Here is a 230,686-nt window from a genome sequence, read left to right as displayed (position 1 = left end):
GGAAAAAGAAAAAGAAAGCGGTGTAAAAAATAAAATGAAAAAGCTAAAAATGACATCTTGCGCATTAGTTGCAGGGTTAATGTTTTCTGGGCTAACACCAAATGTATTTGCAGAAGATAAAATTTCTGACGTGAAATCACAAATTAATACACAAAATGACACTTTACATAAACAACAACAAGAACGTGATGAATTACAAAAACAAATGAATGACTTAAACAAAACAATTCAAGGTTTAGATAAATCTGTTCAAGAGAATGCTGCAAAGCTTGATGAAACAACGAAAAAAGTTTCTGATACTGAGCAATTAATTGAAAAGAAAAATAAAGATATTGCAGAATTACAAACAAAGATTGCAAAACGTGAAGAGCTATTAAGAAAGCGTTTAGTTGCACTTCAAGAACAACCAAATACGAACGTTGTAACAGAAGTTCTTGTAAACTCTAAAAACGTTGCAGATTTAGTTGATCGTTTAACTTCTGTTTCTAAAATTCTTGAGTCTGATGAAGATATCATGAAAACACAACAAGAAGATCAAGCTAGTGTGAAAAAAGATGTTGCAACGGTAAAAGAGAAACAAAAAGAATTAAAAGAAGCACAAGCTCAAATTGAAACTGCTAAGAAAGAACTTGACGCTGAAAAAGAGAAAAAAGCAGCAGCGGTAAACGATTTAAGCGGTAAAATGGATACAGTTGTAACTTCAATGACAAGTACGGAAGGTCAATTGAAAGAGCTTGAGAAACAAGCACTGCAATTACAACGCATTGCAGAAGAAGAAGCACAAGCAAAAGCTGCACAAGAAGCTGCTGCTCAAAAACAAGCAGAGCAAGCTGCTAAAGCTGCACAAGCTCAGCCAGCACAAGCACCTGCAGAGCAAGCTGCACCAGCAAACAATGGTGGACAAGCTCAAAAAGAAGAGCCTAAAAAAGAAGAACCTAAAAAGGAAGAGCCTAAAAAAGAGGCACCTAAAGCAGAAAAGAAAACACCAGAGCAAAACTCAGCACCAACTCCACCGGATACTGGCGTAATTGGTAAAGCTAAGCAATATTTAGGTAAGCCATATGTTTGGGGAAGTGCATCCCCATCAAACGGTGGTTTTGATTGTAGTGGATTCATTTCTTACATCTTTGGTGTAGGTCGTCAAGACGTTAGGGGTTACTGGAACTCAGTTTCTAAAGTAGATAGCCCACAACCAGGAGACTTAGTATTCTTCCAAGGTACTTATAAAGCAGGTCCATCTCACATTGGTATTTATGTTGGTAATGGCCAAATGATTCATGCTAGTGATAAAGGAATTGCGTACGGTGATATTAACAGTTCGTATAACCAAAAACATTTCTTAGGATACGGTCGATTCTAGGATTTATAAAAGAATAAAAAACGTGTATAAAGTCGATAGCTTACTATTTTATAAGTAGGTTATCGGCTTTTTTGAGTTTTTACGAGATGATGAGAAAGGTTTATAGTAGTGCTGGAGGTGATTGTTGATGGTAGCGGGGAAACAGTTGCTATTAGAAGAACTTTCTTCAGATTTACAGAGGAAATTAAACGATTTGAAAAAGAAGGGAGAGATTGTATGTGTACAAGGTGTAAAAAAGAAGAATTCTAAATATATGTGCCAACGCTGTGGAAATGTAGATCGGCGGCTATTTGCGTCGTTTTTATGTAAAAGGTGCAGTAAAGTGTGCACATATTGCCGGAAGTGTATAACGATGGGGAGAGTAAGTGAATGTGCTGTACTTGTTCGCGGGATTGCTGAAAGAAAGAGAGAAAAGAATTCAAATTTGTTACAGTGGAACGGGACGTTGTCTACTGGCCAGAATTTGGCGGCGCAAGGAGTTATAGAGGCTATTAAGCAAAAAGAATCATTTTTTATTTGGGCTGTATGCGGGGCTGGGAAAACAGAGATGTTGTTTTACGGTATTAACGAAGCGCTTCAAAAAGGAGAAAGAGTTTGTATCGCAACGCCAAGAACGGATGTTGTTTTGGAATTAGCACCGAGATTACAAGAAGTATTTCCATATATAAAGGTAGCGGCTTTATATGGAGGGAGTGTAGATAAAGAAAAAGATGCAGTATTAGTCGTTGCGACCACGCATCAATTATTACGTTATTATAGGGCGTTTCATGTCATAGTTGTAGATGAGATAGATGCTTTTCCATATTGTGCAGATCAAATGTTACAGTACGCGGTAAAACAAGCGATGAAAGAAAAAGCGGCGCGTATTTATTTAACTGCGACTCCAGATGAAACGTGGAAGCGAAAATTTAGAAAAGGTGAACAAAAAGGTGTTATTGTTTCTGGACGATATCACCGTCATCCGTTGCCAGTTCCTCTATTTTGCTGGTGCGGAAATTGGAAGAAAAGCCTCAACCGTGAAAGAATTCCTCGAGTTTTACTACAATGGTTAAAGATGCACTTAAACAAAAAGTATCCTGTTTTTTTATTCGTTCCCCATGTACGATATATAGAAGAAATAAGCTCGTTATTGAAATCATTGCATAATAAAGTTGAAGGGGTACATGCAGAAGATCCGATGAGAAAAGAGAAAGTCGCAGCGTTCAGAAAGGGAGAAATCCCATTATTAGTTACAACGACAATTTTAGAGCGAGGCGTAACGGTGAAAAATTTGCAAGTTGCAGTTTTAGGGGCGGAAGAAGAAATATTTTCAGAAAGTGCGCTCGTACAAATTGCGGGCCGAGCAGGGCGGAGCTTTGAAGCACCGTATGGAGAGGTCATTTATTTTCACTATGGCAAGACAGAGGCGATGGTGCGCGCGAAAAAACATATTCAAGGTATGAATAAAAATGCGAAAGAACAAGGATTGATCGATTAATGCATTGTTTACTTTGTGATGAGTGTTTTGTAGAAAAGGTTAGTTGGTACACTTTTTTTGTAAAGTGTCATAGAAAATATATATGTGATAGATGTGAGCAGAAACTTTCCTATATTATAGGAGAAATTTGCATGGAGTGCGGGCGACCTTTAGAATTTGTTCCTGCCTCATTTCAAGAAGACGGTATTTGTATAGATTGTATAAGGTGGATGAAAGAGGAGAAGTATCGTTCTTTTAAAAACCGTTCGTTATATATGTATGATGATGAGATGAAAGAAATAGTAGCGCAGTTTAAGTTTCGGGGGGATGCAGAGTTAGTGCACATTTTTTATCGTCCTTTTCGAAGTTTATTTCAAAAGTGTTTTGCCAATGTTTCAACTGTTATCGCTGTTCCGCTTAGTAAGGAAAGGGAAGTTGAACGTGGTTTTAATCAAGCTGAGTTATTAGCAACTTGTTTGCCTGTCAAAATTTCTTATCCATCATTAAGAAGAAGGGAAACAGAAAAGCAAAGTAAGAAGACACGTAAAGAAAGGGTGTCAGGAAGCAATCCTTTTTATTTTCAGGGAGAAGAGATGTTTTCTGGGCAACATATTTTACTCGTTGATGACGTGTATACGACAGGGATTACAGTTAGGCAAATCGGAAGTTTGTTATATGAAAGAGGGGCAAGGGAAGTATCTAGTTTGACACTTTGTAGAAGTTAATATGACAGTGTCGAAAGGGATAATAAAAAGGCGATAAGTCTTCTTTGACTTCATATGTTGTCATTCGTTATAGTCAAAATATGGGGCGAATGCCCTGATTTTTAGAGTGAAGGGAATGGAATGAACATGCAAGGAAGAGTGAAATGGTTCAATGCAGAAAAGGGATTTGGGTTTATTGAGCGTGAAGATGGTGACGATGTATTTGTCCATTTTTCTGCTATTCAACAAGATGGGTATAAGTCATTGGAAGAAGGGCAACAAGTAGAGTTTGACATTGTAGATGGAGCACGTGGGCCACAAGCAGCTAATGTTGTGAAACTGTAGGGTATATTGTTTTGGGAAGAGAAAGCTGCGTTTGTGGCAACGTTATATATATGTAGTAGAACCTCTTGTTTTTCGCAAGGGGTTTTTGTTATAGGGTAAGTTGTCAAAAAGTTGTTTCTTTTCTGTAACGAATTGTCCACAGAAATATTCGTTATTCACGATGTTAATAGGATAAAATAAAGATAGAAACGATGCATCTTTTCATTTCAACAAAAAACGATAAAAAAATCGCAATTCCACTAATTTTTTTAAAAAAGTTAGAAGGAGTTTTTAAGCCAATGTCGAAATTATAGTACATAGGCTTGAAAGGAGGAATTCATCTATGAAATTCAACATTCGTGGTGAAAATATTGAAGTAACTCCAGCATTAAAGGAATATGTAGAGAAAAAACTAAGTAAGTTAGAGCGTTATTTTGATACATTCCCAGAGATTAAAGTTAATTTAAAAGTATACTCTGACAAGCAACGTGTCGAGGTAACAATTCCATTTACTGATTTATTACTTCGTGCAGAAGAAACTAATAGCGATATGTACGCTGCTATCGATTTAGTAGTTGATAAAATTGAGCGACAAATTCGTAAACATAAAACAAAAGTAAATCGTAAGTTACGTGAGAAAGGTTCTATAAAAACGAACTTTATCCTTCCGGAAGCAGTAGCTGTTTTGGATGAGGTAGAAGAAGATGAATTAGAACTTGTACGTACAAAACGATTCGATTTAAAACCGATGGACGTTGAAGAGGCAATCCTACAAATGGATATGCTAGGACATAATTTCTTCGTCTTCACAAATGCTGATACAAACGAAACTAATGTTGTATATGGCCGTAAAGATGGGAAATACGGTTTAATCGAAACTAAATAATAATTCGAAAGCGCAGCCAAATGAGGCTGCGCTTTTTTTGCTGAAAATAGATTTTTAAAAAACTTTTCTTAATTTAGAACGAGACAATCGGCCGATTGTTGTCATAGTTATAAGACAAGTGTTACAATTATCATTAGGTATATACATTTTAGTTTTTTTAATTAGGAGAAAAATTGGCATAACATACATTTGATTTTTATAACGACTGATTGTAATAGAGAAAAAGAAAAACAATCGGAAGTTTTATTTTAATAAAAAGAGGAGCGTATTTCCTATGATCGGTATTTTAAAAAAGGTGTTTGATGTAAATCAACGCCAAATTAAACGTATGCAAAAGACAGTTGAGCAAATTGATGCATTAGAGTCATCTATTAAGCCACTAACTGATGAACAATTAAAAGGAAAGACGCTTGAATTTAAAGAACGTCTAACAAAAGGTGAAACAGTAGATGATTTACTACCTGAAGCTTTTGCAGTTGTTCGCGAAGCGGCAACTCGTGTTCTTGGAATGCGTCCATATGGCGTACAGTTAATGGGTGGTATTGCCTTACATGAAGGGAATATTTCTGAGATGAAAACGGGTGAAGGTAAAACGTTAACATCTACATTACCTGTATATTTAAATGCTTTAACAGGAAAAGGTGTTCATGTTGTTACAGTCAATGAATATTTAGCACAACGTGATGCGAGCGAAATGGGACAACTTCATGAGTTCCTTGGCTTAACGGTAGGAATTAACTTAAATAGTATGTCACGCGAAGAGAAACAAGAGGCTTATGCTGCTGATATTACGTATAGCACAAATAATGAGCTTGGATTCGATTACTTACGTGATAACATGGTTTTATATAAAGAGCAGTGCGTTCAACGTCCACTTCACTTTGCTATTATCGATGAAGTCGATTCTATTTTAGTCGATGAAGCACGTACGCCGCTTATTATTTCAGGACAAGCTCAAAAATCAACAGAGCTATACATGTTTGCAAATGCATTTGTTCGTACGTTAGAAAATGAAAAAGATTATTCATTTGATGTGAAAACGAAAAATGTAATGCTAACAGAAGATGGTATTACGAAAGCAGAGAAAGCTTTCCATATTGAAAACTTATTCGATTTAAAACATGTAGCACTTCTTCACCATATTAATCAGGGGCTTCGTGCACACGTTGTTATGCATCGTGATACAGATTATGTTGTACAAGAAGGCGAAATCGTAATTGTAGACCAATTCACTGGTCGTCTTATGAAAGGTCGTCGTTATAGCGAAGGATTACACCAAGCGATTGAAGCAAAAGAAGGTGTAGAAATTCAAAATGAAAGCATGACTCTTGCAACAATTACATTCCAGAACTACTTCCGTATGTATGAAAAATTATCTGGTATGACTGGTACAGCGAAAACAGAGGAAGAGGAATTCCGTAACATTTACAATATGAACGTTATTGTAATTCCGACAAACAAACCGATTATTCGTGATGATCGTGCCGATTTAATCTTTAAATCAATGGAAGGTAAGTTCAATGCTGTTGTTGAGGATATTGTAAATCGTCATAAAAAAGGACAACCTGTTCTTGTAGGTACAGTTGCAATTGAAACTTCAGAGCTTATTTCAAAAATGTTAACGCGTAAAGGTGTACGTCATAACATCTTAAATGCGAAAAACCATGCTCGTGAAGCAGATATCATTGCAGAGGCTGGTATGAAAGGTGCTGTAACAATCGCGACGAACATGGCAGGTCGTGGTACAGATATTAAGCTTGGAGACGATGTGAAAAACGTTGGTTTAGCAGTTATCGGTACAGAGCGTCACGAAAGTCGTCGTATTGATAATCAGTTACGTGGTCGTGCTGGTCGTCAAGGGGACCCTGGTGTTACGCAATTCTACTTATCGATGGAAGATGAATTAATGCGCCGATTTGGTTCAGATAATATGAAAGCAATGATGGACCGCCTTGGTATGGATGATTCTCAGCCAATTGAAAGTAAAATGGTTTCTCGTGCGGTAGAATCTGCACAAAAACGTGTTGAAGGAAATAACTATGATGCACGTAAGCAGTTACTGCAATATGATGATGTACTTCGTCAGCAACGTGAAGTTATTTACAAACAGCGTCAAGAGGTAATGGAGTCTGACAACTTACGCGGCATTATTGAAGGTATGATGAAATCTACAGTAGAACGTGCTGTTGCTCTTCATACACAAGAGGAAATTGAAGAAGATTGGAACATTAAAGGTCTTGTTGACTACTTAAATACAAACCTTCTTCAAGACGGAGATGTAAAAGAAGAAGAATTACGTCGCCTTGCTCCTGAGGAAATGAGCGAGCCAATTATTGCGAAATTAATTGAGCGATACAATGAAAAAGAAAAGCTTATGCCAGAAGAGCAAATGCGTGAGTTTGAGAAGGTTGTTGTATTCCGCGTTGTAGATACGAAATGGACAGAGCATATTGATGCGATGGATCACCTTCGTGAAGGTATTCATTTACGTGCTTACGGTCAAATCGATCCACTTCGTGAGTACCAAATGGAAGGATTCGCGATGTTCGAGTCAATGGTTGCTTCTATTGAAGAGGAAATTTCTCGTTACATTATGAAAGCTGAAATTGAACAAAACTTAGAACGTCAAGAAGTTGTTCAAGGTGAAGCTGTTCATCCTTCTAGCGATGGCGAAGAAGCAAAGAAAAAGCCAGTTGTAAAAGGTGACCAAGTGGGCCGCAACGATTTATGTAAATGTGGTAGCGGTAAAAAATATAAAAACTGCTGTGGTATCGTTCAGTAATATAGGACGGTAGCTTAGGCTGTTTTGCAAACTTTTATATCAAAAATGTATAATTAAGAAGGATTAAACTCTCTCCGTAATAAGTGGAGAGAGTTTCCCTTGTTTTCATACGAAAGTAACAGCAATTACATAGAGGTGAAGGAAATGGAATTAGTAGAAATTAGACAGGAATTAGAGAAAATGGCTAAGCGATTAGCGGCTTTTAGGGGGTCTCTTTGACCTCCCTACTAAGGAGAAACAAATTGCAGAATTAGAAGAGAAAATGATGGGCGCAGGATTTTGGGATGACCAACAAGGCGCACAAGCTGTAATTAATGAAGCGAATGCGTTAAAAGATATGGTTGGAAAGTTCCGTCAGTTAGATGAGACGTTCGAAAATTTAGAAATCACGCATGAGCTTTTAAAAGAAGAGTATGATGAAGATTTACATGAGGAATTAGAATCAGAAGTAAAAGGCTTAATTCAAGAAATGAATGAGTATGAGCTTCAGTTACTATTAAGTGATCCTTATGATAAAAATAATGCGATTTTAGAATTACATCCAGGTGCAGGTGGAACTGAGTCACAAGACTGGGGTTCTATGCTATTACGTATGTACACACGCTGGGCTGAAAAACGCGGATTCAAAGTAGAAACGGTTGACTATTTACCAGGTGATGAAGCTGGTATTAAGAGTGTAACTTTATTAATTAAAGGTCATAACGCTTACGGTTACTTAAAAGCAGAGAAAGGTGTACATCGTCTTGTACGTATTTCACCATTCGATTCTTCAGGGCGTCGTCATACATCATTCGTATCTTGTGAAGTTGTACCAGAGTTCAATGATGAAGTTGAAATCGAAGTACGTACAGAAGATTTAAAAATTGATACGTACCGAGCAAGTGGAGCTGGTGGACAGCACGTAAATACGACAGATTCAGCAGTTCGTATTACACATACACCGACAAATACGGTTGTAACATGTCAGTCGGAGCGTTCTCAAATTAAAAACCGTGAGCATGCGATGAAAATGTTAAAAGCGAAATTATATCAAAAGAAACTAGAAGAGCAACAAGCAGAATTAGATGAAATTCGCGGAGAGCAAAAAGAAATCGGATGGGGTAGCCAAATCCGTTCTTACGTATTCCACCCGTATTCTCTTGTAAAAGACCATCGTACAAATACGGAGGTTGGTAACGTACAAGCTGTTATGGATGGAGAGATTGATCCATTTATTGATGCTTACTTACGTTCTCGCATCTAATAAGCGAAAAAAAGCCAACGAAATTGTTGGCGCATGCTGAGGACAATAGAGGATATAAAGAATTTGATTTTATTTTTATAGATGAAGTAAAGAGGAAGAGAAGTTGGAAACGACAACTTCTCTTTTTGATGGGATTATATGTAGATTACAATGCTGTATATTGTTTTGTAAAAAGTAGAGAATAGTAAAATAGAGCGGTAATATGGTAAAGATTTATATAGAACTTTTCTAATTTTCCTTTTAAAAAGGATGCTTTATAGAAGTTTTTTAAGTTGTTCACAGAATTGAAACAACTTATGAAAGCTTTATTTTATCAAGGTTCTCACTGTATTTTTGAGGAATATGAAATACACCTTAGTTTTTCTATATAAAGATAATGCTTATAATGAAAATGAGTGTGTTAGGAATAAAAAGAATATCAACAATGGGGAGCGATAGAAGTGAAAAAGAAATTGTTGGCTATTGCGCTAGGGACATCGGTTGTTTTTGCTTTAGGAGCATGCGGAAATAAAGAAGAGAGTAAGTCTTCGAAACAGTCTGCAAGTACAGACAGCGCAGAACAAATTTTCCAAAGAAGTTGTGCGGGATGTCACGCAACAGATTTATCAGGGGCAACTGGACCTGATTTAAGAAAAGTAGGCGGTAAGTACGACGCTGCAGATATCGAAGAGATTATTAAAAAAGGCCGCGGTTCAATGTCACCAGGACTTATTCAAGGTGAAGATGCGAAAAAAGTGTCTGAATGGTTAGCTGAACATAAATAAAAAAGGTGAAATGGACGAGTTGATAATATAGTCAACTCGTTTTCCTTTTTTCTGGTATGTAACATAACTGTAACAAAAATGTATCCAAATTGGAAACCGTTTGATGTTACAATGGGGTTTGTAGAATTTTGCTGAAATATATTACATAGAGTGGTATTGCTTATGAGAAAGCATAAGTAAACTATCTTCAACAAGGATGACTAAATGAAAATGAAGGATGTCTTTTGTTTTCAGATGTACAGAAAAGTATTTCGAAAAAAATCATTAAGTATTGGGTGATAAATAATGATAAAAATGACGAATGTTTATAAGGAGTACCCGAATGGTATGAAAGCCATTGCTGGTCTTACAGTTAACATTAAACAAGGTGAATTCGTATACGTAGTTGGACCGAGTGGAGCCGGAAAATCTACATTTATTAAAATGATGTATCGTGAAGAGAAACCATCTACAGGATCTATTAATGTAAATGGACTTACTATCGAAACATTGGCAGAAAGAGACGTTCCGTATTTTCGTCGTCAATTAGGCGTGATTTTCCAAGATTTCAAATTGCTACCTAAGTTAACGGTATATGAGAATGTTTCGTTTGCTTTAGAAGTAATTGAAGAAGAACCGGATGCAATTCGTGAGCGTGTAACAGAAGTTCTAGGTCTTGTAGGCCTTGAAGATCGTGCAGACGCACTTCCAAGTGAGCTTTCGGGCGGGGAGCAACAACGTGTGGCTATTGCAAGAGCAATTGTAAATAGACCAAAGGTTGTAATTGCCGATGAGCCAACAGGTAACTTAGATATTGAAACAGCTCTTGATATTATGAATATTTTTACTCGCATTAATGAGCGCGGCACAACGATTGTTATGGCGACGCATAATGCAGATATCGTAAATACAATCCGTCATCGTGTAATCGCGATTGAAGGCGGAAAAATTGTTCGAGATGAGATTGAGGGAGGATACGGATATGAAGGCTAAGACCCTTAGTCGACATTTGCGAGAAGGTGTAAAGAATCTATCACGTAACGGATGGATGACATTTGCTTCTGTTAGTGCAGTAACAGTTACATTATTACTTGTAGGTGTCTTTTTAACAGCGATTATGAATATGAACCATTTTGCGACGAAAGTAGAGCAAGATGTAGAGATTCGTGTACACATTGATCCAGCTGCAAAAGAAGCGGATCAAAAGAAATTAGAAGAAGATATGAGTAAGATTGCAAAAGTAGATTCTATTAAATATTCTTCTAAAGAAGAAGAGTTAAAACGTTTAATTAAAAGCTTAGGTGATAGTGGAAAAACGTTTGAGTTATTTGAACAAGATAACCCACTTAAAAACGTATTCGTTGTAAAAGCGAAAGAACCAACCGATACAGCGACAATCGCGAAGAAGGTTGAAAAAATGCAGTTTGTTAGTAATGTTCAGTACGGAAAAGGGCAAGTTGAACGATTATTTGATACTGTAAAAACTGGTCGTAACATTGGGATTGCGTTAATTGCTGGTCTTTTATTCACAGCGATGTTCTTAATCTCTAATACAATTAAAATTACAATTTATGCTCGTAGTACAGAAATTGAAATTATGAAACTTGTTGGTGCAACAAACTGGTTTATTCGTTGGCCATTCTTGCTAGAGGGATTATTCTTAGGAGTATTAGGATCAATTATTCCAATTGGCCTAATTCTAATTACGTATAATTCGTTGCAAGGTGTGTTTAATGAAAAACTTGGCGGAACAATTTTCGAGCTTCTACCATACAGTCCATTCGTATTCCAATTAGCTGGTTTACTAGTGTTAATCGGTGCTTTAATCGGTATGTGGGGAAGTGTAATGTCAATTCGTCGCTTCTTAAAAGTATAAAAAGTTGCAAACATAATTCGTACAAGCTTATCATATAGTAGAAATAGGTAAAGGCATCACACACTGTGTGATGCCTTTTGCTACACCACCTGTGTGTTTTGGAAAGGGGAATTCCGCATTGAAACGTAGAGTTGCAATTATTGGAATGGTTGTTGCATTTTTAATTGGTGCTGGCGGAATGTTTGCAGGCATGTCTGTATTTGGGGTTAACCCATCAGAAGTAACGCAAACAATTTCGAGTGGGAATGCTAGCACTGCGCAAGGGAATTTGGCAAAAATTAATGAGGCGTATGCACTAATTGATTCACGTTATGTGGAAGACGTGAAAGATGAAAAGTTAGTTGAAGGTGCAATACAAGGTATGTTGTCTACGCTGAAGGACCCTTATTCCACGTATATGGATAAAGAAACAGCCAAACAGTTTAGTGAATCGCTTGATCCCGAATTAGAGGGGATTGGGGCTGAGGTGAACAAGACGGACGGTAAGCTTATTATCGTATCGCCAATTAAAGGTTCACCAGCAGAAAAGATAGGAATTAAACCGAATGACCAAATTTTATCTGTAGATGGAAACAGTGTGAAAGACTTATCACGTGAAGAAGCAGTATTAAAAATTCGTGGTAAAAAGGGAACGACTGTCGCAATTGAAATTAAACGTGCGGGAGTAACTGATCCGATTGTATTTAAAATTAAGCGTGAAAAGATTCCGATCTTTACAGTGTTTAGTTCTGTGAAGCAAGAGAGCGGAAAAGATATCGGTTATATGCAAATCACTTCTTTTGCTGAAAATACAGCGAAAGAATTTAAGGATCAGTTAAAAGAGTTAGAGAAGAAAAATATAAAAGGCTTAGTTATTGACGTGCGTGGTAATCCTGGTGGCTACTTAAATAGTGTAGAAGATATACTAGGGGAAATTATGACGAATAAAAAGCCGATGCTACAAGTAGAGCAGCGAAATGGTGAGAAGAAGAAATTCTCTACGGAACTGAAAGAGAGAAAACCATATCCAATTTCAGTATTAATTGATAATGGAAGTGCTTCTGCTTCAGAGATTTTAGCGGGTGCGTTAAAAGAAGGAGAAGGATACGATTTAATTGGTGAAAAGACATTTGGTAAAGGTACTGTCCAGCAAGCTGTTCCATTTAAAGACGGCAGCAACATTAAATTAACGATGTTTAAATGGTTAACACCGGATGGGAACTGGATTCATAAAAAAGGAATCGCGCCAACAGTAGAAGTGAAGCAACCAAATTATTATCATGCGACACCAATTCAAATTGAAAAAACACTTTCATACAATTCAAATGATGTACAAGTAAAACATGCTCAGGAAATGCTTAAGAGCTTAGGTTATGTACCAGGTCGTGAAGATGGATACTTTAGTAAAGAGACAGAATCGGCTCTGAAAGCATTCCAAAATGCAAATGAAATGGAAGCGACAGGACAGCTTGATAAAAAGACAGCTGAAGCGATTCAAACTAAAATTATCGAAAAAATCCGTTCTGGAGAAAATGATCTACAATTACAGTCAGCATTAAAATTAATGGCAAAATAAGAAGAAATACAGGCAGTTTGCTGCCTGTATTTTTTTGTGTTAAACAAACGTTTGTTTAGTTATGATAATATAAAAAGAAAGAATGATATAAATGGTGGTGAATGAGTTCATGGAGGCATGGATTTTTGAAATAATGCGGGCAGTTGGACGTTTTTTCTTACACCCTGCTGTCTATATATTTGTAATAAGTAGTATCTTCGTTGGATACTTACGTATGTTAAGAGAACGAAAAGATTTTTCTTTTAAAGTTTATGATATTTGGTTTGAACTGCGAACCTCTCTATTTGCAGGGATTGGATACGGATTAGTAGTATCTATTATTACGATTGGGCTTGGACTTGTTGTTTCTAAAGCAAGCTTATGGGCCATTTTAATTTGGACGTTACTATTTGGATTAACGGCTATGTATCGATGTTTATCGGCGGCTTATACATTTAGCATTGCGATCGTATGTGTTCTATTATCTTCTAAGCTACCAGTTTCCTTTTTACAGCTTCGAGAAGGTGAAGAGAGTACCATTGTATCCCTTGTTATTTTACTAGGCGTTATGCTTATTGTAGAAGGCTTATTGATTTCTAAAAATGCAGTAGGATATTCGACGCCGAGGATTAGGCAGGGGAAGCGTGGATTAAAGATTGGTTTACACGAATCAAAGCGTTTATGGATCGTTCCTATTTTTATTCTTGTACCGGGTGATGCGGTAACGCAGTTTATTTCATGGTGGCCTGTCGTTTCAATAGGTTCAAATACATATTCTCTATTCCTCGTTCCATTTTTAATTGGATTTATGAGAAATATTAAAAGTTATGAGCCGACGGAAGCTTTATTATTTACAGGAAGACGTGTTTATGGGTTAGCAGGACTTGTGCTCGTTTTAGGAATCGCAAGTTACTGGTGGCATGTACTTGCAATTATCGCGATGGGAGTCGCTATGCTTGGGCGTTTCACAATTTCGATGCAAGAAAAAATTGCCGATGAAACAAGACCAGCGTATTTTGCTGCACGCAATGATGGGCTCGTTGTACTAGATACAATTCCAAATACAATTGGAGCAGAGCTGAAATTACTGCCTGGAGAAATTATTACGAAAGTAAATGGAGTCATTCCAAAAAGCGCCGAGGAATTTTATGATGCGCTTCAAACGAAGACGACAGGAGCATTTTGTAAATTAGAAGTATTAGATACAAATGGTGAGCTTCGTCTTGCACAAACTGCATTATATGCTGGTGGACATCACGAATTAGGTATTGTATTCGTTGAACAGGAGCATGAGTGGGATTCGGAAGCGATGTAATAGATGTGATTTTTCATAATTATTCGGAATAGTTTCAAGAACTCCTAAACTAGATTTCAAAATCAGCTAGAAAGTAAAACAGCTAAGAAAATTATATTTTCTTAGCTGTTTTATTTTGAAATAATAAAAAATAAAGGACATAACTTTTTCCTCAAAAAATCGTGTCTTGACAACGGGGGCATTATTGAGTGTTTTTTTAAGTGATTCTGATTATTACTATCCAACCCGAAGGCTAAGGGCGGTGGGTTTAAACCACGCCCTTTGAGCTGGAAAAATTTTAAAAATTCTGTTGATATTATCCTTAAATAGAATATAATAGAATTATAGAAGCCAATATACATAAATAATTCTCAACATAAATTTTAATATTAAAGAGGCAAGATCAAGACGTTGCATCAATTGTAACAAAGATAATATCGCAGCATAAAAACAATAACTTTTTAGGATGTGAAATATGAAACCTTATACAAAATCAGTATTAGAGGATGGAGTTAATATAACACTAGATCAATTACTTGGAATTTATGCTAACGAGAAATCAAGGGGAGTTTACTTTACTCAATCCGATGGCTCTGAATTGTTTGAGTCTTATGAAAGTCTTTATTTTAATGCCAAATCCATCTTAGGGGCACTACAAAAGCAGGGATTTCAGAAGGGCTCTTATATTATCTTTCAGACAAACAATAATCTATCCTTTATAAGGTTGTTTTGGGGTTGTATTTTAGGAGGCATGATCCCCGTTCCTCTGTCTGTACCGCTAATTGCATCGCCTGACACTGAAGCTTTCAAGAAGTTAGTGAAAGTAAGTGAGCAGTTGCCGAATGCGTGGATAATTACTGATGAAAGAAATTTAAATACGTTTAGAGAAAGTTATGAAGCCAATAATTTGAAATACTTAGAGTATGAAACCTTAGCATGTAATATGGAAGAGGGGCAATGCGTTACAGTAGATTGTCAGGACTTAGCGTATATACAATATTCGTCTGGCAGCACAGGTAACCCTAAAGGAGTAAAATTAACACATGAAAATCTAGTTTATAATTTGGCACAGATAGTAGATCGTTTGAAACTAGACACAAATGATGTCATGGCTAGTTGGTTACCATTGACACATGATATGGGCTTGATCGGTTATCATTTAACTCCGATATTTGCGGGTATATCTCATTCCCTTCTAAATTCGGGTACATTTTTAAAGAAATCTTGGCTATATCTTCAAAAATGTGCGCAATTAAAAGCAACGGTGCTTGTAAGTCCGAATTTTGGATTAGACTGGATGATAAAGACTGTAAAGGATTCACATTTAGAAAATATTGATTTATCTAGTGTGCGAAACATAATGTGTGGTGCAGAACCAATATCAATGGATACCATTAGACGATTTTATGAAAAATTCTCGTCTTCTGGCTTGCGTGAAAATACGATCCATCAAGTCTATGGTATGGCAGAAGCTAGTCTGGCTGTTACTATTCCTGAAGAAGGACATAATAGAAGTGTATGTATTAACCGTCATAAAGCTCGTATTGGTCAAGAAGTGGAGTATATAGAAACGAAGGAGCCAAATGCAGCAGAGTTTGCCATAGTAGGAGAACCATTATATGAATTAGAAATATTGATTGTAGATGATGAAGACCACATCTTAGGGGAAAATTACATAGGCAATATAGTGATCAAAGGGAAAAATGTATTTGAGGGATATATGAATCATGATAGTTCCCCTTTTAATGAACAGGGCTTCTTCTGTACAGGAGATTTAGGACTTTTACGCAATGGAGAACTCATTGTAATGGGCAGAAAGAAGGATATTCTGTTTGTAAATGGTCAGAATTATTATGCTAGCGATATAGAAAATATGTTAACATTGGCGATCCCAGAGTTGTCTCAAGTCGTTGTGTGTGGTGTTCGCAATCCGTCATCGATCAGGGATGAAATTATAGTATTTGTACATAATCGAAAAGATGCCAAGGCATTTTTGCCACTTGCCCATCAAGTGCAGGATATGGTATTAGAACGGGTTGGAATAGCTGCAGATTATGTAATTCCAATAAAAACGATACCGAAAACAACAAGTGGAAAGGTAAAACGTTTTATTTTAATAGAGCGATTTGAGAATCATGAGTTTGATGAAGTTATCGCAATAGCTCCATATTCTTATCAGAGTATCAAGGAATCTGCAAAGAAGTCAGCATGGAACAAAACGGAGATTGAAAATCAAATCGTTGAAATTGCAAAAGAAGTATTCTCTATCCCTTCTTTGAAAGTAGACGATACGATTTCTCGGATGGGAGTTAGTTCGTTAACGTTGATTCGTTTCCAGGATGAAATAAATCAACGATTTCAAGTCGAAATCCCTATTGTAAGCCTTTTCGAAATGTCTACCCTGGAACAAATAATTAAGATGGTTGAGGAACAACTAAAGGCAGAGGATGTCAATGCATCCGAATTAACAGGGAATAAAGACATGTGGTATGAGCCATTCCAGGTAACAGAAATACAAGGAGCCTATTTAGTTGGAAGACAAAATATTATGGAAATGGGTAATGTCTCCACACATGCCTATTATGAGTTTGAAACAGAATTAGATATTAAACGCTTAAACGATGCATTGAATCATGTTTTAGAGCGTCAGCTTATGCTGCGTACTATTTTTGATGATACAGGAATGCAAAAAGTTCGGCGTTCTAATTCTTCTTATGAGATTTGTATTGAAGATTTACAAGACTTGTCTTTAGAGGATCAACAAAAACGTATATTGGAAAAAAGAAATAGCAGGTCACATTTTGTTTTCCAACAAGATCATTGGCCATTATTTGAGTTGACTGCATTTATTCTTGGTGAGAAGAAAAATTATCTCTTCCTGGATATTGACTTATTAATTGCTGATGGAGGCAGTTTATTAATTTTAATACAAGAGATAATGGATTATTATGAGAAACCGAATATGGAGATTAAACCTTTAACATTCCAATTCTCAGATTATGTAAGGGCATTGGAGAGCTTTCGTGAATCTTCCGCCTATCAAAAAGCTCAAGACTATTGGCAAGCCAAAATAGAGGATTTTCCCTATGCACCTCAGCTACCATTAGTTTGTGAGCCAGAATTCATAGAGAAACCAATATTTCAGCGAATGGAGAAAAGTCTGACAACTGATCAATGGAATATTGTGAAGGGCCTGGCAACTCAGTACGGTGTAACACCATCTGTATTCTTATGTACAATTTATGCGGAAGTTTTGTGCAAATGGAGCAATCAATCCAGAATGGCACTTAATTTAACATTATTTAATCGACAGTCCTTTCATCCAGACGTAATGAAGTTGATTGGAGATTTTACATCAGTTTTATTGTTAGATATTGATTTATCTGTTCATCGTGCTTTTTGGGAGAAAGCATCTATGGTTCAAGATATATTATTTGAAGCAGTAGACCATCGTTTTTATAGTGGTGTTGATGTTATACGAAATATTGCAAGTAAGAGAGAAATGACTAGTAAAGCGATTATGCCAATTGTATTTACTAGTATGTTATTCGATAAATCGGAATTTGCAGATACGTTGACGAAATTAGGGAAAATTAAATACGGAATAAGCCAGACCCCTCAAGTATTTTTAGATTTCCAAGTCACGGAAAGAGACGGACAATTAATTATGACTTGGGATTATGCAAAAGATTTGTTTGATGAAGACATGATTAGTGCCATGTTTGAAACGTATCAACTTCGATTGCAGCAAGTTATAGACAATAAACTTTCATCTATGCCGCTGCCTGTAACACAGTATCAACTACTGCTTGATTACAATCGTACACAAGGAGATTATGAAGGGGATTTACTGCAAAGATTAATAGACCAGCAATGCCAGAAGACTCCCGATGCTATTGCAGTCAAATTAGGACAGGATACATTGACCTATGGCGAGTTGGCGAGAAAATCCAATCAGGTCGCTCGTTATTTAGCAGAACAAAACTATGCGCTCAATTCTTATATTGGAGTTTGGGCAGAGAGACGAATTGAGACCATTGTAAATATGGTAGCTATTTTAAAAGCCGGCCATGCTTATATTCCTGTTAATCCGGAACATCCTGAGGAAAGAATAAAATATATCGTGGAACATAGTGATATCAAGCTCATGATTCATCCGGATTTATATGAAACAGAGAACCTTTCTACCTATAACGATGGCGCCTTAGAACTGTTAGAAGGCTGCCAGCAGGATAGAGCCTATGCTATCTATACGTCAGGAAGCACTGGACATCCTAAGGGTGTTGTGATCACCCATGAAGCAGTAGTGAATACATTATTAGATATTAATGAGAAATTCCAAGTAAATAGCGAAGATAAAATCATTGCCCTATCATCGATGAGCTTTGATTTATCCGTCTATGATATTTTTGGAGCACTCATTAGCGGAGCTCAGTTAGTATTAATTCCAGATCTTTTAGATATGGCCAGTATTCATCAGATCATGATCGAAGAAGAAATCACGATATGGAATTCGGTTCCGGCAATTATGGATATGTATCTAGAAAGCACAAAGCAAGACACGGTGCATAGCACTTCAGCAGAGCGCTTACGTATGGTGATGCTAAGTGGAGACTGGATTTCTCTTGGTTTGCCAGCGAAAATCAAAACAAGAATGCCAAAAGCACAAGTCATCGGGTTAGGTGGAGCAACGGAAGGCTCTATATGGTCCATATATTTCCCAATCACAGAAGTGAAGCCAGAGTGGAAAAGTATCCCTTACGGATATCCGCTGAAAAATCAACAAATTTACGTACTGGATGAATGTGGGGAAGAATGCCCAGTAGGCGTACCAGGAGAACTGCATATTGGTGGAAAAGGAGTCGCCGTAGGTTATCTCAATGAAGAAGAGAAGACGAAGGCCGCCTTTATCAACCATAGATTAGGTTATCTGTACAAAACAGGTGATTATGGTGTCATGCGTCCGGAAGGATATGTAGACTTCCTGGGAAGAAAAGATAGTCAAGTTAAGATACGTGGACATCGTGTCGAACTAGGAGAAATAGAACACTGTATCAATCATTTGCCACATATTCACCAGTCCGTCGTCGCTGATTACAGTGATTCACATGGAGAGAAGCAATTGTGTGGGTATATTGTTGCAGATGAGACCGTAGAATTGGCAGAAATAAAAAGAGAGTTAGCCAAACATCTGCCTGATTATATGATCCCGGCACAATTCATACAGGTAGATGAGATTCCACTATCTGCAAATGGTAAAGTAAATCGTAAATTATTGCCGAACCCGGGACAGTTTATTGAAGAAACTAAGATGATAAGGGGTTATGAGGCACCAAAGACCCAGACGGAAAAATTGGTAGTAGAGGCATTTGAACATGTACTTGGTATGGAAAGAGTAAGTGTAAATGACAATTTCTTTGATTTGGGTGGAGATTCGATTAAGGCTATCCATATTCTAAACAAGATAAGAGAAGCTGGATACGATAGCTCCATGCGAAATCTTTTGATGGAGAGAACACCAAAGCTAATAGCCATGAATTTATCCACAAAAAAAGAAATTATGCCTGCGGAGCAAGGAGAAATAACTGGTGAAATTTCACTGACACCAATTCAAAACTATTTCTTCGCACAAAATATGATAGATCCTGAACATTTTAATGTATGCCAAGTGTTTAAGGTTCGTGAAAAACTAAATGATCTGGCACTACAAAAAGCTTTATCTGCGTTAGTGCAGCATCATGATATGTTGAGAGCTACGTACAAAGATAAGAAACAGGTTATAGGGAAAGTAGAAGATAAGAAATGGTACGGCTTTACAAAAATAGCATGTGAATCTGAAGAGATTCAGGAAAAAATTAAGACAACGAAAGTAAAGATGGATTTGGCGGAAGGACCATTATTGCAGGCTGTTTTATTTAGTACGCCGGAGCAAGATTATATGATGTTGCTAGCTCATCATATGATAATGGATGTGATTTCCTGGCGGATTTTAACTGAGGATTTGGAGAAGGGCTACTCTCAAGCTTTGAATCAAAAAGAGATAACATTACCAGCTAAAACCGTTTCCTTTAAAGTATGGAGCGAAGGATTAGCTTATTACAGCCAGAGTGAAAAGTTAAAGAGAAGGTTAGCTTACTGGTCAGAAATAGAAAATAAATTGGTTGATGGTAAGTTAAAAGAAGATGGAATTGATGATAAATTCGAACCAAAGACAGCCGTGGCATGTCTTAATGCCGCTATCACAGAAAAGTTATTAAAAGAAAGTGCACATGCTTATAATACAGAGATTAATGACTTGCTTGTAGCAGCACTAGGACGTGCGGTAAACAAAGTAACAGGTCAGAGAACGCTTGCTATACAGATGGAAGGACATGGTCGTGAAGAAACAGTAGGCTCTTTTGATTTAGGTAGGACAATAGGATGGTTCACTAGTATATATCCCGTAGTTTTAGATGAGTTAGGCACTAATATTGCACAGGATATTCGAAATACGAAAGAGACACTACGACGCGTACCAGGACATGGAATTGATTATGGCATCATAAAGAATGCAGCCATGGGTAATCCAGAAGAAATGGATGTAGAAGTGGCACCAGATATATCATTTAATTATCTTGGAGAACTAGGAACAAAGAAAGAATCTGGCGATCTATATTTCGAGTTTTCACAATTAGGTTATGGACAGGATACGAATCCTCGTAATCAATTTGGACCATCCATTAACGTCATAGGTCATGTGCAAAAAGGTAGTTTATCTATGACAGTAACCTGCAACAGCAGTCGTTATTTGGCTGAGAGAATTGAGCAAATAGGAAAAGCATATGAAGAAGAACTGATAGCAGTCGCAGAACATTGCTCCCACGCACAGAAGAGTGAGTCAACGGCAAGTGATTTTGGTGAGAGCGTATGGAAAGATAGCGAATTTTGTTATGTACAGGAAGCTGTCGAAATCCGCGGCCAGGAAATTCAACGTATCTATCCATTGGCTCCTGTGCAAGAGGGAATGCTCTATGAGAAGCTTATGGATGAATCATCTACAAAATATGTTGTTCAGCAGACGTTGCGATTGGCAGATGTAGATGTAGAGAAGATGCACAAAGCTTTTAAGTATTTAGCAACACAGCATGATATTTTACGTACAAAAATCTGTTATCGGGGAGTAAGTGTACCAAGACAAGTTGTATTGAAAGAAAGAATGCCGGAATTTAATTATATGGAAGTAGATAATGAATCGGATTATCTTGATTTAAAGGAACAAGATGTAAAACGAGGATTTGATTTAGAAGAAGATACACTACTTCGTATGAATCTGATAAAAATAAACAACAGTGGTTATCGGTTGATCATGACAAACCATCATATTATTTTAGATGGTTGGTGTTTGCCAATTTTGCGTAAAGAATTATTTAGTGCGTATATGGCAACAGATGAAGAACAATTAAAAACACCTAATCAGGCTGCTTCTAATAAAATGGGTAGCTATGAAAAGTTTGTCCATTATATAAATGAAAAAGATAAAGAGACGAGCCTTAAATATTGGGAAGACCTTCTTCAAGGATATGAGACAAGGGCTGATATTCTACCTTTAGGTCGTCCAGATGAAACAGAAGAAGAGAGTCAGAGCCAAGAGTTTAAGTTAAGCATAGAGGTAACTGAACAAGCAGAAGCGATATGTGCCCAATATGATGTAACATTGAACACGCTAGTAGAAGCTTGTTGGGGCGTTTTATTGGAAAAATACAACTCAACAAATGATGTTGTATTTGGAAAAGTTGTATCTGGTAGAAATGCAGAGATTGAAGGTATTGAAGAAATCGTTGGTTTATTTATCAATACAATACCCGTACGTATATCGACAACAAACGAAGACACCTTTGCCGATTTGTTGAAATCATTACAGAGCCAGGCAATTATTGCAAATGAACACGATTTTCTTCCCTTAGCAGAAATACAGAATCATACTTTATTAGGAAGAGATCTAATTGGAACATTATTCTTCTTTGAAGGCTATCAAGGAACAAGTATAAATATTGATGGCAAATTAAATGTGGAATCCGAATATTACCGCGAACAAATTGGGTATGACTTGGGGATGACAGCATTTAAGAGTGATCGTATCCATTTTAGAATTCTTTTCAGTACAAAGCTATATAACAAGGAACAAATAAACATTATTGGTTCCCATCTGCAAAGGCTTATGGAACAAGCAATTGCAGCACCACAGACGAAATTAATCGAATTAGGCATGACCAGTGAAGCAGAAGAAATGAAAGAATTAGTACAGTTTAACGCAACGGACAGCGACTATCCAAGAGACAAGACAATTGTACAATTATTTGAAGAACAAGTAGCAAGAACCCCCCATAATACAGCAGTTGTATGCGGGAATGAGCAATTGAGTTACGCTGAATTAAATGCTCGTGCCAATCAGCTTGCATTAAAGTTACGACGGGAATACCATGTCCAGCCTGATGATTTTGTTGCGATTATAGCAGAAAGAAGTTTGGAGATGGTGATCGGGTTATATGCCATCCTAAAGTCGGGTGCAGCATATGTACCCATTGACCCATTGTATCCAGAAGAACGTATCGAGTATATATTGGAAGATAGCCAGCCTAAAGCGGTTTTAATTGGTCATGGAAAGTATAATATTTCTCCTGAAAAGGTTGTTAACTTATATAGTGAAAGCAATTATGGAGAAGGTGCAGGGAATCTAGAACATGTAAATACTCCTCGTGATCTTATTTATCTGGTTTATACATCGGGTACAACAGGAAAACCAAAAGGGGTTATGGTAGAGCATCAGAATATAGTCAATCAGCAGATGTGGACACAAAGAGAATACCCATTACACGAGGGAGAATCTCTTTTAATGAAGACCACTTGTACATTTGATGTTTTTGCCTGGGAAGTATTTTGGTGGATGTTAGCGGGTGGTAAACTTGTTATTTTGCAACAAGGAGAAGAAAGTCAAAGTGATAAGATCATCAAGGTAATTCAGGATTATAAAGTCAATGCAATCCAGTTCGTTCCTTCCATGTTCAATATGTTTCTAGAAGAATTAGATATGAGCAAAGAAAAAATAAATACTCTGCGTTATATCATTAATATTGGTGAGAAACTGAATGCGGAAAGTGTGAGACATTATAATCAATTAAGGGAAAAAGGACAAGTAAGAGCAGAACTACTGAATCTCTATGGTCCAGCAGAAACTACAGTTAATTCCAGTGGATATCATTGTCCAACATGCTTAGATGTAGATAAAATATTAATTGGTAAGCCTATTAGTAATACACAAATTTATATATTATCAAATGAAAAAATAGCCGGAATAGGTGTACCAGGGGAATTATGTATTGCAGGAGAAAGTGTGTCGCGTGGATACTTAAATCGTGAAGAATTAACAGCTCAGAAATTTATTAAAAATCCTTTTGGTTCAGGAATGATGTATAAAACAGGTGATCTGGCACGGTGGATACCGGATGGAAATATCGAGTACCTTGGCCGTATAGATGATCAAGTTAAGATAAGAGGTTTCAGAATCGAACCAGGAGAAATTGAAAGTACTTTGATGGAGCTCGAAGGAGTTAGTGGAGCAGCCGTTGTAGTACGACAAGACAAGCAAGGAGAAAAATATCTGTGTGCTTATGTAGTCGTTCATACAGAAATAGAAGAATTAGACGAAGATACAATCAAGAGTGAATTACGCAAGAAGTTACCAGACTATATGGTTCCTGTGTATATTATTCGAATTGACCAAATTCCATTAAGTCATAATGGAAAGCTGGACAAAGCGGCACTACCAGAACCAGAATACAAGCCTAAGGAATATGTAGCACCAATAAATAGAGAAGAGAAGTTAATAGTTGAAGCATTTGAGAAAGTCCTTGGAATAACAGGAATTAGTGTCAATGATAGCTTTTTTGACTTGGGTGGTCATTCACTGAAAGTTACATTATTGTGTAATGAATTAGAAAAGACAATCGGTATAAGACTGCAGCTTAGTGAAATATTTGCTTTATCTACACCAAAACGTATTGCAGAAAGAATTGGAAGCTTACAACAGGATCGTTTTTCGGAAATACCGAAAATAGCTGAAGCAGAGTTCTATCCTATGAGTTCTGTTCAAAAGCGACTTTATCTTCTCAATGAGATAGTAGGTCCTAGTACTTCCTATAACATTTCGAATGTCATAAAATACGAAAACACTCTGGATAAAGAGCAGTTACAGGGAGCATTAGATAAGCTCTTAGAGAGAGAAGAAGTATTAAGAACCAGCTTCCATCTTATTAATGGAGAGCCAGTTCAAGTGATTCAACCAGATGCGAGAGTAGTATTGGAATACAAAGAAGCAGATACACTAGATATTCAAGATGAATATGATCGTTTTGTTTGCCCATTTAATTTATTCAAAGCACCTTTGATGCGGGTTAAGTTATTACAGACACCACAAGCTTCATACTTGATGCTGGATATTCATCATATTGTTTCTGATGGAGAAAGTCTGCCTATTATGATGAACTGGATAAGCGAGTTATATGAAGGAAATACTTTACCAATCCCAAGGCTTCATTATAAAGATTTCTCTGCTTGGCAAATGACTCAGGATATTACGAAGCAGGCGGCATATTGGAAAAACGAGTTCTTAGGCGAAATTCCAATACTTAATTTGAATACAGATTTCCAACGTCCTAAGAAAAAGAGCTTCAATGGTGCCGACGTAAAAACTAAGATTGAAGAACCAGTTTTTATGGAAATAAAAGAATTAGCGAAGAAGCATGGTGCTACGGAATTCATGACTATGTTATCAACCTTTATGATTCTATTGAGCAAATACAGTCAACAGGAAGAAATTGTAGTCGGAACTCCTGTATCAGGTAGAACCCACGTTGATACACAAGAAATGCTGGGGATGTTTGTAAACTCCTTGGCTATCAAAGGAAAAGTGAAACAAGAGGAGAGTTTTGAACAAGTATTGCTTGGAGTAAAAGAAAAATGTCTTCGTGCGTACGATAATCAGGACTTTCAATATGAAGACTTGGTTGAGGCAGTAGATGTAAAGAGAGATTTATCAAGAAATCCATTATTTGATGTAATGTTCATGATGCCAGAGAGTGAAATTATGTCTGGTTCAAAGAGCATTGTGAGTGGAACATGGGTACCAATGGAAGGAAAAGTAGCTAAGTTTGATCTGAATTTAATGGTAATACACACATCAGAGGGTTATGTGGTCAACTTAGAGTATTCTACAGATTTATTTAAACAGGAAACGATAAAGCAAATGCTGGATGATTATGTTTTATTACTATCAGAAGTTATAAAACATCCGGAAGAGCGTTTGCAAGAGCTACTTAAGAAAGAGGATGTTAAGAAAGAGGAGAAAGATTCGACCCAAGCAGAGCTTGATCATCGTGCCAATCATCTGGCACAGCAAGTTTCAGATTTGATGCGGGCATTGCAGCAAAGAGATCAAGCTTATTGGAAGGCAAAAGTAGACAATTTCCCGCATGCACCTCAGTTACCACTTCTTCCAAATGGGAATGCTGTAAACAACGCAACAGTAAAACGTTTAGAAACGAGAATTGCTGCGACAGACTGGGCGATTGTGAGAAACAAGGCTTTGGATAACAAAATTGCACCATCTGTGTTATTGTGCACAATATATGCGGAAGTTCTATTTAAATGGAGCAATCAATCCAATATGGCACTTAGCTTAAATCTGTTTAGTAATCAGCCTTTTCATCAAGATGGAATGTCTCTGATGGGGGATTTCGTATCGAAATTGTTGTTAGATATCGATTTATCATCTCATAGACCATTTTGGGAAAGAACTACTGAGATTCAGAATCGGTTATTTGAAGCGTTAGACCACAGATTTTACAGTGGGGTTGATTTCCTGCGTGATCTGGCTGAACACCGTGGTCAAGAAGGTCAAGCTATAATGCCAATTGTATTTACGAGTATGCTTCGTGACGAAGTAGATTTTTTCAATGCCAATATAGGTAGTAGGGGAGAATTGAAATACGGAATAAATCAGACCCCTGAAGTGTTTTTGGACTTCCAAGTTGCGGAAAGCGACGGACAATTAATTGTGACTTGGGATTATGCAAAAGATTTGTTTGATGAAGACATGATCAGTGCCATGTTTGAAACGTATCAACTTCGATTACAGCAAGTTATAGACAATAAACTTTCATCTATGCCGCTGCCTGTAACACAGTATCAACTACTGCTTGATTACAATCGTACACAAGGAGATTATGAAGGGGATTTACTGCAAAGATTAATAGACCAGCAATGCCAGAAGACTCCCGATGCTATTGCAGTCAAATTAGGACAGGATACATTGACCTATGGCGAGTTGGCGAGAAAATCCAATCAGGTCGCTCGTTATTTAGCAGAACAAAACTATGCGCTCAATTCTTATATTGGAGTTTGGGCAGAGAGACGAATTGAGACCATTGTAAATATGGTAGCTATTTTAAAAGCCGGCCATGCTTATATTCCTGTTAATCCGGAACATCCTGAGGAAAGAATAAAATATATCGTGGAACATAGTGATATCAAGCTCATGATTCATCCGGATTTATATGAAACAGAGAACCTTTCTACCTATAACGATGGCGCCTTAGAACTGTTAGAAGGCTGCCAGCAGGATAGAGCCTATGCTATCTATACGTCAGGAAGCACTGGACATCCTAAGGGTGTTGTGATCACCCATGAAGCAGTAGTGAATACATTATTAGATATTAATGAGAAATTCCAAGTAAATAGCGAAGATAAAATCATTGCCCTATCATCGATGAGCTTTGATTTATCCGTCTATGATATTTTTGGAGCACTCATTAGCGGAGCTCAGTTAGTATTAATTCCAGATCTTTTAGATATGGCCAGTATTCATCAGATCATGATCGAAGAAGAAATCACGATATGGAATTCGGTTCCGGCAATTATGGATATGTATCTAGAAAGCACAAAGCAAGACACGGTGCATAGCACTTCAGCAGAGCGCTTACGTATGGTGATGCTAAGTGGAGACTGGATTTCTCTTGGTTTGCCAGCGAAAATCAAAACAAGAATGCCAAAAGCACAAGTCATCGGGTTAGGTGGAGCAACGGAAGGCTCTATATGGTCCATATATTTCCCAATCACAGAAGTGAAGCCAGAGTGGAAAAGTATCCCTTACGGATATCCGCTGAAAAATCAACAAATTTACGTACTGGATGAATGTGGGGAAGAATGCCCAGTAGGCGTACCAGGAGAACTGCATATTGGTGGAAAAGGAGTCGCCGTAGGTTATCTCAATGAAGAAGAGAAGACGAAGGCCGCCTTTATCAACCATAGATTAGGTTATCTGTACAAAACAGGTGATTATGGTGTCATGCGTCCGGAAGGATATGTAGACTTCCTGGGAAGAAAAGATAGTCAAGTTAAGATACGTGGACATCGTGTCGAACTAGGAGAAATAGAACACTGTATCAATCATTTGCCACATATTCACCAGTCCGTCGTCGCTGATTACAGTGATTCACATGGAGAGAAGCAATTGTGTGGGTATATTGTTGCAGATGAGACCGTAGAATTGGCAGAAATAAAAAGAGAGTTAGCCAAACATCTGCCTGATTATATGATCCCGGCACAATTCATACAGGTAGATGAGATTCCACTATCTGCAAATGGTAAAGTAAATCGTAAATTATTGCCGAACCCGGGACAGTTTATTGAAGAAACTAAGATGATAAGGGGTTATGAGGCACCAAAGACCCAGACGGAAAAATTGGTAGTAGAGGCATTTGAACATGTACTTGGTATGGAAAGAGTAAGTGTAAATGACAATTTCTTTGATTTGGGTGGATACTCGCTTAATGTAATCCGGCTGTGTAATGAATTAGAGAAGAGCACAGGGGTAAGGTTACCACTTAGAGAAATTTTTGATTTAGTTACACCAAAAAATATTGCAGAACAAATAAAAAACTCAAAGGAGAATACGTTTGAAGAAATACCAGAAATAGCAGAAGCAGAAAGCTATTCTATAAGTTCAGCTCAAAAGAGACTTTATCTTTTGGACCAACTAACAGGCCCTGGTATAACTTATAATATTCCTTTAGTAATCAAGCTTAAAGTTAAACCAGACAATGAGCGACTTCAGAGGGCATTGGATCAATTAGTAGAGCATGAGGAAATTTTAAGGACAAGTTTCCATATCGTGAATGGTGAACCAATTCAAAAAATTTCTTCAGATGCAAGAATTGTGCTGGAGCACAGTGAAGTAAAGACAGCAGATTCACAGTATATCCAAGATGAATATAATACTTTCGTCCAACCATTTGACCTGTCAAAATCACCACTAATGCGTGCAAAAATACTGAATACTCCAAGTGATTCATATTTATTCCTGGATATTCACCATATTTTATGTGATGCAGGAAGCATGCCAGTTATGCTTTACAAAATACAAGAGTTATATGAAGGAAGAGAATTGTTAACACCACGAGTACAGTATAAAGACTTTTCTGCTTGGCAAAATGCTAGAGATATCACAGAACAGGCAGCGTACTGGAAGAAAGAATTCTCCGGTGATATACCAGTCCTGGATTTAATCATGGATTATCCACGCCCTCATAAACAAAGCTTTAGAGGTGCTAATTTCCGAACACAGGTAGAAGAAAAAACGAGTATTAAAGTAAAAGAGTTAGCGAAGAAGTATGGTGCAACGGAGTTTATGGTGTTGTTATCCACCTTTTTCTCTATGTTAGGAAAATACAGTCGACAGGAAGAAATTATAGTAGGAACGCCAATATCGGGCCGAAACCATACGGATACCCAAAATATGTTGGGCATGTTTGTAAACACTCTGGCAATCAAAGGGAATGTGTGCGCTGATGATACATTTGAGGATGTATTATTACGTACAAAAGAGAAATGTTTACAGGCATACGATAACAAGGATTATCAGTTCGAGGATTTAGTTGAAGCAGTGGGAGTAAAGAGAGATTTCTCAAGAAACCCAGTATTTGATGTGATGTTTGTATTGCAGGACGATGAGAGAGAGAGTTATTCGGATCGTATTCATATTGGAACAAGGGAATCCGTTGAAGGTAGTATTTCTAAATTTGATCTTACCTTAACCATGATAAGTGATTCAGAAGGCTATAAGATTGATTTTGAATATTCTACAGACTTATTCAAACCAGAAACGATCGAGTACATGGCAAAACACTTCTTAACATTAATTGAAGGAGTTTTAATGTCTCCGGAAAAGAAGCTGCAGGAGATTGCCATGGTAGATCTGTACGAAGAAGCAAAAATATTGGATGAGTTCAATATGACGGATGCAGAATTCCCTCAAAATATGACGATTGTGCAGTTACTTGAAGAGCAGGCCGCCAGAATACCTAATAGTATAGCCATCACATTTAATGGACAACAGATGACCTATGCACAATTAAATGAACGGGCGAATGCTCTGGCAAGAAAGCTTCGAGAGGACTATAACATTCAACCCAATGACTTTGTGGTGATCTCAACAGAGAAGTGTTTGGAGATGGTGGTGGGTATATACGCTATTTTAAAGGCTGGAGCAGCTTACGTACCGGTTGATCCATCTTATCCAGAGGAAAGAATTAATTATATCATTAATGACTGTAAACCAAAGGTCGTATTATGCAGTACAAAAGAACCTGAAGTTGACATTCCTGTCATGCATCTTCATGATGAGGCAAATTATCAAATGGAATGCAGTAACCTTGTTCATGTAAATCACTCAAGTGATTTGATGTATGTTATTTATACCTCAGGTACGACGGGCCGGCCAAAAGGTGTTATGGTTCAGCATGTAAATGTAGTGCGATTACTCAAGAATGACAAGTTTAAGCTTGATTTATATGAAAATGATATTTGGGTTCAATTCCATTCTTATTGTTTTGATGTTTCGGTTTGGGAAATATTCGGAAGTCTATTGAATGGAGCAAAGCTTGTAATACCTTCTGAGGATACAGTAAAAGATGGATATGCCTTCGGAGAGCTGCTCCAAAAAGAAGCGGTAACCATCTTATGCCAGGTACCTTCACCATTCTATGCGTTGATCGATGCAACGACAGGACAAACCATAAATAGTTTACGATATGTTATTTTTGCAGGGGAGGCACTTTATCCAGCACATTTGAAGAAATGGCATGAGAACAATAGACATTGTCGTCTGGTTAATATGTACGGGCCAACAGAAACCACGGTATACGCTACTTATCGCGATATTGATGCTGAAGCCATCGAGAGAGGAATTAGCGATATAGGAATGCCACTTCCAACATTAAAGATTTATATATTAAATGGAAATGAACTTTGTGGAATTGGAGTTCCGGGTGAGGTATGTATAACAGGTGAGGGTGTATCTCAAGGATATTTAAATCGACAAGACCTGACAGACGAGAAGTTTGTACACAACCCATTTGGATCCGGAAAGATGTATCGGACAGGTGATTTGGCACGTTGGTTACCTAACGGAAACATTGAATATATTGGACGGATGGATGACCAAGCAAAAATCAGAGGATATCGTATTGAACCACGAGAAGTAGAAAGCCGTTTATTGGAGCTTGAAGGCATAAATGAAGCTGTAGTCATAGTGCGAGAAGACAAAAGGAATGAGAAATTCCTGTGTGCCTATGTAATAACTGAGAAAGAAATAGAAGAAAAGGACGTTAAGATCAAGTTAAGTAAAGTATTACCAGATTACATGGTGCCTGCACATATTATTTCGGTTGATGCGATTCCACTTACAAGTAATGGGAAACTTGACAAAGCCTCATTACCACAGCCGCAGTATAAGTCAAAGGAATATATTGCACCACGAAATGAATATGAAACTCTGATCGTGCAGGCATTTGAGAACATTCTAGATATTGAAAAAGTCAGTGTAACTGATAGCTTCTTTGATCTAGGGGGATCGTCACTGAAAGCAGTGCTCTTGTGCAATGAATTGGAGAAGGCCATAGGAGTAAGATTGTCAATTAGAGATGTTTTTACTTTTGGTACGCCCGAGCAGATAGCGGGAAATATCGAGTCGATTGAGAGCGAGATGTTTGTGGCAATAGAACAAGCTTCAGCAGCTGAATACTACCCTACAAGTTCAGCTCAGAAACGACTCTATCTTCTGGACGAGATGACCGGACCTAATATTAACTACAACGTATCGGACGTTTATGCTTATGAAGAACCGCTAGATAAAGAAAGATTACAGAAGGCTTTGGATAAGCTGTTAAAGCAAGAAGAAATCTTGCGAACTAGTTTCCATGTTGTGGACGGTGAGCCTATTCAAACGATTTCTCCAGACGCAAGGGTTTTAATAGACTACAGCGAAGTGGACGAAATAGATATACAAACAGAATACGATAAATTTATACAACCGTTTGTTTTATCCGAAGCACCGTTGATGCGTGTGAAATTAATGAAGACAACAACGGCCTCCTATCTATTTGTTGATATTCATCACATTATATGTGATGGAGAAAGCCTGCCAGTTATACTGCAACAAGTGAACGAATTTTATGAAAATGATGGAACTGATCATGAATAAGAGGAGAACTTATGAATAAAAATTCTAACCGTGTTCAATATAAAGATTTCAGTGTATGGCAGAATTTTTATGACATCTCAAGACAGGAAGAGTATTGGAAGAGGGAATTCGCTGGTGAAATTGCTAGGGTGGATTTGAAGACGGATTTCCTCCGTCCTCAAATCCAGTCTTTCAGGGGAGACAATGTTGTAGCAAAGGTAAAGGAGCCATTAAGCTCAGGGGTTAAAAATCTAGCCCTAAAGCATGGTGCTACTGAATTTATGGTTACCCTATCTGTGTTCATTTTATTATTAGCCAAATATAGTCGCCAAAAGGATATTATTGTAGGAACTACCGTGTCAGGCCGAGTTCATGCAGATACTAAGGGTATGTTGGGGATGTTTGTCAATACTCTGGTGATCAAGGGAGAAGTTAGTCCGGATGAGACCTTTGAGCATTTGATATTAGCTGTGAAGGAGAAGTGTCTGCAGGCTTATGATAACCAAGAATACCAATTTGAAGATTTAGTTGAAGCCGTAGAGAAGAAAAGAGATCTCTCAAGAAATCCAATTTTTGATTTTATGTTCGGATTAAAAGAAAAGAAAAAACCGACGGAAATGCAAGGCCTATTGGGCGGAAAAAGTGCATTCATTAAAAGAAATGTCTCAAAGTTTGACTTATCCGTTCTGGTTGAATGTATGCCAGAAGGGTATGAGATAGATTTTGAGTATTGCACAGATTTATTCAAACAAGAAACGATTGAATATATGGCAAGGCATTATGTAACGCTGCTTGAGGAAGCCATAACACATCCAGGCAAAAAACTTAAAGATCTGCATATGCTTGATCTCAGAGAACAAGAGAAGATCTTGGTTGATTTCAATGCAACGAATGTAGAATACTCTCGAGAACAAACAGCTGTCAGCTTATTTGAGAATCAGGTAGAGAAAACAGCAGGAAATATTGCACTTAAATTTGATGATAATAAGATGACATATGCCGAGCTGAATGAAAGAGCAAATCAGTTGGCGCGAACTCTTCGGGATTTAGGAGTGGCTCCAAACGATCTAGTGGCTCTAGTGACAGAACGCAGCATGGAAATGATTGTAGGGATATTAGCCATCATCAAGGCAGGGGGAGCTTATGTACCCATCAATCCTGAATATCCAGATAATAGAATTCACTATATGCTGGAGGACAGTAGTCCAAAGATTGTATTGACGTATAAGAATAAGCTGCCAGGGAAGGTAGAGATACCAGTATTAGATTTAGAAGATGAGAATAATTATGCTAATGAAACGGACAATCTTTTGCACGTTAACAGGTCTAATGATTTAGTGTATTGTATCTACACCTCGGGTACAACTGGAAATCCTAAAGGAGTTTTAATTGAACATCGAAATGTGGTCAATATGTGGGTCACATATCAGGAGACATTTGCACTAAGCGACAAGGATACGGTGCTGCAATTTGCAAATATATCTTTTGACCAAGCGGTGGGAGATATCTTCCCTGCACTATGCAATGGTGCGGCATTATGCATTGTACCAAAACATTTAACCTATGATATGGAGCAACTACAAAAATATATCGATCGAAATAATGTTACAACAGCTTCATTGACACCTAAGTTAATAGACGGGTTGTGTGTTGACGCATTACCGACGCTTCGTTTGCTGGAGTCAGGTGGAGAGGCAGGTAGTCTAGAAAGCTTAAAAAAATGGGCGGAAAGAGTAGAAGTGCTTAACACATATGGGCCTACGGAGTCTACTGTAAATGCAACTAGTTTTAGAGTGAATACAGACTCTACTTCAATTTCCATTGGACGTCCGATTGCAAATACAAAGGTATATCTTCTAAATGAAATGGAGCTATGCGGGATTGGAATACCTGGTGAGTTGTGTATTGCAGGAGATGGTTTAGCAAGAGGTTATTTAAATCAGCCAGAATTGACAGATAAGAAGTTTATTAAGAATCCCTTCGGTGAAGGAAAACTGTACCGTACAGGAGATTTAGCACGTTGGCAGCCAGATGGAAATATAGAGTATTTAGGTCGAATAGATGAACAAGTGAAAGTCCGTGGTTACAGGATAGAGTTAGGTGAAATTGAAAGTGTATTAAGAAAGCAGAGTAATATTGCAGATGCTGTCGTTATTGTAAAAGAAGTTGGAAATGATGATATTCTCTGTGCATATCTCATTGCAGAAAAGGGGCAGGAACTAAGTATACCCCAAATTAAAGAAGCGGTAAGAGAAGAAGTAACAGAGTATATGATTCCTGCCTTTATGATCCAGATCGATGAATTTCCAATAACCATAAATGGGAAGCTGGATAAAACTAGGCTGCCAGAGCCAGATATGTTAGAAAGTTTGAACTACGTACCACCAAGTAATAAGACGGAGCAGGCAATCGTAGATGTATTTGGGGAAATTCTAGGAATATCTCCAGTCGGCATAGAGGATAGTTTCTTTGAACTGGGAGGACATTCGTTAAAAGCGACGGCAGCCATTAATGCCATCGAGAAGAAGACAGGGATTCGTTTGCCAGTCAAAGATATATTTAGTTCACCAACTCCTGTCATGTTGGCGAGAAAGATTGAGGCCGCGGGAGAAGGCGAATATAGTCCAATACCACAAGCAGAACAGAGAGAAGCTTATCCAGCATCCTCTACACAGAAACGATTGTTTATTCTGGATCAGATGGAAGGCAACAGTACTGCATATAACATGGCGTCAGCGCTAGAAGTAACGGGTAACCTTGATTTAGAAAAAATACAACAAGCCATAGATCGTCTGATTAAGCGTCATGAGTCGCTGCGAACAAGTTTTGTAATGACCGAAGAAGGAGCATATCAAGTCATTGCAGACGAGGTATTCTACCAAGTGGAATATGAAGAGACCGACAGCTACAGTGACGCTGACAGGGAACAATTTGTACGCCCGTTTGACATCGGAACAGCACCGCTCATGCGTTTTAAAGTAGTCAAAGAAAGAAATCAGAACAACTATATTTTACTATTTGATATGCACCATATTATTTCCGATCATCAGACGCTAAATATATTAATCGAAGATTTCTCACGATTGTATAACGGTGAAGAATTACAACCACTTGAAATCCAATACAAGGATTATAGTGAATGGATGCGTGGCAGAAACCTGGAGAGTCAGAGAAACTATTGGAAAGAAGTATTCAAAGAAGAGGCACCGGTTTTGGATTTGGTGACGGACTATCCACGTCCCAAAATCCAAAGTTACAAAGGAGCCCAAGTGTCTGTTCAGCTTAGCCAAGAGCAGAAAGCTGGCATTCAAAATATAAATAAACAACAGGGAACGACAGATTACATGACCTTACTGGCTGTATTTATGATAGAACTGCATAAATACAGCAGGCAACAAGATATCGTGGTAGGAACACCCATCTCAGGCCGAGTGCATCAGGACACCGAGACAATAGCCGGCATGTTTGTCAATACGCTGGCAATGAGAGGGTATCCAAGGGCTGAAAAAACGTTCTTAGAATTTTTAAGCGAGATCAAAGAGTTGGCATTGAATGCATATGAGAATCAAGAATACCCGTTTGAAGAATTGGTAGAGGAAGTAGAAGTACGCCGTGATCTGTCACGCAATCCGCTGTTTGACGTGATGTTTACCATGCAGAATAACGAGGAAATCCATCTTACGATGGGCGAAGCACAGGTAGAGATGCTGGGCATTCCTTTCATTGATGCCAAATTTGATTTGGATTTACAAGCTACAGCGTATGAAGAGGGGTACGCTTTAGATCTGGTATATTGCAGTGATTTATTTACCGAGACTTCAGCACAGGTCATACTGGAGCATTTTAAGGTGTTGCTGGACAGGGTGATTGCTAACCCTGAAATGAAATTGTCTGAACTCCACATGGTCAGTGAGGTAGAGCAACAAAGAATATTAACCGCTTTCAATGATACACATACGGAGTATGCACAGAATCATACGGTAGTAGAGTTATTCGAGACACATACAGAACAGACACCCGAGAAGACGGTAATCGAATACGAAACGGGAGTACTTAGTTATGGAGAAGTAAATCGAAAGGCAAATGCATTGGCATGGGAACTGATTTCGTTAGGTGTCCAGCCCAATGATAGAGTTGCCATCATGACTTCACTGGAAGTGGAAACGATTATTGGAATTTTAGGCGTGCTAAAGAGTGGAGCCTCCTATGTACCGATTGATCCAGCGTTTCCGAAGGAACGAATAGAGCATATCTTAAACGATGCAGCACCCAAGGTCATTTTAACAAGAGAGAAGACTATGGAAACGGAAGTCCCATTCATCTCGATGAATCTTGAAGATCTGGGTGAGAAGGAGACAAATCCAGCGTGTGCTGTTGAAAAAAGTGACATAGCCTATGTGATTTACACATCAGGAACGACAGGAAAGCCCAAAGGTGTGGCGGTGACACGAGGCAATCTGGATCATTACTTGTCGTATGCAGATCAAGAATACCAGAAGGAAGCTTGTACGACGGTATTAATTACAAGCTTAAGTTTCGACCTTTCCGTAACGTCCTTGTTCTTACCGCTGATTAGTGGTGGATCTCTTCTATTAAAGGGAGGAGACGCGGAGGAAAGGCTGCGTGCAGCATTCAAAGATAACAGGGTAACCTTCCTTAAACTTACCCCTTCCCATCTAAAAATGCTGGAAACCTATGCAGACGGCGTAGATGTCCCAAATTTAGAAGCGCTAATTGTCGGTGGAGAGGAGTTCACCACAGATACGGCGTGGAAAACGCAGAAGCTATTAGGAGACAGGGTCAAGATTCATAACGAATATGGCCCTACAGAGACTACCGTAGGATGCTGTGACTATGTCTATTCCAGCGAAAAAGATAAGGGTTTAAGTGTAGGAATCGGACATCCCATTGCCAATATGCAGCTTTATATACTGAATGAGATGGAGTTATGTGATGTAGGCGTTCCTGGTGAGCTATGCATCGCAGGAGACGGAGTAGCCAAAGGCTATCTAAACCAGCCTAAATTAACAGCGGAGAAGTTTATCGACAATCCATATGGCGAAGGGAAGTTATACCGCTCTGGAGATTTGGCGAGATGGCTGCCTAACGGAGAGATGGAATACCTGGGAAGAATAGATGAACAGGTTAAAATCCGAGGATATCGGATCGAGTTGTACGAGATCGAGAGCGTTCTAAGGAATCAGCCGGGTATATCAAATGCGGCAGTCATTGCGTTGGAAACGAGAGGTGGCAAGAGCTTATGCGCATACCTAGTAGCGACAGACGGAACTCAGCAACTGGACATTTCTAAAATCAGGGGTGGGCTGAGAAAAGAACTGCCGGATTATATGATACCAGCATTCATGATGCAGATTGAGACAATACCACTGAACCAGAACGGGAAGCTGGACAGGAAAGTATTGCCTGAACCGGATGTTTTGGCGGGACGTGAATATATAGCACCTAGAACTAAAAAAGAGCAAGCAGTAGTCGAGGTATACGAAGAGATTCTGGGCGTGTCACCCATCAGCATTGAAGACAGCTTCTTTGAACTGGGAGGAGACTCAATCAAAGCAATTAGGGTGGTTTCAAAGTTGCGGCAACAAGGCTATGAACTTTCTGTTGCGGATTTAATGAATCAACAGACAGCAAGGCTGATCTGTGAAAATATGAAGGTGAGCAAAGTAAGTCAAGTGTATGAACAAGGAGAAGTCAATGGGGAAATTCCATTAATTCCGATACAACATGAATTTTTCAGCAAGAATCATGCGGTTTCAGGTCATTTCAATCAAGCGTTAATGTTAAAAAGTAAGGAAAGGTTTTATGTACCTTACTTGAAAGAGGCAATTGCTGAGGTCGTTAAACATCATGATGTGCTGAGGAATGTGTACCACGGACAGCGTCAAATCACGCTACCGATAGAAAAAAGCAAGTTGTACGACTGGTACGAGAATGATTATACCAACACAGAAGATGTAGCGAAAGAGATAAAGTGTGCAAGTAACAAAATACAGGCAAGCATAGATCTTGCGGAAGGCCCTCTGGTGAAAATAGGGTTGTTCCATACAGATAGTAGTGATCATTTACTGATCTGTGTACACCATCTGGTAATAGATGGTGTGTCATGGAGGATTATACTGGCAGATTTGTTTACCGGATATCGGCAGATGCAGGAAACGGGGAAAATCACATTGCCAAAGAAAACTGCTTCGTTCAAAGACTGGGCGGAGGCTCTGACGCAATATGCTGAGAGTGAAACACTCTTGGATGAGGCTGAATATTGGGGGAATATAGCAAAAAAATCGGAGAACACCGAGGCACTGAGCATTGGAACAGCGAGTGGCCGATACAAAACCAAAGTAGTGGAAATTAATTCTGAAACGACGAGGAAGTTGCTGTTTGAAGCAGGGAAGACATACGGAACAGAAATAAATGACTTACTATTGGCATCACTGGCAGTTGCGGTAAATCGATGGAAAAACACAAAACAGATAACCATAGAAATGGAAGGGCACGGTAGAGAGGCAATAGATAAAGAGATAGCCATAGACCGCACGGTTGGATGGTTTACGAGTGTATATTATGTGGTCTTGAAGACAGGGGCAACGGTAGAAGAAACAATCATTGAGACAAAAGAAGCCTTGCGTCAGGTTCCAAACCACGGACTTGGATATGGGGTATTGAAACATCTGGGTAACAAGGAAATACTTAGTATGAGTGCGGAAATAATGTTCAATTATCTCGGAGCACTGGATAACGAACTTGATAGCTATGAAGGTATATCAATGTCGGAAATGTCATTAGGCCGAAATATATCTGAAAAAAATTCAGAAAAAACAGGACTGTCTCTGAATGGAGCTATTTTGAATGGGCGATTAAGATTTGATTTGACATATGATATGGGACTGTATGCAGAAGAAGACGTTCAGGCATTTGTGTTGGCTTATGAAAGAGCGATTACGGATGTTGTCGAGACGAGTTTATCAAAACAAGGTGTGGTAAAAACACCATCGGATTATGGAATACCCGATATGTCATATAGGGAATTGAAAGAACTTGCGGTGACTGGTGAAATTGAAAAAATATACGGAATGACGCCACTACAGGAAGGAATTTTATTCCATAAATTGTTTGATAAAAGTGCGACAAGCTATGTGCTGCAGACAGTACTTAATATCCATAAAAATCTCAATATGGAAAATATGAGGACAAGTCTTGATATTCTAGCAGGAAAATATGAGGTATTGCGGACGAAAATATTGACAGATAGGGCTGAAAGGCCTTTGCAGGTAGTCGTACGGGATCGGCCCATAGAACTCCGTGAAATCAATGTTTACAGTCTGGAAGAAAAAGAAGTGTTAAAGAAGGCGGATATCGCACGCGGGTTTGATTTAACAGAAGATAGCTTACTGCGGCTTACAGTTTTGCGTATGGGGGAAAACCAATGTACGCTTTTGTGGACAAAACATCACATCATTATGGATGGATGGTGTACGTCACTACTGTTTCGGGACTTTATCAAGTATTACGAGCTGATAAACGGTGGTGCCAGCAGGGTACAGATGGAAAAGCTGTTGGAAGCAGAAAAGAAACAAATTTTACCATACAGCGAGTATATCAGATGGTTTGAGAAACAAAACAAAAAAGAAGCTCTTATGTATTGGAACAGGTTGCTGGAAGATTACAACTCCGTGATAACAGTCCCACCGTTGGGAATCGAGAATAATCAAGAAGCTGAATCTCGACTTGAGGAATTGGCGGTGTCGGGAGAAACAACAAAGGCGATAGAGAAAATGGCTAGTCAACTGAATGTAACGGTAAGTACTGTGGTTGAGGCGGCATGGGGGCTGTTGTTACAGAAATATAATGGAAGCAGAGACGTTGTTTTTGGTAAGGTTGTCTCGGGAAGGAACGCTAATCTACTAGGGATTGATCAAGCGGTAGGGTTGTTCATTAATACAATTCCTTCGCGTATAACGAGTAAGGATGGGCAAACAGTGAGCGAACTACTCAAGGGGATGCAGGCACAGGCAATCAAGAGCATGAAATACGAGTACAGTTCACTGACAGAAATGCAGAGCAGTAGTAGGATTGGAAACAATTTGATACAAACGCTGTTTGTATTCGAGAATTATTATGTTGACAAATCGGCATATGACGGAATATCTGGATTTAATATAGAACTGGAGAGTGAAAGGGAGGAGGTCAATTATGATATATCCATGACTGCGTTTATACAGGGAACTTTACAACTTGCTGTAATGTATAATTCGGGGAAATATGCATTAGACGAGGTAAGATGCCTTCTTGTTCGGATGTCGACTTTGCTTAAAATAATGGCAGCTAACCCCGAAATGAAATTGTCTGATTTAAACATGGTCAGTGAGGAAGAACAACAAAGAATATTAACCGCTTTCAATGATACACATACGGAGTATGCACAGAATCATACGGTAGTAGAGTTATTCGAGACACATACAGAACAGACACCCGAGAAGACGGTAATCGAATACGAAACGGGAGTACTTAGTTATGGAGAAGTAAATCGAAAGGCAAATGCATTGGCATGGGAACTGATTTCGTTAGGTGTCCAGCCCAATGATAGAGTTGCCATCATGACTTCACTGGAAGTGGAAACGATTATTGGAATTTTAGGCGTGCTAAAGAGTGGAGCCTCCTATGTACCGATTGATCCAGCGTTTCCGAAGGAACGAATAGAGCATATCTTAAACGATGCAGCACCCAAGGTCATTTTAACAAGAGAGAAGACTATGGAAACGGAAGTCCCATTCATCTCGATGAATCTTGAAGATCTGGGTGAGAAAGAGACAAATCCAGCGTGTGCTGTTGAAAAAAGTGACATAGCCTATGTGATTTACACATCAGGAACGACAGGAAAGCCCAAAGGTGTGGCGGTGACACGAGGCAATTTGGATCATTACTTGTCGTATGCAGATCAAGAATACCAGAAGGAAGCTTGTACGACGGTATTAATTACAAGCTTAAGTTTCGACCTCTCAATAACTTCCTTGTATTTACCGCTTATCAGTGGTGGATGTCTTCTACTAAAGGGAGGAGACACGGAGGAAAGGTTAAGGGCAGCATTAAAAGATAACAGGGTAACCTTCCTGAAGCTTACCCCTTCTCATTTAAAGATGCTGGAAACTTATGCAGACGGCGTAGATGTACCGAATTTAGAAACACTGATTGTCGGTGGAGAAGAGTTAACAACAGATACTGCATGGAAAACGCAGAAGCTATTGGGAGACAGCGTAAAGATTCATAACGAATATGGCCCTACAGAGACTACCGTAGGATGCTGTGACTATGTCTATTCCAGCGAAAAAGATAAGGGTTTAAGTGTAGGAATCGGACATCCCATTGCCAATATACAGCTATATATACTGAATGAGATGGAGTTATGTGGCGTAGGGATTCCTGGTGAGCTATGCATCGCAGGAGACGGAGTAGCCAAAGGATATCTAAACCAGCCTGAATTAACAGCGGAGAAGTTTATCGACAATCCCTATGGAGAGGGGAAGTTATACCGCTCCGGAGATTTGGCGAGATGGCTGCCTAACGGGGATATAGAATACCTGGGAAGAATAGATGAGCAGGTTAAAATCCGAGGATATCGGATAGAGTTGTACGAGATCGAGAGCGTTCTAAGGAATCAGCCGGGTATATTAAATGCGGCAGTCATTGCGTTGGAAGCGAGAGGTGGCAAGAGCTTATGCGCATACCTAGTAGCGACAGACGGAACTCAGAAACTGGACATTTCTAAAATCAGGGATGGGCTGAGAAAAGAACTGCCGGATTATATGATACCAGCATTCATGATGCAGATTGAGACAATACCACTGAACCAGAACGGGAAGCTGAACAGGAAAGCATTGCCTGAACCGGATGTTTTGGCGGGACGTGAATATATAGCACCTAGAACTAAAAAAGAGCAAGCAGTAGTCGAGGTATACGAAGAGATTCTGGGCGTGTCACCCATCAGCATTGAAGACAGCTTCTTTGAACTGGGAGGAGACTCAATCAAAGCAATTAGGGTGGTTTCAAAGTTGCGGCAACAAGGCTATGAACTTTCTGTTGCGGATTTAATGAATCAACAGACAGCAAGGCTGATCTGTGAAAATATTAAGGAAGTAGCAAGAACTTCAGCGGATGTAACATATACCGATAATAATTGGCTTGAGGATAACCGTGACAGTGATTTGAGGATCGCCATCCAGAAGGAATTGAATCATTATGGAAACAATTATCTTAAAGCACGTTGTTTTTCAAATTGCCAATTACTAGCGGGTCAGGAAGTGTTTTTACGTCAAGATACTGATGCTATCACTAACATAATAAGCATAGAAAGCAGTGCGAGAAGTGTCTATTTAGCAATAAAGAAGATAATTTCCATGCATGGTGCATTAAGAACAAAGCTCAATCAGAAAATGCGTTATTTAGAAGAATACGAATATACTGATGATTGGGAAATTCCAATTATGAAAGGTAGTTTAGGGTTATTATCTGTTGGAAATCTCCAAAAAATTGTTAATGAATTAGATTTTCTGGCAGATGGCAAGCTATTATCTAGATTTTTGATTTGTGAAATAGATGAGAATAATTGCTTGGTACTTAGCGCGATTCATCATCTTGTATGGGACGGATTTTCGCAAGATTTGTTACAGACTATGATTTATGAAGCTTTAACGAACAGATTTAACACGCAAAAAGAGTATTCTTATATAAATTATTGCAAAATAATTCAAAATCAAGTTAAGAGTTTAGAAATCTCTGGGGAGCAAGAGATGGAGATTGAAAAATATCTTGAAGTTGCTAAGAAGGCATCTAGGTTGAACTCTCGAAGAGATTCTAAAATAGTTACAAAAATTGATATAAAACTAAATGATTTACAAATCCAGAAATTTAACGAATATCCCAATGAAACAGCAATGGAATTCTTATCAGGGCTTATGTACAGTGATTTATTTGAAAAATTACCTAGAATACCATTTGCCATTATGGAACATAACAGAAACGATCTAAACAAGAAAATGTTGGGATTATCTTTAAATTTGGATTATTTTATATTTGATATTAATACCAAAACGCAAGCGCAAGTTCTATTAGCATTAGGCAAAAATAGTGTTGATAAACGTGCAATTACAGAGAAGCTGTTGCTCATATCGCAAAAGTATGGTGTTGATTACATGATAAATCTAATTCCAATCATTAACTATCAAGGAATACTTCATAAATATGCAAGTAAAGATAGCATATTATCAGAGGAGATTTCTTTAGAAACAATGGTTGTAGATGGTGAAGACCTCGGAGTTGGAATGCACTTTTACACTCATAACGATATTCTGAGTGCCCGTGTTTCGGGTATTACAATTGAAGAAGAGCTCCTTAAGGATGTCATGAAGAATATTTAATGATGCCGGATCATGTGCTTATGCTCGTGGCGACCCCATCCAAAATATCTGAAAGGGGAAAGTACGCTATATATTCGAGAGCAATAAGCACATGATCTAGCAATAAACAATTGGAGTGTTAATTAAACATGCTCTAATTGAAATTAGAAACAAGAAGAGGGCTTATAGTATGAATGAAAAAATTTCAAAAAGCATATACAAAAAGAATATAGGCTTATTTATTTTGTCCTGCTTACTTGGTATCATGACATCTATTCTGTTTATTGCATTGGCAATTATACTACAAAAGTTTATTGATTATTCTATTAATAAAGATATTGACAATATCATTAAGGTGACTACTGTTTCCGTTATTTTATTGCCTTTAGGTGCAGTGGGAATGTATGTGGGGTATGCTGTTAAAAATTTATATACAAAAAGGGCAACGTTAAACCTGAAAAATACCCTTGTTGAAAATATTTTGCGGTTAGATATGAGAAGTTTCAACAAGGAGAGTAATGGAACCTACATATCACGATTGTCAAATGATATAACGATAATTCAAAACGATTATATAAAAGGGACCGTGGAAATATTTGTTCAGCTAGCTATGCTTGTAGGTGGAGTGCTTGCGATGTTTATCATTAATTCATTCCTTGCATTGAGTATATTACTCACTTGTATCATTCCACTTGCAGTTTCGAGTATATTTAATAATCGTATGCAAAAAGCACAAGGTGAAGTGGCTGAGCAAAATAAAAATTATGTATCTTTCATTAAAGATATATTGTCTGGAAATCAGGTTGTTAAGAGCTTTAACATCGAAAAGGAGATTTTTGAAAGGGCAAAGGCAAAGGCGAACAAGCAGGAAAAAGCAAAAATGGTATACGAAAATCTGTTGTCACTCATTATGTCACTTACTGATATTTCAACTTTTCTTGTTGCTGTAGTCATATTTATTGTGGGTACTCAGCAGCTAATGAAAGGAGAAATTACAGTAGGAGAGATTATGGCTTTTATTCAATTGTTAAATTGCGTAACAGTTCCCATTAATAGACTCATAACCGGTTTTACCAAAAGGCAGGCCAGTCGGGCTTTATTAATGAATTTCAATAAAATTGGAGAGGCAAAAACGGATCAAACTCAAAGAATTGATATCCCTAAATTCAGTAATAAAATTTCTCTAAATGGGCTTTCGTTAAGCGTAGATGGGAAAAAAATTTTAGATGATATTAATTTTGAATTTGAATATGGAAAGTCTTATGCCATTGTAGGAACAAGTGGGAGTGGAAAGACAACCTTATTAAAGATGTTGACTGGGTTTTATGATGGGTATGAAGGAAATATCAGGTATGACGGGGTTGATCTTGAGAAAATAAGTGATCAGTCCATTTTCCAAAATGTTAGTTTTATTCATCAGGACTGTTTTATCTTTGATGATACGATTGAACAAAATATTAAATTGTTTCGTGAATGTGACACAGATGAGTTTGAGCAAGTAATAAAGAAGAGTATGTTACAGAAATTGATTCATGACAGAGGCGGCTTTGATGTATTATGTGGAGAAAATGGAATCCATTTTTCAGGTGGGGAAAAACAGAGAATTTCTATAGCAAGAGCACTCCTGAGAAAATCACCTATATTACTTATGGACGAGGCGACTTCAGCGTTGGACAATCAAACAGCTAGTGACCTTGAGTGTATGTTAAGTGAAATGCAGGGCATTACGAGAATTTCCATTACTCATAGGCTGGATGAATCAATTCTTAGTGGATATGATGAAATTGTCTTATTGAATAATGGGAAAATTGAAGAACACGGCACGTATCATAAATTAATGGAAGCCAAACAAAGATTTTATGCATTGAGTATGTTGAGTAGACATAATAATGATCTTTTAATAGAGAAAGGTATAACTAGTCTCGTATTTTAAATCTTGTATAAGATGAAAGGGGTGTCGTACGGATGGAGCAAATCGCAGTTGTTGGGTGTGGCGGAATGATTGGTGAAGTCATCTGTAAGAACTTATGTAAAGACTTTATTGTTAAGGGCGGACAGCGGCGTGAACCTACAGCATTAATGAACCTTAATAATTTTAACTACCAATTCCTGGATGTTTCTGACTGGGAGAACTTGATTGCGTTCTGTACTGATTGTACGGTTGTCATTAATTGTGCAGGGCCTGAATTTATAATTAAAGATAGAGTTGCTCAGGCAGCTATGGAAGTAGGAGCAAAATATGTCGATGCTTCCAATGCTTTATTATTGAGTCAGGAGCAAATAGAGCTTAAAGCTAACGGTGTAAATTACATAGGAGCTGGTTTTTGTCCTGGAATTACAGGTCTGCTATTAAAACGAGTAATAAATCATTTATTAGACGAAACGAAGTATGTGAATTGTTATATTGGTGGTGCGGAACATTATACGAAAACTTCTATCTCAGATATATTAATGAGTGGCCATAGTGTAATTGGAAAAACAGATTCTTATTGGAGTGATCATTGTGTTAAAACGGAAAATATAAATATGATGAAGAAAGAATTTGTACCTGAAGTGGATGTCCCTGTCTATAAGAAACCGTATTTAAGTCAAGAGATCATTGATATTCTGGAAGTTAGTTCGGTACAAGAACTCCACTGGTACAATATAGCAGCAAATGATAATATTTTTCGTTTAGCAATGCAATTTTATCAAATGCAACTTGAGTCTTCGGTTGAAGAAGCCCTGAAAAAACTAGACATTAGTTTAGAGGAGCAACCTAAAGAGGAATGGATAGCTTTAGTCATTGATGCTACAGGAGTGAAAAATGGAAAGGATGTTAGGTGCAGATTGAATTTACAAATGGAAACGAGTTCAGAGTTAACGGGTACAGTGGCTGCTGAAATCGCCCGACAAGTTATTTCAAGTAATAGACCTAATGGTACCTACTGGGCTTATGAAGTACTTCCTATAGATTTTATGAATCAATATGTTTTTTCTAATAAGCATGATTTTTATGAGGAAAAGTATGTTGAAATAAAGAAATGATATGACTAGGTTACATGGAGTACATCCGATATTTATTGGATAGGGGGAGTACATTATAAAAAAGCTTTTACTTAAGAGATTACCGTTGATTTCACTTGGAGTTATAGCTTACATACTGACAAAATACGCGCAGAACCATCAGGATTGGGCGGAAAAATACAGTAGGTCTGTATATCCGTTATTGTCAAAAATAGTAGGATTTGTACCTTCTTGGGTCAAGTTTTCTGTTAGTGAATGGCTCGTCGTGTTGGTTGTGTTACTTTTTCTATTTTATATCGTTTATTATGTGCGCAAGGTTATCATGAGTAAAGGTGTACGTAGGATGGTAGTTTATCGTGGTGCTCTAGGAATAGTTACGATCTGTAGCGTGATATATTTTTGTTATACTATTTTGGGTGGAATAAACTATCACAGATATTCTTTTTTGTCTTATACCGAATATAAAGAAGAGAACTACAGCAAGGAGGAACTGGTCAAATTGAGTAAGTCGCTTGCCGTTGAAATGGAATTGGCAAGGGAAAAGTTAGCGGACACTGATCTTTTGGCTCAAGTACCAGAGGCTTTTGATTATTATGCACAACACGCAGTGTTCTCGATGCAAATGTTATCAAAGGAATATCCTATTTTGGAGCATTCTTTATACTCAACACCAAAACCAGTTGTGATGTCAAAGCTAATGTCGCATGCAGGGATAAATGGTATCTTTGTCCCTTTTACTTATGAATCCAATATCAATGTTAATGTGCCCGTTTTCTTGGTGCCTGTTACTATGGCACATGAATTGGCACATCAGAGTGGTTTCATGCATGAGGATGAGGCAAATTTTATAGCATATCTGGCATGTAAGCAGCAGGATGATCCAATGATACTTTACAGTGGTTTTTTTCTAGCATTTGATTATTCTATATCTGAGCTAAAGAAAGTGGATCCAGATCAGGCGTCTGATATAATGTCCAGTCTGTCCAAGGCGGTGCAGCATGATATAGAACAAAATGAGCAGTACCGGGATAAGTATGAGGGTGTTATTTCAAGTATTTCAAGAAATGTAAATGATGTATATCTGAAGGCAAATAATCAGACAGACGGTTTGAATAGCTATAGTGATATGGTGAATTTGTTGCTGGCAGAGCAGCGAGAGATAGAGAAGTACAATTAAATGTATCTTGAATACTTATAGGTTTATATAGTAATGATAGTGGGCCCAAGTTGAACATAGGAGTGAGTGAAATAAATAAAATAAAAGTATTTCCTATTCCATATGCTGGAGCGTCGGTAAATGCATATTATGAATGGAAAAAACTACTGCCGGATAGATATGAATTGTGTATATGTGAATTGGCTGGAAGAGGAACTCGATTCACAGAGCCTTGTTACCAGTCTGTTGGTGAAGCAAGTGAAGATATCGCCAAAAGAATAAGTGAACAATTAGAATATGACGATGAATATGTTATATTTGGACACAGCATGGGAGCCTTATTGACTTATGAGATATATTATAAACTTAAGCAAATGGGAACTAAGGAACCAAGGCATCTGTTTTTTTCTGGGCGAGATGCTCCACATATTTTTGAAAAGAGAGAAGACATTGAAAATATGACTAATGAAACTTTCTTGACAAAGGTGGAACAATATGGGGGAATACCAGAGGAGTTTTATACAAAAGAGATTATGGATATGTTTCTTCCGATTTTGCGAGCAGATTTTATAATTTTGGACAATTATAAGTTTCAGCCCAAAGCAGAAAAAATAAGTTGTGGAGTAAGCGTTTTTTATGCGGATAGCGATTTTTCGACTCATATCAATGAAATGCATAAATGGAGTGAAGTTGTTGAAGGAAACGTGAAATTTCATAAGTTTAAAGGAGAACATTTTTTTTTGAATCGGTATCCTAATGATATTGTAAATACTATTGTTAAAGATACAGAGACTCAAAATATTTACCAGGCCACCCACCTGGATCGCCTGGAAATACGGGGGTAATCTCCCCCATTAATTCTATTTTGAATTAATTCAAATGAGAGAAACGTTAAAGTCTCAAGTAGTGGTGTAAAAAAGAACTGTGCCTTTTGACAAGGGAAGCCACGGTATGATTCTACTAAAGTGACGCGACTCAACTTTAGAAGGAGGATCAAAACCGTGGCTTCTATAGATAGAATCTCACTTTTGGAGCTGTTACGCAAGAGCGGAAATGAAGGCAATGTCGATTTTTTAAGAGAAGCAATGCAAGTGCTGGTGCAACCCCAGATGGAGGCGGAAGTAGTCCAAGACATTGGGGCAGAACGCTATGAGCGGAATACAGAACGTGTGAATCAGCGTAATGCATAACGCGAACGCCGGTGGGATACACGGGTGGGGACAAGTGAAATTCATGGCCGGAAGTGCTTACAATTGACTTTTAGTATAAGTATAACGGAGGATATAGTAATGGAAGAACAATTATTAAGACAAATTGAAAGTATTGTTAAAAACAAAAAAAATACATTTGAAAGTGAAGTAACAGATATTTTAGAATCTATTACTTTTATTAAAATTATTGTAGCGATCGAAAAAACATATGGTTTTGAATTTGATGATGCTATGTTGCTATTATCGGAATTCCCTATTATTGGGTCATTAATAAATTATGTAGTCTCTAAAGTTGAGAGTTTAAACGTACAGATTAAAAATGTGTAAATTATATTTTGCTAGTGTAACAGATAGAATAGATAATCCAAAGTTTGAATTAATGCAAACGTTTGTGTCTAATGAAAAACAAGAAAAAATTAAACGTTATAGGTTTGATATAGATAAAAAATTAAGTCTATATGCCGAATTGCTTACAAGAACTATAATATGCCGTAATATGGATATTGAGAACAAAGATATTGTTTTTGATATAACTTACTATGGTAAACCTATGTTAAGAAGTGTTTCTAAATTTGAATTTAATATATCTCATACGAGAAATGCTATTGCTGTAGCTATTTCAGACTATCCAATAGGAGTAGATATAGAATTAATAAAAAATGCAGAGCTAAATATAGCAGAAAGATTTTTCAACAATAATGAGATTTCATATATTACTGAGAACACTTCTTATCAGGATAAGCGATTTTATGAAATTTGGACCAAAAAGGAAGCCTACATAAAGTGTATTGGAAAGGGATTATCAATGAACTTAAACTCTTTTAATTCATTAGATCATAAGATTCCCTCTTATTTTTACAATGTTAATCGAGCAGAATATGTGATTTCTGTTTGCAATGGTATGCGAGAAATCGAATTAATTGAATTATCAGAGCGAGATATAGAAGACCAGTCTTTATCTGTTTTATTATAAGGGGCTTGTTTGTAATGGCTCAATCATTTTTTCTTTAGTTTTATGTAAAGCCACATGTGTTGATTAACCAAAATTATACAGTATTTATTTGGTTTATTTGCCGATGGAATGCTAGTATTTCTGTCAAATAAATTCTCCAATCAAACGGCAGAGTATCACAAAGAAACAGGCGTGTGAAACCTGCGAATGACAACGGTTTGATATGTTTTTTCTTACTACCTTTTACGTGAAGAAATTTTAGTAAAACGTAGGCAATCATAGCTACGAACAAATGATTGAACACCGCATTTGATGTTGTGCCAAATAGCACGGGAACGTTCAAATTCTGCTTAATCCAGCGGAAAAAGGACTCGATGGCCAACGCGATTTGTACATGGCGGCGATTTCTTCAGCTGTCACGTTCATCAAACTGGTCACGACACGCATGTCTTTCCCTTCGTAGTCGGTAAATTGCACGACACGATGGCGTTTTTTCGTCTGTTTTTGTGGCGTACCGATTGTGCACGTGAAATCAGCTGTCACATTTGAATCCGTGGGACGTGTGCCTTTTAGTGATTTCTTGCGATTCAATTGAACATTGTCTTTTAATCGGATAACAAAATGTTGCTTTTCTTTTTCAGTCACGTAGCAATCTACTTTATCAATTGAAAAATACGCGCGATCACAAACGAGAATAAAGCGTTTATCCTCAAGGCTTACGCCGATGGGACCGTCATGTTTGAGCCCTGTTGTTTCAACGATTTGAAGAGGCATCACTGTTTCGTTTGTGAAGCTGACATGCAGTTTTATGCCCGAACGTTCGCCGTGATAAACGGCCCATGGTAAACGTGTTTTACCGACAGTAATAGTCGTCGAATCAATTGAAAGAAGCGTTCTCGGCATCTTTAGCGTTCGACGTGTAGCTCGATTTAACTTGCCAACAATAACTTCGAAAATACGTTTCATAATGGCGTAATCTAGCGCTTTCATGTGTTTTGACAAGGATGAATGATCGACGGAAATGAGTCCAACACTCGGACCAACATCGGCTGCGTGATGCAAGCTTTTCCATTCATTTGTCGCAGCACTAATCAAATAAGAAATAACAGTAGAAACCGTGCATTTTCGGGCTGTATCGGTGTGGTTGAACTCCATTAAAATCGCCTGGAGCTCTGCTTCTGAAAAAAAGTTTTGAATCAATATGTGGGACGTGGTAACTTACATTGTACAAGAGGAATCTCTCTGTTGCATTCATTTTTTGGTAGAATTTAGATAATCAACAGACGTGTTATTATATAAATCTAAAAAGATTTTGGTTTAGACTTTCTTGTCCCAATCAAGTTCCAAAAATAAAAATTTAGACTTTCTTTTCTTTGTACAGTTTGAATGTGTTTTGAAATATTATATTTAAAATAAATTTTATCAGTCTGAGAATCCTTCAATGATTGTTACTTAATTTTGCTTAATTATAAAAGTAATATTCAATAATTGTTTTAGGTAGGTTTTAGTAAGGAGAATTATGAAAAAAATTAAGAAAAAACATTGGAAATAATAAGCTTTCAGTTTTATTAATTATGAAAAATCACAAATAGAAGGAATGGTATCACCTTGTGGTGGTACCTTTTTTTGTTTTTTGGAGGGATAGTTAGTAAATGAAATTTATATCGGAGATTTTCCGAATATATCAGCGCAACTCGAAATATATCGGGGATTATTCGAATATATCGACTTTCCAGCAAAAAACGACAACTATCGCAAAGCTTATTTTCAGTTTCATAGACGGATAACTTGAATAATTATTTGATAATGGTTATCATTTAGGGAGTCTTTTTAATTTTGGAAAATGGAGGTAAGATATGCTGCGTAAATTTTTCTCGTACTATAAACCGTATAAAGGTTTATTTATACTCGACTTTTCTTGTGCGGTTGTCGCAGGATTATTAGAACTCGGCTTCCCGCTTATCGTAAATCAATTTATTGATAAGTTATTGCCAGGGCAAAACTGGACGCTTATTTTATGGGCTTGTTTCGGTTTACTCGCAGTTTATATGTTAAATGCAGGCTTACAATATGTCGTTACATATTGGGGACATATGCTTGGTGTTAACATTGAAACAGATATGAGGCAGAAATTATTTGATCATATTCAAAAGCTATCATTCAGATTTTTTGATAATAATAAAACAGGTCATTTAATTTCACGCCTTACAAACGATTTAATGGAAATTGGGGAAATTGCTCACCATGGACCAGAAGATTTATTTATTGCCGTAATGACTTTAGTTGGGGCATTCTCATTTATGATGATGATCAACTGGAAGTTAGCGTTATTAACGTTCTTCGTCATTCCATTCCTATTATGGTTAGCACTTTACTTTAATAAAAAAATGACAGGTACATTTAGACGTTTATTCTCAGACGTTGCTGATTTTAATGCATGCATTGAGAACAATGTTGGTGGTATTCGCGTTGTACAAGCATTCGGAAATGAAAAGTTTGAGAAAGAGCAATTTGCTGTTAACAACGCTCGTTTCCGTACAACAAAATTAATGGCGTATAAAATTATGGCGTTAAATTCGTCGATTAGTTATATGCTCATGCGTCTCGTAACGCTCTTCGTCTTAATATGCGGTACATGGTTTGTGCTGCAAGGAGAATTAACGTACGGTGGATTTATCGGATTCGTTCTATTAACGAATATTTTCTTCCGCCCAATTGAAAAAATTAACGCGGTAATCGAAAGCTATCCGAAAGGAATCGCCGGTTTTAAAAGATATGTAGAGCTTCTTGAAACAGAGCCTGACATTGTAGACTCTAAAGATGCAATGGAAGTGAAGCATGTACACGGTGATATTCAATATAACAACATTACGTTTGGATATGAAAACAAAGAACCGATTTTAAATGACATTAGTTTGAAAATACATGCAGGTGAAACAGTTGCGTTCGTTGGACCATCAGGAGCTGGGAAAACGACGTTATGTAGCCTATTACCACGTTTTTATGAACAATCATCTGGATCGATTCAAATTGATGGAATTGATACGAAAGATATGACATTATCTTCACTTCGTAAGCAAATTGGAATTGTGCAGCAAGACGTGTTCTTATTCTCAGGAACAATTCGTGAAAATATCGCTTACGGAAATTTAAAAGCATCAGAAGCTGAAATTTGGCAGGCAGTAAAACGTGCGCAATTAGAAGATTTAATTTACTCACAGCCGGACGGTTTAGATACTGTTATCGGTGAGCGCGGCGTGAAACTTTCAGGTGGACAAAAGCAGCGTCTAGCTATTGCTCGTATGTTCTTGAAAAACCCTCCAATTTTAATATTGGATGAAGCAACTTCTGCATTAGATACAGAGACAGAACTTGCGATTCAAAAATCGCTTGCGGAGCTATCTGTTGGCCGTACAACATTAGTTATCGCTCACAGACTTGCAACGATTAAAAATGCAGATCGCATCGTCGTTGTAAATAAAGATGGTATTGCAGAACAAGGTTCACATAATGAATTAATTGAGCAAGGTGGAGGATACAGTAGGTTATACGAAGCTCAGTTTAGTTCGTAAATATAATTTGTACAGAATTAGTGCACCATAAGTAGGTAAAAATCTCATATGGGAGGCTATAAAGTATGATTGTAACAACAACGTCTACAATTCAAGGAAAAGAAATTATTGAGTACATCGATATTGTCAATGGAGAAGCGATTATGGGCGCGAATATCGTTCGTGACCTTTTCGCCTCCGTCCGTGACGTTGTCGGCGGTCGTGCGGGTGCTTATGAAAGTAAATTAAAAGAAGCACGCGACATCGCAATGGAAGAAATGAAAACTTTCGCAAGACAAAAAAATGCAAATGCAATTGTTGGTATCGACGTGGATTACGAGGTAGTTCGCGAAGGAATGCTAATGGTTGCTGTGAGCGGGACTGCTGTCCGTATCTAAAATGAAAAGCCGTGCTGATGCACGGCTTTTTGTATTCTATGTCGAAGATTCAATATTTCTTGGGAAATGTGGAATGCCCCGTCGATATATAGGGAAGACATTAGAGTGCTTCTTTACATTTTTGAATTTGAGTTAATAATTTTGCGTATTCTTGTTCGAGAGATGTGATGTCATCGTGATGATTTGGAATGGAAATCCGGCCGATGACTTCTGTTAATTTTGTTTGTAATCGTAACATTTCTTGCTCAGTAACGTTTACAGAATCTCCGGTGGTTCTTTTTGTGTATTGCTCGTAATTACCGTGGAAGATTCTTGGTTCATTCTCATCTACGTGTAGAATATGGTCTGCAACAGAGCGAATAAAGGCACGGTCATGGCTAATGAAAAGTATTGTGCCAGGATATTCTTGTAACATGGTTTCTAATTCTTCTTGCGTCGCTAAGTCTAAATAGTTTGTCGGTTCATCTAGCAGAAGCATATTATAGTTTCCTAAAAATACTTTTGCGAGTGCAACCTTCATTCGTTCACCCCCGCTTAGAACGTGCACAGGTTTATGAACATCCTCACGGCGGAATAGAAGTCGTGCAAGTATTGTGCGAACGAATGCTTCTGTATAGTTTGTTTCTTCTAGAACATTTTCTAAAATGGTTTTATCTGTTTTTAAAATAGATAATGTTTGTTCGAAGTATCCAATTTTACAACTTTTCGATAGCTGCATGCCACGCTCGTTTGTGAGAAGCATGTTGAACAAAGTGGTTTTGCCGCTTCCATTTGCCCCTAAAACGGCAAGCTTTGCACCAGGGGCAATAGTTCCATTCATATTTTTAAATAGTATACGGTCGCCTATTTTCTTTGTTGCTTTATTGAATTGTACTGCCACCTTACTATGAATGGGTGTATGGTATTGCACGTCAAATTGAGCTTGAGAAAGATCCTTTGGCTTTTCCTTCTTTTCTAGTTTTTCGAGACGTGTCTCTAATGCTTTCGCTGCTTTACTAACCTGTTCTTGGCCATGAGCCCCACTTAACCTATAAAGTCTAGATTCAGATGAACTGAACCGTGTTGGGATTTTTTTCATGTTAGAAGCACGTTGCTTTCTTTGTAGAATGGACTGTTCTAAACGATTTTTTTCTTGTATATATTGCTCATATTCTGCTTGTTTTTGTATTCGTTCACGTTCTTTTTGTTTTCGATAGTTTGAATAATTACCTTTGTACTCTTGAATAATACCGTCTTCAATTTCAATAATTTTGGTACATATATTATCTAGAAATTCACGGTCATGCGATATTAAAACAAGTGCCCCTTTATAAGATGAAAGTGCCTTTTCTAATTGCTCTGTACCGACCATATCTAAGTGGCTTGTTGGTTCATCAGCGAATAAAATGCCTGCATTTTGTTCGAGAGCATGCGCAATCTTTAGTCGCATTCGTTCACCGCCGCTCATTGCGTCGGTAACGTTTGAAATACTCCATTTTCCTTTTGCGAGAGAAGAAGCGGTTTCCGGTAGTTCTTCGCTGAGCTGAGGAATGATGGCGATAGAACTATGATGAGTTACTATGCCTCTGTCAGCTTCTATTTCTTTACTTAATATTTGTAATAACGTAGATTTACCAGCTCCGTTGACTCCGACAATTCCTATGCGATCCTGTGCTTGAATTTCCAGTGATGGTAATGTAAATAGTGTGCGATCACCAAAGCTCTTTTCAATATTACGTGCGAATAAAATAGTCATAAAAAAACCTCCCTAGTTTCACTAGAGAGGATAAACGTCGCCCTTGTATGTAAAAAATCGTACATAAATAAACGATTTTTTACATGATCGTTTCGAAAGAAAGTATCGACAAATGGACAGACTAATCCCCTGCTAGTTTTCATCATTTTTGTTCACTATTTGTGATGGATGAAATAAATAAGAGAATTAGAACTTCATTGGTCAAAGTACCTTCCTTTCATAATATTACTTTTATTGTATGCGCATACAAAAGGGTTTGTCAAACTTATTTCTGTTCGCTATTTTTGAATTTATTATTATACAATTGTGCTTTTGCCAGCGCCTCAGCATCGTTTTTAATTTCATCCAGTCCATTCGCATCTCCAATAACATAACCTTCAAATGAAGAACCAACAAAATCAAAGATATATTGGAATTGAGCAATAAGCGGTAATGCTTTTAGCTTTGGATTATCCCCGCCAACGATGACAACATACATTTTTTTGCCTTTCATTTTTTCTTTGAAATGAAGAGATGTATCGCGCAAGCTTTGTGACCAGCGATCAACAAAGTTTTTCATATGTCCACTCATTCCGTACCAATATAATGGTGTAGCAAAGATAATCGTGTCGTGCTCTAGCATGCGTTTGGTTAACTGCTCATAGTCATCATTTACGGATTGGAATCCTTCTGCATCATGACGTTGGTCTGTAATAGGATAGACGGTATGATCACGCAAATAAATTTGTTCTGTTTCAATGTCCTCTATCATCATATGTGTTAAAGCTTCTGTATTTCCGTTTTGTCTTGAACTGCCATGTATAACAAACATGTAATCACTCCTTTTCTTTTGCATGTTTTAGGAGTGAAACGTGTTTTTGCAAATTCGTTTGGATGTTGGAAAGTAATGTGATTTGCTTTGTTACTTCATTGAGTTTATCTTCGTAAAGTGTAAGGATACTGCTGCACGGATTGTCGTACAGGTGCGGTTCAATTTCAAGGCAGCGCAGCATCCTTGCCGTCTCTTCTAAATTTAAGCCAATTTGTAAGTACATTTGAATAAGCTCCACTTTTTCGATGGCACTTTCATCAAAATCACGGTAGCCATTTGCAAGGCGCTTAGAAGGGAGTAAGCCCTTTTCTTCGTAATGTCTTAGTGATCTTTCACTAACGCCAGTTTCTTTTGATAATTCTCCAATTCGCAATGTATTTCACTCCTTTTACATGTATTGTAAACCTTCACACTAATGTGAAGGTCAACTCTGTTTTTTCGCAAAAGAATCTACATGATTTAAGAACACTTGAATGGCTTTAGATGGAATGAAATATTTACCGCGCACGATGGAAAACGGACGGATTAGTTGTTCATTTGGAACTTCGACGTGGAATAGTTCTTTTGCTAATAGCTCTTTCCGTACAGTCCAATCAGAAAGGATAGCGATGCCAAGCCCGGCACTAACAGCTTCCTTTACGCTTTGGATACTACTGAATGTAAAGAATCGTTTCATTTTTAAATGGTGTTGATGAATAAAGCGGTCACTATAAGCGCGTGTACCAGAACCACTTTCTCTTAATACCCATACTTGATCTTGGAGTGTACTTTCATTTATTTCATTTGTGCGGAGTAATGGATGATTTGGCGGGACGACGAGCTTCATTTCATCTTGCATAAATGTTTCAACATCTACGTCGGCGTATACGACTTGTCCTTCCACTAGGCCGATATCAATTTGATTAGAGCGAAGGCTTTGCAAAACGTCTTCTGTATTTGAGATGAAAGTATGAACTTCGACGTGTGGATTTTCATTCGCATAGTTAGCCAGTATTTTTGGAAGTAAGTATTCGCCAATTGTAAAACTAGCACCAATGCGAAGTGTTCCTGTTACAACGTTATGTAGTTCATTAATTTCTTGTTTAGCATCTTCGTAAAGAGAGAGCATTTGCTTTGCATGTATATATAATATGTTTCCAGCTTCAGTAACTTGGACGTGCTTCGGGGAGCGTTGAATAAGCGTAGTGCCAAATTCGTTTTCTAAGTTGCGTATATGCATACTTACTCCAGGCTGTGAAAGGTTTAATAATTCTGCTGCACGGGAGAAGTGTTTCTGTTCAACGACAGTAACAAAAATTTTTAAAATGTCTACGTTCATATAATGGGCTCCTTTCTTTTTCTATCATCTTATCATAAGTATTTCTGATGATAGAGATTTGGTATTGGTATTAAACTTATTATAGAAACTCTCTTATAATGTAAGTAGAAAGAACATGCATGTTCCAATACGATTATTGGAGTGGTTCAAAATGGAACAAACACTTGTTATACAAAAGAAGAAGCGTTTTGGATTTTCGCAAGGAATTGGGATTACATTATTAATCGCAATTGCCGCGAAATATTTAGCAGAGCTTCCATTTTTAAATATTATGGGACAATTAGTAATTGCTATTCTAATTGGGATGGTTTGGCGCGCTGCAATTGGAGTTCCTCACGAGGCGATAGCAGGAACGAACTTTGCGAGTAAGAAGTTGCTGCGCTTTGGGATCATCTTACTTGGAATGCGATTAAATCTTGTTGATATTGCGAAGGCGGGACCGAAAGTATTGGTCATCGCGGCGGTTGTTATTACATTTACTATTTTTGTTGTATACGGACTAACGAAAGTATTTAAAGTAGAAAAGAAACTTGGGATTTTAACAGCATGCGGTACGGCAATTTGCGGCGCAGCCGCGGTCGTGGCAATTGCACCGCAAGTGAAAGCGAAGGACGATGAAACAGCAGTTGGGGCAGCAATCATCGCGATTTTAGGTACCATATTTACGCTTATTTATACGTTATTATATCCAGTGCTTGGTTTATCTCCGTACGGTTATGGTGTATTCTCAGGTGCGACGCTTCATGAAATCGCTCATGTCATCGCAGCTGCGGCGCCAGGAGGAAGTACTGCTGTAGACATCGCAGTTATTGTGAAGTTAACGCGCGTAGCAATGCTTGTGCCAGTAGCGATTTTAATTGGTCTATGGTTTGGTAAGAGTGAAGGTAGCAAAGAAAAGAAATCGTGGCGCGAACTTCCAATACCATGGTTCATTTTCGGGTTCTTAGCGATGAGTGCAGTGCATTCACTCGGGATTATTCCAGAAGTTGTTGCGGGATACATTGTTGTTCTTGCTTACATGCTTATCGCAATGGCGATGGCAGGGCTCGGTTTAAATGTAGAGTTTAAAACGTTCCGTAAATTAGGAAGTAAAGCATTCGTGGCAGGGCTGATTGGCTCGGTTTGCTTATCGGTTCTTGGATACGTTCTTGTATATGCGTTAGGATTTATGTAGTAGAGGAGAAAGCTGTTCCCGAAGGTATTTGGGGACAGCTTTTTCTTATGATTATAGTAGCGCTACGGATGTCGATATATTTGAAAAATCGCCGATATAAATAGAGTTGCGCTGATATATTTGGGAAATCGCCGATATAATTTAAGTTGCGCTGATATATTTAAAAAATCGCTGATATAAATTGAATTACTCTTGTACTTTGTTAGAGTAGATGTTCAATGAAATGTTTTTCTAAAATTTGTAAAGATATCTTTACTTGTAACTGGAAAATATTTATAATTCAAGTAAAGATATCTTTACTTTTGAAGGTGGATCCTATGGGTGTAAAAAATAAAATAAAAGAGTTAAGAAAGCAACATCATATAACGCAAGTTGAAATGGCAAAGGCGATGCAAGTGACGCGGCAGACGATAGTGGCGATTGAAAATCATCATTACAATCCGAGTCTAGAGTTATCTTTAAAAATTGCCAAATATTTTGGAGTGAAGGTGGAGGAAATCTTTACGCTGGAGTAAGGGGAAAGAAAATAAATGATAAGCTTGAGAGATTTCAATTAGATTAAACGTTTAAATATATAAGGATTGGTTTTGGTTTATTAATAAGTATCGCATCAACGAGCGTGTTAGCAACAAAGAATAATAGATAGAAAAAGGGGAACTGGGATGGGATTACCGGTGTTATGTGTCGCTACAGCTATATTTTCGCTTCTTTGGGGAATGCAAAACTTTTCTCGTAATCCAGTGCCGAGCATTTGTATTATGATTGGTACTGTAGGTTTATCGTATTATTTATTATTATTAGCCCATTATCATAAAACGGCAACGAGTGTTGTTGTTGGAGCACTTATTTTATTTTGTGGGCGCGCCATACAAAAGGGGTTATTTCCATAAAAGCTGTTTATACATTTTGTATAAACAGCTTTTTGTATTTTTTTTACAAAACGCTTGAAAGTTACGTAACGTCATCTTTTATAATGAAAGGGAAGAGGTGATGGTAGTGATTTCAATACAACAATTTACGAGAGAAACAGGGGTTACAGTACGTACACTACGTTATTATGATCAAATAGATTTATTAAAGCCGAGCGGAAAAACAGAGGGTGGACATCGGTTATATAGTGAAAATGACGTTATTCGTTTGCAACAAATTTTATTTTTAAAAGAAATGGGATTTTCATTAAAAGAAACTGCGAATATGTTAGTAAAAGGTGAGCTGGATTTAAAAAATTCGCTTGAAAAACAACTTCGGTTTGTACAGGAAGAACAAAAGAAATTTAATCGAATGGAGAGTGTTTTACAAGCAGTTGTTTATTCGGTAGATGTGGAGGGAGAACTCGATTGGAAAGTTATGTTTGAACTGATTCAGCTTTCGAAGCAGTCTTCTCGTATACGTGAAATATTTCAAAATGAAGTGTTTTCAAAGGAAGAACAAAAATTGCTTCATAATTTACCAAACATGAGTAAGGAAGATCCGAATGTTTTAGAATGGGTAGATTTATTAAAGCAATTACGCACTTTTATGAAAGACGGTAAAGAAGCTGCTAGTGATGAAGTACAAGGGGCAATGAAGAGATTAATGCAGAAGTGTTTAGAAATGGCCAATGGTGATGAAGCGTTTTTAGATAAGTTATGGGAAGTTAGAAAATCGAAGGAAGATTCACAGAAAATGAGCATGTATCCAATTGAAGAAGAACTTTTAGTATATATGGATGAGGCTTTTCGTATTTATGATGAAAGGGAGAAGGATAAATGAGTATACTCGCAGAATATCGTTGGTATTTTTTAATTGGGGCAGAAATTGTATTTTGGTTATCAGCTATCGGTTTCTTTTTACTTCGCTACGGATTCCGTTTGAAAAAGGCGAGTTTTATTATGGGGATTGTACTCCTCGTAAATGAAGTGTTTATTTTAACTTTAGGAGTAGTGGACTATTATCAAACAGGAAAGTTCTCTAACTTTCAAATCATTACTGTAATCATTTTATTATATGCAGTTTTCTACGGGAAAAAGGATTTAAAGAAGCTTGATATATTTGTACAAAAATCAGTTGCGAAATGGCGTAATGAACCGGCGCCTATTATTGAAGAACAGGTAGAATTAACAGGCATGGCCTATGCAAAGCAGGAAATAAAAAATTGGATATTACATCTTGTTTTATTCGTTGGTGTGCACATATTCTTTTTCTTCGCGTATGGATTTATTCCATTTGAACAATGGGGTAATTGGTTAGAATCGGGAATCGTTTTAAATAAAGCTGCAAGTCGCGTGAGCCAAGTGTGGGCGATTGTATTTTTAGTTGATACAGCAATTTCATTTTCATATGTGATTTTTCCGAAGAAGGAGAAAGGAAAAGAAAAGCTACTTTCATAGTTGAAAGTAGCTTTTCTGGTATACAAATAAATTTTATAGGAGAGGATGACAATAGAAAAAAGAACCAGCTGTATATGTCTATTTCTCTTTAGTTTAGTAGCATGTTCACCATCTAGCACTACAATTGATAAGAAGAATGATGTCATTGTAAAGGGAGCAGGAACTTCCAATCTAGATAAATTCGAACAGTTCGTTATGAACGTTGATCAAGGGAAAGTTGATAAAATAAGAATTGTACAGTATACCGATGAAGGTGACCCGGTTTTTCAAATGTTAGAGCATAGTGGGAAAGATATCCTTTATGTGTTAGATAGTAGACAAGACAAGTTTGCTGGTGACCATAAAGGATTACATAAAGATAGTTGTAAAAGTATTGTTAAAGAGCTGCGCGAATCAGAAAGTACTTATCGGTTAACAGATTGTATGAATGAAGCTGGGCGCAATGGATATGACTTAGTATATGTATCTAAAAAATAGAATTAGTAGAGGAAGGAAGTATTTACTCCTTCCTTTTTCTATGTGTATATTGTCGAAAACTTTACCGAATATCTGTTCGTTTTTTTAGGTTTTTTATAGGTATTCGTGGTAAAATAATAATACAGATTTTTATGAGGAGGTCGGATTTTCTTGGAACGTCAATTTGAAATTGTCTCAGCGTATTCCCCACAAGGTGATCAGCCGGTAGCTATAGAGAAGCTTGTAGAGGGAATTAATAGTGGAAAGAAAAAGCAAGTGTTGCTTGGAGCAACAGGAACGGGTAAGACATTTACGATTTCAAATGTCATTAAAGAAGTGCAAAAGCCAACACTTGTTATGGCTCATAATAAAACGTTAGCAGGGCAGTTATATAGTGAGTTGAAAGACTTTTTCCCGAATAATGCAGTTGAATATTTTGTTAGTTACTACGATTATTATCAGCCAGAAGCGTATGTACCACAAACAGATACGTTTATTGAAAAAGATGCGCAGATTAATGATGAAATTGATAAATTGCGTCACTCGGCAACGTCTGCATTATTTGAACGGGACGATGTAATTATCGTTGCGAGTGTTTCGTGTATATATGGTTTAGGTTCTCCAGAAGAATACCGCGAGCTAGTTGTTTCGCTTCGAGTTGGTATGGAAAAAGACCGTAATCAATTGCTTCGTGAACTTGTTGATGTACAGTATGGACGTAATGATATTGATTTCAAGCGTGGTACATTCCGTGTGCGAGGAGATGTAGTTGAAATCTTCCCGGCATCACTTGATGAGCATTGTATTCGAATCGAATTTTTCGGTGATGAAATCGATCGTATTCGTGAAGTAAATGCGTTAACAGGTGAAGTATTAGCAGAACGTGATCATGTAGCAATCTTCCCAGCATCTCACTTCGTTACACGTGAAGAAAAGATGAAGGTCGCTATTGAAAATATCGAAAAAGAATTAGAAGAGCGTTTAAAGGAATTAAATGATAACGGCAAGTTGTTAGAAGCACAGCGTATAGAACAGCGTACACGTTATGATTTAGAAATGATGCGCGAGATGGGATTTTGTTCAGGTATTGAAAATTACTCCCGTCATTTAACACTTCGTCCAGCGGGGGCAACGCCGTATACGCTATTAGACTATTTCCCGAAAGATTTCTTAATCGTTATGGATGAATCGCACGTATCAGTACCGCAAGTAAGAGCGATGTATAACGGGGACCAAGCGCGTAAGCAAGTGCTTGTGGATCATGGATTCCGTCTGCCGTCAGCTTTAGATAATAGACCGCTCACATTCGATGAGTTTGAAGAGAAAACGAATCAAGTTATTTATGTTTCAGCAACGCCAGGACCGTATGAGTTAGAGCAGTCGCCAGAAGTAATAGAACAAATTATTCGTCCAACAGGGCTTTTAGATCCACCAATTGATATACGACCAATTGAAGGGCAAATTGACGATTTATTAGGAGAGATTCAAGATCGTATTGCAAAAAATGAACGTGTATTAATTACGACTTTAACGAAGAAAATGTCAGAGGATTTAACGGATTACTTAAAAGATGTAGGAATTAAAGTTAACTATCTTCACTCTGAAATTAAAACGTTAGAACGTATTGAAATTATCCGCGATCTTCGCCTCGGTAAATTTGATGTACTTGTCGGCATTAACTTATTGCGAGAAGGATTAGATATTCCGGAAGTATCACTTGTAGCTATTTTAGATGCTGATAAGGAAGGGTTCTTGCGTTCAGAACGTTCATTAATTCAAACAATCGGTCGTGCCGCGCGTAATGAAAACGGCCGCGTTATTATGTATGCAGATCGTATAACAAAATCTATGGGAATTGCGATTGAAGAAACGAAGCGTCGTCGTAGTATACAAGAAGCTTACAATGAAGAGCATGGTATTACGCCGAAAACGATTCAAAAAGGCGTTCGTGATGTTATCCGTGCAACGACAGCTGCTGAAGAGACAGAAACATACGAAGCAACTCCTGCTAAGAAAATGACGAAAAAAGAGCGCGAAAAGACAATTGCGAAGATGGAAGCAGAGATGAAAGAAGCAGCAAAAGCGTTAGACTTCGAGCGTGCAGCTGAACTAAGAGATTTACTATTAGAATTAAAAGCGGAAGGGTGAAAAAAGTGAGTAAGAGCAAGGATTTTATCGTTGTAAAAGGTGCTAGAGCACATAACTTAAAAAATATTGATGTAACCATTCCGAGAAATCAGCTTGTCGTTGTAACGGGATTGTCTGGTTCGGGGAAATCATCATTAGCATTTGATACGATTTATGCAGAAGGGCAGCGCAGATACGTAGAATCATTATCTGCGTATGCGCGCCAGTTTTTAGGACAAATGGATAAGCCGGATGTGGACACGATTGAAGGATTGTCACCAGCAATTTCAATCGATCAAAAAACGACGAGTCGTAACCCACGTTCAACTGTTGGAACGGTAACGGAGATTTATGATTACTTACGTTTATTATTTGCACGAATTGGTACGCCAATTTGTCCGAATCATGGCATTGAAATTACGTCACAAACAGTAGAGCAGATGGTAGACCGTGTTCTTGAATATCCTGAACGTACGAAATTACAAGTGTTAGCGCCTATCGTTTCTGGGCGTAAAGGTGCGCATGTAAAAGTACTTGAAGATATTAAGAAGCAAGGATATGTTCGTGTTCGCGTTGACGGTGAAATGCTTGATGTATCTGAAGATATTGCGTTAGATAAAAACAAGAAGCATTCCATTGAAGTTGTAATTGACCGTATTGTTGTAAAAGAAGGGATCGCAAGCCGTCTTGCTGATTCACTTGAAAGTGCATTAAAGCTTGGCGGGGGACGAGTGTTAATCGATGTTATGGGAGAAGAGGAACTTCTGTTTAGTGAACATCACGCTTGTCCGCATTGTGGTTTTTCAATTGGAGAATTAGAGCCGCGTATGTTCTCATTCAATAGTCCGTTCGGAGCATGTCCTTCTTGTGATGGACTTGGTTCAAAGCTAGAGGTAGATTTAGAGCTTGTTATCCCGAACTGGGATTTATCATTAAATGAACATGCGATTGCACCTTGGGAACCGACAAGTTCACAATACTATCCACAACTTTTACAATCTGTATGTAATCACTACGGCGTTGATATGGATATGCCTGTAAAAGATATACCGAAAGATTTATTTGATAAAGTGTTGTACGGAAGCGGGGAAGAGAAAGTTTATTTCCGCTATGTAAATGAATTTGGTCAAGTAAAGGAAAATGAGATTTTATTTGAAGGTGTTATTCCAAACATTGAACGTCGTTATCGTGAAACGAGTTCTGATTACATTCGTGAGCAAATGGAAAAGTATATGGCAGAACAAGCTTGTCCAAAGTGTAAAGGTGGACGCTTAAAGCCTGAGAGTTTAGCTGTATTTGTTGGCAATAAAACGATTGCTGACGTAACGAAGTATTCAGTTCAAGAAGTACAAGAATTCTTCTCGAATGTAGAGCTAACGGAGAAGCAACAAAAAATAGCTCATTTAATTTTAAGAGAAATTCAGGAGCGCGTTGGGTTCTTAGTGAACGTTGGTTTAGATTATTTAACGTTAAGTCGTGCCGCAGGAACTTTATCAGGTGGTGAGGCGCAGCGTATTCGTTTAGCGACGCAAATTGGTTCTCGTCTAACTGGCGTACTTTATATTCTTGATGAGCCTTCAATTGGTTTACACCAGCGTGATAACGATCGTCTTATTCGTACATTGCAAGAAATGCGCGATTTAGGTAATACGTTAATCGTTGTTGAACATGATGAAGATACGATGATGGCTGCTGACTATTTACTTGATATAGGGCCTGGTGCAGGTATTCATGGTGGACAGGTCGTTTCAGCGGGGACGCCGGCTGAAGTTATGCAAGATGAGAATTCATTAACAGGGAAGTATTTAAGTGGTAAAGAGTTTATTCCAGTTCCACTTGAAAGACGTAAAGGTGACGGACGTAAAGTGGAGATTGTCGGCGCAAAAGAGAATAACTTAAAGAATGCAAAAATGTCATTCCCACTCGGTACGTTTGTAGCGGTAACAGGTGTATCTGGATCAGGTAAAAGTACGATGATTAATGAAGTACTATATAAATCGTTAGCGCAAAAGTTATATAAAGCGAAAGCGAAGCCAGGTACGCATAAAGAGATTAAAGGTCTTGAACATTTAGATAAAGTAATTGATATTGATCAATCGCCAATTGGTCGTACACCACGTTCTAATCCAGCGACGTACACAGGTGTATTCGATGATATTCGTGATGTGTTTGCACAAACGAACGAAGCGAAAGTGCGCGGATATCAAAAAGGACGTTTCAGCTTTAACGTAAAAGGTGGCCGTTGTGAAGCGTGCCGTGGCGATGGAATTATTAAAATCGAAATGCATTTCTTACCAGATGTGTATGTTCCGTGTGAAGTTTGTCACGGTAAACGATATAATCGTGAAACGTTAGAAGTGAAATATAAAGATAAGAATATTTCTGAAGTGTTAGGGATGACAATTGAAGATGGAGTAGAATTCTTTGCCAATATTCCTAAAATTAAGCGTAAACTTCAAACGCTTGTAGATGTTGGGCTTGGTTATATGAAATTAGGTCAACCAGCAACAACATTATCTGGTGGGGAAGCACAGCGTGTGAAATTAGCTTCTGAATTACACCGTCGTTCTACAGGTCGTACGTTATACATTTTAGATGAGCCAACGACTGGTTTGCATGCGCATGATATTGCACGTCTTCTAGAAGTGCTGCAACGTCTTGTTGAGAGCGGTGAGACGGTACTTGTAATTGAACATAATTTAGATGTAATTAAAACAGCTGATTATATCGTTGACCTTGGACCAGAGGGCGGAGATAAAGGTGGACAAATCGTTGCTTCCGGAACGCCAGAGCAAGTAGTGAAAGAAGAACGCTCATACACAGGTAAGTATTTAAAAGAGATTTTAAATCGTGATAAAGCAAGAATGAAAGAGAAAATAAAAGAAGTAGAGTTATCGCAATAAGTTTATTGATGAAAACCGAGTGGAAATGACGCTCGGTTTTTATTTTACGAGGAAAAACTGGTAAGCATGTTAGTAGGTATACAAGCATGAAAGATAGAATAAGTTGATATAAGTGTTCGTATCATACTTGCGTTTATTATCTATTAGCGTATGATGAAATATATATGTTTAAAAGGATGTGTAACGAAATGAGATGGATTGTATCACTTCTTGTAAATAGCGTTGTGTTAATCGCTGTATCGGGACTTTTAAAAGGGATTGCACCAGATGCATTTTACGTAGCAAATATACAAACTGCAATTATTGCTAGTATTATATTGGCGGTTTTAAATGTGTTCGTAAAGCCGTTTTTAATTTTAATTACGCTACCAATTACTGTTGTAACTTTCGGCTTCTTCTTAATTGTTATTAATGCGATTACGTTAAAAATAGCAGATTCATTATTAGGAGATGCTTTTAATATATCAGGATTTGGTGTAGCGATTGTTGCGGCAATTTGTATTTCAATTTTTAATATGATAATTGAAAAGGCAATTGTTGAACCTCTATATGAAAAAAAGAGAAAGTGACAAAAAGAAAAACATTTCATTATTCGTATGAAATGTTTTTTTCTATTTATTAGAAACCGTATTTCTTGTTTCCAGAAAAAAATGGTACAATATCCGATAGAATGGAATTTTACATCAAACGAGACTGAACCCGCAGCGGAGTGGAGGTTTATACATATGCCGAAAGTAAGGACAAAAGATTTAATTGAACAATTTCAATTGGAGTTAATCAGTGGTGAAGAAGGCATTCATCGTCCGATTGATACAAGTGATTTATCACGACCTGGAATTGAAATGGCAGGATTTTTTACATATTATCCAGCAGATCGTGTGCAGCTTCTTGGAAAGACGGAGCTTACGTTCTTTGACACATTAACGTCAGAGCAAAAACAAGAGAGAATGAAAGCGCTTTGTACTGAGGAGACGCCATGTATTATTGTAACTCGTAATCAAGATGTACCAGATGAGTTATTACAAGCATCACGTGAATCAGGTATGCCTTTATTACGTTCTTCTCAAACGACAACTAGATTATCAAGTCGTTTAACAAACTATTTAGAAGGTAAGTTAGCACCAACAACTGCTGTTCATGGTGTGTTAGTAGATATTTACGGTGTTGGTGTTTTAATTACAGGTCAAAGTGGTGTTGGTAAAAGTGAGACAGCTCTTGAGCTTGTAAAGCGTGGTCACCGTCTTGTTGCGGATGATAGTGTAGAAATTCGTCAAGAAGATGAAGACATGTTAGTCGGAAGCTCACCAGATTTAATCGAGCATTTATTAGAAATTCGTGGTCTAGGTATTATTAACGTTATGACGTTATTCGGTGCAGGGGCAGTAAGAAATTACAAGCGTATTACACTTGTTATTAATCTTGAAATTTGGGATCAAAAGAAAAATTACGATCGCTTAGGTCTTGATGAAGAGAAAATGAAAATTATTGATACAGAGCTTACGAAGATTACACTTCCAGTTCGTCCTGGTCGAAACTTGGCTGTTATTATTGAAGTAGCAGCGATGAACTTCCGGTTAAAACGTATGGGAGTCAATGCAGCACAGCAGTTCTCTGAACGATTAATGAGTGCAATTGAGTTAGGAAATCAGGAGTAAACTTTGGAGAGGGAGGTCATATACATATGCTGTTAGCTTCTGTACCACAGCTTGACCGTGTAGCTATCCAACTTGGGCCGTTTCCTGTGTATTGGTACGGGATTATTATCGGTACAGGTGTGCTATTAGGTCTTTGGCTGGCAACTCGCGAGGGAGAAAGGCTAGGTATTCCAAAAGATACATTTGTTGACCTTGTATTAATTGCAGTACCGATCGCTATTCTTTTTGCGAGAATGTACTATGTTATTTTTGAATGGGAATATTACGCACAAAATCCGAGTCAAATTATTAATACTCGTCAAGGTGGTTTGGCGATTCATGGTGGTTTAATCGGGGCTGTTATTACAGGTGTTCTTTTTGCGAAACGACGCGGACTTTCTTTCTGGAAGTTGGCTGATATTGCTGCACCAAGTATTTTACTAGGACAAGCAATTGGCCGATGGGGAAACTTTATGAACCAAGAGGCGCATGGTGATGAAGTAACGAGACAGTTTTTAGAAGGTCTTCATTTACCAGATTTCATTATTAATCAAATGTATATTGAGGGTGTGTACTATCATCCGACGTTTTTATATGAATCATTATGGAATTTTGCAGGCGTAATTTTACTACTTGCATTAAGAAAAGTGAATTTACGTCGCGGGGAGTTATTCTTCACATATTTAATTTGGTATTCAGTAGGACGCTTCTTCGTAGAAGGCTTACGTACAGATAGTTTAATGCTAGGACCACTTCGTATTGCACAAGTAATGTCAATTGGACTTGTTGTTATTTCTATTATTTTCATTATTGTGAGACGAAAAATGGGGCAAGCTGATAAAAGATATTTAGAAAATTAGAGACAAGTAGCATCTTATTATAAGATGCTGCTTCTTTCATATTCAGGAAGGTGAAAGGACTAAGGCGATGAGAATAAATACAGTGTTATTTGATTTAGATGGAACTTTAATTAATACAAACGAACTTATTATTTCTTCTTTTTTACATACTTTAAATACATATTATCCAAATCAATATAAGCGTGAAGATGTGTTGCCATTTATCGGCCCATCTTTGCATGATACTTTCAGTAAGATTGATGAAAATAAGGTTGAAGAGATGATTACAAGCTATCGCAAATTTAACCATGATCATCATGATGAATTAGTAGAAGAATATGAAACTGTATATGAAACAGTTCGAGAGTTGAAGAAGCAAGGTTATAAAGTGGGTATTGTTACAACGAAAGCGAGACAAACCGTTGAGATGGGATTACAGTTGTCAAAGCTTGATGAATTTTTTGATGTTGTCGTGACAATTGATGATGTAGAGCATGTGAAACCACATCCAGAGCCACTTCAAAAAGCGCTTGAATTATTAGATGCAAAACCAGAAGAAGCATTGATGGTTGGGGATAATCATCATGATATTGTCGGTGGTCAAAATGCGGGGACGAAAACAGCTGCGGTTTCATGGACGTTGAAAGGTAGAGCTTATTTAGAAGCTTACAAGCCAGACTTTATGCTAGATAAAATGAGTGATTTGCTACCGATTTTGTCTAATATGAACCGTTCATAAAGGTCCAAGTAAGTTAGTAGAGGAGCGAGCTAAGTGCGACGGACAACGCGCTATCCTGTTTCAGGAGAAAATTCATTATGGAATGTGTATAAAACAGTGTCTTTTTGGAAGGTAATGAAAAACTTTATTATTATCCAAATTGCACGTTACACGCCATTTTTATCTGTGAAGAATTGGTTGTACCGCACTTTTTTACGGATGAAAGTAGGAAAGAAAACATCATTTGCGCTTATGGTAATGCCGGATATTATGTTCCCAGAAAAGATAACTGTGGGAGAGAATTCGATTATTGGCTATAACACAACGCTTTTAGCACATGAATATTTAATTCGTGAATATCGACTTGGGGAAATCGTTATTGGAAATGAAGTGATGATTGGAGCGAATGTAACAATATTACCAGGTGTGAAAATTGGAGACGGTGCGACTGTCTCAGCTGGCACACTTGTTCATAGAGATGTACCGAGCGGTGCTTTCGTAGGTGGAAATCCAATGCGTATTATTTATACGAAAGAGCAAATGACCGCCAGAGAAGGTTCATGGTGAAAATGTAACATTTCTCCTCTTTTTTTATGAATAAAAAGGAAATAATTGAGTATAATATACTGTTTTGTTTTTTACGGAATCGTTTATACTTATAGATAGAAGAATGTGTGAACGAAGAAAACAAAAAACTGGAGGATATATGGGGAAAAATCAAAGGATATATAAGGAGAACGGACAAGTTATCTCTTTTAATCAATTAGCGGACTTCTTTTATAAAAAAGGGATGAGAGCTTACAAAGGACAAAAATTGCAAGATGCAATTAAATATTTTCGAAGAGCGGCACAAAGTGAGAAGGAGCCGTTTATTTTATGTCAATTAGCATCAGTATTATCTGAGGCTGGTGAATATCAAGAATCGAATCAAATCTTCTTAAAGTTAGTTAGATCTAATCCAGAACTTGAACAGTGCTATTATTTTATTGCAAATAATTATGCATATATGGGGTTATTTCAACAGGCGAAGAAATATGCGGATCGCTATTTAGAAGTTGCAAAAGAGAAGGAATTCGTAGAAGATACATTAGAACTTCTTGAGATTATGGAAGAAGAAGCAATGGGTGCGGAAGAGATTGAAGATGAAGATGATTTAATTGTTATGCAGGAAGAAGCGAATCGTTATATTCGTAATGGACAATTGGAAGAAGCAATTGCTACATTAGAAATTGTTACGAAAGATTATCCGGAATTTTGGTCAGGTCATAATAATTTAGCCATTGCACATTTTCAATCTGGTAATGTAGACAAAGCACTGAAGTTAACAGAAATGATTTTAGAGAAAAATCCTGGTAATATACATGCGCTTTGTAATACGCTTATTTTTCTATATTCAATTGGAGAGCATAAACAAGTAGAAGCGTTAGCGGGACAGCTAGTTTCGGTATATCCGATTTCATTTGAACATCGTTTGAAACTGGGAACTACACTTGCAACAATTGGTTATTTCGAGCATGCATATAAATGGTTCAAATTATTAAAGCGTCAAGGATATGAGGGAGACGTTAGTTTTTATTATTGGTTTGCATATTCTGCTTATATGGTGAAAGATCAGCAACTAGCTGAAAAAATGTGGCAATATGTCGTGGAATTGCATCCTGATAAAAAGGGAAAAGAACCGTGGAATGCGCTGAATTTAGCAGATGAAGGACAAAACGTGTTATTTGAAGAATTACGAAAATCATTTCAGCAAAGTGCGACGCTAGAAGAACAAATGCTAGCTTTATATTTAATGAATGAATTGTCAACGCCGGAGAAGGTGGGATTCTTCTTTGATATAACGCAAGCGAAGAACGGTGTTCCCATCGTATCACAACTTGCAAAGTACTTCTTTTTACTTAATAGTCATAAGAGTATTCCAGCTGATTTACAGCAATTTGAGCAGTGCGCGAGAATCGCGGATGCATTATACAATTATACGAAAAAAGATGATGAATTAATTGAAGAGTGTTTACACTTTTGGTTTTGTACGTTCATACGTTTATATACATCTGGAGACATATTTACAAATGTGTACGGCTGGTCAGCTGCGATTGAATACATTGTACGCGGCGAACAAGGAAATAAAATGACACAGTCGGAGCTTGGAGATGTATATAATGTATCTGTAGCGACTGTCCGAAAGTATGTGCAAGCTGTTAAGCGTACGCACACATAAGATAAGCAAATCATTGGGAAAAAAATGATGCTAACAGTATAATGAGGGTAACTTAATTGTGTAGGAATGGATAGGAGTGAATAGTGTGTCAGAAGAAAAAATTTATGATGTCGTTATTATTGGTGCAGGACCAGCTGGTATGACAGCTGCAGTATATACATCTCGTGCAAATTTAAGCACATTAATGCTTGAGCGTGGTATTCCAGGTGGCCAAATGGCAAACACGGAAGATGTAGAAAACTACCCAGGTTATGAGTCTATTTTAGGACCAGATTTATCAAATAAAATGTTCGAGCATGCGAAGAAATTTGGTGCTGAATATGCATACGGTGATGTGAAAGAAGTCATCGATGGTAAGGAATACAAAACAATTATTGCTGGTAAAAAAGAATATAAAGCACGTGCAATTATCGTTGCAAGCGGTGCAGAGTATAAAAAAATTGGTGTACCGGGTGAAACAGAACTTGGCGGCCGCGGTGTATCATATTGTGCAGTATGTGACGGAGCATTCTTTAAAGGAAAAGAACTTATCGTAATTGGCGGTGGAGATTCTGCTGTTGAAGAGGGTGTGTTCTTAACGCGCTTCGCATCAAAAGTAACGATCGTTCACCGTCGTGACACGCTTCGTGCACAGAAAATTTTACAAGACCGTGCTTTCCAAAACGAAAAAGTAGATTTCATTTGGAACCACACGATAAAAGAAATCAACGAAGCAAGTGGTAAAGTAGGAAGTGTAACACTTGTGGACGTAAATAGTGGAGAAGAGAAAGAAGTCAAAACTGACGGCGTATTCGTATACATCGGTATGTTACCTTTATCAAAACCATTTGTTGAACTAGGTATTACAAATGAAAATGGTTACCTTGAAACGAACGAGCGTATGGAAACGAAAATTCCTGGTATTTTCGCAGCTGGTGATGTTCGTGAAAAAATGCTTCGTCAAATTGTAACTGCAACAGGTGACGGTAGTATTGCAGCGCAAAGTGCACAACATTACGTAGAAGAATTATTAGAGGAATTAAAAACTGTATCAGAAAAATAAGGGATAATATACCTTGTGAGAAGAAAGCTACCGACAGGAGCTTTCTTCTTTTTTTGTGTGAAAATGTCAAAGTTTTGTCAAAAAATATAAGGATTATAAGCTTTCTTATTGATATACTGGACTTTACGGAAAAAATCACTATAAGAAATGAGGAATTTATTCAGTATGGAATGGCGTAATATATATCGTGGATTTTGTATGGGCGTTAGTGATTTAATTCCTGGTGTGAGCGGCGGTACAATCGCTGTTGTGTTAGGGATTTATGAACAATTGCTTGCGGCAATTAGTGGATTCTTTAGTCGTGAATGGAAAAAACATTTAGGATTTTTAATTCCACTTGCAGCTGGTGTGGCAGCGGCATTTTTAACGTTAAGTCACGTTATTAAATATTTACTTGCAAATCATTATGAACCGACTCAATTTTTCTTTCTCGGTTTAATTATTAGTATATTACCGATGTTAATGAGGGAAGCTGATGCAAAGTCGTCGTTTAAAGGTAAGCACATCGTTTTATTAATAGTTGCAGCAATTCTTGTTGCGATTACAGCTTTCTTTAAACCAGATAAGGCAGCAGATCCAATTACGACGTTAACAATTTTAAATGCAATTGGTTTATTTTTCGCAGGATGGATGGCTAGTATGGCCATGCTGCTTCCTGGAATTAGTGGATCGTTTATTTTATTAATTATTGGTGTGTATCCAACAGCAATTAACGCTTTAACTACACTTAACTTACCTTTAATCGTGGTTATCGGTGCTGGTGTTATGGTTGGATTTGTTGTAAGTAGTAAAGGCATTAGTTTTTTATTAGATCGTTATAAAAGTATGACATTTGCGGCAATTATTGGACTTGTAATCGGTTCGATTGTAATTGTATTCCCTGGGATTCCGACTGGCGGATTTTCAATTATAAGTTCAATTATTACCTTTGTTTTAGGATTTGCGATTGTTACTTATTTCGGTAAGAAATAAGTACTTTAATCCCCTTGGCGATAAAAAGCGTTAAGGGGATTTTTCATTCTATTCATTAAAAGTCTAAGCATTTACATTGCTTGTTATAGAAAGCTTTTTTAAAATTGCTGAGTAGCATATGCTTAGCGAAAGAGGACTGGCTCCTTCGTTGTAGCAAACTGTTTTTGATAGTATAATGAAAGAAGTATGCAGTGAGGAATTTTACTGCAAGTAGCTGAGGTGAAGAAACATGCAAAGAGTGACAAACTGTGTGTTAATTAGAGATAATGAAGTACTCTTACTCCAAAAACCTCGCCGAAATTGGTGGGTTGCACCAGGCGGGAAAATGGAGCGTGGTGAGACTGTAAGAGATTCCGTTGTTCGCGAGTATCGTGAAGAAACAGGTATTTATTTGAAAAACCCAGCGTTAAAGGGGGTCTTCACCTTTGTCATCCAAGAAGGTGATAAAGTTGTTTCTGAATGGATGATGTTCTCCTTTTTAGCGACAGATTTTGCAGGAGAAAACAAACTAGAGAGCGAAGAAGGCATCATTGGTTGGCATACATTTGATAAAATTGATGATTTAGCAATGGCGCCAGGAGATTATCACATTATTGATTATTTAATTAAAGGAAATGGCATAATCTACGGTACATTTGTATATACCCCAGATTTTGAGTTGCTTTCATATCGATTAGATCCGAGTTAAACCGTCAAGGAGAGGATACAATGACAGAGAATAATGATATAAAAATGGTAATTATTACAGGGATGTCTGGAGCTGGAAAAACAGTAGCTTTACAAAGTTTTGAAGATTTAGGATATTTTTGTGTGGATAATTTACCACCGATGTTATTGCCGAAGTTTATTGAGCTTATGGCGGATTCAAAAGGGAAAATGAATAAAGTGGCACTTGGTATTGATTTACGTGGCCGCGAGTTTTTTGAACATTTATGGGGAGCACTTGATGATTTATCAGAACGTACATGGATTATTCCTCATATTTTATTTTTAGATGCGAAAGATAGTACGCTTGTAACTCGTTATAAAGAAACGAGACGTTCGCATCCACTTGCACCAACTGGTTTGCCGTTAAAGGGAATCGAAGCAGAGCGTAATTTATTAACAGATATGAAGGCGCGAGCGAATATTGTGCTTGATACATCGGATTTAAAACCGAAAGAATTACGTGAAAAAATTGTTCACTTGTTCTCAACAGAAACTGAGCAAGCATTTCGTGTAAATGTTATGTCATTTGGATTTAAGTACGGTATTCCAATTGATGCAGATTTAGTATTTGATGTTCGTTTTTTACCAAATCCATATTACATTCCACACATGAAGCCATTAACAGGACTAGATGAAGAAGTTTCTTCGTATGTACTGAAATTTAATGAGACACATAAGTTTTTAGAGAAGTTGACGGATCTGATTACTTTCATGCTGCCTCATTATAAAAGAGAAGGCAAAAGTCAACTTGTAATTGCAATTGGATGTACAGGTGGACAGCATCGTTCTGTTACGCTTACAGAATACCTTGGGAAACATTTGAAACCAGAGTATAGTGTTCATGTATCTCATCGTGATGTGGAGAAGAGAAAGGGCCATTAAGGGATGAAAAAAGAGAGAAAGCCTAAAATTGTCATCATGGGAGGCGGAACTGGACTCTCTGTTTTATTAAGAGGATTAAAGCAATATCCTGTTGATATTACAGCAGTTGTTACAATTGCTGATGATGGTGGCAGTTCGGGTAGATTACGTGATGAGCTAGAAATTCCACCTCCAGGTGACATCCGTAACGTACTTGTTGCGTTATCGGATGTAGAGCCACTGGTGGAAGCTTTATTTCAGCACCGTTTCACAACAGGAGACGGACTGAAAGGTCATGCGTTAGGAAATCTATTGTTGGCAGGTATGACCTCGATTACAGGAGACTTTTTCCATGCAATTACAGAAACAAGTAAAGTATTAAATGTCAGAGGACGTGTATTACCAGCAGCGAATCAAAGTGCGGTACTTCATGCGGAACTTGAAGATGGGGAAATTGTAACAGGTGAATCAAAGATTCCTTATTACGGAAAGAAGATTAATCGTGTCTTTTTAACTCCAGAAGATGTAGAGCCATTGCATGAAACGTTGGCTGAGATTAAACGAGCTGATTTACTTGTTTTCGGTCCTGGAAGTTTGTATACGAGTATATTGCCCAATTTAGTTGTTAACAAAATTGGAGACGCTGTTCTTGCTGCAAAGGCGAAGAAGGTATATGTATGTAACGTTATGACACAAGCGGGTGAAACGATGGGATATACTGCTTTTGATCATGTGCAGGCGTTACACGATCATTTAGGGCAACCATTTATCAATACTGCAATTGTAAATAACCGTGAGATTCCTTGTGAATTACGCAAGTCATATGAGGAAGAAATGTCTACACCAGTTGTAGTGGATGAAGAACGTTTTGTTGAAAATAATATTGATGTTATTCAAGAGGGATTAGCGAAGTATGATGATCATGTTGTAAGGCATGATACGTTAAAGTTAGCGTCCATTTTATATTCATTGTTATAAATATGCGTTGCCTCGTTTGAGGTAGCGCTCCTCATTCATATAGGACAAGAATTTTGTTCCATAATAATCGTATAAGGAGGTGTTGACTGTGTCATTTGCATCAGAAACAAAGAAAGAGTTGACGAATCTTGAGATGAAGGAATGCTGTGAGAAAGCAGAATTATCAGCGTTACTTCGAATGAACGGGTCGCTTTCTTTTTCAAACCGTCGTCTATCTATCGATATTCAAACGGAAAATGCGGCAATTGCAAGAAGGATTTATACGCTTTTGAAAAAAGGATATGACGTGACGGTAGAATTGCTTGTCCGTAAAAAAATGCGCTTGAAGAAAAATAATGTATATATTGTGCGGCTTGTTGAGAAGTCTCGCGAAATATTAGCTGATCTTCATATCGTTCGAGATGACTTTTCATTTATTCGAAATATATCACAAGAATTGATTGAGAAGAAATGTTGTAAACGATCGTACTTACGTGGCGCATTTTTAGCAGGTGGTTCAGTAAATAACCCAGAAACATCATCTTATCATTTAGAAATCTTTTCGTTATATAAGGAACATAATGATGCTATATGTGAACTGATGAACGGATTTGATTTAAATAGTAAGACGTTGGAAAGAAGAAAAGGGTACATTACGTATTTGAAAGAAGCAGAAAAAATTACAGAGTTTTTAAATATTATAGGTGCTCATAATGCACTTTTAAGATTTGAAGATATTCGAATCGTACGTGATATGCGTAATTCTGTAAATCGTTTAGTGAACTGCGAAACAGCTAATTTAAATAAAACAATTGGTGCAGCACTAAGACAGATTGAAAATATTCGTTATATTGATGAGACAGTTGGTCTTGATATTTTGCCGGATAAATTACAAGAGATTGCACAATTACGAAGAGATTATCAAGATGTAACATTGAAAGAGTTAGGTGAGATGGTATCCGGGGGGAAGATTAGTAAGTCGGGTATTAATCATCGTTTGCGTAAAATCGATGAAATCGCAGAGAAATTACGCGCGGGGGAAACGTTAGTAAAAAAATAAGAGGTTAAAGGGGAAATGGAGCTGTGGTTCAAAAACGAGTTCAGGTTTCATTAAAAAACGGTTTACAAGCACGTCCGGCTGCGTTGTTTGTACAAGAGGCAAATCGCTTTCATGCAGATATCTTCATCGAGAAAGATGGAAAGACAGTAAATGCAAAGAGCATAATGGGGATTATGAGCTTAGCAATTGGAACTGGAAGCATGATAACAATTACAACAGAAGGTTCAGATGCAGAAGAGGCTTTAGAAGCATTAGCTGCATATGTACAATAAAAAGCTATCGCGTATATGCGATAGCTTTTTGTTTTTGCGGTTTACTTAAAGGGAGTTTTTGGGATAGGGGGTATGTAGGTGGTTTGTCCTTGTCGTAGATTGTCGGTAAATCGATATGTTGTGTCGAACCGTTGATATATTAAAAAAATCGTTGATATAATTTAAGTTTTGTTCGATATAATTGAAAAATCGTTGATATATTTAGGTGAATACCAGGGTGGGTATCCAGACGGAGGTGCATGATAATAAAAAAGCGCCCTGTAATAGGGCGCTTTTTTTATGTATCCAGCTCCAGCGGCTAGAATCTCCGGTCGCTTCGCCCCTTCATTCGAGGCAAAAAGCGCCTCGGAATCAGGTGCTCCATCGCCCTGCGATTCTAAACAAGCCGCTTTCGCTTTTAGTTGTATCCAGCTCCAGCGGCTAGAATCTCCGGTCGCTTCGCCCCTTCATTCGAGGCAAAAAGCGCCTCGGAATCAGGGCTCCATCGCCCTGTGATTCTGAACGAGCCGCTTCCGCTTTTAGTTATTAACGATTTGTAAAGATCTTATCGATTAAACCGTATTCTAAAGCTTTTTCTGCTGTCATGAAGTTGTCGCGGTCTGTGTCGCGTTGTAGTACTTCAAGTGGTTGACCAGTGCGGTCAGCAAGAATTTGGTTTAGTTTTTCACGTAAGAATAGGATACGTTTTGCAGCGATTTCGATTTCAGTCGCTTGACCTTGTGCTCCACCAAGTGGTTGGTGAATCATTACTTCACTGTTTGGAAGTGCATAACGTTTTCCTTTTTCACCTGCTGCAAGTAAGAATGCACCCATAGATGCAGCCATACCGATACAGATTGTTGATACTTGTGGTTTAATAAACTGCATTGTATCATAGATTGCCATACCCGCTGTGATAGAACCACCAGGGCTGTTGATGTAGATGTGAATATCTTTTTCTGGATCTTGAGATTCCAAGAATAAAAGCTGGGAAACGATTGAGTTAGCTACGTTGTCATCAATTGCACTACCAAGCATAATGATGCGGTCTTTTAATAGTCGAGAGTAAATATCGTAAGCGCGTTCTCCACGATTTGTTTGTTCAATTACTGTAGGAATTAAATTCATCTGTTATTTCCTCCTTATAAAGCTTTCTTAGTCTTATAATACAATTATGGTCAATAAAGGTCAAACGAAACCACTTTAAATCAAAAAAATATGTAGTTGTACCATGAAATATTCGCTATGTTTTCGAAATTCCCTGCTTATGTATCTTCAACATCATAACCGAATTACATAAATTTAAACGTTACGAAAACTGGAGAAAAAAGAAAAGAACGCCTTTTAACTGAAGCGTTCTTTCGATAATTAGTCTTTTAAAAGATAGGTTACTTTATTTAAAATCTTTTCGATTTGTTTCGCGTTTTTACTATACATTTCGCTTGCTGACTTCGACTTTGTTTCTAGGGAAAATAGTTCAAGATCAGCATGACATTTTTTTAAAGATGCTAATAATAAAGGTTTGTTTTGAGGAGAAGGCATTTGGAGTTTGTCATTGTAAATGTCGATAGTAAGTTGTCCGTATGAATCCACTTGACCGAGGAAGACATTTTCAATAACAACACCGATTTTTTCTAATTCTGAATGTAGCCAAGCGCGGTTATGTCCGCTTGCTGAAAGAGGTTCATCTAGTACATTTCCATCCATAATAACAGTTTGTGGTTCTTTCTCGTTTGGTACTTTTAAACCGATGTCTTTTGCTGTAAGTGGCTGAGAATCTTTCTTTAATAATACATTTAATTCTCCGCTCGGTTCTAAGACAGCAAATTCGACTTCAGCTACGCTGAACGCACTTTTTCCACGGAGAAGTTCCAGTAATTCGTCACTCGTATATTTTTCTTTCTTTAAATTATCTTCGAGTATCTTTCCGTCTTTTATTAATACGGTAGATTTTCCTTCAAAGAAGTCCCGAGCTGTTTTGTTCTTTAAAGAGAGGATTCCTGTTAAAAAAGGTACCACAGCGAAAATGAGTATTGCAAAGACACCGTGAAAAAATTTTGAATCGAGCCCTGTAGATACTTGGGCAGCGATGTCACCAATCGTCATTCCGGCTATGTATTCAAAAAAGGAAAGCTGAGAGATTTGTCTTTTCCCTAACCATTTCGTAATAGCGAATAAAATAATTAATATGAATACAGAGCGAAGAATGACAAGTGTCCATTCCGGCAGGTGAGACATAGTCGTTTCCTCCAGTCTACTTAAAACCCTTTATATTGAGGTTCTTCACGTTCTAATACTGAAATTCTATCCTTTAAATCAGCGATGACGCTGTCCATTTCTAACATACATTCATGAAATACGCGTTTTGATTCTTCGTCTTGTGAATTTAATGAAAGAGAGCTTAAGCTTGCTTGGGCGCCCCTTACACTAGCAAGGCAAGTTTTTACGCTAGAGATAACAGTCATATAAACACCTCTTATCCTTTCGGTTTGAATAATAATGCTCCAATGAAGCCGAAAATAATAGCTGCTGATACACCGGCGCTCGTTACTTTAAACATGCCGGTAATAACGCCAACGATGCCATGTTTTGCAGCTTCTTCCATTGCGCCATGAACGAGGGCATTACCAAAGCTTGTAATAGGTACAGTTGCCCCGGCTCCAGCGAAATCAATTAATGGCTCATACAAATTAAATCCATCTAATATAGCTCCAGCAACAACGAGTGTTGCCATTGTATGAGCGGGGGTTAGTTTGCCGACATCAAACATAAGTTGGCCGATTACACATATGAGTCCGCCAATGACGAAAGCCCAGAAAAAAATCATTGCGTTGCACCTCCAAATTCAATCGAAACGGCATGAGCGATACATGGAATTGTTTCTTCTTGTTGGAATGTAAGTGGAGATAGTAAAGCGCCTGTCGCAACGACAAGTATTTTTTTGAACTCTCCTCTTTTCATTCGGTTTAATAAATGACCATACACGACTGTTGCGGAACATCCAGGCCCGCTAGCACCAGCTATGACAGGTTGTCCTTCTCTGTAAATGATAATTCCGCAATCTTGAAATTGTTCGCTCGTTACTTTCGTTCCGTGTTTATGTAGTAAGTCATAAGCAATTTCGCGTCCTACATGTCCGAGATCGCCTGTTACGATTAAATCGTAGTAAGAGGCATCAATTTGGCGTTCACGTAAATGGGCTTCAATTGTATCAACTGCAGCTGGAGCCATTGCGCCTCCCATATTAAACGGATCCGTTAATCCCATATCAATCACTCGTCCGATTGTTGCAGAGGTTACTCTTGGACCGTGTCCAGTATCGCTTAAAATAGCGGCTCCTGCTCCGGTTACTGTCCACTGTGCAGTAGGCGGCTTTTGTCCGCCGTATTCGGTAGGGTAGCGGAATTGTTTTTCTACAGCAGTATTATGGCTTGAAGCTCCAGTTAATAAATATTTTGCACCTTTTGCATTTACGATACTTGCCCCAAGTGCTAAACCTTCCATAGAAGTAGAGCAAGCCCCGAATAGTCCGAGATAAGGAGTGCCAAGTGTGCGGCAAGCAAAGCTTGTTGGAGTGATTTGATTAATTAAATCTCCTGCGAGTACGAATTGAATATCGTCTTTACGAAGTTCTGCTTTTTCAGTAGCGCGGCTACAAGCTTCTTCGAATAAAATTTTATGTGCTTTTTCATAGGAATCTTGTCCAAGCCATAAATCTTCATGAAGGATATCGAAGTCTTCTGGGATGTTCCCCTTTGCTTCAAATGGTCCACCGACAACCCCTGTTGAGATAATGACTGGTTTGTTTTCAAATACCCACGTTCGGTGTCCTTGTAACATTTATAGCCCTCCCCATTGAACGAGAATAGTTTTAATAAGTGCGATGACGAAAGCGGAAAATACACCAAATAAAATAACAGAACCAGCTAGTTTAAACATATTGCCGCCAACGCCAAGGACAAATCCTTCCGTTCGATGCTCAATACATGCGGCAATAACAGAGTTACCAAATCCAGTAACAGGTACAGCTGTACCTGCTCCGGCAAACTGTCCAAAACGATCGTATATACCAAATCCAGTTAGTAACATGGAGATGAAAATGAGAGTTGCGACTGTTGGATTGCCTGCTGAGCGTTCAGTGAAATCAAAATATGTGATATAAAAAGTAGAAATGAGTTGTCCGATGAAGCAAATAAAACCACCGACGAAAAAGGCTTTTATACAATTTTTTAAGACAGGTCGTTTCGGTTCGCGTTCTTGTTCGAATTTTTTATACTCCTGTTGTACAGGGGTTAAGTTTTTATCTTTACTAGCCATTGCAATCCTTCCTTTTCTTTTAAAAAGCGTTAAGTGTTAGACTCCATTTTTTTACCAATGAATTTTAATTGTTTATTAATTTCATCTTTAGATACTTCTTTTTCCTTAATTTTTCTTTCGAGTTTTTCGAGTAACATAAAGATTTTTTTATCTGTACTGACACGAACATCGAAAGTAGGATGCTCATCACTTAGCTGCTTTTGAAGCTTTTTACGAAGAGGTTTTAATCCAAACCTTTCGTGATGCTCAGGTGTAACTGCTATGTAGAGATCTAAATTTGAATTCACTGCTGTGCTTTTTATAATTTCATCCATAGCGAGAGCTCTTTTTTTCGCTCCTTGTGATATAGATTGATTAAAGGATTCCGTACTCGTCTTTGTTAACTTTGGACCTTTTTCTTTCTCCGTTCGTTTTGCTTCTTCTTTCACTTTTTTATCTAAAGGACTATTATCACATCCGGTAAAAGAGCTAAATAGAAGTGCAAATAATGCGGTTATGAGGCCGAGTTTTCGCATAATTATCATTCCATTTCTATTACAATATGTAATGTGATAGAAAAAGGATGACTGCATATCATCCTTTTTCTATTTCACAGCAAGACTGATTTGTTATTGCTGTGAGTATTGTGGTTCTTCTTGTTGGACTTCTTCAACGCGTGGGTTTAAAGAATCGATAATCGTTTGTGTTTGCTGCGCAGCTGTTTGGAAAAGTTGCTTCGCTTGTTGGTTATCCGTATCAAGAGCGAATCCCTCTAAGCTAGCTTGTGCACTTTTTAATCCAGAAACAGTTTGCTTTAGTTTCGTAATTACAGTCATTGAATGAAGCCCCCTTTGGAATATCAATTCAAAGATTATAATTTGTGAGTTGGGGTGAATTTATGATTGGAAAATTTAGGGGTGAAATAGATTTTATATGCTTTTAGCTAAGATGCATAAGGTATTACGGGGATATTTTTATTGATTTAGATGGATTTTATTGCTATTATTATGAGAAGAAAATGAAGTGTTTTCTATAATCATGCGCCCATAGCTCAGTCGGATAGAGCGGTGGTTTCCGGTACCACGTCTGCCGGGGGTTCGAATCCCTCTGGGCGCGTCAAAAAGTCCTAACTTACGTTTTGTAGGTTAGGACTGTTTTTATTTCCCTCTTGTTATATCTGGTAATAAGATTTACTATTAGTACTTGATGATAATTTTTAACCTTATTATTTTCTTTCAATATTATTCAAATTTCGGTTGTAAGTTGTAAATCTCATTAATACATATAAATTAATAATATTTTGGAATGGGTGTCTGCGTGAGGATTCTCCTTTTACCAAACTTATTGTACAATAGAAACAAGGGGGAGATTAGTTTGAAGGCAAGTCTTTTACAAGAACAAAGCTTACGTTTGGCAATGACACAAGAGTTAAGGCAAGCGATTACAATGCTCCAGTATAATGTACAAGAATTATCGGAGTTTTTGTATGAGCAATCGTTAGAGAATCCCCTTATTGAGTTAGGTGGTTTTGAGAGGGAGAAGAAAAAGAGCTCTAACAACAGTAAAAGTACCAGCAAACAAGTCGAGAATCAGATGGAGATCTACAGTGTGGATTCTACAACGATTCAGCAACATTTATTAAATCAAATACAGTATTATAAAATAGATGAAGAAGAGCGAAAAGTAGCTTCCTTCATTATTATGAACATGGATGGAAATGGATATTTACAAGAAACGAATGAAGAGTTAGCAGAGCTCCTTTCTGCGCCCATTCATGTAGTCGACCGCTCTGTAGAGCTTGTCCAATCACTGGAACCAGCAGGGGTAGGGGCGCGTAATATTCAGGAATGTTTAACCTTGCAATTGAAGCGCTTACAAAGACGTAATGGATTAGCAGAAGAGGTTGTAGAAGATCATTTCGCTTATTTCGTGAAGAAAGATTGGCGAAAGCTCGTTCAAGTGTTGAAGTGTAGTAATGAGGAATTGCAGAGTGCGGTAAATTGTATAACGTCATTACAACCAAAACCAGGTCTTGCGTTTTCTTCAGATAAACCACTTTACATTGTACCTGATATGGCGGTGAAAAAAGATGGCGATCGCCTCGTCTTACAAATGAACGAGAGAAATATGCCGAGAATTGAAATTCATTCTGAATATAGTGCGCTTCTTAATAATAGTGAAAGTGAAGTAGCATCTTACGTATCAGAAAAGTATCAGCATGTGCAGTGGATTATGCGCAGTTTGAAGCAGAGAAAACAGACATTGCTGCAAGTAATGACTATTATTATGGAAAAACAACGTGATTTCTTCTGGAAAGGTCCAGAGTATTTAAGACCTCTCGCTTTAAAAGAGGTAGCTGAAGAGTTAAGTGTGCATGAATCGACAATTAGTCGTGCGACGCGAAATAAATATGTGCAAACACCACACGGTTTATTTGAGATGAAATCGTTCTTTAGCAATGCCGTTTCGACGACTGAAGATGAAGCAGTTTCTACAAAACGTGTAAAACAATTTATTCAAACGTTAATTGGGGCAGAGGATAAGAAAAAGCCACTTTCAGATCAAAAGATTTCAAAATTATTAGAAGAAGAGCATGAAATTGTTATTTCTCGAAGAACAGTGGCGAAGTATAGAGAACAAATGCATATCCCAGCTTCGTCATTACGAAAAACGATCGGATAGGTGAAGAAGATGAAAGTTGTACTGTATACTAAAAAAGATTGTGGCCTTTGCGTGAAGGCAAAACAAGTTTTACAGGAAGTACAATGTGAATATTCTTTTCAAATCGAGGAAATAGATATATATGAAGATAATGACCTTTTAGAAAAATATCACTTAATGATTCCGGTTGTAGAAATGGACGGAAAACAAGTAGAATATGGTAACATTCACAAAGGTGTCATAATAAACTATATAAAGAATGCAGTTAAGAGTTGAATAAGTTTCTATCTCCTGTTACAATAATACACGTAGCAGGGATTATTTTTTTAACCTATGTGGGACACAAAATGTCACTACGGGACGTAAAGTGACCACGAAGGAAAAATGAACCGATGTAGTGAGGAGAAAAGATATGCGCTCATGGATTCAGAACACAAAAAAATTATTACCTGATCTGCTACCTGTTATGCAAACGAGAATGCAAATTCTTCAATACATTAGGCTCATGCAGCCGATTGGAAGAAGAAACTTATCAGCAAGTCTCGGTATGACAGAACGAGTATTGCGAAGTGAAGTTCAAGTTTTGAAAGAACAAAACTTAGTTCACGTCGCTTCTTCTGGAATGACTTTGACAGAAGAAGGAACAGCTTTAGTTCTTGCTTTGGAAGACTTTATGAAAGAAATTTCCGGGTTAAAGGTTTTAGAAAAGCAACTTAAGGAAACATTAGACTTGGATGAAGTTTTCGTTGTCCCTGGTGATAGTGATGAATCACCTTGGGTCAAACTGGAGATGGGCCGTGCTTGTGTGACTTGTATAAAAGACCGTCTGACAGCGAATAATATCGTTGCTGTGGCTGGAGGAACTACGCTAGCTGCTGCTGCGGACATGATGCAACTTGATTGCAAAGATTTACATATGCTATTTGTCCCAGCACGTGGTGGAATTGGAGAAGGCGTCGAATTAGAAGCCAATACCATTTGTGCCAAGATGGCACAAAATACGATGAGTAATTATCGCTTATTGTATGTTCCAGACCATGTTAGTAGCGAAGCATATGCGTCTATTGTGACAGAGCCTTCCGTGAAAGAAGTTCTTGAGTTGATTCGATCTTCCAATATCGTCATTCATGGAATAGGTGATGCGTTAACAATGGCACGTCGCAGAAGTACTTCAGAAGCAGATTGGTTAAAGATTCAGGCAAGCGAAGCAGTTGGCGAAGCTTTCGGTTACTACTTTAATGAAGAAGGAAATGTTGTTCATAAAGTAAGAACAGTTGGTATGCAACTAGAGGATTTACAAAATGTATCTCACGTTGTTGCAGTCGCTGGAGGTTCTTCAAAGGCAAAAGCAATACAGGCTGTAATTAAACAAGGGCACACTTCAATTCTAATTACAGATGAAGGTGCAGCAAAACAGTTAACAAAGGGTTTTACCCTTTAATATAATCCCCCAAGGAGGAAATTCAAATGACTAAAATTGGTATTAATGGATTTGGACGTATCGGACGTAACGTATTCCGCGCAGCTCTTAACAACTCTGAGGTAGAAGTAGTAGCAATCAACGACTTAACAGATGCTAAAACATTAGCTCACCTTTTAAAATATGACACAGTTCACGGAACTTTAAATGCAGAAGTATCTGCTAACGAAAACAGCATCGTTGTTAACGGTAAAGAAATTAAAGTTATCGCTGAGCGTGACCCAGCTCAATTACCATGGAGCGACTACGGAGTAGAAGTAGTAGTAGAATCTACTGGCCGTTTCACTAAAAAATCAGACGCTGAGAAACACTTAGGTGGATCAGTTAAGAAAGTTATCATCTCAGCTCCAGCTTCTGACGAAGATATCACTGTAGTTATGGGTGTTAACCACGAACAATACGATGCAGCTAACCACAACGTAGTATCTAACGCTTCTTGTACTACAAACTGTCTAGCTCCATTCGCTAAAGTATTAAACGAAAAATTCGGCGTAAAACGCGGAATGATGACAACAATTCACTCTTACACTAACGACCAACAAATCTTAGACTTACCACACAAAGATTTACGTCGTGCTCGTGCAGCAGCTGAAAACATGATCCCAACATCTACTGGTGCAGCTAAAGCTGTAGCATTAGTATTACCAGAACTTAAAGGTAAATTAAACGGTGGCGCTGTACGTGTTCCAACTGCTAACGTTTCTCTAGTTGACCTAGTTGTTGAACTTGACAAAGAAGTAACAGTTGAAGAAGTAAATGCAGCATTCAAAGCAGCAGCTGAAGGCGAATTAAAAGGTATCCTTGGATACAGCGAAGAGCCATTAGTATCTATCGACTATAACGGATGTACAGCTTCTTCTACAATCGATGCATTATCTACAATGGTAATGGAAGGTAACATGGTTAAAGTACTTTCTTGGTACGATAACGAAACTGGTTACTCTAACCGCGTAGTAGACCTAGCAGCTTACATGACTTCAAAAGGTCTTTAATTCTTAATTATATAAGTTATCAATGACAAAACGAGGGAGAGGGTTTGTTCCCTCTCTCTTTTCTTTCGTTTTAAAAGCAAATGTGTTAAGCTTTTGAGTGGGTTTTGTCAATCCTAACTAGTAGTCGGAGGGAAATCCAATGAACAAAAAATCAATTCGTGACGTAGATTTAAAAGGTAAGCGTGTATTTTGCCGCGTTGATTTCAACGTACCTATGAAAGAAGGCAAAATTACAGATGAAACTCGTATCCGTGCAGCTCTTCCTACAATTCAATATTTAGTAGAGCAAGGTGCGAAAGTTATTTTAGCAAGTCACTTAGGCCGTCCAAAAGGTCAAGTAGTAGAAGAAATGCGTTTAACTCCAGTAGCAGCACGTTTAGGTGAGCTTCTTGGTAAAGACGTTAAAAAAGCGGACGAAGCATTCGGACCAGTTGCACAAGAAATGGTTGCAGCAATGAACGAAGGCGACGTATTAGTTCTTGAAAACGTACGTTTCTATGCGGGCGAAGAAAAGAACGATGCAGAACTTGCGAAAGAATTTGCAGCACTTGCTGACATCTTCGTAAACGATGCATTCGGTGCAGCTCACCGTGCTCACGCTTCTACAGCAGGTATCGCAGACTACCTACCAGCAGTATCTGGTCTATTAATGGAAAAAGAGTTAGATGTACTTGGTAAAGCACTTTCTAACCCAGAACGTCCATTTACAGCTATTATCGGTGGTGCGAAAGTAAAAGATAAAATCGGTGTAATTCGTCATCTATTAGACAAAGTAGATAACTTAATCATCGGTGGTGGACTTGCTTACACATTCGTTAAAGCTTTAGGTCATGAAATTGGTCTATCTCTATGTGAAGACGACAAGATCGAACTAGCTAAAGAATTTATGCAACTTGCAAAAGAAAAAGGCGTAAACTTCTACATGCCAGTTGATGTTGTAATCACTGAGGAATTCTCTGAAACTGCAACAACTAAAATCGTTGGTATCGACTCTATCCCTTCTAACTGGGAAGGCGTGGACATCGGTCCTAAAACACGTGAAATTTATGCAGATGTAATTAAAAATTCTAAGCTTGTTGTATGGAATGGACCAATGGGTGTATTCGAAATGACTCCATTCGCAGAAGGTACAAAAGCAGTAGGACAAGCATTAGCAGATGCAGAAGATACATACTCTGTTATCGGCGGTGGTGACTCTGCAGCAGCTGTTGAAAAATTCGGTATGGCTGATAAAATGAGCCACATTTCTACTGGCGGCGGTGCGTCATTAGAATTCATGGAAGGTAAAGAGCTTCCAGGTGTAGTTTGTCTTAACGACAAATAAGTAGCAGCCAAAGAAAAAGGACGGTGCAAAGCATGCGTAAACCAATTATCGCAGGTAACTGGAAAATGAATAAAACTCTATCAGAAGCAGTTAGCTTCGTAGAGGAAGTTAAAGGTCAAATCCCAGCAGCTTCAGCTGTTGATGCAGTAGTTTGCTCTCCAGCTCTATTCTTAGAGCGCCTTGTAGCAGCAACTGAAGGAACTGACTTACAAGTAGGTGCACAAAACATGCACTTCGAAAAAAATGGTGCATTCACTGGCGAAATTAGCCCAGTAGCACTTAGCGACTTAAAAGTTGGCTATGTAGTACTTGGCCACTCTGAGCGTCGTGAAATGTTTGCTGAAACAGATGAGTCAGTAAACAAAAAGACTATCGCAGCATTTGAACATGGTTTAACACCAATCGTATGTTGTGGTGAGACTTTAGAAGAGCGCGAAAGCGGAAAAACATTTGATCTAGTAGCAGGTCAAGTGACAAAAGCACTTGCAGGTTTAACAGAAGAGCAAGTTAAAGCAACTGTTATCGCTTATGAGCCAATCTGGGCTATCGGTACAGGTAAATCTTCTTCTTCTGCAGATGCAAACGAAGTATGTGCGCACATCCGTAAAGTTGTTGCAGAAGCTGTTTCTCCAGAAGCTGCAGAAGCTGTTCGTATCCAATACGGCGGTAGCGTAAAACCAGAAAACATTAAAGAGTATATGGCACAATCTGACATCGACGGCGCTTTAGTTGGCGGTGCTAGCTTAGAGCCTGCTTCGTTCTTAGGTCTTCTGGGGGCGGTAAAATGAGAAAGCCAACAGCTTTAATCATTCTTGACGGTTTCGGACTTCGTGAAGAAACTTACGGGAATGCTGTAGCACAAGCTAAGAAACCTAATTTTGATGGTTACTGGAACAAATTCCCTCACACAACGCTTACAGCTTGTGGCGAGGCAGTAGGTCTTCCAGAAGGTCAAATGGGTAACTCTGAGGTTGGTCACTTAAATATCGGTGCTGGCCGCATTGTATATCAAAGCTTAACACGCGTTAACGTTGCAATTCGTGAAGGTGAGTTCGATAAGAACGAAACGTTCCAAAGTGCAATTAAAAGCGTAAAAGAAAAAGGTACTGCACTTCATTTATTCGGTTTACTTTCTGACGGTGGTGTGCACAGTCACATGAACCATATGTTTGCTCTTCTTCGCTTAGCAGCTAAAGAAGGCGTTGAGAAAGTATACATTCATGCATTCTTAGATGGCCGCGATGTTGGACCAAAAACAGCACAAAGCTATATCGATGCAACAAATGAAGTAATTAAAGAAACAGGAGTAGGACAATTCGCGACTATCTCTGGTCGTTATTACTCCATGGACCGTGACAAGCGTTGGGATCGCGTAGAAAAATGTTACCGTGCTATGGTGAATGGTGAAGGCCCTACTTATAAATCAGCAGAAGAGTGTGTAGAAGACTCTTATGCGAACGGTATCTATGATGAATTCGTATTGCCGTCTGTAATTGTTAACGAAGATAACACGCCAGTTGCAACAATCAATGATGATGATGCAGTTATCTTCTATAACTTCCGTCCAGACCGTGCAATTCAAATTGCTCGTGTATTTACAAACGAAGACTTCCGTGAGTTCGATCGTGGTGAAAAAGTACCTCACATTCCAGAATTCGTATGTATGACACACTTCAGTGAAACTGTAGATGGTTACGTGGCATTCAAGCCAATGAACCTTGATAACACTTTAGGTGAAGTTGTTGCGCAAGCGGGATTAAAGCAACTTCGCATCGCGGAAACTGAAAAGTATCCGCACGTTACATTCTTCTTTAGCGGTGGTCGTGAGGCTGAATTCCCAGGAGAAGAGCGTATCTTAATTAACTCACCAAAGGTTGCAACGTATGACTTGAAACCTGAAATGAGCATTTACGAAGTAACGGACGCTTTAGTAAATGAAATCGAAAATGATAAACATGATGTTATCATTCTTAACTTTGCGAACTGTGATATGGTTGGCCATTCTGGGATGATGGAACCAACAATTAAAGCAGTAGAAGCAACTGACGAATGTTTAGGAAAAGTTGTAGAAGCGATTCTTGCAAAAGATGGTGTAGCACTTATTACTGCTGACCATGGTAATGCGGATGAAGAATTAACTTCTGAAGGAGAGCCAATGACAGCTCATACAACTAACCCGGTTCCTTTCATCGTTACTAAGAACGACGTAGAATTACGTGAAGATGGTATCTTAGGTGATATCGCTCCAACAATGCTTACACTTCTTGGTGTTGAGCAACCGAAAGAAATGACAGGTAAAACAATTATTAAATAATTTGCTTATATAAAAAGGAGAGAATTTATTATGTCAACAATTATTGATGTTTATGCTCGCGAAGTCCTTGACTCTCGTGGTAACCCAACTGTAGAAGTAGAAGTTTACACAGAAAGCGGCGCTTTCGGACGCGCTATCGTACCAAGTGGTGCATCTACTGGTGAGCACGAAGCAGTAGAATTACGTGACGGTGACAAATCTCGTTACCTTGGTAAAGGTGTTGTTAACGCAGTAAACAACGTTAACGAAATTATCGCTCCAGAAATCGCTGGTTTCGATGTAACTGACCAAGCTGGTATTGACCGTGCTATGATCGAATTAGATGGCACTCCAAACAAAGGTAAACTAGGCGCTAACGCTATCCTTGGTGTATCTATGGCAGTAGCTCACGCAGCAGCTGACTTCGTAGGTCTTCCATTATACCGTTACCTTGGTGGATTCAATGCAAAACAATTACCAACTCCAATGATGAACATCATCAACGGTGGTTCTCACGCTGATAACAACGTTGACTTCCAAGAGTTCATGATCTTACCAGTTGGTGCTCCAACATTCAAAGAATCAATCCGTATGGGTGCTGAAGTATTCCATGCACTTAAAGCTGTATTACATGACAAAGGTCTTAACACTGCAGTAGGTGACGAAGGTGGATTCGCTCCAAACCTTGGTTCTAACCGTGAAGCTCTAGAAGTAATCATCGAAGCTATCGAAAAAGCTGGTTACAAAGCTGGCGAGAACGTATTCTTAGGAATGGACGTTGCTTCTTCTGAGTTCTACAACAAAGAAACTGGTAAATATGACCTTGCAGGCGAAGGCCGTACTGGCTTAACTTCTGCAGAAATGGTTGATTTCTATGAAGAGCTTTGCAAAGACTTCCCAATCATCTCTATCGAAGATGGTTTAGACGAAAACGACTGGGATGGTCACAAATTATTAACTGAGCGTATCGGTGATAAAGTACAATTAGTTGGTGACGATTTATTCGTAACTAACACTCAAAAACTTGCTGAAGGTATCGAAAAAGGTATCTCTAACTCAATCTTAATTAAAGTTAACCAAATCGGTACTTTAACTGAGACTTTCGAAGCTATCGAAATGGCTAAACGTGCTGGTTACACAGCAGTTGTATCTCACCGTTCTGGTGAAACTGAAGATGCTACAATCGCTGACATCGCAGTTGCAACTAACGCTGGCCAAATCAAAACTGGTTCTATGAGCCGTACTGACCGTATTGCTAAGTACAACCAATTATTACGCATCGAAGACGAGCTAGGCGAAATCGCTGTTTACGATGGTGTAAAATCTTTCTATAACATCAAACGATAATTGTAGAAAATAAACGACAGACCGTGAGAAATCACGGTCTGTTTTTTTATGCTAAAATTGTTCACCCGTCATAAGTGACATGAAATGTTTGAAGAAGCGGTTATAATCAAAATCAATTGCTATTTGATGACTCGGCCAATCAATAAATGGTTTAGATTCTCCTAAAGAGCGAAATTCTCCAATTCTTGCCCCTTGTGCATAAGATTCTGTCATGACAACGATAGGTGATTTGTGATAGGTAAACATAGAGTTATCAAGTAAAGCGAGTATTGGTATTGTGTCATGGAAGGGGCTCCCCTTTAAATGTGGTAGGGTGTCTTTATAATATCCGTAGTAATAATGATCAAATAACGGTTTGACAAGTGGAGCTTTTCCTTTTGCCTCAATGTATTCTGCCATTTCTGGTGTAATGATGGAGTATTGAGTGACGTTTAATGGGTATATGTACATGTTAGCTGTGGATTGAAGGACTATATTAGCGGCAGTAGGATCGCCATAAAAGTTTGCTTCGGAAATAGGGGTAACATTACCAGGATGTAAAAAGGCACCGCCCATTACATAGTAAGATTTAATTTGTTTCATTAACTGTTTGCACATGATAAACAAAATTGCTAGGGAGGTAAGTCTTCCTAAACTCACAATAATTAATTCATCTTTATACTGTTCAATAAGAGGAATGACTTCAAAAAAATTCTCCATTTCTCCGTTAGTCACATTCACCTTTGGAATAATTGGCCCAAGCCCCTGTTTCCCATGTACATCCGTAAAAAACGCAGGTGGGGCACCAGTAAGGGGACGTTCTGAACCACCGAATATCTTGATATTTCTATTCTTTGTTTCGTTATTAAAAAAATGAGCATTTTCTACGGCCATTTTTTTTGGAACATTGCCGTAATCAGCAACGATACCGACGATTTCTATTTCATCGATAAAGAATGCTAAGAGGAGAGCCATCGTATCATCAATCCCAGGATCACAAAAAATGAGAACTTTTTTGGGCATATGTTCACCACCTATCTTGTTTATCCCGTACAAACCAGCTTGGTGAGGGCTAATAATCAATAAGGATGAGGGGAATCTCATTGATTAAAGTTTCACTTTATATATATGTAAGTTTAAGAATAAAAAGATTATTTTATTGAAATAATAGTCTTTTAAATTCAGAAAATAAAAACTTTTTATATTAGGTCAAGGTTTTTGACGTAATTTTCGTTTAGAAATGCAGTCATATCAAGGTTGTAAGCGTATAACATAGGCTGTTTTTGCTGTCAAGTTGATAAATTGCAGCTTTTTACAATTTATACTATGATAAAGATATTAACAGAAGATCGTATAAACATGAGGGATGATGAACATGAAATTTACAAAGATTCTTGTCCAAATTGCTGCTCTTTACGTTTTTTATATGGTTGGAACTTGGGTACAAGAAATGTTAAATATTCCGATCCCAGGAAGTTTGATTGGAATGTTCCTCCTACTTGTTTTACTTAGCCTAAAAGTTCTTCCAGTGAAATGGTTCGATTTAGGAGCAGAAACACTCGTTGCTATTATGCCGTTTTTATTAATTCCGCCAACGCTTGGCCTAATGAATTACGGTGCTTTTTTTATGAGTAAAGGAATTTCTCTTTTCATTACAGTTGTAGCGAGTACATTTTTAATTATTATTGTCGCAGGACATACAGGACAATATCTTGCGAATAGGAAGGAAAGAGAGTCGCGATGAGCCAAATATTAATCGGAGTCGGTTGGGTTCTTTTTACGGTGCTATTATATCAATTATCTAAAAAAATCTATAAATTATTTCCAACACCATTCACCATTCCAATGCTTGTAGCAACTGGATTAATGGCTTTCTTATTTATCGTGCTTGATATACCATATCAACATTATATGGAAAGTGGTGGTGGCTGGATTGCAAAGTTACTTGGACCCGGTGTTGTAGCATTTGCAATTCCTCTTTATAAACAACGTCATGTTCTGCAAAAATATGTTGTACCGATTGCTGGTGGCGTATTAGTAGGTACAACGGTTGCGATCGCTAGTGATTTTGCGATTGCTTCACTTATGGGAACGGATAAAAGCTTAATCTTATCGTCTTTACCAAAATCGGTGACAATGCCAGTTGCGATGAGTGTTTCTGAACAAGTTGGTGGTGTACCTTCCTTAACAGCAGCTTTCGTTGTTATCGCAGGTATTACTGGAACGATTACAGGACCCCTTTTATTAAAATGGAGCCGTGTTACAAACTCAGTTGGTAAAGGTATCGGATTTGGATGTGCTTCTCATATTATGGGTGTTATGAGAGCAATGAAAAATAATGAGCATGAAGGTGTTATTGGATCGGTAACAATGACATTAACAGCAATTTTGACATGTTTACTTGGACCGTTATTTGCGATGATGTTTATGTAATAGAAGAAAAGCGAGAGCGCCTCTATAGCTCTCGCTTTTCTATAGAATTTATGCTACAGTTACAATAACTGAATCTTTGTAGGAGGTACGCCAAGTGCATACGTTATTATCAGTTTTACTTATTATTGTATCGATTTTAATGATTGTTATGGTACTTATGCAATCTAGTAATAGCTCAGGCCTTTCAGGTGCAATTTCAGGCGGTGCGGAGCAATTATTTGGTAAGCAAAAGGCACGTGGAATTGAAGCGGTATTAAACCGTATTACAATTGTTTTAGCTGTATTGTTCTTTGTATTAACAATTGGTGTTACGTACTTCAATTTATAGAATTGAAAGAAGAAGCGTTAGTGAATGGTACTAATGGTTCTTCTTTTTTTGTTTTGCTATTTGAAAGATGTTTCTAATTAGATTATAGAAATATAAATATGGTACACTAGATATAGAAAGAATACGACTAGATTACAGAAGAGAAAGAGGAGAAGTACATGATGAAATTAGCATCTCCGAAACCATTTACATTTGAGGGTGGAGACCGCGCTGTTTTATTACTACATGGATTCACAGGGAACTCAGCTGATGTACGTATGTTAGGGCGTTTCTTAGAAAAGAAAGGCTATACTTGTCATGCGCCAATTTATAAAGGGCACGGTGTACCACCAGAAGAGCTTGTTCATACAGGCCCTACAGATTGGTGGCAAGATGTAACAGAAGCATATCAACTTTTAAAAGATAAAGGTTTTGAGAAAATTGCTGTTGTTGGATTGTCACTTGGCGGAGTATTTTCACTAAAATTAGGTTATACAGTACCGGTTTTAGGTGTAGTACCAATGTGTGCACCTATGTATATTAAGAGTGAAGAAACGATGTACCAAGGTATATTGGCATATGCCCGCGAATATAAAAAGCGTGAGCAAAAATCACCAGAGCAAATTGAACAAGAAATGTTGGAATTCCAAAAGACACCGATGAATACATTAAAAGCATTACAACAATTAATTGCTGACGTACGTAACAATGTGGATATGATTTATGCACCAACATTTGTTGTACAAGCGCGTCATGATGAAATGATTAATACAGATAGTGCGAACATTATTTATAACGGTGTAGAATCAACGTTAAAAGACATTAAATGGTATGAAGACTCTACGCATGTCATTACACTTGATAAGCAGCGTGACGAGCTACATGAGGATGTATATAACTTCTTGGAGCAACTAGATTGGTAAGATCTAGTTGCCTCTTTTTTTCATAAGGAATTTTTTGTGAAAACTGTAAAAATCATAAGGGGAGTATTGAAGTTTCGCTTTATACATCCCCTATCTTTCGGATACACTAAATAATATAAGGTTTTAAAGGAGGTATTTTTGCTTGGAAGAAATCATACAAGAACATATTGATAAGTTGTTATTATTTATGAGAGAAGAAGCGTATAAACCGCTAACGATACAAGAGTTAGAAGAGGCATTTGGAATTGAAGGTTCTGAGGGCTTTAAAGATTTCGTAAAGGCACTTGTAACGATGGAAGAAAAGGGACTTGTTATTCGTACTCGTAGCAACCGTTACGGTCTTCCTGAAAAGATGAATTTAATACGCGGTAAGTTAATTGGACATGCACGTGGTTTTGCATTCGTTGTACCAGACGAGAAGAAAACTGGAGATGATGATCTTTTCATCCCGCCTACAGAGTTAAACGGTGCACTTCATGGCGATACAGTATTAGCACGCCTTAGTTCCCAATCGAGTGGTTCACGTCAAGAAGGGTCTATTGTACGCATTTTAGAACGTGGAACGAAAGAACTAGTTGGTACATATACAGAATCGAAAAACTTTGGATTTGTTATACCTGACAATAAACGCTGGACAAGTGACATTTTCGTATTGAAAAGCGCATCAATGGGTGCTGTAGAAGGCCATAAAGTAGTTGTAAAAATTACGAGCTATCCAGAGAATCGTTTAAGTGCGGAAGGTGAAGTTATTCAAATTCTAGGTCATAAAAATGATCCAGGAGTAGATATTTTATCTGTCATCCATAAACATCACTTGCCTTTAGCGTTCCCTGAAGAAGTGATGGAACATGCCAACAGTGTACCAGAAACGATTTCAGAAGAAGATTTAAAAGATCGCCGTGATCTACGTGACCAAATGATCGTAACGATTGACGGTGCAGACGCAAAAGATTTAGATGATGCTGTTACAGTAACGAAACTTGAGAACGGTAACTACAAGCTAGGCGTTCACATTGCGGATGTAAGTCATTACGTTCAAGAAGGTTCTCCAATTGATGTAGAAGCAGCGGAAAGAGCGACGAGTGTGTATCTTGTTGACCGTGTAATTCCGATGATTCCACACCGTCTATCTAACGGTATTTGTTCATTAAATCCGAAAGTAGACCGTCTGACATTATCTTGTGAAATGGAAATCAACAACTTAGGTGATGTTGTTAAACACGAGATTTTCCAAAGTGTAATTAAAACGACAGAGCGTATGACTTATGCTGACGTAAGAAGCATTTTAGAAGATGAGGACGAAGAGTTAATTAAGCGTTATGAGCCGCTCGTACCGATGTTTAAAGAGATGGGTCAATTGGCACAAATTTTACGTGAAAAACGTATGCGCCGTGGTGCAATTGACTTTGACTTTAAAGAAGCGAAAGTATTAGTGGATGAAGAAGGAAAACCGACAGACGTTGTCATGCGCGATCGTTCTGTATCAGAGAAGTTAATTGAAGAATTTATGCTTGTTGCGAATGAAACAGTAGCAGAGCACTTCCACTGGATGAACGTACCATTCATGTACCGTGTCCATGAAGATCCGAAAGAAGATAAGTTAGAGCGTTTCTTCGAGTTTGTAACGAACTTCGGATATGCGGTAAAAGGACGTGCGAATGAAGTACATCCTCGTGCGCTGCAACAAATTCTTGAAATGGTTCAAGGGCAGCCAGAAGAAGTAGTTATTTCAACAGTAATGCTTCGTTCTATGAAGCAAGCGCGTTACGATGCGGATAGCTTAGGACATTTCGGTTTATCAACTGAGTTCTACACGCATTTCACATCACCAATTCGTCGTTACCCGGATACAATCGTTCATAGATTAATTCGTGAATACATTATTAACGGTAAAGTCGACAACGAAACGCAAGCAAAATGGCGTGAAAAATTACCTGAGATTGCAGAGCATTCTTCTAATATGGAACGTCGTGCTGTTGAAGCAGAGCGTGAAACAGATGAGATGAAAAAAGCAGAGTATATGGTTGATAAGATCGGTGAAGAGTATGACGGTATGATTAGCTCTGTAACAAACTTCGGTTTATTCGTAGAGCTTCCAAATACAATTGAAGGTCTTGTACACGTTAGTTATTTAACGGATGATTACTACCGTTATGACGAGCAACATTTCGCTATGATCGGAGAACGTACAGGAAACGTATTCCGCATCGGTGACGAAATTACAATTCGCGTTATTAACGTAAACAAAGATGAGCGTGCAATCGACTTTGAAATCGTTGGCATGAAAGGCACACCTCGCCGTAAGTTCAAAGATCGCCCAGTCGTTATCGAGCAGCCAAGAACAGGCAGAAAGAAACGCGGTGGACGTAGCGAGCGCAGTAATGAGCGCGGCGGTGAACGTGGCACAGGTAGAAAATTTGACCGTGGTGGTAAAGGAAAAGGAAGAGGATCTGCATCCGCATCCGCATCCGCTTCTGCTAGCCAGCCGGGAAAAAAAGATGGTAACGGTAAGAAGAAAAAAGCATTCTTCGAAAACGTACCAGGATTCAAGAAGAAAAAGAAAAAGCGTAAGTAAGAAAAGAATGGCTTCGCTTTGATAAAAAGCGAAGCCATTCTTTTTTCTTGGTGGCTCGAGAGCGAGCCACTTTCGCTTTTTGTATAATCCAGCTACAGTGGCTAGAATGTTTGGCGGCTTCGCTTCTTCTCTAGAGGCAAAGAGCGCCTCAAGGTCAGAAGCTCTATCCGCCTCACATTCTGAACGAGCCACTTTCGCTTTTTATTAACATTTGTTACAATAGTAAAAATAGAGGAGGGACGTTATATGCCAAAAGGTACAGGTAAGGTTATTGCACAAAATAAAAAAGCGTTTCATGATTATTTCATCGAAGAAACATACGAAGCAGGGCTTGTCCTTCAAGGAACGGAAATTAAGTCGATTCGCGCTGGTCGCGTGAACTTGAAAGATGCGTTTGCACGTGTACATAATGGTGAAGTATGGGTTCATAATATGCACATTAATACATACGAACAAGGGAATCGTTTCAACCATGATCCACTTCGTACGAGAAAATTACTTCTTCATAAAAAAGAAATTGATAAGCTAGCGGGCGCTGCAAAAGAAACAGGTTACGCATTAGTTCCACTTAGAATCTATTTGAAAAATGGATTTGCAAAAATGGCACTTGGTTTAGCAAAAGGTAAGAAACAATACGATAAACGTCACGATTTAAAAGAGAAAGAAGCAAAACGTGAAATTGCACGCGTGTTCCGTGATCGCCAAAAGATGTAATACAGATATTTACATTTGTAAAACGGCGCGCGTATGATATAATAACTTATGTAAGGTTGTTGCACATTGAAAAACAGCTCTTAGTAGCTATCACGATATTTTCTTCGTATGCTCCATTTTTATCATGGGGACGTTACGGATTCGACAGGGATAGTTCGAGCTTAGGTTGCGAGTCGAGGGGATCGGCCTCGTTAAAACGTCAAAGCCTATAATTGGCAAACAAAACAATCTTTCTTTAGCTGCTTAATTGCACTAAAGGTTCCTCCCTCCATCGTCCATGTGGTAGGGTAAGGGACTCAAACTAAGTGGACTACGCCGGAGTTCGCCGTCTGAGGACAAAGGAAGAGAACAACCAGACTAGCAACTTGGAAGCCTGTCGATAGGCCGAAGAGTTCGCGAAATGCTAATATATCGACTACACTCGTAGAAGCTTAAGTGCCGATATTTTTGGACGTGGGTTCGACTCCCACCGTCTCCACCAATACATATTTGGTGGTTTTTTTATTTTGTATAACAGGAAGCATAACTTTGCATGATGTGCAGGTTTATGCTTCTTTTTTGTTATGTAAAGATATGCTTCTTCAAAGTGATATTAATTAATAATTCATGTTGTTTTAGAATAAAGTTTGTTCAAGTTAAGCAAATAACCTTGATAAACAAACAAAAAGAAAAAAGCGTGTTTTGAAAAAAGTTTGTTCAAAACACGCCCTTAATATTTTCAATTGGTTTATTCTTTTATAAAAAGTTGGATCATTTCCTATCTATATTGCTCAACAATTCCACCCTATAACTTAATAAGAAAACCTTTTATTCAAATACAACCATTTCTCCGACATCTATAAATCCAAATCGCTTATAGATATTTTTCCCATCATCTGAAGCCTGTAATACAACTGGTTTTTGTTTATCTGTTGTTTGATTTAGAAGAAATTGAAACATTTCACTGCCAATTCCTTTACCTCTAAATGTTTCTTTTGTCATCACATCATAAATACCATAACTATCTTTGCTTTCTATTAATAAACCAGTAGTTACAGGCATGTCATCTATGCATCCAATAAACATTTGAACTTCTGAACCTAATTTTACTTGTGAAAACTTATTAAAATAACTTTCTAATGCATCTTTTTCTGGTGTACCCTCAAATAAGCTCATGAATACCTCTATATATTTTAAAAGTTCTTCATTATTTTTCACATTAGTAATCATAAGTTGATGGGAAATTCTTTGATCAACATTAAGAGTATTGTCAAGTTTCATCATTACATTACGTTCCGCTTCTTTTAGGTCATATTCTTGCATAAGTTTTGTCCAATCCTCAGTTAAATACTGAGCATCAATCCAAATACTAAAGGGATATTTTTTATATGAAAAATTATCGATTCCATGTCTAATCTTAACTGCATTTTTGATATTTGGAGATTTCGGCAATACAACATTGAATGTATCAGTAGGAATTTCTGTATTTGCTATGATGAAATCTTCTTCCTTTGTAAGTTTTCCACTAACTGTATGAGTAAATACTTTTAATTTTTCTTCCAAATTGTTTATTACTAATTGTTGATTTGTAATCATGTTTTTGCACCTTTCAATTCAATTTAGCGCGCTTTTTTTTATTATAAGGTCAACTAAACACTAAATATACAGTGTTCACAGTATTTACATCCTCCCATAATATTCAGAAAACATTGAAGTGATTTGTTTTCTAGATTTAAAGTAATAGAAAGAATACCGTTTTTTCATTTTGTGGTTTTATAAAATGCTTAAGTTGATGGGAATCGGGCGGTACCTCTGAAACAGAAAATGAAGAACTAGTTATTGATGATAAGCAGATAGATACTATAGCTGACCGTAAACGCCCAATTGGTGAGATCTCATTAAAATTTCACTTTATTCAAATCTCTATATGTTTTGTGTTTTTATCCATACCTATTGTAAGATTATATAGAGTTCTCCTAATAAACTGTTTTAATGGATTATTTAGGAGTTTTAAATTTATAAATCTTAAATTGTTTTTTGGGGATAATTTTTTATCTAACTAAGTTATATTGAAGTAGAGGTGAACCATCGGTGAAGCAGGTTTTAGTAATTAAGAATGAACGGTCTTTAGCGAAGAAAATCGTAAGCGGTCTAACGCAAGAAGGCTATTTCATTTTAAAACTTCACAATGAAAACGAAGGTTTAAATATAATATATGAACAAGATTGGGATATTATCATATTGGATTGGGATTCATTAAGTATATCCGGACCAGAAATTTGTAGACAAATACGATTAGTTAAAACGACACCGATCATTATTGTGACCGACAATGTTTCTAGCAAGGATTGCGTAGCAGGGTTACAAGCAGGAGCAGATGATTATATCAGAAAACCATTTGCGAAAGAAGAATTAGTAGCAAGGGTTCAAGCAATTTTAAGGAGAAGTGATTGTAACCAGCAAAAGGAGATAAACTTTTTTCAGTTTAAAGATCTCTTTGTTGATGCATCAAGCAATATTGTGAAAAAAGGTGGCGAAAACCTGTCGCTTACTAAGCGAGAGTACGATTTACTTGTATTTTTAATCAAGAATAAAAACACAATATTGAGCCGTGAAATGCTTTTGAATCAAGTATGGGGATATAACGTAGTAGTAAATCCAAATGTAGTAGACTTATATATTGGGTATGTAAGAAAAAAGTTAAAGTGCGAGAAGAAAGACAGATATATTCAAACGATACACGGCAGAGGCTATTCAATGATTGAATGATAAAATAAGGTAATAGAAAACGAGTAAAACTATTACATTCAGTTTTACTCATTTTTTTATTAAATATGATAATCAAATAGTTTCTTAGAAGTATTAAAAGACGTGAAAAAATGGATTACGAAAATATTAGCTATTAATGAGCGTGTTTTGTAGAGGAAATCATGGTTAATCAACACGCCTGACGTCACATATTACTTTTTATGCCTGATTTTATGAATTCACACCATTCACAAGATTTTCACAGAATTAATGACTATACTAATTAACAGGATGTTCAAATGAAAATGATTATCAATAGCGATTCAATTGAATAAAAGTTACCTTCTAATTCAATCTATGGATGTCATCATTTTCGAAATAAATCACACTATAAGGAGTATACATATGAAAAAATCTATGCTTTTAAAATTAGTGAGTATTCTAGCAGTTTTCACTTTAATGTTAGTAGCTTGCTCAGATTCAAGTAAAGAAACTTCGAAGGCTAATAATAAAGATAATGGTAGTGATAAGCCAAAAACGGTTGAAATCACTGATGCTCATGGAACTGTTAAAGTACCTGTAAACCCAAAGAATGTAGTTGCTTTGGATAACAGAACTTTTGAAACTTTATCTGATTGGGGAATTAAATTAGCGGCTGCTCCAAAGGATATCATGCCTGCTGATTCAGCATATAAAAAGGATGAAAAAGTTCAAAATATTGGGAATCACCGTGAACCAAATCTAGAAATTATTGCAGCGGCAAACCCTGACCTTGTAATCGTTGGTCAAAGATTTGCTGACCATTACGAAGAAATCAAAAAATTAGTACCAAATGCAGCAGTTATTGATCTTAATTTTGATGTTTCTGAGAAAGCTACTAAGCCTGGCGAAAACTTAGTAAAAGGACTTAAAGATTCTACAATTACTTTAGGAAAAATCTTTAATAAAGATAAAGAAGCTAAACAATTAGTAGCTGATTTTGATAAATCTATTGAAAAAGCAAAATCTGCTTATAACGGAAAAGATAAAGTTATGAGTGTTATCGTTACTGGTGGTAATATTGGCTTTGCTGCGCCGCACTCTGGTCGCGTTTGGGGACCAATGTATGAAATTTTCGGTTGGACTCCAGCGTTAGAAGTTTCAAATTCTACTGCAGGTCATAAAGGTGATGACGTTTCTGTTGAAGCTATTGCACAAACAAATCCTGATTGGATTTTCGTATTAGATCGTGATGCTGCAACATCTGATGCAGCTAAGTCAACACCTGCTAAGGATGTTATTTCTAAATCACCTGCTCTTCAAAACACAACTGCTGTTTCTAAAAAACAAGTTATTTATGCACCAGAAGATACTTACACAAATGAATCAATTCAAACTTATATAGAGTTATTTGGAAATATGGCAAAAACTTTAGCTAAGTAGTGTAAAGGGGTACGAAACAGTGTCAAAAAATATGATTTCTAGGGTTGAGAATATTTCTCAACCCCAGTTTTATAATCAAAATAAAATATGGACAAAACCTTTTATAATAGCAGTTATAGTTGTTATAATTTTAGGGATTATATCACTGTTTACTGGAGTTTATGATATACGTGGACAAGAGGACGGGACAGAGATGTTTTTCATAACTCGTGTTCCGAGAACAGCTGCATTAATGCTTACTGGAGCTGCGATGGCGATGGCAGGGCTCGTAATGCAACTCATTACACAGAATCGCTTTGTTGAACCTACTACAACGGGGACTATTGAATGGTCAGGCTTAGGCCTGCTTTTTGTGTATTTATTATTTCCTGCCCCGACTTTAGTTCAAAGAATGACTGGTGCAATCATTTTTTCTTTTATAGGAACTATGATTTTCTTTCTATTTTTAAGAAGAGTTAAGCTTCGTTCGTCTTTAATTGTTCCGATTATTGGATTGATGCTTGGAGCAGTAATTTCTGCAGTGTCTACTTTTTTAGGACTCCTTTTTCAAAAGACGCAAAGTATTGAAACTTGGTTTGTAGGTTCATTTGCTAACATTCAGGTGGGAAGATATGAATATTTATGGCTGATTGTTATCATTACTTTTCTTATTTTTATGTATGCTAATAGATTGACTTTAGCTGGACTAGGAGAAGATGTCGCAACAAGTCTTGGAGTTAATTACAATAGAATTGTTCTTTTTGGGACTGCTCTTATCTCTGTTGCAGTTGGAATTGTTGCAGCTGTTATTGGACACTTACCTTTCTTAGGATTAATTGTGCCAAATATCGTTTCAATGTTTAGAGGTGATGATCTTAGGAGTAATTTACCTTGGGTTTGTGTGATCGGAATGGGATCAATAACTGCCTGTGATATCATTTCTCGAACAATTATAAAGCCTTTTGAATTACCTGTTTCATTAATCCTTGCAACAGTGGGAGCAGTCGTGTTTATTACTATTTTATTGAGAAAAAGAAAACCAAGGAGGCTACGATGATCACATTAGAATATAGAAATAAAGAAAATGTCGAAATCGATTCTAGCCTTCATAATGAAAGTAGATCAGCTAGCGCTTTTCGTTCTAAGAAGGAAGCAAGGCGTTATTGGATTTTACTGATAACATTGATTGGTTTAGGTCTCCTTTCTTCATATGGACTTTTAGTGTATAACAATCCAGTTCCGATAGATTCACCTTCTTTTATCCCAGTTGTTAAGAGAAGGATAGTAGCTATTGTTGCAATGATTATTGCTGCGGTTTGCCATAGCTTGTCGACAGTTGCTTTCCAATCTATTACGAATAATAAAATTATTACTCCTTCACTTTTAGGTTTCGAATCACTTTATTCAGCAATTCAAACGAGTACAGTATTCTTCTTTGGTGCTAGTGCGTTAATAAATTTTAATGGAATTGGCTCATTTTTATTCCAAGTTGTTGTTATGGTCTTCATGAGTTTGATACTTTATGGATGGTTACTTTCCGGTAAATACGGGAATTTACAACTTATGCTTTTAGTTGGAATTATTATTGGTACCGGGCTAAATTCTGTGTCAACTTTCATGAGAAAACTACTTGCGCCTTCAGAATTTGATATTTTACAAGCAAGACTATTTGGTTCTGTTAATCATGCAGATCCTGCATATTTTCCTATTGTAATTCCTATGATCATAATTGTAGCGGTATTAATTTTTGCTCATTCTAAGAATTTGAATGTTTTATCACTAGGAAAAGATGTCGCTACTTCTTTTGGAGTTAAATACCAACCTAGTGTAATTTATACGCTTGTATTAGTAGCTATTTTAATGTCCATTTCAACAGCTCTAATTGGGCCACTTACTTTCTACGGCTTTTTAGTGGCAACTTTGAGTTATCAGGCAGCGTCAACTTATGATCATAGATATATTTTTCCGATGGCTTTTGCTATAGGATTTTTAATAATGACGAGCGCATACTTTTTAATGTATCATGTATTCCATGCTCAAGGTGTAGTTTCAGTTATTATTGAATTATTTGGTGGAATCATATTCTTAACTATAGTTTTAAGGAAGAGGGCTTTATGATAAAAATTGATAATGTTAAAAAGTTCTATACTGATAAGGTAAAAATAGGACCTTTGGATATTGAAATACCAAAAGCAGGCTTTACTTCTTTAATTGGACCAAATGGTGCTGGAAAGTCAACGACACTTTTGATGATTGGCAGACTTTTAGATATGGATGAAGGCCAAATTCAGGTAGCAAATATGGATGTTTCTGAATCCAAATCAAAAGACTTAGCAAAAGTTTTGACTATATTGCGACAAGAAAATCATTTTGTAACTAGGCTTACAGTTAGACAATTAGTTGGATTTGGGCGCTTTCCTTATTCAAAGGGAAGGTTGACTAAAGAAGATGAGGTTATCATTTCTAAATATATCGATTTCTTAGATTTAACTAGTTTAGAGAATAGATATTTAGATGAGCTTTCTGGTGGTCAAAGACAAAGGGCATATGTAGCGATGGTACTGTGCCAAGAGACGGAATATGTACTTTTGGACGAACCTTTGAACAACCTTGATGTTGCTCGTTCTGTTCAAATGATGGAGCATTTGAGACGTGCAGCTAATGAATTTGGAAGAACAATTTTGACTGTTATGCATGACATAAATTTTGCAGCTAAATACTCGGATAAAATTTGTGCTATGAAAGATGGACAAATTGCTGCTTTTGGAACAGTAGAAGAGGTTATGGACTCAACACTTTTGACAGATATTTTTGAAACAAAAATAGAAATTATTAATGGTCCTTATGGGCCAATAGCAGTTTATTAGTTATAAAATGTCTTGCGTAGATTATGCAAGACACTCTAGTTGAAGTTGCTGTCTGTATTTTATAGGCAGCAGCTTTTTTTATGTGATTACTCATAAAATGCAAAAGAATGCTTCACCTTTTCAAGTATGTACCAAACGAAAAAATATCTCTGTATAATTTTTCAAAAGAATTCAGCTTGTTTTTTTATATGTAATATTGCATATCAGAGTGTATTGATAAAAGTGTAAGGGGTCACTATAATGAGGGCATAAAGATAAATCATATTTTCGTAGCAATAAAAAGGAGGAAATAATATGGAAATCGCAATGGCAGTTTTAAAATTTGTAGGTGGCGTAATCCCGTTAATTCAAGAACTTTTAAAAGCATTTATGTAAATTTATTAGTTAGCAATCATTTATCAATCATTATCATATTTTACTAAAAAAAGAACGGGGTGATTTTTCTGAATATTAAGAAAAACACTAAAAGAAGAAAGTTCCTTGCATGTTTATTAGTTAGTCTATGCACTATTAATTATTCATCTATTTCCTTCGCAGAAACACAAGCAAGTAATGCAACTGATGTAACCAAAAATGCTAGTGGCATTGATACTGGTATAGCAAATCTTAAATATAATAATCAAGAGGTTTTAGCTGTAAATGGTGATAAAGTAGAAAGTTTTGTTCCGAAAGAAAGTATCAATTCAAATGGTAAATTTGTAGTAGTGGAACGCGAGAAAAAATCACTTACAACGTCACCAGTCGATATTTCAATTATTGATTCTGTAGTGAATCGCACGTATCCAGGAGCTGTACAACTTGCTAATAAAGCTTTTGCAGACAATCAACCGAGTTTATTAGTGGCTAAGAGAAAGCCTTTGAATATTAGTATAGACTTACCGGGCATGAGAAAAGAAAATACAATCACTGTCCAAAATCCGACATATGGTAATGTAGCTGGAGCAGTAGACGATTTAGTATCTACTTGGAATGAAAAGTATTCTACAACACATACGTTACCTGCAAGAATGCAGTATACGGAATCTATGGTTTATAGTAAATCACAAATTGCAAGTGCTCTTAATGTTAACGCTAAATATCTTGATAACAGTCTAAATATTGATTTTAATGCGGTTGCAAATGGAGAGAAAAAAGTGATGGTAGCGGCGTATAAGCAAATATTTTATACGGTAAGTGCTGAACTACCTAACAATCCATCCGACCTTTTTGATAATAGCGTTACTTTTGACGAGTTAACTCGAAAAGGCGTAAATAATTCGGCTCCACCTGTTATGGTTTCAAATGTAGCTTATGGTAGAACGATTTATGTAAAATTAGAAACAACATCTAAGAGCAAAGATGTACAAGCTGCTTTTAAAGCCTTACTTAAGAATAACAGCGTTGAAACAAGTGGACAGTATAAAGATATTTTTGAAGAAAGTACCTTTACTGCTGTAGTATTAGGCGGAGATGCGAAAGAACATAACAAGGTTGTTACTAAAGATTTCAATGAAATCCGAAATATTATTAAAGATAATGCTGAATTAAGTCTTAAAAATCCAGCATACCCAATTTCATATACAAGTACTTTCTTAAAAGATAATGCAACTGCTGCTGTTCATAACAATACAGATTATATTGAGACGACAACTACAGAATATTCAAGTGCTAAAATGACACTTGATCATTACGGTGCTTACGTTGCTCAATTTGATGTATCTTGGGATGAATTCACATTTGATCAAAAGGGTAACGAAGTACTAACACATAAAACGTGGGATGGTAGTGGAAAAGACAAAACGGCTCATTACTCTACAGTTATCCCTCTTCCACCGAATTCAAAAAATATAAAAATTGTAGCAAGAGAATGTACAGGTCTTGCATGGGAATGGTGGAGAACAATTATTAATGAACAAAATGTTCCATTAACAAATGAAATAAAAGTTTCAATTGGAGGAACAACATTATATCCAACAGCTAGTATTAGTCATTAAGTATAAAAAAAGCGCCCTATAAGTAGGGCGCTTTTTTACTTAGTCACAAATTTTATTCCTCTATTTGCCGGGCAGCCCGATTGATGAGGGCTGATTAATAATGTAATTCCTAATATAGTTAATCGGCGTTGATTTACTTCTTCACGTAAAATGGATTGAAATGAAATTCCTATTACTTGGACAAGTGTTGCTAAAAGTGTGGCAATTGGAAGAATAAAACTTTATGTTCCTTTGTTTTGGGCCAACTTAAGAAACTTTTGTAAAATGATAGGATTACAAAAATGTAATGTGGGTGTAAGGAAACTGGATTGTACCATCTGTATGGTTAAAGCATACTTAAGGTAAGGAAGATTTATATTTTAACGGGTATAAATCTTACAAGTAGAATAGAAAGGTTAGGTATTATCATATGAAATGGATCATGAGAATTTTTGTGTTATTAGCTATAGTAGGAGGTGCTTTCTACTATATGAAGTCAGGGAATGGATACTATTTGACTAAACAATATTATGTAAAAGTAACGACTGATTCTAAAGTAGAAAACGAAAAATTGAGTAATGGAGAAGTTCTTACGTATCATGTTTACGATGAGAAGGTGTACGATAAAAAAGGGGAAGAAAGAGAACTGAAAATTTCCTTGCAAAATGAATTGGAAAAAAATCAATATTATTTGATTGATTGGGAAGATCGCCGTGGGATTGTTTCTAAAATAGCTAAAGTGAATCAAGCAAAAATAGATAAAGGTATTTTAGATAAGTTGAACGCAAATTCATAATATTTCAGGATAAGTTAATCAAAAGCTGTGTTGGCGTAAGATTTATAAGAAAAAGGTATTGTAGCAAAAATAAAAGAGATTATTATAAAACAAAAAAAACCGAACCGTCTGGTTCTGTCTTTTTTTAGGAATGAAGAATGAATTTTACAAATGATGTGCACAAAACTGGATTGCTACAATTGGGATGACATGTATGAATAGTGGACTGTAACACTTATGTAGATGGTTTGCAGAGATATAAAATCAATATAGAAGAGGAGTATTATTCTAGATGACTTATGTAACTACAATTTTATCAATAGCGGGTATCGTTATCATGTCTTTAGCGAGGATTAATTTTAAAATAAGGGCGTTTGCTAATAAACCAGCTTGGGGTGGCTTCACTCTTCCCTTAATTCTAATTGGATTTATTTTATTTTGTATCGGTATGTTTTTAGGTTTTGTAAATCATCAACTATAAGGTGGAAATATTGTGAAGACGAAAAGCTACATGTTTTTCGTCTTTTCGTTCTCTTGCTTAATAAGAAAGATCCTGCAACTCAGTACAGGATCTTTAATCAAACGTATTTAAAAACTAAATTGTGGTTTCATATCACCTTTATAAGGTTCATGTTCAACGAATATAGTTATATCCTTACCAGTTTGGTCTTTACCAGTTCTTTTATACGTAAATTTATTCTTATTTAGTTCAGTAAGCTCAAGAGCAGCACCGTATTTATTATTTCCAATTGAAACATGGGCTCTTATTTTATTTTCGTGTACAACATCGAAGTAGCCATAATCACCGCGGCTTTGACCTGTTTCGCTATTGAAGAACTCATATTTATTAGATTTGTCATCAAATTTTGCTAAACTTATAAAATTCGAATTAAACTGTGTTACATCGTTACCAGCTTCGTCTAATACCTTTGTTCCGTGCCAAAGGGTACCGCCCAAAATTTTATCTCCATCAACGTTTTGAACAATATCTCCTGTAGTCGTGTTCAGCTGCTTGTCCGGATCAGTGAAAGAAAGTTCTTTTTCTTTATATGGGACATGTTCAACGAAAACTTCTACATCTTTACCGTTAGCGTCTTTCCCCATTCGTTTATAAGTAAATACATTTTTGTTTAGTTTTGTCATGTCAACGACAGCTTGATACTTCATTGATTCTGAAATTAATATTCTCTTCTTCCCATCATTTGTGACAAAGAAAGTTCCTTTATCGCCACGACTTGCACCTGTTTTAGCATCAAAAAATTCATATCTGCCTGACTTCGCATCATATTTTGCAAGACCAATGAAGTTTGCATTCTCTTTTGTTAAGTCATTCTTATCTTTGTCATACACTCGTGTACCTTGCCAATTTGTCTCGCTAAGAATATTAGCCATTTTTTGCCCTTTAGTTAATTTATTTTCCTTTTTTGTTTCTTTAGCAACTTGTTCTTGTTTTTGTTTCCCATGATTTTCTTCAGCTTTAGTACCAGCACACCCTGTTAATGCTAATGTGAATCCGAGCAGTACGGATGATAGTGCTTTTGCTTTTTTGTTCATGTTTTATCGTCTCCTTATTTTATGATTTCAAGTAGTACGGTTAGCGATTATAGTAGCAGTGCGTCATATATGAACTTAGTTGCTACGTTTCTTATGTTAATCCCCGACTATAAACTGCCTCTAAATAAAACATTAAAAAAAGATAAACTAATTCCTAAAAAATGTTCATATTTATAAAAAATCGCTAGCTTGCTGTAGTGCCTACGAGTAATCCAAAAAATACATTGTAAAGAAGAAGGAAAGCCGCTAATAATAATGTAATTGCTAATAGAGCTAATCGATTGTAGTGCAAAACTTTTGAGAAAAACTGTAGGGGTGGTGTTTTTGTAAGACTCTTTCGTTAGCAATCGGTTGTACATCATCATGAATTTGAACACCTAATGTATCAGGTAAGAAGAAAGTAGCCCCTTCATTGTTCGCAATATGTTGTACATAAATAACTGTTTTATGTTTTTCACGAAATGCTTTCAAAACTTCTTTCGCTTTTTGTGCGGCTTTTTCAGGTTGATGTAATTCCATATTGCCACCTTCAAAGTAATCATTTTGTATGTCTACTAATAGCAACGCTTCGTTCATCGTTATGCCCCCATACTTAGTGATTCAGCACGTTATTTGTACTGTACCGTTATTATATAAATTGTAGCTATGCGGAAGTAATAACGTTGTGAAACGATTTTGGGGTATATAGTTTCAGTGTGAAAAAAGTGAAAGTTGCTATAAGTACAAATGGATTTTGTGGACTTCACGGCAAAGTTATAGATAGAGTGGCATTGCAGGGTTAAAAACCATAACTTTGCTGGAGGAGCGGGTTATTTTTTTTTATGAGGAAATACGATTTTAAGTTTTTGCTGAAGGTGTTTTTCTAGGATATGCTGTGAGTGATTGGAGTGAGGTAGTGTCAGATATTGTCGACCAATCGATATATTGGAAAAATCGTTGATATATTGTGAGTTATGATAGATATATTGGAAAAATCGTTGATATATTGTGAGTTATGATAGATATATTGAAAAAATCGTTGATATATTTGTAAAGGGGTGTTTGAGGTGATTGTGAAAGAAAGAAAAATGCCGATTTATATAAGACAGTTAGAAGCACTGCTTAGAAGGTTACCTGTACATCATCCAAAACGAAATTTAATTGGAGAAAACTTGGCAAAACACATGGCGGGGTATAAAGGGGAGCAAGCAATTGATTATCCACTTAGTTTTATTTCTGAGAAAGAGTATAGTGTTTTACATGATGTTCGCTTATCTAATCATGATCAATACTTTCAAATTGATACTATTATCATTTCCACAAAGTTTCTTCTTTTTCTTGAGATAAAAAATATAGCAGGTACATTAATGTTTGATGCAAAGTTTAATCAACTTATCCGAATAACAGAAGGAAATTCAGAGGGATTTCCAGATCCGGTTTTACAAATAAAAAGGCAAGAAATACAATTAAAGAAGTGGTTAAGCTTACATGGATTTTCCTCTAGTCTTCCAATCGAGTCCCTCGTTGTTATTAGCTCGCCTCGTACCATTATAAAATCTTCAGATGACAATCTTCTTCATACAATTATTCATAGTGCAAATTTACCTCATAAAATAAAGTGGTTTGAAAGTAAATATAAGAGAAAAGTTATAGATAATGTAGATAGGCTCATTCATCAAATAATAACGGAGCATTCTCCACTTCAACAAAATATACTTGAGCAATATAAAATAGAAAAAGAGGAGTTGTTAAATGGAGTACAATGTGAGAAATGCTTAGTTATTCCAATGGTTAAAGTGAAGAAGGGCTGGCGTTGTACAAGTTGTAAAGATTTTTCAAAAGTGGCACATGAGGATGCTATACGAGATTATGCATTGCTCATTAGTACGACATGTACGAACGGTAATTTGAAAGAGTTTCTCCATGTTTCGTCGGGTATGGTTGTAAACAGAATTCTCCACACACTAAATCTCCCCTACACTGGCAACAACAAAGGACGAATATATGATTTAACTTCTTTCCAATCGTAATTTTGCTATAATAAATAAGTACTTATACGAAGGGGAGTCTAAAGAGAAAATGAAGTCATTTAATATCGATCATGTTATAGCTAGTGTTTTGCAATGGATATTAAATATAGCTTTAATTATATTATCCATTGTGTTATCGATTTTCTTAGTGAATGAGACAATTACGTTTGTGCAGTATATTTTTTCGGCAAAAGAGTATACGTCTTATAAATTGGTTGAAAGTATCATCGTTTATTTCTTATACTTCGAGTTCATTGCATTAATTATTAAGTATTTTAAATCGAACTATCATTTCCCGTTACGTTATTTTATTTATATCGGAATTACGGCCTTAATTCGATTGATTATTGTGTCTCATGAGGAACCGATGGAGACGTTATTATACGCAGGAGCAATTCTTGTTTTAGTTATTGCTTTATACATATCGAATATGAGAGATTTGAGAAAAGAGTAGTAGTGCAGACATAAGTTTGCACTACTTTTTTACATCTTGACCTTCAAGTTGCTTGAAAGTTTACAATGAAATTAGGGCGTTTGAAATCGAAAAAAATTGAGAAATTAAGTGAAGAGGTTTCTTTTACTTGGAGGTTATAGGAATGAATCAGGAATTGAAGTTACGTCCATTAGAACGAGAAGATTTAAAGTTTGTACACGAACTGAATAATAATGCGCATATTATGTCGTATTGGTTTGAAGAGCCGTATGAGGCATTTGTGGAGCTGCAAGACTTATACGATAAACATATACATGATCAAAGCGAACGCCGATTTATCGTTGAGAAAGACAATGAAATGGTTGGATTAGTTGAGTTAGTAGAAATCGATTATATTCACCGTAGAACAGAATTCCAAATTATTATTGATCCGAATTATCAAGGATATGGTTATGCAGTGGATGCGACGCGTTTAGCAATGGATTATGCTTTCGCTGTATTAAATATGCATAAGATATATTTAGTTGTGGATAAGGAAAATGAAAAAGCAGTACATGTTTATAAAAAGGTTGGGTTTATGGTAGAAGGTGAGCTTATCGATGAGTTTTTCGTTGATGGTAACTATCATAATGCGATAAGAATGTGTATGTTTCAGAAGCAATATTTTGAAAACAAGTAGTTGAAAGATTCGGAAGTAATGTTGACGCTTCGTAAAACCGTATGCTAAAATCCCTTTTAAGTATTAAGGAAGGTGCAGAATATGCTTTATATAAAATTTGTAAAACTCATTAGAAAACTTTGCTCCGCACAAATGTATACGGTGAAGCGTTGTACGGAGCTTAATCAAGGGGTATAAATCCCCTATATTCATCGGCTGAATAACTTTTCTAAAAAAGTATAGTTTATCTATGCTTATTTCGTTATGGTTTTTCAGCTGGTGTATAAAATAGATTAAGGGGCCATAGACAATGCTTTGTCTATGGCCCTTTGTGTATATTATTCCGATGAGTCTTTACTATAAATTGGAGTAGTATAGGAAAAACCATGAAGCAGAGGGCTAGTGTCGAATGACGCTATCTCTCTGCTTTTTTTAATTTCAGGAAAAGAGGAATAAAAATGAGTTTACTTAAAGTTGAAAGTTTATCACATAGTTTTATAGATAAAGTATTATACGAAAATGCTTCTTTTGATTTGCATAAAGGGGAGCATATGGGAATTGTTGGACAGAATGGTGCAGGGAAAAGCACATTAATGAAAATATTGGTGGGGGAAATTATTTCTGATAAGGGAGACATAAAGTGGCAACCAAATATTCAAATTGGACATCTTGATCAATACGCAGAAATTGATGAGGGTTATACCATTTCTCAATATTTAAAGAGAGCCTTTTATGATTTGTATGAAATGGAAAAGAGAATGAACAAGTTATATGAAGAAAGTGCGATGACCGGAGATGAAAATCAACTATTGAAAGCGGCAGAAATTCAAGGACTGCTCGAGGCTCATGATTTTTATTCAGTAGATAGTATTACGAATAAGGTGGCATCCGGCTTAGGTATTGATGTGATTGGGATGGATCGTGTTATTGGTGAATTAAGCGGAGGGCAGCGTGCAAAGGTAATTTTAGCGAAGCTCTTATTAGAAGAGCCTAATATTTTATTACTAGATGAACCGACGAATTTTCTTGATAAGGAGCATGTGGAGTGGCTTGCTAATTATTTAATGAATTTTGAAGGAGCGTTTATTGTCATATCACATGATTTTGATTTTCTGGAAAAGGTAACTTCTTGCATATGTGATGTAGAGTTCGGGACAGTTAAGAAGTATTACGGCAAATACTCAGATTTTGTAAGGCAGAAGGAGCATTTGCGAAAAGATTATATTCGCCAATATTATGCACAGCAAAAGAAAATTGAAAAAACGGAAGAGTATATTCGTAGAAATATTGCTGGGGTGAATTCAAAAATAGCGCAAGGTCGTAGAAAACAATTACAGCGTATGGAAAGAATTGCGCCACCAAGTTTTACTCATAAACCGTCTATTCATTTTCAGGAACTTCCCATTTCAGTTCAGACAGTTCTTGAAGTAAATAACCTTGAAGTTGGTTACGACTTCGCTCTCTTACCAAAGTTGAATTTTTCAGTAATGGGTAGGCAAAAACTTGTTATTACAGGTTTCAATGGAGTAGGAAAATCTACTTTATTAAAAACAATCGTTGGAAATATTGATAGTATTTCTGGAGAGTTTCACTTTTCAGAGCAAATAAAGATTGGATATTATGAGCAAGATTTAAATTGGAGCAATGATTCTTTAACGCCGCTTCAAATTATTTCAGAACAGTTTCCTAAACTGAATATGAAGGAAATACGCCATCATTTAGCTGCGTGTGGAGTGAAGGATACGCACGTTTCGCAAGAAATTCGTACGTTAAGTGGTGGTGAACAATCGAAGGTGAAACTGTGCGGATTATTATTATCACCTTGTAACTTATTAATTTTAGATGAGCCGACAAATCATTTAGATGCAGAAGCGAAGGAAGCTTTGCAAAAGGCGCTAATTAAGTTTAAGGGCAGCATTATACTCGTATCTCACGAAGCGAGTTTTTATCTTGATTGGGCAGATAGCATCTTTCATATAGAGACAGGATTAGTTAAGGGGGTGTGAAACATATGAGTGAAAACAATTGGAAAACGAAAATTATATTATTTTTGACCGCTCAAACTATTTCGTTGTTCGGTTCCTCTCTCGTACAATACGCGATTATATGGTATATCACCCTTACAACATCATCAGGAGTGATGTTGACTATTTCAACTGTTTGCGGTTTTCTACCACAAATTGCGATATCTTTGTTTGCAGGTGTTTGGATTGATCGTTATGACCGTAAAAAGATGATTATGTTATCTGATGGAATTATAGCGATTGCGACGTTAGTTTTAGCAATTTTATTTTTAACAGGATATAAAAGTATTTGGTTACTTTTTATTGTGTTACTCATTCGTTCAGCTGGAACAGGAGTACAAACGCCAGCTGTAAATGCATTAATTCCGCAAATCGTTCCGAAAGAGTATCTTATGAAAGTAAATGGAATAAATAGCAGTATTACATCTTTAATTATGTTTCTTTCTCCAGCAGCAAGTGCGATGATTCTTTCTATTGCCAGCATTGAAACAACATTTTTTATTGATGTTATTACGGCTATGATTGGAATTAGTATTATGTTTATCATTCAGGTGGAAGGACATGTGAATGTAGAGAGTAAGCAAAAATCTAATCTACAAGGAATTAAAGAAGGATTCTCTTATTTAAAAGAAAATGTATTTATTAAAAGGCTAATCGTTTTATTAATTATCGTCATGATTTTAATAAGTCCAGCTGCTTTTTTAACACCTTTAATGGTAACTCGTTCTTTCGGGGCCGAAATGTGGAGACTTACTGCTAGTGAGATGACCTTTAGTGCGGGTGCGGCAGCTGGTGGCGTATTAATTGCGGCGTGGGGTGGTTTTCGTAATCGTATGTATACAACAGCGCTAGCTTGTGCATTATATGGACTGCTTATGATTGGACTCGGAATAGCACCAATATTTATTATATATTTAGTCTTTAATTTTTTAATTGGTATAACGATGCCGTGCTTCAATACACCAGTTACTGTGTTATTGCAGGAGAAAGTAGAACCATCAATGCACGGACGGATGTTCAGTCTTGTACAAATTGCGAATTCATGCGCGCTTCCTCTAGGAATGATAATATTTGGGCCATTGTCGGATATGTTTAGTGTAGAGATTTTGTTAATTTATGCTGGGATATTCGTGCTATTTTGCGCAATGTATATAGTATTAAGCAAGAGGTTTGAAGTGTAAATATTTATAATACAGAGGGTTTGCGAAGTGATTTAATATGCTTCGTAAACCTTTTTGTTATTAGTTTAGTCAATAATTATTTATCGTTAAACAATAATTAATTATTGACTGTTAATGTTTTTTTAGATAATATGATGTTAACGATTTAAGGAGAATTACATAAGTAGAGGAGAATGTGAAATGAAAAATAAATACGTAGTAGCTATTTCTTTCATGATTTTAGCGATTATTTCTTTAACTATACATGCTTCAAACAGTAAAGTAGGAGCGGATGGATTCCTTGAAGAACCTTTCTTTTTCCTAGTACCGATAAGTTATGTATTGTTCCTTAGTGGTATTGGCGTATTATTATTTGGATTTATTACTTCAAAGCTGAAAAAGGGCAATAAATAGGGGTTACCAATAGGGACAAAATACTCACTATGAAATAGAAACATACCATATGGAAGAAAAAGAATAAGTGAGATGAATCATGATGAACCATCATTTTTATAATGGAAGACAAGTAGGAGCAGCTATTACGCTGGCTGGGGCACAGGGAACAATTCATGCTATGAATCAAGCTATTCAAATGCAACAACAAGCATATTTTGCACAAATGATGCAAAGTCAGTATATGCCGTATTCACAGCTTCCGATGCAAATTGTACATTACGATGTACATCCAGCTGGTTTATTTTCTATTCCATATGGCGGGACATATTTCTTATGAAAGAAAGCGACTCAATAGAGTCGCTTTTTTTCATATTCCGCCTAGCTTCATTCCAAGGAATGCGAAGAGGATACCAATTATGTACGTAGCGCTTAAGTATAAAAGGAAAGTGCTAATATTTTTTCGATTGAGAAGTTGAACGGCTTCTAGTTTAAACGTAGAAAATGTAGTGAATGCACCCATAAATCCAGTACCTAATAATAGTTGCCAGCCTGTAGTAACTCCGTTGCCGATTATATATCCAAGTAAAAACGCCCCTGTTATATTAATAAGGAATGTAGCAAGTGGAAATTGTGTTTTATTTCTTTTCTTAAACCAATTGCTAATTGCAAATCGTGTAATCGCACCGAAAAATCCTCCTGTTGCGACTAATAAGGCTTCTATCATGAGTAATCACCTTCCGTAAGAGATTTCTTAATTAAGAAATCTCCAAGTGTATAGCCAAGGCCAGACATAATGAGGCCACCAAGTATGCTACATGATACATATAAGAAGGCTATGCTCCACTCAGAATGATTAATCAATTGCACAGTTTCTACACTAAATGTTGAAAAAGTCGTAAAGGAACCGATGAATCCAGTTCCGATGCCTGTGATGACCTCTGAAGGTAAGATGTTTAGCCGGGCGATATAAGTAGTTAGCCAAGCTAAGAAGAAGCAACCGATTAAGTTAATGAGTAATGTTGCTAATGGAAATGAATGATGCCAAAATGTGGTGATATTAAGACCTAAATAATAACGAGAAAGAGCTCCTAATATACCGGCAATGCCGACGATAATATAAATCAATTTTCTCACCTCTTTAAATAGCTTGCTCAAAAAAATAGACTCCTACCAGTATGTATACTGGTAGGAGTCATTAGCTAAGCAGCGTTTATGGCGAACTCCATCGCCTAGGATTATTACATATAGTGTACTAAATATACCGTTTAATTTCCAGTGAGGAGGTGGGTGTAACGTTTCTTTTTTTGATGTCTGAAGGTTTTTCAAGTAATTAAAATGGGATCGATTACTTATCAACTAAATATAGTGATATACGGTTTTAATTATGATAAAATGTTTCTTATGTGTGTCGTTTTGTTTTATTTGACTGAAAATAAAGAAAAATAAATTCGCGTGAAAAGGAGTCATTTATTTGAAGAAATTTTTAAAAATCGTATTTACATGTGTTTTAGTAGTAGCGGGCATTGTAGGAGGATTTCTAGCGTATATGACACTTACTAAAGAACAGCCTGCTGATGTTATAAGCTTGAAGGTAGAGAATAATAAGGAGCGCGTATTAGCGACTGGAAATGAGTTTAAAGTTACAACATTTAATATTGGATATGCTGGGTTAGATAAGGATCAAGATTTCTTTATGGATGGTGGAAAGGGATCTGGTTCAAGTAGTAAAGAGCAAACGGAAACTAATTTAAAGAATATGCTTTCGTTTTTACAAAATGAGAATAGTGATTTTGCACTATTACAAGAAGTTGATATAAAGTCACTTCGTTCATTTGATGTAAATGAACATGAATTTTTGAAAAAAGGATTACCTGATTATGTTTCGTCATTTGGCAAGAACTACGATACGAAATGGGTTCCAGTGCCAATAACAAATCCAATGGGATATGCGGAGGCTGGATTAAGTACGTTTTCTAAATACACTGTTCAAGAAGCGAAGAGGTTCCAGCTGCCTGAAATGGAGCCTTGGCCAAAGCGTTTGTTTGATTTAGATCGAGCAATTGTGGAATATAAAATTCCTGTTAATAATGGGAAACATGTTAGACTCGTAAATTTACATTTGTCTGCTTATGATGAAGGCGGGAAAATTAGAAAACAGCAAGTAGAGTACTTAAAAGAATATATGAACAAGCATTATGAAAATGGTGATTACGTAATAATGGGCGGAGATTGGAATCAATTAGTTTCAAACGCTCAATTAAGTGATCCGAAGTTCGTGAAAGAGCGTCCTGAGTGGTTAGTAGAGTTACCGAAGGACTTTACAGACGGTGGCTTTAAGTGGGCTGTAGATCCGTCTGTTATGACTGTGAGAGATGATGTAAAGAAATATGTAGAAGGTGAAAATTTCGTCACTATTATTGATGGCTTTATCGTTTCACCGAATGTAGAGATTGTAAATGTACAAGGGAAAGATTTAAAGTTTGAAAATAGCGATCATAACCCAGTAAGTGCGGTATTTAAACTGAAGTAATTGATATGTATAAGTAGAAGGTGGGGCTTCATATGGATTGGTTAAAGAGGACTTGTTTTTCTAACCTTGAGAAAGAATCACAGAAAAATCATTTATTACTGTTTATAACGATTTGTAGTTTCTTTCTTGGGATAATCGCAATTGGGTATTATGGATATATTTTTACAGAGAGAGCCATAGCGTTTTGGATTTGTGGTATTTCTGTCGTTGCATTTGGAACGCTTTTTACTTTTATAAAAAGTATGGAATCAGCGTATAAATATATCATGACATTTATGTTGCTTACAATGTCTTACATTATGGTACAAGCCTTTAATGAAAGCCCGGCTGTATTTCAAATGGTCTATTTTACATTAGCTGTTTCACTTATTTACTTAAGTGAGCGCCTCATTTTAATTCTTGGCGGGGTAGCTGTTGTGATCACATTTATCCTTTGTAGCTATTGGCCGGAGCAATTTTTTGCTTATACAGCCTCGTCTGAAGCTGCTAATTTCGCAAGTTTGTTAGCGATTGTAACAATTGCTATGTGGGGCGTCACGAAAATCGGTTCTAATCTGCTCCTTCGTTTAAGTGATGAGAAGCAAGAAGTAATGAGAAAAGCTCAGGAGTTAGAAGAGACGCAAAGACTTATTGAAGAAACAGTTGTGAAACTAGATAGTAATTTCAATCATTTAAGACAAAATATGAACACGTCGATGGAATCGATGAGTGAAATTAATTTTGCCTTTGAAGAGGTGGCAGTTGGTACGCAATCACAATCAGAGATGATGTATCGTTCGGTAGAAGTATTGAATGATATGGAGGGAAATATTGAACAAATCATCTCTCAAGTAAGAACTGCATCGACTCGTGTGGATGAAAGCTTAGAAATTTCAAAAGGTAGTGTACATACTCTAAGAAATTTTGAAACTAACATGAGAAGTTTAAATGATGTTGTTTCACAGTCTGGAATTATATTTAGAGATTTAATGATGCAATCGAAACAAATTAATGAAATTGTAGATGTAATAACGAATATTTCAAGTCAGACGAGTTTGCTAGCTTTAAATGCAAATATTGAAGCTGCGAGGGCAGGCGAGCATGGAAAAGGTTTTGCTATTGTAGCGAGTGAAGTGTTAAAGCTTGCTGAAGAATCAAATCGTTCTGCGGGAAGAATTCAAGGGATTTTGAAGGAGTTTAGTAATCAAGCAAGTAAGGTAGAAGTGCAGGTAGAGAAGTCAGAAAGAGTACAAGAAGAATGTAACGAGATGTTAGCAAGCGTTTTAACAAATGTAACTGATTTAGGGAAGTTTATTGATGCGATTAATGAAGTAATGCGAGAGGTTGTTGTTCATCAAGAAAGTTTCCAAGTTAAAACAACGAATATCGTAAAGGATGTTACGCATGCTTCTAACGTAATTCAGCAAACTTCTACAGCTACAGAAGAAGTGCTAGCGAGTGTGGAAGAAGAAAAACATCGAAATGATACGTCAGTGAAGACGTTACAAACTGTTAGCGAGCAAGTGAAGTTGTTAGAAGATATTTTAGAAAAGTAATATTGCTTGGAAAGAGCACGAATGATGTGCTCTTTTTTCATTGAAACGAATACTTGATAGGAATTTAATTGCTTTTCTGCGCGTTTTCTGCCAAGCTTAAGGAGATAAAATTCAGCTAATAGCGGAATTAAAATACTTCAAAGAAAGAATTAAATAGGTGACGCATATGATCGAAGTTAAGACTTCTGAACTTAGTGATGGAGAATTTAATAGAGGTGTATTTGCAACTCGTGATATTAAAAAAGGTGAGTTGATACACGCAGCACCAGTTATCTCTTATCCGAATGAACAGCATGAACACATTGAGAAAACATTACTTGCTGACTACGCATTTGAGTATGGAATCAATCATACGGCAATCCTTTTAGGATACGGTATGTTATTTAATCATTCATATACACCGAATGCAACGTATGATATTGTCTTCGAGAACCATACGTTTAACTTCTATGCTTATAAGGATATAAAAGCAGGAGAAGAAATTTTAATCAATTATAATGGTGAAGTTGATAACGATGAGCTGTTATGGTTTGATAAAGAAAAAGAAGAGAACGAAAAGTAATATAAAGAGTATAGAAAGAGCGCATTCTGTGGGATGTGCTCTTTTTTTATTGATGTAAATAAAGTAAAAAGTACAAAAAAATACCACTTTCTTTTTGTGTGGTATAGTAAGATACTGAGGGATAGTGTTTTGAAAAAGTCACATATTTTACAAATTGTTGTCTTTCTGATGACATGTCAAGTTTAGTAGTCCATTTGGGTTGCTTTATTATGCAATATATATTTTAATATGAGTGGCACCTCTTATAAATTAAGAGGTTTATAGGTGTCTCGAATTGATTTTGGGTACACTGTATCCACCACTTTAGGTTCTTTCATGTACGTGGGGATATTATGGGCCCGTATAACGGGATAAAATGAATATAGAAATAGAGGAATCGTAAAATGAATATGCAAGAGGTTTATAAATATTTAAGTACGGTATTGCCTGAAGGACATGTTAAACAAGATGAAATGTTAAAGAATCATACGCATATTAAAGTTGGCGGAAAAGCAGATGTTTTTGTTGCGCCTACAAATTATGATGAAATTCAAGAAGTTATTAAATATGCGAACGAATATAATATTCCAGTTACGTTTTTAGGAAATGGATCGAATGTCATTATTAAAGATGGTGGAATTCGCGGGATTACAGTAAGTTTAATTCATATTACAGGTGTTACTGTAACAGGAACGACGATTGTAGCACAGTGTGGTGCAGCAATTATTGACGTATCACGTATTGCCTTAGACCATAACTTAACGGGTCTTGAGTTTGCTTGTGGTATTCCAGGTTCAGTTGGCGGAGCATTATATATGAATGCTGGTGCATACGGCGGTGAAATTTCGTTTGTATTAACAGAAGCTGTCGTAATGACAGGTGATGGAGAGCTACGTACTTTGACGAAAGAAGCATTTGAATTTGGATATCGTAAGAGTGTATTTGCGAACAACCATTACATTATTCTTGAAGCGAGATTTGAACTTGAAGAAGGTGTACATGAAGAAATTAAAGCAAAAATGGATGATTTAACGTTTAAACGTGAGTCAAAACAGCCTCTAGAATATCCTTCATGTGGTAGCGTATTTAAGCGCCCACCAAATAACTTTGCTGGTAAGTTAATTCAAGACTCAGGACTACAAGGTAAGCGAATTGGTGGAGTAGAAGTTTCTTTAAAACACGCTGGGTTTATGGTGAATGTTGATAACGGAACAGCACAAGATTACATCGATTTAATTCACTTCGTACAAAAGACAGTTGAAGAGAAATTTGGCGTGAAGTTGGAGCGAGAAGTAAGGATTATTGGAGAAGATAAGGAATAAAGAAATACGTATGAAGATATGAATTATTTTAAAATAATATTTGGGTATTGTTGACAATTTGTTTTCAATTCAATATAATGGCTAATAATTTAACAAATAACATACGTTGAAAGAGCCCAGTAGCAGTTTGTCACTGTTAACGAGAGAGCTAGGGGTTGCTGGAACCTAGCACAAACAAACTTGCGAATTACACTCTGGAGTATCTTAGGTAATGCTAAGCGGACTAGCAATCGATATTATTGCTAAGAGTGGTATGAGTAGCTATGCTATTTATGCAAACTGGGTGGTAACACGGTGAATAATCGTCCCTATGTCTATCGTAGACATAGGGGCTTTTTTGTTTTTAAAAAATAAAGGGGATGACAAAAGATGAATATTATTGATGAATTAGAATGGCGCGGCGCCATTAATCAGCAGACTGACGAAGAAGGTTTACGTAAGCTAGTAGAAGAGAAAAAGATTTCGCTATACTGCGGAGTTGATCCGACTGGTGATAGTATGCATATTGGACATTTGATTCCGTTTATGATGATGAAGAGATTCCAATTAGCTGGTCATCATCCTGTTATTTTAATTGGCGGGGCAACAGGAACAATTGGTGATCCGAGTGGACGACAATCAGAGCGTCAACTTCAAACGTTAGAAGTGGTTCAGCATAATGTAGATGCGTTAACAGCACAAATGAAAAAGCTATTTGATTTTGGTGGAAATAGCGAAGTGAAGATGGTAAATAACTATGATTGGACACATGAAATAAATATTATTGAGTTTTTACGTGATTACGGGAAAAACTTTAGCATCAATAGCATGTTAGCGAAGGATATTGTAGCAAGCCGTTTAGATACAGGTATTTCTTTCACGGAATTCACGTACCAAATTTTGCAAGCGATGGACTTCCATCATTTATACACGAAAGAGGATGTTCAACTTCAAATTGGTGGCAGTGACCAATGGGGAAATATTACGAGTGGTTTAGATTTAATTCGTAAGTTAGAAGGTCATGAGGCGAAAGTATTCGGATTAACGATTCCGTTATTATTAAAATCGGACGGTACGAAGTTTGGTAAATCAGCAGGTGGTGCGGTTTGGCTTGATCCTGAAAAAACGACACCGTTTGAATTTTACCAGTTCTGGGTAAATACAGATGACCGCGATGTAGTTAAATACTTGAAATACTTTACATTCTTAACGAAAGAGCGCATCGATGAATTGGCAGTGAAGGTAGAAACAGAGCCTCATAAACGTGAAGCGCAAAAAGTATTAGCGGAAGAAATGACGAAATTTGTTCATGGAGAAGAAGCATTCCTGCAAGCTGTGAAAATTACAGCAGCGTTATTTAGCGGAGATATTAAATCGTTAACAGCTGATGAAATTGAACAAGGTTTTAAAGAAATGCCAACATTCCAGTCTTCAAAAGAGACGAAAAACATCGTAGAATGGCTAGTTGATTTAGGAATTGAGCCATCTAGACGACAAGCACGTGAAGACATTAATAATGGTGCGATTTCTATGAATGGTGAGAAGGTAACAGATGTGGGTACAGATGTTACGGTAGAGAATTCATTTGATGGACGATTTATTATTATCCGTAAAGGGAAGAAGAATTACAGCCTTGTGAAGTTAGGCGAATAGTTTGTGTGAAAGGATGGGAGTAGGAAGAATACTTCCATCTTTTCGTATACACAATTTGGACATAAAATAATCAGTAAATTTAGATAATTAAAAGGGTTATACGATTCTTCTGCCGAATAAATAAGTTAGAGAAAATTACGGATAAAAATAGCCCGAACCATGCAGGGCATGATTCGGGCTTATATTCAGATTAGTAAGCTAAGCTGAATAGACCTTTAATGTGTGATAAGTAACGAACGTTACTTGCTTCTTTCATTAATGATGCTGGTAAGCCTTTAAGTGGAGTATTGCTTGCTCCAATTGTAGCAACCGCATCTTTACGTCCTAGACTAGCAAGTGTTCCAGAGTTTACAGGTGCGAACTCTTCGAATGCTTTGCCTTCTAGTGCTGCGTATAAGTTGTATCCAATTAACTCACCCATTTGCCAAGCGATTTGTGCAGTTGGTGGGTATGGACGTCCGTCTGGAGCGAAGACAACAGCGCTGTCTCCAGCAACGAATACGTCTTTGTGAGAAGTAGATTGTAGGTATGCATCAACTGTTGCACGTCCACGGTTAACTTCAAGACCTGATTCACCGATTAATGGGTTACCTTGTACGCCGCCCGTCCAAACGAATGTGTTAGCAACAAGTTTTTGACCGTCTTTTAAGTCGATTTCGTTGCCAGCAACGTTTGTTACAGGAAGACCAGTTAAGAATGTAACGCCGCGCGCTTCTAGGCTAGTAGTTGCACGTTCGATTAAGTGGTCTGGTAATACTGGAAGGATTTTTGGACCTGCTTCAACAAGAAGAAGTTTCACTTCTTTTGGATTTACGCCGTGGCTTTTTGCAAGTTTAGGCATAATGTCAGCAAGCTCACCAACTAGCTCAACGCCAGTTAATCCGCCACCACCGATTACGATTGTAGCATCAGCTTCGTTTTTCGTTTTCGCGTATTCACGAATACGGTCTTCAACGTGTTTGTAGATTTTATTTGCATCAGCAGCAGATTTTAATACCATGCTGTTTTCTTCTAGTCCTGGAATACCGAAGTAAGCAGTTTTACTTCCTAAAGCAACTACAAGTGCATCGTAAGATAAAGTAGTGCCGCCAGCTAATTTGATTTCTTTGCTATCAACTGAGAATGACTCAACTGTTGCGATTTTAAGATCGATATCTTTACCTTTGAAAAGCTTTGTAAGTGGCATTGCAACTGCTTGCTCAGACACGTTACCAGCTGCAAGGCGGTGTAGTTCAGTGATGATTTGGTGCGTTGGGTATTGGTTAATCACTGTAACTTGTGCTTCTGATTTACTGTAATATTTACGTACGTTTAAAGCGGCAAGAAGACCGCCATAACCAGCGCCTAAGATGACAATTTGTTTTGACATAGTATGATATCCCCCGTCTTTACTAATTGTTGTTATAAGTTAACTTATTTATTGTTACGTTCTGCACTAATTTGAAGATATGCGTTCACAAAGCGGAACATTTTTTGTGCTTGTGGATCTTTTAATAATTTTAATAGACCGAACAGGCCGATAACTTCGTTGCTTTCGTCAGCACGATCTTTCGCTTCGATTGCAGTAGCAGCCATGCTTTTCACTGTATCTTTTACAGGTTCTACAAGCTCTGTGATTGCACCAACAGTGTCGCTTTTTAATACTTCATCAGTAGCAACAGTTTGAGCGAAGTCATAAGACTTAGTTAAAATGTTAACAAGCTCAGTTAATTTTGGAAGCTGTTCTACTAGTGTTGTTAATGATTCTTGTACCTCAGGTTTTAACAACTGATCAAGTACATCAAGTTGTCCTTGGCTAGCAGAAATTTGTACAGTTTCTTGTTCTGGCTTTGTTTGAGTCATAGTTTCTGGCATCTCCAATTCTCCTTTACGATAGCAATACTCTTATTTTTTATAAGTAAGATAGTAAACGGTTACGAAACTTTATACAAAGTTTCACAAAACACAATAAAATGCCTTTAAATTTATGACAGCAAGTAAGCTGACATAAATCTAAAACCATAACGTCTTACTTATTATTTATGAACTGTCCGATACATGGCTTGTCCGCATAATGGAAAAGCTCCGTTACCGGAAAGTGTATATAATATATATCCTATATTATATACTATATACACCTATGTTAACATAAAAATGATTCCTAATTATTTGATATTGAGTGTATAACGTAGTGCTGACAAGGTATGAAAGCGTATAAAATATTTTGTTCCAGTTAGAAATGTACATATATATAAAGAAAAAAAGGAAAAAATGAACAAATTCATGTTCGTTTTTTCCTTTTTCCTATTATTCACCTTCTGCAATTAGCATCGATGTGTTACCTTCTTTTTCAAGATGGCATTCGCCCCAAGAACAAAGAGAATCAAGAATGGATTCTAAAGACCAACCGTAGTCGGTAAGAGAATATTCTACTTTCGGTGGGACTTGGTTGTATACTTTTCTTTGAATGACGCCGTCGTCTTCTAATTCACGTAATTGCTGTGTTAACATTTTTTGTGTAATACCAGGCATGGAACGTTTTAGTTCACTCGTTCTCTTTGTACCTTTCGTTAAGTGACAAAGGATAACAACCTTCCATTTTCCGCCGATAACTTCTAAAGTCGCCTCTACAGGAATATTGTATTTCTTCATATGAAATCCTCCCTTTGTAAGTAAAATAAGTTAAATCATACAAATGTTACTTTTTAGTACCTATAGCACTTTAAAGTACGTACTTTTTATTATGTTAAATATGTTTCATAATAGCACATGTAAGAGGCAAATGAGTAGTACGGTACCAAAAAGTGACTATGTTACTTTTTAGTGCCTATCGTACTTTAAAGTGCGTTCTTCAAAAAAAGAATGAAACCATTCATAATAGCATTTGTAGAGATTAAATATATTTTTTAGAAGATAAAAGGGCCTTTTTATCACACTATTATGATTGGATTTCTTGTAATAAGGAGGAATTCAATTGAGTTCATATACAGTACCATCTTCGGAAGTTCAGACGAACCGAAGAAGTATGTTTGCTTTATTAGCACTAGCAATTAGTGCGTTTGGGATTGGTACAACCGAGTTTATTAGTGTCGGTTTATTACCATCGATTTCAAAAGATTTAAATGTTTCTGTTACAACAGCTGGTTTAACTGTTTCCCTATATGCGTTAGGGGCGGCAGTAGGAGCTCCTGTTTTAACAGCGTTAACGGCAAGTATGTCGAGAAAGACATTATTAATGTGGATTATGGTTATTTTCATTATTGGTAATGGTATTGCGGCGGTAGCAACAAGCTTCACTGTATTAATTATCGCAAGGATTGTATCTGCGTTTGCACATGGTGTGTTTATGTCGATAGGATCTACAATTGCGGCTGCAATCGTACCAGAGAATAAACGTGCTAGCGCAATTGCGATTATGTTTACTGGATTAACAGTTGCAACTATTACAGGTGTGCCAATTGGAACGTTTATCGGTCAAGAGTTTGGCTGGAGAGCGTCATTTATGGCGATTGTCGTAATTGGAATTATTGCTTTTATCGCAAACAGCATACTAGTCCCATCTAATTTAAAAAATGGTGTACCTGTATCGTTTCGTGATCAATTCAAACTAATTAAAAATGGAAGACTATTACTTGTTTTCATTATTACTGCACTTGGATACGGCGGTACATTCGTAACATTTACGTATTTATCACCGCTATTACAAGAAGTAACAGGGTTTGAAGCGAGTACTGTCACTATCATTTTATTAGTGTATGGAATCGCCATTGCGATAGGGAATATGGTCGGCGGAAAATTATCGAATCATAATCCGATTCGAGCGCTATTTTACATGTTCCTTATTCAAGCAATTATATTATTTGTTTTAACATTTACAGCGCCATTTAAAGTAGCTGGATTAATCACAATTATTTTCATGGGACTATTCGCATTTATGAATGTTCCGGGGCTACAAGTATATGTAGTTATATTGGCAGAGCGCTTTGTTCCGAGTGCGGTTGATGTTGCTTCAGCAATTAATATTGCCGCATTTAACGGAGGAATCGCTTTAGGTTCTTATATAGGTGGCCTTGTAACGAATTCGTTAGGATTAATCCATACTGCTTGGGTAGGCGGTCTTATGGTAGTAGCCGCTGTTATTTTAACAGCGTGGAGCATGACATTAGAAAAAAGAGATCAAGTAAAATAAAAGGAGAGAAAATAAAATGAAAAACTTACAAAGTAAAACAGTATTAAGTAATGGTGTAGAAATGCCTTGGTTCGGTTTAGGTGTATTTAAAGTAGAAGAAGGACCAGAACTTGTAGAAGCAATTAAATCAGCAATTAAAGCAGGATACCGCAGCATCGATACAGCTGCAATTTACGGAAATGAAAAAGCTGTAGGTGAAGGAATTCGTGCAGGTATTGAAGCGACTGGTATTGCAAGAGAAGAATTATTTATTACTTCAAAAGTATGGAACGCAGATCAAGGGTATGAAACAACAATCGCTGCATACGAAGAGAGTCTAAAAAAATTAGGACTAGATTATTTAGATTTATATCTTGTTCACTGGCCTTCAGAAGGAAAATATAAAGATACATGGAGAGCGCTAGAAACACTTTATAAAGAAAAGCGCGTACGTGCAATTGGTGTAAGTAACTTCCAAATCCATCACTTACAAGATGTAATGAAAGATGCAGAAATTAAACCAATGATTAACCAAGTAGAATACCACCCTCGTTTAACACAAAAAGAACTACAAGCTTTCTGTAAAGAACAAGGTATTCAAATGGAAGCATGGTCACCACTAATGCAAGGTCAATTATTAGATAACGAAACATTACAAGAGATTGCTGAGAAACACGGTAAAACAACAGCTCAAGTTATTTTACGTTGGGATCTTCAAAATGGAGTAATCACAATTCCAAAATCAACGAAAGAACGCCGTATTATTGCAAACCCTGATGTATTTAACTTCGAATTAACGAAAGAAGATATGGAAAAAATCGATGCGTTAAATCAAAATCACCGCGTTGGTCCAGATCCTGATAACTTCGATTTCTAAGATTAAGGTAAGAAAAAAGAGTGCGTAAAAGCACTCTTTTTTTGTGCATAAAAATAGTTTCTAAATAAATACTACTTAGTATTAAGTTTGTTATTAAGGGGCTGTAAACATGAATATAAAGCAATCGTTCAAACTTTTAGCTATGTTTTTAAGTGTTTTATTTGTGTTATTCCCACTTCAAAAAGCATTCGCAGAAGTGATGGACCATACAAAGTATCAAATGGATTGGAGTTATAGTAAGTCCAAGAAGAAGCCAATTCGAACAGAGCTTATTAAAACGGCAGATGGCAAAATTGCTTTTTGCTTAAATGTAGATTTGAAATCTCCAAGCGGTCAAGATTTACCGGAAATGGGGAAAGTGGATATTAATGTGTACCGTGTACTATTGAATGGATATCCACAAAAGAGTCCACAAGAATTAGGTGTATCTGATTGGAGAGAGGCGCATTACGCAACGCAGCTTGCAGTGTGGAATGCGTTAAAACAAATCGATATTAATGATTTAGATTTCCGTAATAAAAATGTAGAAAAGGTAACGAAAGATATCGTTGCAAAAGCAAGTGCTAGTGAAGAACTACAAGAAATTACGATGGGTGTAACTCCTACAGAAGAACAAGAAGCAGTCTTAAAAAATGATTTCTTTGAAACAGGCTTATATACAGTAGAAACAAATGCAAAAAGCGGAACGTATAAAGTGCAAGCAACAGGTGCACCAGCGGGCGTGAAATTTGCAAATGAAAAAGGCGAAACAAAAACAGAATTTAATGTAGGAGAAAAGTTCCGCATTTTAATTCCGAAACAAACACCAGCTGGTGGATTTAGCTTTAAAGTATCAGGAAATTTAACGAAATTACAAGGGATTGCGCATAAAGGTACACCGACTATTCAAAATGCAGTAGTATTACTTGAGCGTAGTGAAGAAAAAACAAGTCCAGAGTTAGCGGTAAGTTGGAAAAAGGCTGAGGCTCCAAATAAACCAAATAAGCCATATACTCCAAATAAGCCATATACTCCAAATGAACCGCATAAACCGAATCAAAAGAGATAATGAAAAAGCATTGGTATATGCCAATGCTTTTTCATATGAATTCTTTAAAGATATATCAAGATAATAATTAATCGAGTGAAACACTATTTTAACGTTTGAAGAAGTATTTAAAAATAATAAAATATGGAGAAATCTAAACGTTACAATAAATGGATTTTATTCACGAAATTGTAACATTATTCTAATTAGAGAGGCTATCAAACAAAGTGTAAAGCGTGTACAATTCAGTTGGAAAAACTACCTATAGATGGTCATATATGAAGAAAATGTAAAAATATATTGTTGTTCACATTTTTAGATGTATAGATGACAATACTGAAAAATATCTTTTACTATTCTCTTTTTTATGTAGCAAGAGAACTCATCACAAATAGAGAGAAGTGAGGAGGGGATATTACATAAAAATTGTACAATGTAAGAAAGCGAATACATGGAGGGAAATGCGGTAGTAATAGATACAGGTGCGCGAGGTGTTAGTCTATTCATTAAATACTTTTATATAAATAATAGGATTACTTATTAGATGAATATATAGAGTAGTTTCTCTAAATAAAGGAACAGGGGACACAGATTATGTCGAAGAAAAAGACGAGTAGGGTATTAGTAGCTAGTATATGTATATCTACATTATTATCACCAGTAGCTTTCGAAGCATCGAAAGGATATGCCGCACCTTTGGAAGAGAATAAGGGCGGGAGTTTAGAAGAGGTTCAAGAGAATAAGTTTGAGCAAAGGGTATTTCAGTTGCCGGGGAAAGGTAGCGTAGAAGAAGAAAATAATCGTGTAAGAGTTACTTGGAAACTTTCCGCTAATGAACCGACTGGAATTTATGCAGAGCCAAATGAAGAGATTACAATTGACATAAAAGGAACGCAGTCTATCCAAGCTTTTATTGGAACGAGATCTTATGATGAAAAGGACCCAGAGGAGTTTGATTTAAAACCAGGAAAAAATGTTATTTCATCTTCAAGAGGCGGTATTTTATATTTTTATAATATGAATAACGAAGGAGAAGTAACAGCTTCCGTTACAAATGGTGGTAGTCACTTTCCTTTATTTATTTTAGGTAAGCATACGAAAAAAGATTGGGATGAAATGTTAAAAAAATATAAGGATCCTTATGCAGTTGAATTAAAAGGTGAGAGAAGCTTAATTACTACTACTTACAATTCTGTGCAGAAATATATGAAGAATACGGATCCAACAGATTTAATGAAATTGCATGATAAGATTATCCGTTTAGAAAACGCAGTGGCAGGATTATCTGAGGACAGTGTTGGGGTTGCAAAATCTCCAACTCATTATGTTCAGTTTGTTGAAAAACGGAAGCCTGCTAAAGGGGACTTTATGTTTGCGAAACATTATCATACAGGATATATTCCAACTGCAATGAATAGAGTTTTAGATATAGAGGTACTTGAGAAGGATGGATGGGGACCGTGGCATGAAGTTGGTCATTTACATCAGCAAGAACCGTGGAAGTGGTCTAAAGTAAGGGAAGTAACAGTAAATATTTACTCATTAGCTGTTCAAAAGGCGTTAGGGAATCAATTAGAAATGGATGAGCACTATAAAAACTCATTTGAGTATTTAGAGAAGCCTAAAGCAGAAAGATTCATTGATGACATTAATCCTCTTACAATGTTTTGGCAATTAAATGTAGTGTATGGAGAACATTTTTATCCTAGGTTACATCAAGCTTATCGTTTGTTACCTCAGAGTGAAATGCCTCATTCTGATGAAGAGAAAAAGCAGCTATTTATTTATATGACATCAAAAGTGGCAGGGCAAAATTTAATTCCTTTCTTTGAGGAGTGGGGATTAACACCAAATGATGATATTAGAGAGAAAATAGAAAAATCAAAGTTACCTAAATTAGAAAAGGAAATCTGGAAAGCTACAGATAGTAATGATATTCGTGAGAAGCAAGTTGAACTGTATAAGGTTCCGTATGGTGAACCTGCTAATGAAGTACAAAATCTTTTAGTTGGTACAGATTCTGACGAGAATGAAGCAAGTAAGCTTGTTCGAAATTTAGGTGAGAATGTAAAAGTAACAGGAAAGATTGTATGGCCTAAATTAGAGAAGGGGAAACAGGAAGTGTTAGTAGAAATTGGGGATGAGAAAGGAAATAAAAATTCAATTCCTGTCCAAGTTAACGGATTTTATGATGACAGTATAGTTTTTCAAGGACTTTCAGATGATGTAATGTCGACAGTGACACTTCACCACAATAAGAAGAAATTAAATGTAAACTTTACTAATAATGAAATACATTACCGTTTTGAAAAAGAAGAATATATGGGCTTAACGCTATATGATCGAAATGGGATTGAAAAGAAACGTGTATCAGCAGAAGGACAAGAAACGGGAAAAAGATTTGCGATGGAACTAAATGAATTGGATTTTGAATATGGTGATGTAATAAAAGTATTCCACGCAGAACCAAGCCGTTTGAAGTGGTTTAAAAATAACGAACTTGTAGATCAAGGAAAAGTTAAAAATAAAAAAGAGAAATTATTCCAAATAACTGAGCAAGGGTTCGAATTAAAAGATAGTTTACAAGAAGTGACGGCGAAACTGCAAAAAGTAGTAGTCGGAATGGATGTAGACAAACTAGATCCGAAAGAATTCGTACAAGTAAAAGATGGAGAAGTGGTTGGTTTTGTAGAAAAACCAAATACATCAAAAATTGGAGAACAAAAAGTAAAAATAGAGACGAAGGATGCTTTTGGAAATAAGAAGATAACAGAAGTGCCGCTTGAAGTAATTTATGGAGATAGTTTAGTATTTCATGCTAATGATAATGCAATACGTTCGGTTGTAACATTGCAACATGATAAAAAGGAACTGCACGCAACGTTTACAGGTAATCCTGTTCATTATCGTTATGTAAATGAAGAGTATATGGGGATTACGCTATATGATCAAAATGGGAACACAAAAAAGCGTGTAACAGCGGAAGGACAAGAAACTTCAAAGAAATTTGCGGAGCAAGTGAGTGGAATGCAGTTTGAATATGGTGATGTAGTAAAAGTATTCCATGCAGAACCGGACCGCTTGAAATGGTATCAAAATAATAGCCTTGCTGGCCGAGGTAAGGCGAAAGTAGAAAAAGAATTATTCTTCAAGGTAACTGAAAAAGGCTTTGAAAGAATGGAAACTTTACAAGAGGTAAAGGCAGTACCACAGAAGGTAGTAATCGGAACAGATGTAGAGAAAATAAATGCAAAAAACTTTGTTGAAGTAAAAGATGGAGAAGTAGTTGGATTTGTAGAAAAACCAAATACAACAAAAATCGGTGAACAAAAAGTAAAAGTAGAAACGAAAGATCGATTTGGAAATAAGAAAGTGACAGAAGTTCCTCTAACAGTAACATATGGAGATAGCCTACTTGTATATGGGCTGAGCTATAGAGATGGTGACTTGAAATCAATTGTAACTTTGCATCATGATACGAAAAAACTGAGTGCGACAGATACAAAGAACCTAATTCATGATTACTTTAAAGATGAAAAGTATTTTGAATTCACATTGTACGATAAAGAAGGAAGAGTGAAGAAAAATATAGCAGTAAAAGGTTTAGAGAATACGCAAGAATTTGCTAAGGAAGTAAATGGAATTGCATTTGAGTATGGAGATGTAGTGAAAGTATATCATGCGGAATCTTCTCGTTTACATTGGTATCAAAAAGATGTATATGTGGGCGAAGGAAAAAGTAAAGAGATAAAGGAATTAGTCTTCAAAATAACTGAAAATGGATTTGAAAGATTAGACGGTGAGCAAACAGTAAAAGCAAATCCGCAGCAAGTAGTAATCGGAACAAATAGCGAAACGCTAGACGCGAAGAACTTTGTTGAAGTACAGGGTGGAGAAGTAGTAGGTTTTGTAGGGGAAATAGATACGACAAAAATTGGTCAGCAAAAAGTGAAAGTAGAAACGAAAGATCGATTTGGAAATAAGAAGGTGACGGAAGTTCCTGTAGAAGTGACATATGGGGATAGTCTAGTCTATCAAGGTGTGTCCGATGTTACACGTTCAATTGTTACGTTAAACCACGCTGAAAAGAAATTACATGCAACATTTACAAATGAGGAGATTCATTATCGCTTTGTAAATGAGCAGTATATAGGCCTTACGATTTATGATCAAAATGGAAATGAGAAAAAGCATGTAACGGCAGAAGGACAAGAGACTTCAAAGAATTTTGCTGGGCAAGTAAATGGAACGGCATTTGAGTATGGAGATGTGCTGAAAGTATACCATGCGGAACCGAGTCGTTTGAATTGGTACAAAAAGAATGAGTTAGTTAAAAAAGAGGATGCGATGAAGGGGCAAGAAATATCCTTTAAGATTACTCAAAATGGATTAGAGCAAGTGCAATAATAAGAAAAAGCTCGTAAAACATTATGTTTTACGAGCTTTTTTTATTATTCAGCTTCAGAAACTACTGTGAAGCGTTCGTTTACATGTTTTGGATTTTCGATTTCATCAAGTGCTGCAACTGCGAAGTCTTCATAACTTACGTAGCTATCACCTTTTGCGTTCACAAGCAGGTTGTCTTTACCAGCTTTATAAGAACCAGTGCGTTTTCCTAATGCGAATAGTGCAGAAGGGCTGATGAATGTCCAAGTGATGTCATTTGTTTGTTGTAAGATTTCTAAGTTTTTACCTTGGTTTTGAGCTGTTGCAAGATATTCTTTCGGGAAACCTGGTGTCTCAAATACACGTGTTGTTTTCTCTTCGTCTACAAATAAGCTTCCAGCGCCACCAACTACAAGTAATTTTGTGTTAGGTGCACCTTTCATCGCTTCAATTAGTACGTTTCCTGCATCTACGTGAAGGTGTTCTTGTCCTGCTGGAGCACCGAATGCATTTACAACTACATCGAATGCTTGCAAGTCGTTAGATGTAAGAGAAAATACGTCTTTTTCTAAAACTTTTACGTTTTCTTCTGTAATTTTTGCAGCGTTTCTTACGATTGCAGTTACTTCATGTCCGCGATCCAATGCTTCTTTTAAAATACGACTTCCTGCTTTACCAGTTGCTCCGATAATTCCGATTTTCATAATAAATCCCTCCAAAGTGTTTTGTTAAAGTGTATATCTGAAAGTAAATGGATTTGTTGTAACTATAATGATTGCAACCTGTTGTAATCATTATAGTTACAGGTTGGTATTTTTGTCAATAGGGTTGTTTGTGAATTTATTTTTTGTTTTAGTATGCACAGTTAGAGGGAGGGTAGTCAGTCATAAAGACATTGTTACTGTGAACCTGGCTAATATTTGGAAATTGCAAATTGTCGAAAAATGTTGATTTTTGAATGTTTTTTAAATATAATTCGTTTTATGGAGAAAAGGAGGGGTTAATTGTATGAATATTTTAGAGCAATTTATTTCATCAACAAATACAATTCTTTGGTCATATATTCTTATTGCGATGTTAATTGGTTTAGGTCTTTATTTTTCTATTAAATTGAAATTCGTACAAATTACTCATTTAGGGGAAATGGTTCGACTAATGAGTGATGGATTAACTGGAAAGACGCGTAAAAAAGGTAGTGTATCTTCTTTCCAAGCGTTTTGTATGAGTTCAGCAGCTCGTATTGGTATCGGTAACTTAGCTGGTGTAGCATTAGCTATATCTATGGGAGGACCTGGAGCTGTATTTTGGATGTGGGTTATTGCGATTATCGGGGCTTCTTCAAGTTTCGTAGAAAGTACGCTTGCCCAAATTTATAAAGTAAAAGATGGCAGTGGCTTCCGTGGTGGTCCTGCTTATTATATGGAAAAAGGTTTAAATAAACGTTGGATGGGAATTTGGTTTTCTATCCTTATTACAGTTAGTTACGGTTTAATTTTTAACTCAGTACAAGCGAATACAGTAACATTAGCGTTTGAAAATGCATTTGGTTTAGAGCGTTATATTGTTGGTATTGTATTAGCTGCATTAGTTGCGGTTATTATTTTTGGTGGTGTAAAAAGTATTGCACGTATGTCGGAAATGATTGTTCCGCCAATGGCGCTTGTTTATATTGCGGTAGCTATTTTTGTTGTCATTAAAAACTTCTATTTAATACCAGATGTGTTTACGGAAATCTTTAAAGGTGCATTCGGTTTAGATTCAGCTGTAGGTGGCGGTATCGGTGCTGCGATGAAATATGGTATTCAGCGCGGATTATTTGCGAACGAAGCAGGTATGGGTAGTGCGCCGAACGCGGCAGCAACAGCTGATGTAACGCATCCAGCAAAACAAGGTTTTATTCAAACGATCGGCGTTTTAGTAGATACATTCTTAGTATGTACATCAACAGCATTTATCGTACTATGTTCTGGTGCATATAAAGCAACAAATTTAGAAGGTATTGAATTAACGCAAAATGCATTAAGCTCACAAATCGGCCCATGGGCAAGTAGCTTCTTAGCGATTATTATTTTCTTATTTGCATTTAGTTCTCTTTTAGGAAACTACTATTATGGTGAAACAAATATTGAATTTATTAAGCAAAGCAAAACGTGGTTAACAATTTACCGTATTGCGGTAGTTGGAATGGTATTATTCGGTTCTGTTGCGACGCTTCAAGTTGTATGGAATATGGCAGACTTATTTATGGGTCTAATGGTAATCACGAACTTAATTGCGATTACACTTCTTGGCCGATTTGCGTACGCGGCATTAACAGACTATGTAAGGCAAAAGAAACAAGGGAAAGATCCAGTCTTCAGTGCAGATTCTATTCCTGGTTTAACGAATACAGAGTGCTGGGATAAGCCAGTGGTAACAGATAAAGAAAAAGCAGTGTAATTGAAAAGGCGAGCATCGAGGTAAATTCGATGCTCGCCTTTTTTGTTGTAGTAAATGATGAAAAGGGTGAGAGGTAATTATTAATATGACTTTTTTGTTTGTTTCTCTCGTTATTTGTGGGGAACGTACTGTTTTAAAAGTATGGCTGGTCGAATAGGATAAGTTATTAAGTATTGGATAAATGCATGTAATGGCTATATTTTCATGTGAAAAAACACGTATGTTAAAAGAGTTAACGTACTGATGTTATAAAACCTAACATAAAGTTCTTGATTACTAAAAGTTTTTAGAATATAATTTTCTTATTGTTAGGAAGAGGGGGCAATGCAATTATGGATTTTTTAGCTAAGGTAATTGGGGATATAAATAATATCCTTTGGTCATATATCATTATTGCGATGTTAATTGGGTTAGGGCTCTATTTTTCATTTCGTGTGAAATTTGTCCAAGTTCGTTACTTCGGTGAAATGATTCGTTTGCTTGGGGATGGAGCAAGCTCGAAAACGAGGAAAGCGCAAAAAGAGAAGAGCGGCGTATCATCATTCCAAGCGTTTTGTATGAGTACAGCTTCTCGTGTAGGTACTGGTAACTTAGCTGGTGTAGCTATTGCGATCTCAGCAGGTGGTCCAGGAGCAGTATTTTGGATGTGGTTAATCGCGGTAATTGGGGGTGCTTCTGCATTTGTAGAGAGCACATTAGCGCAAATTTATAAAGTAAAAGATGGGAATGCATTCCGTGGGGGCCCAGCGTATTATATGGAAAAGGGTTTAAAGAAACGCTGGTTAGGTGTTGTGTTCTCTGTTCTAATAACAGTAAGTTTCGGATTGATTTTTAACGCTGTACAGTCTAATACTGTAGCGGCTGCCTTTGATGGGGCGTTCAAAACAGATAGTAGATTAGTAGGTCTTGTTATGGCTGGTTTACTTGCAGTTATTATTTTCGGTGGAGTAAAACGAATTGCTCGCGCGGTTGAAATGATTGTTCCAGTAATGGCAATTATTTATGTAGCAGTGGCATTATTCGTTGTTGTAACAAACATTACGGCAATTCCATATGTATTTAAAGAAATTTTCTTACATGCTTTCGGAATTAAAGAAGTAGTAGGCGGAGGATTAGGAGCTGCGATTTTATTAGGGGTAAAACGTGGGTTATTCTCAAATGAAGCAGGTATGGGTAGTGCGCCGAACGCAGCAGCGACTGCAAACGTAACGCACCCAGTTAAACAAGGTTTCATTCAAACTTTAGGGGTATTTACTGATACATTATTAATTTGTAGTTGTACAGCATTTATTATTCTTTTATCAGATGTGCATAATGCAGCTGATTTAAACGGAATTCAATTAACGCAGCAGGCGTTAAGTCAACATATCGGTCCATGGGCTTCTATATTTGTAGCAGTGGCAATCTTCTTGTTTGCGTTCAGTTCATTAGTAGGTAACTACTACTATGGTGAAACAAATATTGAATTCTTAAATGGAAGTAAAGTGCTATTAAATGCATACCGCATTGCTGTACTTGGTATGGTTATGCTAGGATCTGTAGCGACAATTCAAATCGTTTGGGATTTAGCAGATTTATTTATGGGAATTATGGCTGTTATTAACTTAGTAGCAATTGTATTCCTTTCTAAGTATGCTTTCGCAGCGTTATCAGATTATATTAAGCAAAAGAAGCAAGGGAAAGATCCAGTCTTTTATGCGGAGTCTATTCCAGGTTTGAACAATACAGAGTGTTGGGATAATCCAGCGGTAGCTGATAAAGAAAAAGCAGTATAATGAGGTGAGCATCAAGTGAAACTTGATGCTCATTTTTTGTTGGTTCAGCTATTTGTGTGAAGTGAAACTCCTGATCATTAAAGTTTCGCTTTATAATGAAAAAGACGAACATTCATGAATGTTTCATAATAAAATGTATTTTTTTAAGAAAAGTGCGGATATGAGTTGTGATTTATGTTAGAATGGAAAATGCCTTTGAAATAAGAGGTTTTATGATCTTTCCTATCCGATTGAAGATTTTGGAGGAGAAATGGAAAGTTCGGATTATTTCTTGTTTTGAATGGTCAGACGTTCAACGTTAATGAAGAGTTAAATGGAGGATTTTATTAATGAAGTTTGTTATGTTCCTTGTAGGATTACTCGTTGTATTTGTACTCGGTTTTCTTATAAGTGCCGATCGAAAGAAGATTAAGTATAAACCAATCGCAATTATGCTTATTATTCAGCTAGCATTATCTTATTTCTTATTAAATACGCAAGTTGGTTATATTTTAGTAAAAGGAATTTCAGATGGATTTGGCGCACTTCTTGGATATGCGGAAGCTGGAATCGTTTTCGTATTTGGTGGTCTTGTTAATAAAGGAGAGGTTTCATTCTTCTTAACAGCGTTATTACCAATCGTATTCTTTGCGGTTTTAATCGGAATTCTGCAACACTTTAAAATTTTACCGATATTTATTCGTGCTATTGGTACGTTGTTAAGCAAAGTAAATGGTCTAGGAAAACTAGAATCATATAACGCAGTAGCAGCTGCCATTGTTGGACAAGCAGAAGTATTTATTACAGTAAAAGATCAATTAAGTAAAATCCCAAAACATCGTTTATATACATTATGTGCATCTTCTATGTCGACAGTGTCGATGTCAATCGTTGGTTCTTATATGAAAATGATCGAACCGAAATATGTAGTAACAGCACTTGTATTAAATTTATTTAGTGGTTTCATTATCATTCATATTATTAACCCGTACGATATTACAGAAGAAGAAGATACACTGAAATTAGAAAATAAGAAAAAACAATCATTCTTTGAAATGCTGAGCGAGTACATTATGCTTGGTTTCACGATTGCGATTACAGTAGCAGCGATGTTACTCGGTTTCGTAGCATTAATTACAGCAATCAATAGCTTGTTTGATACAATGTTCGGTATTACATTCCAAGCTATTTTAGGATATATTTTCTCACCATTAGCATTCGTAATGGGCATCCCGCAAGCAGAAATGGTAACAGCGGGACAAATTATGGCAACAAAATTAGTATCAAACGAGTTTGTTGCGATGCTTGACCTTGGAAAAGTAGCTGGTGATTTATCGGCTCGTACGGTTGGTATTCTTTCTGTATTCCTTGTATCATTTGCGAACTTCTCATCTATCGGAATTATCGCAGGTGCAACGAAAGGTATCGATGAAAATCAATCAAATGTTGTATCATCATTCGGTTTACGCCTTGTGTACGGTGCGACGTTAGTAAGTATTCTATCAGCGATTATCGTTGGTGTTATGTTATAAAAAAAGGATGGCTCTAGCTCATAGCTAGGGCTATTTTTTTTATGGTAAATTTGCATGAAAAAACCAATTAATTAGGAATATATTAACATATAAAAATCTTTTAAAATTTATATTGCATTTCACCTAGATAACGCTTACAATTTGATTTGTAGGTGGTATCAATTTCAGACTTTCAAGTATGGTAGGAGAGAAGAAGCTACCTTTTATAAATTGCAATTTATGTAAACGCTTACTGATTTTAGATGACAGTTGAATAGTTTTAGGGGTTTTAAATTTTTTTAACAACAATGGTCAGACGTCATTCGTTATACGTTATACGACCAATAATTCGTGGGAGAAGTGGGGGATTCACATATGAAGTTCGTAATGTTTCTAGTCGGTTTACTTGTAGTGTTTGTACTAGGTTTCCTTATCAGTTCAGATCGTAAGAAGATTAAATATAAACCAATTGCACTTATGCTTGTTATTCAATTGGTACTTGCGTATTTCTTACTAAATACAAAGGTCGGATTTGTATTAGTAAAAGGGATCGCAGATGGATTTGGTTCTATTTTAAAATTTGCGGAAGCTGGGGTTAATTTCGTATTTGGTGGTCTAGCAAACGATGGACAAGCACCATTCTTCTTAACAGTATTATTACCGATTATTTTCTTAGCAGTATTAATCGGGATCCTGCAACATATTAAAGTTTTACCGATTATCATTCGTGCAGTCGGTTTCCTATTAAGTAAAGTTAACGGTTTAGGAAAACTAGAATCATATAATGCGGTAGCAGCTGCAATCGTTGGTCAAGGGGAAGTATTCATTACAGTAAAAGATCAACTAAGCAAATTACCGAAAAATCGTTTATACACACTTTGTGCATCTTCAATGTCTACAGTATCGATGTCAATCGTCGGTTCTTATATGAAAATGATTGATCCAAAATATGTAGTAACAGCACTTGTATTAAACTTATTCAGTGGATTCATTATCGTTCATATCATTAATCCATATGAAGTAAAAGAAGAAGACGATATTTTAGAATTACAAGAAGACAAGAAACAAACATTCTTTGAAATGTTAGGCGAATATATTATGCTTGGTTTTTCAATCGCTGTAACAGTAGCGGCGATGTTAATCGGTTTCGTAGCATTAATTACAGCAATTAACGGTGTATTTGATTCAATTTTCGGAATCACATTCCAAAGCATTTTAGGATACATCTTCTCACCATTAGCATTTGTAATGGGTATTCCAACATCAGAGATGCTACAAGCAGGACAAATTATGGCAACAAAATTAGTAACGAACGAATTCGTTGCAATGCTTGATCTTGGTAAAGTAGCTGGTGATTTATCAGCTCGTACAGTAGGTATTTTATCTATCTTCCTTGTATCATTTGCGAACTTCTCATCTATCGGAATTATCGCAGGTGCAACGAAGAGTATCGATGGCAAACAAGCAAACGTTGTATCATCATTCGGTTTAAAACTTGTATACGGTGCAACGTTAGTAAGTATATTATCAGCGATTATCGTTGGGGTTATGCTTTAATAAATAATAAAGAAGTCGTTTATCTCTCGCTTAGAGGGATGAACGACTTTTTTGTTTTTGTATGATAAATAATATAGAGAGGAGGAATTAGGTTGAAAGAACAGGGTATTTTAAAGGAACTTGATGAGGTTATAGATAACATTAATCATTTAACTGGAGAAGATGCTAGAGCATTTTTGAAATTTACACATGGGTACTTAAACATAGTAGAAGAGGGAGAGGGTACTTTTACTCATAGTGATTTTGTTGAAAAGGTTGCAGGGCTTTATAAGAAGGATATGGCTAAGGTTATTGAGCTTAGAAAAGAACAAATTAAAAAATCACCTTAATCCATTCATTAAGGTGATTAAAAGTATTATTCAGCTGGAGGCGTAAATGTACGTTTCTCTAATTCAGCATCTAGCATAAACAGTGCGTTTGAATCGCTTGTAATACGTTTTAATTTTTGAATGATGCTATCGAATGAAGCTTCTTCTTCAACTTGTTCGTCAACGAACCATTTTAAGAATGTAATTGTTGCATGTTCACGCTCGTCCCAAGCGATATCAGATAAGTTATAAATACGTTTCGTTACTTCACGCTCGTGCTCAAGTGCGACTTCAAAAGCGTTTAATACAGATTCGTATTCGTTATTCGGATTATCAAATCCAGTAATAATAGCGCGCTCTCCGCGGTCATTAATATAGTTGTAAAGCTTCATTGCGTGGAAACGTTCTTCTTCAGCTTGTACAAGGAAAAAGTTAGCGAATCCATCATAGCTCTCAGCTGTACAGTAAGCAGCCATTGCCATATAAGCATGGGCAGAATAAAATTCAAAGTTCATTTGTTCATTTAATGCGTCGTGCAATTTTTTTGATAACATAAAATCCCCCTTAGTATTGTGACAAGAATATTATACCATAATTGATAATATTCTCATTTAGATACTTCGAACCTTTTCGAAAGCTTTGTGACGTGTGCGTCCATAATGTCTTGTAAGTCTAAATCATATTTTTGCGAAAGAATAATAAGGTTAGATAGTACATCGCCAAGTTCTTCTTTTAGTTCTTGTTTTAGCTCTTCTTCTGTTTTCGCCTCTTCATCAGGGCGATCGCGGCCAATTTCAATAGCACGAACGACTCGTGAAACTTCCCCAACTTCCTCGGTTAAGAAATTTAAGCGAATAAAGGCATTATACTGTGACCAGCTTCGTTTTTCGTAAAATTCCTCAACCCATCTTTGAAATGCAACGATATCCATTTCTTCCTCATCTCCTCAATATGTTGTACAATGTTCATTGTATCATAACAATATATAGTTTCGGGGTGTAGGAATGAGAAAGATTTGTGTGTTTGCAGGTTCTAATTTAGGGGAGAGACCAGAATTCAAAGAGCAGGCAATTCAGTTAGGTAAAATGTTTGTTGAGAACGACTATGAGCTCGTATACGGTGGTTCATGTGTCGGATTAATGGGAGAAGTAGCAAACGAAGTTCTTCGTTTAGGTGGACGTGTAACAGGTGTTATGCCGCGCGGTCTATTTCGAGGAGAAATTGTACATACAGGATTAACAGAATTAATTGAAGTAGAAACAATGCACGAACGTAAAGCGAAAATGGCAGAGCTTGCGGATGCTTTTATCGCGCTTCCAGGCGGATACGGAACGTTTGAAGAACTATTTGAAGTTGTATGTTGGTCACAAATTGGTATACATAATAAGCCGGTTGGTTTATTAAACATAAAAGGTTTTTACGGACCAATTTTGCAAATGGTTGAACGTGCAGCGGAAGAAGGATTTATGAATCCATCGAATAAAGAATTGATCGTTTCAGCTGAGACAGCAGATAAACTAATTCATGCAATCCAAAATTATGAGCGTCCTGTTTTGGGAACGAAGTGGAAGCAACTATCATAGCAAATACGGAAACACATGTCGTTTTAATGTAAGACGGCATGTGTTTTTAATTTGGTTAAATATGTTAATGTTTAGATGTAATGTTTTTGGGAAAGGAGAAATAGATGGAGGAATTCGTATATTTACGTCCGGTTTTTAAAAGTATTTTAGCAGCATCTATTCTTGTTATGCTAATTGTTTTGAGACAGAAGAAAGAGTTGATTAATGAATTTTCGCTTTGGTTTATCTCGGTATTGTGTATCGGTGTTTCCGCGATAACGTTGTTTATGTCCGGATTTATCGTTGATGATTATAATCTAGGTGGAGATCCACAATCGTTTTGTATGTTTATTGCGATTGGTTGTATTAGCGGTCTGAATTTCATTATTTATTACAGAAGGCAATAAAAGAGGCATTCCATATTACTTTGGAATGCCTTTATCATTTTGATTGCTTTGTTTTTTATACAGGTACCAGCCACCCCAGCCGCCACCAATTGCTACGACAACGAGGAAAGCATAGTCCTTAACCTCGACACGTATATTGAAAATATTAGCTATAAGTAAGAGAATCCCAACTGTTATTAACGCAAAAAATGCTCTAATTAAGTAGTCTTTCAACTGAACCACTCCCGTCATTTAAGTAGTAAATGATGAATTTGGAAAAGCTAAAGGGTGTTTCCTATATTTTAACATAGATGAGATTGTAATATATTGATAAAAGTAAGGGAGAGGGGCGCTGATATTGTCGTGATTTGTCGGCAAATCGATATCCTTTGTCAAATCGTTGATATATTGCGGGTAATGATCGATATAATGAAAAAATCGTTGATATATTGCGGGTAATGATCGATATAATGAAAAAATCGTTGATATATTGCGGGTAATGATCGATATAATGAAAAAATCGTTGATATATTGCGAGTTATGATCGATATATTTGAAAAATCGTTGATATAATTTCGTGTACCGTTAAGTGCGACCATTACATAAAAAAGCGACTCTAAACGAGCCGCTTCCGCTTTTAAATGATATCCAGCTCCAGCGGCTAGAATCTCCGGTCATTTCGCTCTCTCGCTCGAAGCAAAAAGCGCTTCAAGGTCGAGAGCTCCAATGCCCTGCGATTCTGAGCGAGCCGCTTCCGCTTTTAATTATTATTGATTCAAGAACGCACGTAGCATCCAAGCGTGTTTTTCTAGTTCTGTGTAGATGCCTAGTAGTAGGTCAGATGTCATTTCATCGTCAGAGTCTTGAGCGATTTCCATGCCTTTTTTCAGTTCGACTAGCATCATTTCGTAGTCTTTCATGATTGCTTCGACCATCCCTTCTGCAGTTTCTCCGTATGCTGCTTCTTGAATAGAAGATAGTTCTAAGTATTCTTTCATTGTTGCTACTGGTTTGCCGCCAATTGCTAAAATACGTTCTGCAATTTCATCGATGTGAGTAGCTGATTCTGTGTAAAGTTCTTCGAATTTCTCGTGTAATGTGAAGAATTGAGGTCCTTTTACGTACCAATGGAAGTTGTGAAGTTTTGTGAATAAAACGCTCCAGTCTGCTACTTGTTTGTTTAATACTTCGATTACTTGTTTGTTCATTATGATCAATCTCCTTTTGAGTTGTTATGTGATATCAATTACTAATTTATAATCATTATAATCTAGTAATCTCTATAAATCAACCCTTTTGCTGGAATTAATTTGAACAAATTATGAACTCTTGTAAATAAAAGGCCCTATTACGGTGAAGTAATAGGGCCTTTGTTTGAGATATGGCTCTTGTTCTAAACGAGCCGCTTGTGCTTTTAGTGATATCCAGCTCCGGTGACTAGACCAGTCGGTCATTTCGCGCCTTCCTGTGAGGCAAAGAACGCCTCTTCGTCAGGAGCTCCAATGCCCTCCTGTTCTGAGCAAGTCACCTCCGCTTTTAATTAATATCCAGCTCCGGTGACTAGACCAGTCGGTCATTTCGCGCCTTCCTGTGAGGCAAAGAACGCCTCTTCGTCAGGAGCTCCAATGCCCTCCTGTTCTGAGCAAGTCACCTCCGCTTTTAATTAATATCCAGCTCCGGTGACTAGACCAGTCGGTTGTTTCACTCCTTCATTTGAGGCAAAAAGCGCCTCAAATGAAGGAGTTCCAACACCCGACTGTTCTGAACGAGCCACTTCCGCTTTTATTTGTTAAACGGCTTTTTGTTTTTCTTCTACATCCTGCCCATCCCAGCACTCTGTATTCTTTAAGCCGGGGATAGAGTTTGCAACGAAGACAGGATCTTTTCCTTGTTTCTTTTGCTTCAAATAGTCTACTAATGCAGCGTAAGCAAATTTGCTAAGGAATGAGATGGCAATTAAGTTTGTGAATACCATTAGTCCCATGAATAAATCAGCTAAACTCCAAACTGTTTTAAGAGCAGCGATTGATCCGAAGAATACCATTCCGACAACTGCAACGCGATAAATCATTAGCCATGTTTTGCTTTCTTTAATGAATGCGATATTTGTTTCACCATAATAGTAGTTTCCTAGAAGTGAACTGAAAGCGAATAGGAAAATAATAATCGCTAAGAAAGTGCTTGCCCACGGTCCAATTTGTGAACTTAATGCGTTTTGTGTTAATTCGATACCTTCTAAATTTGATCCTTTGTAAAGCCCAGAACATAATACGATAAATGCTGTTGATGTACATACTAAGAATGTATCTACGAAAACGCCTAACGCTTGAACAAGCCCTTGTTTTACAGGGTGAGATACATCAGATGTTGCGGCTGCATTAGGAGAACTACCCATTCCCGCTTCTGTAGCGAATAAACCGCGCTGAATTCCGAACTTGATTGCTGCTCCAATACCACCAGCGATAGCTTGGTCTAAACCGAATGCACCGTTAAAGATTTCCATGAAAATGCTTGGTAACATATTGAAGTTTTTTATAACAACAAAAACAGCCACGCCGATATAAACGATTGCCATTGGCGGAACAATCATTTCTGTAATACGTGAAATGCTCTTAATGCCACCAAAAATAATAACTGCAACTAATAAAGCTAATAGAGCTCCTACGATCGTTCGCTCTAGTCCAAAAGCATTTTCAAATGCTATCGTTACTGTGTTTGCTTGTACAGAGTTGAAAATTAATCCGTACGCAACTGTAATAAGAAGTGAAAACCAAACACCCATCCAGCGTTTGTTTAACCCTTTTTCCATGTAATATGCTGGTCCACCACGGAACCTACTTCCATCTTTTACTTTATAAATTTGCGCAAGTGTACATTCTACAAAACTAGTAGCTGCTCCGATAATTGCGATAAACCACATCCAAAATATTGCGCCAGGTCCACCCATTGAAATTGCTAATGCTACACCAGCTAAGTTTCCGATACCGATACGTGCTGCTGCACTTAAGCAAAATGCTTGGAATGGTGAGATGCTATCTTTCTTTTTTTCTTTTCGATTAAACCCTTTACTAATTAAGCTGACCATCTCACTGAAATGAGTAATTTGGACAAATTTTAATTTAAAAGAGAAGTAAAGACCGAAGCCGATTAGCATTGCAATAAGAATATATGACCATAAAATATTATTCGTTACCTCAAGGAATCTGCTAAAGATATCAACCATATAATACACTTCCTTTTTTTCGTAATAAGAAAATTATATGCAAAAAATATACGAGAATCAATTTTTCTAAAAAATTATGTTACTTAAATCATTTTTGTGTTATGATTATGTTACATCGTAATATTTTTAGAATTGTTTACATTTTAAAAAACTAAATTTAAAGCGAGAAGGTGGGGATAATTTGAAAGAAAATTCTTTATGGAAAGTAAGCCTTGAGAGTTTGAAAATGAGAAGTAATATATTTTTTATCATTACATCTTTAAGTATCTTTTTAGGGTTCACTTATTATTACAATAAAAGATTTCCAAATCACAAATATCCTGAGTGGTTAGAATTTCTAAAGTTGATTGGATGAATAAAAGACAGAAAAACAGAAAATTAAAATAAACAAGTTATGGAGGAGCTAAAAATGAATATTAGAGAAAGTGAACTTCCAGGTATTGGTTATAAGTTTCAAATCGTTACGAAAGGTAACGAAAAGATGGTAATTGTCATTCATGATGATGGTCGTAGAGAAATGTATCATTTTGATTCAGATCATGAAGAAAGCATCTCAAGTATTTCACTACGTGACTCAGAGGCGAGACAAATCGCTGCAATATTAGGTGGAATGGTATATAAGCCTAGGGCGTTAGAAAATGTTGAGATGGTTTTTGAAGGTTTAGCGATTGAGTGGTTCAAAGTGGAGAATACAGCTCCAGCAATCGGAAAAACAATTGGCGATCTTGAAATAAGAAAAACATATAGCGTAACCATAATCGCAGTTATGAAGAAGAACATGAAGAAGCTATTTAATCCAGGACCAGAAACAGTAATTGAAGAAGGAGATATGCTTGTAGTTTCAGGTGAGAGAGAAGAAATAAAAAAAATCATTAATGAATTACTTTCAAATAGGGGGGACTGATTAGATGGATACGTTAATTTTTGAAGTTGGTACAGCTTTAGTTTTAGTGGCAATTGCAGCAGTAATTGCTGGAAAATTTAAATTCTCAGTAATTCCTTTTCTAATCGTTCTTGGAATGTTAGTAGGACCGCATGCACCGACAATAGGTGTTATCGATCTCAAATTTATTGAAAGTGCAAGTGTAATTTCCTTCCTTGGACGGATTGGGGTTCTATTCCTTCTATTCTATCTAGGATTAGAATTTTCAATGAAAAAACTAATTAAATCTGGACGCTCTATTGCGATTGGCGGAACGATTTATATTTTAATTAACTTTTCACTTGGTTTGTTATACGGATTTATAATGGGATTCCCATTACTAGAAATCTTAATTATTGCGGGTATTATTACGATTTCTTCTAGCGCTATCGTTGCTAAAGTGTTAGTGGACTTAAGAAGAACTGGTAATAATGAAACCGAATTAATTTTAGGAATTATTATGTTTGAAGATATATTCCTTGCTGTATATTTATCAGTTGTTTCTGGTTTAGTACTTGGAGATCACGCTTCCTTCTTAGGTGCCCTTACTTCAATTGGAATTGCTTTAGGATATATGCTTCTATTCTTTATAGTAGCTAGAAAGGCTACGCCGTTATTAAATAAATTGCTCAATATTAGCTCAGATGAAATCTTTATTATTGTAGTATTTGCTTCTTTATTCTTCATTGCTGGTTTTTCAGAAACAATTCACGTTGCAGAAGCAATTGGAGCACTTCTTCTAGGATTAGTTTTCTCTGAGACAGAGCATAGTGACCGAATTGAACATCTTGTTGTTCCATTTAGAGACTTTTTCGGAGCTATTTTCTTCTTCAGCTTCGGGTTAAGTATTGATCCGTTCTCATTAGGCGGAGCGATATGGTTAACGTTAGGTGCTGTCCTTCTTACGATAATCGGTAACTTTGTAGCAGGAATGATCGCAGGAAGACAAGCTGGATTATCTCATAAAGCATCAACAAATATCGGATTAACAATCGTTTCAAGAGGAGAGTTCTCCATCATTATGGCTAATATCGGTATCGCCGGTGGCTTAATGTCAGTACTGAAACCATTCTCAGCACTATACGTGCTTATACTATCCATTTTAGGCCCACTTCTGACAAAAGAGTCGAAGAATGTATATAAATTCTTAAATAAAATCTTTAAGTGGGATACGAAGACTAACTAAATTGAAAAAAATAAAAGTACAAGATATTTCCTGCTTGTACTTTTATTTTTGTAATGAAAACAGTAAAGAGAGGTAAATGATGTTAGGAGAGTTGATTCATTCGGTTTTAGTTTTTTTAGAAGGACTTGGTTATTGGGGAATTATGCTTGGATTAATGCTAGAGGTTATTCCAAGTGAAATCGTATTGTCTTATGCAGGTTATTTAGTATCAACAGGAAGCATTACATTTTGGGGCGCTGTCGCGTTCGGTACAATTGGTGGTGTAATTGCACAACTATTCATTTATTGGATTGGTCGATATGGAGGAAGACCTGTTCTTGAGCGATATGGAAAATATATTTTAATTCAGAAGAAACATATTGATTATGCTGAAGATTGGTTTAATCGTTATGGAACTGGCGTTATCTTTACCGCACGTTTTATTCCGGTTGTGCGTCATGCTATTTCGATACCAGCGGGTATTGCGAAAATGTCACATGCTAAGTTTATTACGCTAACTACATTAGCTGTTATTCCGTGGTCAATTGTGTTTGTATATTTAGGTTTTAAATTAGGAACAGAGTGGGAAAGTATTAATAAAGTTGCGGGGCCATATGTGAAATACTTTGCACTTGCTGCTATTGTTTGTGCACTTGGTTATTTTGTATTAAAAAAAATGATGAAAAAAAAGTGATTACAGAAAAGGAATCTATGTCGACGTAGATTCTTTTTTTATTGGCATTTTTTCAAGGATGAAAGAATACGTTTAATATTTACCATATTGTGGCATACATATAGAAAAAGGGTGCTTGGAAAGGGGAATAAAGAGAAATGGAACTCCAGTTTCAAAATGTATATCAACAGGTAGAGAATTGGTATGTGTTGGATTCGGAGCTTCCTTGGGATGTCAAAAAGTTGAGAGAGGATTTGTTTTCTCTTATTGAAGTATGTAAAACGCCCGTTATTTTTTGTGATACGTGTGATGCAAATGATGTGCTTCTATCATTAGGGGAAGAGGAAGAAGAGTTCCTATTCCCGGTAGGTGGTTTTTATCATAAAGAAAAGCAATTAATTTTCGTTTGTATGTGGGAAGAGTATGAGCAAGTTCTCAAAACGCTACTGCATGAATTCCGCCATGCGATGCAGCATAAGAGAGATATATTGTATGTGGGAAGTGAACGGTACGAAGAGCGGTGGATTGAAAAAGATGCGAGGAAGTTCGCGGAGAGGAAATTAGATGAATATAAGAGTAGAAAGTTAATGTAAAGCATAGTGGAGAAATAGCGCTGTGCTTTTTATGCTTATTAAAAATAAGTATTTGACTTTTATTAAGTTTAGTTCTAAACTAATGATATGAAACGAGCGAGGTGATGAAATGAAAACAGAAGATAGACTAGGGCTACTATTATGGTTTCGTTTGTCACGCTTTTATAATAAGAGTATTCGTGAGACGAATCAGCATTTGAAAAAATGGAATATATCTGCCGCCCAGTTTGATGTGTTAGCTCAAGTTGGAGGACATAATCGTTTAACGCAGCAAGAACTTGGGAATAAGCTATTTGTTACGAAAGGAAATGTGACGCAGCTTTTAAATAAAATGGAGCAGCTTGAGTGGATTCATCGTGAGCAAGAGGGTACTACGAAATATATTTCGTTAACAGAAAAGGGCAGAGCTTTATATGAGGAAATTGTTCCACCTCAAGAAACGTTCCAAGCAGAGAAGTTTCATAATTTAAATATAGAAGAACAAAATCAATTATTAACACTACTAAAAAAGTTACAGTAAGAAAAAAATTTTAAAATAAATCTCGAATTCGAGATAGTATGAGGTGAAGGATATGTTTAGAAAAGTTGATCATAAAAATATGGGCAGAGCAAATCATGGTTGGTTAAATACACATTTTCATTTTTCTTTTGCCAATTACTACAATCCAAATAACATGAGCTTCGGATCGTTACGTGTTATTAATGATGATCTAGTAGCGGCACAAACTGGTTTTGATATGCATCCGCACCGTGATATGGAGATTATTTCTTACGTTGTAGATGGTGCTTTAACACATGAAGACAGCATGGGAAATCGCGGAACGATTGAGCGTGGACATGTTCAATATATGAGTGCTGGCACGGGTGTATTTCATAGCGAGCATAATTTAGGCGATGAAACGCTGCGTTTATTACAAATTTGGATTTTACCAGACCGCGCAGATCATAAACCAAACTATGGTGAGTTTAAATTTGATTGGAGCAAGCGTAAAAATGAATGGTTCCATATGGTATCTTCAGTAGAAGGAAATGCGCCAATTCAAATTCACCAAGATGCGAATTTATATTCTTTATCATTAGAGGCTGGAAAAGAAATTCATTTTCCAGTGAAAGAAGGCCGTCAATTGTACCTTGTACAAATTGAAGGAAGCAGTGTAATAAATGGTGAAACGTTTGTTATGCGGGATGCAGCAGAAGCGGTAGAAGAAGATATTCACATTCAAGCGAAAGAGCAATCACACTATTTAGCAATTGAATTGAAAAAACAATAAAAGGTTTATAGAAAAGAGGACATCCGATAGATGTCTTCTTTTTTTGATTGGAATTGTCTGAAAAATGTTTCTCAAATTTTTGGTAGAGGTATCGGCTGGGAAAATAAGAATTGTATAAAAGTGTCAAAAATCTTTATGGGAATGGGGAATGTTATAGTGAAAAAGCAAGTCATTTCATCAGCATTAGCGTTAACTGTTATCGCCGGGGGATTTGGAGCGTTTGGGGCAACGACAACGAAAGCGGAAGAACAAAAAATTCAATATCATCAAGAATTTAAAACACCTGCATACATAGGTGAAGAATGGAAAGCACCGGAAGGACTAGATAAAAAAGAGACAGTCTTTCAATACTTAGAGAGTAAGAAAGATATGTTTAAATTAGCAGGAAATATTGAAAAGCATTTTAATATCGTTGGGGAAGAAAAAGACGCTGAATCTGATACGACACATGTGAAGCTAGTTGAGAAACATAATAACATTCCTGTGTACGGTTCTGATCAAACTGTTACACTTGATAAAGAGAATAATGTAAAAGCATTCTTCGGACAAGTTATTCCGAATTTAGATGATAAAAATATTCCTGCAGCTGCAAGCATTACTGCGGAACAAGCAGAAACAATTGCAAAGGCAGATATTGAGAAAGAAATTGGTAAAGTAAAGAGTTATGACGGTGTGAAAAAAGATTTATTTGTATATGAAAAGGACGGTAATTACTACCTTGCATACTTAGTTAAGGCATCGATTTCAAAACCAGCTCCAGGATATTGGCATTATTTTGTTGATGCAACGAATGGAAATGTTATTGAGAAATATAACGCTGTAGATAACATTACTGGATTTGGTTACGGAGTATTAGGTGCTAGACAATCATTTGAAATTGCTCAAGATACGAAAACAGGACAATTCAACTTGTTTGATGGTAAACGAGGACAAGGTGTTCATACATTTGATGCAGAAAATATGGACGAGAACTGGTTTAATTTATTCTCACAATGGCTTGGATATACAGGAGAAGAAGTTGAAAGTAAATCTAAGTTCTTCGAAGATAAAGCTGCAGTTGATGCGCATGTAAATGCAGGAAAAGTATATGATTACTACAAAAAGACATTTAATCGTAACTCTTTCGATGATAAAGGTGCGAAGCTTATTTCAACTGTTCACGTAGGGGAGAGCTGGAATAACGCAGCTTGGAATGGTGTGCAAATGATGTACGGTGATGGCGATGGAAAAACGTTCATTCCATTATCTGCTGGACTTGATGTTATCGGTCACGAATTAACGCATGCTGTAACTGAACATACAGCAAACCTTGTTTACAAAAATGAGTCAGGGGCGTTAAATGAATCGTTATCTGATATTATGGGTGTTATGGTTGAGAAGAAGAGCTGGGATTTAGGTGCTGATATTTATACACCTGATAAACCTGGTGATGCACTTCGCTCTCTTAAAGATCCAGCGTCTATTCCAAATCCATTAAAACCAAGTGAAGGTTACCCAGATCACTATAGTAAACGTTATACTGGAACAGCTGATAATGGTGGTGTTCATATTAACAGCAGTATTAACAATAAAGCTGCATATTTAGTATCTGAAGGCGGAGATCATTACGGCGTGAAAGTAACTGGAGTGGGCCGTGAAGCGACAGAAAAAATTTACTACCGTGCTCTTACGAAATATTTAACTGCAAACTCTGACTTCAAAATGATGCGTCAAGCTGCTCTTCAGTCAGCTGAAGATTTATATGGTAAAAACTCTAAAGCTGTACAAGCTGTAACGAAAGCTTATGATGCAGTAGGTGTAAAATAATAAGAGAAAAGACCTGACATCCTAGTCAGGTCTTTTCTTTATCCCGCTATCCGCAAATGATGAAATTTCCACTTTATTTAGTCGCGAATACCTAATGCGATTTTCGCCATACGTGACATACGTTCTTTCGACCACGGTGGATTCCAAACGACATTTACTTCTATTTCATTAACTTCAGGTACGTTTGTTGATAATACTTTTTTAACGTCTGATACGATTTGCCCAGCCATTGGACAACCGATAGAAGTCATAGTCATCGTAATGACAGCATTATTATTTTCATCTGCTGTAACATCATAAACTAATCCAAGATTAACGATATCAACACCTAGTTCAGGGTCAATAACAGCCTCTAAATTGGCAAGTAATTTATTTTCAAATGCTTCTTGTGACATAAGCAGCCCCTCCTACACTTTAATGATATCGATTCTCATTATAACGGAAATGAGCATAATGTGCAGGAAATGAGCTCAAAAAAATATCCCTCTTTCAAAGAAGGGATATTTTTTGAACATCTATTCTGTTTTAAAATGAGATACGAGTTGATCTAACTCTTCAACTGTTTGTTTCATTTTTCTAGCAGTTACTGTCATTTCATTCATAACAATAACTTTCTGTTCAGCAGATTGTGCCGTTGCGGCAGTTTCGCTCGATACTTCAGTAGAGATAGAAGCGATGTTATTAAGTGAAGCATTCATTTCTTCAGCACTTGCAGCCATTTCTTCAGCAGTTGCTGATATATCTTGCATTTGAGTAGATACTTTATTTACTTGTTCCACAATTGTTGTGAAAGAAGTACCAGCTTCACGAATAACATTGATACCTTCAAATGCTTCAGAACGGCCTTGAGACATCATAGAGCTAGCAGTTTCTGTATCATTTTGAATTTGATGTAGTAATTGATTAATGTCTGTTGCAGCTGTTTTAGATTGTTCAGCAAGCTTTCGAACTTCGTCAGCTACGACAGCAAATCCTTTTCCTTGCTCCCCAGCACGAGCTGCCTCAATAGAAGCATTTAAAGCAAGTAAGTTTGTTTGCTCAGCAATATTAGAAATAGATTGTACAGCAGTATCAATATATTTCGTATGAGTGATTAGACGTTCAACCACTTCTGACGTAGCATTTACAGCTTCGTGTATTGTTGTCATTTGTGAAACAGATTTTTGGATAACGGTACTTCCATCGCTAGCATGTTCAGAGGTGGCAACAGCAAGTTCCGCTACAGATGAAGCAGATTCAGCAATGCGCTGAACACTTACTGCCATATCATCCATTGCAGTTGAACTTTCTTCCATACTAGAAGTTTGTGATTGAATACTTGCATTTAAGTTGGACATCGAGCTTTGGACTCTTAATGTCGCCTCACGTGATGTATTCGTTTTTTCTAGCATATTTTCAGAAGCGGTTTGTACTTCCACTGATGTTTTTTGAACACGATTAATAATATGTTGTAGGTTTTCTAACATTTTATTAAATGATGTTGCGATAGCACCTATTTCATCGTTGCTATTTACTTGTAGACGTGCCGTTAAGTCACCTTCTTGAGAGGCCAATTCTTTTAGTTTCGTGTCAATTTGTTGAATTGGTTTCACCAGTTTACCAGAGAACCACCATGCAAGAATAATTGCAACGATAATACATACAACAAGTGATAAGAAAATAACATATTCGATTAAGAGTGCAGATTGATCAATTTTTTCAATAGATTGTTCACGTAATTTAGCTTGTTCATTACTGTAATTTGTGAAGTCACCAATTACTTTATAGACCGTTCCGTTTTCTGAAGAAGCTACTTGTAAAGCTTCTTCCCATTTTTGTTCTTTTGCAAGAGTGAATACTTTTTCTTCAATGAACTTTCTCCAAGTAGACCCTAATTCCATTGTGCTTTTTACGGACGAAGAAAGATTTGGATTAGAAAGAAGTTTATCTTTTGAATCCTCAAGACGTTTACTCATCTCATTAAACTTGTCTAATTCGACTTGATCATGTTGTAGTAAATAACCTCTTAAAGCAGAGAGCTGTACTTGATAAGCGTCTCCACGCTCTTTCAATTCTGTTGCCAGTGGAGAAATTTCTTTTTGTAATGTTTCAGCTTTACGAGATTGGTCGATAGCAAAAAATAAAATAAATGCTAAGGCGACACCAAATAAAGCGCAAATCGTTCCCATCATGAACATAAGTTTTTTTCTGATACTTACAAAATTCATATAATTAAAAGCCTCCTTTGTGAAATCTTAGTATTAGAATTAATAAATGTAAAAAATTGAAAGAAAGCTTTACTCCAGTTGGAATAAAGCTTTCTTATTTCCTTTAGGAATTATAGCAGACGGAATGAGAGATAGAAAGAGATATTTTAAAGTGAAAAAAGAGAGACTGTAAAACTTTCATTCCTATACCTTTGAGCTCGTGTCATTTTCACTTTAAGCGTTTGTTTTGAAATGAGAGACGAGAACTTCAAGTTCTTGTACGATTGTTTTCATTTCAGATGATTTGTTAGCCACGATACTCATTTTGTTTACTTGATCACCAGCCGAATGCGCTGTTTGTGATGTTTCTGCAGCAACTTCGTTTGAAATAGAAGCGATATTATTTAAAGCTGCGTTCATTTCTTCAGAGCTTGCAGCCATCTCTTCAGCAGTTGCAGACATTTCTTGCATTTGTGTAGAGACTTTGTTAATGTGGTTAACAATTTCTGAGAATGAAGATCCGGCGGTACGAATAACCGTAATTCCTTCAGAAGCTTCTGCTTGACCTTGTGTCATCATATCATTTGCTATTTTTGTATCAGCTTGAATTTGATGAAGTAAATGGTTAATGTCAGTTGCGGCTAGTTGAGATTGTTCAGCAAGTTTTCGAACTTCATCGGCAACAACAGCGAATCCTTTGCCGTGTTCACCAGCACGAGCTGCTTCAATAGAAGCATTTAAAGCGAGCAAATTTGTTTGGTCGGCGATATTTGAAATAGATTGAAGTGCAGTATCTATATGATTTGTATGTGTAATGAGCCGCTCAACTACTTGTGATGTAGCGTTAACAGCTTCGTTAATTGTATGCATTTGTGTAATAGATTTCTCAATGACTTTATTCCCATCATCTGCTTTTTCTGAAGTTGTGACAGCTAAACTAGTAACAGAAGAGGCGGACTCAGCGATACGCTGAACACTCGTTGCCATGTCATCCATTGCGGTTGAACTTTCTTCAATGCTAGAAACTTGTGAACGAATATTGTGTTCAAGAGCATTCATAGTTTCTTGGGTTCTTGCGGTATTTTCCATAGAAGCGGTTGTTTCGATAAATACATTTTCGGAAGCTTCTTTTACACTTGTTGATGTTTGTTGAACTTGTTTTATTATATGCTGTAAGTTAGTGAGCATTTGATTAAAGGAATTTGCAATGTCACCAATTTCATCTTTACTTGTTACGTGTAATCTAGCCGTTAAATCTCCGTCTTGAGAAGCTAATTCTTTTAACTTCTCATCAATTTGTCGAATTGGTTTAACGAGTTTACCAGAGAACCACCATGCTAATAAGATAGACGTTAATGTACATGTAATAAGTGAGAAGAAAATAATATATTGAATAAGTGATGAAGAAGACTCGACATCAGCAATTAATGCGTCACGTTTCTCATTCTCTTCATTTGTATATTTATTAAAACGACCTAAAAGATCATTTACATAATCTGTTTGTGATAAAGCAATTTTGGATGCTTCGTCCCATTTTCCTTCACGCGCAAGAGGTAGTACCTCATTATCTATGACGCTACGCCATTTTCCACCCATTAAAATAGCTTCTTTCATTCCTTCTGGGAGCTTCTTGTCACTTGTTACTTTCTCTCTAGTATCAGCTAATTTTTTCCCTTCTCGATTGAACTTATCTAATCCTTTTTGATCATGTGATAGCAAATATTCTTGTAAACCAGCAACTTGTGCTTGGAACCAATCGCCACGTTCTTTTAAAATCGTCGCTCTTTTTGATACATCATTTTTTAACGTTTCGATTTCACTTGCTTGATTCATGGCGAATGAAAGAATAACAATAAGAGCAATACTAAATAAAGAAGAAATGCTTAAGAGTGTGAACAGTAGTTTTTTTCGAATACTAACATATTTCATCGTTACCCCTACCCTCATTTAAACTGTTTATTATGATTTATAGATATTTAAAACAAAATTAATAAAAACATTATTATGAAGTTATTAATCTGTTCAATGAAAATTATAGCAGATAATGGAAGGAGTCAGATTAGTATTAGAAAAAGTTCTTAAAATGTATACATTTGCATATCATAAAATTCATAAATAAATATTAGAAATGCTATTGAAATTTGAAATGACATCATGTATACTTCTAATTAGTTGATAACGATTATCAGTATCAACTAAAAACATTACTCTTCGTTATGTTGGTCATACCCCTTTTTGACGACGTAAGTCAGAGACGAAATGTTGAAATATCTTGTGTCCTATTCTACAGAATTATGGTAATCTCCAACCTCAACTTATATGCGTGAGCATGCAAAAAGGATCCTATCCGTGAAGGGATCCTTTTTTGCATGCTGTCGCAATTATTGTATATAGACCAGGGATACGTTCTTCGATTCCTTCTGGTGCAGTAGAAGGAAAGACCCATCTTTGATGAGATCCATGTTCTTCAACTAGTTTTTCGATTTTAAAACGTTCTTCCGCAAGTGTTGTAATGATTTCTCCTAGCGTCCAGCGACGGATGGTTGTTTTAGGTAGCGATTCTTTCTGTGCTTCTGTAAGAAGGATGCTATAAGCAACATCATCTTCAATTAATTCTTCATCGAAATAATTTCCATTGGCCTGAAATGATGGGTGGTCGACTCCTAATAATTTTGTGTAAACAGGATGATAGTCACGAAGTATAAGCATTCCATCTCGCTTAAGTAAAGTAGCAATTTTTTGAAAGAGTGGTTTTAAATCTAGAAAGTAATGGAGTACACCAAGTTCCAGCAATACGATATCAAATGATTCGGAGAGCTGCACATTTAATACATCAGAAACGACATACTGGATAGAGACACCTGCTGCGTCCGCAAGTTCATTTGCATATTTTGCATTACTTGCTGAAATATCAACAACTGTTACGTCAGAGCCTAAAAGGGCAAGTGCGACAGCTTTATTTCCTTTTGAGCCGAGTAAGTTAATAATACGTTTTCCTTTTGGAGATTGTATGTAAGGTAAATAATGTGCTACTTCGCGTGTGGGATCTTCCATAATTTTTTTTGCATAATCCTCTGGCGCCCCATGGCGATTCGTCCAAGCTTCATAAGCAGCTGTATTCCAGCTTTTTTCATTTATAGTGCTTAGTTGTTTTTGGTTCAATGTTATCACTCCTTTTGTGAACGTATAGGTATTCGGCGGGAGGATGGGATTTCCTTTTCGTTCTGGATAAAAGTTTGATTTTTCTGTGATTAAGTCGTACAATACTTGTTATACGTAAAAGCGTTGAAAAGGAAAAGTAGGATGAACACATTCTTTCCAGAGAGCTTCGGTAGCTGAGAAGAAGCAAGAATATTCATTTGAACAATGGCCTTTGAGCTTCGTCCTGAACTTATCAAATGATAATAGTAGGCGGCGACGAGAGTTGGTACTCGTTATCAAAACCACAGTATAAGAGCATAGAGCTCCGTACTTGTTAAGGCTAATTATGTGAGTAATTGGCGAAATAAGGTGGTACCGCGACTGTTTATACAGCCCCGCCCTTATCTTTTTTAAGATAGGGGTGGGGCTTTTTATATTTTAAAGGAGGAATGTAAGATGAGTATTTTTATTGGGGGCGCTTGGCCGTATGCGAATGGTTCATTACATCTTGGTCATATTGCGAGTTTATTACCTGGAGATATTTTAGCACGTTATTACCGGTCAAAAGGTGAGAATGTGCTGTATGTTTCAGGAAGTGATTGTAATGGAACACCGATTGCAATTAGGGCAAAACAAGAAGGTGTGACGGCGAAGGAAATTGCTGATCAGTATCATGAAGAGTTCCAGCGATGTTTTCGTAGCCTTGGTTTTACTTATGATTGCTATACACGTACAGATAGTGAGCACCATCATGAAACGGTTCAAAATGTTTTTTTACGTTTATTAGAAGAAGGACATATTTATAAAAAAATAGTGGAACAAGCGTATTGTGAAACGTGTACGCAGTTTTTACCGGATCGTTATGTAGAAGGAATATGTCCACATTGCCATGAAGCAGCAAGAGGAGATCAATGCGATGCGTGTTCTGCTATTTTAGATCCACTCGATTTGTTAGAAAAGAAATGTAAGTTATGTGGTAGTACACCATCTGTACAGGAAACAGAGCATTTCTATTTCGCATTGCATACATTTCAGGAGCAAATTAAAAGGGCTGTAGAAATTGCCAAGCAAACAGGGACATGGCGCGACAATGCGATTCAACTAACAGAGAGATATGTAAAGGAAGGATTACTAGATAGGGCCGTATCACGTGATTTACCAATTGGAGTACCAATTCCAGTAGAAGGGTATGAAGATAAGAAAATTTACGTATGGATTGAAGCAGTGACAGGCTATTATTCAGCGAGTAAACATTGGGCTGAAGAAACAGGGAAAGATGATCAAGAGTTTTGGGATAGCGAAGCGAAAACATATTATGTGCACGGAAAGGATAATATTCCGTTTCATTCCGTCATTTGGCCAGCGGTATTACTTGGAATAGGGGAGGAAGCAATCCCGCGTCATATCGTTTCGAATGAATATTTAACAGTTGAAAAAAGAAAATTATCTACAAGTAAAAACTGGGCAGTATGGGTGCCTGACATATTAGAACGCTATGATCCAGATTCTATTCGTTACTTTTTAACCGTCAACGCACCAGAAAATCGCGATACTGATTTTTCATGGCGGGAATTTATTTACAGTCATAATAGTGAATTATTAGGTGCATACGGGAACTTTGTGAACCGGACATTAAAGTTTATCGAAAAATATTATGGTGGTATCGTGCCGAAGGGAAGTATTGAGGTAGAGCTGAAAGATAAAGTAGAAGGATTATATAAGCGTGTAGGAGAGGCGATTGAGCAAACTAAATTTAAGGTGGCGTTAGAAACAATATTTGATGCAGTACGTTTTGCAAATAAATACTTTGATGAAAAGCAGCCTTGGAAACAAAGAGAAGATGATCCAGTTTCATGTGAAGAAACGATTTATAACTGTGTGTATCTTATCGCTAATTTTGCAAATCTCCTTGAACCGTTTTTACCATTTTCAAGTGAAAGAGTTCGAAACACATTGTCGATTGTGAAACGAAATTGGGAACCGCAAAATACGTTGCCAAGTAGAATTGATAGCGTACAGCCATTATTTGAGCGAATCGATGTAAAACAAATTGAGCATGAGATAGAGAAGCTGTATGGAGCGGTAAAATGAGATAGAGAAAAAGACCTTTCAAGTAAATGAAAGGTCTTTTGTTATGCAGTATGATTCTCTTTCTTATCTTTCAAAAAGAAAAGTACAGCAAGGATTACAAGAATAATAGCTGCAATATCATACGTTATTTTAAATGTAGTATTAAAGTTTAAGTACTCTACGAAAGGAGTTTTCACTGCTCCTGCATATATACAAACGGGAATGAGAAGTAAATCGTAAAATTTCTTTTCTTTCATATATCTTATTAGGAAGAAGATACACATAATAGCAAAAAATACGATGCTTAAAATAGTCATTTATACCTCCAGATAAATTTACTTATTTTAATTGCAGTTATATCTTTTATATAAATTCTGTATTTTTTCAAGCGCTATGCACGCGATTTTGTTTCCTTTCTTTCCTAGCCGTAAGCAGCTGAGGAGTGAAGATCCCAACTAATATGAAAATAATTCCAATCCACTGCATGAACGTTACGACTTCATGTACAAGTGTAATAGAAGCAATAATAGCAGTTGGTAATTCAGCTGCACCTAATATTGTACCAAGCCCTGTTCCAACCTTTGGTACACCGATTGAAAAACAAATGACAGGTACAACAACGCCGAATAATCCGAGGAAGAAAGCATATTTCCATAGACCGGCTTGCAAAGCACCGTCTGTTAAAAAGGTTGGCGGAAAGAATAGGCATACGATAAGAGTAGCGCTTGTTGTCATAAGGAAGCTTTTCGTATAAGGCGGAACATCCGTAGCGACGCGCCCGCTTGCAAAAACATAGAATGAAAAAGAGACAGCAGCTAATAGTCCAAAGATAATCCCTTTCGTAGAAAAACTTTGTCCGAGGCCTTCAAATACACCACCTGCAAACAATGTACCAGCAAATAAAATAAGGATAGATATAATCTTATCGCGGCTTGGAAATGTTCGATTTGCAATTGCTTCGATAATGACACCAATCCAAGTGAACTGAAAGAGTAGGACGACAGCAATAGATGCGGGTAGTTCTTCTACAGAAATAGCGTAGAAAATCCCGGTCATACTCATTGTTGTTCCGACGGTTAGTAAGGAAAAGAATTGTTTTTTTGTTACTTTATGACGTGAAAAGAAAAGAACGAGTAGAAATAGTCCAATCCATCCGAAGACATATTGTCCCCCTAATAGTTGATGTGCTGAAAATCCATTTATGAATCCGAGTTTGAAAATAGTTGAAAGTATGCCATAGCTGCAAGCACCGAATAAAACGAGTAATGAATATTTAAACTTTTCCATAAAAAATCCTCCTTTTAAATAATAAAAAACGCCCGCTATCCAAATAAGGATAACGGGCGAACGAAACAGAGTCATATACTCTACAAAATTCCGCCACTCATACGAAGTATGAATTTGGGGTATGTAATTATAGTGAATGTTACATTGCTTTTGGGAATACAATGGAGCATTTTACACCTTGAGCTGTGTTTTGTATCCCGTAAGGAAACTGATGTTTATCTAATATTTGTTTCACGATATATAATCCAAGACCACTACCTTGTACTAAACCGTGTTTATCAGGGTTTGCGCGATAGAACGGTTCAAATAAATGAGCAAGTTTATCTTCATCAATTTGTGAACCTGTATTTAATACTTCTAATGCGTAACCATTTGGTTTTTCATAAAGCTTTATATATACGTGCTGATGGTCAATTGTGTAATGAATTGCATTTGAAATAATGTTAAAAATAGCAGTTTGAATAAATTTAGGATCAGCTAAAATTTGTACGTCGTGTTTAATATTAGATTGTACATTTAATTGTTTTACAGATACAAAGTAATCTACTTTCTTCATAACATCCTCAATAATATTAGATAAAGAAATGACTTCTAAATTCGGTTTAAATTGAGGGTTTTGTATTTTGGATAATTCCGACATTTTTTCCGTTAATATGTTAATGTCTTGCATCATCTCGTAGGAACGTTTCAAATACTTATCTCTATCTTTATAAGCTCCAATTCCGTGAATCATGCCATCTAGTTGTCCCATAACGGCTGCGATTGGTGTTTTTAATTCATGGGATACCATAGACATAAATTCTTTACGAGATTGTTCTAATTGTTGTTCCTTCTTGAGCTCATTTCTTAAATCTTGATTGCTTTCATGTAAATTTTTTACAATATTTGGTACTTGCGAAGCAGCTACTTGCAAATTAAAATCTGTTTGATCTGCATTTTTGTTAAGTAGCTTTTTATCTGAGAAATCAAGATTCATAATATCTTTTAAAGCATCACTCATATATTGAAAAGGTTTGGCAATTAGTTTTGTATAAATTAATGATCCGAGTAGTGATAATGCAAGCATTGTCGCGCCAATATGTGGAGCTAATTGTTGCAACGCATCTGCTAACTTTGGATTATCATTTGTATCATTTGTTTTACTTGCTGCATTTTGTGTATGTAAGGCATCATTATTAGCGGCTTTCTTTTCTGCTTCTGTAGGCGGATTAGAAGTGCTATTTTTCCCCGAAAGATTTTGTGTATGTTCTTTTGCCTTTACAGTTTGGCTAGGCTGCAAAAGGTGATTGATAGCTGTAGAAAGAGATTTATAATCTATAATAGAAGATTGGAAATTAGAAATGCTCCCCTCTGACACAGCTTTATTTTGCTTCGTTTTACTTCCGTCGTTTTGCTTATCTGAATCAGCCTGTTCTGTAGTCGGCGTTCCATTTTCTTTCGCAAAACGTTCTTTATCGTAGTTTGAAGCTAGAAAGTAAATAATTTGATAAAGGCAAAGTGATAAAAGAATACAAAATAATAAGGTTTTGATGAAAATATTTTTGGTGATGTTGTCTTTGCTACGATTCGATTTTGTAGCCAATGCCTTTCACCGTTTTAATATAAGGAATTCCTAATTTTTTTCTTAAGTTTTTAATATGTGTATCTATAACTCTTACATCACCATAATGTTCATAGCCCCATACCTTATTCAACAAATCACTTCTTGATAATACTTTTCCTCGATTTTGCAGTAAAGTATAAATAATTTCAAATTCTTTTGTTGTCAATTCAATTTGATTACCATGAACATAAGCTGCATATGCTGTAGAGTTTAACATCAATTCATGGAATTGTAGTATAGTTGCAGCTTCTGCTTCCTTCGTTGCTGCCCTTCTTAATACAGCCTCTACACGCTTAATAAATACAGTATAATGGAACGGTTTCGTAATATAGTCATCAATACCTAACTCAAATCCTTTAATTTCACTTTCTTCATTATGTAAGCCTGTTAACATAATGATTGGTACATCAGATTGTCCTCGCATAATTTTACAAATACTATAGCCATCTATATCTGGTAACATTACATCGAGGAGGACAAGATCGTATGAATTTTTTTGGAAAAGAAGAATACCTTCTGTTCCAGCACCAACTACATCAACTGTAAAGTTTTGTGCCATTAGAAATTCACGAATAAGTTCTTGTATATCTGGGTTGTCTTCAATCACCAGTATATGCGTCATAGTAACACCTCCTAAATAACGCTTTTTACTGCAATATTCGAATTCATCATTTTTCGAGTGACTCAGATTGTTTATACATATAATAAGCCCCCGCTATAAAATAATCATGAAGGTAGCAAGGGGAATAGTTTAGTGTTACTGAATAGTTCAGAATTACAGTAGTTCTATTATAGTATGTATTATAAAATTTATAAAACATTATAACTGTATAATTTTAATATCTACGTTTATCAATGTTTAAATATTAGCTAATCAAATCTATTCCTATTATATATGTAAATACAGTTGTTTTGCTACTGTAAATGAATAAATAAAATAAGCCAAGACATAAAATTCTTGGCTACACATAAATCTTGTTTTTAGGCTATTTTACAGTGACAGTAGCTTGCTGCTGAACGCGCTCAAATAACCAGTGTATATCATTGTTATACATACGAATACAACCAAGTGTTGTCCATTTGCCGATTGCTTGATTATTGTTAGTTCCGTGAATCGCATAAGTTGTTCCGTAAGTTCCTGCCATATTTAATCCGAGCCAACGGTCACCAAGTGGATTACGTGGATCGCCGCCTTTAATTTTGCCTGTATAATAAGGGCGATTTTTAATTTTATTTACGATTTGAAAAGTGCCTTTAGGTGTAGGTGTTGCAGCTTTTCCAGTAGCGACAGTAAAACTTTTTATAAATTTTCCATCCTGATAATAATCCATTTTATTTAACTGAGTGTCTACGATTAATTGATCTTTCGTTGTAGCTGCCTCTGCGCTAGAGAATGGAAGAGTTAAAAATCCTAATGATAATAGTGCGCTTAATAATAATTTTTTCATTGTTATTCTCCTTTTACTATCGTAAGAGTCTTACATACAATGAAGTTGTAATCCTCGTAATGCTTTATTTACATTTTCATCTAATGTTTCAAAGAATGTAGTGATTTTGCTGTTGTGTTTGTTGTTGTTATCAATAAGTAATCTTTCATTTAATAAAAGCTCACCACGTAGTCCAAAACTTTGAACTTGAATATTTAGCTCATCTTCATTTTCAGAGATGATTGGTAAGAAATAATGAAAAGCTTTTGTTGGAATGATGTAGCTTTTGCCAATCATGCTTTCTTGATTTGAATTAATCCATTTTTTCGTGACAATTTTAATATTCTTTTTTGAAACGATAAAAGATAGTGTTGTAGATTTTGTTAAACTTACGTCAAATTCACTTGTTTCACATATTTGTAAATTAAAAACGGTTTCATTTTGATGAGATTCAACATTTGTATTAATAAAATCGTGCATTTTATATGCTTCCATTTCGTATTCACCCTTTTTTCAATTTCGAAAAACGACTTATATTTATTCAAATTAATGCTTAGTCATATATTGGTTAAATTTTTCAACAAATTCCGATATAATCTTACAATACGTATATGAAGCTAATATGAAGTTAGCATGAGTTTGTGATGGTTTTTTATTGAGAACAAAATAAGAGAGGTTTTTTAGTGCTAAAAAATGGATAAAATTTGCATGTTATTAATGCGCCTTTCCGCTATTTCGACTTGAAAAATGATTTTTACTATTTAATAAAGAACGAAAATCACTAGTGTGACCCTTACAAAAATGTAATAAAAATGTAAGCTATTGTGATAGTTATTTCGACAATTTTTTTATACAATAATAGTAAGAAGTTGTACGTGATTGAAAGGAGAGATGACATGGAATGGATTCATGAATTATTTCAGCAATACGGGTACTATGTTGTACTTGTCGGCTTGCTGTTAGAATATATTGCACTTCCGTTTCCGGGAGAGCCAACGTTAGCATATGCGGGATTTTTAGCACATAAGGGTGATTTAAGTTTACCGATTTTAATTATTCTATCCTTTATTGGGACAAGTGTAGGAATGACGATTCAATACTTTTTAGGAAATAAATTAGGTATGCCTTTTATTCAAAAGTATGGGAAATACGTATTTTTAACGCAAAGAAAAATTGACTTAACGAGAATGTGGTTTGATAAGTATGGGTACTTCTTAATTTTTATTGGTTTCTTTATTCCTGGTGTACGTCATTTCACAGGATACTTTGCAGGAATTATTAATTTACCATTCCGTCGTTTTGCCATTACAATTTATTCAGGTGCTCTATTTTGGGTATCATTCTTCTTAATCGGTGGTTACTGGTTAGGTGGAAACTTACATGATATCTTTGGAGTGCTAGAAGGTCATATCGGTAAAATCATTTTTGGAGTTATTGTGATTGTAGCGGTTACGTTAGGTATTCGTTTCCGTAAGCAGTTAAAACGAGTATTACTACAAAACGCAAGTTAATATGAAATCCATTCTATGTCAGAATTTAGGAAGTCAGTGCAAAAGCACTGACTTTTTTATTTTTAAGACTATGTTTAATGCACATTTTACATTCTTTATAGGAATTTGATACAGGATAAGAAATAAGTATCTTGTCAATTATTATAGTCGTAATGACAATTATAATTGACAAAGATAAGGATATTATTTACAATTTTAATTAAATAAATGAAAAAGAGGGAAGACATGAAGCTTCAAAATCGAGTGAGGGAATTGCGAGCAAAGCATCGTTTATCACAAGGGGATTTAGGGAAAGCGATTGGATCATCACGGCAAACGATTAGTTTAATTGAGCGCGGGGATTATGCACCATCTATCGTATTGTCGTTAAAAATCGCACAAATTTTCAATGTACCGGTGGAGGAAATATTTACGTTAGTAGAGGGGGAAGAGGACGATGAAGAGTAAACGAAAAAAACAATTTGATTCTGTGGGGAAAATAGCATTAAGTATGATGGGTGGCTTTTTAACGTCTTATATAGCTTTAAATTTACTCTCGGATGAACCGAGAAAATTATCATCCAATACATTTATAGGTATATGTACTATTTTTGGAATCTTAATGATGTACTATACTTGGAAGAATACACGTATGTTAGCAGAGGCACGCGATGAAGAAGAGAGCGTACAAGGCAGAAAATTAGGCATTATAAGTATATATTTACGTGTAGGCGATATAGTTACGCAGGCATGGTTTGTATATGCAGTTATTACATGTAGACGTGCACTGTTGCAGGATACAAATGTTTCATTTGCGGTGTGGAATTTAGTAGCTTCTATTGTTTGTTTAACTACTGTAGTAATTATCGGACTTATAACAAAAAATCGTTATAATAAGCTATATCCTGAACAAGGTGTAACGTATATGGAATCTATGAAAATGTGGACGAAAAACGCAGATGAAGGATTAAAGCACATTGTGCATGAGGCTGGATATAAAGCGTATGAATTTACGAATACAATATTGGCATATGTATGGTGGGCTGCCGTTATATATACAGCTGCTAGTGATATCGATTTTGTATTAATTGGCTTAATCTCATTTATTTGGATATTGCATCTTGGGAAGTTCATGTACGAAATGCAGAGGAAAATGATTTATTAAGGGGAGAAAAAGGTGGATATTTTAAGAAGGCCAGCTGGCTCAATGACAGTGGCGCTAATTCTGTCCATTTTATACGGAGTAATCCGAACTGGGAAATTAGAAGTAATTTTGAACCTATGGGCAATAGTTGGAATTTCATTATTAGTGTTAGCCATTCATGAGCTAGGACATGTAGTATTTGGTGTAATAGGTGGTTTAACATTTAAATTTATGACAGTAGGACCCATTACTATTCAAAAAGAAAAGGGAAAATTACGCATTCGAGCAAATAAATTATGGGCTTACTTTGGAGGCGTTGCAACACTAGTACCACCTTCTATAGAGACACCGAATCTTTCGAAAAAGTGGGCGTGGCTCACTTTAGGTGGACCGATTACGAGTTTACTATTTGGTATTACTTCCGGTTACATATATATGGTGAGTTATTATCAATATCTTTTATATTTTTCCTTTTTCCATTTTGCAATCTTTGCGGTTACAATTGTGCCGATAAAAGGAATGCTTATGAGTGATGGGATGCAATTTCTTATTTTAATTAAAGATGATGAAAGAGCTAGAAATCACTTATATGAGATTCAAATATCGAGTGAGTTATTTAGTTATAAAAGACCGAAAGATTGGGATGAAAGGTTAGTAGAATTGAGTGAGGAGAAAATAAAAGAGAATAAAGGGATAAGAGAGATAATGAGTAGACTTATGCTCGTCTTTTTTGCTCGTGCGGATCAAGAGGGAATGGAAAGAGCGATACCGTATATAGAACGAATTGTTCAACTACCTGTAACGAAAGAAAATAAGTTTTTCGTTAGTAGTTTTCATAGTTGGTATCTTTTATATAAAGCCCTTTATGAGATGGATAGTCTTTCTTTGCAAGAAGCAAAGGAACATGCAAAGGCTATTACAAAAATGGACCTAAGTGGATATTACCGTACACAAGGAATTATTAGATATGTAGAAGGTAATATGGAAGCGTCCCGTACTTATATGAAGAAAGCCGATCAAGAATTAAAGAGCGCCGAGAAGAGTGAGATGGGATATTTACAAGTAGAAAGAGAATGGTTTGAGCAGCTGAAAGAGAGGGTATCTTACGATGGGTGAGGTATCCTCTTTTTTCTATGTCATCTTATGCCGTTCCATAAACAGCCTAGGACGAGTAAAATGAGATAAGAAGAGCAAAGCTTGGAGGAATTCTAGATGGAAATTTTAACGATTATTTTAATCGTCTTGCTCATTTATGTTGTTTTTAAAGTGGCATATGTAGCATTAAAGATACTCGCGATCCTATTAATTATCTTTTTAATCGTAGAGTTCGGCAGTAAGTTGCTTGGTGGATAGGGTATGTTGTGCGTTTTGAGTGTCGAAGGTTGTCGGTAAATCGATATCTTGTGTCGAACCGTCGATATAATGAAAAAATCGTTGATATAAGTGGAGAAACGATCGATATATTTGAAAAATCGTTGATATATTTTAGTGAATACGAAGTGGGGTATATGGAAAAGAAGTTGCCGTGAGGGCAACTTCTTTTTATCGTGATGTGGGGTATGCAAACCAACATAAAAAAGCTGGAAGAGTATCTTCCAGCTTAAGAGTTACTTTCAATTTGGCGACCGCTATCTTCTTCATTGTCTTGTAATAGGTTGAATACGTCTGCTAAGCAGAATGCAATGAACCAAGTCCATAGACCGTGGAAGAAAGCTGAGCTTAATTGAAGTGGTAATGTATAGTTTGTCATTGAGTAGGAAATACATCCACCAACGATTCCGATCATTGTTAATAACATTGTTTTTTGAGCGTTTTCTTCTGGATTGAAGAGGAAGTAAATGTATCCGCCTAAAATTGAAGCGCTTACAAGTGTTTCGATTCCATTAAAGATGATATTCTCTCCAAGCTGAGTGTTTGTCCAGAAGCAGATTGTTCCGCCGATAATAGCAAACAGGACAGCTATTGTATAGCGTATATATTGATTCATATGTTCATCTCCTTATGTAATAAGATGATTTGGAAGTCAAAAAGGTAGGTATAGTATATTGAAGTGAGTTTTAATTGTACGTATCTTTTTATAAAAAGATCATTGAAGAGTAACTAAGATGATCGGTTGTTTAAACCGTTACGTGTATGGTGTCTGAAATATACCCGACTGCTCGTTTCTTTTTGCTTGTAAAATAAGAGAAACTTCCAAGTCTATATACTCTTTTTTTGTGAGTCTGCTTTCATTATAACACATTTAGGGACATAATAATAGAATTATCTGATTTTGTAATAAGTGTAAAAAATAAAAAGCGCAAGGAAATACCATTAACGGTGCAGTTTAGTGGAAGAAGGATTTTAATTTATTATGATGAAATATGTAATCAAGGTGAGATCTAAGAATGAGGCCTAAATACTATAAAAAATGTTTTATAGCATGAATGTAAGGGAGGAGAGCTAACTTGGAGTTCACAACAGAAAGATTAATAATTAGACCTTTTAAGAGTACTGATTTACAGGATGTATTTGCTATTTATAATAGTGATGATACATGTAAGTTCCTATTACATAATAAGTGGACTCATGAAGACATGCAAAAAAGATTTAATAAGAAGCTAGCAAATCATGTACTTACTAAAGAAACAATATTAAGTTTGGCAGTTATATACAAAAATAAAGTAGTTGGTGATTTATCCGTATGGTACACAAATATGAAAGACACTGTTGAGATTGGTTATAGTTTTTCAAATGAAGTAGCTGGGAGAGGTTTGGCGACAGAAGCAGTAAGTAGTTTGGTATTGAAATTATTTAATGAATTCAATGTACATCGTATACAGGCTAATCTTGATGCACGTAATACAGCTTCACAAAAATTGTGTGAACGAATAGGCATGAGAAAGGAAGCCCATTTCATACAAGATTTTTGGAATAAAGATGAATGGACAGACAGTATTGTATATGGAATGCTATCCTCCGATTTGTAGTAATAAACTTAGTGATTTTATTATGCTAAAAGGTACGTTAGTTGAATAACAAAGGGCATAACATATTATATATGACTAATATGTTATGCCCTTTAATTTATTAACCTTTTTATATGCGTTTGAAACGGCCGACAATTTCAACTGTTTCAGTAATGTTCATAAATGCTTTGTTATCCACTTGACGGATAATACGTTTCATTTCGCCTAACTCATAGCGAGTCACGACAGTGTAAATCATTTTTTTCTTATGGTTTGTATAGCCGCCGACAGCGTCTACCATTGTCACCCCGCGTATGCCGTGATGTAGTAGTGCGCTTTTTATTTCCTCGCCTTTTTCTGTAATAGTCATTATCGTTAATTTAATATGTTTCGTATGCACAGCATCGATAACTTTGCTGACTACAAATCGACTAATTAACGTATAAAGTGTAATATCCCATCCGAAAATAAAACCTGCTGCTACAAGTAAGATTAAGTTGAATACAAATATGATTGCTCCAATTGAAACATCTCGATATTTCGCTACAATCAATCCAACAACATCAAAACCACCTGTTGAAGAAGCAAATCGGAATATAATTCCTGAAGCTGCTCCGCAGATAACACCACCGAATACAGAAGAAAGTAAAATATCGTCTGAAACTTGGTGTACCGGGATAATGTTCATCGCTAACGATGACACAGCTACAAAGTAAGCTGTTAAAAAGGTTGTCTTCTTGCCTAAGTAAAAGTGACTTAAAATAAGAAGAGGAATGTTTAGTAAAAAGATAAGTGCACCGATATTGTAGTGCATTAAATAACCGATAATCATCCCTACACCAGCGAATCCACCGCTAATCATATTATGCGGGATAAAAAACATATTCATAGAAATTGCATACAAAATAGAAGCTATAAAAATAACAACCAACTGTATCATAAATTCTAAGTGAAATGTTTTAGCTGCTGGGAAGGATAAAAAGGCGGTGTCGGGAACGTAATCGGCGTCTCCTAGTTGACCCATAGTATGTTTCATCTCCATATTCATTTTTGATTACAAGAAGAGAATAAAGGTTTTTTCAAAAACTGGCAATAGTTTTATTATAATGCAAAAATTTTATAAATTTCTAATAAATCAAGCCTATTCATTGATGTGTGTGAATATACTAAAGAAAGCGAATACAACGTTTCTTAATTATTGTTTTCTTGAGAAAATATGCAAAATACTTTTTTTGAAAATAAAAGGAAATAGAGAATATTTGCCCGATGTGCTAAAATGACCTTATTAAGGATGTGAAGCGATGGAATTTTTATTGCAGGATGCAATTCTATATATATCGTTTGTAACGACGGCACTTTGTTTATTAGAAGTTTTCTTCCTTGCTAATGTTTCTCGCTTTGTGCGTCAACAAGCATCAAGCGGTAGACAAAGAGCTTTTGCGTTAGTTGATACATGTGAAGATAGTGCGGGAAATGTACCGCTATTTTCTATTTTTTATAAATATGGAATGATTCGTTCTGTACGCAGACAAGAATCAAGTGAAGAGAATGACGAGGTCGGTCCGTATACGCCAATGTTTCGCTAAATAATTACGAAACATTGGAGGAATGAACATGTTAAAATCATACCGAGCTGTGCTCGTTAGTTTATCATTATTATTTGTTTTTGTTTTATCTGGTTGCAGTAATGCGGCCCCAATTGATGCACATAGTACTGGGATTTGGGATCATTATTTTGTATATCCAATCTCGTTTATGATTCAATTTGTTGCTCATCATATACCTGGAGCTAGCTTTGGGATTGCTATCATTATTATGACGCTCGTTATTCGTTCAGCGATGATTCCATTAGCTGTTTCGCAATATCGCAGCCAAGCGAAAATGAAGAAAATGCAACCTGAATTGCAGAAGCTAAAGAAAAAGTACGGTGATGTAAGCAAAGACCTTGAAAAACAAAAGCAGTATCAAAAAGAAATGTCAGAACTAATGAAATCAGGCGGTTGGAATCCACTTGCTGGTTGCTGGCCAATTTTTATACAAATGCCGATTTTCTCTGCTTTGTATTATGCGATTAGCAGAACTGAAGAGATTCGCACATCTTCGTTTTTATGGGTGAACCTAGGACATGCAGATCCATATCATATATTACCGATTATTGCAGCGTTAACGACATTTATTCAGATGAAAGTTTTCCAATCGAATATTACACCTGGAGAACAAGTACAGATGCTGAAAATGCAGCAAATTATGATGCCAGCAATGATTCTATTTATGGGGTTTGCGGCGCCATCAGGACTTGTGTTGTATTGGATAACAGGTAACTTATTTACAATGACACAAACAATTGTATTAAGAAAAATAATGGAACGTGAAGAATTACAATTACAAAAGGCTTAGAGAAACACCGCTCATTACGAGCGGTGTTTTTTTTGTTAAGTCGTTAAGGAAATGTTAAGAAACCGACATTACTATAGGCATTGTATACGAAAGTGTACATGCATTAGAAATATGAAGGAGGAAATTTCCTATGAAGAAGAAAACAGTTGGGTATTTAGCGATTGCAGGTGCGTTATCATTCGGAATTATTGGAGGAGTCGGCATTCCGGCATTCGCGGCAACGAATACTCCAGCAGTGGATCAGCCTGCAAAAACGGCGAAAAAGGATTTGGATGACGCTACAAAACAAAAAGTAAAAACAATTATGGATGATACAAAGAAACAGTTAGAGGAACTAGGTGTAAAGCTTCCAGAAAAAGAAAAACGTAAAGAAATGTTTGCGGGATTAGATGAACAGGCGAAAGAAAAAGCGAAGTCAATTTTAGAGCAAGAGAAGTCTGGTAAATTAACACGAGAACAAGCAAAAGAAGAATTAACAAAATTAGGCGTGAAGTTCCCGGAAAAGGGTAAGCGCAAAGAAATGTTTGCGGGATTAGATGAACAGGCGAAAGAAAAAGCGAAATCCATTTTAGAGCAAGAAAAGTCCGGGAAATTAACACGAGAACAAGCAAAAGAGGAATTAACAAAGCTAGGTGTGAAAATGCCGGAGAAAGGTAAGCGTGGAGATATGTTTGCTAACTTAGATGAACAGACAAAAGAGAAAGCAAAGTCAATTTTAGAGCAAAAGAAATCCGGAAAATTAACGCATGAGCAAGCAAAAGAAGAATTAACAAAATTAGGCGTGAAACTTCCAGAGAAAGAGAAGCATGAAGACATCTTTGCTGGATTAGATGAAGCAACAAAAACAAAAGCAAAAGCGATTTTAGACAACGAAAAGAAACAATTAGAGGCATTGAATGTTGATTTACCGCACCATAAGTTTTTTATGAAAAAAGAAGATAAATAATTGATTTATGTATCTTTCGTGTGGGCAACCGGAAGGTACGTGCGAGGACCGATTTCTGTCAGCAGAAATCGGTCCCTTTTAATGATTCAATAAAATTCTTTTCATTGTTAGTATGTATCCGAAGATGCAGTAGAAGATTGCAAAACTGATAAACACTTCCGTATATTGATATTTACCCAATACGTAGAAGGAAACAGCTGGTATAATAGCTACCGCTAAAATGCTATAACCAGGATACTTGTGCCGATGCATGATAGCGAATAGAATAGAGAGAAACGTAGCAATGATACAAAAGACAGCAATCATTATTGGTGCACCTCCTAAACGGATTATACCATTTTTAGGGAAATGGAGAAGTGTCGTACCTTCTGTTATAATATAAGAAGAGAAATATTTCCTATGTTATATAAAAAATATATTGATTTTTTCTAACAATTCAATATAATGAACAATAACTACAAAATTCGACATCAAGAAGTGATGATGAGGACACGATCAATTTTTTACGATTTTCAGAGAGGGAAGCCTTTGGCTGTGAGCTTCCTAATACGGAAAAATGGATTACCACCTCTGAACTGCAGCAGTGAACGAGCATCTAGTAATTGCTTGCCGGCAAAAACCGTTATTTAGACTTGAGAAATTGGTGAAGTGTGTTACTTTACGAATTGAAACAAGGGTGGAACCACGAATACAACACTCGTCCCTTTTTTAGGGAGGAGTGTTTTTTTATTTCATTTTTGCATCACACTAGGATTGGAAGGAGGATACGCAGCATGCATCATGATGAGAAGAACAAAATTGGTTTAACAGTAGCACTTTCTATCGTAGTAGGAACGATTATTGGATCTGGTGTGTTTATGAAACCAGGGAGCGTATTAGATTACTCGGGGAGTTCTAATATGGCCATTCTTGCTTGGGTAATTGGTGGTCTGTTGACGCTAGCAAGTGGTTTAACAGTAGCTGAAATTGGAGCGCAAATCCCGAAAAATGGTGGGTTGTATACGTATTTAGAGGAGATTTACGGAAGTTTTTGGGGATATTTATCAGGTTGGATGCAAACAATTGTTTATGGACCTGCTATTATCGGAACATTAGGTTTATACTTTAGTTCTTTAATGATTAATTTTTTCTATTTAGATAAAGTGTGGAATTTACCAATCGCAATTGGAACGGTTGTGTTCCTTGGCGTTGTAAATAGTATGGGAACAAAATACGGAGGTATCGTTCAAACAATCACGACAATTGGGAAGATGATTCCGATTGTGTTAATTGTTGTGCTAGGTTTCTGGAAAGGGAATAGCGATATCTTTAACGTAGTTGTGCCAATATCGGAAAATCAAAGTATCGGTATGGCAATTTTAGCAACGTTATTTGCTTATGACGGCTGGATTTTACTTGCTTCGATTGGTGGAGAAATGAAGAATCCAACAAAGTTATTACCGAAAGCAATGACAGTAGGGATTTTAATCGTAACGGCTGCTTACGTATTAATTAACTTGGCGTTATTAAATGTATTACCAGCAGCGAAAATTGTAGACCTTGGAGAAAATGCAACAGCGACAGCTGCGGGCATGTTACTTGGAGAATATGGCGGAAAAATTATTAGTATCGGTATTATCGTTTCCATTTTCGGCTGTTTAAATGGAAAGATTTTAACGTTCCCACGTATCCCAATGTCTATGGCAGAGCGTGGACAACTTCCATTTTCTAAGTTTATTGCAAAGGAAAGTCCGAGATTTAAAACACCAGCAAATGCGATTACTGTTGAAATCATTTTAGGAATTATTTTAATGATTATTAGTGATCCAAATAAGCTATCTGAGATTTCCGTATTCATTATTTATATTTTCTATGTAATGACGTTTATTGGTGTCTTCATTTTAAGAAAACGTAATAAGAATAAAGAGCGTGCATATAGTGTGCCGTTATTCCCAATCGTACCAATCGTAGCGATTTTAGGTTCGCTCTTTGTAATTGGTAGTGCAATTATCAATGATCCGGTAAGTTGTTTCTTATCAATTGGAATTGTCTTTACGGGACTTCCGGTGTATTGGTATTTAAATAAGAAGAAAGAAACAGAATGATGGAAGGGTAGGCGTATAATACGCCTACCTTTTTTACTGTAAAAAAATTATACTTGCGTCCACTTTCTGTTTTGGTTACTATAGTCGTAGTAACCAAAAAAGAAAGCGTGGGGAAAGACTTGAATTTTCGTGTTTATATTTTAGCTATCGCGGCTTTCGTAGTCGGAACGGTTGAGTTAATTATAGGAGGAACGCTCGATTTAGTTGCCAATGATTTAGGAGTATCTATTAGCGCAGCTGGTCAGCTTATAACAATATTTTCGGTAGTATTTGCTTTGTCAGGTCCAGTTTTATTAGCTGTGACAGGGAAGTTTGAAAGAAAAACATTGTATGTTGGAGCATTATCGATTTTCTTAATCGGAAATATTATTTCGGCATTTAGTGTGAATTACGGAATGCTAATGTTCTCAAGGGTTATTTGTGCGGCGAGTGGTTCATTAATTATTGCACTATCGGTAACACTTGCTTCTAGTGTAGTAGAACCGCATTTTCGTGCGCGTGCAATTGGAATCATTTTTATGGGAATTAGTGGGTCACTCGTACTTGGAGTACCGCTCGGTCTTGTACTCGGAAATGCATACGGATGGCGTGCACCATTTGTATTAATTTCTGTATTAACAGTTATGGCAATAGCTTGTATTTCATTGTTCTTAACGAAAGTACCACCGACATCGGTATTATCAATAAAAGAACAACTTGCTACTTTAAAAGATAAAAAAATTGTAAGTGCACAGTTAACATCATTTTTGTTTTTAACGGGGCATTTAACATTGTATGCATATTTAACACCGTTTTTAAAAGATGTCATGCATGTTGAAGCAAACTGGATTAGTGTGTTTTACTTTATTTTCGGAATCGCAGCAGTAATCGGCGGCGGATTCGGTGGCTGGCTTGCTGATAAATGGGGATCGAAGAAAAGTATTATCTCGATTATTATCGTATTTGCATGTGCAATCTTCATACTGCCAATAATGACATTCTCATTCCCGCTCTTCATCATTATGATGGGACTTTGGAGTATGCTGAGCTGGGCGATTTCACCAGCACAGCAAAATTATTTAATTGAAATTGCACCGGAATCAGCTGGTATTCAGCAAGGTTTAAATAACTCTGCGCTTCATTTAGGAATTGCACTCGGTTCAACAGTAGGCGGAGTTGTTATTGAAAAATCATCTGTTATATATAATGCTTGGGTAGGCGGTGGCTTTATTATATTAGCACTGCTTTGCGCGATTTTCTCAATTACGAGAGGACGCTCTACTCAGTTCGTGAAAGAAGAATCTATCGTTTGATAGGTTCTTTTTTTGTTTGTAAAAAATTGCAGGTTTTAGTAGGTAAATGGAGAAAAGGGTATATAGCGAGGTGATAGTATATGGATTATTCAATTATTGGTTTTATATTCACAGTATTGCCGTTATTTGTAGTTATCATTGTTTTTAGATGGATTCGTTTCATCTATCAAAATTCAGAGAAACAGGTAGAGCAAAATGAGAAAATCATTGAGCTGTTGATGGAGATAAAGGAACAAAATAAAAAGGAGTCTAAGTGAAAAACTAGACTCCTTTTTATTATTTAATTAGTACCGCAATTTCATCAACAAACTCTTAATTTCCTCATCTTCCATAAAGAGATCGTGGTGCTTCTGGGTAATCTTTGCAAGTGCAACGTCGTGATAGAAAAATTCTGTAAAGAACTTTACGAAAGGTTGTGACATTGTTTTCATCGCTTGCCATGACTCTTGTTCTACGCCAGCAAATAAAATTTCACGATCGTCAACGATGAGTAGCAAGTAGCGCTCTAATGCATTAGGTTCTTCAGCTGGGATTAGAAAATGCATGTTTTCTAAGTCTGTTTCTACTTCTCCAACAATAAGGGACTCAATTTGAACACCTTGTTTTGCTTTTTGTTCTAGTAAAGGAAGATATTCTAAAAGAGTATCATTCCAAGCGGAAATACGGATTGATTCTTTTGCACTTTCAATGAGTTCTTTACTTTGAACTCGAATAGAAGATTGCATCTTTAAGCTCCACACACGGTCATCTGTAAATGATTTTTTTGATATATTTGTTTCCAGTTCTTTAATATTTGATTGGAATTCTGTCGTTAATTTTTCAATTGCTAGCTTTAGTGGTAATGCTGTATACAATTTTTTCTTTTCTGAAACAGAATCCATTACCATTCCTTTATCGATTAGGCGTGCTAGCACTTCATATATTTTTGCTTTTGGAACACCTGAATGCTTCACAATTGTTGTAGCATCTAATGGTTCATTGCTTGATACGACAACTTCATAAGCCTGGCTTTCATATTGTGAGAAACCGAATTTTTGTAACATAGTTCCCTCCGAACGAATGAGATTATATTTTAAGGATAATGAACTATTTGTTTTTGCACAAGTGGTAGTCCGTTTTCTAATTGTATTAAGGTGAGAATTAATTTCAATTTTTTAATTTTATCTATTATACTTAATATAGTGATTAATAAGATTTTAATTTAATGCGAAGGGGATGCTGGGGGGAAGATGTTAAAAAGTTTACGTTTAAAAATTGCGGTAGTGTTTTCAGTACTTATTTCTATGATGTTCGTAATATTGGGTACAGCTGTGTATCAATTACAGAAAGAAAAGGAAGTGCGTTCCTTAGACGAGTATTCTCAAAATGCGATGGATCTTGTGACAGAGCAACTTACGACATTTGTTCAAAGAACGGATGAAGATATGGGGTATTACGCGAACAGTGAGATGATTCGTAATATACTTCAAGGTGGGGTTACTCCAGAAGAGGAAGCGTTTTTAACGAAAGAGTTTGCGGAGTATAAAAAGAATCATCCTGGTATTTTAGATTTATATATTGGTACGAAAGATAAAAAAACATTAAGTGCCAATCTTGCTGAAGGTGGGCAAGTGCCAGAAGGATATGACCCAACGACAAGATCATGGTATAAAGATTCAGAGGCTGATGTAAAAAAGGTCCATTGGGGACAACCTTCTTATGAAATTGCAACAGGAAAGTTAAGTGTAGGTGTTTCTAAAGCAATTACAGCTCAAGATGGATCTGTATTAGGCGTTGTTGCGATGGATGTATCGCTTGGTACGATTCAGAAGTTGCTTCACAATATTCAATACAATAATGACGGAGAAATGTTTATTATAAATGATAAAAATATGGCTCTTGTTTATCCAGAAAAGATAGGGAAAGATGTTTCTAAAGAGCCACTTATACAGAGCTTAAATAAAGAGGTAACAAAATATGCGGTCACTACAATAAAAGGTGAAGATGTAGTTGTTTATAGTCAATCATTTGACACGATGAAATGGACGATAGGAATCTTTTATCCGAAAGAAACGATCGATGGGCTATTAAATAGTACGAGAAATACAGTTATTATAATGGCATGTATTAGTTTATTAGTTGGAATCGTAGCTTCCTACTTGTTCTCAAGAAGATTAGCAAGACCACTGCAACTATTAAAGAATCACGTGCAAAAAGTAGCAGAAGGCGATTTAACGCTGCGAATGAAAGTGACAAGTAAAGATGAAGTTGGAGAGTTGACTAAGCACTTTAATGATATGGTTGAACAAATGAATGAAATGGTAAGTAAAATTAAAAACAGTGTATCAACGGTGCAACAATCAACGAATAGTTTACATTATTTAACGAACGAAACAGTAGCGGCTAGTAGAGAAGTTTCAGGAGCGATGGATGATGTGAGCGGAGGAGCTTCTACTCTTGCGAATAGTGTGGATGAAGTTTCAGCTCAGCTCGAGAATATGGCGGAGTCAGTAGAACAAATGAATAGCTCCGTTGGTGAAATAAAAGGAGTGGCTGGCAAAGCGGAAGAGGCATCTAAGCAAGGATTAAATACAATGAGGAATTTAATCCGTACGAGGGGACAATCATCTTCGATTGTTGTTCATACAGAAGAAGCATCGGATAAGTTAGAACAAAGAGTTGGATCGATTCAAAATGTTGTTGAGCTTATAAAAGGTATTTCGGATCAAACAAATTTACTTGCTTTAAATGCATCGATTGAAGCTGCCCGTGCAGGTGAGCAAGGTAAGGGATTTGCGGTTGTTGCTGAAGAGGTTCGGAAATTAGCGGAACAATCAAAAGAGGCAACCGGAGAAATCACAATGATGATTGGTGATGTACAATTAGAAGTAAAAAGGGTTGTAGAAGTTGTAAGTAAATTGAAAGACATTGCAGATGTGCAAAATAAAGTGACGACAGAGGCGGAAATGGAGTTCCGTACAATTATGTCAGTTGTAAATACGATTAGTACTTCAGTTGAAAAAATTGTAGAAGAGGTACATAACATAGGTTATGAGCAAGGGGAAATTACAGCGGTAATGCATACAATTGCTGGTACGAGTCAAGAAAGTGCAGCTGTTTCTGAAGAGGTACATGCTGCAACGGAATCACAGGTGAATCATTTAGAAAAGGTAGCTCACACGATGGAAAGTTTGACAGAACATATGAGAGATTTAGAAAGATTAGTCGAGCAGTTTAAAGTGGAAGAGTAACATATTAGTAAAATGATGAGGATTTCGGTAAAATAGACAATGGATATATAAGAAACGATTATAGGAGGAAGACTACTATGGCAATTGTTGATGTATCGATTATTCCAGTAGGAACAGGTAATCCAAGTGTTAGTGAATATGTAGCAGAAGTACAAAAGGTGCTAGAGAAAAATGCGGATCGCGTGAAGTATCAATTAACACCGATGAATACAATTATTGAAGGAGATCTTCCTGTCATTCTAGAAGTAATACAACAAATGCATGAAGTTCCATATACGAAAGGTGCACAGCGTGTTGCAACAACTATTCGTATTGATGATCGTCGTGATAAAGTAAGCACAATGGAGAAAAAATTAAACTCTGTTCGATCAAAATTATAAGAAAAAGCAGCGATCTTCGCTGCTTTTTTCATATAGGAGGTAAATAAGATGAGTGAAAAGTTTAATGAACAATTTGACGGGTTGTTAGAGAAATACACGGAATTATTACTTGGAGAGAGCAATGAAGAGAGAAAAGAACAGGTACAGAAGTGGGCACTGTATTCTTACATAGCTAAGACGATGCCAGCTTTAGTAAAGCATTGGAATGAAACTTATCCAGATGCGAAAGAAGAGATGGTACAGTTAATTACAGATATTAAAAGGCTGAATGAAGAGAAGCGAAATGAGCAATAAAAAAACTTGAGGTAAATATAATCGCAAGTTTTCTGTATTAATATCCTTATATAATTTACATGGAATATAAAGGATTTTATAGGCATGTCGAATATTTTCGACATGCCTATTTTATGCCTATTAAACTCCATTTTTCTAAATGTCGAAAAATATTTCAGGTATATTTATAAGCAGAAATATAGGTTTTTAAATGTTTTTATAGTATTTTATAAATTATCTAAATAATTATTTGTATCCAATAATTTTAAACAATGATATAATTTTGAAGAGGGGTAAAAAACAGATAAATTACAGTCATAGGGGTGAATTACATGGAACAATTAATGCGAAATTCGTTTCTTTTCTTATCTAAAAATAAAGCGCTAACAAAACTGGCTAAAAAGTACGGTTTACGCTTTGGTGCAGGTCGCTTCGTCGCAGGGGAGACGATTGAATTAGCGACAGCTGCCATTCAACAATTAAATAAGCAAGGTCTTTGTGTAACAATCGATTATTTAGGTGAATTCGTTGATAATGAAGCGGAAGCAAATGAAATGGCTAACCAATCGATTGAAGCGATCCGTGCAATTGGAAGAGAAGGTCTTGATTCACAGCTTTCTTTAAAGATGACTTCTATGGGATTAGATATCTCTGATGAAATCGTAATGAACAATATGCGCCGTATTTTAGAAGCTGCAAAAGAAAATGGTGTGTTCGTTACAATTGATATGGAAGATTATACACGCTGCGGAAAGACAATTGATATCTTTAAACAGTTAAAATCTGAGTACGATAATATTGGTACTGTTATTCAAGCTTACCTATATCGTACAGAAAAAGATATTGAGGATTTAAATGCTTATAAACCTAATTTACGTCTTGTAAAAGGAGCTTATAAAGAACCTGAAGAAGTGGCGTTCCCGGACAAGAAAGATGTAGATGACAATTATAAAAAGATTATTAAAATGCACTTATTAAATGGAAATTATACTGCAATTGCTTCACATGACGAAGCGATTATTGAATATACAAAAAAACTTGCTGAAGAACACAACATTCCAAGGGATCAATTTGAATTCCAAATGTTATATGGTATTCGTAATGAGCGTCAACTTGAGCTAGTAAAAGAAGGCTACAAAATGCGTGTTTACGTACCTTATGGAAACGACTGGTATGGATATTTCATGCGTCGTCTAGCAGAGCGTCCAGCAAACGTTGCGTTCGTATTAAAAGGTATGGTTAAAAAATAACCAAGGAGAAAATACTCCTTGGTTATTTTAATTGCTGAAATGCATAATGTGCCATTTTCTTCGTATCAGGATATAGTTGCGCGCGAGTAGAAGATAATACGACGTTAATGACGCGTTTACCGTCTTTTTCATCCACTGTTACGACTGTATATTTGCCTAGTGCTGATAGACCGCTTTTACTTCCAATCGCATATGGATCGTCATATAGTTCTTCTCGTCCGTAGTTTGCGATGTTTGGAGAGCGTTCTGAAGTATGTAGAGTTGTACGTGTTGAATTCATATATTCTAAAACAACTGGATACTTTAATGCTTCTTTCGTAATAATAGCAATGTCATATGGCGATACTTTATTTCCAAGTGCATCAGCACCACTTGCGTTCTTGAAAGTCGCATGCTTTGTACCGAGTTCCTTCGCTCTAGCATTCATCATTTTTACAAATTCATTTTTTGATCCTGCAATATGTTCTGCGATGGATTCAGCTATTGGATCTGCACTAATGATAAGCATCAGTTTTAATGCCTCATCACGTTTTAACTTTTCCCCAGCACGAAGTTTAATTTTCTTACTTTGACTTTCTGTTTTAATTGCGTTTTCTGTAACTGTAATTTCTTCATCCTCTTTTACATTCTCTAGTAAAAGAAGGGTTGTCATCATTTTGGCTATACTAGCCGGATAAGAGCGTTCGTCTTCGCGTTTTCCATACAAAACTTCACCTGTGTCTGCATCGATTGTAACTCCATATTGCCCAGTAATATTAGGTTGATCAGCTCTTACAGCTTGTTGCCTTTGTGCATAAGAGAAGAAAATCATCCCTGTAAATAGTGTGGCAATCATTACAATCATAACTATTGTTCGTTTCATTATAATTCCCTCATTTGTTACAAATAAATTGGGCAGAAAAAGCAGCCATTAATCATTATGCCACGTTCTCTGCCCAAAAATATAGCGTTATTTTTCGCCCATATTATGCTTTTTATATTGTTGGTTATTACCTTGACGTCCTTTTTCCACGCCGTGGTTATGCGGACCTGCGTTTCCAGTTACACTAGCTGCACTAATTCCAGCCTTTGAAGGGTTCTTCTTAAGTTTTGCCATATATATTCCTCCAGTTTCGTCAGATTATAAAAAGGGAAAGTGTATTTTAGTGAAGAAAATACATATATAGCATGGGCAAATAAAAGAAAAATATTTATTTCAGAAAATTTTATCAATAAATATATTGCGAAAATTTAAACAGTATCATATATTTATTAGTAGAGGCTCACTCATTGATTGCGACTTATGTCGAAAAATTGAATGAGCATTCATTCAAGAATAGGGGGAGAATTGGATGTTCCAAATTAAAAAGGCTGCTGTTCTAGGTTCAGGCGTAATGGGTTCGGGAATTGCGGCACACTTAGCTAATATTGGTATTCCGACATTATTGCTTGATATTGTACCACCTGCGCTTACGAAAGAAGAAGAAGCGAAGGGACTTACATTAGAACATAAAAGTGTGAGAAATCGTTTTAGTAATACGGCTGTGCAAAAACTATTAAAGCAAAAACCAGCTCCTCTGACAGTGAAAGGAAATTTAGCACTGATTGAAGCAGGTAACTTAGAAGATGACCTTGAGCGTCTAGCTGATGTAGATTGGATTATTGAAGTAGTAGTTGAAAACTTAGATATTAAAAAGAAACTATTTGAAAAAGTAGATGCGGTTCGTAAACCGGGTTCTATCGTAAGCTCGAATACGTCAGGTATTTCAGTTGAAAAAATGGCAGAAGGTCGTTCAGACGACTTCCAGAAACACTTCTTAGGCACACACTTTTTTAACCCACCACGATATTTAAAACTTCTAGAGGTAATACCGACGAAAGAAACAGATCCACAAGTATTAAGCTTCATGAAACTATTTGGCGAAGACGTTCTTGGAAAAGGCGTTGTTATCGCAAAAGATACACCAAACTTTATTGGAAACCGCATCGGTACGTACGGTTTACTTGTTACTCTTCAAGAGATGGTAAAACGCGGCTATAGCATTGGGGAAGTTGATTCTGTAACAGGCCCACTTATTGGTCGTCCGAAGAGCGCAACGTTCCGCACATTAGATGTTGTCGGTTTAGATACATTCGTACACGTTGCAAATAACGTATATGAAAATGTGCAAGAAGAAGAGCGTGATGTATTTAAAGTACCAGCTTTCATGCATGACATGCTGGAGAAAAAATGGCTTGGAAGTAAAACGGGTCAAGGCTTCTTCTTAAAACAAGGAAAAGAAATTTTAGAATTAAATCCTGAAACGATGGAATACGAAGCGCGTAAAAAATTAAAAGCTGCATCCGTAGAGTTAAGTAAACAAGAAAAAGGATTAGCGAATAAATTGAAAGCGCTTGTATACGCAAAAGACCGTGCAGGAGAGTTATTATGGAACATCATTACACCAACTCTATTATACTCTGCAAAACTTCATAAAGAAATTGCTGACGATATCGTTGCAATTGACCAAGCGATGAAGTGGGGCTTTGGATGGGAGCAAGGGCCATTTGAAGTGTGGGATGCAATCGGCGTTGAAAAATCTGTTCAAAAGATGGAAGAAAACGGCGTAGTTGTTCCTACTTGGGTGAAAGAAATGTTAGAGAAAGGTTTCACTACTTTCTATAAACATGATAACGGCGATAGCTACTATTACGATAATGGCGAATATAAGCTAATCGAGCGTAATAAAAAAGCAATTTCTCTTAAGCAATTAAAAGCGAAAAATGGTGTATTAAAGAAAAATAGCGGAGCGAGCTTAATTGATTTAGGCGACGGCATCCTTTGCTTAGAGTTCCATTCGAAGAGCAATGCAATCGGTATGGATATTACGCAAATGATTAACTACGCTGTTGATGAAGTAGAAAAGAATTATAAAGGTCTTGTTATTGGTAACCAATCGAAGAACTTCTGTGTTGGTGCGAACCTAGCAATGATCTTAATGGAAGCACAAGACGACAATTACTTTGAAATTGAGTTGGTTGTGAAAAACTTCCAAGATGCAATGACGAAAATTAAGTACTCTTCTAAGCCAGTTGTAGCAGCACCATATGGTATGACGCTTGGCGGAGGTACAGAAGTTTGCTTACCAGCAGCTAGCATTCAAGCTTCTAGTGAAACGTATATGGGCTTAGTAGAAGTTGGTGTTGGCTTAATCCCTGGCGGAGGCGGTAATAAAGAGCTATACATTAAACACTTAAATAAAATGCCAAACGGTGTAGAGTTTGATCTGCAAAAAGTTGCGAATAAAGTGTTCGAATCTGTAGCGATGGCGAAAGTTTCTACATCAGCACAAGAAGCTGTATCGAACAACTTCTTAGGCGATAAAGACGGTATTAGTGTGAATGGTGATCACTTACTATATGATGCGAAACAGAAAGCACTTGCTTTATATGAAGCTGGCTATAAAGCACCGATTCGCAAAAAGATACCAGTTGTTGGTGAAACAGGATATGCAACTCTTGTACTTGGTGCAGAAGCAATGCATTTATCAGGTTACATTTCTGAACATGATCTTCACATTGCGAAGAAACTTGCATATGTCATTGCGGGCGGAAAAGTGCCGTACGGAACAGAAGTTGATGAGCAGTATTTATTAGATGTAGAACGTGAAGCATTTATTAGCTTAGTAAGTGAGATGAAATCACAAGCAAGAATGCAGCACATGCTTGTAAAAGGAAAGCCATTACGTAACTAATAACGAGGGGAGATATCGTTCATGAGAGAAGCTGTCATTGTTGCGGGAGCAAGAACACCAATTGGAAAAGCAAAGAGGGGTTCATTAAAAACAGTTCGTCCTGACGATCTAGGGGCGTTAGTAGTAAAGGAAACGTTAAAGCGTGCAAATTATGAAGGACCAATCGATGATTTAATTTTCGGTTGTGCGATGCCAGAAGCAGAACAAGGTTTAAATATGGCTCGTAATATCGGCGGACTAGCAGGACTTTCTTACGATGTTCCAGCTATTACAATTAACCGTTACTGTTCTTCTGGTTTACAAAGTATCGCTTACGGAGCAGAGCGCATTATGCTTGGTCACTCTGAAGCTGTATTATCAGGCGGAGCGGAATCAATGAGTTTAGTTCCAATGATGGGACACGTTGTTCGTCCGAATAGTCGCCTTGTAGAAGCGGCTCCGGAATATTATATGGGTATGGGACATACAGCAGAGCAAGTTGCTGTGAAATATGGAATTTCTCGTGAAGAGCAAGATGCATTTGCAGTAAGAAGTCATCAACGTGCTGCCAAAGCATTAGCGGCAGGAAACTTTGCTGATGAAACAGTATCTGTAGATGTGACGTTACGCTCGGTTGGCTCAAACAATAAACTGCAAGAAGAAACAATCATTTTCGCACAAGATGAAGGTGTAAGAGCAGAGACGACGCTAGACATTTTAGGTAAATTACGTCCAGCATTTAACGTTCGCGGTTCTGTAACAGCTGGTAACTCTTCACAAATGAGTGACGGTGCAGCATCTGTACTATTAATGGATCGCGAAAAAGCAGTGAGCGATGGCATGAAGCCACTTGCGAAATTCCGTTCATTTGCAGTAGCTGGCGTACCACCAGAAGTAATGGGAATCGGCCCAATCGCTGCAATTCCAAAAGCGTTAAAACTAGCTGGCTTAGAGCTATCTGATATTGGCTTATTTGAACTAAATGAAGCATTCGCTTCTCAATCAATTCAAGTTATTCGTGAACTTGGTTTAGATGAAGAAAAAGTAAACGTAAACGGTGGTGCAATCGCACTTGGACATCCACTTGGCTGTACAGGAGCAAAACTAACACTATCTCTTATTCACGAAATGAAACGCCGCAACGAACAATTCGGTATCGTAACAATGTGTATCGGCGGCGGAATGGGAGCAGCGGGAGTATTTGAATTACTTTAAAAAAAGTGGAAGCGGCTCGTTCAGAATGTGAGGGGGATGGAGCTTCAGACGTAGAGGCGTTCTTTGCCTCGCAGGAAGAAGCGAAGCCACCGAACATTCTAGCCGCTGGAACTGAATTATAAAAAAAGTGCAGGTGGCTCGTTTAGAACAGGAGGGCGTTGGAAGCCCTGACGAAGAGGCGCTTTTTGCCTCAAAGGAAGGGGTGAAACGACCGACTGTTTTAGCCACTGGAACTGGATTATAAAAAAAGTGGAAGCGGTTCGCTCAGAACGAGACGACGCTAAAGCAAAGAATGGAAGCAACAAAGGTTTATAAAAAAAGGGAGAGCCAGCTTCTTTCAAAAAGAGAGAAGCGGCTCATGAAAATATGAAGGAGGAAATTTTCATGGAAAAAACAGTAGGAAATGCGGTTAAAGGCGGTAGCTTTTTAGTAGATGAGATTACGATTGATCAAGTGTTTACGCCAGAAGATTTTTCATCTGAGCATAAAATGATTGCAAAAACGACAGAGGACTTTATTGTAAATGAAGTTCTTCCAGAGCTTGAATATTTAGAGCAACATGAGTTTGATCGTTCAGTTCGTCTTTTAAAAGAAGCTGGGGAACTTGGTTTATTAGGCGCTGACGTACCAGAAGAGTACGGCGGAATTGGTCTTGATAAAGTAAGCTCAGCGTTAATCGCAGAGAAATTCTCTCGCGCTGGTGGCTTTGCAATTACTCACGGTGCTCACGTAGGTATCGGATCTTTACCAATCGTATTATTCGGTAACGAAGAGCAAAAGAAAAAGTATTTACCATTACTTGCAACTGGTGAAAAATTAGCTGCATACGCATTAACAGAGCCAGGTTCAGGATCTGACGCATTAGGTGCAAAAACAACTGCACGTTTAAATGCAGAAGGTACACATTACGTATTAAACGGTGAAAAACAGTGGATTACAAACTCTGCATTCGCTGACGTATTTATTGTATATGCAAAAATCGATGGAGAGCACTTCTCAGCATTTATCGTAGAGAAAGACTACGCTGGCGTATCTACAAGCCCAGAAGAAAAGAAAATGGGTATTAAATGTTCTTCAACTCGTACGTTAATTTTAGAAGATGCGTTAGTACCGAAAGAAAACTTACTTGGTGAAATCGGTAAAGGTCATATTATCGCATTCAACATTTTAAATATCGGTCGTTATAAATTAGGTGTTGGTACAGTTGGATCTGCGAAACGTGCAGTAGAAATTTCAGCACAATATGCAAACCAACGTCAACAGTTCAAACAACCAATCGCTCGCTTCCCATTAATTCAAGAGAAACTTGCGAATATGGCAGCAAAAACATATGCAGCTGAAAGCTCTGTATATCGTACAGTAGGTTTATTCGAAAGCCGCATGAGCACATTATCTGAAGAAGAAGTAAAAGACGGTAAAGCAGTAGCAGCTTCTATCGCTGAATATGCAATCGAGTGCTCTTTAAACAAAGTATTCGGTTCTGAAGTATTAGACTATACAGTAGATGAAGGTGTTCAAATTCACGGTGGTTACGGATTTATGGCAGAGTACGAGATTGAAAGAATGTACCGTGATTCTCGTATTAACCGTATTTTCGAAGGAACGAACGAAATTAACCGCCTAATCGTACCAGGTACGTTCTTACGTAAAGCGATGAAAGGTGAATTACCACTTCTTCAAAAAGCACAAAAATTACAAGAAGAGTTAATGATGATGATGCCAGAAGAAGTAGGCGATGAGCCATTAGCACTTCAAAAGTATTTAGTAACTAATGCGAAGAAAATCGGCTTAATGGTAGCTGGATTAGCGGCTCAAAAATACGGTAAAGCATTAGATAAAGAGCAAGAAATTCTTGTGAATATCGCTGACATCGTAAGTAATCTATACGCAATGGAATCAGCTGTTCTTCGTACAGAAAAAGCGATCAAAACAACTGGTCTTGAAAAGAATAAACAAAAAGTGTTATACACTGAAGTATTCTGCCAAGAAGCATTTAACGAAATCGAAGCAGATGCGAAAGAAACACTTATCGCAGTTGAAAACGGCGACATGCTGCGCATGATGTTATCATCATTACGTAAATTAACTCGCCACACACCACTTAACGTAATTCCGAAGAAACGTGAAATCGCTGCGAAAATTTTAGAAGATGAGCGTTACACAGTTTAATATCTTTAAAGAACAGTAGTCGTTTATACGGCTACTGTTCTTTTTTTGAAAAAAAATTTTTTTAGTGACATAAAACTAATACCATTAGTATAATAAAACTAATGGTATTAGTTTTTGTGAAAAGGGAGATGGGACTATGAGGATGATACATGAAAAAACGGTATATCAATTGTCATTTTTGCCAAGAGTGTTTCCTGTGAATTGTTACTTTGTGGAGGAAGAAGCTGGTTTAACTTTAATTGATGCGGCTTTGCCATATAGCGCAAAAGGTATTTTACAGGCGGCTGAGAAAATAGGAAAACCAATTACTAAGATTGTATTAACACATGCGCATGATGATCACATCGGTGCATTAGACGCATTAAAAGAAGTACTTCCTCATGTTCCAGTCTATATTTCTAAGCGGGACGGAAAGCTGTTAGAAGGAGATACGACGTTACAAAAGGATGAACCGAATACGCCAATAAAAGGCGGTGTACCTAAAAAGATAAAAACGGTACCTGATATTTTATTAGAAGATGGCGACCGAGTTGGATCGCTTCTTGCGATTATGACACCGGGACATACGCCAGGCTCCATGTCGTTTCTTGATGTAAGAAATAAAGCTCTTATTGTCGGAGATGCATTCCAAACAAGAGGAGGTATGGCTGTTTCAGGACAAATGAAATTTTGGTTTCCGTTTCCGGCGATGGCAACGTGGAGCAAAGAAATATCATTACAAAGTGCACAGAAGCTAAGCGAATATGAGCCTTCCTTGCTTGCGGCAGGACATGGAAAAATGATAAACGATCCAGTGGCTTTCATAGAGCTTGCTATTAAAGAAGCGAAGCGGAATATAGAAAGTAGAAAAGAGGGTTAATTGATGTCACCGAGAATCGGACTTACATTACAAAAAATTGTAGAAACAGCAGCAGAAATTGCAGATGCAAATGGAGTACAAGAAGTAACGTTAGCTTCATTAGCGCAAACGTTAGGGGTACGTTCGCCCTCACTATATAATCATGTAAAAGGGTTACAAGATGTACGGAAAAATCTTGGCATTTACGGAATCAAAAAGCTGCATAACAGACTGGAAGAAGCTGCCGAGGATAAACGGATGGATGAAGCAATTCATGCTTTAGGAGAAGCGTATGTAGCATTTGTCCGAAAACATCCTGGACTATATGAAGCAACTTTTTTACGAGATGAAGAAGTAAGAAAAGCAGGTGACGGAATTGTAAAGCTTTGTCTTCAGGTTTTACAACAGTATGGCTTAGAAGGAGAGAATGCACTTCATGCGACACGCGGATTCAGAAGTATTTGTCATGGATTTGCTTCGATTGAACAGCAAGGCGGATTTGGTTTGCCGTTAGATCTGGATATAAGTTTACATGTATTATTGGAAACGTTTATTAAAGGATTACGTGAATAAGAAGCGAGGCAAACAAAAACCTTAGAAGTGATTCTAAGGTTTTTTAGTGCATATGATTTGAAAAGAGCGGTAGGCTTTTTCTCATTACATGATATTATTTTGCAGGTTTGAAAAATGTGTATATGGCTACGGAAAGGCAAACGAAAATAAATGCAATAGGATCTTGATATGGATTAGGCTCAGAGCCCTTCTGGATTTCTGTAAGGAAGTCATGTGTTTTCATGTTTATTGCTCCTTTAACTAATAAGTTTTATATGATGCGAGGGTTATAGTGGATAGGAAGTGTTTTTTGAAATTTCATATAATAATTATTGCATAGTAATTCTATTCCTAAAACTATAAAATATAAAGTTTTCATAATATGTAAAATTGCATATTATTCTTTTTGAAAAAATTGTTATATTATCTATATATTTGTATTAAAGGATTTTTGTTAAGGTAATGAAAACAAATGGAGGAATAGTATGAGAAAAACAGTATTAGACGCGTATAATGCAGAAAGAGAAGTAGATAACATAACATATAAAAATCTAGTTGTAACGATTGCAAGCATTCTAGGGTTCTCACTCTTAGGGGGATTATTCCTTGCTTTAGCCCTTGGAATTTTTGGAGAAGAGGTATTACGTGCTAATTTAGAGGGATATTATTTACTTCTATTTGATGCAGCTGTTGTTACTATTGTTTTATTTGCTTATAAACCAGTGCTTCATTTTATTAAGAACATATGGGATGTATCTGTTTTAAAAAATGGGAAAACCTACTTGTATTTATTAATAGGTTTTATCATCATTGCATTAACTCAGTATGTAATGTTAGAGTTGTTTAGCTTTGAAAGTGCAGGGCAGCAGCGAGATCAATTAGGGAGCTTAGGACTTCAAAATAGTCTACAAAGTATTATATATGTGTTAAGTGTTGCTATAATTACACCAATTAAAGAAGAAATTTTATATAGAGGTATTTTGTATCGATTTTTTGAAAAGAAATATAGTTTTCTAGTTGGTATCATTATTTCTTCCTTCATCTTTGGGATTCTTCATGGTGGTTTTCCGGTTACGGCAATGATTATGGGGATTGTATTTGCTATGTTATACAAAAAGACGCAATCTATTATACCTAGTATTATTTTACACATTATATGGAACTTACTTGTGAGTATAAGTATGATTGTATCTCTATAAAAATAAATACATAACCAGTATAAAAGATGAATGGCTTAGCTATTCATCTTTTATTTTTTTTATATGTGGGAAAAGTTGATGAATACAATCCAAAAAGAACCAAATACTAATGATGAATGAACAAAGAAAGGCGGGTATGTTATATGCAAAACTTAACAGAGCTTGAAGTAGAAAACTTACGTCATTTAATTGGTGGACACGCAACAATTATTAACAAGTTGGAGCAGTATGCACAGACGTGTACAGATCCACAACTGAAACAAATGCTACAAAAAGATGCGCAAGATGCACGAAATACGAAACAGCAATTAATGACTTTCCTAGGATAGGAGGAAGCGGAAAATGAATGAAAAAGATATGGTAAATGATTATTTAGCAGGATTAAATGCAAGTTTAACAAGCTATGCAAATTATATTGCTCAGTCTGATAATGAACAGTTACATCAAACGTTAATTCAAATTCGTAATCAAGACGAGGCGCGCCAACGTAATATGTATGAGTACGCAAAGCAAAAGAGTTATTACAAACCGGCAGCACCTGCTAATCCAATGATTGTACAGCAATTAAAAAGTCAATTAAGTGCGGAATAACAGGAAAAAGAAAACGAGCGAATTTATTCGCTCGTTTTCTTTTTGTATATGTCAATAAATACATAATAAATATTTTTCCAGTTGTAACAAATATGACGAAAATGGAATATGACAATTCACAAAAAGGACAAAAACTTTGTTCAACATTTCACAAAGTATCCATGGTTTCTATCGTGGGAACCTCTATAATTAAGAATGTAAAGAACAAAAGAAATAGATTATATGATCACTTAGGAGAGATTGCTATGAAAAGACATACAAGAAAAATTGCAATTATCGGTACTGGATTAGTTGGATCAAGTTGTGCGTATTCCATTGTAAATCAAGGGATTTGCGAAGAGCTATTATTAATTGATATAAATCATGAACGTGCAGTTGGGGAAGCAATGGATTTATCACATTGCATTAACTTTACAAATACAAGAACAAAAGTATATGCAGGAAGCTATGAAGACTGCAAAGATATGGACATTGTCATTATTACAGCAGGACCAGCACCAAAACCAGGGCAAAGTCGCTTAGATACTTTAGGAGCGAGTGCGAAGATTATGGAAAGTGTTGTTGGTGGCGTAATGGAAAGTGGATTTGATGGTATTTTCTTACTTGCATCGAACCCAGTTGATATTATTACATATGAAGTGTGGAAATTATCTGGATTACCTAGAAATCGCGTAATCGGTACAGGAACATCATTAGATTCTTCTCGCCTAAGAACAATTTTATCTGAAATGCTACATGTAGATCCTCGTAGTATTCATGGGTATTCATTAGGAGAACATGGTGATTCTCAAATGGTTGCTTGGTCTCATGTAACTGTTGGTGGAAAGCCAATTCTGCAAATTTTAGAAGAACAAAAAGAACGATTTGGTGAAATAGATTTAGATGAAATTGTTGAGAAAACTGCAAAAGCTGGCTGGGAAATTTATAAACGTAAAGGAACTACTTATTACGGAATCGGAAACTCTCTAGCGTATATTGCGAGTTCAATCTTTAACGATGATCACCGTGTCATTGCTGTATCAGCCATTTTAGATGGTGAGTACGGTGAATACGATATTTGTACAGGAGTACCAGCTATTATTACTAGAGACGGTATAAGAGAAGTTGTAGAACTCAATTTAACAGAGGATGAAGAATCTCGATTCGCAAAATCAAACGATATTTTACGTGATTATATGAAAACAATTGGTTACTAACTTATAGGAGAAGGTGAAACAAATGAAGGAATATATAATGTCTCGTGTATTTAAAGCATCTGCTGGAATCGCACAAGGTATTTTCGTATCCCTCGGAATTGGTTTACTGATCGAAAATATAGGAAGAATTGTTGATATACCATTACTTATTACAATCGGAGTTGTTGCAAAATCACTAATGGCACCGGCAATTGGTGCTGGAATTGCTTTTATGCTCGGTGCAAACGGTCTTGTAATCTTCTCGGCGATGGTAGCCGGAGCGATTGGTGCCGGATCCATTTCGATTACTGAAGCTGGTCTAATTATTAAAACAGGTGAGCCAATCGGTGCATTATTAACAGCAACTTTAGCTGTATATATTGGTAAACGTTTAAGTGGAAAAACTGCGTTAGATATGATGCTCGTTCCATTTGCGGCCATATTAGGTTCTGGTTTAGTAGGCATTTGGTTATCTCATAATATTACTCCTGTTTTAAATGCAGTTGGAGCGTTTATTAAAGATAGCTCAGCTGGTAGCCCATTCATCGCTTCTATCGTCATTGCAGTAGTTTGGGGACTATTACTTATCTCTCCAGCTTCATCAGCTGCGTTAGCAATTGCACTTAGCTTAGACGGTGTTGCAGGTGGTGCTGCTCTTGCTGGATGCGTTGCTCAGTTTATCGGATTCTCTGTCATCTCAGCAAAAGAAAACAATTTAGGTGGCATATTAGCTCAAGCACTTTGTACTCCGAAAGTACAGTTACCAAATATCACTAAAAATCCAATGATTCTCGTCCCAACTGTCGTCGCCAGTGCTATAGTCGGTCCAGTATCAGCATTAATTTTCCAACTGGAAGCAGGAAAGGAAATTGCAGGTCTTGGATTAAGTTCTCTTATCGCACCAATTAATTTAATTTCCAGCCAAGGATGGGAAGTTCTCCCGGCGATGGTAATTACTTATATCGTCATTCCAGTAGCTGTTTCTTATATACTTTACATTGCTCTTAAAAAAGCAGGTTGTATTCATTCTGGTGATATGACTGTACCGCAATCTTAAATTGAAAATCTCCTTAATAATAGATAAAAGCAGACTGAAGCCACAGTCTGCTTTTTTGTCATGCTACATTCTATGATTTTGTTTTACTGGAACTCTTATTGGTTCTTTGGCCAATAAGAGCTGAACGCCGAAGTAAAGTATGCTTGCAAGCGTCATTCCAGAAACGGCATCTACAAAGGCATGCTGCTTCGTAAATAGCGTTGATAAAATAATAAGTGTACCGAAGAAAGTAAGGATGTAATATTCAAAAACATGCTGTTCTCTACGCTTAAAGGCAGCTAACATAATTACAAATGTAGTAAGAACGTGAATGCTAGGGAAACAGTTTACTGGCTGGTCGATACTATAAATATAGCGAACTAGTTCAGAAAATACATCTGTTCCAACGACAGTCGGACGTGGTACAGTTGTTTGCCAAAAATAATAAATAGAAAAACAAGCAAGCTTTCCAAAAATAACACTACTTAAAGTAACATAATATTGCTTTCGGTCAGCAAAACAGTAATAAATAAGTGCGCCGTATAAGTATGGAAACCAAAGTAAATAAGGAATAATAAATGCTTTTACAAATGGAATCCAATCATCTACTACAGTTGTAACGTCTACTGCGTGAACAGTCGATTTATTTAATACGTCGTAAAGGGGACTTACGAGCACGAGTAGAAGTATATAACTTAACGGAAGAAAAGATGAAAGTTTAAATTTCTTCATGTTGATCTCCTATGTTTAGTAATGTAAGTAAATTCAATTGATTATAATATAGAAACGTGAATTGGGCTATCGATTTTACTTACATTTTCTTGAATTAACCTTACGTTTTTGTCACTTGACTAAAAAGAAGGGGAGGGTGCTAAATGAAGCGTTTATCGTATTTCTTATTTTTTATATTGATATGCCTAGTCGGTGCTGGGTGTGCAAAGGATAAAGAAGGAGAGAAATTAGAATATAACGGAAGAGCACTCGTAATTGGAGTTGTTGGAGAAAAACCGAAAGATACGTTTAGGAATATAAAGTTTGAGGAAATGAAGTTAGAGGAACTGGAAAAGAAATCTAAGGAAGTAGATGGTTTTCTAATAATGAAAGATCACTTTCAAGAAGCCTCAACAGAGCAATATAAAAATGTATTTTCATCACTAAAGAAACCAGTGTTTTTTATCGGTTTACAAGATAAATCATATTCGATTTTTATTACAAAAGGGATAGAGTATAACAGTGCCCGAAAAGATGTAAATGCTATGTATACGCAAGGGTTTGCGAATATCGGAAGTGGTGAAGGACAACAATGGGCAGTTGGTTTATCGAATGGTGGAAATACAGAAGAAAGTATTCATAATATGTATATCGTCGTATTTCAAACAATTGCAGATTATTTAAATAGATAATGAAGGAGCCTACAAAAGAGGCTTCTTATTTTTTTAATCAAACGTTTGTTTAAGCTGTATGTTCGGTAGGAAGAAACCGATGTAACTCAAGGGTTAACAAAGAAAAATAGAGAATTAATCAAACGTTTGTTTAAGCTGTATGTTCGGTAGAAAGAAACTCCTGTAGTTCAAAGGTTAAGAAAGAAAATGGAGAATTAATCAAACGCTTGTTTAAGATATATGTTTGGTGCAGAATCTCAAAAATTTATATATTTATTTTTTTCTTAACAAATGGCGGAAAAATAAGAAAAATTCGCAGGATTATTAAAAATTATCACGAAATAAGTAAAAGTTTAGCGAATAATGGTTTGAAATAATAAAACGTTTTCTATATGATAAAGGTAAAGGTTAGTAAAAAAGTAGGTGAATTTATGACAGTAACATTTTATTCATATCCAAAGTGTGGCACATGTCAAAAGGCAAAGAAATGGTTTGAGGCAAACGATGTAGCATATGAGATGATTCATATTGTTGAAAATCCACCATCAAAAGAAGATTTACGTAATTTACATGAAAAAAGTGAATTACCATTAAAAAAATTCTTTAATACAAGTGGAATGCGTTACCGTGAACTTGGTCTAAAAGATAAGTTGAAAGATGCAAGCGAAGACGAAATGTATGAGCTTTTAGCATCTGATGGCATGTTGATTAAACGTCCAATTGTAACAGATGGAACGAATGTAACACTTGGTTTTAACGAAGAGCAGTTTGAAAGTGTGTGGAAAAAGTACCAATAAGGTATTTTTACATAATTAATACATTCACTGGAGGTACAGTCATGAGCATTCCAAATAATTTACGTTACTCTGAAGAACACGAATGGGTAAAAACTGAAGGTAATGAAGTTGTTATCGGTATCACTCACTTTGCACAAGGTGAGCTAGGCGATATCGTATTCGTTGAACTTCCTGAAGTAGGTGCAACAATCGAAGCTAGCGAGCCATTCGGAAGCGTAGAATCTGTTAAAACAGTTTCTGAGTTATACGCACCTGTAAGCGGTAAAGTTGTAGCAGTAAACGAAGAATTAAGTGACCAACCAGAACTTGTTAACGAATCTCCATACGAGGGTGCATGGATGGTTAAAGTTGAACTTTCTGATGCAAGCCAAGTTGAGAAGTTATTAACTGCAGAAAAATATGCAGAAATGACAAACCAAGACTAATTATAGTCGACTAAAGGACAGCCTTTGTGCTGTCCTTTTTTATTTTTTGTGAAATAATGAAATTCAAGTTATATGTAAATAAATAAGCTATTATGAGAAAAACTGTTTTGTGGTAAGGTTTCATAAGTCTTCACAATCTGAATGAGCCGCTTGCGCTTTTCTTTTGCAAAAATAAACAGGAAACAACATGAAAATAACGAATATACTATATACTAAGTTCAAGGTTATATAGTATATGGTGATCGGGTGATGACATATGATTTATGTAGAAAAAGTCATTATTGTAGAAGGTACATCAGATAGAAGAAAGATTGAATCTATTATTCGTGAACCGGTGGAAATTGTTTGTACAAATGGTACAATTGGTTTGTCGAAAATGGATGAGCTCGTTGATCAGTTTTTTGATAAGGAAGTGTATGTGCTAGTGGATGCTGATGATGCTGGAGAAAAGTTAAGGAAACAATTTCGAAAAGAATTCCCGCAAGCCGAGCATATCTATATTGATCGCTCGTACCGAGAAGTGGCAACTGCGCCATCTACACACTTAGCAAATGTATTATGGGGAGCCGACATTGACGTTTATACAGAATATTTACGGTAAGGAATGATAGAAGTGATTGATTGGACAGGAGCCGAAGCTACAGCCCTAATAGAGAACGAAGAAAAAACAGTATTATATGTATATACTCCAATGTGTGGAACATGCCAATTAGCAAAAAAGATGTTAACAGTCGTTGAGATGACAATTGAAGGCCTCAAAATTGGGATGTTAGATTTAAATTATGCTCCGCATTTAGCGAAAGAGTATGGGATTGAAAGTGTACCTTGTTTACTTGTTTTTGAAAATGGGACACTGATGAAGAAGATATACGCATTTCATTCGGTTGAATATTTATATACGGAATTAAAGTAGGCGGCAAAATTTTTGCCGCCTCGACATATTTCTTGGGAAATATGTCGAGATGCAGGGTGGATACAGTATTTGTCGAGCGAAAATAACAGGATTGCTCTTTAGTGAGAGGGAATGGTATGTAATAGAAAGTGATATGAAGGATGTGATTTAGGGTGAGATTATATTCTTTGCTTCAATCATTTGTAAATTACGCTAATGCTCAATATCATTTAGAACCGCTTTTAAGACGAGAGGAGAAAACTGTTAATTTCCGCTTTAGAGATGAAAGTTGTTCGTTACAAATTTCAAGAGATTATATAGAGCTGCTACAAGAGGAAAGAGGAACGGAACAAATCATTTGCTTAGATGAAAAAGATATAGAGCAATTGGTGAATGGAAATGTACGATTGCAAATGTTAATGAACGATGGGCGTGTACAATATTCGGGAACGTACCAAACGATGTTATTAGTGGAATCGATGTTTCATATATGTAAACCGATGTCAGTAGGTGCTTAAAATTCTGAAGTTTCATTTTTTGCGAAAATTTCTGTTGACATGGTAAGTGTATATTGATACAATTCAAGTCATAAAATATAGACAATTTCATAAATTTCAAATCAGACGAAAATTGAATCTGATTTCTCTTATCAAGAGAGGTGGAGGGACTGTGCCCTGTGAAGCCCGGCAACCGTCAACTTATGTTGAAATGGTGCCAATTCCTGCAAAGCGAATGCTTTGAGAGATGAGAGAGAGGGATAATGTTGTTATATACGCATATAAACCTTTCTGCTTCTCTAAAGCAGAAAGGTTTTTTTATTGTTTGAATGTGGAGGACATTCAAATAATAAAAGTAATGATAACAGTGGACTACACGCATTAAAAATAAAAAATTGCGGAGTCGACCTAAACAAAAAAGGGGTGAACATCATGATTCTATTAGAGAACGTAAAGAAAATATATAAGGCGAAAAGCGGTGATGTCACTGCTGTAGATAATGCCAATTTAAAAATAGATAAAGGTGAAATATTTGGTGTTATCGGATATAGTGGCGCTGGAAAAAGTTCTTTAATTAGATTGTTCAATCAGTTGGAGAAACCAACTTCTGGCCAAATTACAATTGCAAATCGTGTTATATCAGCAATTACAGGAAGTGAACTTCGTAAGGCAAGGCAAGAAATCGGAATGATTTTTCAGCACTTCAACTTACTTTGGTCACGAACTGTACGTGAAAATATAGAGTTTCCACTTGAAATTGCAGGTGTTGATAAAGCGAAGAGAAGAAAACGTGTTGATGAATTAATTCATCTTGTTGGATTAGAAGGAAGAGGAGACGCGTACCCATCTCAGCTGAGCGGGGGACAAAAGCAACGCGTCGGGATTGCAAGAGCATTAGCTAACAATCCACAAGTGCTTTTATGTGACGAAGCAACGTCAGCTCTTGATCCGGAAACGACAGATCAAATTTTGGATTTACTATTAGACATTAATAAGCGCCTTGGTTTAACAATTGTACTCATTACACATGAGATGCACGTAATTCGAAAGATTTGTAATCGTGTTGCGGTAATGGAGAAAGGAAAGATTGTAGAAACAGGTCCAGTACTTGATGTATTCCGTAATCCGAAGCAAGATATTACGAAACGATTTGTACAGCAGTTAACAGATTCTGAAGATACAAATGAAACGATTGAAAATTTAATTGAAAAATATCCAGATGGAAAAGTAATTCGTTTGCAGTTTATCGGTGAGGCTGTAGAAAGACCAGTGCTTCAACGATTGATGCAACGCAGTGACATAGAAGTTAGCATTTTGCAAGGAAATATCGCACAAACGAATAACGGTTCTTACGGTAGTTTAGTTGTTCATTTAAATGGTGAGGAAACAGCAATCCAGCAAGCAATAGAAGGAATTCATCAAGATCAAGTAGAGCTGGAGGTGATTGCACATGGATAAGTTACTCACAAATGTTGATTGGAATCAAATGTTAGAAGCAACTGGTGAAACGTTATATATGACGGTAATCGCAGCTCTTGCGACATTTGTTTTAGGACTCATTTTAGGATTGTTACTCTTCATGACAGCAAAAGATAATTTATGGGAAAACAAATCAATTAATACGGTGATTGGAGCATTCGTAAATATATTCCGTTCTATACCATTCATCATTTTAATTATTTTATTAATCCCATTCACAAAGATTCTTCTTGGAACAATTCTTGGAGCAAGTGCAGCTTTGCCGGCTTTAATTATTGGAGCGGCACCATTCTACGCGAGAATGGTTGAAATCGCACTTCGCGAAATTGATAAAGGTGTAATTGAAGCTTCAAAAGCAATGGGAGCAAAAACAAGCACAATTATTTTGAAAGTGTTAATTCCAGAATCGTTACCAGCATTAGTATCTGGTATTACGGTTACGACAATTGCTTTAGTAGGCTATACAGCAATGGCAGGAGTTGTTGGTGCTGGTGGCCTTGGAACACTTGCTTACTTAGAAGGATTCCAAAGAGGGAATAACGATGTAACAATCGTTGCGACAATTTGTGTATTACTAGTTGTATTTTTCATTCAGTGGATTGGTGATAGTTTAACGACTCGAATAGATAAACGATAATGAAAAACGGGAGGATGTTTCAAATGAAAAAATTATTACTTACGGCACTTATTTCAACTTCAATTTTTGGATTAGCTGCTTGTGGCGGGAAAGATAAAGATGAAAAGAAACTTGTTGTTGGTGCTTCTAACGTACCGCACGCTGTTATTTTAGAAAAGGCAAAACCGTTACTTGAGAAAAAAGGAATTGAATTAGAAATTAAAAAATTCCAAGACTACGTATTACCAAATAAATCGTTAGCGGATAAGGAATTAGATGCAAACTACTTCCAGCATATTCCGTATTTAGAAAAAGAAATTAAAGATAAAAAGTATGACTTTGAAGTAGCAGGAAAGATTCATTTAGAACCAATTGGTGTGTACTCTCAAAAGTATAAGAGTTTAAAAGAGCTTCCAGATGGTGCGACAATTATTATGAGTAATTCAGTTGCTGACCACGGACGTGGTTTAGCAATTTTACAAAAAGAAGGTATTTTAAAAATTAAAGACGGAATAGATCCAGTTAAAGCAACTACAAAAGATATTGCAGATAATCCGAAAAATCTAAAATTCAAAACGGATATCGAGCCTGGTTTATTGCCACAAGTGTATAACAATAAAGAAGGCGACGCTGTTTTAATTAACTCTAACTATGCAATTGATGCAAAGTTAAATCCGGAAAAAGATGCAATTGCAATTGAAGGAAATGATTCACCATACGCAAACATAGTAGCTGTTCGTAAAGGCGATAAAGATAAGAAAGAGATTAAAGCTCTTGTAGAAGTATTGCATTCTAAAGAAATTGAAGACTTCATTAATAAAGAATATAAAGGGGCAGTTGTTCCTGTAAAAGAATAATTGCTGAAAAGGGCTGGTGTATGCCGGCTCTTTTTATAACTACATAACCATTGGGGAGAAGGGGAAATCATATGAAAAAGGTTCTACTGTCAGTTGTTACAGCGTTGTCTGTATTTACATTAGCTGCTTGCGGAGGAAAAGAGGAGAATAAGCTTGTTGTGGGAGCTTCTAACGTGCCACACGCTGTTATTTTAGAGAAGGCACAGCCGATATTAGAGAAAAAAGGCATTAAGTTAGAGATTAAAAAGTTCCAGGATTATGTACTGCCAAATAAAGCGTTAGCGGATAAAGAAATTGATGCGAACTACTTCCAGCATATTCCTTACTTAGATAAAGAAATTCAAGAAAAGGGATATAAAATTGTAAACGCAGGAAAAATCCATTTAGAGCCAATGGGTATTTATTCTAAGAAATATAAAAGCTTAAAAGACTTACCAGATAGCGGGACAGTGATTATGAGTAATAACGTAGCGGAGCGTGGCCGCATGCTAGCGCTGTTACAAAAAGGCGGCGTTATTAAATTAAAAGACGGAGTAGATGTTGTTAAAGCAACAGTAAAAGATGTTGTAGAAAACCCGAAAAACTTAAAATTTAAAACAGATGTTGAACCTGGACTTTCACCGAAATTGTATGAAAATAATGAGGGAGATGCTTTATTTATTAATTCAAACTATGCAATTGATGCAAAATTAAATCCAACAAAGGATGCAATTGCGATTGAAGGATCAGACTCTCCGTATGCAAACATCATTGCAGTTCGTAAAGGTGATGAGAATAAAAAAGAAATTAAAGAGCTAGTAGAAGTGCTACATTCAAAAGAAATTCAAGATTTTATTAATAAAGAATATAAAGGTGCTGTACTTCCGGTAAGTGAATAAATATAAGGAAAGGGCTGGAAAATTACCAGTCCTTTTTCTTTATATAAATAAGAAGAAAGGTGTATCATAGAAAGATGTGAAGGAAATACTTATATACATTTGTGAAAAAACGGTTACTTTTTTTCGTCGTTTGCGATATCATTTTATTTGATATAAAATTAGAATGAGAATAAAATGAGAATATGAACGTTTTAGGAATTTTTAAAATGTATATATAGGATTAATGGAGGTATTGAGATGGCTGGTTCTACATTAACGGTTAAAGACTTACACGTATCAATTGATGGCAAAGAAATTTTAAAGGGTGTAAACCTTGAAGTAAAAGGTGGAGAAATCCACGCAATTATGGGACCTAACGGAACAGGTAAATCAACTTTATCTTCTGCAATTATGGGTCACCCAAAGTATGAAGTAACAGAAGGTAGCATCATCATCGACGGTGAAGATGTATTAGAAATGGAAGTAGACGAGCGCGCACAAGCGGGTCTATTCCTAGCAATGCAATATCCAAGTGAAATTAGCGGAGTAACAAACGCTGACTTCTTACGTTCTGCAATTAATGCACGTCGTGAAGAAGGCGATGAAATTTCTCTTATGAAATTTATCCGTACATTAGATAAAAACATGGAATTCCTAGAAATGGATCCAGAAATGGCACAACGTTACTTAAACGAAGGTTTCTCTGGTGGAGAGAAAAAACGTAACGAAATTCTTCAATTAATGATGATTGAGCCAAAAATCGCAATCTTAGATGAAATTGACTCAGGTCTTGATATCGATGCATTAAAAGTTGTATCTAAAGGTATTAACGAAATGCGCGGCGAAGAGTTCGGTTGCCTAATGATTACGCATTACCAACGTTTATTAAACTACATCACTCCAGACTTCGTTCACGTTATGATGAACGGTCGTATCGTTAAATCTGGTGGCCCTGAGCTTGCACAACGTCTAGAAGCTGAAGGTTACGACTGGATTAAAAAAGAATTAGGTATTGAAGACGAAACAACAGAGCAAGAAGCGTAAGAGAGGAGCATAAACATGACAATCGGTACATTACCTTTCGATCAAGAAACAATCCGTCAACGCGCAAGCGAAGTAAACGAAGCAGCTTGGTTGACTGAGTTCCGCTTACAAGCTCTTGCACAAGCAACTGAACTTCCAATGCCAACGCCTGATAAAACGAAAATTGACAAATGGGACTTTATCGGAAAAGGCGACGCTGCTAAGCAAGAGCCTGTAAGTTCTTTAACTGAACTTCCAGAAGCAGTGAAAAACTTAATCGATGAAAATAACAGCGTATTAGTACAACGCACTGGTACAACTGCGTTCGTTTCTTTAGCAGACGAAGCAAAAGAAAAAGGTGTTATTTTCACAGACATCGTAACAGCTGCAACTGAGCATGCTGAACTAGTACAAAAGTACTTAATGAAAGACGGCGTGAAAGTAGACGAGCATCGTCTAACTGCACTTCATGCTGCATTAATCAACGGCGGTGCATTCGTATATGTTCCGAAAAACGTTGTTCTTGAAACTCCACTTCAAGCTGTATTCTTAGTAGATGGCGAAGAAGCTAACGTATATAATCACGTATTATTCGTAGCTGATGCGAACAGTACTGCAACTTATGTAGAAAACTACGTTGCAAATGAAAATGCTAAAGGTATTGCAAATATCGTGGCAGAAGTAATCGTGGAACAAGGCGCACAAGTGAAATTCGGTGCGGTTGATCTATTAGCAAAAGACGTAACAACTTACGTTAACCGCCGCGGCGTTGTAGGACGCGACGGCCGTATTGATTGGGCTCTAGGCCTTATGAATGACGGAAACACAATTTCAGAGAACGTTACGAACTTAATGGGCGACGGTTCATATGCTGATACGAAAACAGTAACAATTGGCCGTGGTAACCAAACACAAAACTTTACAACTAAAGTTGTTCACTTCGGTAAACACTCTGAAGGTTGGATTTTAAAACACGGTGTACAAAAAGATAGTGCAACATCTATCTTTAACGGAATTGGTAAGATTGAACACGGTGCATCTAAATCAAATGCACAACAATCTTCTCGCGTTCTTATGTTAGATGAAAAAGCACGCGGTGATGCAAACCCAATTCTTTTAATCGACGAAGATGATGTAATGGCAGGTCACGCAGCTTCAGTAGGTCGCGTAGATCCAGTCCAACTATACTACTTGATGAGCCGTGGTATTCCAAAACGCGAAGCAGAACGTTTAGTCATCCATGGATTCTTAGCACCTGTAGTTAATGAGCTTCCAATTGAAGGAGTAAAGGCACAGCTTGTTGAGGTAATTGAAAGGAAAGTTCGCTAATGAATATTCATGAAATACGCAAACAGTTTCCAATTCTTGATCAAAAAGTGAACGGCAAACAACTTGTTTATTTCGATAGTGCAGCAACTTCTCAAAAACCAATTCAAGTCATTGAAACGTTAGAACGTTACTATAAAGAATATAATTCTAACGTGCATCGCGGTGTTCATACGCTCGGTACGAAAGCTACCGACGCGTATGAAGGTGCACGTGAGAAAGTTCGCAAGTTTATTAACGCGAAATCAATGGAAGAGATTATTTTCACGCGCGGAACGACAACTGCATTAAATACAGTAGCAGCTAGCTATGGTCTTGAAAATGTAAAAGAGGGCGATGAAATCGTTATTTCTTACATGGAGCACCATAGTAATATCATTCCGTGGCAACAAGTTGCGAAGAAAACTGGTGCAACTTTAAAATACCTTCCGCTTCAACCAGACGGTACAATTTCTTTAGAAGATGTTCGTCAAACAGTTACACCGAATACAAAAATCGTTTCTATTATGCAAGTATCAAACGTACTTGGAACGATTAACCCTGTAAAAGAAATCGGAGCAATCGCACACGAAAATGGCGCAATTATGGTCGTTGATGGTGCACAAAGTACACCTCACATGAAAGTGGATGTACAAGATTTAAACTGTGATTTCTACGCATTATCTGCTCATAAGATGTGCGGACCTACAGGTATCGGCGTATTATATGGTAAAAAAGAATTGCTGAACAATATGGAGCCAATTGAATTTGGCGGTGAAATGATTGATTTCGTAGATTTACAAGAATCTACGTGGAAAGAGCTTCCGTGGAAGTTTGAAGCAGGTACACCGATTATCGGTAATGCAATCGGACTTGGTGCGGCAATTGATTTCCTAGAAGAAATCGGTCTTGATAATATTGAAAAGCATGAGCATGAATTAGCGCAATACGCTTTAGAAAGACTATCAGAAGTAGATGGCGTTACAATTTATGGTCCAAAGCATCGCGCTGGTCTTGTTACATTTAATATTGAAGACGTACATCCTCACGATGTAGCGACTGTATTAGATGTAGAAGGCATTGCAGTTCGCGCAGGACATCACTGTGCACAACCGCTTATGAAGTGGCTAAAAGCTTCTTCAACAGCACGTGCGAGCTTCTATTTATATAATACAAAAGAAGAAATTGATACATTTGTTGAATCGCTAATCAAGACAAAGGAGTATTTCACAAATGTCATTTAATAATTTAGATACGTTATATCGTCAAGTTATTATGGATCATTACAAAAATCCTCGTAACCATGGCGTGTTAGAAGATAGTGTTACCGTTAACTTGAACAATCCAACTTGCGGCGATCGTATTCAACTTACGATGAAAGTAGAAGAAGGTATTGTGCAAGAGGCGAAGTTTGAAGGTGAAGGATGTTCAATCTCAATGTCTTCAGCTTCAATGATGACACAAGCAGTAAAAGGTAAGAAAATTGAAGAAGCACTTCAGCTTTCGAAAATTTTCTCTGACATGATGCTAGGAAAAGAGTACGATGACAGCATCGATTTAGGAGATATTGAAGCATTACAAGGCGTATGCAAGTTCCCTGCACGTATTAAATGTGCAACATTAGCGTGGAAAGCGTTAGAAAAGGGCTTAAACGAAGATAAGTAATGTTAAAGGTTCCTAAAAACGAGGTTATCTAAGGAGGGACACACCAACATGGCGAAGCAACTGCCAGATATCGGCGATTATAAATATGGTTTCAAAGACAAAGACGTTTCGATTTTCCGTGCTGGACGCGGTTTAACAAAAGAGATCGTTGAAGAAATTTCACGTATGAAAGAAGAACCACAGTGGATGTTAGACTTCCGTTTAAAATCACTGGATAAGTTCTACGAAATGCCAATGCCACAATGGGGCGGCGACTTAAACGACTTAGATTTCGATGAAATTACGTACTACGTAAAACCATCTGAGAAATCTGAGAAGTCTTGGGATGAAGTACCTGATGAAATTAAAGCAACATTTGATAAATTAGGTATTCCAGAAGCTGAGCAAAAATATTTAGCTGGTGTATCTGCACAGTACGAATCTGAAGTTGTATACCACAACATGAAAGAAGACCTAGAAGCTCTAGGAATCGTCTTCAAAGATACAGATAGCGCATTAAAAGAGAACGAAGATATTTTCCGTGAGCATTTCGGAAAAGTAATCCCACCAACAGACAACAAATTCTCTGCATTAAACTCTGCAGTTTGGTCTGGTGGATCATTCATCTACGTTCCAAAAGGTGTTAAAGTTGATACACCACTTCAAGCGTATTTCCGTATTAACTCTGAAAATATGGGACAATTCGAGCGTACGCTTATCATCGTAGACGAAGGCGCACACGTACACTACGTAGAAGGTTGTACAGCACCTGTTTACACAACTAACTCACTTCACAGTGCGGTAGTAGAAATCATCATTAAGAAAGATGCATATTGCCGTTATACAACAATCCAAAACTGGGCGAACAACGTATACAACCTAGTTACAAAACGTGCGGTTTGTGAAGAAAACGCAACGATGGAATGGATTGACGGTAACATCGGATCTAAATTAACGATGAAATACCCAGCAGTTATCTTAAAAGGCGAAGGCGCTCGTGGTTTAACATTATCTATCGCGATTGCTGGTAAAGGCCAACACCAAGATGCTGGTGCGAAAATGATTCACTTAGCACCAAACACGTCTTCAACAATCGTTTCTAAATCGATTGCGAAGCATGGTGGTAAAGTAACTTACCGTGGTATCGTACACTTCGGACCAAAAGCGAAAAACTCTCGCTCTAACATCGAGTGTGACACGTTAATCATGGATAACCAATCTACATCTGATACAATTCCTTACAACGAAATCAAAAACGATTACGTTTCACTTGAGCACGAAGCGAAAGTATCGAAAGTATCAGAAGAACAATTATTCTACCTAATGAGCCGCGGTATTTCTGAGCAAGAAGCTACAGAAATGATCGTAATGGGCTTCATCGAGCCATTCACTCGCGAACTTCCAATGGAATACGCAGTTGAAATGAACCGCCTAATCAAGTTTGAGATGGAAGGTTCTATTGGTTAAATAGAAATGCGGAGCCGATTGTTCAGACCCGTTGGCTAAGGTTCTTTCGCACAGAAGATGCTTTTTATCTTCTCGTGCGGAAGGTTCTTAGACATGAAGGTCTAGGAGGCGAAGCTGGACAATATTTAAAAGTGGCAGCGGCTTATTCTAGCCGCTGGAACTGGATAATATATGTATGAAGAAAGCGTCCTGCTGTGCAGGGCGCTTTTTTGTTTTGCGGATTTGGCTCGGCTTGGCTCGGGAGAGGATACCCGGGTGGGTGTTCAGCTAAATATATCAACGATTTTTCAAATATATCGATCATAAACGGGAATATATCAACGATTATTTCAATATATCAACGTTTCGACAAGGAATATCGATTTGTCGACAAGATAAGACAAAAGAAAATCCTCACATACCCCCAAATATTTTATAAGAACAGAGAACGACTAGCTTTAAGACAAAGATACTGACAAATCCACTTGAACAACCACCCACTGAATTCTCTATTAAACTTTTTGACAAATCCACCCCTCCCTCCACTATCTGGAATTCTTTCCTGCATTAGCAAAAGTTTCTCATATAAAAAGGACAATCTTTTGCTTTTTCTCACAATGCGAGTACAATGTAAAATAGCAAGAAAAGACGAAAAGTATTTACAGGATTATTGTGTGCGCATAGCGTAAATGGCAGTAAGGAACTGAGAGGAGGTTTTTTCTCTGAATACAAATAAAGAAACAATCATCCACCTTTATCATACAAACGATATACATAGTCATTTTGAAAATTGGCCGCAAATTTCTCGGTTTGTTCTAGGGGAGAAAAAGCGAAGACAGGAAGCGGGAGAGACTGTTTTGACGATTGATATCGGCGATCATGTGGATCGTTTTCATAGTATTTCGGAAGCGACAAATGGGCTTGGGAATACGAAGCTTTTAAATGAGGCGTTATATGATTATGTAACGATCGGAAATAATGAAGGAATTACGTTAGCGAAAGAGCATTTAAATCGGCTCTATGATGATGCTGGATTTGAAGTACTTGTTGCAAATTTATTTGAAAAAGAAGGTGTACGTCCATCATGGGCAAAGCCTTATAAATTACATACAACGACAGATGGGATTACGATTGCTTTTATCGGGTTAACTGTTGCGTATCCAGAGTTTTATCAAATGCTCGATTGGCATATTGAAGATCCGCTTATCCATTTAGAGTCTATTTTAGAAGAAGTGAGAGATGAGGCTCATATAACAGTTGTCCTTTCTCACCTTGGAAAAAGTATGGATGAGTATATGGCAGAGCATTATGATGTAGATGTTATTTTAGGGGCACATACGCATCATTTATTTGAGCGTGGTGTTCTAATGAATAATACTTTACTTTGTTGCTGTGAAAAGTGGGGACGTTACGTTGGGCACGTGCAGCTTACTGTGGATAAAGAGACGAAGAAGCTGTTGAAAAAGGACGGTAGAGCGATTAAGACGGAACGGTTAGGTGCTTATAGCGAGCCGTTATCCACAATTGAAATACTGCAGGAAGAAAGTAAGCATATAATGGCAGAGCCTGTCGTTCATTTAAAAGAGTCATTACAGGTTGATTGGTTTCATGAGACGCCGTTTTCTCATATGTTAGCAAGTGCGCTGAAAACATGGTGCGGTGCAGAAGTTGGCATGGTGAATGTTGGTGTACTTCTTGAAGGGTTAGAAGAGGGTGTCGTAACGCGCGGAGATATTCACAGAATTTGTCCACATCCAATTAATCCGTGTGCTTTGAAAGTTCCAGGAAAGATATTAAGAGAAGTTATTTTGAAAGCACGTAAGCCGAATATGGAGAATCTTGAGGTGAAAGGATTCGGATTTCGTGGGAAAGTGATGGGGAAAATGATTTACGCGGGTGTAGAAGTAATTCCAGATACGATTCCTGGGAATAAAATTTTACTCGAAGATGTATTAATTAACGGGGAATCGCTGGAATTAGATCGTATATATACAGTAGGAACAATTGATATGTTTACATTTGGCTACTTATACCCAGAGCTATCCACACTTTCTGACAAACAATATTATATGCCAGAACTACTTAGAGATGTGTTAACAGATATGTTAATAACTTATACATCTTCCGTTAAACTATAGGCTAGTTAACTTGTAACACTCATTTTTCTCTTGTCATACAGATAAGAAAGAGAGGAGTGTGAACTATGGTTAATGTGGAGCCAATTATAATTGATAATTATACGTTTATTGCGGTTAGCGTGAAACTTCCAAAGACAAATTTGCTAGCTGTAATGAGCGATAAAGGATATATTATGTGTGGTGCATTAGATGTAGGTCTTTTAAATGAGAAGTTAGGTGATCGAGGAATTATTGCTGGCCGTGCGGTTGGTGTAAGAACGATTGAACAACTTCTTGAAGCGCCGCTAGAATCGGTAACGACTGGAGCTGAAGCATTAGGCATTCCAGCAGGAACGATTGGAAAAGAAGCATTATTAAAAATGAGATAAGCATATATCGTCCCTCCTTCTTGCATAGAAATGATATAAGAAGGAGGTTTTTTTATGAGTATATTTCGCTCGAAAAACTCGCGGTTTCGAAGGGGACCTATTGCCTTTCGGTATATACTGCTTATGTCGTTTATTCTTTTTATTATATTACTTACGCAAGGGTTGTGGATTGTGAATAATAATATTCAGCCGACCTTAATTAAATATGGGGAAGTAGAGACGCATAAAATGGCGACGGCAATTATGACGAAGGCAGTAAAGGATCGAATTAATGAAGGATTCGATGTAGATTCATTAATGAAAGTACAGAATGATAAAAACGGAAAAGTATCTACAATTAATTTAAATACAAAGCAAGTAAATGAAATCGTAACGTCAACGACCACGTACATAGAAAAATATTTGCAGCAAGTAGAACAAGGGAAGTTGAAGGAGCTAGGTATTTCTGAAAAAAACGGGGCGACTATGGCAGTTCCTTTTGGGCGTGTAACTGATAATGCACTTCTTGGTAATATAGGACCGGATATTCCGATTCATTTCACGCCAATTGGGCATGTGAATACAAATATTAAACAAAAAATTGAGCCGCATGGGATTAATACTACAGCAATTCAAATTGTTATGGAAATGGAAGTAACATTGCAGGTAATTATTCCATTTCATACGAAAGAGATAACGGTGAAACAAAATGTTCCGATTGCGACGCGTATCGTTCAAGGGGAAGTGCCTACGTATTATGGAAGTGGAAGTGTTGCTGTACCTGATAAAAAGAAAACAGATAGTTAGTTGTAAATAAAGTGAAATCCGGCTCAGCCAGGCTTTTAATGGATAAAAAATAACCGTAGCAATGCAGCTACGGTTATCGTTTTGTATTTGCTCGTTCTTTGCGTTCCCAAAGGCTTAAATGCATGTATGGATCGAAGGCCCATTCTGTATAGCCATTGTCTTTATACATGCCAAAATGTAAGTGGGGCGGAAATTTTCCGGCTGTACCAGGAGGTCCATAACCAGTGCTACCAACAAATCCGATTACTTTCCCTGGCTCAACAATTTGTCCAAGCTGTATTTCTTTTGAGAACCCGCCTAAATGAGCGTAATAATGGTAATTGTTATGAAGGTCGCGAATACCAATGCGCCATCCACCAAGGCGGTTCCAACCTTTCGTTTCAATAATGCCATAGCAAGTCGATCTTACTGGCACGCCATATCCGGCGAAAATATCTGTTCCTTCATGAATCCTTCTGCCGCCAAAACTTCTTCCAGCGCCGAAAGTACTACGGTAGCTATGGTCACTACGGATCGGAAGAGGAAAAGCATTTCCCTCTAAATTAATACGTCCATAATGTTTATAAATTTGGGCATATTCGCTAATTAAATCAACTGTTTTTGCACGTCTATAATATTCCCAGAGCATAATTTTAATACGGTCTTCTGACGTTCCTTGTTTCCTTAAAATAGTCGCTGCGGTATGCAGAAGATCACGGTCGCTATTTGCATTTGCAAATCCATCTTTGTCACCATCTAAACCTATTCCGCCAAATAGAGAAATTGTATGGGGGAGAGTATCGTTACTATTAATAGGTCCAGCCCATATTTCTGGTTTGAAATAAAGGGAAATGATGGCATCTGGTTTTTTCGGAATATCTTTTCTTACGCTCCGTATATTTCTTTCATATTGATCCATTGCAGCTAAGTAATACCATGGAATGCCTGAAGACTGCTCGGTTTCTTTATATAGTGCCATGCGCTTTTCGTATATGCTTTGCTGATTATCTTCACCGTAAGCGATGTTTTGGTGAAGAAGAAAACAAATAGAAAGCAAAAGAGAAATTTTTCGAAGCATGAAATAGACTCCTTTCACAACATCACTCTTTTTAGTGTGGGATATACGGAGTATTTCATTATAGGGAACGATTGGAAAAAATCTTAGAATCTTCATTTGAGCAAATCGCTTTCATACGTTAGAATAGATATGTTACATTGAAAGAAGCGAACACGGTAAACTATTTCATATTGTGCGGAGTTGATAACCATGACAAAACAAACAGAATATAAGCGCAAGCCCGAATGGTTGAAAATTAAGTTAAACACGAATGAAAACTATACAGGCTTAAAGAAAATGATGCGTTCTAAGAATCTTCATACCGTTTGTGAAGAGGCAAAATGTCCGAATATTCATGAATGCTGGGCTGTAAGAAAAACAGCAACATTTATGATTTTAGGTGCGGTTTGTACACGTGCTTGTCGTTTTTGTGCGGTTAAAACAGGCTTACCAACTGAGCTTGATTTACAAGAACCAGAACGCGTAGCAGATTCAGTAGTACAAATGGGCTTAAAGCACGTTGTTATAACAGCGGTTGCACGTGATGATTTAAAGGACGGGGGAGCAGCTGTTTTTGCTGAAACAGTACGCGCAGTACGTCGTAAAAACCCATTCACGTCTATCGAAGTATTACCATCTGATATGGGTGGAGTAGAAGAAAACTTAAAAATGTTAATGGATGCAAAACCAGATATTTTAAACCATAACATTGAAACAGTACGTCGATTATCTGACCGAGTTCGCGCTAGAGCAAAATATGAACGTTCATTAGAGTTTTTACGTCGAGCGAAAGAAATGCAGCCTGATATTCCAACTAAATCGAGCATTATGGTGGGCTTAGGTGAAACGAGAGAAGATTTAATTGAAGCAATGGATGACTTACGTGCAAACAATGTAGATATTTTAACTCTTGGGCAATACCTACAACCATCTAAGAAGCATTTACCAGTTCTTAAATATTACCCACCAGCAGAATTTGCAGAGCTTAAAGAAATTGCACTTAGCAAAGGATTTAGCCACTGTGAAGCTGGCCCACTTGTGCGTTCTTCTTACCATGCGGACGAGCAAGTACGTTCTGCAAAAGAAAAAACAGCAGAAGCTAAATAATGAAAAAAAGAGAGCTAATGATTAGCTCTCTTTTTGTTTGTACTCTAAAACGGTATTTGGACATGTTAATAAAATCTTTTTTAATTCTTCTGTGGATAATTCAATTGTAAATTCAGGAACACCAGGTGTAATTAAAATTTTATCGTACGTATAAATAGCGTTATCCACAATAATTGTTACATCGTGTGAATATCCGAAAGGAGCCACACATCCCGGCGTACAACCAGTTTTGTCTCGCAGTTCATCAGGAGAACAGAGAGATAAGCGTTCTCCTGATAGTTCTTTCATCTCTCCCCGGTTGAGCCTTGTGCCCTCTAACGTAAAAAATACGTAATAATCTCCAGACTTTGATTTTAAAAATAAGCTTTTACTTGGGGTGCCTTGTAAGCCAAGTCTCTCGCGTACGATCCGATCGGTCTCATAATCGAGTACTGGTTCGTGTTCGAATTTTTCATAAGAAACATTTGTTTTATGTAGTAAAGCAAGTACGTCTTCGTACATATGAAATGATACCCCTTTCTATTGTTAGAACAGTCTCTTCTCGTGGCGTCAACTGAATGTTTTGGAAAGGGATATTACTTGGACGATGCTTCCCATAAGCGTTTTATGATACATTGTTCGTCGATTATAATTTCGTAAATATCAGGATTCGTTAAAGTTCTCCATTCATTAAAGCCAATTGTATGATCAAAATGCTTTAAAATGAGTGTAAGTAAATTGCCATGTGTAACAAGTAGTGTTGTCGTATGGTTTAATTGTAAAACGTCTTGAATAAGCGATAGGGCCCGGTCTGTTGCTTGTTTTGTTGACTCTCCGCCTGAAAAGGCAATATCTATATTTGTAAAAGTAGATTCTAGTTTTTGCATCCAATCATCCATTGGAATGTTGCTCAATATGCGTTCAGTTAATCGTTCATCTTCTTGGATAGATAAGTTAGCTTGGAGCGCATAGGGCCGAATGGAATCGATAGCTCGGACAAATGGGCTTGAAATAATATGATCGATTTGTAGATGATTTTCTAAGAGGAATGTAGCAAGGGTGTTTGCTTGGTCTTTTCCATCGGTCGTTAATTCATCATCACGTTTTTGCCCAATTGCTGAACAATGTCGTATTATAATAATTTTCTTCATAATTCATCCCCATCTTTCAAGTTGACGCTATATACTTCGACAAATGTAGAAATAATTCCTTTTTATTGGAAACAGCATATTGATTTAAATATGTGGAAAAGTAATGTGGATAATGAACATTTGAGGTGCAATCATGAATAAAATGATATGTATTGTATTTAGTCTTTGTTTTTTTATACACTTGTCCACAACTTATGCAGAGTCGAATCAAAAACTAAATTATCCAAGCAATCGAAATAAGTCATTTGTGAGTGAGGATGTTTTTTATAAACAGTTAGATAAGAAGATCTATAAAGAATACAAAAATGCAGCATATAGTGTTCGGAAAAAAATCTTATTTAAAGAAGTGCCTGATGAAGAATTTTCTTTCCTACAAAAAACAGCTGTCGGTTGTCGAGGTAGAGTGGTACTTCAAGATTTTTTTGTTCACTCTGATCGCCAAGTATACTTTTTCGCTTCTTTTATTCAAAATGAAGTAGGAGAGTTTCATAAATATATCGTTATAGATGCAGAAACAAAGAGGGAGCTGCAAGAGGGCAAAAGTTATCATCCATATAAAAAATAAACCACCAATTTTGGTGGTTTATTTTTTACTCCGGTACACTCATTAATTTCTCTTTCATTTTGCGAATAAGAACGACAGCGCCAATTGTACACAGAAGTGTAATTCCTTCGGCAACGAAGATGTTGATTGTTTTTGTTTGGTAAAGTGCCGCGAAAAAGTCTACAAATGCGTGGAATAGTATAGCGTATACTAGGAAGATATATTTCTTCTGTTTGACTGCGTATAAAACAAGCATTGTAAAGGCGATTTGAAGCACGAGTGCCATAATTCTTTCTAAGCTACCAAGGAAGTATAAGTAGGCAGGTTGCTGAATTAACATGTCCTGTAAAATGCTAAGCTCGGGTTTTTGTTCAATCAGTCGAGCGAAGCTACCATCGTTAATAGAATTAGCAAAGATTAATGCTTGTAATGCAGAAAAACCGCCAATTAAAATAGATTCAATTCCGCCGTGACCAATTCCATAAGCGAAGCCATCTTTATATTCTAGATATTTTTTTAGTAAGAAGAAGAAGGCAACGAAGCGTCCTAATTCTTCAAAAATACCAGCAGTCAATCCGCCATAAATTGCGAAGACAAACGGATTTTCTAAAAATGGAGCGATTGTTGGATTACCGCGCATAAATAGGTGGAATGGTGTTTCAAGAATTTGGGTGAATCCGATAAAGATAAGAACACCAACGCCGACCACTTTCCAATTCATATTATATTTTTTACGGAAATAAACGAGTACGATAATTGGGACCAGAATCGAGACAATGAGTTGAAAAATGATGCTGGCAATTACAGTATTTGAAACCATACTTTCACCGCTTTCTAATATATGTACATATCTATTATGCATGAAATAGGGGAGAGATGAAACTTTTAGAAAGAAAATGAATTTACTTATTGACTCTAACGTTGCGTCATACTTTATCGTATGTACTAAGGGGGAGATACAAATGACAATGAGAGTAAAAGAAGTAGCTGATTTAGTTGGAATTAGTGTGCGCACACTGCATCATTACGATGAAATTGGGTTGTTAACCCCAGACGAGACGACAGAGTCTGGATATCGTCTGTATTCCAATGAAAATTTAGAGACATTGCAGCAAATTTTGTTTTTTAAAGAGCTTGGCTTCCCTTTGAAGAAAATTAAAGAGATTATCATGAGTCCATCATTTGATCGCGAAGAGGCACTACAGCTTCATAAGAAGATGCTTCTTGAAAAGCGTGCCAGATTAGATAAGGTGATTGCGACGATTGATAAAACAATTCAGCATACAAAAGGAGAGATTGAAATGACGAATAAAGAGAAATTTGAAGGATTCGATTTCAGCCATAACCCATATGAAGAAGAAGCACGTGAAAAATGGGGAGACGCAGCTGTAGATAAAGCGAACGAATATGCAAAAGGTATGTCAAAAGAGAACCAAGAGGAGTTTAATGCTATTTATAGAAATTTAGCAACGCTTAGACACGATGCACCAGATTCTAAAGAGGCGCAGGCAGCTATTAAAGTATGGTACGATTACTTGCAAAACTTCGGTGAATATTCGTTAGATGCTTTTAAAGGACTCGGTCAAATGTACGTCGCTGATGAGCGTTTTACGAAAAATATCGATAAGTTTGGTGAGGGATTAGCGCAGTTTATGTGTGATGCGATGGAGGTTTATGCGGATCGTAATAAAAAATAAAAAGTAAAACAGGTGGAGATTTTCTCCACCTGTTTTACTTTTTAATCATATCATTCAAAGTCTGATCTCCCGTATTGTTCAAATGAGGATTTTTACTCATTTCTCGTTTTAACATATCGAGGCTTTGTGTATATTCTGTATCATTTAATGCGCCAGATTGAAGCCCTTGAATTTGAGAAATCAACTTTTGGTCTGTTGATACATATGCTTTATAATAGCGAGGAACGATGGACAAAGCAGCTCTATATACTTGATCCGCTACGAGTTTTGGATCCGTTGTGTTTGCACGGTATACAACGAACACTTCATCATCAGTAACGAGTGTAGCAGCGTTTGTAACGTCAGGAAGTTTGACTGTCATGCTTGTAATCATTTCAGCGACCTTCTCGCGATTAATGGCCCCTACTTGTTTGTTAGATACTTCATGCTTTTGTTTAGAAGAATAACCGACTCTTGTGAGTCTTGTATTTGTATTTTCCGTATGATACATGTCGTTTTTATTGGAAACAAGAACACGGCTTCCTTCTTCACGTTCCATTTCAGCTTTGTTCGCTGATTGGCAGCCTGCAAATAAGGAAAGAGTGAGAAGGGAAAGTAAAATTTGTTTTTTCACGATGTATCACCTCCTTCTCCATAGCATGTACTAATTTGCAATTTTTTGTATTTGAAATTGTTGGTTGTTATGCTTTGTGATACGATAAAAAGAAGAATGCTTAGAGAGGAAGTTAATGATGGAGCAAAAGCAAGAGATTCATGCTACGGTGAGCATTAATAATGTTCAGTACGAAGTAATTAAAAACTTTCGTGACGGTTTTAGTGAAGAAGCATTTAAAGAGCGCTATGCAGAAATTTTAAATAAATATGATTACATCGTTGGGGACTGGGGATATGAGCAACTTAGATTGCGAGGATTCTTTGATGATAGTAACCAACGTGCGACATATGATACGAAAATTAGTACGTTAACGGAGTATTTATACGAGTACTGTAACTTCGGTTGCGCACATTTTGTATTACGAAAAGTGAAGAAATAAAAAAATCCTCTTACAATTGTAAGAGGATTTTTTCATAGCAGTTATACCAATTGTGAGGAGGCTGTTTACTTGAAAAATAAACAGCACCTCGACAAATATAATGATTCTTTTCATACAAATGCAATGAAACGGGATTGCCAGTGAAAGCATCTAATCGTATGCCCGTATAGTCTTTTCGTTTTGCTTCATTTTCCCAAAAGGATAAAAGTACTTTGCTATATCCTTTTCCTTGGGCGAAAGGATGGATGACGAAAGAATGGACGATAAGAAAGCGACCGTGTGTTTCTGACCAATCAATTAGCTCATATTCTGGAGATTGCCACTCATTCAACACAACAGCACCAACGAGCGAATCATGCTCAAATAGGCAGTAGAGTTCACCTTGTTCTAAGTGATAGGCAATATGTTCTCGAGTCGGATATGAATCATCCCATTGATAAATTTTCTTTTGTAAGAGCGCTTTTTTACATTCTGTATACATTGCATCTAATTCGTCTAATAAATTCATCGTACCTTTTCTCACATTTAGCATGAGACTCCCCCTTATAAACAAATTGAAATAGAATCGCCTTCAGAAAGTATTGTATTTGGTTTCATTTGTTGTCCGTTTAATTGAATATCCCCATTTTTAATTTTATCCACAATGCGTGTACGGCTCCAGTCGGAAATATATGTGGATAAGGCTTTATCGATGCGGTGGGAACCGAAAACGATATCTAATACGATCGTGATTTCGGTTATGCCGCTTTCTTGATGTTGCGTAATGGAAATGGTAGTAGTTGTTTCTGGCTGATCCTGCTGCGTCATATCGACTGTTTCAACGTGATCAGTAAATGCTTTATAAATACGAAGTTTTTGATTCCACGTATGGTCTTTCGGACATTTATAAATGGCAAAGCGGTATATGTTTTTTCCGTTGGCGTTATGCCTACGAATATTTGTATCGGTAAATAGGGTAGTACGTCTGCAATTTTTACAATATTTTTCGATTGTGTTTTGCTCGTTTTCATATAAACTCCAAGAAAGTTGTACTTTCTGCATTTTCCTTCACCTCTTATAGTAGTGGCAAAGAAACGTAATACAGCTATTTGGATGTCTTGTAGTATGAAGACATGAGAAAAAGACAAAAATAAAAGGAGGTCCCCAAAGAGGAACCTCCGTAAACATCATACTACAGATGCAATACGTTCCTTTGTAATGGGAATGGGCAGACTACTCCCTTGAAAAAGCACGGTGCTTTTTTGAGAGTAATGCTATCCAATTGCTGGTCCATTACAAAGTAGTTGTTGGCATACGTAGATAACGTCCTTTCTATCCAAATAGATTTATTCTTCATTATAACACAAAAGATTGAAAATTCAAAACTCTATTAATGAAAAAACACCAGCTAAAATAGCTGGTGCATACGATAAATTATATAAGTTCAAATAAAAATGAGCGTAATTCTTCTGCAATTTCTTCAGTCATAGAAAATGCATGCTCTAAGTAGCCTGGTTCGTTTAAATCGTCAGCACCGATGATTGCAAATTTATTGCGTTGCATATCAAGGACAATTGTTTTACCGTAATGACGATCGGAGTATAAAAGCGCTAAATCGTGACGCTCATTTTCTCCCATAAAGCTAACGAAACGAGTTTTTGTAGCGACAGTATCGTCGTACAGAAAGAAACGTTCTTCCATACACATGGCTCCTTTATTAAATATCTAAGTTTAAGTGTGGTTTATGATCTAAATGGTGATGCGTTTTAATGAATCGTACTGTTCTTGTTTTGTAACGCATTACGATAGAGTATGTTTCAGCTAAATCTCCGCCAAGGAATTTAACACCGTCTAATAACTCACCAGCAGATACACCAGTTGCTGAGAAGATTGCATCATCCCCAGATACTAAGTCATCTAACATAAGAAGTTGACGAGGGTCTTCTAATCCCATTTCACGACAACGAGCTTCTTCTTCTTCGTTCATTGGAACTAAGCGAGCTTGCATTTCACCTTCAAGGCATTTTAATGCTGCTGCAGAAATAACACCTTCTGGAGCTCCGCCAATACCTACGAATAAGTCGATACCCGTTCCAGGTAGTGCTGTTGCGATTGACGCACCAACATCACCGTCACCAAATAATTTTACGCGTGCACCTTTTGCACGAACACGGTCAATAATATCTTGATGACGTTCACGTTCTTGAACGATAACTGTTAGATCGCGAATCTTTTTATTGTTAGCTTCTGCTACAATTTCAATTGTTTTTTCAATTGGATCATCTAAGCTAATTTTACCAGCTGCTTTTGGACCAACCGCGATTTTTTCCATGTACATATCAGGAGCATGAAGAAGGTTCCCTTTGTCTGCGATTGCAATAACTGCCATTGCATTTGCAAGACCTTTTGCAACGATGTTTGTACCTTCTAATGGATCAACGGCGATATCTACTTCTGGACCGTTACCTGTTCCTAGTTCTTCACCAATATACAACATCGGTGCTTCATCAAGTTCTCCTTCACCAATTACAACTGTACCTGCCATGTTTACTGAATCGAACATATCACGCATTGCTGTAGTTGCTGCATCATCTGCTTCATTTTTCTTTCCGCGGCCCATCCACTGTGCGGATGCTAAGGCTGCTGCTTCTGTTACACGGACAATTTCTAGTGCGAGTTCACGTTCCAAGATTCCATTCCTCCAATTTCAAAAATCATACAAATATAACTATAACAAATAACGGAGAAAAGGTGAATTCGAAAAATTGTCGATTTTTTCAGAAGAAAGCGTTACAATTAAAATGTAAATGCTTTAATTTCCAGGTAGGTGACATTCATGTATTTTGTAGACAGAAAGAAAATAGAACAAATGCTAGTATGTTTAGAACGAGCAACAAGTACATTTCAAGAGAAAAAGATATATGAAACCGAGTTTGAATTTTACGCATTAGAGCGCATAGCCCATCTTATTATTGATACTGTATTAGATGTAGGAAATGCGATGATTGATGGATTTATTATGCGCGATCCAGGAAGCTATGAAGATATTATTGATATTTTAATGGATGAGCGAGTGATAAGTGAAGAAGATGGACAAGGGATGAAAGAAATTATCCTTCTTCGAAAAATGCTTACGCAAGATTATATTCAAATGAATCATGATGAATTATATAAGACGATTCAAAAACATATTGCAGTGGTGGAAAAGTACCCAGCAAATATTCACAGTTATTTAGAAAAGGAATTAGGACCTGTATCTGCATTTGTACCAGAATAATTATGCTTATAAGATCCCCAGAGAATGCCTTTTGGGGATCTTATATTGTATGTGAGAAAGAAAAGGGAGAAGGGTGAAGTATGGGGGAAGCACGTACTACGAAAGACGAGATTGTACAATTGTTGAAAGTAAAGGGAGAGCACACGGTAGCGGAACTAGCTGACGTTTTAGAGATTACAGAAATGGCGATTCGAAGACATTTAAGTAATCTTGAGAAAGACGGACTCATTTATTCTAAGATGGTAAGGCAACATGTCGGAAGACCAACTTATTTGTATGGATTAAGCGAAAAGGGAGAAGATACATTCCCGAAAGAGTATAAGCAATTTGCGATTGATATGCTAGAAGATTTAGCTCGAATGGGCGATGAAAAAATACTTCGTTACGTTTTAAAAGAGAGAACGAAGCGAATGGAAGAACAGTTACAAAAGAGAGTGAGTAATCAAAAGAATTTAGCATATAAAGTGCAAGAGATAGCAGCTATGCAAGAGAAAAATGGTTATATGGTTCAAATAAAGAGAGATGGAGAGAAATCTTTCGTAATTGAAAAACAAAACTGTCCGTTAAAGGAAATTGCCGAGAGATTCCCGCAAGTGTGTGAAGATGAAAAAGAAATGTATAAGCGTTTATTTACGAACGCAGAAGTGAAAACGCTAGCAAATATGTGCGAGGGCGATTGTAGTTGTTCTTACCAAATAAAAGAGAAAAAATGAACGTTATGGGGCGCTTTAAGGTAAAGCGTTTTTTTCTTTTGGAAAAGCGGGTAATATAAGAGTGGTATGATAAGGTGAGAACGTTAGCATAGAAGGAGAGACATAATCGATGTATAAAGGTTACTTAATTGACTTAGACGGTACGATGTATCGCGGAGAAGAACAAATTGAAGAAGCAAGCGACTTCGTAAAAGCATTAGGAGAGCGCGGCATTCCATATTTATTCGTTACGAATAACTCAACTCGCAAACCGGAACAGGTAGCAGAAAAGCTTGTTCGTTTCGATATTCCAGCGAAAGCAGAGCAAGTATTCACAACGAGTATGGCGACTGCGAACTTCATTTATGAACGTAAACAAGACGCAACTGTATATATGATTGGTGAAGAAGGCTTACACGATGCACTTGTGGAAAAAGGATTTGAACTTGTGGATGAAAATCCTGATTTCGTTGTTGTGGGTTTAGATCGTGACATCACATATGAAAAATTAGCAAAAGCGTGTCTTGCTGTGCGTAATGGCGCGACGTTTATTTCTACAAATGGGGATATTGCCATCCCAACTGAGCGAGGATTATTACCAGGTAATGGTTCATTAACATCAGTTGTAGCAGTATCAACAGGTGTGGATCCAATCTTTATCGGAAAACCAGAATCAATCATTATGGAACAAGCTTTGAAAGTGCTTGGCATAGAAAAGAATGAAGCATTAATGGTTGGGGATAACTACGATACAGACATTTTAGCAGGAATAAATGCTGGTATGCATACCCTTCTTGTCCACACTGGAGTCACAACTGTGGAGAAGTTAACAGAATACGAAGTACAACCGACGCAAGTTGTGCATAACTTGACGGAGTGGATTGAGAAGATGTAATGAAGAAAGCTGTTCCAAACTTTGGAACAGCTTTTTTTCTGATATTTGCTGGCAGCCCGATTGGTGTGGGCTAACATTCAGTTGTGACTAGTGTTGATTTTTATCGGTAAGTCGATATATTTGAAAAATCGCCGATATAATTTTGTTAGAATGCACGATTCACAACGTCTTTCACTTCTTCAAGATATTGCTTACGCACACTGTCATCCACAGAAGGAACACTTGTATAGAATGTATGCTCAATTGTTTCAATGCCTGTAAATTCAAAAATACCAACATCCGCTGTTTTCTTCATTGCATCAAACATGCCACCTGCTGTGTATGCTTCTTTCGTATTTCCCATTGTAGATAATAACAATCCTTTTTTACCGCTTAATAACTTTTCAATACCGTTTTCACCGTAAGCATAAGCGAATCCGTGGCTAAATACACGGTCAACGTATCCTTTTAAAATAGCAGGAAGTCCCGCCCACCACACTGGATAAATGAATGTAATGCTATCAGCCCAAGAGATATGCTCTTGTTCTTCTTTAATATCTTCTGGTGTATTTCCTTGAGAAAATGAGATGAAATCGGAAGCGCCTAATACTGGATTAAAGTTTAATTCGTATAGATCGCGAACGCGTACTTCGTGACCTTTTCCTTCTAATTCACTTTTTACCGTTTCTAAAATCGCATGGTTGAAGCTTTCTGTATTCGGGTGTGCATAAACGATTACATGTTTCATTTTTCTTCCTCCTATTTGTGGATATGTGAATAGCTATTTGTATTTCTGTAACTATTATGGTTACTACTTTTATAGAAGTCAAGTAATACATATGTATGTATAAAAAGACGCTCGAAAATCGCCTTTTTATACCCCGCTCATACAAAGTACAAAGAAGACGAATAAAATGATAACAATACCAATGCCAAAGTTAAATACGAGAGTACTATCCATATATGTAGCCTCCTTGTTTGAAAGTAAAAAGCACTCTAGTTAAGAGTGCTTTTTTATTTTGAATCTACTTTATAACTTTTAGAAAGTGATTCATGCGTGTCATGATTTACATTATTTTATGTATTTATACTTTGAAATGAGTAAGTCCTTGTTGGATATAGAAAAAAAGACACTCGTTCGAGTGTCTTTTAAGATGACAAAATGTGCCAATTGCTTGAGGTTGATAAGACGCTAATTTCCGTTTTAACGCCTTTTCTCTAATCAAGAAGTGTAGCAACAGCGATTCAAATAAATTGTACCATCTGTTTAACCGCGGTGCGTATGCAATTGTGCATATGATGATCATGAGGTAGGTAATGAACTGTGAATAATTTGAAGTGATTTATTTACGATTTCTTCTGCGGCATATATGCCGATTGCGTCTGTTTTTAAAATATGGGGTTGTAAGTTATCATGCATTGCCCCTAACTCACCATGAAGTGGTGCGAAGGCATGGTTCGCCTTTTCAAGCATGCATAAATCAAGTAAAGAATCCCCAGCTGTAATAATCGTATCTATTTGCAAAATTTCTTTTATATATTGCACGGCGTCCCATTTATTAATTGGTTTTGGTACAAAGTATAGCTTTCTACCTTGAAGTGAATGATTCCAGCCTTGTTTGTCTAACCAGGAAGTGAAGGATGATAATTCATCATAAGGAATGTTCTCCCGTTTAATAATGCAATAATGGAATAGATCATCAGCTGTTTTTTGCGATATAACCCAATCCTTATGAGCTATTTGTCCAAATTCCTTTAGTATGTCGTTTCTCTCTATACATTCAACCGATAGTCTTTCTTTTACTTTCCTGTTCCAAGTACCATCTTGTTTCCCGTTATGAAGGATATTGCCGCCGTTACTTGTAATGGCGTATTCGGGAATGATTTCGTTTTGGAATAAAGCAATACGCTGAAACTGCTTAATAGTTCTTGTTGTAACTGGGATGAAATGTGAGTGCAGTTGTAATTTTTTTAGTAGTAAAATGGTTTTATGTGATATGAAAGAAATTTCTTTCCCATCTATAGTTTCAATGAGTTGAATTGATTCATCTTCTATAGGGGCACGAAACGATTTCCGGGAATAAATAAGCGTCTGATCAAGATCACTGGCGAAAATCATCTTGTTTCCTTCCTAAGAGGCTTAATGAGCCCGCAACATGAATAAGCCATATTCTCATAGATTTCAATTGGGACATTCTTTTCTTTAGCGAGAAGTAAAATATGCTTTAAATCGGGATTGTTTTGCTTACGTATTAAAATTTTCCACGGTATTCTCCGGAGTAATACACGAGTTGTTTCACCGACTCCTGGTTTAATTAAGTTAATATCGTCAATTTCAAAGTGATTTTGGATAGACTGTATATCTTTTAATCCTTGCCAAGAGGGATCAGTGTAAGTTGAAGTAATATAACGTAATTGATTATCTATATGAGAATGAACAGAAGGGAATAACTCTGTTACCTCATCAACGAAGAAATTTGATAAGTCTTCTTGTTCTAGCTCTTTATAATATTTAACACCATGAAAATCATTTGGACCGATATAGGTGTCATTTAGTACAGTGCGACTAATTAGTCCAGAGACTGTTGCATTTAAGCAAGCGCTAGGAATAAGAAAATCTTCACGTGTACCGTAAATTGAAGTACAGTAACCGGGATCAGCAAGCACAGCCATACAATGAGAAATGTGTGTATTATTTCGTTCGTTAAATGTGTGTACTGCATATTCTAATTCTTTTTTTATTGCACCTTTTCCAGTCCACCCATCAATGAATTGAATTGTTTCTTTAGGGTGATGTTCCAAAATATAATGGAGTGCATTTTCATCAATACCGCGTCCGCGAACAATAGAAATACAATAGTGAGGTACATCAAGGTTGTATTGATAGCGTATGTAGCGTTTGATAAGAATGCCAATAGGTGTACCAGCACGAGCTAATGAAACGAGGACAAGGTTAGTTCCTTTAGTTTGTATAATCTGTTCGGCGACAACTCCAACAGCGATGGCTAGTTTGTGTTTATATTGTTGCAGGGAAGAAAAGAATAAATCCATATACGCTTTAGATGGTTTATATTCCATTGGTAACATTTCGGAATAATGTGTGCCAGCTTGAATTGCTTGTTCTCTAGTTTCCGTGGAACTTTCTTTCATTAAATCACTAATATCTTTTAATAGAAAAATAGCATCATTTGGATTGTAACTACTAATATGAGAATTTACTTTTACCATAATTATCAACCTTCCTTTTCTATGCTATTTGAAAATGAGACGATATGAATAAAAGGAATAACTGTTTGTAACTGCTGTAGAAGAGGAAACAGGGCTTCTTCTCCTAAATCACGCTCAATAAAAACAAATACTTCATCGTAATCATGAGGTGAAATATTATAAAAGTAATTTGTAATAGTAGAATTTTCAGGACTTGGATATGAGAAATGATTATGAATGGCGTAGTTTACATCATTTGAAACAGGATGGATAGGGCTTCTTGTTGTAGATTGATATAAAATATTTTCACCCATTTCAGCAGCAATTTTCATTGGGATATACATAAATTCACCCGTTCCGAGACAGAGTGTTCGTTTTCCCATTCTTTCTCTTTTTAAAGTTTTTCCTGCTTCTTGAGCGAAAGAATGAATGTGCTTTTGTTCATATGCTGAAATGCCAAATCGCCCAGTATATTTTATATAATTTGATGTATAGGGTGATTTTGGACAGGTAAGGGTATGCTTTTTGAAATCAGGTTTTGTTTCTTTAATTTGAATATCTGTTTTTGCAATATTTAATGGTTGGCCAGTTGTATGAATACTGCCTTCTAATAAAGAAATAACATGAATCTTAATTTGAAGTTCTTCTTCTAATTGTTTAAATTGTTTTCTATTAGTATGAGAACGCCAGTCTAATAAAGAAGCAATTATATATTCTTCTCGTGGGAATTTATTTTGAATAGATCTAATAATATTTAATGCTGTTTTTCCTGTTGTCATCTCATCATCTACGAGAACAATCGGGTTGTTGTTTTGAAAAAAGCTTTCATCTACATAACAACGGTGCGATGTTGCATGAGAATGTTCTTCCTCAAATGTAATGACAGATTCTAGGTGGGGTATCGATTCCCTAGTTGTATGCACATACTTTGCATTTTGAAAGCATTGAAACATAGAATGACCAAGTGCTGTCGCTGTTTCAGCGAATCCGATGAACACAACTTCTTCTTGCAGAGGATATTGATAACGAAATACTTCCTCTGGGATTTCATCAATTTCTAATGAAATGAGATTTAAAATTTCTTTTTGAAATGGATGAGAAATATTATGTAGTATTTCCAAATATCTTGCAGCGAGAGCAACTCCACTTGATAGAGAGACTGCAGGTTTAATAGGAAGATGCTTTCCAAGGATTGTACTCACAAATAAAAAACTACGTTTCTTATTTATTCTCGCAGCCATTTGAAAAAGATTGTCTAGCGCTAAATTATATGGATTATCACGTACTTCTACATGGACTTGTATATTATTTAAAACGTTATACGTGTTGCTTTGCGTTTGTAATAAGGAGATCGGTGAATTGTTTGTTTTCATGTAGCACCCCGTAAATATTAGATTTTAAAATGGTTTTGCGAGCCCAGCTATAATGAGGTTTTACTTCATTCATTTTGTTAGAAAAACTGCTTTTTAGCACTCCATTATACGTATCTGCATTTTGTAAAATTGATCTCGCATCTAAATAATCTTCCATTGTGACAATGTGCATTGCCTGTACAACTTTAATATGAGATGGGTGAATAACTGTCTTTCCGATTAAGCCATTTGCATGGTCAAGTGATACCTCTTGAATAAGCCCTTCTTCATGATCATTAGAAAAATATTCCCATACACATCCTGAAATAATATATTCATTTGTTGCCCTTGAGAAAACGTTAATAATGTCTGAAATACAATCACGGACAACAGTAATATGATAGATAGGTGTGTATTTATTGCGCCGAATACTAAATATACTTGAAAAATCAGTAGCACCAATACGTACATTTAAGATGTAATCGTGATAAGAATCTAGTAAATTTTTTATTTGTAATAATGATTCTGCCCGTGTTTCCTTATACATAATTTCGGGTGATTCTAAAATCGGCATGCCATATAGCGATAATGAGTATAACTCGTTTATATATGCAAGCTGATCGATATAAGTCTTTCCGTTAATCGGTGTGAATTTTGGAAAGACAAAACCACATAAACAATGAACAGCACTACCTAATTCAGTAACAATTGTCTTCATTTGACTTGGCTGTCGAACTCTAATAAAAAGAAGTGGGATGTCTGCTTGGTTTAGTATGTTGGCACTGACTAAGTTAGCGATTTGCTGTATTTGAACGACGATGTTTTGCTCTGCAAGTTTTACTTCCTCATCGCTGATAGCGTCCTCTAGACAAAGAATAATTGAGGTAGCATCCACATGTTTCTTTCTAATTATATCTTCTGCAATCGTTTCTTTCGTGCCGGGAGTATATAGTGTGGCACCTAGTGCGTAAGCTAGTTGTTCTTTCCCTATATTTTTTGAAAAACTAAGGGGTTCTTTATAGAAAAAATTTTGCCGTTCTTCCGAGGAGAGATAAGAAAAGTAATTCAAATTGTCACCACCTTATTTTTAATGATTCTGTTTAATCGTAACATAATAAGAAAAATCTTCCATAAAAATAAAGCGAGAAATTAAAAAATATATTGAGAAAGATGAATTATAAGATGAATATCGAATATTGTTAATAGAAATATAATAGGGGGAAAGAGAAAGTGGATATACATAAGTTAACAGAGGAAGAAGCAAATGAGATAAATACTTGGACGTACGAGGAACCTTATAGTTTATATAGTTTTTCAGGCGAGAAAGAAGTAATAGAAGAGCTATTAGATGGAACGTATTATGGCTGTTGTGACGATCAAGGAGACCTCATCGGTTATTTTTGTTTTGGAGCAAATGCACAAGTGCCAGGTGGAAGAGATGCTAATTTATATGGTGGAGAAGATGTGATTGATATCGGACTTGGCATGAAGCCGGCGTTAACTGGGAAGGGAATAGGGAAAGAATTCTTCCAAGCTGGAATAGCGTTTGCCACGAAAGAGTTTAATGCAAAAATGTTTCGATTAAGCGTAGCAACATTTAATACAAGAGCGATTACGGTATATAAAAATATCGGATTTAAACAAGGGACTATTTTTTTGAGTCGCGGAAGAGAATTTATGCTTATGGAATACGAAAGGCCGTCAGCATGAAACTGACGGCCTAGAAAACATTATTATTCTGAGTGCTCAGCTCGGTGCGCTAAACGGCTTGAAGCTGCGGCAGCAATTCCGCCAACGATATCGTCAAGGAATGTGTGCACTTTTCCAGTTGATTTATCATTTAAGTATTCTAAAATACCAGGTTTTAATTTATCAATATATCCAAAGTTCGTGAAACCGATAGAGCCGTACACGTTTACGATAGAAAGTGCGATAACTTCATCAATTCCGTATAAGCCTTCATCACGTTTTACAATATCTTGTAACGGTTCACTTAGCATTCCCTTTTCAGCAAGGACATCAAGTTCGATACCAGTAATCAGTGCGTTTTGTACTTCACGTTTTGATAGTACACGTTCTACATTGTAACGGCATTCTGACATCTCTAAATTTGGATGATATTTTTTTTGAAGAAAATGAACAAGTTCAGCAATATCGTCAATTGTTACACCACGTTCTTGTAATAGTTGTAATGCTCTTTCTTGTAGTTGATTTGATTCTTTCATGTTTATCACCTTTTTTTCTTTTTAGTATTTGTATACGTTTCGTTGCTTTATCCTGTGCATAGGAATGAAAGGCGAGCACAAGCTCATATATATAAAGAAAAACCATAGGTGGCGACTGCGATGATTCAGCATATTTATGAGCATTATCACATGCATGTTAAAGAATTAATCCCCCTTGGCCCCTATAAAAGCTTTTGGATTCGCAACAAAATTTATGTACTTGTTCCAATTGGAGAAATGGAGGAAGAAGTACTTGTAGAGATGAAAAAGCTCAGTGACTATATGAACCAGCAAGGGGATATAACTGTAGCGACTTTCGTTCCAACTATACACGGCTACTATGTAAGTGAGATAGAAGAACAAA

207 protein-coding genes, 1 tRNA gene, 1 other RNA gene, 3 pseudogenes, 2 riboswitches and 3 other annotated features (2 of these 217 running past the window's edge) are annotated in these 230,686 nt (G+C 36.7%); of the genes and pseudogenes, 152 read left to right on the top strand and 60 right to left on the bottom strand.

The window, feature by feature from the left end; all coding sequences use genetic code 11:
- The 21 genes and pseudogenes from ACZDYH_RS20295 to ACZDYH_RS20195 all read left to right on the top strand — a co-directional run.
- Positions 1-1,360: pseudogene (locus tag ACZDYH_RS20295) on the top strand (C40 family peptidase); it begins 70 nt to the left of the window's first position.
- 127 nt (positions 1,361-1,487) lie between these two features.
- A complete protein-coding gene (gene comFA, locus ACZDYH_RS20290) occupies positions 1,488-2,837 on the top strand; it encodes an ATP-dependent helicase ComFA (RefSeq protein ID WP_048534568.1) in 1,350 nt (449 codons plus the stop codon).
- Positions 2,837-3,541, top strand: a complete 705-nt coding sequence (locus tag ACZDYH_RS20285) for a ComF family protein (RefSeq protein ID WP_033666421.1) — start codon at positions 2,837-2,839, stop codon at positions 3,539-3,541. The genes comFA and ACZDYH_RS20285 overlap by 1 nt, the downstream gene beginning before the upstream one ends.
- A gap of 126 nt (positions 3,542-3,667) precedes the next feature.
- Entirely contained in the window at positions 3,668-3,865 is a 198-nt protein-coding gene (cspC, locus tag ACZDYH_RS20280; protein ID WP_001990088.1) for a cold shock protein CspC, read from the top strand.
- Between the two features lie 322 nt (positions 3,866-4,187).
- On the top strand, positions 4,188-4,730 hold the full coding sequence (hpf, locus tag ACZDYH_RS20275) for a ribosome hibernation-promoting factor, HPF/YfiA family (RefSeq protein ID WP_000671185.1): 543 nt from the start codon (positions 4,188-4,190) through the stop codon (positions 4,728-4,730).
- 274 nt (positions 4,731-5,004) lie between these two features.
- Entirely contained in the window at positions 5,005-7,512 is a 2,508-nt protein-coding gene (secA, locus tag ACZDYH_RS20270; protein ID WP_000579387.1) for a preprotein translocase subunit SecA, read from the top strand.
- Positions 7,513-7,656: 144 nt separating this feature from the next.
- Positions 7,657-8,755 (top strand): peptide chain release factor 2 gene (gene prfB, locus ACZDYH_RS20265; protein WP_096001716.1). Its coding sequence is split into 2 segments (ribosomal slippage): positions 7,657-7,728 and positions 7,730-8,755, totalling 1,098 coding nucleotides; the frame shifts between segments, so codons are not numbered across the junction.
- 440 nt (positions 8,756-9,195) lie between these two features.
- Positions 9,196-9,519, top strand: a complete 324-nt coding sequence (gene cccB, locus ACZDYH_RS20260) for a cytochrome c551 (RefSeq protein ID WP_000727971.1) — start codon at positions 9,196-9,198, stop codon at positions 9,517-9,519.
- Between the two features lie 285 nt (positions 9,520-9,804).
- Positions 9,805-10,491 carry a cell division ATP-binding protein FtsE gene (gene ftsE / locus ACZDYH_RS20255; protein WP_000594321.1) on the top strand — a complete coding sequence of 229 codons (687 nt, stop codon included), beginning with the start codon at positions 9,805-9,807 and terminating at the stop codon, positions 10,489-10,491.
- The gene (ftsX, locus tag ACZDYH_RS20250) at positions 10,481-11,374 is read left to right on the top strand and encodes a permease-like cell division protein FtsX (protein ID WP_000645027.1); all 894 of its coding nucleotides are present in this window, start codon (positions 10,481-10,483) and stop codon (positions 11,372-11,374) included. The genes ftsE and ftsX overlap by 11 nt, the downstream gene beginning before the upstream one ends.
- 118 nt (positions 11,375-11,492) lie before the next feature.
- Entirely contained in the window at positions 11,493-12,929 is a 1,437-nt protein-coding gene (locus ACZDYH_RS20245; protein ID WP_000830313.1) for a S41 family peptidase, read from the top strand.
- A 109-nt stretch (positions 12,930-13,038) separates the two neighbouring features.
- Positions 13,039-14,223, top strand: a complete 1,185-nt coding sequence (locus ACZDYH_RS20240) for a PDZ domain-containing protein (protein WP_000388603.1) — start codon at positions 13,039-13,041, stop codon at positions 14,221-14,223.
- A gap of 454 nt (positions 14,224-14,677) precedes the next feature.
- On the top strand, positions 14,678-31,777 hold the full coding sequence (locus ACZDYH_RS20235; RefSeq protein WP_474887055.1) for an amino acid adenylation domain-containing protein: 17,100 nt from the start codon (positions 14,678-14,680) through the stop codon (positions 31,775-31,777).
- 11 nt (positions 31,778-31,788) lie between these two features.
- Positions 31,789-43,188 carry an amino acid adenylation domain-containing protein gene (locus ACZDYH_RS20230; protein WP_474887053.1) on the top strand — a complete coding sequence of 3,800 codons (11,400 nt, stop codon included), beginning with the start codon at positions 31,789-31,791 and terminating at the stop codon, positions 43,186-43,188.
- A gap of 169 nt (positions 43,189-43,357) precedes the next feature.
- A complete protein-coding gene (locus tag ACZDYH_RS20225; RefSeq protein WP_098221768.1) occupies positions 43,358-45,100 on the top strand; it encodes an ABC transporter ATP-binding protein in 1,743 nt (580 codons plus the stop codon).
- A 32-nt stretch (positions 45,101-45,132) separates the two neighbouring features.
- Positions 45,133-46,194 carry a saccharopine dehydrogenase NADP-binding domain-containing protein gene (locus tag ACZDYH_RS20220; RefSeq protein ID WP_000434926.1) on the top strand — a complete coding sequence of 354 codons (1,062 nt, stop codon included), beginning with the start codon at positions 45,133-45,135 and terminating at the stop codon, positions 46,192-46,194.
- Positions 46,195-46,279: 85 nt separating this feature from the next.
- Positions 46,280-47,350: a DUF3810 domain-containing protein gene (locus ACZDYH_RS20215; protein WP_353938248.1), complete on the top strand. Its 1,071-nt coding sequence runs from the start codon at positions 46,280-46,282 to the stop codon at positions 47,348-47,350.
- Positions 47,351-47,400: 50 nt separating this feature from the next.
- On the top strand, positions 47,401-48,174 hold the full coding sequence (locus tag ACZDYH_RS20210; protein WP_042635520.1) for a thioesterase II family protein: 774 nt from the start codon (positions 47,401-47,403) through the stop codon (positions 48,172-48,174).
- Positions 48,175-48,330: 156 nt separating this feature from the next.
- Positions 48,331-48,516: pseudogene (locus ACZDYH_RS20205) on the top strand (transposase); the annotation flags it as partial.
- Between the two features lie 102 nt (positions 48,517-48,618).
- The gene (locus tag ACZDYH_RS20200) at positions 48,619-48,867 is read left to right on the top strand and encodes a phosphopantetheine-binding protein (RefSeq protein ID WP_434713103.1); all 249 of its coding nucleotides are present in this window, start codon (positions 48,619-48,621) and stop codon (positions 48,865-48,867) included.
- A complete protein-coding gene (locus tag ACZDYH_RS20195; protein WP_000335226.1) occupies positions 48,860-49,513 on the top strand; it encodes a 4'-phosphopantetheinyl transferase family protein in 654 nt (217 codons plus the stop codon). Before ACZDYH_RS20200 ends, ACZDYH_RS20195 begins: the two co-directional genes overlap by 8 nt.
- 318 nt (positions 49,514-49,831) lie before the next feature.
- Here the strand turns inward: ACZDYH_RS20195 and ACZDYH_RS20190 are convergent, their stop codons facing one another.
- Entirely contained in the window at positions 49,832-50,647 is an 816-nt protein-coding gene (locus ACZDYH_RS20190; protein WP_290102024.1) for an IS4 family transposase, read from the bottom strand.
- A gap of 701 nt (positions 50,648-51,348) precedes the next feature.
- Here ACZDYH_RS20190 and ACZDYH_RS20185 point away from each other — a divergent pair.
- Both ACZDYH_RS20185 and ACZDYH_RS20180 read left to right on the top strand, forming a co-directional pair.
- The gene (locus ACZDYH_RS20185; RefSeq protein ID WP_000944620.1) at positions 51,349-53,064 is read left to right on the top strand and encodes an ABC transporter ATP-binding protein; all 1,716 of its coding nucleotides are present in this window, start codon (positions 51,349-51,351) and stop codon (positions 53,062-53,064) included.
- Positions 53,065-53,129: 65 nt separating this feature from the next.
- Positions 53,130-53,441: a heavy metal-binding domain-containing protein gene (locus ACZDYH_RS20180; RefSeq protein ID WP_000637523.1), complete on the top strand. Its 312-nt coding sequence runs from the start codon at positions 53,130-53,132 to the stop codon at positions 53,439-53,441.
- A gap of 100 nt (positions 53,442-53,541) precedes the next feature.
- Here ACZDYH_RS20180 and abc-f read toward each other — a convergent pair whose 3' ends face one another.
- The 4 genes from abc-f to ACZDYH_RS20160 all read right to left on the bottom strand — a co-directional run bounded on the left by abc-f (position 53,542) and on the right by ACZDYH_RS20160 (position 57,305).
- Positions 53,542-55,176 carry a ribosomal protection-like ABC-F family protein gene (abc-f, locus tag ACZDYH_RS20175; RefSeq protein WP_025710207.1) on the bottom strand — a complete coding sequence of 545 codons (1,635 nt, stop codon included), beginning with the start codon at positions 55,174-55,176 and terminating at the stop codon, positions 53,542-53,544.
- Between the two features lie 265 nt (positions 55,177-55,441).
- Positions 55,442-55,987 carry a flavodoxin family protein gene (locus ACZDYH_RS20170; RefSeq protein WP_000497611.1) on the bottom strand — a complete coding sequence of 182 codons (546 nt, stop codon included), beginning with the start codon at positions 55,985-55,987 and terminating at the stop codon, positions 55,442-55,444.
- Positions 55,988-55,991: 4 nt separating this feature from the next.
- Positions 55,992-56,360, bottom strand: a complete 369-nt coding sequence (locus tag ACZDYH_RS20165; protein ID WP_001219205.1) for a MerR family transcriptional regulator — start codon at positions 56,358-56,360, stop codon at positions 55,992-55,994.
- A 51-nt stretch (positions 56,361-56,411) separates the two neighbouring features.
- On the bottom strand, positions 56,412-57,305 hold the full coding sequence (locus tag ACZDYH_RS20160) for a LysR family transcriptional regulator (RefSeq protein WP_001099987.1): 894 nt from the start codon (positions 57,303-57,305) through the stop codon (positions 56,412-56,414).
- 151 nt (positions 57,306-57,456) lie between these two features.
- Here ACZDYH_RS20160 and ACZDYH_RS20155 point away from each other — a divergent pair, with 151 nt between their 5' ends.
- The 21 genes from ACZDYH_RS20155 to ACZDYH_RS20055 all read left to right on the top strand — a co-directional run bounded on the left by ACZDYH_RS20155 (position 57,457) and on the right by ACZDYH_RS20055 (position 77,615).
- Positions 57,457-58,479 (top strand): YeiH family protein, encoded by a 1,023-nt coding sequence (locus tag ACZDYH_RS20155; RefSeq protein ID WP_006918442.1) that lies wholly within the window; start codon positions 57,457-57,459, stop codon positions 58,477-58,479.
- 317 nt (positions 58,480-58,796) lie between these two features.
- Entirely contained in the window at positions 58,797-58,994 is a 198-nt protein-coding gene (locus tag ACZDYH_RS20150) for a helix-turn-helix transcriptional regulator (protein WP_000538359.1), read from the top strand.
- Positions 58,995-59,141: 147 nt separating this feature from the next.
- Positions 59,142-59,369 (top strand): hypothetical protein, encoded by a 228-nt coding sequence (locus ACZDYH_RS20145; protein WP_000524139.1) that lies wholly within the window; start codon positions 59,142-59,144, stop codon positions 59,367-59,369.
- Between the two features lie 100 nt (positions 59,370-59,469).
- A complete protein-coding gene (locus ACZDYH_RS20140) occupies positions 59,470-60,231 on the top strand; it encodes a MerR family transcriptional regulator (RefSeq protein ID WP_044306530.1) in 762 nt (253 codons plus the stop codon).
- On the top strand, positions 60,228-60,848 hold the full coding sequence (locus ACZDYH_RS20135; protein ID WP_000025219.1) for a hypothetical protein: 621 nt from the start codon (positions 60,228-60,230) through the stop codon (positions 60,846-60,848). The genes ACZDYH_RS20140 and ACZDYH_RS20135 overlap by 4 nt, the downstream gene beginning before the upstream one ends.
- 45 nt (positions 60,849-60,893) lie before the next feature.
- Complete coding sequence (locus tag ACZDYH_RS20130) at positions 60,894-61,325, top strand: DUF4362 domain-containing protein (RefSeq protein ID WP_049108171.1); 432 nt, start codon at positions 60,894-60,896, stop codon at positions 61,323-61,325.
- A 150-nt stretch (positions 61,326-61,475) separates the two neighbouring features.
- A complete protein-coding gene (uvrB, locus tag ACZDYH_RS20125) occupies positions 61,476-63,452 on the top strand; it encodes an excinuclease ABC subunit B (protein WP_000441059.1) in 1,977 nt (658 codons plus the stop codon).
- 5 nt (positions 63,453-63,457) lie between these two features.
- A complete protein-coding gene (gene uvrA, locus ACZDYH_RS20120) occupies positions 63,458-66,334 on the top strand; it encodes an excinuclease ABC subunit UvrA (RefSeq protein ID WP_000045561.1) in 2,877 nt (958 codons plus the stop codon).
- Positions 66,335-66,522: 188 nt separating this feature from the next.
- Positions 66,523-66,903, top strand: coding sequence for a phage holin family protein (locus ACZDYH_RS20115; RefSeq protein WP_001267308.1), 381 nt, complete (start codon positions 66,523-66,525; stop codon positions 66,901-66,903).
- A gap of 156 nt (positions 66,904-67,059) precedes the next feature.
- Positions 67,060-67,989: an HPr(Ser) kinase/phosphatase gene (gene hprK, locus ACZDYH_RS20110; protein WP_001127250.1), complete on the top strand. Its 930-nt coding sequence runs from the start codon at positions 67,060-67,062 to the stop codon at positions 67,987-67,989.
- Positions 67,990-68,015: 26 nt separating this feature from the next.
- On the top strand, positions 68,016-68,828 hold the full coding sequence (gene lgt, locus ACZDYH_RS20105; RefSeq protein ID WP_153581070.1) for a prolipoprotein diacylglyceryl transferase: 813 nt from the start codon (positions 68,016-68,018) through the stop codon (positions 68,826-68,828).
- 67 nt (positions 68,829-68,895) lie between these two features.
- Positions 68,896-69,546 (top strand): pyrophosphatase PpaX, encoded by a 651-nt coding sequence (gene ppaX, locus ACZDYH_RS20100; protein WP_001222402.1) that lies wholly within the window; start codon positions 68,896-68,898, stop codon positions 69,544-69,546.
- Between the two features lie 33 nt (positions 69,547-69,579).
- Positions 69,580-70,092, top strand: coding sequence for an acyltransferase (locus ACZDYH_RS20095; RefSeq protein ID WP_001255070.1), 513 nt, complete (start codon positions 69,580-69,582; stop codon positions 70,090-70,092).
- A gap of 139 nt (positions 70,093-70,231) precedes the next feature.
- Positions 70,232-71,743, top strand: a complete 1,512-nt coding sequence (locus tag ACZDYH_RS20090; protein ID WP_000517720.1) for a tetratricopeptide repeat protein — start codon at positions 70,232-70,234, stop codon at positions 71,741-71,743.
- An 85-nt stretch (positions 71,744-71,828) separates the two neighbouring features.
- Positions 71,829-72,785, top strand: a complete 957-nt coding sequence (gene trxB, locus ACZDYH_RS20085) for a thioredoxin-disulfide reductase (RefSeq protein WP_001288078.1) — start codon at positions 71,829-71,831, stop codon at positions 72,783-72,785.
- A gap of 165 nt (positions 72,786-72,950) precedes the next feature.
- A complete protein-coding gene (locus ACZDYH_RS20080; protein ID WP_000455197.1) occupies positions 72,951-73,757 on the top strand; it encodes a DUF368 domain-containing protein in 807 nt (268 codons plus the stop codon).
- A 229-nt stretch (positions 73,758-73,986) separates the two neighbouring features.
- On the top strand, positions 73,987-74,445 hold the full coding sequence (locus ACZDYH_RS20075) for an NUDIX hydrolase (protein ID WP_001190080.1): 459 nt from the start codon (positions 73,987-73,989) through the stop codon (positions 74,443-74,445).
- A 20-nt stretch (positions 74,446-74,465) separates the two neighbouring features.
- Positions 74,466-75,347 carry an RNase adapter RapZ gene (rapZ, locus tag ACZDYH_RS20070; RefSeq protein ID WP_000138459.1) on the top strand — a complete coding sequence of 294 codons (882 nt, stop codon included), beginning with the start codon at positions 74,466-74,468 and terminating at the stop codon, positions 75,345-75,347.
- 3 nt (positions 75,348-75,350) lie between these two features.
- Positions 75,351-76,304: a gluconeogenesis factor YvcK family protein gene (locus ACZDYH_RS20065; protein WP_000712188.1), complete on the top strand. Its 954-nt coding sequence runs from the start codon at positions 75,351-75,353 to the stop codon at positions 76,302-76,304.
- An 88-nt stretch (positions 76,305-76,392) separates the two neighbouring features.
- Complete coding sequence (whiA, locus tag ACZDYH_RS20060) at positions 76,393-77,343, top strand: DNA-binding protein WhiA (protein ID WP_000006558.1); 951 nt, start codon at positions 76,393-76,395, stop codon at positions 77,341-77,343.
- A 23-nt stretch (positions 77,344-77,366) separates the two neighbouring features.
- A complete protein-coding gene (locus ACZDYH_RS20055; RefSeq protein ID WP_000250307.1) occupies positions 77,367-77,615 on the top strand; it encodes an HPr family phosphocarrier protein in 249 nt (82 codons plus the stop codon).
- 525 nt (positions 77,616-78,140) lie between these two features.
- On the opposite strand, the gene clpP is transcribed toward ACZDYH_RS20055, so the two are convergent.
- The 8 genes from clpP to ACZDYH_RS20015 form a co-directional block, all read right to left on the bottom strand.
- Positions 78,141-78,722, bottom strand: a complete 582-nt coding sequence (clpP, locus tag ACZDYH_RS20050; protein ID WP_001049162.1) for an ATP-dependent Clp endopeptidase proteolytic subunit ClpP — start codon at positions 78,720-78,722, stop codon at positions 78,141-78,143.
- A gap of 240 nt (positions 78,723-78,962) precedes the next feature.
- Positions 78,963-79,832, bottom strand: coding sequence for a DUF421 domain-containing protein (locus tag ACZDYH_RS20045; RefSeq protein ID WP_000018922.1), 870 nt, complete (start codon positions 79,830-79,832; stop codon positions 78,963-78,965).
- Positions 79,833-79,852: 20 nt separating this feature from the next.
- Complete coding sequence (locus ACZDYH_RS20040) at positions 79,853-80,059, bottom strand: DUF1657 domain-containing protein (RefSeq protein ID WP_000216153.1); 207 nt, start codon at positions 80,057-80,059, stop codon at positions 79,853-79,855.
- Positions 80,060-80,070: 11 nt separating this feature from the next.
- Positions 80,071-80,421: a stage V sporulation protein AE gene (gene spoVAE / locus ACZDYH_RS20035; RefSeq protein WP_000575919.1), complete on the bottom strand. Its 351-nt coding sequence runs from the start codon at positions 80,419-80,421 to the stop codon at positions 80,071-80,073.
- Entirely contained in the window at positions 80,418-81,434 is a 1,017-nt protein-coding gene (gene spoVAD / locus ACZDYH_RS20030) for a stage V sporulation protein AD (RefSeq protein ID WP_000938970.1), read from the bottom strand. The genes spoVAE and spoVAD overlap by 4 nt, the downstream gene beginning before the upstream one ends.
- Positions 81,435-81,911, bottom strand: a complete 477-nt coding sequence (gene spoVAC / locus ACZDYH_RS20025) for a stage V sporulation protein AC (protein ID WP_000146953.1) — start codon at positions 81,909-81,911, stop codon at positions 81,435-81,437.
- A 29-nt stretch (positions 81,912-81,940) separates the two neighbouring features.
- A complete protein-coding gene (locus tag ACZDYH_RS20020; protein ID WP_001228545.1) occupies positions 81,941-82,426 on the bottom strand; it encodes a YhcN/YlaJ family sporulation lipoprotein in 486 nt (161 codons plus the stop codon).
- A gap of 93 nt (positions 82,427-82,519) precedes the next feature.
- Positions 82,520-82,726, bottom strand: coding sequence for a DUF1657 domain-containing protein (locus ACZDYH_RS20015; protein WP_000216166.1), 207 nt, complete (start codon positions 82,724-82,726; stop codon positions 82,520-82,522).
- Between the two features lie 204 nt (positions 82,727-82,930).
- Here ACZDYH_RS20015 and ACZDYH_RS20010 point away from each other — a divergent pair.
- From ACZDYH_RS20010 to eno, 9 genes are all read left to right on the top strand, one after another.
- Positions 82,931-83,006: transfer RNA gene (locus ACZDYH_RS20010), tRNA-Arg, on the top strand.
- 258 nt (positions 83,007-83,264) lie between these two features.
- Positions 83,265-84,572, top strand: coding sequence for an RNA polymerase factor sigma-54 (gene rpoN / locus ACZDYH_RS20005; RefSeq protein ID WP_000647959.1), 1,308 nt, complete (start codon positions 83,265-83,267; stop codon positions 84,570-84,572).
- Between the two features lie 9 nt (positions 84,573-84,581).
- Complete coding sequence (locus tag ACZDYH_RS20000; protein WP_000869730.1) at positions 84,582-84,827, top strand: glutaredoxin family protein; 246 nt, start codon at positions 84,582-84,584, stop codon at positions 84,825-84,827.
- 136 nt (positions 84,828-84,963) lie between these two features.
- Positions 84,964-85,992 (top strand): gapA transcriptional regulator CggR, encoded by a 1,029-nt coding sequence (gene cggR, locus ACZDYH_RS19995; RefSeq protein ID WP_001258185.1) that lies wholly within the window; start codon positions 84,964-84,966, stop codon positions 85,990-85,992.
- Between the two features lie 26 nt (positions 85,993-86,018).
- On the top strand, positions 86,019-87,023 hold the full coding sequence (gap, locus tag ACZDYH_RS19990; RefSeq protein ID WP_000161236.1) for a type I glyceraldehyde-3-phosphate dehydrogenase: 1,005 nt from the start codon (positions 86,019-86,021) through the stop codon (positions 87,021-87,023).
- Positions 87,024-87,162: 139 nt separating this feature from the next.
- Positions 87,163-88,347, top strand: coding sequence for a phosphoglycerate kinase (locus ACZDYH_RS19985; protein WP_001036350.1), 1,185 nt, complete (start codon positions 87,163-87,165; stop codon positions 88,345-88,347).
- Between the two features lie 32 nt (positions 88,348-88,379).
- Positions 88,380-89,135: a triose-phosphate isomerase gene (gene tpiA / locus ACZDYH_RS19980; RefSeq protein ID WP_001231038.1), complete on the top strand. Its 756-nt coding sequence runs from the start codon at positions 88,380-88,382 to the stop codon at positions 89,133-89,135.
- The gene (gene gpmI / locus ACZDYH_RS19975; protein WP_001231152.1) at positions 89,132-90,661 is read left to right on the top strand and encodes a 2,3-bisphosphoglycerate-independent phosphoglycerate mutase; all 1,530 of its coding nucleotides are present in this window, start codon (positions 89,132-89,134) and stop codon (positions 90,659-90,661) included. The genes tpiA and gpmI overlap by 4 nt, the downstream gene beginning before the upstream one ends.
- Positions 90,662-90,691: 30 nt before the next feature.
- A complete protein-coding gene (gene eno / locus ACZDYH_RS19970; RefSeq protein WP_000103953.1) occupies positions 90,692-91,987 on the top strand; it encodes a phosphopyruvate hydratase in 1,296 nt (431 codons plus the stop codon).
- Between the two features lie 51 nt (positions 91,988-92,038).
- On the opposite strand, the gene ACZDYH_RS19965 is transcribed toward eno, so the two are convergent.
- Positions 92,039-92,989, bottom strand: a complete 951-nt coding sequence (locus tag ACZDYH_RS19965) for a nucleoside hydrolase (protein WP_434713088.1) — start codon at positions 92,987-92,989, stop codon at positions 92,039-92,041.
- A gap of 352 nt (positions 92,990-93,341) precedes the next feature.
- On the opposite strand from ACZDYH_RS19965, the gene ACZDYH_RS19960 reads away from it, so the two are divergent.
- From ACZDYH_RS19960 to ssrA, 7 genes are all read left to right on the top strand, one after another.
- The gene (locus tag ACZDYH_RS19960; protein ID WP_000673222.1) at positions 93,342-93,710 is read left to right on the top strand and encodes a CidA/LrgA family holin-like protein; all 369 of its coding nucleotides are present in this window, start codon (positions 93,342-93,344) and stop codon (positions 93,708-93,710) included.
- Positions 93,707-94,399 carry an LrgB family protein gene (locus ACZDYH_RS19955; RefSeq protein WP_000078309.1) on the top strand — a complete coding sequence of 231 codons (693 nt, stop codon included), beginning with the start codon at positions 93,707-93,709 and terminating at the stop codon, positions 94,397-94,399. The genes ACZDYH_RS19960 and ACZDYH_RS19955 overlap by 4 nt, the downstream gene beginning before the upstream one ends.
- A 94-nt stretch (positions 94,400-94,493) precedes the next feature.
- Complete coding sequence (gene secG, locus ACZDYH_RS19950; protein WP_000557264.1) at positions 94,494-94,727, top strand: preprotein translocase subunit SecG; 234 nt, start codon at positions 94,494-94,496, stop codon at positions 94,725-94,727.
- Positions 94,728-94,888: 161 nt separating this feature from the next.
- On the top strand, positions 94,889-95,629 hold the full coding sequence (gene estA, locus ACZDYH_RS19945) for a carboxylesterase (protein WP_000761986.1): 741 nt from the start codon (positions 94,889-94,891) through the stop codon (positions 95,627-95,629).
- Positions 95,630-95,771: 142 nt separating this feature from the next.
- On the top strand, positions 95,772-98,204 hold the full coding sequence (gene rnr, locus ACZDYH_RS19940) for a ribonuclease R (protein ID WP_142408193.1): 2,433 nt from the start codon (positions 95,772-95,774) through the stop codon (positions 98,202-98,204).
- 246 nt (positions 98,205-98,450) lie between these two features.
- Complete coding sequence (smpB, locus tag ACZDYH_RS19935) at positions 98,451-98,918, top strand: SsrA-binding protein (protein ID WP_001123920.1); 468 nt, start codon at positions 98,451-98,453, stop codon at positions 98,916-98,918.
- 126 nt (positions 98,919-99,044) lie between these two features.
- Positions 99,045-99,399: a transfer-messenger RNA gene (gene ssrA / locus ACZDYH_RS19930) on the top strand.
- Between the two features lie 326 nt (positions 99,400-99,725).
- Here the strand turns inward: ssrA and ACZDYH_RS19925 are convergent.
- On the bottom strand, positions 99,726-100,493 hold the full coding sequence (locus ACZDYH_RS19925; protein ID WP_166694922.1) for a GNAT family N-acetyltransferase: 768 nt from the start codon (positions 100,491-100,493) through the stop codon (positions 99,726-99,728).
- 495 nt (positions 100,494-100,988) lie between these two features.
- On the opposite strand from ACZDYH_RS19925, the gene ACZDYH_RS19920 reads away from it, so the two are divergent.
- The 8 genes from ACZDYH_RS19920 to ACZDYH_RS19885 all read left to right on the top strand — a co-directional run bounded on the left by ACZDYH_RS19920 (position 100,989) and on the right by ACZDYH_RS19885 (position 109,121).
- Positions 100,989-101,666, top strand: a complete 678-nt coding sequence (locus ACZDYH_RS19920; RefSeq protein WP_016123738.1) for a response regulator transcription factor — start codon at positions 100,989-100,991, stop codon at positions 101,664-101,666.
- A 384-nt stretch (positions 101,667-102,050) separates the two neighbouring features.
- Complete coding sequence (locus ACZDYH_RS19915; RefSeq protein WP_000749445.1) at positions 102,051-103,067, top strand: siderophore ABC transporter substrate-binding protein; 1,017 nt, start codon at positions 102,051-102,053, stop codon at positions 103,065-103,067.
- A 19-nt stretch (positions 103,068-103,086) separates the two neighbouring features.
- Positions 103,087-104,103, top strand: a complete 1,017-nt coding sequence (locus ACZDYH_RS19910) for an ABC transporter permease (protein ID WP_086388916.1) — start codon at positions 103,087-103,089, stop codon at positions 104,101-104,103.
- Positions 104,100-105,164, top strand: a complete 1,065-nt coding sequence (locus ACZDYH_RS19905) for an iron chelate uptake ABC transporter family permease subunit (protein ID WP_000631250.1) — start codon at positions 104,100-104,102, stop codon at positions 105,162-105,164. The genes ACZDYH_RS19910 and ACZDYH_RS19905 overlap by 4 nt, the downstream gene beginning before the upstream one ends.
- Positions 105,161-105,913: an iron ABC transporter ATP-binding protein gene (locus ACZDYH_RS19900; RefSeq protein ID WP_000590071.1), complete on the top strand. Its 753-nt coding sequence runs from the start codon at positions 105,161-105,163 to the stop codon at positions 105,911-105,913. The genes ACZDYH_RS19905 and ACZDYH_RS19900 overlap by 4 nt, the downstream gene beginning before the upstream one ends.
- Positions 105,914-106,347: 434 nt before the next feature.
- Positions 106,348-107,886, top strand: coding sequence for an anthrolysin O/cereolysin O family cholesterol-dependent cytolysin Alo (gene alo, locus ACZDYH_RS19895; RefSeq protein WP_000576726.1), 1,539 nt, complete (start codon positions 106,348-106,350; stop codon positions 107,884-107,886).
- 409 nt (positions 107,887-108,295) lie between these two features.
- Positions 108,296-108,661, top strand: a complete 366-nt coding sequence (locus ACZDYH_RS19890; protein WP_002164645.1) for a YxeA family protein — start codon at positions 108,296-108,298, stop codon at positions 108,659-108,661.
- A 271-nt stretch (positions 108,662-108,932) separates the two neighbouring features.
- Complete coding sequence (locus ACZDYH_RS19885) at positions 108,933-109,121, top strand: hypothetical protein (RefSeq protein ID WP_000222858.1); 189 nt, start codon at positions 108,933-108,935, stop codon at positions 109,119-109,121.
- Between the two features lie 107 nt (positions 109,122-109,228).
- Here the strand turns inward: ACZDYH_RS19885 and ACZDYH_RS19880 are convergent, their stop codons facing one another.
- Together ACZDYH_RS19880 and ACZDYH_RS19875 are read right to left on the bottom strand one after the other, a co-directional pair.
- Entirely contained in the window at positions 109,229-110,194 is a 966-nt protein-coding gene (locus ACZDYH_RS19880) for a DUF4822 domain-containing protein (protein WP_284996581.1), read from the bottom strand.
- 303 nt (positions 110,195-110,497) lie between these two features.
- Positions 110,498-110,770 (bottom strand): annotated as a pseudogene (locus tag ACZDYH_RS19875) (isochorismatase family protein); the annotation flags it as partial.
- Positions 110,771-111,246: 476 nt separating this feature from the next.
- Here ACZDYH_RS19875 and ACZDYH_RS19870 point away from each other — a divergent pair.
- From ACZDYH_RS19870 to ACZDYH_RS19840, 7 genes are all read left to right on the top strand, one after another.
- The gene (locus ACZDYH_RS19870; protein ID WP_002184034.1) at positions 111,247-112,203 is read left to right on the top strand and encodes a nuclease-related domain-containing protein; all 957 of its coding nucleotides are present in this window, start codon (positions 111,247-111,249) and stop codon (positions 112,201-112,203) included.
- A gap of 49 nt (positions 112,204-112,252) precedes the next feature.
- The gene (gene psiE, locus ACZDYH_RS19865) at positions 112,253-112,657 is read left to right on the top strand and encodes a phosphate-starvation-inducible protein PsiE (protein WP_000834708.1); all 405 of its coding nucleotides are present in this window, start codon (positions 112,253-112,255) and stop codon (positions 112,655-112,657) included.
- 142 nt (positions 112,658-112,799) lie between these two features.
- On the top strand, positions 112,800-113,315 hold the full coding sequence (speG, locus tag ACZDYH_RS19860) for a spermidine N1-acetyltransferase (protein WP_001071089.1): 516 nt from the start codon (positions 112,800-112,802) through the stop codon (positions 113,313-113,315).
- Positions 113,316-113,752: 437 nt separating this feature from the next.
- A complete protein-coding gene (locus tag ACZDYH_RS19855; RefSeq protein ID WP_017657025.1) occupies positions 113,753-115,300 on the top strand; it encodes an ABC-F family ATP-binding cassette domain-containing protein in 1,548 nt (515 codons plus the stop codon).
- 5 nt (positions 115,301-115,305) lie between these two features.
- Positions 115,306-116,499, top strand: coding sequence for an MFS transporter (locus tag ACZDYH_RS19850; RefSeq protein ID WP_001293755.1), 1,194 nt, complete (start codon positions 115,306-115,308; stop codon positions 116,497-116,499).
- A gap of 180 nt (positions 116,500-116,679) precedes the next feature.
- Complete coding sequence (locus tag ACZDYH_RS19845) at positions 116,680-116,892, top strand: DUF3955 domain-containing protein (RefSeq protein ID WP_025118109.1); 213 nt, start codon at positions 116,680-116,682, stop codon at positions 116,890-116,892.
- A 79-nt stretch (positions 116,893-116,971) separates the two neighbouring features.
- Positions 116,972-117,211: a DUF3947 family protein gene (locus ACZDYH_RS19840; protein ID WP_000980930.1), complete on the top strand. Its 240-nt coding sequence runs from the start codon at positions 116,972-116,974 to the stop codon at positions 117,209-117,211.
- Positions 117,212-117,241: 30 nt separating this feature from the next.
- Here the strand turns inward: ACZDYH_RS19840 and crcB (ACZDYH_RS19835) are convergent, their stop codons facing one another.
- Positions 117,242-117,598 (bottom strand): fluoride efflux transporter CrcB, encoded by a 357-nt coding sequence (gene crcB / locus ACZDYH_RS19835; protein WP_000568587.1) that lies wholly within the window; start codon positions 117,596-117,598, stop codon positions 117,242-117,244.
- Complete coding sequence (crcB, locus tag ACZDYH_RS19830; protein ID WP_000639315.1) at positions 117,595-117,999, bottom strand: fluoride efflux transporter CrcB; 405 nt, start codon at positions 117,997-117,999, stop codon at positions 117,595-117,597. The genes crcB (ACZDYH_RS19835) and crcB (ACZDYH_RS19830) overlap by 4 nt, the downstream gene beginning before the upstream one ends.
- A 54-nt stretch (positions 118,000-118,053) precedes the next feature.
- A riboswitch (Fluoride riboswitch) is annotated at positions 118,054-118,113 on the bottom strand.
- 232 nt (positions 118,114-118,345) lie between these two features.
- Between crcB (ACZDYH_RS19830) and ACZDYH_RS19825 the strand changes: the two genes are divergently transcribed.
- The 5 genes from ACZDYH_RS19825 (at position 118,346) to tyrS (ending at position 124,434) form a co-directional block, all read left to right on the top strand.
- Positions 118,346-119,404: an endonuclease/exonuclease/phosphatase family protein gene (locus tag ACZDYH_RS19825; protein WP_474887030.1), complete on the top strand. Its 1,059-nt coding sequence runs from the start codon at positions 118,346-118,348 to the stop codon at positions 119,402-119,404.
- Positions 119,405-119,436: 32 nt separating this feature from the next.
- Positions 119,437-120,939 carry a DUF4077 domain-containing protein gene (locus tag ACZDYH_RS19820; protein WP_166694925.1) on the top strand — a complete coding sequence of 501 codons (1,503 nt, stop codon included), beginning with the start codon at positions 119,437-119,439 and terminating at the stop codon, positions 120,937-120,939.
- Positions 120,940-121,105: 166 nt separating this feature from the next.
- Positions 121,106-121,501 (top strand): SET domain-containing protein, encoded by a 396-nt coding sequence (locus tag ACZDYH_RS19815; RefSeq protein ID WP_000573649.1) that lies wholly within the window; start codon positions 121,106-121,108, stop codon positions 121,499-121,501.
- Between the two features lie 383 nt (positions 121,502-121,884).
- Positions 121,885-122,802, top strand: a complete 918-nt coding sequence (gene murB / locus ACZDYH_RS19810; protein WP_001057102.1) for a UDP-N-acetylmuramate dehydrogenase — start codon at positions 121,885-121,887, stop codon at positions 122,800-122,802.
- A gap of 97 nt (positions 122,803-122,899) precedes the next feature.
- Positions 122,900-123,115 (top strand) — a binding site (T-box leader).
- A 56-nt stretch (positions 123,116-123,171) separates the two neighbouring features.
- On the top strand, positions 123,172-124,434 hold the full coding sequence (gene tyrS / locus ACZDYH_RS19805; protein WP_061536034.1) for a tyrosine--tRNA ligase: 1,263 nt from the start codon (positions 123,172-123,174) through the stop codon (positions 124,432-124,434).
- Positions 124,435-124,624: 190 nt separating this feature from the next.
- Here the strand turns inward: tyrS and ACZDYH_RS19800 are convergent, their stop codons facing one another.
- The 3 genes from ACZDYH_RS19800 to ACZDYH_RS19790 form a co-directional block, all read right to left on the bottom strand.
- Complete coding sequence (locus ACZDYH_RS19800; RefSeq protein ID WP_000043202.1) at positions 124,625-125,803, bottom strand: NAD(P)/FAD-dependent oxidoreductase; 1,179 nt, start codon at positions 125,801-125,803, stop codon at positions 124,625-124,627.
- A gap of 44 nt (positions 125,804-125,847) precedes the next feature.
- Complete coding sequence (locus tag ACZDYH_RS19795; RefSeq protein ID WP_001115309.1) at positions 125,848-126,288, bottom strand: DUF1641 domain-containing protein; 441 nt, start codon at positions 126,286-126,288, stop codon at positions 125,848-125,850.
- A gap of 432 nt (positions 126,289-126,720) precedes the next feature.
- Positions 126,721-127,065: a winged helix-turn-helix transcriptional regulator gene (locus ACZDYH_RS19790; RefSeq protein ID WP_000760481.1), complete on the bottom strand. Its 345-nt coding sequence runs from the start codon at positions 127,063-127,065 to the stop codon at positions 126,721-126,723.
- A 373-nt stretch (positions 127,066-127,438) separates the two neighbouring features.
- Here ACZDYH_RS19790 and ACZDYH_RS19785 point away from each other — a divergent pair, with 373 nt between their 5' ends.
- The 4 genes from ACZDYH_RS19785 (at position 127,439) to ACZDYH_RS19770 (ending at position 134,892) form a co-directional block, all read left to right on the top strand.
- Positions 127,439-128,602: an MFS transporter gene (locus ACZDYH_RS19785; RefSeq protein WP_166694953.1), complete on the top strand. Its 1,164-nt coding sequence runs from the start codon at positions 127,439-127,441 to the stop codon at positions 128,600-128,602.
- 16 nt (positions 128,603-128,618) lie between these two features.
- Complete coding sequence (locus ACZDYH_RS19780; protein ID WP_474887025.1) at positions 128,619-129,458, top strand: aldo/keto reductase; 840 nt, start codon at positions 128,619-128,621, stop codon at positions 129,456-129,458.
- A gap of 109 nt (positions 129,459-129,567) precedes the next feature.
- On the top strand, positions 129,568-130,506 hold the full coding sequence (locus tag ACZDYH_RS19775; protein ID WP_434713077.1) for a thioester domain-containing protein: 939 nt from the start codon (positions 129,568-129,570) through the stop codon (positions 130,504-130,506).
- Between the two features lie 573 nt (positions 130,507-131,079).
- A complete protein-coding gene (locus ACZDYH_RS19770) occupies positions 131,080-134,892 on the top strand; it encodes a putative mucin/carbohydrate-binding domain-containing protein (RefSeq protein ID WP_434713075.1) in 3,813 nt (1,270 codons plus the stop codon).
- A 44-nt stretch (positions 134,893-134,936) separates the two neighbouring features.
- Here the strand turns inward: ACZDYH_RS19770 and ACZDYH_RS19765 are convergent, their stop codons facing one another.
- On the bottom strand, positions 134,937-135,575 hold the full coding sequence (locus ACZDYH_RS19765) for an NAD(P)-dependent oxidoreductase (RefSeq protein ID WP_000689907.1): 639 nt from the start codon (positions 135,573-135,575) through the stop codon (positions 134,937-134,939).
- Positions 135,576-135,879: 304 nt separating this feature from the next.
- Between ACZDYH_RS19765 and ACZDYH_RS19760 the strand changes: the two genes are divergently transcribed.
- The 5 genes from ACZDYH_RS19760 (at position 135,880) to ACZDYH_RS19740 (ending at position 142,461) form a co-directional block, all read left to right on the top strand.
- Positions 135,880-137,310 (top strand): alanine/glycine:cation symporter family protein, encoded by a 1,431-nt coding sequence (locus ACZDYH_RS19760; RefSeq protein WP_001022930.1) that lies wholly within the window; start codon positions 135,880-135,882, stop codon positions 137,308-137,310.
- Positions 137,311-137,642: 332 nt separating this feature from the next.
- Positions 137,643-139,085, top strand: a complete 1,443-nt coding sequence (locus ACZDYH_RS19755; RefSeq protein ID WP_434713072.1) for an alanine/glycine:cation symporter family protein — start codon at positions 137,643-137,645, stop codon at positions 139,083-139,085.
- 329 nt (positions 139,086-139,414) lie between these two features.
- Positions 139,415-140,596 carry a NupC/NupG family nucleoside CNT transporter gene (locus tag ACZDYH_RS19750; protein WP_000673841.1) on the top strand — a complete coding sequence of 394 codons (1,182 nt, stop codon included), beginning with the start codon at positions 139,415-139,417 and terminating at the stop codon, positions 140,594-140,596.
- A 354-nt stretch (positions 140,597-140,950) separates the two neighbouring features.
- Positions 140,951-142,132: a NupC/NupG family nucleoside CNT transporter gene (locus tag ACZDYH_RS19745; protein ID WP_053563400.1), complete on the top strand. Its 1,182-nt coding sequence runs from the start codon at positions 140,951-140,953 to the stop codon at positions 142,130-142,132.
- 92 nt (positions 142,133-142,224) lie between these two features.
- The gene (locus tag ACZDYH_RS19740) at positions 142,225-142,461 is read left to right on the top strand and encodes a hypothetical protein (protein ID WP_000662911.1); all 237 of its coding nucleotides are present in this window, start codon (positions 142,225-142,227) and stop codon (positions 142,459-142,461) included.
- Positions 142,462-142,487: 26 nt separating this feature from the next.
- Here the strand turns inward: ACZDYH_RS19740 and ACZDYH_RS19735 are convergent, their stop codons facing one another.
- Together ACZDYH_RS19735 and ACZDYH_RS19730 are read right to left on the bottom strand one after the other, a co-directional pair.
- Positions 142,488-142,994 carry a ferritin gene (locus tag ACZDYH_RS19735; protein ID WP_000949403.1) on the bottom strand — a complete coding sequence of 169 codons (507 nt, stop codon included), beginning with the start codon at positions 142,992-142,994 and terminating at the stop codon, positions 142,488-142,490.
- A gap of 53 nt (positions 142,995-143,047) precedes the next feature.
- Entirely contained in the window at positions 143,048-143,371 is a 324-nt protein-coding gene (locus ACZDYH_RS19730) for a MazG nucleotide pyrophosphohydrolase domain-containing protein (RefSeq protein WP_000355758.1), read from the bottom strand.
- 73 nt (positions 143,372-143,444) lie between these two features.
- Between ACZDYH_RS19730 and ACZDYH_RS19725 the strand changes: the two genes are divergently transcribed.
- Entirely contained in the window at positions 143,445-144,023 is a 579-nt protein-coding gene (locus ACZDYH_RS19725; RefSeq protein WP_001225751.1) for an LOG family protein, read from the top strand.
- Positions 144,024-144,127: 104 nt separating this feature from the next.
- Positions 144,128-144,409 (top strand): hypothetical protein, encoded by a 282-nt coding sequence (locus ACZDYH_RS19720; RefSeq protein WP_000390909.1) that lies wholly within the window; start codon positions 144,128-144,130, stop codon positions 144,407-144,409.
- 15 nt (positions 144,410-144,424) lie between these two features.
- Here the strand turns inward: ACZDYH_RS19720 and ACZDYH_RS19715 are convergent, their stop codons facing one another.
- From ACZDYH_RS19715 to ACZDYH_RS19705, 3 genes are all read right to left on the bottom strand, one after another.
- A complete protein-coding gene (locus tag ACZDYH_RS19715; protein ID WP_000656312.1) occupies positions 144,425-144,622 on the bottom strand; it encodes a hypothetical protein in 198 nt (65 codons plus the stop codon).
- 533 nt (positions 144,623-145,155) lie between these two features.
- Complete coding sequence (locus ACZDYH_RS19710) at positions 145,156-145,596, bottom strand: Dps family protein (protein ID WP_001041895.1); 441 nt, start codon at positions 145,594-145,596, stop codon at positions 145,156-145,158.
- 581 nt (positions 145,597-146,177) lie between these two features.
- On the bottom strand, positions 146,178-147,611 hold the full coding sequence (locus ACZDYH_RS19705) for an alanine/glycine:cation symporter family protein (RefSeq protein ID WP_434713065.1): 1,434 nt from the start codon (positions 147,609-147,611) through the stop codon (positions 146,178-146,180).
- Positions 147,612-148,020: 409 nt separating this feature from the next.
- Between ACZDYH_RS19705 and ACZDYH_RS19700 the strand changes: the two genes are divergently transcribed.
- The 7 genes from ACZDYH_RS19700 to nprB all read left to right on the top strand — a co-directional run bounded on the left by ACZDYH_RS19700 (position 148,021) and on the right by nprB (position 154,041).
- Complete coding sequence (locus ACZDYH_RS19700) at positions 148,021-148,515, top strand: cation:proton antiporter regulatory subunit (RefSeq protein ID WP_001026075.1); 495 nt, start codon at positions 148,021-148,023, stop codon at positions 148,513-148,515.
- 4 nt (positions 148,516-148,519) lie between these two features.
- Positions 148,520-149,719, top strand: coding sequence for a cation:proton antiporter (locus ACZDYH_RS19695; protein WP_000380223.1), 1,200 nt, complete (start codon positions 148,520-148,522; stop codon positions 149,717-149,719).
- Between the two features lie 79 nt (positions 149,720-149,798).
- The gene (uptA, locus tag ACZDYH_RS19690; RefSeq protein ID WP_000900219.1) at positions 149,799-150,392 is read left to right on the top strand and encodes an undecaprenyl phosphate transporter UptA; all 594 of its coding nucleotides are present in this window, start codon (positions 149,799-149,801) and stop codon (positions 150,390-150,392) included.
- Between the two features lie 137 nt (positions 150,393-150,529).
- Positions 150,530-150,964, top strand: coding sequence for a DUF3920 family protein (locus ACZDYH_RS19685; RefSeq protein ID WP_000422801.1), 435 nt, complete (start codon positions 150,530-150,532; stop codon positions 150,962-150,964).
- 109 nt (positions 150,965-151,073) lie between these two features.
- Positions 151,074-151,484: a MarR family winged helix-turn-helix transcriptional regulator gene (locus ACZDYH_RS19680; RefSeq protein ID WP_000845466.1), complete on the top strand. Its 411-nt coding sequence runs from the start codon at positions 151,074-151,076 to the stop codon at positions 151,482-151,484.
- 52 nt (positions 151,485-151,536) lie between these two features.
- On the top strand, positions 151,537-152,235 hold the full coding sequence (locus ACZDYH_RS19675; protein WP_000488964.1) for a pirin family protein: 699 nt from the start codon (positions 151,537-151,539) through the stop codon (positions 152,233-152,235).
- 156 nt (positions 152,236-152,391) lie between these two features.
- Positions 152,392-154,041: a neutral protease NprB gene (gene nprB / locus ACZDYH_RS19670; RefSeq protein WP_000745123.1), complete on the top strand. Its 1,650-nt coding sequence runs from the start codon at positions 152,392-152,394 to the stop codon at positions 154,039-154,041.
- 77 nt (positions 154,042-154,118) lie between these two features.
- Here nprB and ACZDYH_RS19665 read toward each other — a convergent pair whose 3' ends face one another.
- The 4 genes from ACZDYH_RS19665 to ACZDYH_RS19650 all read right to left on the bottom strand — a co-directional run bounded on the left by ACZDYH_RS19665 (position 154,119) and on the right by ACZDYH_RS19650 (position 159,389).
- Positions 154,119-154,436, bottom strand: a complete 318-nt coding sequence (locus tag ACZDYH_RS19665) for a metal-sulfur cluster assembly factor (RefSeq protein ID WP_000076422.1) — start codon at positions 154,434-154,436, stop codon at positions 154,119-154,121.
- Positions 154,437-154,556: 120 nt separating this feature from the next.
- On the bottom strand, positions 154,557-156,248 hold the full coding sequence (locus ACZDYH_RS19660; RefSeq protein ID WP_025709828.1) for a methyl-accepting chemotaxis protein: 1,692 nt from the start codon (positions 156,246-156,248) through the stop codon (positions 154,557-154,559).
- Between the two features lie 213 nt (positions 156,249-156,461).
- The gene (locus tag ACZDYH_RS19655) at positions 156,462-158,156 is read right to left on the bottom strand and encodes a methyl-accepting chemotaxis protein (protein WP_000878445.1); all 1,695 of its coding nucleotides are present in this window, start codon (positions 158,154-158,156) and stop codon (positions 156,462-156,464) included.
- 414 nt (positions 158,157-158,570) lie between these two features.
- Positions 158,571-159,389 carry a class I SAM-dependent methyltransferase gene (locus ACZDYH_RS19650; protein WP_001072260.1) on the bottom strand — a complete coding sequence of 273 codons (819 nt, stop codon included), beginning with the start codon at positions 159,387-159,389 and terminating at the stop codon, positions 158,571-158,573.
- 114 nt (positions 159,390-159,503) lie between these two features.
- Positions 159,504-159,774 (top strand) — a binding site (T-box leader).
- 50 nt (positions 159,775-159,824) lie between these two features.
- Here ACZDYH_RS19650 and metG point away from each other — a divergent pair.
- Complete coding sequence (gene metG / locus ACZDYH_RS19645; RefSeq protein ID WP_000021599.1) at positions 159,825-161,459, top strand: methionine--tRNA ligase; 1,635 nt, start codon at positions 159,825-159,827, stop codon at positions 161,457-161,459.
- Between the two features lie 41 nt (positions 161,460-161,500).
- Here the strand turns inward: metG and ACZDYH_RS19640 are convergent, their stop codons facing one another.
- The 6 genes from ACZDYH_RS19640 to ACZDYH_RS19615 all read right to left on the bottom strand — a co-directional run bounded on the left by ACZDYH_RS19640 (position 161,501) and on the right by ACZDYH_RS19615 (position 166,250).
- Positions 161,501-161,755: a hypothetical protein gene (locus ACZDYH_RS19640; RefSeq protein ID WP_000154129.1), complete on the bottom strand. Its 255-nt coding sequence runs from the start codon at positions 161,753-161,755 to the stop codon at positions 161,501-161,503.
- Between the two features lie 67 nt (positions 161,756-161,822).
- The gene (locus ACZDYH_RS19635; RefSeq protein WP_000410484.1) at positions 161,823-162,725 is read right to left on the bottom strand and encodes an EamA family transporter; all 903 of its coding nucleotides are present in this window, start codon (positions 162,723-162,725) and stop codon (positions 161,823-161,825) included.
- 139 nt (positions 162,726-162,864) lie between these two features.
- The gene (locus ACZDYH_RS19630; protein WP_049107556.1) at positions 162,865-164,307 is read right to left on the bottom strand and encodes a sensor histidine kinase; all 1,443 of its coding nucleotides are present in this window, start codon (positions 164,305-164,307) and stop codon (positions 162,865-162,867) included.
- Positions 164,285-164,950: a response regulator transcription factor gene (locus tag ACZDYH_RS19625; RefSeq protein ID WP_000148833.1), complete on the bottom strand. Its 666-nt coding sequence runs from the start codon at positions 164,948-164,950 to the stop codon at positions 164,285-164,287. Before ACZDYH_RS19625 ends, ACZDYH_RS19630 begins: the two co-directional genes overlap by 23 nt.
- 364 nt (positions 164,951-165,314) lie before the next feature.
- A complete protein-coding gene (locus ACZDYH_RS19620; protein WP_000735063.1) occupies positions 165,315-165,776 on the bottom strand; it encodes a L,D-transpeptidase in 462 nt (153 codons plus the stop codon).
- A gap of 30 nt (positions 165,777-165,806) precedes the next feature.
- Positions 165,807-166,250: a DUF3978 family protein gene (locus tag ACZDYH_RS19615; RefSeq protein ID WP_000388769.1), complete on the bottom strand. Its 444-nt coding sequence runs from the start codon at positions 166,248-166,250 to the stop codon at positions 165,807-165,809.
- Between the two features lie 401 nt (positions 166,251-166,651).
- On the opposite strand from ACZDYH_RS19615, the gene ACZDYH_RS19610 reads away from it, so the two are divergent.
- The 5 genes from ACZDYH_RS19610 (at position 166,652) to ACZDYH_RS19590 (ending at position 169,742) form a co-directional block, all read left to right on the top strand.
- Entirely contained in the window at positions 166,652-167,266 is a 615-nt protein-coding gene (locus ACZDYH_RS19610; RefSeq protein ID WP_000454754.1) for a DedA family protein, read from the top strand.
- A 225-nt stretch (positions 167,267-167,491) separates the two neighbouring features.
- Complete coding sequence (locus ACZDYH_RS19605; RefSeq protein WP_000776168.1) at positions 167,492-167,713, top strand: helix-turn-helix transcriptional regulator; 222 nt, start codon at positions 167,492-167,494, stop codon at positions 167,711-167,713.
- Entirely contained in the window at positions 167,703-168,410 is a 708-nt protein-coding gene (locus tag ACZDYH_RS19600) for a DUF3169 family protein (RefSeq protein WP_000837717.1), read from the top strand. Before ACZDYH_RS19605 ends, ACZDYH_RS19600 begins: the two co-directional genes overlap by 11 nt.
- Before the next feature lie 42 nt (positions 168,411-168,452).
- Positions 168,453-169,505, top strand: a complete 1,053-nt coding sequence (locus ACZDYH_RS19595; protein ID WP_434714612.1) for a site-2 protease family protein — start codon at positions 168,453-168,455, stop codon at positions 169,503-169,505.
- Between the two features lie 96 nt (positions 169,506-169,601).
- Positions 169,602-169,742 carry a DUF3985 family protein gene (locus ACZDYH_RS19590; protein WP_000404784.1) on the top strand — a complete coding sequence of 47 codons (141 nt, stop codon included), beginning with the start codon at positions 169,602-169,604 and terminating at the stop codon, positions 169,740-169,742.
- Positions 169,743-169,989: 247 nt separating this feature from the next.
- Here the strand turns inward: ACZDYH_RS19590 and ACZDYH_RS19585 are convergent, their stop codons facing one another.
- Positions 169,990-170,376: a DUF3938 domain-containing protein gene (locus ACZDYH_RS19585; protein WP_001077773.1), complete on the bottom strand. Its 387-nt coding sequence runs from the start codon at positions 170,374-170,376 to the stop codon at positions 169,990-169,992.
- Positions 170,377-170,836: 460 nt separating this feature from the next.
- Here ACZDYH_RS19585 and ACZDYH_RS19580 point away from each other — a divergent pair, with 460 nt between their 5' ends.
- Positions 170,837-171,358, top strand: a complete 522-nt coding sequence (locus tag ACZDYH_RS19580) for a GNAT family N-acetyltransferase (RefSeq protein WP_000397302.1) — start codon at positions 170,837-170,839, stop codon at positions 171,356-171,358.
- Positions 171,359-171,467: 109 nt separating this feature from the next.
- On the opposite strand, the gene ACZDYH_RS19575 is transcribed toward ACZDYH_RS19580, so the two are convergent.
- Positions 171,468-172,361, bottom strand: a complete 894-nt coding sequence (locus ACZDYH_RS19575; RefSeq protein ID WP_000530044.1) for a YitT family protein — start codon at positions 172,359-172,361, stop codon at positions 171,468-171,470.
- A 277-nt stretch (positions 172,362-172,638) separates the two neighbouring features.
- Here ACZDYH_RS19575 and ACZDYH_RS19570 point away from each other — a divergent pair, with 277 nt between their 5' ends.
- From ACZDYH_RS19570 to ACZDYH_RS19560, 3 genes are all read left to right on the top strand, one after another.
- A complete protein-coding gene (locus tag ACZDYH_RS19570) occupies positions 172,639-172,923 on the top strand; it encodes a hypothetical protein (protein WP_000394930.1) in 285 nt (94 codons plus the stop codon).
- 28 nt (positions 172,924-172,951) lie between these two features.
- A complete protein-coding gene (gene yidC / locus ACZDYH_RS19565) occupies positions 172,952-173,734 on the top strand; it encodes a membrane protein insertase YidC (protein WP_000920522.1) in 783 nt (260 codons plus the stop codon).
- Positions 173,735-173,864: 130 nt separating this feature from the next.
- The gene (locus ACZDYH_RS19560; protein WP_166694934.1) at positions 173,865-174,680 is read left to right on the top strand and encodes a hypothetical protein; all 816 of its coding nucleotides are present in this window, start codon (positions 173,865-173,867) and stop codon (positions 174,678-174,680) included.
- Between the two features lie 78 nt (positions 174,681-174,758).
- Here the strand turns inward: ACZDYH_RS19560 and ACZDYH_RS19555 are convergent, their stop codons facing one another.
- Positions 174,759-174,986 (bottom strand): hypothetical protein, encoded by a 228-nt coding sequence (locus ACZDYH_RS19555; RefSeq protein WP_025709833.1) that lies wholly within the window; start codon positions 174,984-174,986, stop codon positions 174,759-174,761.
- A gap of 165 nt (positions 174,987-175,151) precedes the next feature.
- Positions 175,152-175,388, top strand: a binding site (T-box leader).
- Positions 175,389-175,453: 65 nt separating this feature from the next.
- Here ACZDYH_RS19555 and ACZDYH_RS19550 point away from each other — a divergent pair.
- The 3 genes from ACZDYH_RS19550 (at position 175,454) to ACZDYH_RS19540 (ending at position 178,313) form a co-directional block, all read left to right on the top strand.
- Entirely contained in the window at positions 175,454-176,764 is a 1,311-nt protein-coding gene (locus ACZDYH_RS19550; RefSeq protein ID WP_000546312.1) for an APC family permease, read from the top strand.
- A gap of 53 nt (positions 176,765-176,817) precedes the next feature.
- Positions 176,818-178,056 (top strand): MFS transporter, encoded by a 1,239-nt coding sequence (locus tag ACZDYH_RS19545; protein ID WP_166694935.1) that lies wholly within the window; start codon positions 176,818-176,820, stop codon positions 178,054-178,056.
- A gap of 80 nt (positions 178,057-178,136) precedes the next feature.
- Complete coding sequence (locus tag ACZDYH_RS19540) at positions 178,137-178,313, top strand: hypothetical protein (protein WP_000386584.1); 177 nt, start codon at positions 178,137-178,139, stop codon at positions 178,311-178,313.
- Between the two features lie 27 nt (positions 178,314-178,340).
- Here the strand turns inward: ACZDYH_RS19540 and ACZDYH_RS19535 are convergent, their stop codons facing one another.
- Positions 178,341-179,099: a TrmB family transcriptional regulator gene (locus ACZDYH_RS19535; RefSeq protein ID WP_000939479.1), complete on the bottom strand. Its 759-nt coding sequence runs from the start codon at positions 179,097-179,099 to the stop codon at positions 178,341-178,343.
- Positions 179,100-179,285: 186 nt separating this feature from the next.
- On the opposite strand from ACZDYH_RS19535, the gene ACZDYH_RS19530 reads away from it, so the two are divergent.
- The 4 genes from ACZDYH_RS19530 to ACZDYH_RS19515 all read left to right on the top strand — a co-directional run bounded on the left by ACZDYH_RS19530 (position 179,286) and on the right by ACZDYH_RS19515 (position 183,189).
- The gene (locus tag ACZDYH_RS19530; RefSeq protein WP_025709836.1) at positions 179,286-181,286 is read left to right on the top strand and encodes a methyl-accepting chemotaxis protein; all 2,001 of its coding nucleotides are present in this window, start codon (positions 179,286-179,288) and stop codon (positions 181,284-181,286) included.
- 77 nt (positions 181,287-181,363) lie between these two features.
- Entirely contained in the window at positions 181,364-181,666 is a 303-nt protein-coding gene (locus tag ACZDYH_RS19525; RefSeq protein WP_001018860.1) for an MTH1187 family thiamine-binding protein, read from the top strand.
- Positions 181,667-181,714: 48 nt separating this feature from the next.
- A complete protein-coding gene (locus tag ACZDYH_RS19520) occupies positions 181,715-181,960 on the top strand; it encodes a YusU family protein (RefSeq protein WP_001290594.1) in 246 nt (81 codons plus the stop codon).
- Between the two features lie 311 nt (positions 181,961-182,271).
- The gene (locus tag ACZDYH_RS19515; protein ID WP_000436783.1) at positions 182,272-183,189 is read left to right on the top strand and encodes a proline dehydrogenase family protein; all 918 of its coding nucleotides are present in this window, start codon (positions 182,272-182,274) and stop codon (positions 183,187-183,189) included.
- A gap of 22 nt (positions 183,190-183,211) precedes the next feature.
- Here ACZDYH_RS19515 and ACZDYH_RS19510 read toward each other — a convergent pair whose 3' ends face one another.
- Positions 183,212-184,051, bottom strand: a complete 840-nt coding sequence (locus tag ACZDYH_RS19510) for a D-alanyl-D-alanine carboxypeptidase family protein (RefSeq protein WP_000831462.1) — start codon at positions 184,049-184,051, stop codon at positions 183,212-183,214.
- An 87-nt stretch (positions 184,052-184,138) separates the two neighbouring features.
- Positions 184,139-184,285, bottom strand: coding sequence for a YuzL family protein (locus tag ACZDYH_RS19505; protein WP_001096344.1), 147 nt, complete (start codon positions 184,283-184,285; stop codon positions 184,139-184,141).
- 235 nt (positions 184,286-184,520) lie between these two features.
- Between ACZDYH_RS19505 and ACZDYH_RS19500 the strand changes: the two genes are divergently transcribed.
- The 10 genes from ACZDYH_RS19500 (at position 184,521) to ACZDYH_RS19455 (ending at position 195,677) form a co-directional block, all read left to right on the top strand.
- Complete coding sequence (locus ACZDYH_RS19500) at positions 184,521-186,902, top strand: 3-hydroxyacyl-CoA dehydrogenase/enoyl-CoA hydratase family protein (RefSeq protein ID WP_086388932.1); 2,382 nt, start codon at positions 184,521-184,523, stop codon at positions 186,900-186,902.
- Between the two features lie 21 nt (positions 186,903-186,923).
- Positions 186,924-188,096 carry an acetyl-CoA C-acetyltransferase gene (locus ACZDYH_RS19495; protein ID WP_001206331.1) on the top strand — a complete coding sequence of 391 codons (1,173 nt, stop codon included), beginning with the start codon at positions 186,924-186,926 and terminating at the stop codon, positions 188,094-188,096.
- Between the two features lie 384 nt (positions 188,097-188,480).
- On the top strand, positions 188,481-190,265 hold the full coding sequence (locus ACZDYH_RS19490; protein ID WP_000416282.1) for an acyl-CoA dehydrogenase family protein: 1,785 nt from the start codon (positions 188,481-188,483) through the stop codon (positions 190,263-190,265).
- 136 nt (positions 190,266-190,401) lie between these two features.
- Positions 190,402-191,124, top strand: a complete 723-nt coding sequence (locus ACZDYH_RS19485) for an MBL fold metallo-hydrolase (protein WP_001242338.1) — start codon at positions 190,402-190,404, stop codon at positions 191,122-191,124.
- Positions 191,125-191,127: 3 nt separating this feature from the next.
- Positions 191,128-191,676, top strand: coding sequence for a TetR/AcrR family transcriptional regulator (locus ACZDYH_RS19480; protein ID WP_000074925.1), 549 nt, complete (start codon positions 191,128-191,130; stop codon positions 191,674-191,676).
- 464 nt (positions 191,677-192,140) lie between these two features.
- A complete protein-coding gene (locus ACZDYH_RS19475; protein WP_001232992.1) occupies positions 192,141-192,854 on the top strand; it encodes a CPBP family intramembrane glutamic endopeptidase in 714 nt (237 codons plus the stop codon).
- 143 nt (positions 192,855-192,997) lie between these two features.
- The gene (locus ACZDYH_RS19470; protein WP_001180555.1) at positions 192,998-193,183 is read left to right on the top strand and encodes a hypothetical protein; all 186 of its coding nucleotides are present in this window, start codon (positions 192,998-193,000) and stop codon (positions 193,181-193,183) included.
- Between the two features lie 13 nt (positions 193,184-193,196).
- A complete protein-coding gene (locus ACZDYH_RS19465) occupies positions 193,197-193,445 on the top strand; it encodes a spore coat protein (RefSeq protein ID WP_001002981.1) in 249 nt (82 codons plus the stop codon).
- A 245-nt stretch (positions 193,446-193,690) separates the two neighbouring features.
- Positions 193,691-194,641: an L-lactate dehydrogenase gene (locus tag ACZDYH_RS19460; protein ID WP_000820650.1), complete on the top strand. Its 951-nt coding sequence runs from the start codon at positions 193,691-193,693 to the stop codon at positions 194,639-194,641.
- 22 nt (positions 194,642-194,663) lie between these two features.
- Positions 194,664-195,677 carry a PTS sugar transporter subunit IIC gene (locus ACZDYH_RS19455; RefSeq protein WP_166694936.1) on the top strand — a complete coding sequence of 338 codons (1,014 nt, stop codon included), beginning with the start codon at positions 194,664-194,666 and terminating at the stop codon, positions 195,675-195,677.
- A gap of 63 nt (positions 195,678-195,740) precedes the next feature.
- Here the strand turns inward: ACZDYH_RS19455 and ACZDYH_RS19450 are convergent, their stop codons facing one another.
- Positions 195,741-196,388: a phosphatase PAP2 family protein gene (locus tag ACZDYH_RS19450; RefSeq protein WP_000713775.1), complete on the bottom strand. Its 648-nt coding sequence runs from the start codon at positions 196,386-196,388 to the stop codon at positions 195,741-195,743.
- Positions 196,389-196,531: 143 nt separating this feature from the next.
- Here ACZDYH_RS19450 and ACZDYH_RS19445 point away from each other — a divergent pair, with 143 nt between their 5' ends.
- The 18 genes from ACZDYH_RS19445 (at position 196,532) to yunB (ending at position 212,168) form a co-directional block, all read left to right on the top strand.
- The gene (locus tag ACZDYH_RS19445; RefSeq protein ID WP_000826874.1) at positions 196,532-197,059 is read left to right on the top strand and encodes a hypothetical protein; all 528 of its coding nucleotides are present in this window, start codon (positions 196,532-196,534) and stop codon (positions 197,057-197,059) included.
- 410 nt (positions 197,060-197,469) lie between these two features.
- The gene (locus tag ACZDYH_RS19440) at positions 197,470-197,835 is read left to right on the top strand and encodes an arsenate reductase family protein (RefSeq protein WP_000218968.1); all 366 of its coding nucleotides are present in this window, start codon (positions 197,470-197,472) and stop codon (positions 197,833-197,835) included.
- Between the two features lie 41 nt (positions 197,836-197,876).
- Entirely contained in the window at positions 197,877-198,260 is a 384-nt protein-coding gene (gene gcvH, locus ACZDYH_RS19435) for a glycine cleavage system protein GcvH (RefSeq protein WP_166694937.1), read from the top strand.
- 256 nt (positions 198,261-198,516) lie between these two features.
- On the top strand, positions 198,517-198,861 hold the full coding sequence (locus ACZDYH_RS19430; protein ID WP_000640870.1) for a toprim domain-containing protein: 345 nt from the start codon (positions 198,517-198,519) through the stop codon (positions 198,859-198,861).
- A gap of 3 nt (positions 198,862-198,864) precedes the next feature.
- Positions 198,865-199,173, top strand: coding sequence for a thioredoxin family protein (locus ACZDYH_RS19425; protein WP_002025020.1), 309 nt, complete (start codon positions 198,865-198,867; stop codon positions 199,171-199,173).
- A 152-nt stretch (positions 199,174-199,325) separates the two neighbouring features.
- Positions 199,326-199,670, top strand: coding sequence for a hypothetical protein (locus ACZDYH_RS19420; RefSeq protein WP_152122573.1), 345 nt, complete (start codon positions 199,326-199,328; stop codon positions 199,668-199,670).
- A 125-nt stretch (positions 199,671-199,795) separates the two neighbouring features.
- A riboswitch (SAM riboswitch) is annotated at positions 199,796-199,903 on the top strand.
- Between the two features lie 178 nt (positions 199,904-200,081).
- Positions 200,082-201,107: a methionine ABC transporter ATP-binding protein gene (locus ACZDYH_RS19415; RefSeq protein WP_078386052.1), complete on the top strand. Its 1,026-nt coding sequence runs from the start codon at positions 200,082-200,084 to the stop codon at positions 201,105-201,107.
- On the top strand, positions 201,100-201,765 hold the full coding sequence (locus tag ACZDYH_RS19410; RefSeq protein ID WP_166694938.1) for a methionine ABC transporter permease: 666 nt from the start codon (positions 201,100-201,102) through the stop codon (positions 201,763-201,765). The genes ACZDYH_RS19415 and ACZDYH_RS19410 overlap by 8 nt, the downstream gene beginning before the upstream one ends.
- A 23-nt stretch (positions 201,766-201,788) precedes the next feature.
- Positions 201,789-202,601 carry a methionine ABC transporter substrate-binding lipoprotein MetQ gene (gene metQ / locus ACZDYH_RS19405; RefSeq protein ID WP_000735102.1) on the top strand — a complete coding sequence of 271 codons (813 nt, stop codon included), beginning with the start codon at positions 201,789-201,791 and terminating at the stop codon, positions 202,599-202,601.
- Between the two features lie 71 nt (positions 202,602-202,672).
- Positions 202,673-203,479, top strand: a complete 807-nt coding sequence (gene metQ / locus ACZDYH_RS19400; protein ID WP_434713040.1) for a methionine ABC transporter substrate-binding lipoprotein MetQ — start codon at positions 202,673-202,675, stop codon at positions 203,477-203,479.
- 237 nt (positions 203,480-203,716) lie between these two features.
- A complete protein-coding gene (sufC, locus tag ACZDYH_RS19395) occupies positions 203,717-204,502 on the top strand; it encodes a Fe-S cluster assembly ATPase SufC (protein ID WP_000929160.1) in 786 nt (261 codons plus the stop codon).
- Positions 204,503-204,517: 15 nt separating this feature from the next.
- Positions 204,518-205,810: a Fe-S cluster assembly protein SufD gene (sufD, locus tag ACZDYH_RS19390; RefSeq protein ID WP_000152167.1), complete on the top strand. Its 1,293-nt coding sequence runs from the start codon at positions 204,518-204,520 to the stop codon at positions 205,808-205,810.
- Positions 205,810-207,030, top strand: coding sequence for a cysteine desulfurase SufS (gene sufS, locus ACZDYH_RS19385; RefSeq protein WP_001020767.1), 1,221 nt, complete (start codon positions 205,810-205,812; stop codon positions 207,028-207,030). The genes sufD and sufS overlap by 1 nt, the downstream gene beginning before the upstream one ends.
- The gene (gene sufU, locus ACZDYH_RS19380) at positions 207,020-207,451 is read left to right on the top strand and encodes a Fe-S cluster assembly sulfur transfer protein SufU (RefSeq protein ID WP_000009523.1); all 432 of its coding nucleotides are present in this window, start codon (positions 207,020-207,022) and stop codon (positions 207,449-207,451) included. Before sufS ends, sufU begins: the two co-directional genes overlap by 11 nt.
- A 48-nt stretch (positions 207,452-207,499) precedes the next feature.
- Positions 207,500-208,897, top strand: a complete 1,398-nt coding sequence (gene sufB / locus ACZDYH_RS19375; protein ID WP_001118827.1) for a Fe-S cluster assembly protein SufB — start codon at positions 207,500-207,502, stop codon at positions 208,895-208,897.
- A gap of 701 nt (positions 208,898-209,598) precedes the next feature.
- On the top strand, positions 209,599-211,014 hold the full coding sequence (locus ACZDYH_RS19370) for a bifunctional UDP-sugar hydrolase/5'-nucleotidase (protein WP_368074230.1): 1,416 nt from the start codon (positions 209,599-209,601) through the stop codon (positions 211,012-211,014).
- 65 nt (positions 211,015-211,079) lie between these two features.
- Positions 211,080-211,382 carry a YunC family protein gene (locus ACZDYH_RS19365; protein WP_000248466.1) on the top strand — a complete coding sequence of 101 codons (303 nt, stop codon included), beginning with the start codon at positions 211,080-211,082 and terminating at the stop codon, positions 211,380-211,382.
- A 54-nt stretch (positions 211,383-211,436) separates the two neighbouring features.
- A complete protein-coding gene (gene yunB, locus ACZDYH_RS19360) occupies positions 211,437-212,168 on the top strand; it encodes a sporulation protein YunB (RefSeq protein WP_012593364.1) in 732 nt (243 codons plus the stop codon).
- Positions 212,169-212,241: 73 nt separating this feature from the next.
- Here yunB and ACZDYH_RS19355 read toward each other — a convergent pair whose 3' ends face one another.
- Complete coding sequence (locus ACZDYH_RS19355; RefSeq protein WP_000944665.1) at positions 212,242-213,225, bottom strand: M23 family metallopeptidase; 984 nt, start codon at positions 213,223-213,225, stop codon at positions 212,242-212,244.
- 189 nt (positions 213,226-213,414) lie between these two features.
- On the opposite strand from ACZDYH_RS19355, the gene lipA reads away from it, so the two are divergent.
- On the top strand, positions 213,415-214,311 hold the full coding sequence (gene lipA, locus ACZDYH_RS19350) for a lipoyl synthase (RefSeq protein ID WP_000166372.1): 897 nt from the start codon (positions 213,415-213,417) through the stop codon (positions 214,309-214,311).
- A gap of 21 nt (positions 214,312-214,332) precedes the next feature.
- Here lipA and ACZDYH_RS19345 read toward each other — a convergent pair whose 3' ends face one another.
- Both ACZDYH_RS19345 and ACZDYH_RS19340 read right to left on the bottom strand, forming a co-directional pair.
- Positions 214,333-214,812, bottom strand: coding sequence for a YbaK/EbsC family protein (locus ACZDYH_RS19345; RefSeq protein ID WP_000272746.1), 480 nt, complete (start codon positions 214,810-214,812; stop codon positions 214,333-214,335).
- 74 nt (positions 214,813-214,886) lie between these two features.
- Positions 214,887-215,441, bottom strand: coding sequence for a histidine phosphatase family protein (locus tag ACZDYH_RS19340; RefSeq protein WP_434713035.1), 555 nt, complete (start codon positions 215,439-215,441; stop codon positions 214,887-214,889).
- 133 nt (positions 215,442-215,574) lie between these two features.
- Between ACZDYH_RS19340 and ACZDYH_RS19335 the strand changes: the two genes are divergently transcribed.
- Positions 215,575-216,006, top strand: coding sequence for a hypothetical protein (locus tag ACZDYH_RS19335; protein WP_025686793.1), 432 nt, complete (start codon positions 215,575-215,577; stop codon positions 216,004-216,006).
- Between the two features lie 25 nt (positions 216,007-216,031).
- On the opposite strand, the gene ACZDYH_RS19330 is transcribed toward ACZDYH_RS19335, so the two are convergent.
- Complete coding sequence (locus ACZDYH_RS19330; protein ID WP_002204855.1) at positions 216,032-216,847, bottom strand: YhfC family intramembrane metalloprotease; 816 nt, start codon at positions 216,845-216,847, stop codon at positions 216,032-216,034.
- Between the two features lie 100 nt (positions 216,848-216,947).
- Here ACZDYH_RS19330 and ACZDYH_RS19325 point away from each other — a divergent pair, with 100 nt between their 5' ends.
- The gene (locus ACZDYH_RS19325) at positions 216,948-217,682 is read left to right on the top strand and encodes a MerR family transcriptional regulator (RefSeq protein ID WP_000178775.1); all 735 of its coding nucleotides are present in this window, start codon (positions 216,948-216,950) and stop codon (positions 217,680-217,682) included.
- A gap of 34 nt (positions 217,683-217,716) precedes the next feature.
- Here ACZDYH_RS19325 and ACZDYH_RS19320 read toward each other — a convergent pair whose 3' ends face one another.
- The gene (locus ACZDYH_RS19320; protein WP_000744132.1) at positions 217,717-218,295 is read right to left on the bottom strand and encodes a YhcN/YlaJ family sporulation lipoprotein; all 579 of its coding nucleotides are present in this window, start codon (positions 218,293-218,295) and stop codon (positions 217,717-217,719) included.
- A 118-nt stretch (positions 218,296-218,413) separates the two neighbouring features.
- Between ACZDYH_RS19320 and ACZDYH_RS19315 the strand changes: the two genes are divergently transcribed.
- Positions 218,414-218,716, top strand: coding sequence for a YutD family protein (locus ACZDYH_RS19315; protein WP_000435943.1), 303 nt, complete (start codon positions 218,414-218,416; stop codon positions 218,714-218,716).
- A 10-nt stretch (positions 218,717-218,726) separates the two neighbouring features.
- On the opposite strand, the gene ACZDYH_RS19310 is transcribed toward ACZDYH_RS19315, so the two are convergent.
- The 4 genes from ACZDYH_RS19310 to glpX form a co-directional block, all read right to left on the bottom strand.
- Positions 218,727-219,248, bottom strand: coding sequence for a GNAT family N-acetyltransferase (locus ACZDYH_RS19310; RefSeq protein WP_025686792.1), 522 nt, complete (start codon positions 219,246-219,248; stop codon positions 218,727-218,729).
- An 11-nt stretch (positions 219,249-219,259) separates the two neighbouring features.
- Positions 219,260-219,757, bottom strand: coding sequence for a cytoplasmic protein (locus ACZDYH_RS19305; RefSeq protein ID WP_086385640.1), 498 nt, complete (start codon positions 219,755-219,757; stop codon positions 219,260-219,262).
- Between the two features lie 372 nt (positions 219,758-220,129).
- Positions 220,130-220,396, bottom strand: coding sequence for a DUF3055 domain-containing protein (locus tag ACZDYH_RS19300; protein WP_000392606.1), 267 nt, complete (start codon positions 220,394-220,396; stop codon positions 220,130-220,132).
- Positions 220,397-220,412: 16 nt separating this feature from the next.
- Positions 220,413-221,384 carry a class II fructose-bisphosphatase gene (gene glpX, locus ACZDYH_RS19295; protein WP_000439090.1) on the bottom strand — a complete coding sequence of 324 codons (972 nt, stop codon included), beginning with the start codon at positions 221,382-221,384 and terminating at the stop codon, positions 220,413-220,415.
- 147 nt (positions 221,385-221,531) lie between these two features.
- On the opposite strand from glpX, the gene ACZDYH_RS19290 reads away from it, so the two are divergent.
- From ACZDYH_RS19290 to ACZDYH_RS19280, 3 genes are all read left to right on the top strand, one after another.
- Positions 221,532-221,972 carry a DUF86 domain-containing protein gene (locus ACZDYH_RS19290; RefSeq protein ID WP_166694940.1) on the top strand — a complete coding sequence of 147 codons (441 nt, stop codon included), beginning with the start codon at positions 221,532-221,534 and terminating at the stop codon, positions 221,970-221,972.
- A gap of 80 nt (positions 221,973-222,052) precedes the next feature.
- Positions 222,053-222,685 (top strand): helix-turn-helix transcriptional regulator, encoded by a 633-nt coding sequence (locus tag ACZDYH_RS19285; protein ID WP_000503345.1) that lies wholly within the window; start codon positions 222,053-222,055, stop codon positions 222,683-222,685.
- Positions 222,686-222,794: 109 nt separating this feature from the next.
- Positions 222,795-223,559, top strand: a complete 765-nt coding sequence (locus ACZDYH_RS19280; RefSeq protein ID WP_000276467.1) for a TIGR01457 family HAD-type hydrolase — start codon at positions 222,795-222,797, stop codon at positions 223,557-223,559.
- 145 nt (positions 223,560-223,704) lie between these two features.
- Here ACZDYH_RS19280 and ACZDYH_RS19275 read toward each other — a convergent pair whose 3' ends face one another.
- The 5 genes from ACZDYH_RS19275 to ACZDYH_RS19255 form a co-directional block, all read right to left on the bottom strand.
- Positions 223,705-224,286 (bottom strand): NAD(P)H-dependent oxidoreductase, encoded by a 582-nt coding sequence (locus ACZDYH_RS19275; RefSeq protein WP_000683439.1) that lies wholly within the window; start codon positions 224,284-224,286, stop codon positions 223,705-223,707.
- 555 nt (positions 224,287-224,841) lie between these two features.
- Positions 224,842-225,657 (bottom strand): HAD family hydrolase, encoded by an 816-nt coding sequence (locus tag ACZDYH_RS19270; protein WP_000575372.1) that lies wholly within the window; start codon positions 225,655-225,657, stop codon positions 224,842-224,844.
- Positions 225,654-226,766, bottom strand: a complete 1,113-nt coding sequence (locus ACZDYH_RS19265; RefSeq protein WP_000241507.1) for a cysteine protease StiP family protein — start codon at positions 226,764-226,766, stop codon at positions 225,654-225,656. Before ACZDYH_RS19265 ends, ACZDYH_RS19270 begins: the two co-directional genes overlap by 4 nt.
- Positions 226,767-226,771: 5 nt before the next feature.
- Positions 226,772-228,118: a phosphoribosyltransferase family protein gene (locus ACZDYH_RS19260; protein ID WP_000856298.1), complete on the bottom strand. Its 1,347-nt coding sequence runs from the start codon at positions 228,116-228,118 to the stop codon at positions 226,772-226,774.
- Positions 228,063-229,166: an HpcH/HpaI aldolase/citrate lyase family protein gene (locus ACZDYH_RS19255; RefSeq protein WP_001106087.1), complete on the bottom strand. Its 1,104-nt coding sequence runs from the start codon at positions 229,164-229,166 to the stop codon at positions 228,063-228,065. Before ACZDYH_RS19255 ends, ACZDYH_RS19260 begins: the two co-directional genes overlap by 56 nt.
- A gap of 161 nt (positions 229,167-229,327) precedes the next feature.
- Between ACZDYH_RS19255 and ACZDYH_RS19250 the strand changes: the two genes are divergently transcribed.
- Entirely contained in the window at positions 229,328-229,807 is a 480-nt protein-coding gene (locus tag ACZDYH_RS19250) for a GNAT family N-acetyltransferase (RefSeq protein ID WP_006918864.1), read from the top strand.
- Positions 229,808-229,830: 23 nt separating this feature from the next.
- On the opposite strand, the gene ACZDYH_RS19245 is transcribed toward ACZDYH_RS19250, so the two are convergent.
- Positions 229,831-230,322: a phosphatidylglycerophosphatase A family protein gene (locus tag ACZDYH_RS19245; RefSeq protein ID WP_000665103.1), complete on the bottom strand. Its 492-nt coding sequence runs from the start codon at positions 230,320-230,322 to the stop codon at positions 229,831-229,833.
- Positions 230,323-230,442: 120 nt separating this feature from the next.
- Here ACZDYH_RS19245 and yutH point away from each other — a divergent pair, with 120 nt between their 5' ends.
- On the top strand, positions 230,443-230,686 hold the 5' portion of the coding sequence (yutH, locus tag ACZDYH_RS19240) for a spore coat putative kinase YutH (protein ID WP_000614215.1). It continues 758 nt past the right edge of the window; only the first 244 of its 1,002 coding nucleotides appear in the window; it begins with the start codon at positions 230,443-230,445; its stop codon lies off the right edge, out of view.

The sequence above is a fragment of the Bacillus sp. EB V-12 genome, from assembly GCF_056158125.1.
Note: the sequence above shows the minus strand (reverse complement) of the source record. Positions and strands in the feature narration are given on the sequence as shown.

Coding starts and splice junctions, on each gene's coding strand:
- comFA (WP_048534568.1), top strand. CDS start 1,488: ATGGTAGCGGGGAAACAGTTGCTATTAGAAGAACTTTCTTCAGATTTA.
- ACZDYH_RS20285 (WP_033666421.1), top strand. CDS start 2,837: ATGCATTGTTTACTTTGTGATGAGTGTTTTGTAGAAAAGGTTAGTTGG.
- cspC (WP_001990088.1), top strand. CDS start 3,668: ATGCAAGGAAGAGTGAAATGGTTCAATGCAGAAAAGGGATTTGGGTTT.
- hpf (WP_000671185.1), top strand. CDS start 4,188: ATGAAATTCAACATTCGTGGTGAAAATATTGAAGTAACTCCAGCATTA.
- secA (WP_000579387.1), top strand. CDS start 5,005: ATGATCGGTATTTTAAAAAAGGTGTTTGATGTAAATCAACGCCAAATT.
- ftsE (WP_000594321.1), top strand. CDS start 9,805: ATGATAAAAATGACGAATGTTTATAAGGAGTACCCGAATGGTATGAAA.
- ftsX (WP_000645027.1), top strand. CDS start 10,481: ATGAAGGCTAAGACCCTTAGTCGACATTTGCGAGAAGGTGTAAAGAAT.
- ACZDYH_RS20240 (WP_000388603.1), top strand. CDS start 13,039: ATGGAGGCATGGATTTTTGAAATAATGCGGGCAGTTGGACGTTTTTTC.
- ACZDYH_RS20235 (WP_474887055.1), top strand. CDS start 14,678: ATGAAACCTTATACAAAATCAGTATTAGAGGATGGAGTTAATATAACA.
- ACZDYH_RS20230 (WP_474887053.1), top strand. CDS start 31,789: ATGAATAAAAATTCTAACCGTGTTCAATATAAAGATTTCAGTGTATGG.
- ACZDYH_RS20225 (WP_098221768.1), top strand. CDS start 43,358: ATGAATGAAAAAATTTCAAAAAGCATATACAAAAAGAATATAGGCTTA.
- ACZDYH_RS20220 (WP_000434926.1), top strand. CDS start 45,133: ATGGAGCAAATCGCAGTTGTTGGGTGTGGCGGAATGATTGGTGAAGTC.
- ACZDYH_RS20200 (WP_434713103.1), top strand. CDS start 48,619: ATGGAAGAACAATTATTAAGACAAATTGAAAGTATTGTTAAAAACAAA.
- ACZDYH_RS20195 (WP_000335226.1), top strand. CDS start 48,860: ATGTGTAAATTATATTTTGCTAGTGTAACAGATAGAATAGATAATCCA.
- ACZDYH_RS20190 (WP_290102024.1), bottom strand. CDS start 50,647: ATGGAGTTCAACCACACCGATACAGCCCGAAAATGCACGGTTTCTACT.
- ACZDYH_RS20185 (WP_000944620.1), top strand. CDS start 51,349: ATGCTGCGTAAATTTTTCTCGTACTATAAACCGTATAAAGGTTTATTT.
- ACZDYH_RS20180 (WP_000637523.1), top strand. CDS start 53,130: ATGATTGTAACAACAACGTCTACAATTCAAGGAAAAGAAATTATTGAG.
- abc-f (WP_025710207.1), bottom strand. CDS start 55,176: ATGACTATTTTATTCGCACGTAATATTGAAAAGAGCTTTGGTGATCGC.
- ACZDYH_RS20170 (WP_000497611.1), bottom strand. CDS start 55,987: ATGTTTGTTATACATGGCAGTTCAAGACAAAACGGAAATACAGAAGCT.
- ACZDYH_RS20160 (WP_001099987.1), bottom strand. CDS start 57,305: ATGAACGTAGACATTTTAAAAATTTTTGTTACTGTCGTTGAACAGAAA.
- ACZDYH_RS20155 (WP_006918442.1), top strand. CDS start 57,457: ATGGAACAAACACTTGTTATACAAAAGAAGAAGCGTTTTGGATTTTCG.
- ACZDYH_RS20150 (WP_000538359.1), top strand. CDS start 58,797: ATGGGTGTAAAAAATAAAATAAAAGAGTTAAGAAAGCAACATCATATA.
- ACZDYH_RS20145 (WP_000524139.1), top strand. CDS start 59,142: ATGGGATTACCGGTGTTATGTGTCGCTACAGCTATATTTTCGCTTCTT.
- ACZDYH_RS20140 (WP_044306530.1), top strand. CDS start 59,470: ATGGTAGTGATTTCAATACAACAATTTACGAGAGAAACAGGGGTTACA.
- ACZDYH_RS20135 (WP_000025219.1), top strand. CDS start 60,228: ATGAGTATACTCGCAGAATATCGTTGGTATTTTTTAATTGGGGCAGAA.
- ACZDYH_RS20130 (WP_049108171.1), top strand. CDS start 60,894: ATGACAATAGAAAAAAGAACCAGCTGTATATGTCTATTTCTCTTTAGT.
- ACZDYH_RS20115 (WP_001267308.1), top strand. CDS start 66,523: ATGAGATGGATTGTATCACTTCTTGTAAATAGCGTTGTGTTAATCGCT.
- hprK (WP_001127250.1), top strand. CDS start 67,060: ATGCCGAAAGTAAGGACAAAAGATTTAATTGAACAATTTCAATTGGAG.
- lgt (WP_153581070.1), top strand. CDS start 68,016: ATGCTGTTAGCTTCTGTACCACAGCTTGACCGTGTAGCTATCCAACTT.
- ppaX (WP_001222402.1), top strand. CDS start 68,896: ATGAGAATAAATACAGTGTTATTTGATTTAGATGGAACTTTAATTAAT.
- ACZDYH_RS20090 (WP_000517720.1), top strand. CDS start 70,232: ATGGGGAAAAATCAAAGGATATATAAGGAGAACGGACAAGTTATCTCT.
- ACZDYH_RS20080 (WP_000455197.1), top strand. CDS start 72,951: ATGGAATGGCGTAATATATATCGTGGATTTTGTATGGGCGTTAGTGAT.
- ACZDYH_RS20075 (WP_001190080.1), top strand. CDS start 73,987: ATGCAAAGAGTGACAAACTGTGTGTTAATTAGAGATAATGAAGTACTC.
- rapZ (WP_000138459.1), top strand. CDS start 74,466: ATGACAGAGAATAATGATATAAAAATGGTAATTATTACAGGGATGTCT.
- ACZDYH_RS20065 (WP_000712188.1), top strand. CDS start 75,351: ATGAAAAAAGAGAGAAAGCCTAAAATTGTCATCATGGGAGGCGGAACT.
- clpP (WP_001049162.1), bottom strand. CDS start 78,722: ATGAATTTAATTCCTACAGTAATTGAACAAACAAATCGTGGAGAACGC.
- ACZDYH_RS20045 (WP_000018922.1), bottom strand. CDS start 79,832: ATGTCTCACCTGCCGGAATGGACACTTGTCATTCTTCGCTCTGTATTC.
- ACZDYH_RS20040 (WP_000216153.1), bottom strand. CDS start 80,059: ATGACTGTTATCTCTAGCGTAAAAACTTGCCTTGCTAGTGTAAGGGGC.
- spoVAE (WP_000575919.1), bottom strand. CDS start 80,421: ATGATTTTTTTCTGGGCTTTCGTCATTGGCGGACTCATATGTGTAATC.
- spoVAD (WP_000938970.1), bottom strand. CDS start 81,434: ATGTTACAAGGACACCGAACGTGGGTATTTGAAAACAAACCAGTCATT.
- spoVAC (WP_000146953.1), bottom strand. CDS start 81,911: ATGGCTAGTAAAGATAAAAACTTAACCCCTGTACAACAGGAGTATAAA.
- ACZDYH_RS20020 (WP_001228545.1), bottom strand. CDS start 82,426: ATGCGAAAACTCGGCCTCATAACCGCATTATTTGCACTTCTATTTAGC.
- ACZDYH_RS20015 (WP_000216166.1), bottom strand. CDS start 82,726: ATGACTGTAATTACGAAACTAAAGCAAACTGTTTCTGGATTAAAAAGT.
- ACZDYH_RS20000 (WP_000869730.1), top strand. CDS start 84,582: ATGAAAGTTGTACTGTATACTAAAAAAGATTGTGGCCTTTGCGTGAAG.
- cggR (WP_001258185.1), top strand. CDS start 84,964: ATGCGCTCATGGATTCAGAACACAAAAAAATTATTACCTGATCTGCTA.
- gap (WP_000161236.1), top strand. CDS start 86,019: ATGACTAAAATTGGTATTAATGGATTTGGACGTATCGGACGTAACGTA.
- ACZDYH_RS19985 (WP_001036350.1), top strand. CDS start 87,163: ATGAACAAAAAATCAATTCGTGACGTAGATTTAAAAGGTAAGCGTGTA.
- tpiA (WP_001231038.1), top strand. CDS start 88,380: ATGCGTAAACCAATTATCGCAGGTAACTGGAAAATGAATAAAACTCTA.
- gpmI (WP_001231152.1), top strand. CDS start 89,132: ATGAGAAAGCCAACAGCTTTAATCATTCTTGACGGTTTCGGACTTCGT.
- eno (WP_000103953.1), top strand. CDS start 90,692: ATGTCAACAATTATTGATGTTTATGCTCGCGAAGTCCTTGACTCTCGT.
- ACZDYH_RS19965 (WP_434713088.1), bottom strand. CDS start 92,989: ATGCCCAAAAAAGTTCTCATTTTTTGTGATCCTGGGATTGATGATACG.
- ACZDYH_RS19960 (WP_000673222.1), top strand. CDS start 93,342: ATGAAATTTACAAAGATTCTTGTCCAAATTGCTGCTCTTTACGTTTTT.
- ACZDYH_RS19955 (WP_000078309.1), top strand. CDS start 93,707: ATGAGCCAAATATTAATCGGAGTCGGTTGGGTTCTTTTTACGGTGCTA.
- estA (WP_000761986.1), top strand. CDS start 94,889: ATGAAATTAGCATCTCCGAAACCATTTACATTTGAGGGTGGAGACCGC.
- smpB (WP_001123920.1), top strand. CDS start 98,451: ATGCCAAAAGGTACAGGTAAGGTTATTGCACAAAATAAAAAAGCGTTT.
- ACZDYH_RS19925 (WP_166694922.1), bottom strand. CDS start 100,493: ATGATTACAAATCAACAATTAGTAATAAACAATTTGGAAGAAAAATTA.
- ACZDYH_RS19915 (WP_000749445.1), top strand. CDS start 102,051: ATGAAAAAATCTATGCTTTTAAAATTAGTGAGTATTCTAGCAGTTTTC.
- ACZDYH_RS19905 (WP_000631250.1), top strand. CDS start 104,100: ATGATCACATTAGAATATAGAAATAAAGAAAATGTCGAAATCGATTCT.
- ACZDYH_RS19900 (WP_000590071.1), top strand. CDS start 105,161: ATGATAAAAATTGATAATGTTAAAAAGTTCTATACTGATAAGGTAAAA.
- ACZDYH_RS19890 (WP_002164645.1), top strand. CDS start 108,296: ATGAAATGGATCATGAGAATTTTTGTGTTATTAGCTATAGTAGGAGGT.
- ACZDYH_RS19885 (WP_000222858.1), top strand. CDS start 108,933: ATGACTTATGTAACTACAATTTTATCAATAGCGGGTATCGTTATCATG.
- ACZDYH_RS19880 (WP_284996581.1), bottom strand. CDS start 110,194: ATGAACAAAAAAGCAAAAGCACTATCATCCGTACTGCTCGGATTCACA.
- psiE (WP_000834708.1), top strand. CDS start 112,253: ATGAAGTCATTTAATATCGATCATGTTATAGCTAGTGTTTTGCAATGG.
- speG (WP_001071089.1), top strand. CDS start 112,800: ATGAATCAGGAATTGAAGTTACGTCCATTAGAACGAGAAGATTTAAAG.
- ACZDYH_RS19855 (WP_017657025.1), top strand. CDS start 113,753: ATGAGTTTACTTAAAGTTGAAAGTTTATCACATAGTTTTATAGATAAA.
- ACZDYH_RS19850 (WP_001293755.1), top strand. CDS start 115,306: ATGAGTGAAAACAATTGGAAAACGAAAATTATATTATTTTTGACCGCT.
- ACZDYH_RS19845 (WP_025118109.1), top strand. CDS start 116,680: ATGAAAAATAAATACGTAGTAGCTATTTCTTTCATGATTTTAGCGATT.
- ACZDYH_RS19840 (WP_000980930.1), top strand. CDS start 116,972: ATGATGAACCATCATTTTTATAATGGAAGACAAGTAGGAGCAGCTATT.
- crcB (WP_000568587.1), bottom strand. CDS start 117,598: ATGATAGAAGCCTTATTAGTCGCAACAGGAGGATTTTTCGGTGCGATT.
- ACZDYH_RS19820 (WP_166694925.1), top strand. CDS start 119,437: ATGGATTGGTTAAAGAGGACTTGTTTTTCTAACCTTGAGAAAGAATCA.
- ACZDYH_RS19815 (WP_000573649.1), top strand. CDS start 121,106: ATGATCGAAGTTAAGACTTCTGAACTTAGTGATGGAGAATTTAATAGA.
- murB (WP_001057102.1), top strand. CDS start 121,885: ATGAATATGCAAGAGGTTTATAAATATTTAAGTACGGTATTGCCTGAA.
- tyrS (WP_061536034.1), top strand. CDS start 123,172: ATGAATATTATTGATGAATTAGAATGGCGCGGCGCCATTAATCAGCAG.
- ACZDYH_RS19800 (WP_000043202.1), bottom strand. CDS start 125,803: ATGTCAAAACAAATTGTCATCTTAGGCGCTGGTTATGGCGGTCTTCTT.
- ACZDYH_RS19795 (WP_001115309.1), bottom strand. CDS start 126,288: ATGCCAGAAACTATGACTCAAACAAAGCCAGAACAAGAAACTGTACAA.
- ACZDYH_RS19790 (WP_000760481.1), bottom strand. CDS start 127,065: ATGAAGAAATACAATATTCCTGTAGAGGCGACTTTAGAAGTTATCGGC.
- ACZDYH_RS19785 (WP_166694953.1), top strand. CDS start 127,439: ATGTTTGCTTTATTAGCACTAGCAATTAGTGCGTTTGGGATTGGTACA.
- ACZDYH_RS19780 (WP_474887025.1), top strand. CDS start 128,619: ATGAAAAACTTACAAAGTAAAACAGTATTAAGTAATGGTGTAGAAATG.
- ACZDYH_RS19775 (WP_434713077.1), top strand. CDS start 129,568: ATGAATATAAAGCAATCGTTCAAACTTTTAGCTATGTTTTTAAGTGTT.
- ACZDYH_RS19770 (WP_434713075.1), top strand. CDS start 131,080: ATGTCGAAGAAAAAGACGAGTAGGGTATTAGTAGCTAGTATATGTATA.
- ACZDYH_RS19765 (WP_000689907.1), bottom strand. CDS start 135,575: ATGAAAATCGGAATTATCGGAGCAACTGGTAAAGCAGGAAGTCGTATT.
- ACZDYH_RS19760 (WP_001022930.1), top strand. CDS start 135,880: ATGAATATTTTAGAGCAATTTATTTCATCAACAAATACAATTCTTTGG.
- ACZDYH_RS19755 (WP_434713072.1), top strand. CDS start 137,643: ATGGATTTTTTAGCTAAGGTAATTGGGGATATAAATAATATCCTTTGG.
- ACZDYH_RS19750 (WP_000673841.1), top strand. CDS start 139,415: ATGAAGTTTGTTATGTTCCTTGTAGGATTACTCGTTGTATTTGTACTC.
- ACZDYH_RS19745 (WP_053563400.1), top strand. CDS start 140,951: ATGAAGTTCGTAATGTTTCTAGTCGGTTTACTTGTAGTGTTTGTACTA.
- ACZDYH_RS19735 (WP_000949403.1), bottom strand. CDS start 142,994: ATGTTATCAAAAAAATTGCACGACGCATTAAATGAACAAATGAACTTT.
- ACZDYH_RS19730 (WP_000355758.1), bottom strand. CDS start 143,371: ATGGATATCGTTGCATTTCAAAGATGGGTTGAGGAATTTTACGAAAAA.
- ACZDYH_RS19725 (WP_001225751.1), top strand. CDS start 143,445: ATGAGAAAGATTTGTGTGTTTGCAGGTTCTAATTTAGGGGAGAGACCA.
- ACZDYH_RS19720 (WP_000390909.1), top strand. CDS start 144,128: ATGGAGGAATTCGTATATTTACGTCCGGTTTTTAAAAGTATTTTAGCA.
- ACZDYH_RS19710 (WP_001041895.1), bottom strand. CDS start 145,596: ATGAACAAACAAGTAATCGAAGTATTAAACAAACAAGTAGCAGACTGG.
- ACZDYH_RS19705 (WP_434713065.1), bottom strand. CDS start 147,611: ATGGTTGATATCTTTAGCAGATTCCTTGAGGTAACGAATAATATTTTA.
- ACZDYH_RS19700 (WP_001026075.1), top strand. CDS start 148,021: ATGAATATTAGAGAAAGTGAACTTCCAGGTATTGGTTATAAGTTTCAA.
- ACZDYH_RS19695 (WP_000380223.1), top strand. CDS start 148,520: ATGGATACGTTAATTTTTGAAGTTGGTACAGCTTTAGTTTTAGTGGCA.
- uptA (WP_000900219.1), top strand. CDS start 149,799: ATGTTAGGAGAGTTGATTCATTCGGTTTTAGTTTTTTTAGAAGGACTT.
- ACZDYH_RS19685 (WP_000422801.1), top strand. CDS start 150,530: ATGGAACTCCAGTTTCAAAATGTATATCAACAGGTAGAGAATTGGTAT.
- ACZDYH_RS19680 (WP_000845466.1), top strand. CDS start 151,074: ATGAAAACAGAAGATAGACTAGGGCTACTATTATGGTTTCGTTTGTCA.
- ACZDYH_RS19675 (WP_000488964.1), top strand. CDS start 151,537: ATGTTTAGAAAAGTTGATCATAAAAATATGGGCAGAGCAAATCATGGT.
- ACZDYH_RS19665 (WP_000076422.1), bottom strand. CDS start 154,436: ATGTCACAAGAAGCATTTGAAAATAAATTACTTGCCAATTTAGAGGCT.
- ACZDYH_RS19660 (WP_025709828.1), bottom strand. CDS start 156,248: ATGAATTTTGTAAGTATCAGAAAAAAACTTATGTTCATGATGGGAACG.
- ACZDYH_RS19655 (WP_000878445.1), bottom strand. CDS start 158,156: ATGAAATATGTTAGTATTCGAAAAAAACTACTGTTCACACTCTTAAGC.
- metG (WP_000021599.1), top strand. CDS start 159,825: ATGAGTATTTTTATTGGGGGCGCTTGGCCGTATGCGAATGGTTCATTA.
- ACZDYH_RS19640 (WP_000154129.1), bottom strand. CDS start 161,755: ATGACTATTTTAAGCATCGTATTTTTTGCTATTATGTGTATCTTCTTC.
- ACZDYH_RS19635 (WP_000410484.1), bottom strand. CDS start 162,725: ATGGAAAAGTTTAAATATTCATTACTCGTTTTATTCGGTGCTTGCAGC.
- ACZDYH_RS19625 (WP_000148833.1), bottom strand. CDS start 164,950: ATGACGCATATACTGGTGATTGAAGACAACCCAGATATACAAGAACTT.
- ACZDYH_RS19620 (WP_000735063.1), bottom strand. CDS start 165,776: ATGAAAAAATTATTATTAAGCGCACTATTATCATTAGGATTTTTAACT.
- ACZDYH_RS19615 (WP_000388769.1), bottom strand. CDS start 166,250: ATGGAAGCATATAAAATGCACGATTTTATTAATACAAATGTTGAATCT.
- ACZDYH_RS19610 (WP_000454754.1), top strand. CDS start 166,652: ATGGAATGGATTCATGAATTATTTCAGCAATACGGGTACTATGTTGTA.
- ACZDYH_RS19605 (WP_000776168.1), top strand. CDS start 167,492: ATGAAGCTTCAAAATCGAGTGAGGGAATTGCGAGCAAAGCATCGTTTA.
- ACZDYH_RS19600 (WP_000837717.1), top strand. CDS start 167,703: ATGAAGAGTAAACGAAAAAAACAATTTGATTCTGTGGGGAAAATAGCA.
- ACZDYH_RS19595 (WP_434714612.1), top strand. CDS start 168,453: ATGACAGTGGCGCTAATTCTGTCCATTTTATACGGAGTAATCCGAACT.
- ACZDYH_RS19590 (WP_000404784.1), top strand. CDS start 169,602: ATGGAAATTTTAACGATTATTTTAATCGTCTTGCTCATTTATGTTGTT.
- ACZDYH_RS19585 (WP_001077773.1), bottom strand. CDS start 170,376: ATGAATCAATATATACGCTATACAATAGCTGTCCTGTTTGCTATTATC.
- ACZDYH_RS19575 (WP_000530044.1), bottom strand. CDS start 172,361: ATGGGTCAACTAGGAGACGCCGATTACGTTCCCGACACCGCCTTTTTA.
- ACZDYH_RS19570 (WP_000394930.1), top strand. CDS start 172,639: ATGGAATTTTTATTGCAGGATGCAATTCTATATATATCGTTTGTAACG.
- yidC (WP_000920522.1), top strand. CDS start 172,952: ATGTTAAAATCATACCGAGCTGTGCTCGTTAGTTTATCATTATTATTT.
- ACZDYH_RS19560 (WP_166694934.1), top strand. CDS start 173,865: ATGAAGAAGAAAACAGTTGGGTATTTAGCGATTGCAGGTGCGTTATCA.
- ACZDYH_RS19555 (WP_025709833.1), bottom strand. CDS start 174,986: ATGATTGCTGTCTTTTGTATCATTGCTACGTTTCTCTCTATTCTATTC.
- ACZDYH_RS19550 (WP_000546312.1), top strand. CDS start 175,454: ATGCATCATGATGAGAAGAACAAAATTGGTTTAACAGTAGCACTTTCT.
- ACZDYH_RS19540 (WP_000386584.1), top strand. CDS start 178,137: ATGGATTATTCAATTATTGGTTTTATATTCACAGTATTGCCGTTATTT.
- ACZDYH_RS19535 (WP_000939479.1), bottom strand. CDS start 179,099: ATGTTACAAAAATTCGGTTTCTCACAATATGAAAGCCAGGCTTATGAA.
- ACZDYH_RS19530 (WP_025709836.1), top strand. CDS start 179,286: ATGTTAAAAAGTTTACGTTTAAAAATTGCGGTAGTGTTTTCAGTACTT.
- ACZDYH_RS19525 (WP_001018860.1), top strand. CDS start 181,364: ATGGCAATTGTTGATGTATCGATTATTCCAGTAGGAACAGGTAATCCA.
- ACZDYH_RS19520 (WP_001290594.1), top strand. CDS start 181,715: ATGAGTGAAAAGTTTAATGAACAATTTGACGGGTTGTTAGAGAAATAC.
- ACZDYH_RS19515 (WP_000436783.1), top strand. CDS start 182,272: ATGGAACAATTAATGCGAAATTCGTTTCTTTTCTTATCTAAAAATAAA.
- ACZDYH_RS19510 (WP_000831462.1), bottom strand. CDS start 184,051: ATGAAACGAACAATAGTTATGATTGTAATGATTGCCACACTATTTACA.
- ACZDYH_RS19505 (WP_001096344.1), bottom strand. CDS start 184,285: ATGGCAAAACTTAAGAAGAACCCTTCAAAGGCTGGAATTAGTGCAGCT.
- ACZDYH_RS19500 (WP_086388932.1), top strand. CDS start 184,521: ATGTTCCAAATTAAAAAGGCTGCTGTTCTAGGTTCAGGCGTAATGGGT.
- ACZDYH_RS19495 (WP_001206331.1), top strand. CDS start 186,924: ATGAGAGAAGCTGTCATTGTTGCGGGAGCAAGAACACCAATTGGAAAA.
- ACZDYH_RS19490 (WP_000416282.1), top strand. CDS start 188,481: ATGGAAAAAACAGTAGGAAATGCGGTTAAAGGCGGTAGCTTTTTAGTA.
- ACZDYH_RS19485 (WP_001242338.1), top strand. CDS start 190,402: ATGAGGATGATACATGAAAAAACGGTATATCAATTGTCATTTTTGCCA.
- ACZDYH_RS19480 (WP_000074925.1), top strand. CDS start 191,128: ATGTCACCGAGAATCGGACTTACATTACAAAAAATTGTAGAAACAGCA.
- ACZDYH_RS19475 (WP_001232992.1), top strand. CDS start 192,141: ATGAGAAAAACAGTATTAGACGCGTATAATGCAGAAAGAGAAGTAGAT.
- ACZDYH_RS19470 (WP_001180555.1), top strand. CDS start 192,998: ATGCAAAACTTAACAGAGCTTGAAGTAGAAAACTTACGTCATTTAATT.
- ACZDYH_RS19465 (WP_001002981.1), top strand. CDS start 193,197: ATGAATGAAAAAGATATGGTAAATGATTATTTAGCAGGATTAAATGCA.
- ACZDYH_RS19460 (WP_000820650.1), top strand. CDS start 193,691: ATGAAAAGACATACAAGAAAAATTGCAATTATCGGTACTGGATTAGTT.
- ACZDYH_RS19455 (WP_166694936.1), top strand. CDS start 194,664: ATGAAGGAATATATAATGTCTCGTGTATTTAAAGCATCTGCTGGAATC.
- ACZDYH_RS19450 (WP_000713775.1), bottom strand. CDS start 196,388: ATGAAGAAATTTAAACTTTCATCTTTTCTTCCGTTAAGTTATATACTT.
- ACZDYH_RS19445 (WP_000826874.1), top strand. CDS start 196,532: ATGAAGCGTTTATCGTATTTCTTATTTTTTATATTGATATGCCTAGTC.
- ACZDYH_RS19440 (WP_000218968.1), top strand. CDS start 197,470: ATGACAGTAACATTTTATTCATATCCAAAGTGTGGCACATGTCAAAAG.
- gcvH (WP_166694937.1), top strand. CDS start 197,877: ATGAGCATTCCAAATAATTTACGTTACTCTGAAGAACACGAATGGGTA.
- ACZDYH_RS19430 (WP_000640870.1), top strand. CDS start 198,517: ATGATTTATGTAGAAAAAGTCATTATTGTAGAAGGTACATCAGATAGA.
- ACZDYH_RS19425 (WP_002025020.1), top strand. CDS start 198,865: ATGATAGAAGTGATTGATTGGACAGGAGCCGAAGCTACAGCCCTAATA.
- ACZDYH_RS19415 (WP_078386052.1), top strand. CDS start 200,082: ATGATTCTATTAGAGAACGTAAAGAAAATATATAAGGCGAAAAGCGGT.
- ACZDYH_RS19410 (WP_166694938.1), top strand. CDS start 201,100: ATGGATAAGTTACTCACAAATGTTGATTGGAATCAAATGTTAGAAGCA.
- metQ (WP_000735102.1), top strand. CDS start 201,789: ATGAAAAAATTATTACTTACGGCACTTATTTCAACTTCAATTTTTGGA.
- metQ (WP_434713040.1), top strand. CDS start 202,673: ATGAAAAAGGTTCTACTGTCAGTTGTTACAGCGTTGTCTGTATTTACA.
- sufC (WP_000929160.1), top strand. CDS start 203,717: ATGGCTGGTTCTACATTAACGGTTAAAGACTTACACGTATCAATTGAT.
- sufD (WP_000152167.1), top strand. CDS start 204,518: ATGACAATCGGTACATTACCTTTCGATCAAGAAACAATCCGTCAACGC.
- sufS (WP_001020767.1), top strand. CDS start 205,810: ATGAATATTCATGAAATACGCAAACAGTTTCCAATTCTTGATCAAAAA.
- sufU (WP_000009523.1), top strand. CDS start 207,020: ATGTCATTTAATAATTTAGATACGTTATATCGTCAAGTTATTATGGAT.
- sufB (WP_001118827.1), top strand. CDS start 207,500: ATGGCGAAGCAACTGCCAGATATCGGCGATTATAAATATGGTTTCAAA.
- ACZDYH_RS19365 (WP_000248466.1), top strand. CDS start 211,080: ATGGTTAATGTGGAGCCAATTATAATTGATAATTATACGTTTATTGCG.
- yunB (WP_012593364.1), top strand. CDS start 211,437: ATGAGTATATTTCGCTCGAAAAACTCGCGGTTTCGAAGGGGACCTATT.
- ACZDYH_RS19355 (WP_000944665.1), bottom strand. CDS start 213,225: ATGCTTCGAAAAATTTCTCTTTTGCTTTCTATTTGTTTTCTTCTTCAC.
- lipA (WP_000166372.1), top strand. CDS start 213,415: ATGACAAAACAAACAGAATATAAGCGCAAGCCCGAATGGTTGAAAATT.
- ACZDYH_RS19345 (WP_000272746.1), bottom strand. CDS start 214,812: ATGTACGAAGACGTACTTGCTTTACTACATAAAACAAATGTTTCTTAT.
- ACZDYH_RS19340 (WP_434713035.1), bottom strand. CDS start 215,441: ATGAAGAAAATTATTATAATACGACATTGTTCAGCAATTGGGCAAAAA.
- ACZDYH_RS19335 (WP_025686793.1), top strand. CDS start 215,575: ATGAATAAAATGATATGTATTGTATTTAGTCTTTGTTTTTTTATACAC.
- ACZDYH_RS19330 (WP_002204855.1), bottom strand. CDS start 216,847: ATGCATAATAGATATGTACATATATTAGAAAGCGGTGAAAGTATGGTT.
- ACZDYH_RS19325 (WP_000178775.1), top strand. CDS start 216,948: ATGACAATGAGAGTAAAAGAAGTAGCTGATTTAGTTGGAATTAGTGTG.
- ACZDYH_RS19315 (WP_000435943.1), top strand. CDS start 218,414: ATGGAGCAAAAGCAAGAGATTCATGCTACGGTGAGCATTAATAATGTT.
- ACZDYH_RS19310 (WP_025686792.1), bottom strand. CDS start 219,248: ATGCTAAATGTGAGAAAAGGTACGATGAATTTATTAGACGAATTAGAT.
- ACZDYH_RS19305 (WP_086385640.1), bottom strand. CDS start 219,757: ATGCAGAAAGTACAACTTTCTTGGAGTTTATATGAAAACGAGCAAAAC.
- ACZDYH_RS19300 (WP_000392606.1), bottom strand. CDS start 220,396: ATGGAAGAACGTTTCTTTCTGTACGACGATACTGTCGCTACAAAAACT.
- ACZDYH_RS19290 (WP_166694940.1), top strand. CDS start 221,532: ATGTATTTTGTAGACAGAAAGAAAATAGAACAAATGCTAGTATGTTTA.
- ACZDYH_RS19285 (WP_000503345.1), top strand. CDS start 222,053: ATGGGGGAAGCACGTACTACGAAAGACGAGATTGTACAATTGTTGAAA.
- ACZDYH_RS19280 (WP_000276467.1), top strand. CDS start 222,795: ATGTATAAAGGTTACTTAATTGACTTAGACGGTACGATGTATCGCGGA.
- ACZDYH_RS19275 (WP_000683439.1), bottom strand. CDS start 224,286: ATGAAACATGTAATCGTTTATGCACACCCGAATACAGAAAGCTTCAAC.
- ACZDYH_RS19270 (WP_000575372.1), bottom strand. CDS start 225,657: ATGATTTTCGCCAGTGATCTTGATCAGACGCTTATTTATTCCCGGAAA.
- ACZDYH_RS19265 (WP_000241507.1), bottom strand. CDS start 226,766: ATGGTAAAAGTAAATTCTCATATTAGTAGTTACAATCCAAATGATGCT.
- ACZDYH_RS19260 (WP_000856298.1), bottom strand. CDS start 228,118: ATGAAAACAAACAATTCACCGATCTCCTTATTACAAACGCAAAGCAAC.
- ACZDYH_RS19245 (WP_000665103.1), bottom strand. CDS start 230,322: ATGAAAGAATCAAATCAACTACAAGAAAGAGCATTACAACTATTACAA.